We start from the raw sequence: 229,986 nt of genomic DNA on the forward strand, positions 1-229,986 counted from the left end.
GATCCCATCCCGAACTCAGAAGTGAAACGATGCATCGCCGATGGTAGTGTGGGGTTTCCCCATGTGAGAGTAGGTCATCGTCAAGATTAAATTCCGAAACCCCTATCTGCGTATGCAGGTAGGGGTTTTGTTTTGCGTGCAAGAAAAGCACGGTTGCCCGCGCACAAATTTGCACAGTTATTTTCTATTCGGGACACTAGAATAGGTCCAACTATTTCGGAGCCAGAGCCTTTATGCCAGATCCGGTTGACGCCTCCGGGCTGTCAGAATTACCGCTGGACGATTTGGTGGCATGTCATGAGTGCGACTTGCTGATGCGCAAGCCCGAGCTCGCCCATGGCGAGAAAGCGCTGTGCCCGCGCTGCGGTTACGAGCTTTACGCCCATCGATACAACGTCGTGCAGCGTAGTCTCGCCTTGGTGATTGCGGCACTTTTGTTATACGTCCCGGCGAACTTTTTACCCATCATGCAGCTCAATCTACTCGGGCAGTCATCGCAAGATACTGTCTGGAGCGGTGTTGTCGGCCTTTTCAACACGGACATGCAAGGCGTTTCCGTGATTGTGTTCCTGTGCAGCATGGGCATTCCGCTGCTCAAGTTGCTTTGCCAGCTGGTCGTCCTGCTGAGTATCCGTTTCGATATTGGACGCAGCTACGGTTTGCTGCTCTACCGTATTTATCACCATTTACGAGACTGGGGGATGCTCGAGGTTTACCTCATGGGCGTACTGGTGGCGATCGTCAAATTGGCAGATATGGCGGCCATGACCGTAGGTCTCGGGCTGGCTTGCTTCATCGGTTTGTTATTGGTTCAGGTCTGGTTGGAGGTCGTGATGTCGCCTCACCAGATCTGGCAGGCACTGTCAGGAGAGGATGCCCATGCGGGCGATTGATGCAGGTATTCTGATTTGCGCGGAATGCCATGAATTGAACAGGCAGGAAGCTGATACCGACGAGCAGACCTGTACTCGTTGCGGTGCGCTGGTTCATGCCCGACGCCCGAACAGCCTGGTGCGCACTTGGGCATTACTGATTACCGCGGCAATTCTCTACATACCGGCCAATGTGTTGCCGATCATGACCGTCAGTTCTCTGGGTAAAGGCGACCCCAGCACCATCATGTCCGGTGTGATTCAACTGGTTCAACACGGCATGATACCCATTGCCGCCGTGGTGTTTATCGCCAGCATCCTGGTGCCTACCTTCAAACTGGTAGGTATCGCTCTGCTGCTGTATTCCGTCCAACGCCACCAGCCACTCTCGGCCCGGCAGCGCATCTGGATGTATCGCTTTATCGAGTTCATCGGTCGTTGGTCGATGCTCGATATCTTTGTGATCGCCATCCTGGTGGCGGTCGTGAATTTTGGACGGCTTGCCAGTGTCGAGGCGGATCTCGGCGCTATCGCGTTTGCCAGTGTGGTGATTCTGACAATGCTTGCCGCAGTAACTTTCGATCCCCGACTGATTTGGGATAACACGGAGTCGGACGACGACCATGACTGATTTGCCTGTAGCGAAAACCCGACCGGCCTCGAACTGGTCTGCGATCTGGGTATTGCCCCTGATCGCCTTGATCATCGGCGGCTGGCTTGGCTGGCGTGCCTATACCGAAACCGGCATCGAAATTCAGGTGCGCTTCGAAAGCGGTGAAGGTATCCAGGCCAACAAGACTGAAGTGGTCTACAAAGGCATGTCGGTCGGCAAGGTGAAGACACTCAAGCTCGATGATGAAGGCAACTCCAAAGGTGTGATCGCCACTGTCGAGATGAACAAGGACGTGGAGCAATACCTGCGTACGAGTACGCGCTTCTGGCTGGTCAAGCCGAGCGTGACCCTGGCCGGTATTACGGGTTTGGAGACCCTGGTCTCGGGTAACTACGTCGCGATCAGCCCGGGTGAGGGTGAGCCTACCCGCAAGTTCAAGGCGCTGGCTGAAGAGCCGCCGCTATCCGACGCTCAGCCGGGTCTGCACCTGACAATCAAGGCCGATCGATTGGGTTCGCTGAATCGCGGCAGCCCGGTGTTCTACAAGCAAATCAAGGTCGGTCAGATCAAAAGCTTCGTGCTGTCCGAGGACCAGAGCACCGTTGAGCTCAAGGTTTTCATCGAGCCGACTTATGCCAAGCTGGTGCGTAAACACACGCGTTTCTGGAACGCCAGCGGCATCAGCATCGACGCCAATCTGTCCGGTGTGAAAGTCCGCAGCGAGTCCCTGGCGAGCATCGTTGCCGGCGGTATTGCCTTCGCCACACCGGAAAACCGCAAGGACAGTCCACCCACCGACCCGAGCCTGCCATTCCGTCTTTACGAAGACTTCGATGCGGCTGCGGCCGGGATCAAGGTGAAGGTCAAACTCAGTGACTTCGAAGGCCTGCAGGCCGGTCGCACACCGGTAATGTACAAAGGTATCCAGGTCGGCACGCTCAAGGCGCTCAAGGTCGATCCGGATCTGTCCACCGCCAGTGCCGAATTGACGCTGGACCCGTTGGCCGAGGACTACCTGGTCGACGGCACTCAGTTCTGGGTGGTCAAACCTTCGATCTCCCTCGCCGGCATCACTGGTCTAGAGGCCTTGGTCAAGGGTAACTACATCGCCGTGCGTCCCGGAGACAAAGGTGCTGCGCCACAACGTGAGTTCGTGGCACGACCAAAAGCACCTCCGCTGGATCTGCGCTCGCCGGGCCTGCACCTGGTGTTGTTCACCGAGAACCTCGGCTCGCTGGAGGTCGGCAGTCCGGTTCTCTACAAACAGGTCAAGGTGGGGTCGGTTCAGAGCTATCAGTTTTCGCGCAAGAAAAACCAATTGGTCATCGGTGTTCACATCGAGAAGGAATACGAAAATCTGGTCAACGCGTCGACCCGGTTCTGGAACGCCAGCGGCATAACGCTGACGGGCGGGCTGACCGGCGGGATTCAAGTCAAGAGTGAGTCGTTGCAGAGCCTGATGGCCGGCGGCATAGCCTTTGAAACACCGGAGGCCAAGGCGCCGTTGCAGAGGCGCATACCGCGATTCCGGTTGTTCGCCAGCCATGAAGACGCCACGCAAAAAGGCGCGGTGATCACGCTCAAGGTTGACCGTGCCGATGGCCTGCGCGTCGGGACGCCAGTTCGCTACAAAGGGCTGGATGTCGGCAAGGTTGAAGACGTCGACCTCAGCGATGATCTGCAATCTGTGCTGCTGACTGCACGCATCACTGAAGTGCCTGAACGTATTGCGCGGGTCGGCAGCGAATTCTGGGTGGTCAAACCGGAGCTGGGACTGATCAAAACGTCGAACCTGGAGACGTTGGTGACAGGGCAGTACATCGAGGTACAGCCCGCACAGAAGAACCTTGGCCCGCAGAAAAACTTTGCCGCACTGGCAAATCCCCCCGAGAGCGCCAAGGCCGAAGCCGGGTTGAGTCTTGTCTTGAGTGCTGCCCGTCGTGGCTCTTTGAAGGCCGGGGTGCCGGTAACGTATCGTGAAATCACGGTGGGCAAGGTGACCGGGTATGAACTGGGACAGACCGCGGATCGGGTGTTGATCCACATTCTGATCGAACCGAAATATGCGCCGTTGGTGCGTAGCGGTACCCGCTTCTGGAATACCAGTGGTTTTGATTTTGATGTCGGTCTGTTCAAAGGCGCGACGATGCGTACCGAGTCGCTGGAAACCATGATTCAAGGTGGCGTCGCGTTTGCCACTCCGGACGGCGATCGCATGGGCGGTGCGGCGCAGCCGGAGCAGACATTCCCGCTGTTCGATAAGTTTGAAGAGGAATGGCTGACCTGGGCGCCGAAGATTTCCCTCGGTAAATAGCAGGGTTTGATAGGTCGCCTGCCTGTAATGACGCCTTCGCGGGCAAGCCCGCGAAGGGGCCGTCAAACACAAAGAAAAGCTAAAAGAACACCCACAAAAAAGGCCGCGATCCATATTGGATCGCGGCCTTTTTGTTGCCATCAGTTAAAGCAAATCAAACCGCATCCAGCTCCGGCTCATCCGCTTCGACATTGACCGTCGCCTTCACCTGATCGTGACGGCGAATGTACTTCCAGTCCGCTTCGTCGATGTAGATGCCGGCCGGGCCGCTGCCGCCTTCCAGGTCGATGGCGACACTGGCGCAGACTTGCGGCTTCACACTGGCCAGGATCGGCACGAAGCCCAGTTGCAGACTGGTTTCCAGCAGGGCTGCCTGGTTCTTCTCGTCGATGTCCGCTGCCTCGTCGAGGTAGTACGGCAAGCGCACACGCCCGGCCAGGTCACGATCCATCAAGTGCAGCAACAGGTACATGTTGGTCAGCGCCTTGATGGTCATGGTGGTGCCGTTGGACGCGGCGCCGTCGATATCGGTGTGGATCACCGGCTGACCGTTGACCTTGGTGATCTCGAACGCCAGTTCGAACAAGTCCTTGAGGCCGAGTTGGTTGTGGTTGGCGGCTACCAGCCGTGCCAGGTATTCCTTGGCTTCTTCGTTCTTGTTGTCCTGTTCCGCGTTCTGGCTCAGGTCGAACACCGACAGCGTCTCGCCTTCTTCGTACTGGCCGGCGCTGTGGATGATCTGGTCAATGTGCTTGAGCGCTTCCTTGTTCGGCGCGAGTACGATGCGGAAGCTTTGCAGGTTGGAGACCTGACGCTTGTTGATCTCGCGGTTGAACAGCGCCAATTGATGCTCGAGGCTGTCGTAGTCGCTGCGAATGTTACGCAGCGTCCGCGCGATGTCGGTCACGGCTGCACGGCGGGCCTTGCCCAGGGTCAGGGCTTCATCGGTACGGTGCGCGTAAGCGTTGATCAGCAGTTGCAGGCGACGCTCCATATCGTCTTCGCTGTCGAATTTGGCCACGCCCTTGAGGCGAACCTGTGCGTACAACGCTTCGATCTGGCCGTCGGCACGTAGCAGGCCTTGCCAACTGTCCTGATAGTCGTTGAGCAGCGGCAGCAGGTTGTCCATGGAATCGTCGACCGGGTCCATGAATGGCGTGCCGAATGGCAGGTCCGCCGGGAGCAATTGACGGCGGCGCAAGGCGTCGTCGAGGGTGCGTTGCTTGGCTTCCATGTCGGCGATCTGCCGGCCGACCAGTTGCAGCTTGGCCGACAGTTGCTGAACGCGCTCGGTGAAGGCGTCGCTGGAACGCTTCAATTCGTCCTGCGCGGCTTCCATTTGCGCCAGCTGTTCCAGCTTGTCGCCTTCCTCGGCGCTCAAGGTCTGAGCGCGACGGAAGTCTTCCAGCGCCTTCTGTGCATCCAGCACTTGCTGGTACAGCGCTTCAGTCTGGGTCTTGCTCGCGGCGCGGTCGGCGGCTACGGCTTGCTGGGTTTTCAGTTGCTTGAGTTCTTTGTCCAGACGCTCTTTCTGATCGCGCAGTGCCGCACGGTCGGCCAAGGCTTGCAGGGCTGGCGGCTCGATGTGCGAGAGGTCGATCGACAGGCCCGGCACTTCGAAGCGCTCGCCTTTGAAACCGTCGAGAATCAGCTCCACGGATTTGACCCAGTCGCCGTTGTCGTCCAGCGCAATCCCGTGTTCACCCAGGGGCAGGCTGAACAGCGCGCTGTTGAACAGACGCATCAGGCGCTCGACATCCTGCTGCGAAAACTCTTCGCGCAAACGGGCATAGCTGTTGTTGTCGGCGTGATCGAGTTGTTGCTTGACCGACTTCAGGCGTTTTTCCAGATCCCGCAGACGCTCATCCAGGTCTTCGGCGCTGAACTGACGGGATTGCGCCAATGCGCCGGCCAGTTCGTCGTGAGCATCCTTGGCCGCGAGCAGTTGTTGCTCCAGCACTTTGACGTCATCGACCAGGGCAAAGCGATGCTTGAGCACCGACAATTCGCCGAGCCAGCGCTGGATGCCGCTGATTTCCCGTTCCAGACGCATCAGTTCCTGGGTGCCGCCACGCTGGTCGTTTTGCAGGTCGTCCTGCTCGCGACGGTAGTGCTCGGCCTGAATGGTCAGCTCTTCCTTACGTGCACTGGCGTAGTCCGACCAGGTGCCGAGCAGCGAGTCGAGCAGCGGCGACAGGCGATGCAGTTTGCCGCGCAACACGTCGCGCTGTTTCACGCCGTTTGCCAGTGCTTCGACCAAGGGGCCGGCGGCGACCAGCGAGTTGTAGTCCTGCTCCATGCGTCGTACGTCGCGGAAGGCTTCTTCGCACGCGGCGATGTAATCCACGCTGCCGGAACGCAGGCTGTGTTCGAAGGCATCGAGGAACAGCTGCTTGAGCTTGGCCGCGGTAATTTCGCGCATATGCAGCAGGTTGATGAACAGTGCGCGGAAGGTTTTAAGGCTCTGTTCGCTGGTGGAGCGCAGCGGGATCAGCGTCAGGTCCAGCGGAATCGACGTGTGACCGCCGACCAGCAGACGGCGCAGTTCGTCCGGCTTGAGTTCGTAGGCCTTCAGGCCTTCACGCTCGAGGTTGGTGAACAGTTCTTTCTGGCGCAGGCAGGTGTCGTTTTTCTGGTAATGGGCCAGGTCCAGCTTGCCGGCGTAGGCAAAGAACTGGTGACCGAAACCGCCGCCAGGGCCGCGGCCGACCACGCCAATCACATGCGGGCCATGGGGTAGCGAGACTTCCACCAGGATGTAACTGGTGTCCGACGCGAAGTAGAAGCGCCGGGATTGTTCCAGGCTGTACTTGCCGAAACTCATGTCGGACATACGCGCCAGGATCGGGAACTGCAGCGCGTTGATCGATGCGGATTTACCGAGGTTGTTCGCGCCGTAAACCGACAGCGGCTCTTCCAGCGGAAACAGGCCGAGGCTGTAGCCGGCGGTGTTCAATAGGGCAAAGCGGCGGATGCCGTAGCGTTCCTTGCTCATGCGTCGAGCTCCTGTTCTTCGGCGATGGCGCGGGCCAGAGCGTCTTCTTCGCTTTCGCCTTCGAATTCGCTCAGATCAAGCGGATCGTCGGTCTGCAGCAGTTTTTCGTCACTGTCTTCGTCGATCAGCACCGGCGCTGGCAATGGCAGCACGCTGTGCAGACTGGCGGCCAGGTCGCGGTCCTGCTGAACCGACAGGCAGACATCGAGGAAACGGTGCATCGGCGGTAGAAAACGGTAGACGCCGTTTTCTTCGCTGGCAAAACCGAGTTGGGTCATGCGGCGCATGATCTTTTCTTCCAGCTCGTCCTGGGTCTGCACTTCGGCCTGGATAAACAGGTCGCGGTACTTTTCCAGCAGCGACGGCAATTCATCGCGACCGAGGCTACCACCGTCGAGCACGGCGATCGGGTCTCGGCCCTGGTCGGCCAGGTGTTCGACGAGAATGAAGGTGAACAGCGCCAGGCGCTGCGCAGTCTTGTTCACCGCCGCGGCGGCGAGGTCCGGCACGAAGTAGTAGAAACCACGGGTGTCGCACACCAATTCAAACCCCAGGGCCTTGAACAGCGTGCGGTACTGGTCTTGAAAGTTCGACAGTTGTGCGTACAGCTCCGGGTCGCGGCGGCTGACGTGGTAACCCTTGAACAGCTCGCGAAAGATCGGCGCCAGCTGGGACAGTTCGGATAGATCAAGGTGCATATGGAGTGCTCGCAGAATTCTCGGAGGTGTCATCACCGGCCGAGAGCAGGGCGAAGGAGCGCAGGCTGACCTGGTGCTCGTGTGTGTAGTAATCGCGGCGTTCCAGGCGTTCGCGCTTGAAGCGTTTTTCCCGGGACAGGCGCGAGAACCAATACAGCAATTCGTCGGTGGCGCCGTCCGGCTCCTGCTCCAGCAGCCAGGTCATCAGGTCCGGCATCGGCAGGGCGTCTTCGCAACGGTCGAGCATCTCCCGGACCGTGCGTGGCGCGCGCGGGGCATCACCGCCCTTGTGCGTCTTGTGGGCCTTGGGGAACCGCGCCGGTTTCGGTTCGAAACGGGCCAGGGCGTAAACGTAGGCCTCGACCTGACTGGCGCTGCCGAGGAAAGTACTTTGCGGCCGAGTGAACATTGGCATGGCCGCTTGTGGCACGGCGTCGATGCCTTTGCGACGAATCATCGACAGGGCCAGCGCGGCGCCACGGGTCACGGCGTTGTGCCGGCGCGCTTCTTCACGCAGCGGCAGCAGCAGTTCACGGGCGTGACGCAGGGTCAGCTGGGCACTGGTCTGCATTTCGAGGATGCGTGCGTGGGTGCGCAGCAGCATGTCGTCGTCGACCAGGTGGCCGAGGCGTTGCTGTTCGGTGAGCATCTTCAACAGGACGTTTTCGACCTTGCGCACACCTTGTTCGAAAGCGCCGTCGGCATTCACCAGTTGGATCATCGGCTCGACGTATTCGTCCCAGGTTGCCAGCACTTCTGCATAACGCTGGCGCAACGGGATCTGTCGGTCGCTGGTCTTGGCCCGTTCGGCGACGGCCACCAGGGCCTGTTCATCATTGGCGAGTTTTTTCAGTACGTCGCGCACGCGCATGTCGAGCAGGCGCAATTGGCGGGCCAGGTCGTTGCCGTCGCGGATGTCGAAGGCGTCCTGGATGTAACCGGCCAGGCGTTCGAGATGGCGCAGGTAGGCTTCGATTTCCAGGCACAGGCCCAGGCGGTGTTCACGGCGCAGGTAGGCGAGAAAGTCGTGAATCTGCGCGTTGAGCTCGAAACGGTTCGGGCTTTTTGCCACGGGAACCAGAATGTCGAGCCGAATCCACACGTCCAGCAGGCTGGTGATGTCCTGCGGCGTACTGTCCAGTTGCTGGGCGGCCAACTGTGAACGCAATTCGTTGAGGCTCAGGGTGCCTTGGTCGAAGTGCTCGCACAGTGGCTCCAAAAGTGCCCAGTGTTCAGCGAGGGCGCGCAAGACGCGCTTGGGTTCGATCATCGGAATGGCCGGCTGGTTGGCGATTAAAAGCCGCGATTGTACTGCATCAGGCGTGATGCGATTCACTCTCGGGACGGACTGTCGCCTTCTTTTTGGTAAGGTGCATCGATCAACTGCAGGCGATCTTGAGCGAACAGCGGTAGAATCTCCGCACTTTAGTTATCCACAAGTGGCTGACCTTTGCTTATCGAGTCCCGTCGCCGCGCCTATCTGAGCGCCATGCAGGTGGTCAACTGGCTACCGCGCACCGAATTGCCCTTTGCTGCGCCGTCGCGGCCCGAATTGCTGGAGCCGCTCGAGCCATTGGTCGTCACCCCGCAAGCGCCAACCCCTATGGTCGATGCTTCCGTGGAACCTGTGGTCAAACCGGCCGAGCGGGCGAAGATCGAGGTGCCGCGGCCATCGCTGGCGAGTACGCGCACCGGGGCCAAACCGGTGGAAGAAGCCGAAGAGGCACCGGTCGTCGCCAAGGTCGCGCCTGTGCCGCCACCGCGTTTCGCCCTGCAATTGCTGCGTGCCGGGCGCTGCCTGCTACTGGTGGAGTTACCCACAGGCGAAGCCTTCCAGAGTCGCGATCCCGCGTATTTGCTGCTCAAGGACATGCTGCGCGCCGCCGGTCTGCCGGACAGCCCGCAGATTGTCGGCGAACCGGTGCGCTGGCCGCTGCTAGTGCGAGGCACCATGGATCAAGGTCCGGAAGCCGCTCGCGACTTCGTGCAGGGATTTCTCTCGGCCCGCCTGGAAGAGGCACCGTGTGTCTGCCTGTGGCTGATCGGCCTCCCGGCGGTGCGTTTTGCCGGTGAGGCGAGCGCCGAATCCTACAACCGCGAACTTCAGGTCGAAGGCCTGGGTTCGGTCTGGGCCCTGCCGGGCCTGGAATCATTAATGGAAGAGCCACAGCGTAAGGCTGATGTCTGGCAAGCCATGCGTCGGCTGATGGCGCGCTGGAAAGAATCGAATGAGTGACGCTGTATCGTTCCGCCCGATGACCGAGGCGGACCTGGAAACCGTACTGAAAATCGAATACGCCGCTTATAGCCACCCCTGGACGCGCGGGATTTTTCTCGATGGCTTGGGCAAGTATCAGATCTGGCTGATGTTTGAAGGTCAGCAGCAGGTCGGTCACGGCGTGGTGCAGATCATTCTCGACGAAGCGCATTTGCTGAACATCACCGTCAAACCGGAAAACCAGGGCCGTGGCCTGGGTTTGACGCTGCTGGAGCATTTGATGTCGATTGCCTACAAGGCTGACGCCCGGGAGTGTTTTCTGGAGGTGCGCGACAGCAATACCGCGGCGTTCAAGTTGTATGAACGCTATGGCTTCAATGAGATCGGTCGGCGGCGGGATTACTATCCGGCGGTGGGTGGGCGCGAAGATGCGGTGGTCATGGCCTGCACCTTGGTCGATTAAGCCCTAAAAGCTTCGCGGTGTAGCCCGCTCCCACAAGGTTTTGTGTCGACGACATAGATCCTGTGGGAGCGGGCTTGCCCGCGAAGGCGTCCTGTCAGACACTGAAGGTCAACGCTTTCTGTCGAGCGGATCACGCCGCGCCAGCTCGGCTTCGTCCAACCCCTTGCCACCTCCGATGTCCTCTTCATCGACAATGCTCAAGTCCCAATCAGCCTGATTGTCTGCACCGGGTTCATGAGCATCCCGGGCACCGTCTTCCCGAATCAGGGTTTCCGGGCTCATATCGTCATCAGTGGGTTCATGGTCTACGGTCATACCACCTACACGTACGCGCCCGCGCGGCATCCGTTGCTCGCGCTCCTTGTCTGTCAGTTCGTCACCGATTTTGGCGCTGGGTTCTTCCTCATCGAAATCCAGTTCGTGCACCGAACCCATGCGGTCTTCGTTATCATCGATGGGCTCCGGTTGCGCCGCATCGTACGGACGTCGTGAATCAGTCATGGCCAATCCTCATACAGTGGGCCTTACTACAGTTGACTCACTGGACACATTAGAATTCCAAGGAAAACACCTGCGATCTTTCCGTGACCCCGACGGGCGGTTGTCTGTCAAAGCAGCAAATCATTCTTGAGGCTCCCAGCATGCACGACTTACAAGACCTGATTGATAACAACGAGCGTTGGGCTGACGCGATCACCAAGGAAGATCCGGACTTTTTTGCCAAGCTGGCCCGCCAACAGACGCCGGAGTACCTGTGGATCGGCTGTTCCGATGCGCGAGTGCCGGCCAACGAAATCGTCGGCATGCTGCCGGGCGACCTGTTCGTACACCGCAATGTGGCTAACGTGGTGCTGCACACTGACCTTAACTGCCTGTCGGTGATTCAGTATGCGGTCGATGTACTCAAGGTCAAACACATCCTCGTCACCGGCCACTATGGCTGTGGCGGTGTGCGTGCCTCGATGCAGGATCGCCAGTTCGGGCTGATCGACGGCTGGCTGCGTTCGATTCGCGATCTTTACTATGAAAAGCGCGAAGAACTCGCGCAATTGGCCACCGAAGAGGAGCAGGTCGATCGTCTCTGTGAACTCAACGTGATCCAGCAAGTGGCCAACGTCGGCCACACCAGCATCGTGCAAAACGCCTGGCATCGTGGGCAGAGCTTGTCGATTCACGGCTGCATTTACGGAATCAAGGACGGTCGCTGGAAAAGCTTGAACACCACCATCAGCGGCTTCGAACAATTACCGCCGCAATATCGCCTGCGTCCGTTCGAGCCACTGTAAAACCCGCAGGAGCTTGCTCGCGATAGTGCTCAGACGTTCACTGCAAAGGTGATTGTAAGTCAGCCATCGCGAGAAAGCGTTGCTCCTACGGCCGGCGCCAGTGTTGTAAAAAACGCTGGCCGTCGGCATTCGGCGTTTCACCGTAGCCTGTAATCCAGCCCCGGCAGTTGTGCGAGCCACAGCGACAGGCGAACTGACGAAGCAGATTTTCTTCGCTGACGGTGTAATCCATTGTCAGCCAGTCGCCTTTCTGGATGTCCTGCAACGCCCATACCCACAGATCAGTCAGTTCAAGATAGACATTGGGATTGCAGGAGTGTCGCAGCAGTCCGCAGAAACGTGGGTCGTAGACGTGCACGCCGGGGGACAGTTGTCGGGTATGTTGGCAGGGATAGGGCAGCAAGTGTCCCGACACCCGACAGATTCGGCTCATTCGGGGAAACTCGCGTAACGCCACAATGGCCACTGGCTTGCCTGTGTTGTTTTTGAGAATCTCGAAGTCGGCGAGAGAGGGAAATCCGAGCTCGGGGGGAATCTCGGGAAATGGATAGACACCCGCAGGTGGTGGTGCAAGAGGCTTGCGCCATGCATTGGCTTTCATAACGATCCTTGTCGGTTGAGTGCTGTGACGTCCATCCGCTGACTATCCTGTCAGCGCTGCAACATGGATACAGCGCAAGCCTCTCGCAGATAACACGGGCGGTCTACTGTCATTACTGACAGATTGACCACCGCTCATCGGTTTACAGCGGCGGAGCGGGCTTCGCAGTGGCGGGCGCTGGTGCCTTGAGTTGTTTGAGCTGGGGCGCGATTGTCGCGGATGCACACTTGGCCACGGCCTGTGCGGTCGTCAGGCTGCGGATCGAGGTGTAGAACAGTTCGCAGGTTTTTTCTTTCTGGGCCACTTGCCAGGTCTGGGTGCAACTTCTGAGTTCAATGTCGGGATTGCTGTCCGGTTGGCTACCCATCGCGGCCTGCCAGCACGCGGCACTCAAATCCTGGCCCATGACTTTCAGGCCCGCCACATCAGCCTTGGCCTTGGCGTCGGTGCCGGTGTAGTTATCGGGGTCGGCGGCATACCAGATATAACTCGGGTGATTGGCACCCAGCACCGGCACCTTCACCCCATCGACGGGGCTGATGGTGGCCAGGCTCAGCACGTTCACGGTCGGCCCGTATTGCTGTTTGACCCAGTTACGCACCGGTGTCCCGAATGCGACCATCGGCAATGCCTCGCCACTGGCGGTCTTGCTGACATTCTTGACCATGGTGGTCTGGTAATCCTTGAAGTAGTCGTAGACCCCTTCCAGATCCTTGCCAGCGTTGGACGGGGCGGCAATCGGAGCGATGTCGATGATGGTCTGGAACCCCGGCGTCTGCTCGGCGGGGATGCCGTTCAGGGTCAGCAGCGAGGCCCAACGATCGGTCGTGGCAGACCTCAGGTAGTCCTGGGCCTGGGTCAACGAATAGTCTGGCGGGAAGTGCAGCAGTTCGACGCTTCTGCGGTTTTCCAGCGCCATGCCCAACGGCAGGAAAAAGTACCAGCTATACGCCCACTTGCCATCGGCATTCAGTTTGCTGGCGCCGTCATAAGCCAGATCGCCGGCCTCGAGCAATGCGGCCAATGGCTTTTCATAGCTTCTGGGTACCCCGATGATTTCAGCGTGAAGCTGACCGTTATCGGTTTTGACCAGGACCTTCGCCTCGCTGTAGCCATCGCGCTGCACGCTTTGAGTCAGGTAATGCTCGACGGTTTGCTCCAGCGTCCAGTTGCGAAAGCAAACCACGTTGCAGTTGTTGGGATAGGCAAACAGGCGGGTGACGCGTTCGGTGCTGCCCAGTTTCAGGCCGATGTCGGCATGGACGGCGGCACTCAGGGTGAGAGCCGCAAGGGTAAGTCCGGCGAATTTCAGCATGCTCAGATCCTTTTCAGCGTGAGTTCCCGTGAGAGGGAGCGCTACATACTGAAATGGCTGATAACACATTTCAAATGCGGGAGCGAATTTGCTTGCTCCCGCAGTAAAAATATTACGGCATCACCGGCGCCGTATACGCCAGCGTCGTTCCCAGTGCCCACAGCAACACCAGCACCAACGGCGTGTGCACCAGCAACTGCACGAACGAGAACCCGATCAGGTCCCGCGCCTTCAACCCCAGCACGCCCAGCAGTGGCAGCATGTAGAACGGGTTGATCAGATTGGGCAGGGCTTCGGCGGCGTTGTAGATCTGCACGGCCCAACCGAGGTGGTAGTTCAGGTCATTGGCCACCTGCATCACGTACGGCGCTTCGATGATCCACTTGCCACCGCCGGATGGGATGAAGAAGCCAAGAATTGCCGAATACACACCCATCAGCACCGCATAGGTGTCGTGGGAGGCGATGCTGACGAAAAAGGTCGAGATGTGGTGGGCCAGGGTCTGTGCGTCGGTACCTTTGACCGTGGTCATCAACGCAGCGATTGAGCCGTACAACGGAAACTGGATCAGTACGCCGGTGGTGGTTGGCACCGCACGGGCCACAGCATCGAGGAAGCTGCGCGGGCGCCAGTGAAGCAGGGCGCCGAGCATGATGAACAGGAAGTTGTAGGTGTTCAGGCCGGAAATCGCGCTGATCGCCGGTTTGGTCGAGAACTCGTGGAACAGCCATCCGGCGGCCAGCAGCACCAGGAGGATCGTCAGCAATGGGCTGTGCTCCAGCCATTCGCCCGGACGGGTGCGCGGTTGCAGGGGCGGCAGGTTGAAACTCGGGTCGACACCGCATGCCTTGGCGTCACGTGCCGAGTGCGCGCCAGGGGCGGTGGCGTAGGCAATGATCAGCGAAATGACCATCAGTGCCAGCAACATCACCCCGGACTGCCAGAGAAAGATCGTCTGGGTGAATGGAATCACCCCGGTGATCGACAGAATCGACGGTGGCAGGCTCGCCGGGTTGGCCTGCAATTGTGCCGCAGACGATGACAGGCCCAGGGCCCACACGGCACCAAGCCCGAGATAAGCCGCGGCACCGGCGGCGCGGTAGTCCATTTTCAGATCGGTACGGCGGGCGAGGGCGCGGACCAGCAGGCCGCCAAAGACCAGCGACAGCCCCCAGTTCAGCAGTGAAGCGACCATGGAAATCAAGGCGACCCAGGCCACGGCGGAACGGCCGTTTTTCGGCAGCTTCGCCAGCCGGTCAATCAGCTTCACCGCCGGTGGCGAACTGGCGACCACGTACCCGCCAATCACCACGAAAGCCATCTGCATGGTGAAGGGGATCAGGCTCCAGAAACCATCACCAAACGCCATGGCGGCGTCGGTGGGTTTGGCGCCCATGACCATGGTGGCCACGGCGACGATAATCACCGCCAGGGCGGCAAACACCCAAGAGTCGGGGAACCAGCGTTCGGCAAAGCTTGAGCAGCGCAGGGCAAAGCGGGCGGAGCGGCTATCTTCGATATCAGCGGCCACGGGAGTACCTCGGATTTTTATGTTTGTTGTGGTCTTCGGGGCGGCAGGACGGCCCGTCTGGACAGGCGCTAACAGTAAAACAAGCGGAGGTTTTTTTGGGGGCTGTTTTGCGGCAATGGGACTTTGGTCTAACGGGTTGTCCACAGGCGCATTTGCGTAGACCATGGGCGCCTTGGTTTTTGCCTGTGCCAGAGTTCTTTGCATGACTGCCATTATCGATTCGCGCCCGGTGCCGTTCAGCCGCTCGGACTACAAGACCCTCGGCCTTGCGGCGCTCGGCGGGGCGCTGGAAATCTACGATTTCATCATTTTCGTATTTTTCGCGCTGACCTTGAGCCAGCTGTTCTTCCCGCCTGAAATGCCCGAGTGGCTGCGGCTACTGCAAAGTTTCGGGATTTTTGTCACCGGTTACCTGGCGCGGCCTCTGGGCGGAATCCTGATGGCGCATTTCGCTGACCGGCTTGGTCGCAAGAAGGTGTTCAGCCTGAGCATTCTGATGATGGCGCTGCCGTGTCTGCTGATCGGGATCATGCCGACCTACGCGCAGATCGGCTATTTCGCACCGTTGTTGCTATTGCTGCTGCGGGTTCTGCAGGGGGCGGCGGTGGGCGGTGAAGTGCCGAGTGCCTGGGTATTCGTTGCCGAACACGCGCCGGTTGGTCATCGCGGTTACGCCTTGGGCTTCTTGCAGGCGGGACTGACCTTTGGCTATCTGCTAGGCGCCTTGACGGCGACGTTTCTGGCCCAAGCCTTCACCCCGGCGGAAATCTTCGATTACGCCTGGCGTTTCCCGTTCCTGCTGGGCGGCGTGTTCGGTGTGATTGGCGTCTGGTTGCGCCGCTGGCTTAGCGAAACCCCGGTGTTCATGGCCATGCACGCCCGGCGCGAAGAGAGGGTCGAGCTGCCGCTGCGTGCGGTTCTACGCGAGCATCGGCTGGCCATGTTGCCTGCGATGATTCTGACCTGCGTTCTGACCTCGGCGGTGGTGGTGTTCGTGGTGATCACCCCGACCATGATGCAGAAAACCTTCGGCATGACCGCCAGCCACACGTTCGCCTTGAGCGCCTTTGGCATCGTATTTCTGAACATTGGTTGCGTACTCGCCGGGTTACTGGTCGACCGCATCGGTGCCTGGCGTACCGTCATGCTCTATAGCCTGCTGCTGCCATTGGGCATCGGCGTACTCTACGCCTGCCTGATCAGTGGTGGTGACTGGGTCGGTTTGGCCTACGCGGTCGCCGGCCTTTGTTGCGGAGTGGTCGGCGCAGTGCCATCGGTGATGGTCAGCCTGTTCCCGGCGCGGATTCGTGTTTCAGGCATTTCCTTTACCTACAACATCGCCTATGCCGCTTGGGCGAGTATCACACCATTGCTGTTGATTGGTCTGATGCCTTGGAGCCCGTGGATTTGTGTGATTTTCTGCGCGGTGATGGGCGCGGTCGGCGTGAGCAGCGCAGTGTATTTCGGCGCGAGGATGCCCAGAGTGACCAGTTGTTCGACGGCTGGCGCCATGTGAGCAAACGCGGCGGCTGGCACGCCGTAACTATTTTTGTAGGACAAAGCTGAAGCGCTCTTCAGAAAAGATCCAGAGTGCCGATGGTTAAGCTGCATATCGCTTTCTATCCCAGTCCATCGGTGCGTCCCCATGTTCAATAAACGCTTGAAGCAGGAGCTGTCGGCTCTTCGTGAAGAACTCTCCAGCCTTCAGCAAGTGAAGGAAAGTCTGGAAAGCGAGATGCTCGTGCTGACTCTCGATCCTGATGGGCGGGTGCAATCGGTCAACCAGAACTTTCTCAGCGAGATGCACTACAAGAGCAACGAGCTGATCGGGCGGCACATCGAAGACATCGTCCCGGATCATGTGAAAACCGACGAATTCCAGCAGCGTTTCAAAACTGCAATGAGCCGTGGCGAACACTTCGCCGGTGCCGTGCGCCTGTTGCGCGGGACGGGTCAGGAAGCGTGGTTGCGTTCGATCCTGCAGCCCGTGCGCTCGGCAGACGGCCGGATCAAGCATTTCTCGATATTTTCCAGCGACCTGACCCGCACCATCGAAGCCTCCCGCGAACATGAAAACCTGATCGGTGCGTTGGTGCGTTCGACCGCAGTGATCGAGTTCGACCTCAATGGCAACGTGCTGACAGCCAATGACCGTTTTCTCTCCGGCATGGGTTGCAGCCTGGCGCAGATCAAAGGCAAGCATCACCGTACCTTCTGCCTGCCGGAGGAGTACAACAGTGCCGAATACCAGAACTTCTGGCGTCGTCTGAACACGGGTGAGTACGTGGCAGGCCGGTTCAAGCGTATCGACAGCCATGGTCGTACGGTTTGGCTTGAGGCGTCCTACAACCCAGTGGTCGATGCCAACAACAAACTCTACAAAATAGTGAAGTTCGCCACGGTGATCACCGATCAGGTCAATCAGGAACAGGCAGTCGCCGAAGCGGCGAACATTGCCTACAGCACATCGCAGCAAACCGACCAGAGCGCCCAGCGTGGCAACGCCGTGGTGACGCAGGCGGTGGACGTGATGCGTGATCTGGCCAAGCATATGCAAACCGCCGGCGACGGTATCGAAGCCCTGAACGAGCAGTCGCTGGTGATCGGCACCATTGTCAAAACCATCAGCGGCATTGCCGAACAAACCAACCTGCTGGCGCTCAATGCCGCCATCGAAGCAGCCCGCGCCGGTGAGCAGGGACGAGGTTTTGCGGTGGTGGCGGACGAGGTTCGGCAGTTGGCCTCGCGCACCAGCCAGGCCACTGATGAGATTGTGCTGGTGGTGCGTCAAAACCAGGACATGGCCCGCAACGCCGTGGCCCTGATGACCGACGGCAAGCTCCAGGCGGAACAGGGGCTGGCGCTGGCGGCGGAAGCGGGCACGGTGATCGTCGAGATCCAGGACGGTGCCCAGAAAGTCGTGAATGCGGTAGGACAGTTCGCCAATCAGTTGTCGACTTGAGTCAGCGCTGCGTTTCCCTGTAGAAGCAAGCATCGCTCCTACAGGTTTTTTGGGTTTTTATGCCGCTACAATCGGCTCTTTCCCCAAGGAGCAGACATCCATGAGCGTTTCCCACCGCCGCCCGGTCCCTTTGCCCAAGGCTTATCGTTTGCTCAACCACGGGCCGACCGTGCTGGTCAGCGCAGCCCAGGGCAGCGAGCGCAATATCATGGCGGCGGCCTGGGCCATGCCGCTGGATTTCGATCCGCCGAAAATCGCCGTGGTGCTGGACAAGTCCACCTGGACCCGCCAATTGCTGGAAGCCTCGGGCACCTTCGTGCTGAACGTTCCTTGCGCCGCGCAGGCCGATATCGTGCAAACCGTCGGTTCGACGTCCGGCTTGGAGTTCACCCGCGAACAGGGACGTGACAAGTTCCAGATCTATGGCTTGCCGACCTTCGATGCTGAACTGGTCGATGCGCCGATGCTCGATGGTTGTGTCGCCTGGCTGGAATGCCGACTGCTGCCGGAGCCCGATAACCATCAACAATATGATCTGTTCCTGGCCGAGGTGATTGCCGCTCAGGCCGACGAGCGCGTGTTCAGTGACGGGCGGTGGCACTTCGAAGGCCAGGACGCGTTGCGCACCTTGCACCATGTGGCGGGTGGGCACTTTTTGACCATCGGCGAGTCGGTGGACGGCAAGACGTTGCAACCGTAAGGTGGCGAAGACGAGAGCCGTTTGCACAATCACATCGAGGCTTGGCAATGAGTAAATTGCGTGTAGGCATTATCTTTGGCGGCCGCTCGGCAGAGCATGAAGTGTCGCTTCAGTCGGCGAAAAATATCGTCGATGCCCTGGATCGTTCGCGTTTCGAGCCGGTGTTGATCGGCATCGACAAACAGGGGCATTGGCACCTCAACGACCCTTCGAACTTCCTTCTGAACCAGGAAAATCCGGCCCTGATCGCCCTCAATCAATCCAACCGCGAGTTGGCGGTCGTTCCGGGCAAGGCAAGCCAGCAGCTGGTGGAAACCACCAGTCAGGAGCTGTTGGGGCACGTTGATGTGATTTTTCCGATTGTCCACGGCACCCTTGGTGAAGACGGTTGCCTGCAAGGCCTGCTGCGCATGGCTGATCTGCCGTTTGTCGGCTCCGATGTGCTGGGTTCGGCGGTGTGCATGGACAAGGACATCAGCAAGCGCTTGCTGAGGGACGCCGGGCTGGCGGTCACGCCATTCGTGACCCTGACCCGCAGCACCGCGGCGCGCAGCCGATTCGATGAGGTGGTGGGCAAATTGGGCCTGCCACTGTTTGTCAAACCGGCAAACCAGGGCTCATCCGTAGGCGTGAGCAAGGTCACCGACGAGGCCGAATATACGGCGGCGGTCGCACTGGCACTGGGCTTTGATGAAAAAGTGCTGGTCGAGTCAGCCGTCAGTGGCCGCGAGATCGAATGCGCTGTGCTCGGCAATGACGACGCCATCGCCAGCGGTTGCGGTGAGATCGTGGTGCACAGCGGCTTCTACTCCTACGACAGCAAGTACATCGACGACAAGGCCGCTGAGGTGGTGGTCCCGGCCAATATCAGCGCAGAAGCCAGCGAGCGCATCCGTGCCATGGCCGTCGAGGCGTTTCAGGTGCTGGGATGCTCCGGGCTGGCGCGGGTTGATGTGTTTCTGACCGACAACGGCGAAGTGCTGATCAACGAAATCAACTCGTTGCCGGGGTTCACCCGCATCAGCATGTACCCGAAACTGTGGCAAGCCACTGGAATGACGTACAGTGAACTGGTTACGCGGTTGATCGAACTGGCCTTGGAAAAACATCAGGCTCGACGGGCGCTGAAAATCAGTCGTTAAAGGCTGTGTGATTTCGGGTTGTTGAAAAGAGGGCTTGCCACGCTGCAAGCCCTTACATTGACCGCTCAATCCCCCAACGCTTCCCCCTCACGCCGAGGATCGGCTCCTCCTGCCCATGACGCTTTGCCCTGCGCATCCTTGACCCGGACGATCGCCTGGGTGCCGCTGGTCATGTCGATCGCGCTTACGTTGTGGCCCTTGTCCTTCAAAGCCTGGATCAGTGCCGGGCTGAACTGCCCGCGTTCCAGTTCGGTCGGGCCGTTGCGGCTGCCGAAGTTGGGCAGGTTGATGGCCGCTTGTGCATCAAGGTTCCAGTCGAGCAGGCCGACCGTGGTTTTGGCGACGTATTCGATGATTTGCGAGCCGCCGGGTGAGCCGACACTGGCGACGAATTCACCGCTCTGGCGGTCGAAAATCAATGTTGGGGCCATGGACGAACGAGGGCGCTTGCCCGGTTCGACGCGGTTGGCCACTTTTTGCCCGTTTTCTTCGGGGATGAACGAGAAGTCGGTCATCTCGTTATTGAGCAGGAAGCCTTGAACCATCAGGTGGGAGCCGAAGGCGGATTCGATGGTAGTGGTCATGGAGACGGCGCCACCCTGGTCATCGACGGCCACCACTTGCGAGGTGGAGATTCGCAGCGGCGACCGATCCGGCGCGTAAGCCACCTGAATGCCCGGTGGCGTACCCGGTTGAGCCGAGCCCATGCTGCGTTCACCGATCAGAGCGGCGCGACTCGCCAGATACGTCGGGTCGACCAGACCCTTGACGGGCACCGGCACAAAGTCTGTATCGGCCACGTATTGGGCGCGATCGGCATAGGCCAGCCGCTCGGCTTCCGATATCAGGTGCACTGCTTCGGGGGAGGGTTCGATGCCGGCGGGGGCATTGGTCTCGACCGGTTTCATCGGCGCCAGGGCAAAGCGTTTGTCGCGTGTCTCCAGGGCTTGCAGCGTGCCGAGTATCTGCGCCACGGCAATCCCGCCCGATGACGGCGGCGGCATGCCGCAAACCTGCCAGCGTTTGTAGTCGGTACACAGGGGCGCGCGCTCCTTGGCACGGTAGTTTTGAAGGTCGTTCAGCGACAGGCTGCCCGGGTTGGTGTGGCCCTGAACCTTGGCCACGATCTCTTGGGCGATAGGGCCTTTGTACAAGGCATCCGCGCCTTCTTTGGCAATGCGCTGGAACACGACGGCCAAAGCCGGGTTTTTCAGACGTGTGCCTATCGCTTTCGGGCTGCCATCGGTATTCAGGAAGTACGCCGCCATCTCGGGTGAGCTGCGCAACTTCGAGTCTGAGGCGATCAGTAAATGCAGGCGCGGCGAGATGGCGAAGCCTTGCTCGGCGAGTTCGATGGCCGGTTCAAACAGCTGCGACCAGGGCAGGCGTCCGTGTTTTTGATGGGCCAACTCAAGGGCGCGCAACACTCCCGGCGTCCCCACCGAACGCCCGCCAATCTGCGCCTGGGTGAACGGCATCGGTTGCCCGTCGGATTGCAGGAACAGCTTCTCGGTAGCGCCCGCCGGCGCCGTTTCGCGACCATCGTAAGTGCGTACGGACTTGCCATCCCAGAGCACGATCAATGCGCCACCGCCGATACCTGACGATTGCGGCTCGACCAGCGTAAGAACCGCCTGCATTGCAATCGCCGCATCGATGGCCGAACCACCGCGACGCAGCATCTCCCGTCCGGCTTCGGCCGCCAGTGGGTTGGCCGCTGCCGCCATGTGTTTGGTGGCGTGTCGGGTCTGCAGATCGGTGCGATAGCCGGAAGCGCTTTCCGGTGCGAGCGGCAGCGTCGACGATGGTGGGGCGCTGCAGGCAACCAAGGTTAAAGCAGTGGCGATCAGCGACAGCGCTGTCAGGCGAAAGCGGCTCAAGTGAAAGGCTGAAAGCACGTTGGGCACTCCGTCCGTTGGATAAAGGGTCAGCGGACTTTATCGACCCCTACGGGGTGACGCAAACCGGGTCCCGATACAAGACGCTTTTGTTCTTCATGAGTGGGTGGAATTTCTGTAGGGTCGTTGCCAATAGTCAGGCCAGAAAATCAACAAGAGGCAACCATGCAGACCGAGTTTCCGACTCAGCCAAGCTACCGTTCCCAGCGCGAACAATTCCTTGCGGCGGCGACTGCGGCCGGGGCGACGCTGACCGAGTATCCGCACCCGCTCAAGGGGCCGTTCGGTGAACACTTGAGTGCCGATGTGGCGGTGCTTGGCGATCCTGCCGCCAAACGCGTGCTGGTTGCCTTGAGCGGCACCCATGGTGTCGAGGGCTTCTATGGCTCGGGTTGTCAGATCCAATGGCTGCAGGAACTGGGCAAGCGTTCAATGCCGGCCGATGTCGCCGTGGTGATGATCCATTCGATCAATCCCTGGGGCATGGCCTGGTTGCGCCGGGTCAACGAAGACAACATCGACCTTAACCGCAATCATCTGAACTTCGACGGTCCATTGCCGGACAATCAGGCCTATGACGCGCTGCACGAAATTTATACGTGCGCACAATTGCACGGTCCTGAGCGTGATCGCGCCGATGCCTTGCTTGATGCGCAGATCCGCGAGCATGGCTGGCCGGCGGTGATGTCGATTGTCGAGGGCGGGCAGCATGCACATCCCGATGGGTTGTTCTACGGCGGGCTGGCGCCGAGTTGGTCGAATCGCACCTTGCACCGGATCATTCAGAAGCATGTAGCGCATGCCGATGTCGCCATGTGCTTTGACTTGCACACCGGTGCTGGCGAGTACGGTCATCCCATGTTGCTGACGATCACCGAAGCGGCGTATCCGGCGCTGGCCGATGCCCAGGCAATTTATGGCCCGTGGCTCTACACCTTACACACCGGTGCCGACACCCTGAGCGAAACCGGCGTTGCGGCCACCGCCACCGGTTATACCTCGCAGGCGTTGATCAATGCGTTGCCGCAAGTGCGGTTGATGCCGTTCGTCATTGAGTGCGGGACCTATCCGGGGGCGGATGTGCATCGTCATTTGCGTGACGACCACTGGCTGCATTTACATGGCAACCCAAGTGATGCCGCAGGGCGTGAAATCAAACTGAATCTGCTTGAGCAGTTCTACCCGGCCGATAGCGATTGGCAGGCCATGGTCTGGCTGCGCACCTGGCAGATCTGGGAGCGGGCGTTGTCGGCGCTGCCGGCGGTTCGTGGCTGATGTAGGAGCGAGCTTGCTCGCGATGGTCGTCAACGATTACGCGTATTTACCGGCTAAACGCGGTGCGCTTTAGTCCATCGCGAGCAAGCTCGCTCCTACAGGAGGCATAAAAAAACGGCCTACCTTTCGGTAAGCCGTTTTTAGTACTTGGTGGCTACACAGGGACTTGAACCCCGGACCCCAGCATTATGAATGCTATGCTCTAACCAACTGAGCTATGTAGCCAAGTGGCGCGCATTATTCACCGGTAATGCAGATGCGTCAAGCGTAAATCTAAAATATTTCTCTACACTTTCAACCGCTTAACCTCCTGAGCCGAAAAAACGGCCCAGGGGAGGGCGTCAATTGAGCTGAAACCTACCGGTATTGGCACTCAAGGCCTTGCTGCCCTGGCTCAAGGTGTCTGCTGCAAGGTTCACTGCCCGTGCGCCTTCGAGCAGGCGGAGCGCTGCCTGATCGACTTGCTGGATGTTGCCGCTGACTTCGTCGGCGGTGCTCGCCTGTTCGTCGACCGCCGTGGCGATCTGCGCCAGGGTGTCGGTGACACCCTGCACGGCGCTGGCAATTTCACCCAGGCGTTCACCGAGGCCGGTGACAGCTTGCGCATCGGATTGTGCCTGGCCGCAAGCAGCTTCCATCAGGCTCACCGCTTCGTTCACGGTACTGCGCAGGCTATCGACCGTGCCGGCGATCTGCGCGGTCGAGGACTGGGTGCGTTGCGACAGGCTGCGCACTTCGTCGGCCACCACCGCAAAACCGCGACCCTGTTCCCCCGCGCGAGCGGCCTCGATGGCAGCATTGAGCGCCAACAGGTTGGTCTGCTCGGCGACACCGCGAATGGTGTCAACCACCAGTTGAATCTGCTGCCCTTGTTCGCTGACCCGACCCAGAGCCGCAGCAGTGTCGTTCAAGCGCTGATTGAGCTGCTGAATGCTCGCTGTCGTACGTTGGCTGTCACGGCTGCTGTCGGCGGCAATGCGCTGGGTGTGCTGAGCGCTGCCAGAGGCCCGTTCACAGCTCGCGGCCACCCCTTGGGAGGTTGCGGCCAATTGCGTTGCCGCCGCGGCGATCTGACTGATCTGCAGTTGCTGCGCTTCAACTTCGCCAAGGGCGTCGCTGGAGTGATGATTGAGGGTTTGCACCGCATTGCTCAGTTGCAAGGTTTCGTGATCGACACCCAGCAGGCTGGTGCGCAGTTGCAGGACGGCGACATTGAGGGCGGTGCTGATGGCCGCCAGTTCGTCCCGCCCTTGCACCGGCACTTGAAGGCCGAGATTACCGTCGCGCAGGGCTTCTGCAAGCAAGGTGATACCGCTGGCACTGCGACGGATCGACGCCTGCAAACAGATGAACAGATACAGCGCGGCCAGCAGCAGGACACCGAAAATACTTGCCACGATGATGAACTGGCGAATCGCCGAGTCATGGTAGTAATCCAGGCGCTGATCCAGCGACACCAGCGATTGCTGGCGCAGTGCGGCGAGGTCGGCGAGCAGGGCGTCCAGGCTACGCTCGAAGTCTTCCGGCTTGAGGTTGATGCTGCCGCCGAACACGCCGTCATCAAGGACTTTCAAACCGGCATCAAGGTGCTTGAGGCTGTCATGGTACTGCCCGGCCCAGGCTTGCAGGGCGCTGGGCAATCGCGCTTCGAGCAGCCCCGCGGTTTTCACCAACTGCTCCCGCGCGTCGCCGATCCGGCTACGCAAGTCGCGCAATTGCAGACGGCTTTGCAGCGTGAATTGCCCGGACACCACCGAGGCCTGGCCGACACTCGCCAGGCGGCCGACCCGTTCAATCAAATCGGGAGCGTGCTGGGTGGAGATTTGCGTCAGCAAATAAGTCTCCAGCCACGGTGCCAGCGTCAGGCGGTTGTCCATGGCGATCTGTTCGCGCAAGGCTTGTACGGCACTCAAGGCGCTGGTGAAGCGGTCATAGCCGTCCGGCCACCAGCCGACGCTGCTCAGACTCTTTGAGTCCAGACCGTTGAGGGCATTTTGTAGCGCTTGATAGCGGGCCAGGGTTTCGCCCTCGGCGCCTTCTTTTTGCAGTGCGTTGTTCAGATCCGAAGTGGCCTGGGCGACAGCAGGCTGGACCCCATCGAACGCGGCCATGGCGGCAAGGGTTGCCGGGGTTGGCTGGCGATTGGTTTCGGTCGCGCGCCAACGTGCTGCACGATCACGCTGTGCCGCCAACAGGTTATCGAGCGCATCGAGGGCGAGCAGTTGGCGAACCCCGGCACGTTCGCCGGAGATCAGATTCAATTTGTCGCGATAGTCCTGACCAATCATCCACAGGCTGCCGGCCAGCGGCAGGATAAACAGCAGAAACAACAGCTGGAATTTACGCGCAAAGCCAAAACGCCCCAGCAGTCCGATCCCCGGTGATAAAAAAGCCTGCATGCCCCATGACTCCTTTGGACACCACGCACCATCGGCGTGCGTCGAGGTGCTTGCGACCTCGACTTGTGCCCTTTTAAAAGGCCTCGAAAGTTCACCTTTGTCAGCTCTGTAGGCCGACTCTGTAGCGAAACTTCCCATTCTCGGTCCCCTTTGTAAGGCGGCCGCGTTGAAGCGGATAAGCAAGGCAAGATTCAGACCATGGCTATGCGCTATCACCTGTTCGGCGATGAAAATCGAGGTCGTTAGCAGGCTAAGGGGATGGCGTTGCTGCACTGAAAAATGGCACATTGGCGCACCTGCCCGTGTGCACCTCTCTGTTGTCCGGAATTTTTCATGGCTCTCAGCAACGTTCAGTCCGCCGCTACGTCGGCGTCCGCTCCTTCGCAAAGCAGTCCGCTGGTCATGCGCATCATCGGCGCGGTGGCGCTGGCGCACTTGATCAACGACCTGATTCAATCGGTGCTGCCGTCGATCTATCCAATGCTCAAGGCCAGCTATGGCCTGACGTTCACCCAGGTCGGCCTGATCACCCTGACCTTTCAACTGACGGCCTCGTTGCTGCAACCCTGGGTCGGTTATCACACGGATCGCCATCCCAAGCCTTGGTTGTTACCCGCCGGCACGGTCTGCACCTTGATCGGGATTCTGATGATGTCGGTGGTGGGGAGCTTTCCGCTGATTTTGTTGGCGGCGGGGCTGATCGGTATCGGTTCGTCGACATTTCACCCGGAAGCCTCTCGTGTGGCGCGACTGGCCTCGGGCGGGCGTTTCGGGCTGGCACAATCGACCTTTCAGGTCGGCGGCAACGCGGGCTCGGCCTTTGGTCCGTTACTGGCGGCGGCGATCATCATTCCCTACGGTCAGGGGCACGTGGCCTGGTTCGGATTGTTTGCGGTGTTCGCACTGTTCGTGCTGTACCGGATCAGTCGCTGGTACGCCAACCACTTGAACCTGTTCAAGCTCAAACAAGGCCAGGCGGCGACTCACGGCTTGTCCAAGGGGCGGGTGATCAGCGCACTGGTGGTTCTCGGGCTATTGGTGTTTTCCAAGTACTTCTACATGTCCAGTATCACCAGTTACTTCACCTTTTACCTGATCGAGAAATTCGATCTGTCGGTGGCCAGCTCGCAATTACACCTGTTCCTGTTTCTCGGTGCTGTAGCGGCGGGGACTTTCTTTGGCGGGCCGATCGGCGACAAGATCGGGCGCAAGGCGGTGATTTGGTTCTCGATCCTCGGCGTTGCGCCATTCACCCTGATCCTGCCGCACGTTGACCTGTTCTGGACCAGTATCCTCAGCGTGGTCATCGGCTTCATCCTGGCCTCGGCGTTCTCGGCCATCGTGGTGTACGCCCAGGAACTGGTGCCGGGTAATGTCGGGATGATCGCCGGAGTGTTCTTCGGCCTGATGTTCGGTTTCGGCGGGATCGGTGCTGCACTGCTGGGGCATCTGGCGGATATTCACGGCATTGAGTACGTGTACTTTCTGTGTTCGTTCTTGCCGTTGCTGGGTGTGTTGGCGATCTTTTTGCCGCGCACCCAAAAGGCCTGAGCCCACACAAATCCCCTGTGGCGTGGAAGTTAAATTTCAGGCACAAAAAAGCCGCGTATCAAACGCGGCTTTTTCTTGGGCGGGTGCTTCGCTTTGCAAAACTTAGACGTTGAAGCGGAAGTGCATCACGTCGCCGTCTTTAACGATGTAGTCCTTGCCTTCCAGGCGCCATTTGCCGGCTTCCTTGGTGCCGGCTTCACCCTTGTACTGGATGAAGTCGTTGTAGGCGATCACTTCGGCACGGATAAAGCCCTTTTCGAAGTCGGTGTGGATAACGCCAGCAGCCTGTGGTGCGGTGGCGCCGACGCGAACGGTCCAGGCGCGGACTTCTTCGACACCGGCTGTGAAGTAGGTTTGCAGATGCAGCATCTCGTAGCCGGCGCGGATCACGCGGTTCAGGCCAGGTTCTTCAAGGCCCAGGGCCTCTAGGAACATGTCCTTTTCTTCGCCATCGTCGAGTTCGGCGATTTCAGCTTCGATCTTGTTGCACACCGGTACAACCACTGCGCCTTCTTCTTCGGCGATGGCCTTGACCACGTCCAGGTGCGGGTTGTTCTCGAAGCCGTCTTCAGCCACGTTGGCGATGTACATGACCGGCTTGGTGGTTAGCAGATGGAAGCCCTTGATCACCTGCTTCTCGTCAGTACTCATGTTCTTCATCAGGCTGCGCGCAGGCTTGCCTTCGGTGAAGTGAGCGATCAGTTGCTCCAGCAGGCCTTTCTGAACCACGGCGTCCTTATCGCCGCCCTTGGCGTTGCGCGCGACTTTCTGCAGTTGCTTCTCGCAGCTATCGAGGTCGGCGAAGATCAGTTCCAGATCGATGATTTCGATGTCGCGTTTCGGGTCGACGCTGTTGGAGACGTGAATCACGTTCTCGTCTTCGAAACAGCGGACCACGTGGGCGATGGCATCGGTTTCGCGGATGTTGGCCAGGAACTTGTTGCCCAGGCCTTCACCTTTCGAAGCACCGGCGACCAGGCCGGCGATGTCGACGAATTCCATGGTGGTCGGCAGGATGCGCTTTGGATTGACGATGGCTGCCAGGGCATCCAGACGCGGATCTGGCATCGGCACGATACCGCTGTTGGGCTCGATGGTGCAGAAGGGGAAGTTTTCGGCCGCGATACCGGATTTGGTCAGGGCGTTGAACAGGGTGGACTTGCCGACGTTAGGCAAGCCGACGATGCCGCAATTGAATCCCATGGTGTTTCCCCTCGGGTAAAAGTCAGGCCTTCTGGCTGTGCAGGTTTTTCATCGCGCGGTTCCATTCCCCGGCGAGGATATCCGGCAGCACGCCGAGGGCAAAGTCGATGCTGGCATCGAGTTTTTCCTGTTCGGCGCGTGGCGCACGACCCAGGACGAAATTTGAAACCATACTGGCAACGCCCGGGTGGCCAATGCCAAGCCGCAGGCGGTGAAAGGTATTCTGATTGCCCAGTTGCGCAATGATGTCGCGCAACCCGTTGTGACCGCCATGGCCGCCGCCCTGCTTGAGTTTGGCAACGCCCGGAGGCAGGTCGAGTTCGTCGTGCGCCACCAGGATTTCTTCAGGCTTGACGCGGAAGAAACCGGCGAGTGCCGCTACGGCCTGGCCGCTGCGGTTCATGTAGGTGGTGGGAATCAGCAGACGAACATCCTGACTCTGGTACGAATAGCGCCCGGTCAGGCCGAAATACTTGCGATCGGCCACAAGGTTTACGCCTTGTGCGTGCGCGACGCGCTCAACAAAAAGGGCCCCTGCGTTATGCCGGGTCTGTTCGTATTCAGCGCCTGGATTTCCCAGGCCAACGATCAGTTTGATGGCAGTCACGATAGGGGCCCTTCCTAGGAGTGGTGGATAACATCGCCGCAATCAGGGGGAGCGGCGAAAGTGGACGAAAATTGCTCATTTACCATGATGTAAACTCCGCGTTCTCGCCCGCTTTCTCGCTACGCTCTAGTCCGCGATGTTTCCGGTCACTCCGGCGTACAGAGTGAAATTACTCTGCAGCGCCTTCGGTAGCTTCTGGAGCAACACGTGGAGCGTGGACGTTGGCAACAGCCTTGTCATCACCGTGTGCCAGAGCAACGAACTCAACGCCTTGAGGGGCTTTGAGGTCGGACAAGTGAATGATCGAACCGATCTCGGCGTTAGCCAGGTCGACTTCGATGAATTCAGGCAGGTCTTTCGGCAGGCAGGACACTTCGATTTCCGAAGTCACGTGCGAGATTTCGCCGCCTTTCTTGACCGGTGCTTCTTCGTTGATGAAGTGCACTGGAACGATAGCGGTCAGTTTCTGGCCGGCTACTACGCGTACGAAGTCAGCGTGCATCACGTGGCCTTTGGCCGGGTGACGTTGCAGAGCTTTGATTACGACGTTTTGCTTGGTGCCACCAACGTTCAGCTCGATGATGTGGCTGTAAGCCGCTTCGTTTTCGAGCAGTTTGGCAACTTCTTTGGCCAGCATGCTGATGGATTCAGGGGCTTTGTCGCCACCGTAAACTACAGCTGGAACCAGGCTTGCGAGACGACGCAGGCGGCGGCTCGCACCTTTCCCCAGGTCGGAACGCACTTCAGCATTCAGAGTAAAATCGTTCATGTTGTATCTCCAAAATAACCACATTCGCCCCAGCGTTTGCGACCAGCGCTAAAGGCGATATGGGCAAAAAAGCCCCGCCCCGACAGGAATGCCGGGGCGGGGCGCTTTTCGTCAACGAAATGTTCGAAAGGGCAGGGCCCTTAGCGGAACATCGCGCTGATCGATTCTTCATTGCTGATGCGGCGAACCGCCTCGGCAACTACCGGAGCGATATCCAGTTGACGGATACGCGCACAGGCTTGTGCTGCAGCGGACAGCGGGATGGTGTTGGTCACCACCAGCTCGTCCAGCACGGAATTTTCGATGTTTTCGATCGCCCGACCCGACAGCACAGGGTGCGTGCAGTAGGCGAAAACCTTGGCAGCGCCATGCTCTTTCAAGGCCTTGGCCGCATGGCACAGGGTGCCGGCGGTATCGACCATGTCATCGACCAGGATACAGGTACGCCCTTCGACGTCACCGATGATATGCATCACTTCAGAGTGATTGGCTTTCTCACGGCGTTTGTCGATGATCCCGAGATCAACGCCCAGGGATTTGGCAACGGCACGTGCACGCACGACGCCGCCAATGTCCGGGGACACGATCATCAGGTTTTCGAAGCGCTGATCTTCAATGTCATCCACCAGAACCGGGGAGCCGTAGATGTTATCTACCGGAATATCGAAGAAACCCTGAATCTGGTCAGCATGCAGATCAACCGTGAGAACACGGTCGATGCCGACTACGGTAAGCATGTCAGCAACGACTTTCGCGCTGATAGCCACACGTGCGGAACGCGGACGGCGATCCTGACGGGCATAACCAAAGTAAGGAATAACAGCAGTGATACGAGTAGCCGAGGAGCGGCGGAAGGCATCAGCCATCACTACCAGTTCCATCAGGTTATCGTTGGTCGGAGCGCAAGTCGGCTGAATAATGAAGACATCTTTACCGCGGACGTTTTCATTGATCTCGGCTGTAATTTCGCCGTCGGAAAACTTACCGACAGAAATGTCACCGAGAGGGATATGCAGCTGACGTACGACACGCCGAGCCAGATCGGGGTTAGCGTTCCCCGTAAAGACCATCATCTTGGACACGCGCAGTACCTGAAGGCTGAGGGTATACCTGGATGAGTATAGGAAAATGGCAGGGGCGGCTGGATTCGAACCAACGCATGGCAGGATCAAAACCTGCTGCCTTACCGCTTGGCGACGCCCCTGTATCTGTTGCAACGAGTACCCTGTACTCGATTCCTTTAGAGCAGACTTTGCAGCTTGCGATGCAACATCGAAACGTTGCTTCCTTTTGCTACGAAACCTGTAAGGGTCTCTGTCAGAAGGGCCGAGACTTTATCAGCTTCAGCTTTGCTTGGGAAGCCCCCAAACACACAACTTCCAGTTCCGGTGAGTTTCGCTTCGGTAAATTTACCTAGCAAATTCAAGGCGTTACGTACCTCTGGATAACGTCTTGCTACCACCGGCAAGCAGTCATTTCGACTGTTTCCCTTGGGAACGGGGCGCACTTTAATGGGCGGCGAGTTACGTGTCAACAACGGATCTGAAAAAATTTCTGCTGTGCTAACAGAGACTTGCGGTACCAGCACGACGTACCACGGTTCTTCAGGCTCAACGGGCGTAAGTTTCTCTCCCACACCCTCCGCAAAAGCTGCATGGCCGCGTACAAAAACCGGGACATCGGCGCCAAGCGTCAGCCCCAGAGTGGCCAGCCGATCCTCGTCCCAGCCCAGTTGCCAAAGGTAATTCAGGCCGAGCAGGGTTGTGGCGGCATTAGAACTTCCGCCACCGATCCCGCCACCCATGGGCAGGATCTTATCGATCCAGATATCGATGCCGAGCGGGCAGCCGGACTGTGCCTGAAGTTTTTTCGCGGCTTTAACGATCAGATTGCTGTCGTGGGGAACGCCTTCGAATTCGGTATGCAGACGAATGACGCCGTCATCGCGCACGGCGAAAGTGATTTCGTCGCCGTAATCGAGAAACTGAAACAGTGTCTGCAGTTCGTGGTAGCCGTCTTCGCGGCGACCGAGAATGTGCAGCATCAGGTTGAGCTTGGCTGGGGAGGGCAGCGTCAGGCGATTGGCCGGCATGTCATATCCCCAGCTTGCGTGGTTGCCAGGTCTTGATCACCAGCGTGACATCAAGGTCGGTGCCATGCAGTTTGATCCGCTCGGGTAGCCAGTAACCGTTTTGCTCGGTATAGGCGGTGTATTCCACCTGCCAGCCGTCCTGTTCGAGACTGGCCAGACGACTGTCGCCGTCGAGGGTCAGGCGGCTTTTGCTGTCCGGAGCCGGGAGCCCGCGGACCCACCAGGCCAGATTGGAAACAGGCAGCTTCCAGCCCATCTGCTCTTCAAGCAATGCATCCGGGCTCGGCGCTTCGTAGCGTCCCTGGTTGGCGACTTCCAGGGAAACTTTGCCGGGACGCCCGGTCAGGCGAGCGGCGCCACGACCCAATGGGCCCGAAAGGCGGATGTCGTAGTACTCCTGGCGCTGCAACCAGAACAGCGTGCCGCTGCCCGAATCCTTTGGCGCACGAATGCCGATCTTGCCGTCGATCTGCCAGCCATCAAGCCCCGTAAGCTGCTGTTTGTGTTCGCGCCATTGGGCGGGGTTGCCGTGACCCTCGAGCGATTCGCGGGCACCGAAACCCGCGCAACCGGCGAGCAGGGCGATGAAGCTGAAAACGATGATGTGGCGCAAAAACATAATCTTAAAGAGTCTCTGATCCGGTCAGGCGCTTGATGGTGCTGCGCAGGGTAGGGCTGTCGGGCTGTTCCTTGAGGAACTTGCCCCAGATTTGCTTGGCTTCACGCTGCTTGCCATTGGCCCACAGAACTTCACCCAGATGCGCGGCGACTTCCTGGTCGGGAAAGCGCTCCAGCGCTTGACGCAGCAGGCGTTCCGCTTCGTCGAGATTGCCCAGGCGGAAATTCACCCAGCCGAGGCTGTCGAGGACCGCCGGGTCTTCCGGATTGATCTTGTGTGCCTGTTCGATCAGGGCCTTGGCCTCGACGTAGCGCGTGGTGCGGTCGGACAAGGTGTAGCCGAGGGCGTTCAGCGCCATCGCATTGTCCGGGTCGCGCTTGATGATCAGGCGCAGGTCTTTTTCCATCTGCGCCAGGTCATTGCGTTTTTCCGCTTGCATGGCGCGGGTGTAAAGCAGGTTCAGATCGTCCGGGTATTGCTGCAGGGCTTTTTGCAGGACATTCCAGGCTTTGTCGCCCTGTTTGTTGGCAGACAGGGTTTCGGCTTCGATCAGGTACAACTGGATCGCATAGTCCGGTTGCTCGTCGCGCTCGGCGGCGAGTTTGCTCTGGGCTTCGGCGGTCTTGCCGTTGTTCATCAGGATATCGGCCTGACGCAATTGAGCCGGCAGGTAGTCGTTGCCCGGGCCGACCTGACCGTACTCGATCAGCGCACCTTGTGGATCGTTGCGCTCTTCGGCGATGCGCCCGAGGTTCAGGTGCGCCGAATCGACGTGGCTTTCGCGGGCGATCAGGTCCTCAAGATAGCCTTTGGCCTCGTCCCAGGCCTTGGCTTCCAGGCACACCAGCGCCAGGGAATAACGCAGTTCGTCATCTTCCGGGTATTGCTGGACCAGGCTCGAGAATTCGGCCTTGGCGTCATCCATGCGGTCCTGTTCGACCAGCATGCGCGCGTAGGTCAGGCGCAGGCGTTTGTCCTCCGGGTATTTCTTGATGCTTTTCTGCAGCAGCGGCAAGGCTTCATCGCCGCGATCAAGGGATTGCAGCAGGCGCGCGCGCAGCAGGATCGGGGCGATTTCGCCATCGTCCGGCGGGTTGTCTTCCAGCAGGGTCAATGCGCCTCGGGAGTCGCCGTCCTGTTGCAGCAGCAGGGCCTTGCCGAAAATCAGCTGGCTGTTGTTCGGGTGGCGCTGCAGCAAACGGTCGAAACTCTTCATCAAGCCGTTGCGCGTGTCCTGGTCGGTATCGGCCGCGGACAGGGCGAGGAAGTCGAAATGGGTGTCGCCTTTGCCTTGCAGGACTTTTTCCATATAGGCCATGGAGTCGTCGTAGCGCCCGGCCCGTGCCAGTTGCACGGCGGCGGCACGTTGCGCCTCGAGGTCGTCCGGGGCGTTTTTCGCCCAGATCAGCGCGGTATCCAGGGCCGCCTGATCGGCGCCCAGGTATTCGGCGATGCGGAATGCCCGTTCGGAGATGCCCGGGTCCTGAGTGTTGATCGCCTGGGTGACGTAGTTGTCCAGGGCAATGTCAAATCGATTGCGCTGGCCAGCCAGTTCGGCGCTCAACAGGCTGAAGATCGTGTCTTCACTGAACGAGCTGTAAACCTTGGGCTTTTCAGGTGCCGGGGTGCTGTCTTCGGCCGGCGGCGTACCGTCCGACGACACCGGTGCCAAGGCCTGGCAGCCGCTGAGGAAGACTAAAGCGAGAAGCAACGCGGAAGATCTATTCATATAGGAAGAGGACGACTAACCTGCGGTCGGATCATCATGACACAAGCCTTGGGGCAAACATAACCGGGCCGCCAATTTACCCGCTGCTCCTGCACATGCAGAGGTCTAGTCCGTGTAAACGAGAACCGCTCGCAAGCACGGGTGTCGCCTACTGGCTCAATAGATATCGAGTAGTTGTTCTGAATCTGACGAAGTAGGACAATTGCCGGCTTCACGTCACCATCAGCGACTTTGAATGGCCTTCCTCGCACTCGGTATTAACCACAAGACTGCTTCAGTAGACGTCCGCGAGCGCGTGGCCTTTACCCCTGAGCAGCTGGTTGAGGCCTTGCAGCAGCTCTGCCGACTCACCGACAGCCGCGAAGCTGCGATCCTCTCCACCTGCAATCGCAGTGAACTCTATATAGAACAGGATCACCTGTCGGCGGAAATCGTGCTGCGCTGGCTGGCCGAATATCATCATTTGAGTCTCGATGAACTGCGCGAAAGCGCCTATGTGCACGAAGATGATGCGGCAGTTCGTCACATGATGCGGGTGGCTTCCGGGCTCGATTCGCTGGTGTTGGGCGAGCCGCAGATTCTCGGTCAGATGAAATCGGCCTACGCCGTGGCCCGGGAGGCCGGCACCATCGGTCCGTTGCTCGGGCGGCTGTTCCAGGCCACGTTCAATGCGGCCAAGCAAGTGCGCACCGACACCGCCATCGGCGAGAACCCGGTGTCCGTGGCGTTTGCCGCGGTCAGCCTGGCGAAACAGATTTTCAGCGACCTGCAACGCAGCCAGGCCTTGCTGATCGGCGCCGGCGAGACCATTACCCTGGTCGCCCGTCATCTGCATGATCTTGGGGTCAAGCGCATCGTGGTGGCCAACCGCACGCTGGAGCGTGCAAGCACCCTGGCCGAGCAGTTCGGTGCCCATGCGGTGTTGCTGTCGGACATTCCGGCCGAGCTGGTGCGCAGTGACATCGTCATCAGTTCGACCGCCAGCCAATTGCCGATCCTCGGCAAAGGGGCGGTGGAAAGCGCCCTGAAGCTGCGCAAGCACAAGCCTATTTTCATGGTGGATATCGCCGTTCCGCGCGATATCGAACCTGAAGTCGGCGAGTTGGACGACGTTTACCTGTATAGCGTCGACGATCTCCACGAGGTGGTCGCCGAGAACCTCAAGAGTCGACAGGGCGCTGCCCAGGCAGCGGAAGAGATGGTGTCGGTCGGTGCCGAGGACTTCATGGTCCGCCTGAGGGAGTTGGCGGCAGTCGATGTGCTCAAGGCCTATCGTCAACAAAGCGAACGCTTGCGCGACGAAGAACTGCAAAAGGCCCAACGCCTGCTGGCCAATGGTGGCAGCGCTGAAGAAGTGTTGGTGCAGTTGGCCCGTGGCCTGACCAATAAACTGTTGCACGCACCGAGCGTGCAGTTGAAAAAGCTCTCTGCCGAAGGTCGCCTCGATGCGCTGGCGATGGCCCAGGAACTCTTTGCCCTCCATGAGGGCTCATCGGAAAGCTTTTCGGATAAGAAACCGCAATGAAAGCGTCACTGCTCAATAAGCTGGACATCCTCCAGGACCGTTTCGAAGAACTGACCGCCTTGCTTGGCGATGGCGAGGTCATTTCCGATCAGAACAAATTCCGCACCTATTCCAAGGAGTACGCGGAAGTCGAGCCGATTGTCGACACCTATAAACAGTTGCTCAAAGTGCAGGGTGACCTCGAAGGCGCCCAGGCGTTGCTCAAGGACAGCGACCCGGACATGCGTGAAATGGCCGTGGAAGAAGTCCGCGAAGCCAAGGAGCGTCTGGTCGAACTGGAAGCCAGTCTGCAACGCATGCTGCTGCCCAAGGACCCGAACGACGGACGCAACGTATTCCTCGAAATCCGCGCCGGCACCGGTGGCGACGAAGCGGCGATTTTCTCCGGCGACCTGTTCCGCATGTATTCGCGTTACGCCGAACGTCGCGGTTGGCGAGTGGAGATCCTCTCGGAAAACGAGGGTGAGCACGGCGGCTATAAAGAAGTGATCGCCCGGGTTGAAGGCGATAACGTTTACGGCAAGCTGAAATTCGAGTCCGGTGCCCACCGTGTGCAACGGGTTCCGGCGACAGAATCCCAAGGGCGCATCCACACCTCGGCCTGCACCGTGGCGGTATTGCCTGAGCCGGACGAACAGGAAGCGATCGAAATCAACCCGGCGGACTTGCGGATCGACACCTACCGTTCCTCCGGTGCCGGCGGTCAGCACGTCAACAAGACCGACTCGGCGATCCGCATCACTCACTTGCCATCCGGCATTGTCGTTGAGTGCCAGGAAGAGCGTTCGCAACACAAGAACCGCGCGCGGGCGATGGCTTGGCTGTCGGCCAAGCTCAATGACCAGCAAACCAGTGCCGCCGCCAATGCCATCGCCAGCGAGCGTAAATTGCTGGTGGGTTCCGGCGACCGTTCCGAGCGCATCCGCACGTACAACTTTGCCCAGGGCCGGGTGACCGATCACCGGGTCAACCTGACGCTGTACTCCCTCGACGAAATCCTTGCCGGTGGCGTCGATGCAGTGATCGAGCCGCTGCTGGCCGAGTACCAGGCCGATCAACTGGCAGCGATAGGTGAGTAAATGACGATCATTGCCAGTTTGTTGCGTGCCGCCGATTTGCCCGACTCGCCCACGGCACGTCTGGACGCCGAATTGTTGCTGGCGGCGGCGTTGGGCAAGTCCCGCAGCTTTTTGCACACCTGGCCGGAGCGCATCGTCCCGAGCGAAGCGGCGCTGACGTTCGCCGAATATTTGCAGCGTCGTCGCAGTGGTGAGCCGGTGGCTTACATTCTCGGTCAACAAGGTTTCTGGAAGCTCGACCTGGAAGTGGCGCCGCACACGCTGATCCCGCGCCCGGACACCGAGTTGCTGGTGGAAGCCGCACTCGAATTGTTGCCGGCTACCGCGGCGAAGGTACTCGACCTTGGTACCGGCAGCGGCGCCATTGCACTGGCCCTGGCCAGCGAGCGCCCGGCATGGCAGGTCACCGCCGTGGATCGGGTGCTCGAAGCCGTGGCCTTGGCCGAGCGCAATCGCCAGCGCTTGCATCTGAATAACGCCACAGTGCTCAGCAGTCATTGGTTCAGCGCCCTGGAAGGCCAGCGCTTTGAGCTGATCATCAGCAACCCGCCTTATATTGCCGCGACCGACCCGCACCTGGTGGAAGGTGATGTGCGCTTCGAGCCGGCCAGCGCCTTGGTGGCCGGAGCCGACGGGCTCGACGATCTGCGCCTGATCGTCGCCCAGGCACCGGATCATCTGGAGGCCGGGGGCTGGTTGATGCTCGAACACGGTTACGATCAAGCCGAAGCGGTGCGCGATCTGCTGCTGACCCGTGGCTTTGAAGACGTCCACAGCCGCACTGACCTCGGCGGTCACCAACGCATCAGTCTGGGGCGCTTGCCATGCTGAATGATCAGGAATTGCTGCGTTACAGTCGGCAAATACTGCTGGCTCACATCGACATCGAGGGTCAATTGCGGCTCAAAGACAGCCGTGTGCTGATCGTCGGTCTGGGCGGTCTCGGTGCACCAGTGGCGCTGTACCTCGCGGCTGCGGGCGTCGGTGAGTTGCATCTGGCGGATTTTGACACGGTCGATCTGACCAATCTGCAACGCCAGATCATCCACGACACCGATAGCGTCGGCATGAGCAAAGTCGACTCGGCGATCAAGCGCCTGACGGCCATCAACCCTGAGATTCAACTGGTCGCCCATCGAGCTGCACTGGATGAAGACTCTTTGGTTGCTGCCGTGGCCGGGGTGGATCTGGTCCTCGACTGTTCCGACAATTTTTCCACCCGCGAAGCGGTCAATGCCGCGTGCGTGTTGGCTGGCAAACCGCTGGTCAGTGGCGCGGCGATTCGTCTCGAAGGGCAATTGTCGGTATTCGACCCACGTCGGCCGGAGAGTCCGTGCTACCACTGTTTATACGGGCACGGCAGTGAGGCCGAATTAACCTGCAGCGAAGCCGGAGTGGTCGGTCCGTTGGTGGGGCTGGTCGGTAGCTTGCAGGCGCTCGAAGCGCTGAAGTTGCTGGCGGGTTTCGGCGAACCGCTGGTAGGACGCCTGTTGTTGATCGATGCGTTGGGCTCGCGTTTCCGTGAGTTGCGGGTCAAACGTGATCCGGGTTGTAAAGTCTGTGGGCCGAAGCATGCGTGACGCGCCGATTGGCGTGTTCGACTCGGGTGTCGGTGGGCTTTCGGTGCTGGCCGAGATCCAGCGGTTACTGCCCAATGAGTCTCTTTTGTACGTCGCCGATTGCGGGAACATTCCCTACGGCGAGAAAACCCCTGAGTTTATCCAACAGCGTTGCAGCGTCATGGCCGGCTTTTTCCAACAGCAGGGCGCCAAGGCCCTGGTGCTGGCCTGTAATACCGCCACCGTCGCCGGCGTTGCAGACCTGCGCCGCGATTACCCCGAATGGCCCATCGTCGGCATGGAGCCCGCGGTCAAGCCGGCAGCCGCCGCTACCCGCAGTGGCGTGGTCGGGGTGCTGGCCACGACCGGTACGCTGCAGAGCGCCAAGTTCGCGGCGTTGCTCGACCGTTTCGCCACCGATGTGCGGGTGATCACCCAACCTTGTCCCGGGTTGGTGGAGCTGATCGAGAAGGGCGATCTGCACAGTCCAGCCCTTCGCCAGCTGCTTGAAAGTTACGTTGGACCGCTGCTTGGCGCGGGCGCTGACACCATCATTCTGGGTTGTACCCATTACCCCTTTCTCAAGCCACTGCTCAAGCCGATGATTCCTGACGACATCAGCCTGATCGATACTGGCGCCGCTGTTGCGCGGCAACTTCAACGCTTGTTGAGCGAACGCGAGTTGCTCGCCGATGGGCCAGCACGAACTGCGCAGTTCTGGACCAGTGCCGATCCGCAGCATTTCACAAATATATTGCCGATCTTGTGGAATAACGCTGGCGTTGTGCGAAGCTTTGAGGAGTAAGAAAGCTTTGGGGCGTCGTAAACATTGGGGTGAACTTCTGATAAATCGCCGACTTCTATAGCTGTGTGCGTCGAGCAACAAAAAAACCAAACGAAATCGTTCGGAAAAGGAAGTTTCTATGAAGCGACTATTCTGCTTGGCCGCGATTGCGGCCGCACTGATGGGGCACAGTTTTACCGCACAGGCGGCAGGCGTGGAGTTCGGGATTGGTCAGACCGGCGAATCGACCATGACTTATCGTCTGGGCATGCAATTCGATTGGGACAAGAGCTGGTGGCAGAGCGACGTGGGTCGCCTGACCGGTTACTGGAGCGGTGCCTACACCTACTGGGAAGGCGACAAAACTTCCGGCAACAACAGCCTGTCGTTCTCTCCCGTATTTGTTTATGAGTTTGCCGGCCAGAACGTCAAGCCATACGTCGAACTGGGGGTGGGTGTGGCGTTTTTCTCCGACACTGAAATCGAAAACAACAATCTCGGCAGTTCCTTTCAGTTCGAAGACCGCTTCGGAGTGGGTCTGCGTTTTACCGGCGGACATGAAGTCGGCATTCGTGCGACACATTACTCCAATGCCGGTATCAGCAGCCCGAACAATGGTATAGAAAGCTACGCGTTGCATTACACGATGCCGCTGTAAATGTGGGAGCGAGCCTGCTCGCAAATGCGGTGTGTCAGTCGACATTAATATTGACTGATACATAGCATTTGCGAGCAGGCTCGCTCCCACATTGGGCTTCGATGAAGTTTGAAATTAGCGGTAAGCCGTCGAAATACCCTGTCGCTCATCAATGCATTCCGGTGCGCCCATCTCGAATTCCCGGCAAATCAGCGGGCGTTTTTCGTAGATGGTGCACATCATCGTGTCGCGATCGAGTGCGGCGCACCAGCCATCATCCAGGCGCAACATGACTTCCCCGCCCCAGTCATCGGTATCGATATAACGCTCGGGCACGCCTGTGTCGGTGATTAACATGACTTCAAGCTGGCAGCAGCAAGCTGCACAGCTCGAACACGTCACGGCCGGCTCGGCAATTTGAAGGTGGGGAATGGTATTCATGGCGCGCAGTGTAAGGCAGTCGGCCGGTACTGTGTGAAAGCTCGGACGGACGCTCGGCCGCAGACGTCTGGGGTTGTCTTGCGGCCGTGATTGGCAATGCTCGCGTCTAGTCCTTGATTGGCGGACTGCTGCGCACTATGCGCTTGCCGATTGCAAACTTCACTTGGTTGGGCATTTGCGAGAGCGGCCAGAGAGCGGCCAAGAACAATCCCGGAAAGGCAATTTCCAGCGGACGCTCCCTGAGTTTGGCAAAAATGTGTCTTGCGGCTTTATCTGCCGGCCAACTCAGGGGCATCGGGAGATCGTTTTTAACGTTCAGTGGTGAATCCACAAAACCGGGGCCGATCACGGTAACTTCGATACCCTCAGGTGCCAGAGCAAGACGCTGGGACTCAAACAGCGTTCGCATCCCCGCCTTCGAAGCGCCATAGGATTCAGCCCTAGGCAGCGGCAGATAAGTTACCGAACTGGCCATACCGACCAAGTGCGGGGCGATGCCGGCCCGCAATAACGGCGAGGCAGCTTCGATGCAATAGCTGCTGGCGAGCAGATTGGTCCGCACCACGTGCTCGACGATCGAGGCGTCGAACTGTTTGGCATCCACGTATTCACAAGTGCCGGCATTGAGGATCACCGTGTCCAGCGAACCCCATTGATCGGCGATCTGCTCGCCGATTTCACGCACGGTCTGACTGTTGGTCAGGTCGCCGGCCAGCACCAGTACCTGGCCCGGATATCGCTGGGACAAGACTTTCAACGGCGCTACCGAGCGTGAGCTGACTGCCAGGTGAGCACCGGATTTCAGTATTTCTTCGGCCAACGCCGCGCCAATGCCGCTGCTGGCGCCGGTCAGCCAATATCGTCGTGGCGGCGTAAGACTCATCTCAATCCCCTTTTTAGCCAGAAACTCGTCCAGCCCGGCCAACTACTCATGGTAGCCTCCTGTGCCTTGTCTTTGTGGCAGATTTTTGAACGCTGCGAGGGCCCGCGTGCGGGACGCGTGCAGGTCGACAATCGGGGGTGGATAATCCGCGACCCCGAACAGTCCGCCGAGGCTCGCCGGGTTGTGCACTTCCTTTTTGTTCAAGCCTGCCAATTCCGGCAACCAGTGCTTGATGAACACACCTTCGGCATCGAATTTTTCCGACTGGCTCAACGGATTGAAAATCCGGAAGTAGGGCGCCGAGTCGGTGCCGGTCGATGAACTCCATTGCCAGCCGCCATTATTCGCAGCCAGATCGCCATCGATCAGATGGCGCATGAAAAAGCGTTCGCCTTCGCGCCAGTCGATCAACAGGTTTTTGGTCAGGAACATCGCGACCACCATGCGCAGGCGGTTGTGCATCCAGCCGGTCTCCAACAGTTGGCGCATGGCCGCGTCGATGATCGGCAAACCCGTGCGGGCCTGCTGCCAGGCCACGAGTTCTTCAGGCGCATCGCGCCAGGCCAGGGCCTCGGTTTCCGGACGGAAAGCACGATGGCGAGAAACCCTCGGGTAACCCACCAGAATGTGTTTGTAGAACTCGCGCCACAGCAGTTCATTGATCCAGGTCACGGCACCGACCTTGCCGCTTTCGAATTCGCCTTGATTGCTTTGCAGCGCGGCGTGCAGGCATTGGCGTGGGGAAATCACCCCGGCGGCGAGATAGGCTGACAGTTGGCTGGTACCGGGTTTCGCCGGGAAGTCCCGCTCGCTTTGGTAGTAGTCGATCTGGGCATCGGTGAAGGTGTCGAGGCGGCGTCGGGCCTCGGCTTCGCCGGCTGGCCACAATGCACGCAAGCGCTCGGTGGGTGGGGGGAACCCTGTGATGTGGGTCGGAATCTCATCACTGGCGATGTTCAGCGGCGTTTGAGCCATAGGAGCGCTGACCAGGCGGGGCAGCGACCGGTGCAGGCGTTCGTAACAGACTTTGCGGAACTGACTGAAGACCTGGAAATAGGTCCCGGTTTTGGTCAACACACTACCAGGCTTGAACAGCAACTGATCGAGGTAGCTGTGAACATTGATGCCTTGGGCCTTCAGCGTTTCGGCTACCGCAGCATCCCGGCGGGTTTCATGAATGCCGTATTCCTCATTGAGGTGCACGGCACCGATGTTCAGCCGTTGGCAAATATCCAGCAACACCTGCGGCGCGTCATCCCAGCGCGGAGCGTTGCGGATCAGCAGGGGAATGTTCAGTTCGCCCAGTGCCTGCTTCAGCTCACCCAGGTTGCGCAGCCAAAAGTCCACTTTGCACGGTGCATCGTCGTGTTCCAGCCATTGTCCCGGGCTCAGCAGATACACCGCCACACTCGGGCCCACCGCCGCAGCGGTGGCGAGGGCGGTGTTGTCGTGTACGCGCAAATCGCTGCGCAGCCAGATCAATTGCATCGGGGTGTCCATTAAATCAGCCCGCGCTGAACGAGTGCCTGGTGTGCCAACAACGGATCTTCGGCCAGGTACAAGTCAGCGATTACGAAGGTTCTGACGGACAACTCGGTGTGGTGAATGCGCACCGTTGGTCCGGCGATCATTTTTGGGCAACTGACGCCACTCAAAAGTTTCGTCAGCTGCGAAAGGTTTATGGCTTTGCTGGAATACAGCAGTACGCCTCGGGCTTGCAGACGGTCGACCGCCAGCGAAAGTTCGCCGACAGGCAGCGGCCAGTCGAACACCTCCACCGGGCAATCGGTGCTACTGATCAACCATGCGGTGAGCCACAGATGAGGTTCCAGTGGCAAATCCGAGTGATTGATCAACAGCAGTGGGGCGGTGTTTAGCTGACGGTTGTTATGGTAGATGCGCGCGCCGAATTTGCTGCGTAACCAGGAATAAAAAAACACGCGCTCCATCTGGGCACCGAACTGGCCCTGCCAGCGCTTCTCCAGTTCCGCCAGTAATGGCATCAGCAGCTGCTCGCACAAGGTGCGCGGCGGGTACAACGCCATGGCCTGATTGACGGTGTCGTCCAGCGTACGTTCGTTCAATTGCGTAACCGTGTTCAGCAAGGTCTGGCACAGCAGGTGCCAATCGTTTTCCACGGGTTCGCTAAAGGCTTGTGGGGTTTCGAGCAATTGCTTGACCTGGCTGACAGCGACACCGCGGTTGAGCCAGGTGAGGATCGTCAGGATGCGCTGCACATGTTCGGCGGAGAACAGCCGATGCCCCTTGGGCGTGCGTTGCGGCACGATCAGGCCATACCGCCGCTCCCAGGCACGCAAGGTGATGGCGTTGACGCCGGTCTGCCGGGCCACTTCACGAATCGGCAGCCAGCCTTCGTCGAGGGCTTTCTTGAAGTCCATGCCGTGGTCTTCGCTGGCGCTGCTGTCGAGGGGGGCTTTCATCAGATGGCGTTTCGCAAACTGAGGTTTTCCGGGTGCGGTTGCAGGTAAACCTGTTGCGCAATGTAAGGGTCGGGGTGTTGACGAAAGTGATGTTTGAGCAGCGTCAACGGCACCACCAAAGGCACGATGCCGTGGCGATACTGGCCGATGACGTGCTGCACTTCCTGCTTGTCCTCGGCGTTGATCGCCTGTTTGAGATAGCCGCTCAGATGCTGCAAGACATTGGTGTGGGTGCGGCGCGTGGCGCATTTTTTCAGCGCGGCCATCAGCTCACTGAAGTAGCGTGGGCCAAGCTCTCGCGGATCGGTGCCCCCCATGTTGCCCAACAGATTGCCCAGGGTTTTGTATTGCACCGGGTTGTGGGCCATCAGCAAATATTTGTAGCGCGAATGAAAGTCCGTCAGGCCGCGACGGCTCAGACCTTCTTTCAGCAGTTGCTGCCAGGCGCTGTAGGCGAATACACGGGTAAGGAAGTTTTCTCGCAGTACCGGATCGTTGAGCCGACCGTCTTCTTCCACCGGCAGGTCAGGATGCAAGGCGCAGAACGCCCGGGCATAGATACCCTGGCCACCGCTATCCTGCGGTGCGCCGTTGGTGTGATAGACCTTGACCCGTTCCATGCCACAGGAGGGGGACCTCTGCATGAAGATATAGCCGCAGATATCGCCCAGTTCCGCCGCCATCTGTTGACCGTACTCGGCCAGTAGCCGGGTAACATTCAGTTGGCGATCGACCGTGCCGACGGCTTCGGGCCGATCCGGATCACCCACCAGCCGGATCGGCTCGCGAGGAATGCCCAGGCCAATGGCGACTTCCGGGCAGACCGGCACGAAATCAAAGTAATCGGTGAGGATGCGGCTGCACAGTCGCGATGCCTTGTGCCCGCCGTTGTAGCGCACCTCGGCGCCCATCAGGCAGGCGCTGATGGCGATTTTCGGTTTCGCGGCGGGAAGGAGCATTGGGGCACCTCGGAATCAGAACCTGTGCAGAAACAAAATCTGTACGGCATGAGTTCATCTTAGATTCAAAGATGTACAAGTCAATTTTTTTGTATAGGTTTTTAGGGGGGCAGTGAACACAATCGCCCGGCATCACTGTTTTCGTTGTTTAAGGGGCGGGCTGCTGTCCATGTCGACAGCAGCAAATGAATCGGGATTCACTGCAGATGCGCGTGCAGACGGCGAGCGGCTTCCTGGCCACTGAGCCAAGCCCCTTCGACACGTCCGGACAGGCACCAGTCGCCACAGGCATACAGGCCCAGGTCGGCATCGGCCAGGGTGCCCCATTCATGGCTGCTGGCCGGGCGGGCGTAGAGCCAGCGGTGGGCGAGGCTGAAGGATGGCGCGGGCATGGCGTCGTGCAGCAATTCGGCAAACGCACCGTGCAACTGCTCGATCACCGCTTCTTTTGGCAGGTCGATGTGCTGGCGGCTCCAGGCGCTGGTGGCATGCAGCACCCAGGTGTCGAGGGTGTTGTCGCGCCCCGGTTTGCTGCGATTGCGCGCCAGCCAGTCCAGCGGGCTGTCTTGCACGAAACAGCCTTCCATAGGCGTATCCAGCGGGGTTTCAAACGCCAGCGCGACGGCCCATGTGGGGTCCATTTTTACCCCGGCGGCAGCACCGGCCAGCTTCGGCGCGGAAGCCAGCAACGCCGTTGCCTGCGGTGCCGGCGTGGCGATCACCACGTGGCTGAACGGGCCGTGGGTAAAGCCTTCGGCATCCTGCAGATGCCAGTGTTCTTCACCGCGATAGACCTCGGTGATCCGGCAGGCGAAATGCACTTCGAGATCGCCGATCAAGGCGCGGGTGATGGCGCTCATGCGTGGCGTACCCACCCAGCGCGTCTGTTCGTCCGGCGACAGGTTCAGTTGGCCGCCATGGTAGGTGTACAGCTGCGGCGTCCATTCGGCGACCCAGCCGTTGGCTTGCCAGCGCTGGACTTCGGTGACGAAGCGGCGATCCCGGGCAGTGAAATACTGCGCGCCCATATCCAGGGCACCCGCATCGCTGCGCTTGCTCGACATGCGTCCGCCACTGCCGCGGCTTTTATCGAAAAGTTGCACGACATGCCCTGCGTCTGTCAGGGCTTGTGCGGCTGAGAGTCCGGCAATGCCGGTGCCGATGATTGCGATAGGTACAGTCATAAGGGCCTCGTTTACCTTTCTGTACAGACTACGCCGGGGTTGAAACCTGTACAATGATGTTTTTCGGTATAACTTTTAGCGTTCTCGTTCCGACAGCTTGGCCTATTGTTAAACACAGAGTCTGCCCGATATCAAAGATCCCTTGCTTATAAAAATAGACTAGTGATCAGGGTAAAACGCCACGCGAGGAAGAAGTCATGCACATATTGCTGACCGGCGGTACTGGTTTGATAGGACGTCAGCTCTGCCGACTCTGGTTGAGCCAGGGCCATCGTCTGACGGTCTGGAGCCGGACGCCTGCAAAGGTGGCCAAAGTCTGTGGTGCTCAAGTGCGTGGTGTCGCTCGACTTGAGGACGTGGGGCAGGAGTCTGTCGATGCCATCGTCAATCTCGCCGGTGCGCCGATCGCTGACCGTCCCTGGACGACCAAACGCAAAGCGCTGTTATGGAGCAGTCGCATCACTCTGACGGAAACCTTGCTGGTTTGGCTCGAAACTCGTGAACAGAAACCGCAGGTATTGATTTCCGGCTCCGCGGTCGGTTGGTACGGCGATGGCGGTGAGCGTGAACTGACCGAGGAATCGCCACCGGTAATCGACGATTTTGCCAGCCAGCTGTGCATCGCTTGGGAGGAAACCGCCCAGCGCGCCGAAGCCCTGGGTATCCGTGTGGTACTCATCCGTACCGGGTTGGTGTTGTCCGCCGACGGCGGCTTTTTGTCGCGGCTGTTACTGCCGTTCAAACTGGGGCTGGGCGGGCCGATCGGCAATGGTCGGCAATGGATGCCGTGGATCCATATCAACGATCAAATCGCCTTGATTGATTTTCTTCTGCATCGCAATGAAGCCAGCGGTCCCTATAATGCCTGCGCACCGAAGCCGGTGCGCAATCGCGAGTTCGCCAAAACCCTGGGCAGCGTGTTGCACCGCCCCTCATTCATGCCGATGCCGGCCCTAGTGTTGAAGGTCGGGCTGGGCGAATTGTCGTTATTGTTGCTGGGTGGCCAGCGGGCCACGCCGGCGCGCTTGCTCGAAGCGGGTTTCACTTTCCAGTTCACTGATTTGCGCGCGGCCCTGGACGATCTGTCCAGCCGCCTCTGAAATAGGACGTTGCATGACCGATCACGCGTTGCTTCTGGTCAACCTGGGCTCACCTGCCTCCACCTCGGTGGCGGATGTGCGCAGCTACCTCAATCAGTTTCTGATGGACCCGTACGTGATTGACCTGCCATGGCCGATACGACGTCTGTTGGTGTCGTTGATTCTGATCAAGCGTCCCGAGCAGTCGGCCCATGCCTACGCCTCGATCTGGTGGGAGGAGGGCTCGCCACTGGTGGTGCTCAGCCGCCGCCTGCAGCAGGCCATGACTGCCCAATGGCATCACGGTCCGGTGGAACTGGCGATGCGTTACGGCGAACCGTCCATTGAAACGGCACTGCTGCGCCTGGCAGGTCAGGGCCACAAGCGGATCACCCTGGCGCCGCTTTATCCACAATTCGCCGACAGCACCACGACCACGGTCATCGAAGAGGCCAAGCGTGTATTGCGCGAGAAGCAACTCGACGTGCAATTGTCGATACTCCAGCCGTTCTACGATCAACCGGAATACCTCGATGCGCTGGTGGCCACGGCCAAACCGCATCTGCAACAGGATTACGATCATTTGTTGCTGAGCTTCCACGGTCTGCCGGAGCGACACCTGAAAAAACTCAACCCGGGCCACAGCTTCGAAGGCGGCGGTGATTGCTGCGCCGGTGCGCCGCCGGAGGTGGTCGCCACCTGTTATCGCGGCCAGTGCCTGCGCACCGCCAAGGAGTTTGCCAAGCGCATGGGCTTGCCGGACGGCAAGTGGTCGGTGTCGTTCCAGTCGCGTCTGGGCCGCGCCAAGTGGATCGAACCCTACACCGAAGCACGCCTGGATGAACTGGCCAAAAGCGGCGTGAAGAAGGTGCTGGTGATGTGCCCGGCATTCGTTGCCGATTGCATCGAGACGCTGGAAGAGATCGGTGATCGCGGGCTGGAGCAGTTCCGCGAAGCGGGGGGGGAGGAGTTGGTGCTGGTACCGTGCCTCAACGATGATCCGCAGTGGGCGCGGGCGTTGAGTACACTGTGTGAAAGGGCGCCATTGGCCCTTTAAAAGCATCGCGGGCAAGTCGAATCGTCGCACCGCCGCTCCCACAGGGTCTGCGCAAAACCTGTGGGAGCGGCGGTGCGACGATTCGACTTGCCCGCGAAAGCTATCTGACTGGCGACTCAGACCTCAAGCCGTTACAACAGTGGCTCATCCGCCTTCTTGTGCTTCCAGCTGTCATTGCCCGGCAGTATCAGGTTCAGCGCAATCGCCACCACCGCGCACAGCGCGATGCCTTTGAGGCCGAAATCGTCGGGACCGGTGCCGGTGCCGACCAGTACGCCGCCAATCCCGAACACCAGGGTCACCGACACGATCACCAGATTACGTGCCTCGCCCAGATCGATCTTGTGGCGAATCAGCGTATTCATGCCTACCGCTGCGATCGAACCGAACAACAGGCAGAGAATCCCGCCCATCACCGGTACCGGAATGCTTTGCAGCAGCGCACCGAATTTGCCGATGAACGCCAGGCTTATGGCGAAGATCGCTGCCCAGGTCATGATTTTCGGGTTGTAGTTCTTGGTCAGCATCACCGCGCCGGTGACTTCGGCGTAGGTGGTGTTGGGCGGACCACCGAACAGGCCGGCTGCTGTAGTGGCAATGCCGTCGCCCAGCAAGGTGCGGTGCAGACCTGGTTTTTTCAGGTAATCGCGACCGGTCACGCTACCCACGGCAATCACGCCGCCGATGTGTTCGATGGCCGGAGCCAGGGCTACCGGAACGATGAACAGAATCGCCTGCCAGTTGAACTCGGGCGCAGTGAAGTTCGGAAGGGCGAACCACGGTGCTGCGGCAATCTTCGCGGTGTCGACCACGCCGAAGTAGAACGACATGCCAAAACCCACGAGTACGCCGGAGATGATCGGTACCAGGCGGAAAATGCCTTTGCCGAACACCGCCACGATCAGGGTGGTCAGCAGCGCCGGCATCGAGATCAGCATCGCGGTCTGGTAATGAATCAGCTCGGAACCGTCACCCGCCTTGCCCATCGCCATGTTGGCGGCAATCGGCGCCATGGCCAGGCCAATGGAGATGATCACCGGACCGATTACCACCGGTGGCAGCAGACGGTCGATGAAACCGGTGCCTTTGATCTTCACGGCAAGGCCGAGGAAGGTGTAGACGAAACCGGCCGCCATCACGCCGCCCATGGTCGCGGCCAGGCCGAACTGGCCCTTGGCGAGAATGATCGGGGTGATGAAGGCAAAACTCGATGCCAGGAACACCGGCACCTGACGCCCGGTGACGACCTGGAACAGAATTGTCCCCAGGCCTGCGGTAAACAGCGCCACGTTCGGGTCAAGGCCGGTAATCAGAGGCATCAACACCAGGGCGCCGAAGGCCACGAACAGCATCTGGGCGCCAGACAGCACCGTGCGCCAGAGCGGATCGTTGAACTCTTGCTGCATGCTCACGCGTCCTTCTGCTTGGTACCGAAGATCTTGTCACCGGCATCGCCCAGGCCGGGAATGATATAACCGTGTTCGTTGAGTTTCTGATCGATGGAAGCGGTGTAGATGATCACGTCCGGGTGGGCCTTCTCGACCACGGCAATGCCTTCCGGCGCGGCGACCAGCACCATGGCGCGGATGTCCTTGCAGCCGGCTTTCTTCAACAGGTCAATGGTGGCGACCATCGAACCGCCGGTGGCGAGCATCGGGTCGATGATCATTGCCAGGCGCTCGTCGATTTCCGGTACCAGTTTCTCAAGGTAGGTGTGGGCTTCGAGGGTTTCCTCGTTGCGGGCCACGCCCACGGCGCTGACTTTGGCGCCCGGGATCAGGCTGAGCACGCCTTCGAGCATGCCGATACCGGCGCGCAGGATCGGCACCACGGTAATCTTCTTGCCGGCGATTTTCTCGACCGAGACCGTGCCGCACCAACCCTCGATATCGTAGGTTTCCAGTGGCAGGTCTTTGGTGGCTTCATAGGTCAGCAGGGCGCCGACTTCCTGAGCGAGCTCACGGAAATTCTTGGTGCTGATGTCTGCGCGGCGCATTAGGCCAAGTTTGTGACGGATCAGCGGATGGCGGATCTCGAGGATGGGCATGGGGAAAGGCTCCGGCGGCGGGCAAAAAAACCGGCCTAGATTAATCTATCCGAGGGTGTTGTCCTATAGACATACAGTACGTTAGTCCATAAAGGCTTGATTCAGCCGTGCAGGATGCGTACCTTTGCCCGCTTTTCGCGACTATCCCCCCGCCAACCACCCTCCTGGAGAGCGCCATGTCCGCTGATCTCGAGCATATCCGTCAAATCATGCGAGAGGCTGACTGCCTGTACACCGAAGCTGAAGTCGAGGCAGCCATCGCCCGCGTCGGTGCACAAATCAACGATCAACTGGCGGACAGCAACCCGGTGGTGTTCTGTGTGATGAACGGCGGGCTGATTTTCTCCGGCAAACTGCTGACTCATCTGCACTTCCCGCTGGAAGCGTCCTACCTGCACGCCACCCGCTATCGCAACGAAACCAGCGGCGGCGAGCTGTTCTGGAAAGCCAAGCCGGAAGTGTCGTTCATTGACCGTGATGTGCTGATCATCGACGACATCCTCGACGAAGGTCACACCCTGGGCGCGATCATCGACTTCTGCAAACACGCCGGCGCGCGCAAAGTGCATACCGCCGTGCTGATCGATAAAGATCACGACCGCAAGGCTCGTCCTGACCTGAAGGCCGATTTCGTCGGTCTGCCGTGCATCGACCGTTACATCTTCGGTTACGGCATGGATTACAAAGGCTACTGGCGCAACGCCAACGGGATTTTTGCCGTTAAAGGCATGTAACCCCCCGCCGCAAGTCCCTGTGGGAGCGAGCCTGCTCGCGAAGGCGTCGTGTCAGTCAGATTAATGGGGCTGGCACACCGCATTCGCGAGCAGGCTCGCTCCCACAATGGTTTCATGTGCTTTCGGATAGCCATGCTAGAGTGCTCGGCCCCGTTCCCGGAGCCTGTCATGAGCCTGTTGATCCGCTGCTGCGCCGCCCTGTTGCTGACCCTCAGCCTGCCCCTGGCCGCCGCTCCGGCGCCGATGCACGCACAGTTCCTGCCGCCGGATGATTTGACCCTGCGTGACGCGCAGCCTGAGCAGCAACAACTGTTGCAGGTCACCGAGTATTCGGTGGTGGTTGGCAGTCAGCGTCAATCCAATCAGCAGCCGATCCCGGTCACTTCGCCGCTGTTGATCCGCCTCAAGGGCAAATCCTTGAACAAGGGTGCGACCATCTCTCAGGTCTTGGTCAACTTCGATGGCGAAAGCAAAAGCCTGAAAAAACCGGTCTACGACGAGCAGAGCAAAACCCTGACGCTTTATTACCCGCTGGCGCAGTACCGGGTGGTCATCGATTTGTTGCGCAATGACACGGTGTATTGCCAGTTCCTCAGTTACGCCAACGGCCATGTCTGGGCCGATCTGCACACCGGCAGCGTTCGTCCGCGTTGAGTGCCGGGCCTGCGCAGGGGTAAACTGCCCGCCCGTGAAATGTCTGCGAGCTGGAGTCGGCAATGCGTAAAGATAAGAAACAAGTGATTGGTGACGAAATCGGTGATGGGCAGATCAAGTTGTTCCTCGATTTCGAGCCGGTCGACGCCACTTCGCCTTCGTTGCACAAACTGATCAAGGCCTACCGTGGCCTGCGTATCGATGATTTCGAGCGTTTCCTGACGTTCTTTGTCGAGGCGGGCTACGATCTGGACGGCAAGGATGAGCACGGTAATGACTTTGTTGCCCTGATCAAGGATCAGCGCAATGCACCGGATTACATCGAGCTGATCGAAAAGGCTCGCGGCTAACCCGCCCCATAAAAAAACGCCCCGCTCTCATTGAGAACGGGGCGTTTTTACTGGGGCTGGATCAAGCGTAGCTTTCGGTTTCGCTGCTGGCTTCAACCAGTTCCAGGGCGACGTTGTTCTGCGTGTTGATCTTGCGATACAACGCAGCGTCGGTTTCCAGGACTTTCTCGCGGGCCGGGAAGATTTCCGCCAGTTTGGCAGCCCACTCGCCTTTGGCTTTGCCCGGGAAGCATTTTTCGATCAGTTCCAGCATGATCGAAACGGTCACCGAGGCACCTGGCGAAGCACCGAGCAGGGCGGCCAAAGAGCCGTCCTTGGCCGCGACCAGTTCGGTACCGAACTGCAGGACGCCGCCTTTTTTCGGGTCTTTCTTGATGATCTGCACCCGCTGGCCGGCCACTTCCAGACGCCAGTCTTCGGCTTTCGCTTCCGGGTAGAAGCGACGCAGGGATTCCAGGCGTTGTTCCATCGATTGCATCACTTCGCTGACCAGGTATTTGGTCAGGTCCATGTTGTTTTTCGCCACGGCCAGCATCGGGCCGATGTTGCCGGCGCGAACCGACATCGGCAGGTCCATGAAGGAGCCGTGCTTGAGGAACTTGGTGGTGAAACCGGCGTAAGGTCCGAACAGCAGTGATTTCTTGCCGTCGACGACGCGGGTGTCCAGGTGCGGCACGGACATCGGTGGCGAACCCACGGCAGCCTGGCTGTACACCTTGGCCTGGTGGTGCTTGACCACTTCCGGGTTGTCGCAGCGCAGCCATTGGCCGCTGATCGGGAAACCGCCGAAGCCTTTGCTCTCTTCGATGCCCGAAGCCTGCAGCAGCGGCAATGCCGCGCCGCCAGCGCCGAGGAAGACGAACTTGGCATCGACGTCACGGGTGTTACCGCTGTTCACGTCCTTGATGCTGACGGTCCAGCCGCCGTTGTTGCGCTTGAGGCCGGTGACGCGCTTGCAGTACTTGACCTGGGCATCGGGTGCGCTGGTCAGGTGCTTGAGCAACTGGTTGGTCAGGGCGCCGAAGTTGACGTCGGTGCCATTGATCACGCGGGTGGCGGCGAGGGTTTCGCCAGCGTCACGCCCCGGCATCATCAACGGCATCCACTCGGCCATCTTCGCCTTGTCTTCGGTGTATTCCATGTCCGCGAAGGCGTGGTGCTTGCTCAGCACCTTGAAGCGTTCCTTGAGGAAGGACACGCCGCTGTCGCCTTGGACGAAGCTCAGGTGCGGCACCGGGCTGATGAAGGACTTGCACGAACCGAAGGTGCCTTTTTTGGTCAGGTACGACCAGAACTGCTTCGACACCTCGAACTGGGTGTTGATATGCACGGCTTTCTTGATGTCGACGGTGCCATCGGCAGCCTGTGGCGTGTAGTTCAGCTCGCATAGGCCGGCGTGACCGGTACCGGCGTTGTTCCATGGGTTGGAACTCTCGGCGGCACCGGAATCCATCAGCTCGACGACTTCCAGCTTGATCGCCGGGTCGAGCTCTTTGAGCAGTACTGCGAGGGTGGCACTCATGATGCCGGCCCCAACCAGTACTACGTCGACTGCTTCGTTATGCGCCATTTAACGCGTCTCCAAAATCTGCAGCACCAAATTGACGGCATGGCTGCCAGGCGTTCCGGGGCGAGTCAGTGATGCCCCTCGAACTCATGGCAGGATCGCCATGTCCGAATCTTCGCAATTTTTCGCAACTTCGACGGACGCTGCCTGCCGGGTCTAATCAGAGTCCCATGAACTCATTTCAACGAGCGGCTGGCAATTCGACTTATGGTCGATACATCCGTTTGTGCAACCAAATCCGTAGCGGACAGGCTTCAGGCTCCGGTATTCGAGGTGTACTCGGTCCTGTGTCGTCGGGCTGTTGTAGACGCTAATGGTGCATGTTCAGACGCAAAACTATTCATTTGCTCGCCACACTCTTGTGAAGTTGTGAAAACCCGTTTTTTTCACGCTCTTTTGAAGACGTGAACCTCAAAAAGGGCTGTCCCAGCCTGGCACCGCGCCCGGATGGTCTGCCGCCAGGAGATACAAGGCGACAAATCGGGCAAACAGCTCAGTGACCGAGCGTAATGACAGCTCTGCAGATTCGCGAAAAGTGGAGGTTTTGCTTGAGGAACAGCAAGCGCGCCAGCTTCACTCGATCTGTGTGGGCGGCTCTCTGTGGGCGGTGCGGGGTGTCAATACCAGGGCATTGACGGTGCTGCGAGGCCCGATCAGGAGACGTCCTTATAATCGGGGGGAGATTGTAGCGAAGAAACGTGGGGAATTGGTCGTGTTTAATGACTTTTATTAGGCGTCTGGTCAGGTGGTCAACAGTTGCTGCGCCCGTGAGCGGGGTTGATGTTGGGTGACGCAGGCGCTGGCGGGCAGGGGCTGGTGCAGCCAGTTCAGGCGAATTTCCTCGATTTCGACCCAGCCATCGCCCATGGGCTGGAGGCTGCACTGCTTGAAGGCCTGGCAATGGCCGTTGCGGTCGAGCAGGGCGAAGCAACGATGCAGCGGGCGTGGTGCGAACAATGAGATGAGATGGCGCATGGCGAATGACCTTGTGGTATTTGCCGCCTACGTTGTCAACAAGTCGTGACGTGCAGGTGAAAGGAGGGTGAACGATGTGTGACATCGAACCCCGATCTACAGGATTTGTCAGATATTTCAGTCATCGTTGCGAGACGCTAGTTCGCCGCAGTGGCGCACCGCTATACTGCCGGCCTGTTTGTGCCTGATTCTGGAGAGAAGAGCATGTTGCAACGCCTGTTGTTCGGTTTGATCACTGTGACCAGCTTGACGCTGGTCGGCTGCGCCCACAGCCCGCAACAACTGAACCCGGAACCCAAGCTGACGGCGCAACTGGCACCGGTAGGACGCGGTCAGCCGGTTGTGGTACGTGTGGTGGATGGTCGTCCGTCGCCAACCCTGGGCACCCGTGGTGGTCTGTACCCGGAAACCAGCGCGATTACCGTACAGGGCGCACAGATCCTGCCGAAGCTGCAGGCCCAGGCCGAAGCCGCCGTGCGCCTGTTGGGGTTCACCCCGACGGCCAATGCGATGAACGCTCCACAACTGACCGTGACCCTGGCCGAGCTGAAATATCAGTCGCCTAAAGAGGGCATGTATGTGACCGAAGCCACCATCGGCGCGACATTCCGCTCCGATGTGCAGAATGCCAACCGTCGTTACAGTGGTCGTTACGGCGCATCTCTGGACCAGCGCTTCGGCATGGCACCGAACCAGGAAACCAACACCAAGCTGGTCAGCGACGTGTTGAGCGACGCATTGACCCGCCTGTTCAAGGATCCGACCGTAGGTCAGATTCTCGGCGAGTAACCTTTCGCAAGATGCAAAAAAGCCCGGTACCAGCGATGGTCCCGGGCTTTTTCATATCTGTGAGAGCCGGCTCGCTCCCACAAGGGAATCGCGTAGTCAGGCGGCCTGCGAGTAAAAGTCCAGCACACTCACACCTGTCAGCAGATCCGCTTCCGGCAAATCCGCATGCTGATGACCACCCAGTGCGCAATACACCAGCCAATGACGGTCTTGAACGTTGAAGGCGAGACTGCCGACGAGGGTTTGTTGTTCTTCACTGTGACTGATGAGGTAAAGGCGATCCTGGTTTTCGGCGTGGAGCATGACGCAGTCCGTGTCGGTTTCGAGGGGGCACAGACTGGCCTATTCAGATGACGAAGCTGTGACGCAGGACAGCTTTTGGTCAATTGCTTCGTTTTTTGTCGGAAAGGGAGGGCAGGTATGAAGGCTTTCGGTAGAATCCGCGCCGCGGTCGTCCGTTCGGCGTCTGCCACACCTGATTTGCTTGAGGCTCGTGATGTCGCTGCATTTGATGACGCTGTTTACCGCCCATCCCGCCAAATTGATCAACCTGCTGGCCTTGTTCTTTGCCTTTCCGGGCGGCTGGCTGCTGCACGCCACCCGTCGTCGCGAACAACGGGCGATGGCCAGTCTGCAGGCTCAACGCCAGAGACGTCCCAGTGAAGAACCCACGCTGGATTGGGCGACCCTGCGCATGAACCGGTTTTTCTACCGCTTCGGCTTCGCCTGCATGGGGCTGGCGCTGCTGGTGTCGTGGATCAGCACGCAGGTCTAGTAAACGGTTGTAGGTCGCGATCTTTTGGTCAAAAAAAACGGCGCCCGAAGGCGCCGTTGTTGAATTCGGGGTTAAAGCGGCAACCCCGCCTTCACTCGATACTGATTGCGCACCGGCGTCGCATATTGCAACACCAGGAACGGGCGATGTTCCTCGGGGCAGGCGTCCAGGCGTTGCTGCCACTGCTCCTGGGCCTTGGTCAGTTCGTCGGCGGCAAACAGCTCGGCGGCACCGGGAACCTGCAATTGCGGCACGGCATCTTTCCACTGGGCATAAGCCAGGTAGTGCACCGGAAACAGGCGATAACCGCCCAGAATCTGCTTGTCCATCTCGATCGCCAACTGCTTGGTGTCTTCGAACAGCTCGGTGATCGGCGCGGCAAAGTTCACGTGGACCCGGCCCTTGTAGCCGGTGATGCCCTTGGCGATGCTCACGTCGTCCTCGCCTGGCGCCTTGGTGTAGGTGCCAGTGGTGGCGCGGATATAGAGTTCGCGGGCCTTGGCCTGGTCGCACGGGTCGTATTCGTAGCTGATCGAGACCGGGGTCAGGTTCAGCGAACGGATGACTTCGCCGAACGGCTCGTCCTTGCGGCTCATGTGAAACATCTTGAGAATCGCCGACTCGGTACGGTCGTCGCCGTCCTTGGCCCGGCCTTCGGCCTGGGCGATCCAGATCGAGGCGCAATCGTTGCGGATCGAATGGTTGATGTAGGCCGAGAGTAACTGATACGCCGCCATTTTCTCGCGGCGTCCGGTGATCGAACGGTGCACGATAAAGCTCTTGTTCAAGCGCATCAGGTCGCTGACGAAGGGCTTTTGCAGCAGGTTGTCGCCGATGGCGATGCGCGGGGTCGGCAAGCCGGCGTGATACACGGCGTAGTTGACGAAGGCCGGGTCCATCACGATATCGCGGTGGTTGGCGATGAACAGATAGGCGCTGCCGGACTTGAACTGCTCGACGCCGGTGTAGGTCACTCCGTCCGTGGCGCGTTCGATGGTGTGGTCGACGTAATACTCGACTTTGTCCTGCAAAGTAGCCACCGACGTGATACCGGCGAACTCACGGCGCAGTCGATGGGCTATAAGAGGTTTGAGTGCCCAGCCTAAAGCGCCGGCAAAACGCGGGAAGCGAAAGTGGGTGAGGATATCTAGAAACGCCTTGTCGCCAAGCAGTCGTGCCAGCACCGCTGGGACTTCACTGTCGTCGTAAGGTCGGATGGCATCGAATTCGCCCATCATGCTCTCTTGTTAGAAACGGCTAGGGTAAGTAAAGGTTCTGATCGAAAACCGGCGGGGTAAGGTCTGAAAAAGTAGTCAGACAAAAATAGCCCTGCAAATAGACCGGCGATTATACGCACAAGTCACCTGGGAGACCGCGATGCTGGAAAATGCCGTTTATGAATGTCCGTATTGTGGTGAGGAAGTGGAAACCACTCTGGACCTGTCCGGTGGGGATCAGACCTATATTGAAGACTGTCAGGTGTGCTGCCGGCCGATAACCTTTGTGTTGCAGGTACACGGCAAAGAATGGCATCTCGACGTATTCAGCGAGAACGAATAAGGGCATCTATGCAACGAATCTACGAACCGGAAAACCTGATGGAAGGCGAGTTGCTGCAAGGCATGCTCGCCAGTGAGGGCATCGAGGCGCATCTGGTGGGACGTGATCTGGTCGGTGCCAGCGGCGAATTGCCGATCTTCGGTCTGTTGGGGTTGGCGGTGGATAACGACCAGGCCGAATACGCCCGCGAGTTGATCAGTGCGTACAATGCCGCGCTGCCGCTTTCCGGTGATGAACCGGAGAGCTTTCCGGGCACGCTGGTCTGTTAGGCTGGCCGTTCGTTTGATCAAGAGTCGTGTTGCCCCATGTGTGGACGTTATGCCCTGTTTCGCTGGAACCCCGCCTTCGCGGCCCTGCCTGGCTTCCCCGCCGATCAGCAGGCCCAGTGGAACATTTCCCCCAATGATTCGGTGTTGATGCTGCGTGCCGGTGCGGACGGTCAGCGCGAGCTGGCGCGTGCGCGTTGGGGGCTGACACCGCCATGGCTGACCGATCTATCCCGCACCCCGGCTCATGCCCGGGCCGAAACCGTGGCCGAGCAGCCGATGTTCCGCCAAGCCCTGCGCGAGCGACGCTGCCTGTTGCCGGCCAACGGTTTCTACGAATGGCGCGGCACCACGCGCAAACGCCCGTACTGGCTGACGCCGGGAGAGGGCTCGTCACTGTTTTTCGCGGCGATCTGGGAGGCGTACCCAGTGCAGGAACAGGTGTGGCTGAGCACGGCGGTCATTACTCAGCCGGCTGCCAGTCAGCGGCGGCCGTTGATTCTCGATGCGGCGGGGCAAGACGCCTGGCTCGATCCGGAAACGCCGTTGCATGCCTTGCAGGCCCTGCTGGCCAGTGAACCTGCGGCATTGCGCGAGCGGGTCTTGGCCAACATGGTGAATGATCCGAAGCTCAATGGGCCGGAGTGTCTTACGCCGGGTTGAGTCATTTGGCGTCACTACTGACGCCTTCGCGAGCCTGCTCGCGAAGGGGCCTTTGGATCAGACCTTGAACTGATTGATCAACCGCCGCTGCTGCTCGGCCAATTTGGTCAAATCCGCACTGGCCGCGCTCGATTCATCTGCGCCGCCCGCCACTTCGTTGGCCACTTGCCCGATGTTGATCACGTTGCGGTTGATGTCGTCCGCCACTGCGCTTTGCTCCTCGGCGGCGCTGGCGATCTGTGTGTTCATGTCATTGATGACCGACACCGCTTGGGTGATGGTTTCCAGGGCTTCGGCCGCTTTGGCTGCGTGCTGCACGCTCTCGTCGGTGCGGTTCTGGCTGTCCTCCATGACCCGCACCACATCCCGAGTGCCTTGTTGCAGCTGCTGAATCATGGTCTGGATTTCTTCCGTGGCCTTCTGGGTCTTCTGCGCCAGGTTACGCACCTCATCAGCCACCACCGCAAAGCCGCGACCCTGTTCGCCGGCCCGTGCCGCTTCGATGGCCGCGTTCAGGGCCAGCAGGTTGGTCTGTTCGGCAATCCCGCGAATAGCCGTGAGGATCGCGTTGATGTTTTCGCTGTCCTTGGCCAGGGTCTGCACCACGCTGACCGCACGGCCGATTTCCACGGCGAGGGCGCCAATGGAGTTCGAAGTGTCATGGACAATCTGCTTGCCCTGGCTGGCTGCGAGGTCGGCATGGCTGGCGGCTTGCGCGGCCTGGGTCGCGTTGCGCGCCACGTCCTGGGCGGTGGCGGTCATTTCCTGCACGGCGGTGGCCACTTGATCGATCTCGGCCATTTGCTTGTGCACGCCGGTGTTGGTGCGAATGGCGATGTCGGCGGTGTGTTCCGATGAATCGCTGACACTCTGCACCGAGGTCACCACCTGAGTGATCATTGCCTGCAATTTGGCCAGGAAGGTGTTGAAGCCTTTGGCAATCGAACCCAGTTCGTCGGAACGGTCGCTGGTCAGGCGACGGGTCAGGTCGCCTTCGCCTTGCGCGATGTCGTCGAGCATGGCGACCATTTGCTTGAGTGGGCGGGCAATGCCGTGGCCCACCAGCCAGATCACGAGCAGACCGATACCGGCAATCAGCAGGCCGACCATGGCCATGCCGAAGGTGTCGGATTTGCGCTGGGTGTTCAGGTCGGCCTGAAGCTTTTGCAGGTCCGCCATCACCGCATTCAGCGGCAGTTGCAGCATCAGGGTCCAGCGGGCGTCGGTCTGACCGATGCCGAAAGGCAGGTACAACTCGATCCGGCCCTGAGCCTTGTCGACGGTGTAGGTGACTTCGCCGCGCTTGAGATTGGCCATGTTGGCGATCTGCTGGCTGTCGAGGATATCACTGACCTTCTCGCCGAATTTACTCGGGTCTTTGGTGTAGGCAACGATCCGCCCGTTACCGCCGATCAGGGCCATTTCCCCGGCGCCGCTGTAGAGTTTCTGATTGGCGCCCAGAAGCATTTCCTGGATGAAGTTCACCGACAGATCAGCGCCGACGATGCCCTGGAAGGCGCCGTTGAGCATGATCGGTTCGATGAAGGAGGCGAGCATGACGATTTTGTCGCCGACCTTGTAGGGCGCCGGATCGATCACGCAGGATTTTTTGGTTTCTTTCGAACACAGGTAGTACTCGCTGGCGCGCACGCCGGTGGACAAGGTTTTCTGGTCGTCCACGTCCACCAGTTTGTCCAGGCCGAGGCTGCCGTCCTCGTTGCGGAACCACCAGGGCAGGAAGCGCCCGTTGCTGGCGTCGATGCCCACTACATGGGTGCCGATGTAGGCCGCATCGTTGTGATCCAGCGCGTCTTTTTCCCAGCCAATGTAGGTGCCGAGGATTTTCGGATTTTTGGCCACGTTTTCCTTGATCAGACCAATCAACTGCTCGCGGCTGAGGCTCAGCGCAGGCTGGCCATCGGCCCCCGGTGTACCGATCAGCGTGTTGACGCGCACCAGCCCGCCGGCTATCAGCAACGGTGCTTCGAGTTCACGCTGTATCTGGCTGACCTGGGTCTGCGCCAGGGACGTCAGACGTTGTTCGATGACTTGCTCGAATTGCGCCTGAGTCCGTTCCTGGACCATGTCTTGCGTCCGGGCGCCGGAAAACAGCGCGTAGACCACCAGCGCTGCCACGACACTGAGAACGATGGCGCCGGCCAGGGCCGCCACGGAAAACTGGATTGACTTGAATTTCATGGGTGCTCCGCACGCAAAAGATCGTCTGCGGAGGTGTATCGGCAGGGGGGTCGACAGACATGAGCGGCTGCAGGAGAAATGGCTGTTTTTGCGTGTTGGATGTCGCAAATGAATCATCCCGGGCCGTTATCGGCCGTGGTTTACCCGGGTTTGTGAATTTTTTCCTACGGCGATGAGAGCTTTGTCTGAAATGTACGTCTTACGTTCGTTGTCTCTGGCGCCGATACCTATCCACGCCTAGGATATGAACATGTTTTCAAGGAGTTTTTGATGAACAAGTTATTGGTTTTGTGTGGGCTGAGTGCAAGCCTGCTGCTCGCTGGCTGCCAATCGGTGAATACCACCAGCGGTGGCGCTGTGGGTGTCGAGCGCAAACAGTACATGTTCAGTATGTTGTCCTCGGAAGAGGTCAATCAGATGTACTCCCAGTCTTATACGAAGACAGTGGGTGAAGCGACCAACAAAGGCGTGTTGGACAAGACCAGCAGCGATGCCAAGCGCGTTCAGGTCATTGCCGACCGCCTCATTGCCCAGGCGCCGAACTTCCGTCCGGATGCGGCCCAGTGGAAATGGGAAGTCAATCTGATCAAGAGCGACGAACTCAATGCCAACTGTGGGCCTGGCGGCAAGATCTTTGTGTACACCGGGCTGATCGACAGCCTGAAACTCACCGATGATGAACTGGCCGCGGTCATGGGCCATGAAATCGCCCACGCCTTGCGTGAACACGGTCGAGAAGCGATGTCCAAGGCTTACGGTATCGAAATGGCCAAGCAGGGCGCTGGTGCCTTGCTCGGTCTGGGCCAGGATAGCCTGGCGCTGGCGGACGCTGTGGCCAACTACGGCATGACGTTGCCCAACAGTCGTTCCAATGAAAACGAAGCCGATCTGATCGGTCTCGAATTGGCTGCGCGCGCCGGCTACAATCCGAACGCCGCGATCACCCTGTGGAACAAAATGAGTAAGGCCAGCGAGGGTGCCCCGCCGGAATTCCTCAGCACGCACCCGTCGTCCAGCAGCCGGACTGCTTCGTTGCAGGCGGCGATTCCGAAGGTGATGCCGCTTTACGAGCAAGCCAAGAAATAGTTATGTAGTGCGGCTGATGCCGCCTTCGCGAGCAGGCTCGCTCCCACAGTTGGATCGCGTAAACCTGTGGGAGCGAGCCAGCGCCGGGCGGCGTTCCGACGAAGAACAATGACGCGGTGTTACTGATTTACCGCGTCAAACCCACCCGCTGCTCTGCATTGCCTTGTACACCGCAACAATCGCCAGAATAAAGAACGCCGACGCCGCCAGGCGACGAATCAGCGTCAATGGCAATTTATCCGCCGCAAAGTTACCCGCCAGAACCACCGGTACGTTGGCAATCAGCATGCCGACGGTGGTGCCGATGATCACCAGCCACAATTCCGGATACTGCGCGGCGAGCATAACGGTTGCGATCTGGGTCTTGTCGCCGATTTCCGCCAGGAAAAACGCAATCAGCGTGGTCAGGAACGGTCCGAACTTGCGGGCGGTGCTGGCTTCGTCGTCATCCATCTTGTCCGGCACCAGGGTCCACAGGGCGGTCGCTGCGAAGCTCGCCGCGAGGATCCAGTGCAACAAAGTGTCCGAAAAGAAACTGCCGACCCAGGCGCCCACCGCACCGGCTGCCGCGTGGTTGGCCAGGGTTGCGGCCACGATGCCGGCGATGATCGGCCATGGCTTGCGGAAGCGGGCAGCGAGAATGAGCGCGAGCAGTTGCGTCTTGTCGCCGATTTCGGCCAAGGCAACGATTGCGGTGGGTACGAGTAGTGAATCCAGCATCAGGGGTTTTCCTAAGGGGCGGGTCGACACGGCTATGACACGTACAGCCTTCCCGCCCCGGGTAAGGTGTTCGTGTCATAGGTCTTGTCAAACCCTGCGATCCGTCTGATGCGGACGCTTGGGTCGCATGCGCCATGGTCTTTTGACCAAGTATGTTGACGCATGCCGGACGAGCATGCTGCTCGTGGGAGACTACTCCCCTAGGACGGAGCGGATTCTGCCTAGGCAAATCCGATTGGGCAAGTACAAAATTTTACCCGCGTTTGGCCCGATAGATTCGAAAGCCCTGTCCTTCAGCCTTGATCGCGCACACGCCCAAATGCTCTTCGATCAAAGGTTGATACTTCAGGAAACTGTTGGCCACCAAGCGCAGTTCGCCACCGTTTTTCAGATGTTTGGCCGCTTTTCGCAGCAAATTCTCGGTTGCGTAATAGTCCGTGTGGACCCCGACATGGAACGGTGGATTGCTCAAAATCGCATTCAATCCCATCGGTGCCGCGTCAATGCCATCGCCAGTGATGACTTCGGCTTCCAGACCGTTGGCAGCCAGGGTCAGACGGCTGCTGGCGGCGGCAAACGCGTCGACATCCAGCAACGTCACCTGGTTATGTGGATAGCGACGTTTTACCGCAGCCCCCAACACCCCGGCACCGCAACCGAAGTCCAGTAAATGGCCGCTCGGCAGTTTGTCCAGGTGCTCCAGCAACAGCGCGCTGCCGCGATCCAGCCGACCATGGCTGAAAACCCCCGGCAGGCTGATGACTTTGAGCGGGCCTTCGGCCAGCGGCAGTTCGTATTCCTGGGCCAGGCTTTCCAGCGGTTTGGCTTGCGGGGCGTTGGTCACGGTGACTTGCCAGAGCTGGCAATGCCGCGCGCTGTCGAGCTTGCGTGGCTTGCCGAAGGGGTTCAGTTGCTTGGCCGCACCTTCGATGCCGCTTTTTTTCTCGCCAACCAGGAACACTTCACGACCTTCCAGGCGTGAAGCCACGGCATTGAGGATGTAGTCGGTCAGATCCTTGGATTTGGGCAGAAACACTACGGCGGATTCGAATTCGAATTCAGGCGCGTTCACACCAAAATCGCTGCGCCCGGCAAAGCGTGCGTCCAGCGCGGCTTGATCGCCGGCATGCCAGCACCAGCCGCGAGCGGCGGGCAGGCGGCCGAGCAAATCATCGGCGGGCAAACCGGCCAGCAACACCGGACCCTGGAATAATTCAGCCTGACGAAGCAGTACTTCACTGCGCGGATCCATAACTGCTCCTGTGGTAAAAAAGTGTCGCAGTTTATCAACTGACGACCCGTAGCGCCTTACCGCTGAAGTATCCCAAGGCGTTTTCGGTCACTTGGCCAACGATTCGCTGCCGCGCTTCGCGACTGCCCCAGGCGTTGTGCGGGGTAACGATCAGTCGTGGGATGTCGTGGGCCAGCAAGGGGTTGCCATTGACCGGTGGCTCGACGCTCAGTACGTCGGTGGCGGCGCCACCCAGATGACCGTTGAGCAAGGCGTCGGCCAGCGCTTGTTCATCGATCAGGCCACCACGGGCGGTGTTGACCACGAACGCGCCGGGCTTCATCGAGGCCAGTTCACGGGCGCCGATGAAGTGTCGGGTGTGTTCGTTGAGTGGGCAGTGCAGGGTCAGCGCGTCGATCTGCGGCAGCAGCTCGTCCAGCGGCAAACGGTCGGAACGGGCAGGGCGCCCCGGGATCTGGCCCAGCAGCACACGCATGCCGAAAGCTTCGGCCAGCCTCGCGACTGCGCCACCGAGTTCACCGTGACCGAGCAATCCGAGGGTTTTGCCTTCCAGCTCGACGATCGGGTAGTCCAGCAGGCAGAACTGCTTCGCCTGTTGCCAGCGACCTTCACCGACGGCTTTCTGATAATCGGCCAGGCGCGTCGCCAGGTTGAGCAGCAGCATGATCGTATGTTGCGCCACAGATGGCGTGCCGTAGCCCTGGCAGTTACACACGGTAATCCCGTGGGCGCGGGCAGCCGCGAGGTCGACGTTGTTGGTGCCGGTGGCGGTGATCAGGATCAGCTTCAGTTCGGGGCTGGCGGCGATGGCGGCAGCGTCGATCAGGATCTTGTTGGTGATGGCGACAGTGGCGCCCTTGAGATGTTCGATCACTTGATCGGGCAAAGTCTGGGCGAACAATTGCAACTCGCTGAAGCACCCACGCAACGGACTGAGGTCGAGATCGCCCAGATCCAGGGATGGGTGGTCGAGGAAAACGGCGCGGCGAATGTTCGTCATCAACTGTACCTTTTGTGCAGTGAACTGAAGGCGTAATCTGCCCAGCCTACCAGATGAAATAAATAGTTACGCTTGGCCTAAAGGAGCCCCCATGTACTGGACCGAGTTCTTGACCGTTGCCCTGATTCACCTGCTGGCCGTGGCCAGCCCCGGCCCGGACTTTGCCGTTGTGGTGCGTGAGAGCGTGACCCACGGACGTCGCGCCGGTACCTGGACGGCGCTGGGCGTGGGCTCGGCGATTTTCCTGCATGTCGGCTATTCGCTGTTGGGGATCGGCCTGATCGTGTCCCAGTCGATCGTGCTGTTCAACGCCTTGAAATGGGCCGCCGCCGCGTACCTGCTGTACATCGGCTTCAAGGCGCTGCGGGCGCAACCGGCCAAGGCCGTGACGGACGACCTGCACAAGGAAATAGGCGAACGCACGGCCCGCGGCGCCTACACGTCGGGTTTCGTGACCAACGGCCTGAATCCGAAAGCCACGCTGTTTTTCCTGTCGTTGTTCACCGTGGTGATCAATCCGCACACACCGCTGACGGTGCAGGCCGGTTACGGTATTTATCTTGCCGCGGCGACGGCGGTCTGGTTCTGCCTGGTGGCGATGTTGTTCAGCCAGCAGCGCGTGCGCGCCGGCTTCGCCCGCATGGGCCACTGGTTCGACCGGACCATGGGCGCGGTGTTGATTGCGATCGGCGTGAAGCTGGCGTTTACCGAGATGCACTGACTGTAACGTTCGACGACTGTCCACAAATGCTGGCGCAACGCTAGCATTTGGGCGGCTCTGCAAATCATTCCTTTGGCTGATTTGGCTGGCGATCAGGGGCACTAAAGTGCTTACTTTCAGCCACGACCGTGCAGTCAGAAAAGGGATTCTTATGTTGCAGACACGCGTTATCCCCCCAGCCGAAGGCGCTTACCAGTATCCGCTGCTGATCAAACGGCTCCTGATGTCCGGTACGCGTTATGAGAAAACCCGTGAGATCGTTTACCGCGACCAGTTGCGCTACAGCTATCCGACCCTGATCGAACGGGTCGCGCGGCTGGCCAACGTGTTGACGGCGGCCGGGGTCAAGCCCGGAGACACCGTGGCGGTCATGGATTGGGACAGTCATCGTTATCTGGAATGCATGTTCGCCATTCCGATGATCGGCGCCGTGATCCACACCATCAACGTGCGCCTGTCGCCGGAGCAGATCCTCTACACCATGAATCACGCCGAGGACCGCTACGTGCTGGTCAACAGCGAGTTCGTAGGCCTGTACAAGGCGATTGCCGGGAACCTGACCACCGTCGAGAAAACCCTGCTGCTGACCGACCTGCCGGAAAAAACAGCTGACCTGCCGAATCTCGTCGGCGAGTATGAGCAACTGCTGGCCGCCGCGAGCCCGCAATATGACTTCCAGGACTTCGACGAAAACTCGGTCGCGACCACGTTCTATACCACCGGCACCACGGGTAATCCCAAGGGCGTGTATTTCACCCATCGGCAACTGGTGCTGCACACCATGGGCGTGTCGACCATCATGGGCGCGATCGACAGCGTGCGCTTGCTGGGCACCAACGATGTGTACATGCCTATCACCCCGATGTTCCACGTACACGCCTGGGGGCTGCCGTATGTAGCGACCATGCTGGGGCTCAAGCAGGTTTATCCCGGCCGTTACGACCCGGAGTTTCTGGTGGAGTTGTGGCGCAAGGAAAAGGTCACCTTCTCCCACTGTGTGCCGACCATCCTGCAAATGGTCCTCAACGCCAAGGCTTCGCAAAGCACCGACTTCGGTGGCTGGAAAATCGTCATCGGCGGCAGTGCGCTCAATCGCGCGTTGTATGACGCGGCCAAGGCCAAAGGCATTCAATTGACCGCGGCGTACGGCATGTCGGAAACCGGGCCGCTGGTATCGTGCGCGCATCTCAACGACGAGTTGATGGCCGGTACCGAAGACGAGCGCACAACTTACCGGATCAAGGCCGGCGTGCCGGGGCCATTGGTCGAGGCGGCGATTGTCGACTCCGAGGGTAACTTCCTCCCTGCCGACGGCGAGACCCAGGGCGAACTGGTGCTGCGTGCGCCGTGGCTCACCGAAGGGTATTTCAACGAACCGCAGAAAGGCGCCGAACTCTGGGCCGGGGGCTGGTTGCACACCGGTGACGTGGCGACGCTGGACAGCATGGGCGTAATCGACATTCGCGACCGGATCAAGGACGTGATCAAGACGGGGGGCGAGTGGATCTCCTCTCTCGACCTCGAAGACCTGATCAGTCGTCACCCGGCGGTACGCGAAGTAGCAGTGGTGGGGATCGCCGATCCACAGTGGGGCGAGCGACCGTTTGCTTTGCTGGTGTTGCGTGAAGGCCATCAAGTCGGGGCCCGGGAACTCAAGGAACACCTCAAGCCGTTCGTGGAACTGGGGCACTTGAGCAAGTGGGCTATCCCCAGCCAGATCGCCCTTGTTACTGAAATTCCCAAGACCAGTGTCGGCAAGCTCGACAAGAAAAAAATTCGTGTCGACATCATCGAATGGCAGGCCACCAACAGCACCTTCCTTTCGACACTTTGAGCCTCCTCTGGCGTGCCCGAAAAGGCACGCCAGCCCCACCAAGCAAGCGCTTGGCTTGTCAAATCCGAATTTTCAGCCATCCTTGCCGTGCCGACGGGTGTCGGTCTGGCGAAAGGACTGTTCCAGAGTGGCTGGCGGGTGCAAATCACACTTTAGAGGGATCAAGCACTACTACCTGCTGGCTATAGTCCGCTCAAGGATTTTTAAGAACGGAGCAAACGCACAAACCGGGGCGATGCAACTTTGGAATGACTTTGGGATGCCATGGCTCCCTGTCATCCAAGCGTTTTTAAAAGTGCTCACTGCCATAACAATAAAATGCACATGGAGTAGCGTCGATGACATCAGTAAACCAGTTCTGGCGCCGGGCTAAACTGCCTCTGGCCGTCAGCCTTGCCTCTACGCTCGCCGGGCCTGCATTCGGCGTCAGCTTCAACGTTGGTGAAATCGAAGGTCAGTTCGACTCATCCCTGTCGATCGGTGCCAGTTGGTCTACTGAGAGCGCCAACAAGAACCTTATCGGCGTCAACAACGGCGGCCGCGGCCTGTCCCAGACTTCCGACGACGGTCACTTGAACTTCGAGAGTGGTAAAACCTTCTCGAAAATCTTCAAGGGCATCCATGACCTTGAGTTGAAATACGGTGACACCGGCGTTTTCGTCCGTGGCAAATACTGGTACGACTTCGAACTCAAGGATGAAAGCCGTCCGTTCAAGGACATCAGCGACAGCAACCGCAAGGAAGGCGCCAAATCCGCCGGCGGCCAGATCCTCGACGCCTTCGTCTACCACAACTACTCCATCGCCGATCAGCCGGGTTCCGTGCGTCTGGGCAAGCAGGTGGTGAGCTGGGGTGAAAGTACTTTCATCGGCAGCGGCATCAACTCGATCAACCCGATCGACGTTTCCGCGTTCCGTCGTCCAGGTGCCGAGATCAAGGAAGGCCTGATCCCGGTCAACATGTTCTATGTGTCCCAGAGCCTCACCGACAATCTTTCGGCCGACGCTTTCTACCAGATCGAGTGGGACCAGACCGTCGTCGACAACTGCGGCACATTCTTCTCGCAGCCCGACATCATTGCCGACGGTTGCGATAACAACCTGCGCGTGCTGAACAAGCGCTCGACCATTCCGGCCGCCGCCCTGCCGACACTGACCCGGCTGGGCGTCGATGTCGACAACGAAGGTGTGCTGGTACGCCGTGGTCCGGACCGCGATGCACGGGACAGCGGCCAGTGGGGTGCATCCCTCAAGTACATGTTCGACCCGCTGGACACCGAATTCGGTGCCTATTTCATGAACTATCACAGCCGCGCGCCGATCTTCAGCGCCACCGGTGCTCCGGCGTCGACCTTTGCCGGTGTAGCAGCCTTGCCGGCGCAATTACGCGCTCTGGCGCCACTGATCGTCGCGGGTAACTCGAGCTACTTCGTCGAGTATCCGGAAGACATCCGCCTCTACGGCTTGAGCTTCTCCACCACCCTGCCTACCGGTACGGCGTGGAGCGGTGAGATCAGCTACCGTCCGAACGCGCCGGTGCAGCTCAACTCCACCGACATTCTGTTCGCCGGCGTACGTCCATTGGGCGGCGCACTGGCCAACGCTTCGCTGCTTTCAGCCCCACCAGGCTCGGACCTGCACGGCTATCGCCGCAAGGAAGTCACCCAGTTCCAGACCACCCTGACGCACTTCTTCGATCAGGTCATGGGCGCCAGCCGTCTGACCCTGGTGGGCGAAGTGGGCGTAACCCACGTCGGCGGCCTGGAAAGCACCTCCGACGTCCGTTATGGCCGTGATCCGGTCTACGGTCCTGGTGAGTTGCCGACCACCGGCGGCGCCAACACTTGCGTGGCGCTCAACCAGAGCACCATCAACGGTGCCGGTCCGGGTACTCCGACCAACAACCTCAGCCGCAATTGCAACAACGAAGGCTTCACCACGGCGACTTCGTGGGGCTATCGCGGTCGTGCGATCTGGGAATACAACGACGTCTTCGCCGGTGTGAACCTCAAGCCGAACGTGGCCTGGTCCCACGACGTGGAAGGTTACTCGCCTGGTCCTGGCGGCAACTTCGAGGAAGGTCGCAAAGCGGTCAGCCTGGGTGTCGACGCCGAGTACCAGAACACCTACACCGCAAGCCTGGCATACACCAACTTCTTCGACGGCAAGTACACCACCGTGGATGACCGCGACTTCGTTGCGCTCAGCTTCGGCGTGAACTTCTAAGCACCGTATTTTCAGGACGAGTACACACATGAAAATAACAAAGAGTCTGTTCCACGCCGGTGTCCTGGGGCTTTCCCTGCTGGCGACCAGCGTAATGGCAGCGGTTCCGGCGGCCGAAGCGGACAAATTGGGCAAGAGCCTGACCCCGATGGGGGCTGAGGCGGCGGGTAACGCCGACGGTTCGATCCCGGCCTGGAAACCGATGCCGAAAAATGCCGGCACCGTCGACAGCAAGGGCTTCCTGTCCGATCCGTACGCCAGCGAAAAACCGTTGTTCACCATCACCGCGCAGAACGTTGACCAGTACAAGACCAAGCTCGCTCCGGGGCAGTACGCGATGTTCAAGCGTTACCCGGAAACCTACAAGATGCCGGTCTACCCGTCCCATCGCGGTGCTACCGTGCCGGATGACGTGTTCGCCTCCATCAAGAAGAACGCCACCAACACGGAGCTGGTCTCCGGCGGTAACGGGCTGAAAAACTTTGAAACCGCGGTACCGTTCCCGATTCCGAAAAGCGGCGTCGAAGTGATCTGGAACCACATCACCCGCTATCGCGGCGGTAGCGTGACTCGTCTGGTGACCCAGGCCACGCCGCAGGCGAACGGCTCGTTCAGCCTGGTGTATTTCCAGGACCAGTTCGTGTTCCGTGACAAGATGAAGGATTACGATCCGGCGAACCCGGGCAACATCCTGTTCTACTTCAAGCAGAAAGTGACCGCCCCGGCACGTCTGGCCGGTGGTGTGCTGCTGGTGCACGAGACCCTCGACCAAGTGGCGGAACCGCGTTCGGCGTGGGTCTACAACGCGGGCCAACGTCGCGTGCGTCGTGCGCCACAAGTGTCCTATGACGGCCCGGGTACCGCTGCCGATGGCCTGCGTACCTCCGACAACCTCGACATGTACAACGGTGCACCGGATCGTTACGACTGGAAGCTCGAAGGCAAGAAAGAGATGTACATCGCTTCCGATGCCTACAAGCTCGATGATCCGAAGCTCAAGTACGGCGACATCATCAAGGCCGGCCACATCAACCAGGATCTGGCTCGCTACGAGCTGCGCCGGGTCTGGCATGTGGTGGCAACCTTGAAGGAAGGTCAGCGCCACATTTACGCCAAGCGTGACTTCTACATCGATGAAGATACCTGGCAGGCAGCGGTGATCGACCACTACGACGGTCGTAATCAACTCTGGCGTGTGGCGGAAGCTCATGCCCAGAACTATTACAACGTCCAGGTACCGTGGTACACCCTGGAGGCTCTGTACGACCTGCAATCGGGCCGTTACCTGGCACTGGGCATGAAGAACGAAGAGAAGTCGGCATATGACTTCGGCTTCACCGCCGCCACTGCGGACTTCACGCCGAACGCCCTGCGCCAGGATGGTATTCGCTAAGCCATAGCAACCCGAGGCCGCATCCTCCTGAAACGCCCCGACTGGTTCGGGGCGTTTTTTTTGGATTCTTTTTGTAGAAGCGAGCTTGCTCGCGAAAAGCTCGAAAGCGCCGTGGGCTGCCAGAGTCCACGCGTAATCGTTGACGCCCATCGAGAGCAAGCTCGCTCCTGCAGTTGAGGTTCGTAGACTTTTTGTAGCCATTTGTAGCAATTACCTTCATTCCCTTCTCGTTTACCGCTAGTCTGCGGACATCTGCAACGCCGCCACCCGCATTTCAAACAAGAGCCGGCCATGACTGATCTGTCCCCCCCACCAGGTCCTGCAAGCGTCGCTGTCGCCGCGCTGGACGGGCGCTTTTTCCGACCGCCATTGCCCGACGGCCATGTGCTGCGGCCGCGACTGTGCGAGCGTCTGAGTGCGGGGCTCGGCGGCAGGCTGCTGCTGGTCAGCGCACCGGCGGGGTTCGGCAAGAGTTCATTGGCGGTGGAGTTCTGCCAGGCGCTACCGGCGCATTGGCAAAGCCTCTGGCTGGGGTTGAGCCCGCGGGACAGCGACCCGGGTCGATTCCTTGAGCGATTGCTCGAAGGCCTTCAAGATTATTATCCGCAACTGGGCAGGCAGTCCCTCGGACTGTTGAAAATGCGTCAGCGCCATCAGCCGTTTGCCTTCGAAGAATGGCTGGACGGCTTGCTCGACGAGCTGGCCGTGCATCTGTCGACGGCGACGCCGCTGTTGCTGGTGCTCGATGACTATCATCTGGCCCAGGGCCCGGTTCTTGATCGCTGCCTGCAGTTCTTCCTCAACCACCTTCCCGATGGCCTGCTGGTGATGGTCACCAGCCGTCAGCGTCCCGACTGGCATCTGGCACGGCTGCGCCTGTCGCGGCAACTGCTGGAGCTGCATGAACAAGACCTGCGCCTGACCCACGATGAAGCCTTGAGCCTGCTCGATCGACACAGCAGCTCCTTGCGCGGTGAGGCGTTGGAGAACCTGATTCAACGTAGCGAGGGCTGGGTGGCGGGATTGCGCTTCTGGCTGCTGGCGGCATCGGAAGCAGGCACGCAAGGCGCATTGCCCCAGGCGCTTCACGGTGGTGAAGGCCTGATCCGCGACTACCTGCTTGAAGAGGTGATCGATTGCCTGCCGGCCGAGGTGCAGGCGTTTCTCTACGATACGGCGCCTCAGGAGCGCTTCTGCAGCGAATTGTGCGATGCCGTACGTGACGCCCATGACAGTGCCGAAATCCTGCGCTTTCTGGCGGCCCATCAAGTGTTTCTGGTGCCGCTGGACGAGCATGGCCACTGGTATCGCTACCACCATCTGTTTTCGGATCTGCTGCGCTCGCGGCCTGTCGCCCAGTCGATGGTGCCGGCTGCCAGTCTGCACCTGCGCGCCTGTCGCTGGTTCAATGCCCAGGGGCTGCTCGATGAAGCGGTAGAGCAGGCGTTGCGCGCCGGGCATCTGGACGTTGCGGCGAACCTGGTGCAAAACCTCTCGGAAGAACAACTGCTGGCCGAGCAAAATGTCGGCATGTTGCTGCGCTGGAAAATGGACTTGCCCGACAGCCTGCTGATCAGTACACCACGACTGATCGTGCTCTACAGCTGGGCGTTGGGGCTGGCTTGTCAGCTGGACGCCGCCGAGGAACTGGCCAGCCATTTGAGCCGCTTCCTGCCGGCCCCGTCCGCCACCGCGCAGAAGTCGATGCTGGCGCAATGGCTGGCCTTGAGCGGGATCATTGCTCGTGGCCGCGGTAACCGTGAACTCACGCTGCGTTATTGCACCGAAGCGCTGGAGAGCCTGCCGTGCAAGCGTTACGGCCAGCGGCTGATGTGCCTTTCGACCCTGTCCAACCTGGCCATTGCCGACGGTGACTTGTGGCGCGCGCGCGGGTTGAACCGTGATTCGCTGGAGCTGGCGCAACGGGTCGGCAACCCATTGTTCGAAGCGCTGGCCCACTACGACCGCGCACGCGTGCTGCAAGCACGGGGGGAAATCCTGCGCTCGCTGGATGAAGTCCGACAGGGACTGCAACGCCTGCAGGGTCTGTCACCGCAACGACTCTACGCCGTACGCGCACGGCTGACGTTGTACGAAGGTTTTCTGCTGGCGCTGCGCATGCAACCGCAAGCGGCGCGGGTGCGCTTGCAGACGGGCTTGAGCGAGGCGCGAGCCTGTCGTGACATCAGCGTATTGATCGGTCATTGCGTCATCGCCCGGCTTGAAGGCAGTTGTGGCGAATTCGCCAAGGCCTTTGCCGAGCTGGGTGAAGCCGAACGACTGATGCATATCTGGGACGTGCCGCCGATTTACTATCTGGCGATGATCACCTTGGTCAAATGTGAACTCTGGCTGGCCCAGGGGCGCATCGATCTTGCGCAAGCCTGGCTGGCGCGACTGGGGCAAACCTATAACGGTGGACACCCGGCAGCACCGCCGGAATTCCACCCGCAACTCCCCCTGCACATCGAGCTGCAACAGGCATTGCTGGAACTCATTCAGGGGCAGCCGATGCTCGCCGAGGGGCGTTTGAACGCGTTGCTCGAACAGGGTCAGCAATCCGGCCGACAGCTGCTCAGTGCGATGGCGCTGACGCAGAAAGTCTCGTTGTTGCTGGGTAGCGGGCGCGAACCCGAGGCGCGCAAGGCACTGAACCAAGCGCTGGACGCCGCTGCAGGCGGCGTTCTGCAACCGTTTGACAAACTATTGGCCGAGCATTCGGACTGGCTTCGCGGACAACTGCAAAGCTGTGCGCAGACGACCTTGTCTCAGGACCTTGCAGAAAAACTGCCTGCATTGGCTACCAGACCTACCTTGGAGTCCGCTCCCGCCACCGAGCAACTCAGTACTCGTGAATTGGCTGTCCTGCGCCTGATTGCCCAAGGCTGCTCGAACCAGGAAATCAGTGATCAGCTGTTTATCTCATTGCACACGGTCAAGACCCATGCCAGCCATATCAACAGCAAACTGGGCGTTGAACGACGCACGCAGGCGGTGGCGCGGGCCAAAGAGTTGGGGGTGTTGGGTTAAGGAATTTTCACGTTACACGGCACAACAAATCGCTGGATACTCATTTGTGCGAAAATCGCTCGTCCCCCGTTTATCGAGCAGGCCCCGATGTCTCAGCAACCTTCCCTGATCCGCGAAACCTTCCCCGTCGGCCCTTTGCAGTGCAACTGCAATCATTGCTAGCTTCGTGAGTCTTTGATTCTTAAGGAATTATCTTGTTTTTTCTTTTAGATCAACTGGTTACATCATTGCAGATTGATGCATGATTGAGCGAGATTTTGCACTGTGATGCATTACAGGTGTGCCAAATTTGTGCCGTAAAGTGGACTCCTAATAGCCTAGCAATACGTTGTGATATCCGAAGCCAAGTGACCGAATGAGGCGTTGAGGTGCGGGTGTATGAGACTTGGTTGCAGAGGTCGCTTGTGCTCCACACCAGCCTGTGACACCAGAACGTCGTAACCGGTCTAGACGTTGATCGTATGTTTGTGACGATAACTTTCCAGTAAGCGCAGCGACAAAATGATCGGCGTGACCGGTAAGAAATCTCTGAAAACCTAACCGTGAGCTCTGTGCAGCATTGCAAGAACCTGTTGGCATTCACAAACCATTGCAGTCTTGAGCACGAGTGTGCTCAGGCTGATTAGAGTGCCAGCCCATGCAAGCCTTGCTCACCGTCGATCAGCTGTCCGCTTTTATACAAAAATCCGTCGCAAGCATCCGTAGCGACGTTACCCGTAATCCTCAAGCCCTGCCGCCGATCTGCCGTCTCCCAGGCACCAAGCGTTTGCTATGGCGTGTACAGGACGTGGAGGCGTGGCTGGCTGTGCATGTTATCGACGGTGAGCTTGCAACGTCTGGGATGGAGCACCAGCGTGCTCGGCCAGGGCGGCCTACTAAAGCTGCGCAAATTGCTCAGCAGCGCCGCTCTGCAAAATGAGTTCCCGGGTTTCTCCTCTTGACCGGTTGGAACAATTACGAAAGTCCGCCCCACCAAGGCCTGCTGTAGCACTTTCACCTACCACCTTGTTTCTGCCCGGCTTAAGTGAGATTAGTCGCGCAATGCCGAATCATATTGCCCGCTCCAGTTTGTTTGCGCCGGTGGCTCGTGGACGCAAGAAGATGCACAAGGAAATGGTATTGGCCAGCCGAAAGGACGCTGTTCTGACTTTTTGGGGCGAACAGCTAGATGAGACACAGGCCGATGTTTGGATGCAGGTGATGCACGAAGCAATCAAAGCTCCTCTAGGTGATGCTGTGCCAATCAATCGTTCACGCCTGCTGCAAGCCATAGACAGGGACACTGGGAATTATGAGTACAAGTGGTTGCACCGTACGATGAAGGCGTTGAACTTTGCCATGCTGATCGTAGAGGTGACCAAGGAGGGTAGGCCGAAGCTTGAAATCGGCAGAACTGAGCCATTCCGTCTGATTGACAAGTTTATTTACGACCCGGAGCGAGAGAGTTACATCGTCCGTATCGATCCCATATGGCGTTTTCTTTACCGCAATCGCGAGTACGCGTTAATCGATTGGAAGAAGCGTCTGCGTATTCGCAAAGGTCAAGATATGGCCAAAGCAATGCAACGTCTCGTCGCGACTTCGAATGAGACTGTACAGCGCTTCCAGCTTGCTTGGTTGAAGGACCACTTCCAGTATTTCAGTCCATTGCGCAAATTCAGGATTTCACTAGCTGCTGCGATGCAGGAGTTGGAACGCGTCGAGGTTATCGCGGCCGGAAGAATCGAGCTCAGCACAAAAGGGGTGGAGCAGGCAGTATGGACGCGCCTTTAACAACCTGGTTGACCTATCGGGTGGGTAATTACATCGTGCTTACCCTCCTGATTTGCATAGCTACCGACCAGTCAATTACATTCGTGCTGACCAACCGTTTGCATTCAGCTGACCGGCACACTCAGTAGTGACGACCCGCAGAGAAGGACCCTAAGCGGACGTCGGCCATTTTCGATGCAGGCTAGTGATCCATACCCCACATACGCTACGGCTGTGGGCACTATCAGCTTGCTCGCCGCGTATCGACAACAGTAGTCGACCACGCTGAGCAGCTTCGGTTGAGTTTGTTTTCTCCAAAGATTGTGACCGTTTCGGGATCTATCGTAGATGAGTAGATTTTTTCGCATTAGACTCCCTCCCTATCTATCACTCCGAGACCAGACGAATGCTGAAGTCCTTGCACCTGAAGGGAGTTGGTCCGGCCAACGAGCTAGGTCCCATACAATTTTCTGAACGACTCAATTTTATTACTGGCGATAACGGCCTAGGAAAAAGCTTCATCTTGGATACCGCTTGGTGGGTGTTAACTCGAACCTGGGCGAGAGACTCTGTTGCAACCCCTCGCGAGTCATTCAAAACACCAAGCATTAGCTTCGAATACAGCAAAGTCACGGCTGGAAATAAACATGGCGAGATATTTTTTAAGAACGGTCTCTGGCCACAACCAAAAGCGAGACCTGCAATCCCTGGCGTAGTTATTTATGCTGGTGTCGATGGGAGCTTTTCCGCATGGGACCCTGCCAGGAACTACTGGAGCAGCGCTGAGGAAGAACAAGAAGAGAAGATCCGGGCATTCAACTTTACACCAAATGAAGTTTGGCACGGCGCAACGTCTGAGAAAGGTACAAACATCTGCAATGGGCTAATTGCTGATTGGGTGCGCTGGCAACAAATAGCGCCAGATAGTACATTTAAAGAGTTGACTAAAGCGCTTGATGCCCTATCACCTTCAGGATTAGAGAAGCTTGAGCCAGGACCTCCTAGATACCTTGGGGCGATTGATGAGACCTTATACCCAACCCTTAGAATGCCGTACGGCGAAGATGTTCCTTTAACGCATGCTTCAGCAGGTATGCGCCGCATTGCCGCTCTAGCCTATTTAATTGTATGGACCTGGAGCGGACATCAGCGAGCGTGCAAAATCAGAGGAATAAAACCTGCAAAAGAAATAATCTTTCTTATTGACGAAATTGAATGTCACCTTCATCCGCAATGGCAAAGGCGAATTGTCCCGGCGCTTTTAAACGTCATGAAAGTAATGACCCGAGAAAAAGTTTCGGTTCAATTAATCGTTGCAACACACTCCCCCTTGGTGCTCGCGTCGGTAGAACCAGAATTTGACGAATCAAAAGACTCTGTATTCCACATTCGTTTGAGCGATGGACAGGCACTGATAGAGCCAGAAATTTGGGCAAAGCAAGGTGACGTTGTCAACTGGCTAGTATCTGATACTTTTGGGATGCAACAAGCACGATCCGTCGAGGCTGAGCGTGCGATTGAAGCTGCTGAGGCATGGATGCGCGGAGAACTCACAGATCTACCTGATAAATTAAATACAGGACGTAAAATTCACAACGAACTTATTCGTGTTCTACCTGGCGGGGACCATTTCTGGCCGCGCTGGATTGTTTGGACAGAGAAACATAAAACCAAAGGATCGGTAAAATGATCCCTGTCCCTAACCCTATCGAGGAGCCAAAAAATTTTGATGATCGATGCCGAAAAGCTGGAGCGGCTTGGCTAAAGGAGAATCCTAACTGCGAGCGCCCGACGGATAAGTGGACACCTTTTCGCCATGCATTAGCCGACGGTTTTTCGAACCGTTGTGCCTTTGGAGCAATGTACATTCCTAGCGGCACCGTTGATCATTTCGTCAGTTGGAAAGAAGACAAATCTCTAGCGTATGAGTGGGCAAACTTTCGATATGTCGAAGGGTGGGTAAATTCCTCTAAAAACAAAAAGGAAGCCTCTCTATTTTTAGACCCCTTCGTAGTGGGTGAAGGATGGTTCGAAATTCTACTTCCATCGATGCAGCTTGTGGCTACTGATCTAATTCCCGATGGGTTTAAAGAACTGGCAAAAAGCACCTTGGATAACCTTCCAATCCGTGACGATGAGCGAACACTCCGAGTCCGCCGAGAGTGGTACAGGATGTATGAGGAGAAGGAACTTACCCTCGAAGGACTGAGAAAAAAGGCCCCTCTTATCGCTGCAGCTGTCGAGAAAAAGAACGCCCAAGATGGTAGCTAATCCTCGCCAATCCATTTGAGTACTTGGGCTACTAGTCTTGGGGGTGTCGCTCCCCCAATTACGAATGCCTTCTGAAAGCTACTCAGAGGTATTATCTAACTCGTATCCGCCTGCTACCTCGCAGTACGATAAAGGGGGCAGAAATATTGTCCACTCTGGACTGTCCGCTTCTGGCCTTTGTTGCCTGTCGCGACTGGCAGAAAACGACCCCATAACGGTCGTTTAGTGCAATTTTCACAACCATCGATAATGGCCGTTTACGAGGGCACGCTGGCGCGTCACTCGGGAGTATCGGCCTTGCGGTTGCCATCAACGAAATGCTCAAGCGTTGCGCAATGGCTCCGTCGTGGTCCCGTGGCGGGTTGTGAAATGAGGGTTGCCGACAAGGAACAGTTCGACCGCTGCGTGCGCCTCTAGGCTATCATCGCGTTTAAATATGGGAAAAAGCGGCTCGGTACAAAAATTCGCATCTTGGTTCAGATTGGAGAATCCGTTGAGTTCAAAATTTATGTGGTGGGAAAAAACAGTTGAGTACAAATTTGTACTCGATATGACGCGTGACAGGGAGTTAAGTTTTGCTGCTCCCCTGAGTGGTGTTGAAGAGAGAGCAGGCGATAGCGTCTTTGCTCACGACGATAAAGTCGTGCTTGTAGAATTCAAACGTTCAATTGCCGATCTCAAATCAGAATCTAAAAAATTCACCCAAAAGACCGCTGTCGATCAACTTTGCGAACAAGATGGCCATCATTTTTTTATTTATGGCTCAGTTGAAGATGAAATACCGACTTTAAAACTGCATGTGACGACATATTTTTCCAGGCGTGATGTTCCTGAACCGCTAAATCTACTTATGCATGGCGTGAAGACGGATGAGTTTAATAACTATCTCAAACAGTTTTTACGCTTAAAAAAACGGGACGCACGTACCACAGAAGGATCGTCTTCGAGGTCTGTTAAAACTGTAATTGGCGTGTCGCCTAATGGCGCGTGCAGCATTTCTCTCTCGGAATACGTTCGAATTGCGATTCCTGAACTCTATCGAATGCTTGAGGTGGAGCTGGGCGAGTCGTTATCCATCTGAAATAATAAGGAATGCCCAGCGATCTTCGTTAAATCGCCAGGCCTACCATCGAGGCGGTACATCGATCATGCGTGAAAAGACATGTTCGATTCATGACAAAGGCTGAGGCGCCTGTGATTATGGGTGACCCAAGGAGACGTGCAAAATGACCTCTGAGGAGCTTGTATTCGGTTCCGGCCCCGACTTCTCACTGAACGCTTGCGTTGGAGAGAATACGGGCGGCGATGGCGACTATGGATATGTTTTGGGGTTTGCCCAAGCCTCGCTTGTCTTGATTGCTGCGGCCAAGGTGCAATATGGCCATGATTCAGATATTGATGAGCAGACGTTTGTAGCTCAAGACGCACTCATCTATCCCATCTGCTTCAATGCTCGACATCACATTGAGCTGTTTTTAAAGCGCCAAATACAGCGGGTAGCCAAACTGCGCATGTCTCTGTTCAACGAGAAGCTTCTTGGTGAGCATGGGCTTGGCGATTTGTTAAATGAGCTTGCCAGCCTTTGTGTTGTAGCGGATCGAAGGCTGCCTCAGTACCTTCAGCCGCTTCGATCTGCCATTGATGCATTCGCTGGAATTGACCCAACGGGGCAGATTTTCCGATATCACCGGTCCCTCAATAATGAAGTGCATCTCAAGGAGCTGGAACACATTAACCTGGCTCTGCTTGAGCACGCTCTAAAAAAGCTCTTTAGTGGAACCGAAGAGTTTGAGATACAGTTGGATTTGCTAACCTATGAATATAGCCAAGGCACGATAACTGAAAAGCTATCACGGAGTGAGTTAAAACGATTGGCGATGGAGCTACCTCCACGGTCAACATGGGATAAAAGTTCTGATTTTCATCGAGTCAAGCAAGACTTTATGCAAGAATTCGAACTGTCGGGAAAGGCTTTCGCGAGAGCTGTAGACCTGATTCAGGCGCACTATGAGTTTGCTGGGCTTATAGCCCTGGAATTGCCAGTACCTTACGTTGACAAAACCCGATTAAGTAGGCTTGTAGCTCTTGACGCAGATGAGCAACTGTTCGAACAGCTTTCACGACAGGAACTGGGTGTATTAGATGCTATCTTGGAGGTAGGACATCGTGACGTTTTCTCAGAAATGTTCGCGCATAAAATTCGATTGATCGAAGCTGGTGAGTATAGTATCGCGTTTCCGCATGATGTGATCCGAGGGGTTACTATGCATACTCAACGCTTTCGCCAAGGCTTATCGAAACTCGGTCTAAAGACTTTGTTGGTGCAGGTTGATAAAGGCTTGGCTGATCGGAAGAAAGTCTCCAATAAATCGGACGCTGTTGCAGTCGCTGAGTTCAATAACCGGGTGCTAAAGCATTTCCTTGGTACTCTGCCTGTACGACGGCAGTGCAGGCCTATTTTTGGGCACACTCCCGATATTTTGGGTGATGAGTAAATCGGATGCCACTGATCGGACCCCATAGGGGTTGGGTAGAGGGCGGCTTTTGACCATTTGTTGCCTATCGTAAGCGACCCGCTTGGGTCGAATGTAGCCCTTCAGTTGTAGGATTCACCCAAAGCTTCAACACCGCACTCGCTGAAGATATTTGCCCGGAACCGTCTGATCAGTGTGGATGCAAATGACTGGTCAAGACGATGCGATTACCCTTCGGGGTTGCGTTCCGCCTGCTTCGGGGTTGCATTCCGGTCAGTCGGGGTTGCGTTCCGCTTTATCGGGGTTGCGTTCCCCCCGAGATGCTGGAGGCCGTGTAATCCGTGGCGTCCAAAGGAGCAAAATGTTTTCTACCTTTTTTCTACTGTTTAACTACCACCACAATGCTGTGGATAACCTTACTCCTAGGCATCATTCGATGTCATCAGACCTCACGAGCTTGAGGATCGGATCTGGTCAGACACGACTGCCAAAGCGCTAGACCAGCCCGCACTCAATGGGACTAACCCAAGACGGCCTGCTACTGACGCGCTCCTTTTCAATCTTGCTGATTTCTAACTGAATTCCTTCGTAAATCCCCAATTCTGATAGATGCTTTTTTATCTCATCCAATTTGAGTATTTTCGTTAGTTGTCGGTATATTGAGAATGCGCGACCGAAACCATAACCATCGCCAAATCTCCCGTATGGATCTGTTGTAGCTAGATATCTATATGCAGCGATGGTTGATGTAAGAGAAAAAGAGCCATGAACCAAGTAATCCATAAAAACTTTATTTAATGCCTCCTCGGTTGTCGATTGTTCCAAGGTTTTTGAGATGGTTTTTACTATGGTTGAGGTCTGGTAAGCCTCACCCCACAACGCAGACCAGAGATCCTCTGGTCCGCTCCAATAAATATCTTCTGCATTCTGAAAAAGCTGAGAAAGAAGGTTCAATATCTGTGTCGGATGTCTTTTTACATCCCCTCGAAAGTATTTATAGAGTCTGTTCGATTCCACCATATCTGGCCAGCCAAGGCTCTTGGTTTCCTGGCTGATAATACAACTGAGTTGATATGGGCTTGATGCTCCAGCACCCATGCGCAGGTGATTCATAAGTGCGATAGTCCGTAGTTTTATGCGACTCAAATCACCGCTATTTTTAGAATTCATAAATTTATCGTCTCTTAAAAAATTTCTCGGCTAATGAAGCGTAGCAACAGACGAAGTCAGGCACCAAAAGGGATCGGCATGTAGTAGACGGTGACCTGTGTGTGATTTGTTGCGGTACCTTAGAGGGGGGCTGAGGCTTGAGAAATGTTTGTTACACCGTCGATTACACGCAGCTCCCTTTTGGTGTTTATCAAAAATGCTCCGGTGACGTAGTGAGATTTTGATGTTGGCTAGCTGTGATTTTTTTGTAGTCAGGCGTCATGCAGTATCGGGATACATACTTTGTAAATTGGGTATATCCGATACTTAGTTTGGATGCGCTGCTGGCGTATATGTTAATCAGCGTATGGCCTGCATTGATTTGTTTTTGAAAAGTATCCTGCAGCGTAAGGAAGTCAACCTTCCCTTGGCCGCGTCTAGCCTTAGAAATAGGGCTGCTGAAAGTGTCCATATCGTTTCCTGCGTGACAATTTTTTCTATGTTTAACAGGAGAAAAGAAAATTTGGAAGAAGTTAGTTAAAGATTTTTTTGTATATGCGATTTAGTGCGATTTAACGCGATTTAACGCGATTTAATGCGACGCAAAGAAACTTAATGCGATTGATGTCTTAAATTTAACTTGCCGAATTAAATCGCGTAGATTCGCAAACCATATGACGGCAAGATATGTGTTGTACGGGTGCGGGCTTCTCCCTTCCCCTCCCAACACCTTGTCTTACTCGCCTGCGGCTCGACGGAAACTTGCTCTGCTAAGCGCGCCATCGCAGCCGCGTCGAAAGCAATTGCCAAATAGAAAGGAACGGACCCATGATCGACACCGATCCACCAAAAACGAAAGCCCGCCGGCGCGGCAAGCCGATTGAGGTTTGGGTGAACGACGAGGAAAAAGCGCAGATCACTGCACGTGCTGATCAGTCAGGCTTGTCCCGGTCTGGATACTTGCGGGCTGTAGGTTTGAACTACCCCATTCGATCCGTCGTAGACCTGACCGCAGTCGCCGATTTGGCCAAGGTCAATGGGGACCTTGGGCGGGTTGCAGGCTTATTGAAGTTGTGGCTTGCCGAGAAACACGGGCAGGGAGCACAAGCGGTGGATGTGGGTGCCTTGATGGTGGAGTTTCGTGAGTTACAAGGAGAAGTTCGGTCGATAATGAGCAAGGTTGTTTACGAGCGTTCTAAATTCTAAGCTTGAAGGGTTTATAGAGATTACTTTGCATCCATATCAGAGGCGCAGCTACTTTTTTCGACCTTAAGTTCACATTTCAAGCAGAGATTAACTCTATGATAATGCGTTGATTCGTAAGATGTTTTTTGAAATAAACAGGCTGAGATCAAGCGTGGCGAGGCAATCTAGTATGAGTTTCAGGTTTTTAGTATAATATTTATAGTTGAATTATTTTAAGGTGGCTTATGCGCGACAAGTCTCACGATGAAATAATGGGAAGAAATTACCGTGAACGGCCGTCAGAAGCGGTGGCTATGTTCAAAGCCCTGCTCTTTGATGGAGGCGAACTTGGGGAGTGGCGTATTTTTTTTCGCTATGTCCGCCGAGCAGTTTTTAACTACTGAACGCCTGGTTAGCGCAACCAGGCCTCCCGGCCCGGTTACGTAAGGCAAATTAAATATTAATCAGTCTGTTGGTTGAGTTAGTATCGAGGAGTATGTCAAATCGCTTAAAGCTATTACTTGTTTGTTAGTAATTTTTCTGCAATTTTAAGCGAAACTGATGCACTAAAATGACTACAATAGGACTGAATGTTATCTGCCTTGTTTTTGTCAGAAAGATCAGAGACCGCCTTAATACAGATGAACTTTGGTGTGGGTGGTGGCGACATAAATGCAGAGAAATAGACTCCGTAACACTCCATGTCGACTGCAATAGCTTTCCTGTGCTGCATTTTGAAACGGGCATGGAGTTCTGAACTTTCAACTACAGCACTACCAGATACCATTGGCCCCACCAAAATCTGTGGGGTTGCTTCGGGACGATTTCCAACATATGAATTATAAAAGTCATTTGCAGCGCCATTCATGCCTCTTGCCAAAGCAATAAGCTCTGGCGATGCATCTTTTTGATCTGGTGCAGCCTCAAAGCTTCCATCGTGAAGCCATTTTCCTGACTGCCAATCCCAGCTTTTTTCAGCAATTATAAGATCTCCCAATTTAACGGAACTCCCAATGCCTCCACAAATGCCAGTCATAACGATTAAACGTGGTTTGAATTTTTCAATAATTAATCTGGATACAAATGCAGCTGCGACTAGTCCCATTTGTGTTGAATGCGCGCATATCAGATTAAGTCGTTGGCCTCCACTATGATAAACCCCACGCTGAAAAAGGATGCCATTACCTAAAGACTCTTCGACACCCCATTCGATAGGTAAAGCTAGTACGCCAAGTAGTTCTGGATCTCGTAGTGCGGTAATGAAACATATATCGCTGTTGAAATTCTTTTCATTTGCAATCGATGCTTTAATTGACGCGACCAGATGACCAAGCGAAATTCGCCATGCGTCTTTTGCCGCATCATAAAGTAGTATCTGTATCGTTAGTTTTCTAAATTCCTGATCATACTGCGACAGTGCTTGTTCGTCCGCAGTTACTCCTACGATGTTTCGTGGAGGCGGCAAATCCCCATCCTCCATTATTTGGCGTAAAAGATCCAAGCCAGTCTCAGCGGTCTCTTTTGCACCAAATCTAGAAGGGAGAATCAAATCCAAAAGCAATAAATCATAAGCGTGAGAATTGAGCGCCTTGCGAGCATCAACTGAATGCTCCGCACTATCAATATTTTGTTCGGGAACACCAAGCAAAATTAACTCAGCCTTTAAAGAAGTAATCTTGTCTTTGTTGTCATCCACAATCAACACTTTAATCGACATGCTTTGTCTCAATTATATTTTTCAGTGCGCGTTTAAGTTCGTCTCTCCAGGTACCGCGTTGCCCTGAGTAGTGGAAGACTCCAAACAAAATTTCTTGAAACTCCGCAGTTAACTCCTCAATTAACTCTTCAATCCTTTTTGACGTTCCGGCGGACTTGTCAGAAAATTCTTGGTATTGGGTAACAATTATACATCCTGTTGTAGGGGACTCACTTTCTATGAAACGTAGAATTTCTGAGCCTCCAAAACCCTCTGGCTGCCCGCCGCCTTCTTTGTCTACAGCAAAGTCATACGTGGGGAGGGACATGTCTACAATAGCAATATCGAATATGTTGTTTTCGATTGCATTAATAGCCGTGCTCAGTGAGTGAACAGAAACCATTTTGGAACTAGGCAAATATTCTGCAACTAGTTGCTCGATAGCTTTTCGCTTTGGAGAATCATCTTCCACAAGTAGCAATTTTAGATTACTGGTAATAGGCGTCATATGCATCTCCTCGCTTATATAGCGGAATATGGATTGTCACCGAAAAAAGATTCTGCTCATCAATATCAATTTTAAGAGGCTCACACAAACCATCGTCTGCATATCTAGAGATTTTTGCTAACTTCGGGATTCCAGATCCACCTTCAACAGGCACCATTTCTAACGTAGGACCGTTCTCGTATTTCTTTTGTATTTGTGCGAGGCGATCGGTTTTTAGTTCATGAAGTTTCTGATCAGATAGTGGGTTTTTTATCTGAATACGTAACAAGCTACTCACAGGATCAAAAGAAAATGACATGTCAATGTTGTAGCTATCAGAGTCAAAGCCTGAGTGTTTCCATGCGTTTTCGAGAATAATATACAGACAGTCTGAGACAGTCGTTAAACCGTAGGCTGTAAGAGGAACATTCAAGGATTCATTCTTATCCTTTGTGATCCTTGCATTAAATAGCCTGTACACATTTCGCGTGGCTTTGTTGGCAATCTCAATAGTTTCGTCAAGCGTGAATATCCGTTGTTCCAGTTCTTTTTCTGGTAAAAACCAGCTGGCCACCGCATCGCATTGAAGTTGAGTTGCAGTAGACGCTGAGCGAATTGCAGTAAACAGAGGTTCAAACTCATCGCCGAGAACTATTACTTTGTCAATTAATGCATCGAATTCTGCTTGGACTTTTTGTTTGAATTCATAAAGAAAATAATTGCTTATGGTTTCTAGTGAAACTCTAGCGGCGCTCCAAAACGTCTCGAAACAAAACCCAACAAATATGGGTAGGCTGGAAACTTTAGCCGCTTCTGAATAAACCTTGGCCGCTATTGGTTTGTCGAAATAAATCGAAATCTTACCATTAGGTGTCTCTGGAGTTTGGATGCGAATAATTTCTTTGTTGCAATAATCCAACAGTTCCGACATTTTTGAAGAAAATTCGATTACCGAAGTAGCTGCCTTTTGTAGGTGCAGCGGAGAAATGTTAGCGTTGGAATGTAGGTCTATCTCATCTAATGCTTTCGTAGTAAGCAGTAGCCCAGCTTCTTCTAAAGGACCAAGGATAGTGCCCTTCAAAGAACCATGGCGAATTCTTGAGCTTAAATATGAGTTTAGTCCGTCAGCTGGATCAAGTAAGAATCTTTTAAGTAATCGCTCCACGATGCTGATAATTAAAACGTCTTGTTCTGAAGTTACTTCAGCGGATGGGGTTTTCTTGATGGTTTCACCCCCTTGATCAGAAAAGAATTTGGTGATGACTTCTTTTAGAATATTGTCATCCGGCGGAGTGACCTCCGTTCTTCTCCAACGATCATAATCAAGAGCGAGTTCTTTCTCTGCCCACCGGAGAATCGCGGGTTCGTTCACGAATACTCTGGACTCATTAATATGTTTAAGGCCTAACCATAGAGTTTGATGTAGAGTCAGAGATTTGATCTCTTCGGCGTATTCTTTTTCGTTTACGGAGTCTAATGTGAATAATTTTTGAAGCGTCCCTAAGCGCTCGAGGCGAGCCTGCTGGGAAGTCGAAATATCTGTCAGTGATAAGTTTTCTTCAATCCATACGTTTTTGAAAAAGAAACGCAACATTTGTTGGTATAACAATCCTGCTCCAGACCAAGCAGTTTCTAATTGCTCATTCTTCTTATAAACGGCGCGACAAGCCATCCGACAAATATATAAAGTTGATGCGTTGCTCTGAACCATATTTGAGCAAAAAGCTACAATGCCGACAGCAAGAGGGTCTAAGCCGCGAAAATCATTCCATTTCCTCCCCTTGAAAATTAATGGCAAGGTCAGTTCGCTAGAGAATTTCTTCGTTTGAACTATTGCGGATGTTGCGGTATTTACAGCGAGCTCGAGTTGGCCAGAGGTAACTAACAATACTACATATAACTTATTGGCTTGACGCTCCCAGTGCTTGCCAAGCTTATTTAATAGGGGAACTATTTGCTCTGCTTCATCACAACGCTCCTGCTTTACCAGGTTCACACCCAGCCAAAATAGCATCGCACCATTGAGACTTTTTGGAGGCGGACTGTATTTAACTCCATTTAATACATCCAGCAAATATTCGGCTTCAGCTGAATTGGTCTTCTCTCTCAAGCATTGGGCACTAAACTCTTTTAGGTATACAAGCGCATTTTTCGATTCTAGTGCTGAACAATCTTCCAGGCGAAAATAACCATTCTGGAAGTTTATCCATCTATCAATTTTTGGGCTGAGTATGTCATTTTCTGAAATCTTGAATACTAAATTTATCAAAGAGCTACCGAAAGGCAGTGCTTTTAAATTTACTCCAATATGCAATATACGACTAAGGCTTTCTTCGGCATCTGAACCGTTTTCGGAAATGTCTGATAGAAGCTCCACTATACTGTAGGGTAGATCTATATCTACATTCGTCGGGATCTGAGACAGAAGGTTATATATTTGCTGGGATGGTTCTGTGGCTTTGACGATATTGTAGGTGGAGCTTTCCCCTGAGAGGAGAAGTATTTTTTCTAAGCGAACATCTTTAACGCCGCAATCTAAAAGTGCTCGTGCAGCATGCTTAGAGCTCTCGACAGATTCATGCGATAAGTTTTCTATGATGGACGTTGCACATGCATCAACTAATGTCTCGTAACAATCGTAAACTGAGTTTAAGACGTCAACGCTCAAGCATGACGCAAGTCCTTCTTCCAAACCGTCGTCTAGCTGTGTGACGGCCCTAAATGAAAGGTAGTGCCGTAGTGACGTTGGTTTTACATTGGAAAAAATTTCTTTCCACTTTGAGAAAAATGCATCTACAGAGTAGTTGTCATCATTCCGATCCAGGAGACATGCAAAAAAAAGTGCCGCTATTCTCGGCGTGGCTTTTTTCGTCAGGGCTTCCGTAACTTCTTTGAGCTTATCGAAACCGCCCGAAGCCTTTACAAGAAAAAAATATAGCTCCGTTGCCCAGACGCTCCAGCCGTTTGACTCGATGAAATTTGTAATTTCACTGAGTGCTTCTTCAAATTCAGAGCGTAATATATGCCCTTCGATTAATTTGGCGAAAGATAAAAAATTATTTAACAATTTTGCATGCTGTGAAAGCCATGCCGTTGAAAACATGATTTCGCGGGACAACGTTAGAGTTTCTACGTTGGACTGATACAAGAGCTCAGTAAAGTTACGGCGCCCCCCACTCATAAAGTATCTTGCTTTCAGTGGTGCAGTGCTTTTAAAAACATCTACAAACGATGTGTATTTCTGGATTGGGGTTCTTTTTCTCATCTCCCCAAGTTTAATCACAGTGCTTCTGTAGCCCTTTGAACTAGCTATTCCGCGCAGTTCTTTTCTCAAGTTGCTTTCAAATTGACCACTCATACAAATAATCCATTATTGTAATTACATAAATTAAAGTTCGCAGTGAGGGCAATTTATCGCTGCTAACAAAATACTTTTCTGTCTTAATTATATACGCATTGCGTGCAAACCTAGCTGTGCAATCTGACTATTATATGGGTGTCTCCAATAGATTGAGGCTATTGTGATGGTGGCTTGCTCTTTTAAATGAGGCAGAGCGTGAGCATGGGGCTAGCTGAGCCATTACCGCCTGCGAACTCATGCGCGTCTACTAATAACTGCTTTTTGCAGGTTTCAATCACTCCGGTGTCATCATTACCGCGAGGGTCATTTTTATAAACTCTTCATTTCGGTCTATCGCAGTGAGGGCGCCGCGAACATTCTCAGCTACTTCAGCCGATCCGCGTTTTTCTACCCAGTTTGAAAGCTCCATAATGGCAGCCTCCAGTGCAAGTTGGTTTTCATTGATCTTGAACAGCAGGCTAGGTAGTAGATCTGAGTGTGCCATTTTGTTTCCTCTGTGGAGAAAGGAAAGGGTAGCAGTGTGCTGTATCGATGGGTCAAAGCCACGACCTAAAGCAAAAATTAAGGAAAGCCATCAAATCCCTGCCATGAGTACTCGTTGAGCGATTGGACCTTTGGGACCATCAGGGGAGGCTTAAGTTGGCAGAATTGCGGCTTCGGATGGGATGTCCACTTTTGAGCGTTTTCTACCTGTCGGGGTTGATGGGAAATCACCAACTGTCCCCCTTAAATGAAGGTTCTTTCTCATCTAGTGCTAAGTCAATTTCTTAGCTAAATCTTCAGTTTTAGGGTGGTAGTAACGCATGAGCATGCGCGTGTCCTGATGGCCGGTGATCTTAGTCAACTCATGCAGAGGAAAGATTTCGGCTAAACGGGAGGTGGCCTCGTGGCGCAGGTCGTGGAATCGCAAGTCCATTAGGAACGGATCAGCGCTAATGCACATGTCGATCTTATCCTGGGGGATTTTTTTCTGTTTGAGATGAAGGGATAGACCTTCTGCGTAGGCGTTGCGCGCGTCGCCGATTGCATCCGCGAATGCTTTGGTGATTGAGTCGGGCCGGCTTTTAAAACAGCGACCATCGTCTCGCTCGGCAAGACTATTCAAAATTTCTACTGCCTTGCTAGACAGGGGCACTCCACGGGAAGAGCCGTTCTTGGTCATTGGCAGCAAAGCAACTCGCTTGTCTAAATTGACGTTGGTGCTTTTTAAGCCAGTTATTTCACTTCGACGCATCGCCGTTTCCACTGCGAAGGTCATAATTTTTGGTAGCTCGGTTGAGCGGGAGTAGCGGCAAATAATTTCGAGCTCATCTAAGTGTTCGTATATGAGCGTCCCACCCTTCAGCATCCACACATCTGCACTCAGAATTCGTCGGGCACGGGCGTCGTCAACGCTTGGTTGGCGGATGAGTTCGACCGGGTTGCTAAGAGATTCCATGCGCCACTCTTTACGGGCGATGGTGAATATGTGAGAGATCAGAGCCAGCTCGCGGCGTACGGTGGCAGGAGCTAGACCTTCTTCGAGGCGCGTATCGCGGTATCTCGCCATATCGGAGCCGCGGATGCTGGCAAGCGATCTCAGAGCCAATGGGTGACGTTGCATGGCTTGAATGCGCGATAGCTCTGAAGCGCTACTTCGCTTTTGGCTGGTCACTTCTTTGGCGTACAGCTCTAGGGCGTTGGCGAAGGAGGTTGCCTCCGCCTCGCTACGACTGACGAATACTCCAGCGTCCATTTCACGCTCAATCATCGTCGCCCAGGTTTTTGCTTCGGCTTGGGTATTGAATGTGCGTGTCTGTTGGGGCCACCCTTTACGTCTGATTTGAGCGTGCCATTGGTGGGGGCCTTTCTTCCTAAACGTCGCCATCGCTTTTCGCACTGTGCCAAAAATGTGCCATTAACTTTACAGGAACACCCATGGAAGCCGCAAAGCCTGCGCTAATACGAGAAACCTTCCCCGTTGGCCCTTTGCAGTGCAACTGCACGATCATCGGCGATCCGATCACGAAAAAGGCCATCGTCGTCGATCCGGGTGGCAATCACGAGCTGATACTCGCGCGACTGGATGCCTTGGGCCTGAAAGTGGTCAGCATCATTCATACCCATGCACACCTCGATCATTTCCTGGCGTCCGGCCAGTTGAAGGAAAAAACCGGCGCCACATTGCACTTGCACAAGGAAGATCAGTTCCTCTGGGACAATCTGGAAATGCAGTGCCAGATGTTCGGTGTTCCCTATACGCCGGTGCCATCGCCGGATCGCTGGTTGGCCGATGATGAGGAGCTGGCGTGCGGTTGTGGCGTGGCGTTGCACACACCGGGTCATACGCCGGGTTCCATGAGCTTCTGGTTTTCGGATGCCAAGCTGCTGATTGCCGGTGACACCCTGTTTCGTCGCGGGGTGGGGCGCACGGATTTGTGGGGTGGCGATCAGGCGACCATCGTGCGTTCGATCAAGCAGCGGCTGTACACACTCGACGAAGAGGCGACGGTGGTGGCGGGACATGGTCCCGACACCCGTCTGGGAGATGAGATGCGCGAAAATCCTTTTGTGCGGGCCTGATTTGTAACGCGCGGAATTTTCATCCGCCGAAACGATCCAACGCCCGCAAAGGTTCGATGCTTACGTCCGTTGCACCACAAAATGTAAAAAGTAGGAGCACTTCATGTTCACCAAACGTCGTTTGATTATTGTGGCTACTGCCGTAGCACTATTGTCCGGTTGCGCATCGCCCAACGCTTACGACAATCAGGGCCAGGCCGATAGCGGCTCCACGGGCATGAGCAAAACCGCCAAATACGGCGGCCTCGGCGCATTGGCCGGCGCCCTGGCGGGTGCCGCCATCGACCACAACAACCGTGGCAAAGGCGCGCTGATCGGCGCTGCGGTAGTGGGGGCTTCTGCCGCCGGTTACGGCTACTATGCCGACCAGCAGGAGAAAAAACTGCGTGCCAGCATGGCCAACACCGGCGTTGAAGTTCAGCGCCAGGGCGATCAGATCAAGCTGATCATGCCGGGCAACATCACGTTCGCCACCGATTCCTCGAACATCGCTTCCAGTTTTTACCAGCCGCTGAATAACCTGGCCGGCTCGCTGAAAGAATTCAACCAGAACCAGATCGAAATCGTCGGCTACACCGACAGCACCGGCAGCCGTCAACACAACATGGACCTGTCCCAGCGTCGGGCCCAGAGTGTTGCGACATACCTGACCTCGCAAGGTGTCAGCGGTGCCAACCTGAGCGCCCGTGGAGCCGGCCCGGATAACCCGGTTGCCAGCAACGCAGACGTCAATGGCCGCGCGCAGAACCGCCGTGTCGAGGTCAACCTCAAGGCGATTCCTGGCCAGCAGTATGGCGGCCAGCAACAAGGCGACGTTCAGCAATTCCCTTGATCGTCTGACTGAGCCCCAGGCGTAAAAAAGCCCGATTCTCAACCGATCGGGCTTTTTTATCGTCAGTTCTGGCCTCTTCGCGGGCATCAGAGATGTTGGATCAGAAACAAAAAAACCTCGGACAATCACTTGTCCGAGGTTTTTTGTGTCGCGCGAAGTCTAATTACTTCTTCAGGCCGTAATGCTCATCGAGCATGCCCGGGGCGTTCGGGGCTTTGGGGGCGTAGTCGCGCGGTGGTTCCTGATTGCGCGGTGGCGTCAGGCGTTCCCGTGGAGCCTGCGCCGCGTCGGCGTGCAGGGAGGCCAGCAAGCGTTGACGGGTCTGCTCGTCCAGGGCCAGGCGGTTGGCACCCTCGGCGAGATGATCCTGCACTTCCTGATAGCTCTGAGTCAGTTTCTTGACCAGTGTCGCAGTGCTGTTGAAGTGGGTCACCACCTCGTTCTGATAACTGTCGAAACGTTCCTGAATATCGTCCAGCTGACGTTGCGTGCTGCTAGGCGCGGCATTCGGCGCAAGGCGAGCGATCAGGAATCCAATGGCGACACCCACAACCAGGGCAAGAGTCGGCAACAACCAAACTAAGAGCGAGTGTTCCACGAGTCCTTCCTCTATAAACGGCTTTGCTTTACGTTAACGGCTCGAACCTGCGCTGTATACCGCGATTCACTCGCAATAGACAGCTACAGACAATTTGCTAGACGAGTCGACCCGATTCGAGGTCACGGAGTTCCTTCCTTGCTTATGCGTGAAACCCCTGTAGTGATTGACGGCCCGGTCGGGCAATTGGAAGCGCTTTACCTTGAAAATGAGCAGCCGCGCGGCCTGGCGCTGATCTGCCATCCGAACCCGGTGCAGGGCGGCACCATGCTCAATAAAGTAGTCTCGACCCTGCAGCGCACCGCTCGCGATGCCGGTTTGATCACGCTGCGTTTCAACTACCGCGGCGTCGGTGCCAGCGAAGGTACCCACGACATGGGCACCGGCGAAGTCGATGATGCCCAGGCCGTGGCCGAGTGGTTTCGGGCCAGACACCCGGACTTGCCCCTGACCCTGTTCGGTTTCTCCTTCGGCGGTTTTGTTGCGGCAAGTCTCGGCGGACGCCTGGAAGCGCAAGGCGAGCAGCTCAAACATCTGTTCATGGTCGCGCCGGCCGTCATGCGCCTGGGGGATCAGGATCAACTGCCGCAACACGGCGAACTGACCCTGATCCAGCCGGAAACCGACGAAGTCATCGATCCGCAAGTCGTTTACCAGTGGTCCGACAAGCTCGAACGTCCCCATGAGCTGCTGAAAGTGGCAGAATGCGGACACTTTTTTCATGGCAAGCTGACCGATCTCAAGGATCTGATCCTGCCGCGCCTCTCGAATTAATTGCAGTCTGACAAGCGATTACCCATGACGACTCGTACCCGTATCCTCACCGGCATCACCACCACCGGCACGCCGCACCTGGGCAACTACGCCGGTGCCATCCGCCCGGCGATCGTCGCCAGCCGTGACAGCAATGCCGATTCGTTCTATTTCCTGGCCGACTACCACGCCCTGATCAAATGCGATGACCCGCTGCGCATCCAGCGCTCGCGCCTGGAGATCGCCGCGACCTGGCTGGCCGGTGGCCTGGATGTGGACCGCGTGACCTTCTACCGCCAGTCCGACATCCCGGAAATTCCCGAGCTGACCTGGCTGCTGACTTGCGTTGCGGCCAAGGGCCTGCTCAATCGCGCGCACGCCTACAAGGCTTCGGTGGACAAGAACGTCGAGACCGGCGAAGACCCGGACGCCGGCATAACCATGGGGTTGTACAGCTACCCGGTGCTGATGGCTGCGGACATCCTGATGTTCAATGCGCACAAGGTGCCGGTCGGTCGTGACCAGATCCAGCACGTGGAAATGGCGCGGGACATCGGCCAGCGCTTCAACCATCTGTTTGGCCGGGGCAAAGAGTTCTTCACCATGCCCGAGGCATTGATCGAAGAAAGCGTGGCAACGCTGCCGGGCCTCGACGGTCGCAAGATGTCGAAGAGCTACGACAACACCATTCCGCTGTTCAGCAGCGCCAAAGAGATGAAGGACGCGATTTCGCGGATCGTCACCGACTCCCGCGCGCCGGGCGAAGCGAAAGATCCGGACAATTCGCACCTGTTCACCCTGTTCCAGGCATTTGCCACTCCGGCACAGTCCGACGAGTTCCGCAGCGAATTGTTGCAGGGCCTGGGTTGGGGTGAGGCGAAGAATCGCCTGTTCCAATTGCTGGACAATGAATTGGGTGAGTCTCGCGAACGTTATCACCAGTTGATCGAGCGCCCGGCGGATCTGGAAGACATCCTGCAGCACGGTGCGAAAAAGGCCCGTGCGGTGGCGACGCCGTTCCTCAACGAACTGCGCGAGGCTGTTGGCCTGCGTTCTTTCGTTGCCCAGGCGCAGGTGGCGACCACCACCAAGAAGAAAGCCGCGAAGGCCGCGCGCTTTGTCAGCTTCCGCGAAGACGATGGCAGTTTCCGCTTCCGCCTGCTGGCCGCCGATGGCGAGCAACTGCTGCTGTCGCGCAACTTCGCCGATGGCAAAACCGCCGGACAAGTGACCAAGCAGCTGCAATCGGGTCAAGCTCTGGACGTGCGCAGTGAAGCCCTGAGCTTCAGCGTCTGGCTGGAAGGCGAGTGCGTTGCCGATAGCCCCGCGTTCGCTGACAGCGCCGCTCGGGACGCTGCGGTAGAGGCGCTGCGAATCGCTCTGACGCCGGTTCAGGAATAATCCACGGCTCGGTCCTACCAAGGGCCGATTGCCATTCCCACGGGCCATCGCTACAGTGTCGGCCCGTTTTTGTTGCCTTGCTAACGAATTATGACGCCCCTAGAACGATATCAAGCTGATCTGAAACGCCCGGAATTCTTCCATGACGCCGCGCAGGAAACGGCTGTGCGTCATTTGCAGCGCCTGTACGACGACCTGGTCGCGGCCGAGCAGAACAAACCGGGCCTGCTGGGCAAACTGTTTGGCAAGAAGGATCAGGCGCCGGTCAAGGGCCTGTACTTCTGGGGCGGCGTAGGTCGCGGCAAGACATACCTGGTCGACACCTTCTTCGAAGCGCTGCCGTTCAAGGACAAGTCCCGTACTCACTTCCACCGCTTCATGAAGCGCGTGCACGAAGAAATGAAGACCCTGGGCGGCGAGAAAAACCCGCTGACCATCATCGCCAAGCGCTTCGCCACCGAAGCACGGGTGATCTGCTTCGATGAGTTCTTCGTCTCCGATATCACCGACGCCATGATCCTCGGCACGCTGATGGAAGAGTTGTTCAAGAACGGTGTAACCCTGGTCGCCACTTCGAACATCGTGCCGGACGGCCTGTACAAGGACGGCCTGCAACGCGCGCGCTTCCTGCCCGCCATTGCGCTGATCAAGCAGAACACCGAGATCGTCAACGTCGACAGCGGCGTCGATTATCGCCTGCGTCACCTCGAACAAGCCGAGCTGTTCCATTTCCCGCTCGACGAAGCATCCCACGAAAGCCTGCGCAAAAGCTTCCGCGCGCTGACCCCGGAATGCACGGCAGCGATCGAAAACGATGTGCTGATGATCGAGAACCGCGAAATCCGTGCCTTGCGCACTTGCGATGACGTGGCCTGGTTCGAGTTCCGCGAGCTCTGCGACGGCCCGCGCAGCCAGAACGACTACATCGAACTGGGTAAGATCTTCCACGCCGTGCTGCTCAGCGGTGTCGAGCAGATGAGCGTCACCACCGACGACATCGCCCGACGCTTCATCAACATGGTCGACGAGTTCTACGACCGTAACGTGAAACTGATCATTTCTGCTGAAGTCGAACTCAAGGATCTCTACACCGGTGGACGCCTGAACTTCGAGTTCCAGCGCACGCTCAGTCGTCTGCTGGAAATGCAGTCCCACGAATTCCTGTCTCGGGCGCACAAGCCGTAACAAAGTTCGGTAAATGAAAAGGCCTGCATAGCAGGCCTTTTTTATGACATCACCGCTCCCAGAGGGCTTTGTGTCAGTGTTGAGGATCGATGCCACTGCCAAGATACCGCGCCAACTCATCTAGTCGTTGGCAGCCAAGAAGCAACCACAGCAGAATCCTTGCCTTGCGCGGACAAAGAAAGCCCGCCATCCACGCGCCCTTGCGGATTAAATCCATCTCACCACCGCTAAAGCCGTAAGAGGCGAGTGCGGTGGAGCCGGAACCGGTTCGGGTCGCAATGATCACAGGGATGCTTTCGCAGAGATGCTCAATCACCGTCGCCCAACTCTGCGAGACATGGCCGGCGCCGAAACCACCAATCACCAGCCCGTCGTAACCAAGTGTCAGGACATTCTCCAGTAGCAGGGTGTCGGCTGAAAGTGATGTCTCAAGCATCGCAACCTTCTGTGTGGTCTGTTGCGGCCAGGGTAAAACCGTGCGTGGTCGCGGTGGGTGCAGGTAGCGAACGTGGTTTTCCAGCAGCAGGCCTGCGGGTCCGACGATCGGAGAGGAAAACGCCTGCAACGCCAGTGAGTCCACTTTACGTACGCTACAGGCTTGATGAATCTGTCCGTTCATCACCACCTGAACACCACGTTGTCTGCTGCTCTCCGCCAGGGCGACGCGGCAGGCATCCAGCAGATTCGCCGGGCCGTCGGCCCCCGGCTGTGCTGCCGAACGCATGGCACCCGTCAGTATCAAGGGGATGTCATGGGGCCACAAGTAATCAAAGAACACTGCGGCTTCTTCGAGTGTGTCGGTCCCTTGAATGACCACGATACCGCCAGCGCCGTGCTCGACCTGAAACTTCGCCCAGGACAGCACTCTCAGCAAGAATTCGAAATCCAGAGAAGCACTGGGCAGCATGCCGAGGGTTTCTACGGTCACTTGGGCCAGCGTCGTCAGTTCCGGTATGGAGGCCAGCAGGGCTTCACCGCTGACGGTCGGGATTACACCTTCACCGGCATGCCTTGCTTGCATGCTGACCGTGCCGCCGAGCGCTGCGATGGCCAGTTTGGGCAGGTCCATGTCATACCTCACTTGTTTGGATGAAAAGAGGCTGCATCAGGTTTCAGGTCGCGATGCAGCCAAATGGCGGAGTGCGTCAGTTCGCTATCAGGTACCCGATCAGAGGGACGATGAGTAACGTGCTGATTGCCATCGACAGGACATTGGCGATGTAGGCGTGCATGTCGACCGGTAATCTTTTGGCAATCGCACTCGCCAGAGGTGGTGCGAGCAATGCTCCCAGCAGCGCGCTGGAAATGATGATCTGCCAACTGCCCCCATAGGCCAGGATCGCAGCGGGCACCACTGATACCAAGGGGATGTAGGTGGGGTACCAGCCGCAGATCATCCATTGTCGACGCCAGATCAGCACACCGATGGCTGATGTCAATGCCTGTGCACCGATGATATGCAGCAGCAGGTCCGACCCGTACGCCGGGCTCAGGGGATTCAAGCTGTACGCCAGCAATGCACCCACTAACAAGCCCAAACTGGCCAGCTCGTTGCCAAAGAACGGTGCTTCGGAGAAGTCCGCCAAAACCCGACGCATGGCCCAGACGACGCCATAGTCGGGGACCTTGATAACAGGGGCGGGCGTGGGGGCGGGGGGCGTCTCGGATTGCCCGGACCTCACCAGGCTCGGACAGTAGCGGCAGAGCAGAAACGCCACGACGCTGGCAACCGCCATGCCCAGCACATTGCCGATCACTGCTGGCAAGGCCAATGGGTTACACACGTAGTTGACGATCAGCAAACACATCGGAGTGACGAATACAGCCCCCATGATTGCGCCGTTGATGGTGACCTTCCAGCCACCGCCAAACATCAGCACCATCGCCGCAGGCAGGGAGACGAACGCGGCAAACGTGGGTTGCCAGCTATCAGCCGTCACCGTCCAGCCCCACATCAAGTTACTCAGCAGCAGCCCGAGCAACGAACTGGTGATCAGCCACGGCCACAATCCAGTCCCATAGGAAATGGCAAACCCTTGCCAGGATTTTGCTGTTCTGTTTGCCCAATAAGCCAAATAGGCCCCTGCCAAAAGACCGATCGAGGCGAACTCGTGTTTGTAGAAAGCCACTTCACTGATGTCGCCCAGAACCCAGCGCAACCATGCACTTGGCTCGGGTAGCCCCGACACCATGTCGCTGTAACTCGGCCAATGAGCGGACCATAAGGAACGGTTAGTGAATGAAAGCCAAATAATCAACAACGTCGCGCCGACCATCAGCAAGACGACTGCTGTATCAAATGGTGTTCTGCGGACTGGCTGTGCTTTGTCGGATGTGATTTCCATAAGTTCTGCTCCCTCAATCAGCGCGGGAGGCAGGAATGCTGGGTATAGCCAAGCATCTGATCGTAAAGATCGGCTCGGCGATCGCGATGCAGGTCGTTCAGATTGTTCCAGATGGGCGCGCTGCGGGAGCTGGTCAGGTCGATATCGGCAAACAGGATTTCCTGCTTGTCTGCCGAAGCCACGGCACCCATGGGCCAGCCATTGGTCCCGGCTATCAACGAGCAACCCAGGTAGCGCGCGCCGCGCTCCTCGCCGATCCGGCTGGCGGCGGCGATAAACACGTTGTTGACATGAGCGGCAGTCATCGTCAAATACGAAGCCATGCACTTACCGGCATCATCGAATAACGGCGGCGGTGTCCAGACCCAGTTGTTCAGGCTGCAAATGATGTCCGCGCCTTGCTGGCTGAGGATTCGCGGGACCTCCGGGAACCAGATGTCCCAGCAGATCAACAGCCCGATGCGGCCAATGGGGGTTTCAAAAACCGGGAAGCCCAAATCGCCCGGTGTGAAACAGAGCTTTTCCAGGTTCCACAGGTGGGCTTTACGGTATTTGCCGATGAAACCGTCGGGACCCAGCAGAACGCCGGTGTTGAAGAGCCGCATGCCGTCGCGCTCCACCAGGCCGGCTACGAGGTAGACGTTGTGCTTGCGGGCGAATTCGCTCCAGGCCTGCACGCTTGGCCCGTCGGGAACAGGCTCTGCATGGGCGAAAGCGTCCTGCCGATTGCTGAAGAAATAGCCGGTATTGGAGAGCTCGGGCAGAACGATGAGATTCGCACCGCCGTTTACCGCTTCAAGTGCCAATTCCAGGCTGCGACGCAGGTTACCTTGACATTTTTCGATGCCGACTTGTGGATCGAATTGCACAACTGCTACACGAACTGGGCTTGTTGGCTCGCTCATTCTAACGACCTCTTCTTATTGTGTTGCACGCTGTTTAATGACGTCGTCATAAGAGGGGAATCAGGAATCTGGCGAAAGTCAGCTACTTCCTTTTAGCTCGTAGTCCATTTCCCAAGATGGATGAGCGAGATGATCGGCTGCACTGTGTAGCAGGCACGGAAGGAGGAGCCATGGATAATGTCCATGGCTCTGAAATGGGTGGGCAGTCAGGTTTTGAGTTGGTAGTGCGGGTAATCACTCATGGAAAACCCGCCATTGAAGGTCGCAGCGGTTTTGTTACAGATATGAATGACCGCATCAATGGCTCCGCGAAAACACGGCTCCGTCCAGCCGGCATCGACGGAAAATGATTCACCGGACAAATACAGACCTGATATATGCGCATAGTCCCGGTTGTACTTCATCAGGCCGACGGCATCGTAGTAGGTGCCAGGTCGGTATAATTTTGCACAACCCAAGGCATTTTTATCGGTTATCCATCGTTGGACTACAGCTTGATCAATACCTATATAGGGGGAAATTCTTTCCTGGATATTGGTTGCGTTCATGAGGATGCGATCCAGCTCTTTAGCGCATCTGCTTACCAGTTCTTTATCGGTGAAAGTGGCGAGTTTGGTGGCATCGTCTTCCCATGTGTAACTTAGAAGGATGCAGTCATAGCTGTAGTTATCATTGTAACGGTAGGTGTAAACGTCATGGATAAAGCTGTCGGTGACAATGACTTGCGGGATTTTGGTGTTTTTCGAAAGAAATGATTTTTTTAACGGCGCGAAGACCTTGCAGCTGGTTTCCCAGTGCGCCGTTTTGTAAGCATTGATTGTCTCGAAAGGCAGCATCTCCTGATTGAAGTTTTCGAGCTTGATCCGAGTTTCGATCAGCCAGGAAGGGAGCGTTACGATGACCGAATCAAAGTCATCGAAGCGCTCTTGGGTTTGTTCGGGTTGGCTGTGTTTCCAATTGAAGTACACCCGTATTTTTTGGTTACTCAGTTTCTTAAGTTTGGTAACTGATGAGTCGGTGAGTAGCCCGTTGTTCCTTTCGCGGCTGTTTTCATAGACGGACTTGCCGGTTTGGTCGATGTCCATGAACATCAGGCATTCATCCAAAGCAGCGAGCCCAACGTAGCGAGGTCTGTCGAAACTCAGCCCCATCGAGTCAAAAACGGCTTCGCTGTTCAAGTGGGGAGAGTCCAGCGGGTCGCCCTTCGGGTCCACCCGACCATGTATCAGTTGCAGTTGGCTGCTGAATCCAAAAATGGCCGTACGCAAGGGATAAAGGGAACAGACATCATAAAAGGCTCCCCAACTGCCATCACCAATGCCTATCGCGTAGAAAATAGCCGACTCCTCGGCGGACATGCCCATACCGCCAAAATCACCGGGCGACCCTCTGTCCCAAGCTTGCAAGGCCGGCATACTGACCAGATCTCGAAATGAAACACTCTGATACTTGTCGACGATTGCGGCCCACATCGCCTCCCATTCGGGGCTGGCGTAAACCTCGGCGACGTGCCGGGTCATACGATCGGCAAAGGCTTTCCACTTGGCGTAGACCTTTTGAAGTTCTTCGCCGGGAGGAGGGGTCAAGCCATCCTGGTTTTTCCAGATCAACATTTGCGGTGCCGATCCACCGCCCACACTGCCTTCGCGAAGATAGATGCCTGTCGAGCTGACCCATTGGCTTCCTGGGTTGGCAAAGTCGGATAACACCAAGTCAAACGTTTTGGCGTAGTACGCCATCAGCGAACGGCCTTCTGTCGGTGCCTCGTCAGCCCGGTTGAAGAAGGGCATCCGCATGGCGCCCATTTCAAACGGTGTATGAGCCGCTGTGGAGTTTCGACTGCCAGGAACGGTCAGGTGCCTGCCGCCTATACGTCTGGATTGTTCGATTAGGGTGATATTGGTGAAGCCGCAACGATAAAGTTCTCTAGCGGCAGTCAGTCCTGTCACCCCGGCGCCGATGATGCAGATACTGTGCTGTGGGTCAGTTGCCCTTGCAATGCCATTTTCCTGTTCGACCAGCATTCGATAGTCAAAGCACAAGTCTGGTGGATTCGGGAAACGTGCTGCCCATTTGTTTGCAGTCGAGCGCTTCGTTCGAGCGCCATCGCGGGATACATATGAAGGGTAGTTGTAGCTTGATCCGATAGTCACTGTTGATCTTCCCTGATTAACTGATGGTATTTGCAGGGAAACAGCTTGGAGTTTTGGGCGATGTGCGAATATGAGCAAATTTCGGTTCTACAGCACACTGAATTCGATTTATTACGTAGGAAAAAGAAACCTGAAATAAGAAGGCCTGCATTGCAGGCCTTTTTTGTACGCTCTGTTTGGCTCACCACAACCTCAGTGGGAGTTGTGTTTACTTAAAGTGCTACGCCGCTTGCTGAAACTGCTGCCGATACTGGTTGGGCGACAGTTCAGTATGTTGGCGGAACAGCCGGGCAAAGAAACTCGCATCGTCATAACCTACTTCATAGCTGATGGTCTTGATGCTTTTGCGGCTGCCGGACAGCAGGCCCTTGGCGGTTTCGATGCGCAGGCGTTGCAGGTAGTGCAGCGGTTTGTCGCCGGTGGCGGTCTGGAAGCGGCGCATGAAGTTGCGGATGCTCATGCCGTGTTCCCGGGCGACGTCTTCGAAGCGGAACTTGTCGGCGAAGTGTTCTTCGAGCCAGTGCTGGATCTGCAGGATGATCACGTCCTGGTGCAGTTTCTGGCCGCCGAAGCCGATACGTCCTGGTGAGTAGCTGCGCTGCACTTCATAGAGAATATCCCGGGCCACGGCCTGGGACACATTGGCGCCGCAGAAACGCTCGATCAGGTAGATGTACAGATCGCATGCCGAGGTGGTGCCGCCCGCGCAGTACAGGTTATCGGCGTCGGTCAGGTGTTTGTCCTGATTGAGGTAAACCCGTGGAAAGCGTTCGGCGAAGGCATTGAAGAAGCGCCAGTAGGTGGTCGCTTCCTTGCCGTCGAGCAGGCCGGCCTCGGCCAGCCAGAACACCCCGGTGGCCTCGCCACACAGTACCGCGCCGCGGGCATGTTGCTGGCGCAGCCAGGGCAGTACTTGCGGGTAGCGTTGGCACAGGGTTTCGAAGTCGTCCCAGAACGCGGGAATGACGATGATGTCAGCATTTTCCAGCCCGCCGTCCACCGGCATGATCACATCGCTGAAACTGTTCACCGGTTTGCCGTCGGGGCTGACCAGTCGGGTTTCGAAGGCCGGGACCAGGCCGTGGCCCAGTTGTTTGCCATAGCGCAGGCTGGCGAGGTGGAAGAAATCCTTGGCTTGCATGAGGGTGGAAGCGAAAACCCGGTCGATGGCCAGGATGCTGACGCGCCGCAGGGGCGTGGAGGCTTGGTTAGACATAATTCAACTTTATTCTTATAGGGGAAAGTGGTCACCAGACGGCTGGATCGTCTTATTTTTTGTCGGATGTGTCCAGTGTCCTGTATCGGACGCGGGGCTTAGTCTCTGAAGGTCAATCTCTTCTAAAAATAACGACAGGTGCCGCATGATCCCCAGAACCTTGTTCAGCTCCGAGCACGAACTTTTTCGCGACAGCGTGCGAACGTTCCTCGAAAAGGAGGCCGTGCCGTTCCATGGGCAATGGGAAAAACAAGGCTATATCGACCGCAAACTCTGGAACAAGGCAGGAGAGGCGGGGATGTTGTGCTCGCATCTGCCGGAAGAATACGGCGGACTGGGGGCGGACTTTCTCTACAGCGCTGTGGTGATCGAAGAAGTGGGACGCCTGGGGCTCACCGGCATCGGTTTCTCCCTGCATTCGGACATCGTTGCGCCGTACATCCTGCATTACGGCAGTGAAACGCTGAAACACAAATACCTGCCGAAACTGGTTTCCGGGGAGATGGTCACTGCCATCGCGATGACCGAACCGGGTGCCGGTTCCGATCTGCAAGGCGTGAAGACCACAGCGGTGCTGGATGGCGACGAATATGTGATCAACGGCTCGAAAACCTTCATCACCAACGGCTACCTCGCTGACCTGGTGATTGTCGTGGCCAAGACCGATCCGAAGGCGGGCGCGAAGGGTACCAGTCTGTTTCTGGTGGAAGCCGATACGCCGGGCTTCGACAAGGGCAAGCGCCTGGAAAAGGTCGGCATGAAGGCCCAGGACACGTCGGAGCTGTTCTTTCAGGACGTGCGGGTGCCCAAGGAGAACTTGCTGGGCCAGGCCGGGATGGGGTTCGCCTACCTGATGCAGGAATTGCCTCAGGAGCGCCTCACCGTGGCCATCGGTGGCCTGGCTTCAGCCGAAGCGGCGTTGCAATGGACGCTGGACTACACCCGCGAACGCAAGGCATTCGGCAAGGCCATTGCCGATTTCCAGAACACCCGTTTCAAATTGGCGGAGATGGCGACCGAAATTCAGATCGGTCGGGTCTTTGTCGATCGCTGCCTGGAACTGCACCTGCAAGGCAAGCTCGACGTGCCCACGGCGGCGATGGCCAAGTACTGGGGTACTGACCTGCAATGCAAGGTACTCGATGAATGTGTGCAGTTGCACGGCGGCTACGGGTTCATGTGGGAATACCCGATCGCCCGGGCGTGGGCGGATGCGCGGGTGCAGCGGATTTATGCCGGGACCAATGAAATCATGAAGGAGATTATTGCGCGGTCGCTGTGATCTGCAGTAACTGTTAGATCGTGTTCGCGAGCAAGTCAGATGAGTTCCTGTGGGAGCGAGCCTGCTCGCGAATGGATCCATGAATCAATCAAGGAGCAGGATTCGGCTGATCCTTGTGAATCGCCTCGATCCCTTCCAGTACTTCATCCGACAGTTTCAGATCAAAACTGGCAATGTTGCTGTCCAGCTGCTCAAGCGTCGTCGCCCCGATGATGTTGCTGCTCACGAAGGGTTGTTGCGTCACGAATGCCAGCGCCATTTGTGCCGGGTCCAGGCCATGTTCACGCGCCAGTGCAACATAACGGCTGCAAGCTGCTTCCGACTGCGGGTTGAAATAGCGGCTGAAGCGGCTGTAGAGGCTCAGGCGGCCTTTTGGCGGGCGGGCGCCACCTTCGTACTTGCCTGACAGGAAACCGAACGCCAGCGGCGAATAGGCCAGCAAGCCGCACTGTTCGCGAATAGCCACTTCCGCAAGACCGACCTCGAAACTGCGGTTGAGCAGGTTGTAGGGATTCTGGATCGACACCGCGCGTGGCCAGCCACGGGCTTCGGCCAGGGCGAGGAAGCGCATGGTGCCCCACGGGGTTTCATTGGACAGGCCGATGTGGCGGATCTTGCCGGCCTTGACCTGTTCGTCGAGCGCTTCGAGGGTATCCTCCAGCGGCGTCAGATTGGCTTCGATCTTGTGCTTATAGCCCAGTTGCCCGAAGAAATTGGTACTGCGCTCCGGCCAGTGCAATTGATACAGGTCGATGTAATCGGTCTGCAAGCGCTTGAGGCTGGCATCCACGGCCTCGGTGATGTGCTGTCGATTGTGCCGCAGGTTTTTGTCGCGGATGTAGTCGATGGTGTTGCCGGGGCCGGCGATCTTGCTGGCGAGGATCCAGTCGGCGCGATCGCCGCGGCTTTTGAAGTAATTGCCGATGTAGCGTTCGGTGCTGGCGTAGGTTTCGGCCTTGGGCGGCACCGGGTACATCTCGGCGGTGTCGATGAAATTGATCCCGGCGCCCTTGGCTCGCTCAATCTGGGCGAAGGCTTCAGCTTCGCTGTTTTGCTCACCCCAGGTCATGGTGCCGAGGCAGATTGCACTCACGTTCAGATTGGTCCGGCCTAGCTGGCGATAGTCCATCGGGTGCTCCTTGGGCAAAACAATCATAAAAGCAGGTTGAATTATTTTTCGCAATCTGCATAATTGCGCACCTCTTTCTGCAGTGGAAGTGATGCGCCGCCGCCGAAGAATCTTGCCGTTGAACGGACGCGCCGACCCGAGCCCCCGAAAGCGTCTGTATCCGGCTGCCTTTGACTTGTCAAAGTACGCACTATTCAGTAAGATCCGCCGTCTAATTTACAGGGCGGCCCCTGAGGCTATAAAGAATGAAAACTTTTACTGCTAAACCGGAAACAGTAAAGCGCGACTGGTTTGTCGTCGACGCTGCTGGTCAGACCCTGGGTCGTCTGGCCACCGAAATCGCGAGCCGTCTGCGTGGCAAGCACAAGCCTGAGTACACTCCTCACGTTGACACCGGCGACTACATCGTCGTTATCAACGCCGAGCAGATCCGTGTTACCGGTGCTAAAACCACTGACAAAATGTACTACTCCCACTCCGGTTTCCCGGGCGGCATCAAGTCGATCAACTTTGAAAAGCTGATCGCCAAGGCCCCTGAGCGCGTGATCGAGACCGCGGTCAAAGGCATGCTGCCTAAGAACCCGCTGGGTCGCGACATGTACCGTAAGCTGAAAGTCTATGCGGGCGCTGCACACCCTCATACTGCTCAGCAGCCCCAAGAACTGAAGATTTAACGGAATAGTTCATTATGTCGGCGACTCAAAATTACGGCACTGGCCGTCGCAAGACCGCAACCGCACGCGTTTTCCTGCGTCCGGGTACTGGTAACATCTCCATCAACAACCGTTCGCTGGATAATTTCTTCGGCCGCGAAACTGCCCGCATGGTAGTTCGCCAGCCGCTGGAATTGACTGAGACTGTCGAGAAGTTCGACATCTACGTCACCGTGATCGGCGGTGGTGTAAGTGGTCAAGCTGGCGCAATCCGCCACGGCATCACCCGCGCTCTGATGGACTACGACGAAACTCTGCGCAGCGCTCTGCGTAAAGCCGGCTTCGTAACCCGCGATGCACGTGAAGTTGAACGTAAGAAAGTTGGTCTGCGTAAAGCGCGTAAGCGTCCGCAGTACTCGAAGCGTTAATTCGTTTCCACGTTCAAAAAAGAACGCCCAGTTTCCTCACGGAGCTGGGCGTTTTTTTGTGTCTGCGATTTATCAAAGAATTGCGCTGTGACAACTTGCCACATCCGTAGAGGCCCTATACTACAAGGCTTGGCAGTGGTGCCCCAGGGTAATTACCTTGTCAGAATTGGGGCTTTTCATTACCATTCGGCAAAATTTTTATAAGTACAGAGTTTTACTTAGTAGATGCCTGATTTAACAGGCCACAAAGCTGATGGGAGAGGACTGAATGAGCAATGACGGCGTGAATGCAGGCCGGCGTCGCTTCTTGGTAGCAGCCACATCCGTGGTGGGTGCTGCAGGAGCGGTGGGGGCTGCGGTCCCGTTCGTGGGGTCATGGTTTCCCAGTGCCAAGGCGAAAGCCGCAGGTGCACCGGTGAAAGTGAATGTCAGCAAAATCGAGCCAGGCCAGCAGATGATTGCTGAGTGGCGCGGCCAGCCGGTATTCATCGTCCGCCGTACTGAGGAAATCCTGGGGAATCTGAAAAAGATCGAGGGCCAGCTGTCTGACCCGACCTCCAAGAACTCGACACAACCGACCTATGTCGATCCGGAAACCCGTTCGATCAAACCTGAGGTTCTGCTGCTGATCGGTATCTGCACGCACTTGGGTTGCTCGCCGACATTCCGTCCCGAAGTGGCTCCTGCTGACCTGGGCAAGGACTGGGTGGGTGGTTATTTCTGCCCTTGCCACGGCTCCCATTACGACCTGGCTGGCCGCGTCTACAAGTCGCAACCTGCGCCTTTGAACCTGCCAGTTCCCCCGCATTCCTATGAGACCGATGACGTCATTGTCATTGGCGTCGATACGGAGAAAGCGTGATGAGCAAGTTCATGGATTGGGTTGATGCGCGCTTTCCCGCGACCAAAATGTGGGAAGACCATCTCAGCAAGTACTACGCCCCGAAGAACTTCAACTTCTTCTATTTCTTTGGCTCCCTGGCGCTGCTCGTTCTGGTCAACCAGATCGTCACCGGTGTCTGGCTGACCATGAGCTACACCCCGTCGGCGGAAGAAGCGTTTGCTTCCGTCGAATACATCATGCGCGACGTCGAGTACGGCTCGATCCTGCGTCTGCTGCACTCCACCGGCGCTTCGGCGTTCTTCATCGTGGTCTATCTGCACATGTTCCGTGGCTTGCTCTACGGTTCCTACCAGAAGCCACGCGAGCTGGTGTGGGTCTTCGGCATGCTGATCTACCTGGCGCTGATGGCTGAAGCCTTCATGGGTTATCTGCTGCCGTGGGGCCAGATGTCCTACTGGGGTGCCCAGGTGATCATCTCGCTGTTCGGTGCGATCCCGGTCATCGGTAACGACCTGACCCAGTGGATCCGTGGTGACTACCTGATTTCCGGTATCACCCTGAACCGCTTCTTTGCCCTGCATGTGGTGGCCTTGCCGATCGTGATTCTGGGGCTGGTGGTGCTGCACATTCTGGCGTTGCACGAAGTAGGTTCGAACAACCCGGACGGCGTGGACATCAAGAAGCACAAAGACGAAAACGGCATCCCGCTGGACGGCATTGCCTTCCACCCGTACTACACCGTGAAAGATATCGTCGGTGTGGTGGTGTTCCTGTTCATCTTCTGCTTTATCGTGTTCTTCTTCCCGGAAATGGGTGGTTACTTCCTCGAGAAGCCGAACTTCGAGCCGGCCAACCCGTTCAAGACACCTGAACACATCGCTCCGGTCTGGTACTTCACGCCTTACTACGCGATTCTGCGGGCGGTCCCGGACAAGCTCCTTGGTGTTATCGCCATGGGGGCGGCCATTGCGGTGCTGTTCGTCCTGCCGTGGCTGGACCGCAGTCCGGTCAAGTCGATGCGCTACAAAGGCTGGATGAGCAAAATCTGGCTGGTGGTGTTCTGCATCTCGTTCGTGATCCTCGGCATTCTGGGTGTTCTGGCCCCGACGCCAGGCCGAACGTTGCTGTCGCAGGTATGTACCTTCCTGTACTTCGCCTACTTCATTCTGATGCCGTTCTACACCAGGCTCGAGAAGACCAAACCGGTTCCGGAAAGGGTGACTGGCTGATGAAAAAGCTATTTGCGGTATTGATGCTTGCTGCGCTGCCAGTGTTCGCGTTCGCTGCTGGACAAGGTGGCCCGGAACTGGAAAAAATCGACATCGACGTGTCCGACAAAGCTGCCATGCAGGATGGTGCGCGTACATTCGCCAACTATTGCATGGGCTGCCATAGCGCCAAGTTTCAGCGCTACGAGCGTGTTGCCGATGACCTGGGCATTCCTCACGAACTGATGCTTGAGAAGCTGGTATTCACCGGCGCCAAGATCGGCGACCACATGAACATCGGCATGCAACCGGCTGACGCCAAGACCTGGTTCGGAGCGGCGCCGCCGGACCTGACCCTGGTGGCTCGCGTTCGCGGTACCGACTGGCTCTACGGTTACCTGAAGTCGTTCTATGAAGATCCGTCGCGCCCTTGGGGTGTGAACAACAAGGTCTTCCCGAACGTCGGCATGCCTAACGTCCTGGTCGGCCTGCAAGGTCGTCAGGTCATCGGTTGCAAACAGGTTCAGATCGTCGAAGACGGCAAGAAGCAATATGATCCGTTGACCGGTACGGCGCTGACTCATGAAGCGTGCGATCAGTTGACCATCGTGCCGAAGAGTGGATCTTTGACCGAAGAGCAGTTCGATGAGAAGGTCAAGAATCTGGTAACCTTCCTGGCTTACTCGGCTAACCCGGTTAAGCTGCAACATCAGCGCATTGGTACCTATGTATTGCTGTACCTGGCGTTCTTCTTCGTATTCGCTTACTTGCTCAAGCGTGAGTACTGGAAAGACGTGCACTGATAACGCTTCAAGCAATTGCTGTTAATCGCGCGCGCCCAAGGGCGTCTCTGAAGGTGTAACGAGTCTGGCTGGCCAGGCGTTACGGGAGACGCCCTCTGGGCGCGCTCGTTTTTCCGCTTTCGATTATTTTTACAAGCGAGGAGGATCGCCATGGGCGTGACCAATCGGTTGGCCTGTTACTCCGACCCCGCCGACCACTATTCCCACCGGGTGCGAATCGTACTGGCAGAGAAGGGTGTCAGCGCCGAGATCATTTACGTGGAAGCTGGCCGCCAGCCGCCTAAACTGATCGAAGTGAACCCTTACGGCAGTTTGCCCACCCTGGTCGATCGTGACCTGGCGTTGTGGGAATCTACGGTGGTAATGGAATATCTGGATGAGCGTTACCCGCACCCACCGTTGCTGCCGGTTTATCCAGTGGCGCGTGCCAACAGCCGTCTGTTGATGCATCGCATACAGCGAGACTGGTGTGGTCTGGTGGATCTGATTCTGGATTCGCGGACCAAGGAAGCCGCTCGTGCCGTGGCGCGCAAGGAATTGCGCGAAAGTCTGACCGGCGTGTCGCCGTTGTTCGCCGACAAGCCGTTTTTCCTCAGTGAGGAACAAAGCCTGGTGGATTGCTGCCTATTGCCAATACTCTGGCGATTGCCGATTCTGGGTATAGAACTGCCACGGCCAGCCAAGCCGTTGCTTGATTACATGGAGCGCCAGTTTGCGCGTGAGGCTTTCCAGGCGAGTCTGTCTGGTGTCGAACGCGACATGCGCTAAGGCTTAAGGAGCCGCTATGAACTCCAGTCGACCTTATCTGGTCCGCGCGCTCTACGAGTGGATTGTGGACAACGATTGCACCCCGCACATGCTGGTCAATTCCGAGTATCCGTCGGTCCAGGTGCCGCAAGGGTTTGCCAGTGACGGGCAGATTGTCTTGAACGTATCACCACAAGCCGTGCGCCATTTGCACATGGATAACGAAGCGGTGAGCTTTGAAGGTCGCTTCGGTGGTGTGCCGCATACGCTGTATGTGCCTATCGCATCGATCCTGGGTATCTACGCTCGGGAGAACGGTCAGGGTATGGTGTTCGATCTGGAATCGCCTCTGGAAGATGAGGATGAGATCGAGCCGGATGATGATATTCCGCCACCTGACAGCGAGCCGCCGCGTCCCAGCGGTCGGCCGAGCCTGAAAGTGGTGAAGTAATAAAAAAGGCGATCCGCAAGGATCGCCTTTTTTATTGCTTGTAGGAGCACAGCTTGCCGGTGATGGCGATTTCAGAATCGCCACCGCCGAGGAGGCTCAGTCGATGTACTCAAACAGCTTCACGATCTTCTGAACGCCGGAAACACCCTGCACCAGATTGGTTGCTTGTGCCGCTTCCTGTTTGGTCAGCAAACCCAGCAGGTAGACGATGCCATTCTCGGTGACAACCTTGATGCGCGAGCCGGGGATGTTCGGGTCGGCGAGCATCTGGGTTTTGATCTTGGTGGTCAGCCAGGTGTCGTTCTGGCGTGCCAGCAATGAGGAGGGCGGCAGAACCTGCAGTTCGTTGTGCACCGTCTTCACGCGCTGGACAGCGGCAGCGGCCTGTTCGGCCTTGGCCTTGAGGTCTGCGCGCGGCGTTTGCCCGGCGAGCAGCACGACGCCGTTGAAGCTGGTGACGACGATGTGCGAGTCGTTATCCAGTGCCGGGTCGGCCTTGGCGACGTTTACGCCAACCTTGGTGTCGATCAGGGAATCGTCGATCTTGCTGCCGAAGGTGCGGGTGCCACGGTCATCTTCAATCGGTGCTTCGCGGCTGGCTTTAACCACCGAGGTGCAGCCGCTGATGCCGAGGCACAGGGTCAGGGCCAGTAGGCCGAGGCGATTAGGGGTCATTCTTCACTCCCGAACAGTTGGCTGTCGATCAAATCGCAAAGGCAATGGATCGCCAGCAGGTGGACTTCCTGAATACGTGCGGTGACGTTGGCCGGTACGCGAATCTCCACGTCCTCGGGCAATAGCAGCGACGCCATGCCGCCGCCATCGCGACCGGTCAATGCTACGACAATCATTTCGCGATCATGTGCGGCCTGAATCGCTTGAATAATGTTCGCCGAGTTACCGCTGGTGGAAATTGCCAGCAGGACATCCCCCGGCTGGCCGAGGGCACGGATCTGCTTGGAGAACACTTCGTTGTAGCTGTAGTCGTTGGCGATCGAGGTGATCGTCGAGCTGTCGGTAGTCAACGCAATGGCAGGCAGGCTCGGGCGCTCGCGCTCGAAGCGGTTGAGCAGTTCGGAGGAGAAGTGCTGGGCGTCGCCGGCGGAGCCACCGTTGCCACAGGAAAGCATTTTGCCTTCATTGAGCAGGGCGTTGACCATGACCTGGCTGGCTTGCTCGATGTGCGGTGCAAGTACTTCCATCGCCTGTTGCTTGGTGTCGATACTGGCCTGAAAAAGCTGGCGAATTCGCGATTGCATGTCCATCTGTGTGACCTTAATGAGCGCGGCTGTCCGGCACGTGAATGTGCAGCCCGCAAAACAAAGAGCAAAAGTGTTGGGTGTTATCCGGTTCGGGGTGCAAGCGATCAGCTGTCGAAGGCATTTTGTAACCAGTTCAACTGATCGAGGTCGCTATCAATGGCAACCACGTCGAAACGGCAAGGGGAATTGGCCCAGCGCGACTCGCGCTGAAGAAAATACTGCGCGGCAAAAATCAGTTTCTGCCGTTTGCGCTCATCGATGCTATCGAGCGCGCCACCCCATTGAGTGTTTTTTCTGTAGCGAACTTCAACGAATACTACTGTATCGCCATCTAGCATGACCAGATCAAGCTCGCCGCGTTTACACAACCAGTTCTGCGCCAACAGGCGCAGACCTTGTTGTTGAAGATGGCCGAGCGCCTGGTGCTCGGCATCCTTACCACTTTGCTGGCGTGACCTGTCAGGCATCAGCGCGAAGTGTCCGGCAGGCGTTGAACCTGACCGTTGACGAACTCGGCCCATGGCAACTGCCGCACGACGCGCTGGTTCTGCGTCATGCCCAGGCTGCCGGATTGGCCTTCGATGCGGCTGTCCGGCAGGGTCTTGAGTTGCCCCAGGCGTGGTGCCAGGCGATAGGCGTCGACACCCATTGCGTACAGGCGACCCAGGCTGCCGGCCGCTTGAGGCCATTGTGCCGTGACCTGTTTGCGCAGCGGATCATTGGCATCCAGAAGCCATGGGGTTTCGCAGAAGCGGATACCGTTCATGTCGTTGTACTGGTTCACGTCACCGCTGGCGCTGAACACGTGGGATGTAGCGTAAACCGGAACATCGCCCGCGTACTGAAAGTTAAGGGTCGGTTTGATTTGCTGGGCCTGTTGCGGCGTGGCGGCCAGGAAGATGAACTCGATGTCCTGGCGACGGGATGGCTGGGCGGCGACTTGCGAACCTACCGTGCTTTGCAGGCTCTTGGCGCGACCTTCGCTCTGGCGCAGCTGGAACATGTCGGCAATTTGCTGGGCCAACTGAACCGGCTGGTCGACACGTTCGGTGGCAACGATGCTGCCGCCATTGGCCTGCCAATCCTGGCTGAACGCCCGAAGTACGCGGTCGCCCCATTCGCCTTTCGGCACCATGATGGCTGCGCGATGCAGGCCGTCAGCGCGGGCGCGGCGGGACACTTCACGGGCTTCGTCTTCGGCTGCAAGACCAAACTGGAACAGTTGCGCCGGACCTTGTTCACCTTCGCTGTAGTTCAGCGCCAGGGTCGTGATCGGCAATTGCGGGCGAGTACTCAGCTGTTTGACCAGCGGCTTCTCCAGTGGGCCGACGACCAGTTGCACGCCATCGGCCTGAGCCTTGCGATAGAACTCGTCGAGGGAGGTCAGGCGCGAGCTGTCATAGAATTCGATGGCGGGTGGTTGCTGTCCGGCTTGTTGTGCCTGGTAGTGAGCGGCCATGAAACCTTCGCGCAATGCTTTGCCGACCGAGGCCAACTGGCCGTCTTGCGGCAGCAGCAGGGCGATCTTGCTCAGGGGCTGGCTGGCCAGTTCCTTGAGTTTGGTCAGTGGCAGTGGCAATTGAATGGCAGCTGGGTGTTTCGGGTTCTGCTTGCGCCAGTTGTCGATGGCGGCCTGCTGCTGTTCCAGGGTGCCGGCAGTTTTTACCGCCAGTGCCAGGGTCATCCAGCCGCCGAGGTCATCGGTGGTGCCTGGTTGCAGTTGGTCGGTCGGTAGCGAGGCGATCAGTACCCAGATGGCTTCGTGGTTTTTGCCGGCGGCTTCGCCGCTGAGCATCGGTGCGATGAAGATGCGTTCCCGGGCGGCAGCGAGGGTCTGGCCATCGGCTTCAAGAGCGCGAGCGCGAACGGTGCCGGTACGGACTTGTTGCTCTTCCGGCAATTCCCCCAGGCGCTGCAGGCTCGGATGGCTCAGGGCGGTCAGTGCAGCTTTCGGCTGGTTGCGGGTCATGGCCAATTCGGCGGCCAGTGTGTTGGCGAATACCTGCTGGCCGGGCTTGAGTTGCTCCACCGGCACTTGCTGCAGGATCTGCGCTGATTGGGCGGCGTTGCCCTGGCGGTAGGCCAGGTCTGCTGCGCTCAGGCGCAGCAAGGCGGCGTCTTCCGGCGATTTGCTTTGGGCGGCCTTTTCAAGCAGTTGCTCGATACTGGCATCCGGGGTTCGTGGGAGTTCGCCAAGGCTGGAGGAGGGCGAGCTGGCGCAAGCCGCCAGCAAGGCAGCGAGGCAGAGGGCAGTGAACAGCCGCAGGCAAGCGATCATGTAAGTGTTCCTGATACTCGATCAAATTAGCGTGGAATTGTACCCAAGCGCTGGCCGGGGCGCGATGTTGCTGGCGTGAATCGATCAATTTAGCTGGTGTAAATGTTGCGATGCTGCACAAACAGTCGCAAAAGCTGATGGTGCTTGCACATATCGCCAGCGTCGCTACGCGTTACAATGGCGGCTTTATCGATCATGAGGTGTGCGCTTTGACTGCTCCAGGTGCTTTGAATTCCGCTGCTGGCTCGCTTTATGTGGTGGCGACGCCCATCGGCAACCTGGATGACATCAGTGCGCGTGCGCTGAAGATTCTTCGCGAGGTTGCATTGATCGCCGCCGAAGATACCCGGCACTCTCAGCGCTTGATGCAGCATTTCGGCATCCCTACGCCACTGGCAGCGTGCCATGAGCACAACGAGCGTGATGAAGGCAGCCGTTTCATTACCCGCTTGCTCGCGGGTGATGATGTGGCGCTGATCTCCGATGCCGGAACGCCGCTGATTTCCGATCCGGGTTATCACCTGGTGCGCCAGGCCCGCGCGGCCGGGATCAATGTGGTGCCGGTTCCGGGCGCCTGTGCATTGATTGCGGCATTGTCGGCTGCGGGGCTGCCGTCGGATCGTTTCATCTTTGAAGGCTTCCTGCCGGCCAAGGCTGTGGGGCGACGCGCTCGTCTTGAGGCGATAAAGGAAGAGCCGCGCACACTGATTTTTTATGAAGCCCCGCACCGCATCCTTGAATGTTTGCAAGACATGGAACTGGTGTTCGGTGCCGACCGCCCCGGATTGCTGGCGCGCGAGCTGACAAAGACGTTCGAAACCCTCAAGGGCTTGCCGCTGGCCGAGTTACGCCAGTTCGTCGAGTCGGACAGTAATCAGCAGCGCGGCGAATGCGTGGTGCTGGTAGCGGGATGGTCGGCTCCCGAGAGCGAGGACGCTGTCAGCAGCGAAGCGATGCGCATCCTCAACCTGTTGCTTGAGGAAATGCCGCTCAAGCGTGCCGCGGCATTGGCGGCGCAAATTACCGGTGAGCGCAAGAATGTACTCTATCAAGTTGCGCTGGATAAGCAGAAGGGCGAGTAAAACCCGACGCGCAGGCGTGGCTGAAGGCGTTTAGCGCTTGTTCTTCGGGCGCTCTGCCGTTAACCTTCGCGGCGGAGAGTCGATCGGACAGTCGCTGCCCTCTATGAAAATTAGGGGGGGGAGGAAAGTCCGGGCTCCATAGGGCGAAGTGCCAGGTAATGCCTGGGAGGCGTGAGCCTACGGAAAGTGCCACAGAAAATAACCGCCTAAGCGCTTCGGCGCCGGTAAGGGTGAAAAGGTGCGGTAAGAGCGCACCGCACGTCTGGCAACAGTTCGTGGCTAGGTAAACCCCACTTGGAGCAAGACCAAATAGGGTCCCAAGGCGTGGCCCGCGCTGGGACCGGGTAGGTTGCTAAAGATGTCCAGTGATGGCCATCGTAGACGAATGACTGTTCAAGACAGAACCCGGCTTACAGATCGACTCTCCACCTTTTTTCTACCCTCTGCTTAAATCATTTGAGCGGGGGGCGGTGATTGCCATTTCCCTTCGTGCAGATCACGATAGAAGGCGTTTTGTGATATCGATTAGCCTGCTCTGGTAACGAACGCATAAACTCGATGCAGCACCCGATTTCTCCCCCTTTCAAAACGTCGGCATAAGCACTTTCGTAATACCGAAAAAATCTTACTCTTAATAAATTACTTTAACTTTCGAACGCAGCCTTCTGTGCTGATTCAAGTTATCGGGCTGGTGCATCTGCCGGATTTTCGTTGTCCCTCCTTTTATGCTCCTAAATCTCAGTTCTGTAAGGGTTTTCCTTTAATCCGCGCCTTGACGGTGTGGTGGGCGCATTCCTATAGTGTGCGCAAGTGGCGGAAAGTGGCATGAAGTGGGTTTTTTGAGCGTAAAACGCTAATATTTGGAGAAACGCTGACGTGTTTCGCGGAGCCAACGCTATCAGTCTCGATGCAAAGGGCCGTCTCGCCATGCCGAGCCGGTACCGTGACGAGCTCGTTTCGCGTAGTTCCGGTCAGTTGATCGTCACAATTGATGCCGTTGATCCGTGTTTGTGTGTTTACCCCCTCGATGAGTGGGAAATTATTGAAACCAAACTGCGCGCACTGCCTTCGCTTCGCGAAGAGAACCGCCGTCTGCAACGTTTACTGATTGGTAATGCCGTCGACCTCGAGCTCGATGGCAGTGGTCGTTTTCTGGTTCCGCCGCGTCTTCGTGAATATGCCAAGTTGGATAAGCGAGCGATGTTGGTAGGCCAACTGAACAAGTTCCAATTGTGGGACGAGGATGCCTGGAACGCGGTTTCTGCCGCCGACCTGGCTGCTATTCAACAACCGGGCGCCATGCCTGATGAACTGCGTGATTTGATCCTGTGACTATTGATAGCGGCTTTAACCACATCACCGTACTGCTTGACGAAGCCGTTGAGGCTCTCGCCGTACGTCCTGATGGCTGCTATCTGGATGGCACGTTCGGGCGCGGCGGACATAGCCGGATGATCCTCAGCCGACTCGGTCCTGATGGTCGGTTGCTCGGATTCGACAAAGATCCTCAAGCGATTGCCACCGGGCAGACGCTAGCGGCCGAAGACGGCCGCTTTGTCGTTGTGCAGCGCAGCTTTGCCGAGCTTGGATCCGAAGTCGCGGAGCGTGGTTTGCACGGTAAGGTCAGCGGCGTTTTGCTTGACCTCGGCGTGTCTTCGCCACAACTCGACGATCCTGAGCGCGGCTTCAGTTTCCTCAACGACGGTCCTCTGGACATGCGTATGGACCCGTCCCGCGGGATCAGTGCGGCGGAGTTCGTCAACAGCGCGCCGGTGGAAGAAATCGCCCGTGTGTTCAAGGAATACGGCGAAGAGCGTTTTTCCGGGCGCATGGCCCGTGCCGTGGCCGAGCGTCGCGACATCAAGCCGTTCGAGCGCACCGCCGATCTGGCTGAAGTGTTGAAAGTCGCCAACCCGGCCTGGGAAAAGGGCAAGAACCCTGCTACCCGTGCGTTCCAGGGCCTGCGTATTCACGTAAACAACGAACTGGGCGATCTGGAAGCCGGCCTCGAAGCCGCTCTGGAGTGCCTGGAAGTGGGTGGCCGCCTGGTGGTGATCAGCTTCCACTCGCTCGAAGACCGTATCGTCAAACTGTTCATGCGCAAGCTGGTGAAAGGCGAAGCCGACAACCTGCCGCGCAATCTGCCGGTTCGGCATGTCGCCTTCGAACCGAAAATCAAAGTCCATGGCAAAGCGCAGACGGCCTCCGACGCCGAACTCAAGGCCAATCCACGTTCCCGTAGCGCTGTCATGCGTGTGGCGGAGAAGCTGCGGTGAGCAAGCTTTTCGCCAAGCCACTGCCCGGCGGAAGCTTTTTCATGCTGCTGCTGTTCATTGGCGTACTCGTGTCTGCCGTCGGCGTGTCCTACAGCGCGCACTGGAATCGTCAGCTGCTGAACTCGCTGTACAACGAGTTGAGCGTGCGCGACAAGGCCCAGGCTGAGTGGGGTCGGTTGATTCTTGAGCAGAGCACCTGGACGGCCCATAGCCGCATCGAAGTGCTGGCCACCGAACAACTGAAAATGCGCATTCCCGGTGCCGCCGAAGTTCAGATGGTGGCGCCATGATGAAACTCGAAGGTGCACTCTTTCCCTGGCGGTTTCGCCTGGTGCTGGGTCTGCTCGGTGTCATGGTCGCGGCGATCGCCTGGCGCATCATCGATCTGCAAGTGGTCGACCGTGACTTCCTCAAAGGTCAGGGTGACGCGCGCAGCGTTCGTCACATTCCGATTCCGGCTCACCGTGGTCTGATCACCGACCGTAACGGCGAGCCTCTGGCCGTCAGTACGCCGGTGACTACCCTGTGGGCCAACGCCAAGGAAATGCAGCTGGCCAAGGAAAAGTGGCCGGCACTGGCTGCTGCGCTGGGGCAAGACCCGAAAGCCCTGGCCGAGCGTCTCGAAGCCCAGGCCAATAAAGAATTCATTTACCTGGTGCGCGGGCTGACGCCTGAGCAGGGTCAGGCTGTGCTCGACTTGAAAGTGCCGGGGGTTTACGGCATCGAAGAGTTTCGCCGTTTCTATCCGGCCGGTGAAGTCACCGCCCACATGGTTGGTTTTACCGACATCGATGACCATGGTCGAGAAGGTGTTGAACTGGCCTATGAGGAATGGCTTGCCGGAGTTCCCGGCAAACGACAGGTCATCAAGGACCGGCGCGGCCGGCTGATCAAGGATGTCCAGGTCACCAAAAACGCCAAGGCCGGAAAGCCCTTGGCGTTGTCCATTGACCTGCGTCTGCAATATCTGGCGAACCGCGAACTGCGCAACGCAATCATCGAGAACGGCGCCAAGGCCGGCAGCCTGGTGATCATGGATGTGAAGACCGGCGAAATCCTTGCCATGGTCAACCAGCCGACCTACAACCCGAACAACCGCCGTAACCTGCAACCGGCGATGATGCGTAACCGCGCGATGATTGACGTATTCGAGCCGGGTTCGACCATGAAGGCGATCTCCATGAGCGCCGCTATCGAAACCGGGCGCTGGAAGCCGACCGACAGTGTCGAGGTGTATCCGGGCACTTTGCAGATCGGGAAATACACCATCAAGGACGTCTCCAAGACCGAAGGTCCGGTGTTGGATATGACCGGCATCCTGATCAATTCCAGTAACGTCGGCATGAGTAAGGTCGCGTTCGATATCGGCGGTGAAACCATTTTCCGCCTGGCGCAAAAACTTGGCCTCGGCCAGGACACTGGCCTCGGCTTCCCGGGCGAACGCGTCGGCAACCTGCCGAACTACCGTGAGTGGCGTAAGGCTGAGACCGCCACGCTGTCCTACGGCTACGGTATTTCCGTGACGGCGATCCAACTGGTGCATGCCTTCTCGGCCTTGGCCAACAACGGCCGCCTCGCACCGCTGACACTGATCAAAACCGACAAAACACCACAAACCACTCAGGTGTTGCCGGAAACGGTCGCGAAAACCATGCAGACCATGCTGCAACAAGTGATCGAGGCTCCACGCGGCGTGTTCCGGGCGCAGGTGCCGGCCTATCACGTGGGCGGCAAGTCCGGTACGGCGCGTAAAACCTCGGTCGGCACCAAAGGTTATGCCGAGAATTCCTACCGCTCGCTGTTTGCCGGTTTCGGTCCGATGAGCGATCCGCGATACGCCATCGTGGTCGTCATCGATGAGCCGACCAAGGCTGGTTACTACGGTGGTCTGGTTTCGGCGCCGGTGTTCAGCCGCGTGATGTCCGGCACCCTGCGCCTGATGAATGTCACCCCGGACAATTTGCCACCTGTTCAACAAGCCAACGCCACCCCGGTCGTTCCGCTGAAAGCCAATGGAGGGCGCGGCTGATGTCATTAAGTCTGAACAAGATATTTCCCCACGCCGGGCACGATCTGTTGATCCGTGAATTGGCACTCGACAGCCGCAACGTGCGCGCCGGTGACCTGTTTCTCGCGGTGCCGGGCGGCAGGTTCGACGGTCGCTCGCATATCGGCGATGCATTGCAGCGCGGTGCCGCTGCCGTAGCGTATGAAGTGGAAGGCGCCACCGTGCTGCCGATTACCGACGTGCCATTGATTCCGGTCAAAGGCCTGGCGGTGCAGCTGTCGGATATCGCCGGACGCTTTTATGGCGAACCCAGTCATCACCTGAACCTGATCGGTGTGACCGGCACCAACGGCAAGACCAGCGTGACCCAACTGGTGGCCCAGGCGCTGGACCTGCTCGGCCAGCACTGCGGCATCGTCGGCACCCTGGGTTCCGGTTTTTACGGCGCGCTGGAAAGCGGCCTGCACACCACGCCGAATCCGATTGCCGTGCAAGCGACCCTTGGCGACTTGAAAAAGGCCGGCGCCAAAGCGGTGGCCATGGAAGTTTCGTCCCATGGCCTGGACCAGGGCCGGGTCACCGCGCTGGCGTTCGATGTGGCGGTGATGACCAACCTGTCCCGCGATCACCTGGATTATCACGGCACCATGCACGCTTATGGCGAAGCCAAGGCCAAGCTGTTCGCTTGGAACGATTTAAAATGCCGGGTGGTTAACCTCGACGACGATTTCGGCCGGCAATTGGCCGCCGATAAGCGTGAGTCGCGCTTGATCACTTACAGCCTGCTCGACAAAAGTGCCTATCTGTATTGCCGCGAAGCACAGTTCGACGACGAAGGGGTGCGCGCTACGCTGGTCACGCCGCAGGGCGAGCACCATCTGCGCAGCACCTTGCTCGGTCGATTCAATCTGAGCAACGTGCTGGCCGCCGTTGGCGCCTTGCTCGGCCTGGAGTACGCACTGGACGAAATTCTCAAGGTATTGCCGAAACTCGAAGGCCCGGCCGGTCGCATGCAGCGCCTCGGCGGCGGTACGCAACCGCTGGTGGTGGTCGATTACGCCCACACCCCGGATGCCCTGGAAAAAGTCCTGACGGCCTTGCGCCCACACGTCAAAGGTCGCTTGCTGTGCCTGTTCGGCTGCGGCGGCGACCGCGATCGCGGCAAGCGTCCGTTGATGGCCGAAGTGGTCGAGCGATTGGCCGACGGCGTGCTGGTCACCGACGACAACCCGCGTACCGAAGATCCAGCGATCATTTTCGACGACATCCGCGCCGGTTTCACGGCTGTGGACAAAGTCACTTTCGTTGCCGGACGTGGCCAGGCGATTGCCCAGCTGATTGCTGGAGCGTCGGCCGACGACGTGATCGTGCTGGCTGGAAAAGGTCACGAGGACTATCAGGAAATCAACGGCGAGCGCCATGCCTTCTCTGATCTGGTCGAGGCCGATCGTGCCTTGACCGTGTGGGAGGTTGCCCATGCTTAAAGCGTTGAAACTCAGCGAACTGATTGGCGCATTGAGCGGCCGTTTGATCGGTGCCGATGCCAGCTTCGACGGCGTCAGCATCGACAGTCGCGCCATCAAGCCGGGCCAGCTGTTTATCGCTTTGGCCGGTCCGCGTTTCGATGGTCATGACTATCTCAATGACGTGGCGGCCAAAGGCGCCGTGGCGGCACTGGTCGAACGCGAAATCGCCGACAGCCGCTTGCCGCAGTTGCTGGTGGGCGACACCCGTCAGGCGTTGGGGCAACTGGGCGCACTGAATCGTTCGGCATTCATTCAGCCGGTTGCAGCCGTCACCGGGTCCAGCGGCAAGACCACGGTCAAGGAAATGCTCGCGAGCATCCTGCGTACCCGCGGTCCGGTACTGGCCACCCGTGGCAATTTGAACAACGACCTCGGCGTTCCGCTGACCCTGCTGGAGCTGGCGCCGGAACACACCGCTGCCGTGATCGAACTGGGTGCATCGCGCCTGGGTGAAATTGCCTACACCGTCGCCATGACCAAGCCCCACGTGGCCATTCTCAACAATGCCGGGACTGCCCACGTTGGCGAGTTCGGCGGGCCGGAAAAAATCGTCGAAGCCAAGGGCGAGATCATCGAAGGGCTGGATGCCGATGGCGTCGCCGTACTCAATCTGGATGACAAGGCGTTCGAGATCTGGAAGAAACGCGCAGCCGGCCGCAAGGTACTGACGTTTGCCCTGAGCAACAACCGCGCAGATTTCCATGCCAGCGATCTGACCACCGACGCTCGTGGCTGCCCGGCGTTCAACCTGCATACACCCGAAGGTGTGGAGCGCGTTCAGTTGAACTTGCTCGGCACCCATAACGTTGCCAATGCCATGGCGGCTGCGGCTGCCGCCCATGCGCTGGGCGTGTCGCTGTTCGGCATCGCCACGGGCCTGGGCGCGGTGCAACCGGTCAAGGGGCGCACCGTCGCGCAACTGGCCAGCAATGGCATGCGCGTGATCGATGACACTTACAACGCGAACCCCACCTCCATGTGCGCCGCCGTTGATATACTGGCCGGCTTTTCCGGTCGCACCGTTCTGGTGCTCGGAGATATCGGCGAGTTGGGCGATTGGGCGGAGCAGGGGCATCGCGACGTGGGCGAGTACGCCCGGGGCAAGGTTTCTGCGCTGTTCGCGGTCGGGCCAATGATGGTTCACGCCGTCAACGCCTTCGGCCCACAGGCTTTTCACTTCAGCACACAGGCTGAGCTGATCAAGGCCTTGGGCGCCGAGCAAGACACAAACACCACTATTTTGATCAAGGGCTCGCGCAGCGCTGCGATGGAAAACATCGTCGCCGCTTTGTGCGGGACCAGCCTGGAGAAACATTAATGCTGCTGCTGCTAGCGGAGTATCTGCAACAGTTCTACAAAGGCTTCGCGGTCTTCCAGTACCTGACCCTGCGCGGGATTCTCGGTGTACTGACCGCGCTGGTTTTGTCGCTGTGCTATGGCCCGTGGATGATCCGCACCCTGCAGAACCGTCAGATCGGCCAGTCCGTTCGCAACGATGGCCCGCAATCGCACCTGTCCAAGTCGGGCACCCCGACCATGGGCGGCGCGTTGATTCTGTCTTCCATTGGCGTCAGTACCCTGTTGTGGGCTGACCTGACCAACCGTTATGTCTGGGTCGTGCTGCTGGTGACCCTGTTGTTCGGCGCCATTGGCTGGGTCGATGACTACCGCAAGGTGATCGAGAAGAACTCTCGTGGCTTGCCGAGCCGCTGGAAATACTTCTGGCAGTCGGTGTTCGGCCTGGGCGCGGCGATCTTCCTTTATATGACCGCCGCGACGCCGGTTGAAACCACCCTGATCCTGCCGATGCTCAAGGACTACAGCATTCCGTTGGGTGCAGGCTTCATCGTCCTGACCTATTTCGTGATCGTTGGCTCAAGCAACGCGGTCAACCTGACCGATGGCCTCGACGGCCTGGCGATCATGCCGACCGTGATGGTCGGCGGTGGCCTGGGGATTTTCTGCTACCTGTCGGGTAACGTGAAATTCGCCGAATACCTGCTCATTCCATACGTACCGGGCGCCGGTGAGTTGATCGTGTTCTGCGGCGCGCTGATCGGTGCGGGTCTGGGCTTCCTGTGGTTCAACACCTACCCGGCGCAAGTCTTCATGGGTGACGTCGGCGCACTGGCGCTGGGCGCGGCCCTGGGCACCATTGCCGTGATCGTCCGTCAGGAAATCGTCCTGTTCATCATGGGCGGTGTGTTCGTGATGGAAACCCTGTCGGTCGTCATTCAGGTGGCGTCCTTCAAGCTGACCGGTCGCCGCGTATTCCGCATGGCGCCGATTCACCACCACTTTGAACTCAAGGGCTGGCCCGAGCCGCGCGTGATCGTCCGTTTCTGGATCATCACCGTAATTCTCGTGCTGATTGGCCTTGCCACCCTGAAGCTGAGGTAGAAACACGTGTCTCTGATCGCTTCTGACCACTTCCGCATCGTTGTCGGCCTCGGCAAGAGCGGCATGTCCCTGGTTCGCTTCCTGGCGAACCGGGGCGTGGCGTTTGCCGTGGCCGATACGCGGGAAAACCCACCGGAACTGGCCACGCTCAAGCGTGACTATCCGCACGTGGAAGTGCGTTGTGGCGAGCTGGACGTCGAGTTCCTGTGCCGTGCCGACGAGCTCTACGTGAGCCCCGGCCTGGCGCTGGCGACCCCGGCCCTGCAGGCTGCCGCTGCCCGTGGCGTAAAATTGTCCGGCGACATCGAGCTGTTCGCGCGTAACGCGAAGGCGCCGATCGTGGCCATCAGCGGCTCCAACGCGAAAAGCACTGTGACCACCCTGGTTGGCGAAATGGCGGCTGCGGCCGGCAAGCGTGTCGCCGTCGGCGGCAATCTCGGCACACCGGCGCTGGACCTGCTTGGCGACGATATCGAGCTGTACGTGATGGAACTGTCGAGCTTCCAGCTCGAAACCACCGATCAGCTCAACGCCGAAGTGGCGACCGTACTCAACATCAGCGAAGACCACATGGACCGCTACAGCGGCCTGCCGGCCTATCACCTGGCCAAGCACCGGATTTTCCGTGGCGCGAAGCAGTTCGTGGTCAACCGCCAGGATGCCCTGAGCCGGCCGCTGATGGGCGAGGGCCAGCCTTGCTGGACTTTCGGCCTGAACAAGCCTGACTTCAAGGCCTTTGGTCTGCGCGAAGAAGGCGGTGAGAAATACCTGGCCTTCGAGTTCCAGAATCTGATGCCGGTGCGCGAGCTGAAAGTTCGCGGCGCCCATAACCAGTCCAACGCCCTGGCGGCATTGGCGCTGGGCCACGCTGTCGGCCTGCCGTTCGACGCCATGCTGTCGGCGCTGCGCAATTTCGCCGGTCTCGAGCACCGCTGCCAGTGGGTGCGTGACCTGGACGGCGTGGGCTATTACAACGACTCCAAAGCCACCAACGTGGGTGCCGCCCTGGCGGCCATCGAAGGCCTGGGCGCGGACATCGACGGCAAGATCGTGCTGATCGCCGGTGGCGACGGCAAGGGTGCCGAGTTCAAGGATTTGCGAAATCCGGTGGCGGCCAACTGCCGCGCCGTCATTCTGATGGGGCGTGACTCCGACAAGATTGGTGAGGCCATCGGCGATGCCGTGCCGTTGATCCGCGTCGGCTCGCTGGTCGAAGCCGTCGAACAGTGCCGCGCCGCCGCTCAAGCAGGTGACGTGGTTCTGCTGTCGCCGGCCTGCGCCAGCTTCGACATGTTCAAGAACTACGAAGACCGTGGTCACCAGTTCGTCCGCGCCGTGGAGGATCTGGCATGAGCCTCAGAGGCATCATCAAGCCCTATCCATCGCCGCTCATCACCGGGCGCGGTATCGACCTCGACTTTCCGATGCTCGTTGGATGCCTGTCGCTGCTCGGCCTGGGGCTGATCATGATTGCCTCGGCGTCGACCGAAGTGGCAGCCGTGCAATCGGGCAGCCCCCTGTACTACATGATTCGCCACCTCATTTATGCCGTGCTGGGCCTGGGTGCCTGCATCGTCACCATGATGATTCCGATCGCCACCTGGCAACGCCTGGGTTGGCTGATGCTGCTGGGTGCCTTCGGTTTGCTGGTGATGGTGATCATTCCGGGGATCGGCCGTGAAGTGAACGGTTCGATGCGCTGGATCGGCTTCAGTTTCTTCAACGTACAGCCTTCCGAAATCGCCAAGGTGTTCGTGGTGATTTACCTCGCCGGCTATCTGGTGCGCCGTCAGAAAGAAGTGCGTGAGAGCTGGATGGGGTTCTTCAAGCCGTTCATCGTTCTGCTGCCGATGGCGGGCCTGCTGCTGATGGAGCCGGACTTCGGTGCCACCGTCGTGATGATGGGGGCTGCCGCGGCGATGCTGTTCCTGGGCGGGGTCGGGCTGTTCCGCTTTTCCTTGATGGTGGTGCTGGCGGTCGGTGCGGTGGTGTTGTTGATTCAAATGCAGCCGTATCGAATGGCGCGTCTGACCAACTTCGCCGATCCGTGGGCCGACCAGTTCGGTGCCGGTTATCAGTTGTCTCAAGCCTTGATCGCTTTCGGTCGCGGCGAATGGCTGGGCGTTGGCCTGGGTAACAGCGTGCAGAAACAATTCTATCTCCCCGAAGCCCACACCGACTTCGTGTTCTCGGTCCTTGCCGAAGAACTGGGTGCCGTGGGTTCGCTGTGCACGCTCGCGCTGTTCGTCTTTGTCTGTATTCGAGGCATGTACATCGGACTGTGGGCCGAGAAGGCCAAGCAGTTTTTTGCCGCCTATGTGGCCTACGGCTTGTCATTCCTGTGGATTGGTCAGTTCCTGATCAACATCGGGGTGAACGTCGGGCTGCTGCCGACCAAGGGGCTGACCTTGCCGTTCCTCAGTTATGGCGGCAGTTCGTTGGTGATCTGCTGCGCCTGTCTCGGCTTGCTGCTGCGCATCGAGTGGGAGAGTCGAACCCACCTGGGCAGTGAGGAGATGGAATTCCATGAGAGCGACTTCGTCGAGGAGCCGAACCATGGGCGCTAATGTATTGATCATGGCCGGCGGCACCGGTGGCCACGTGTTCCCGGCGCTGGCCTGTGCCCGCGAGTTCCAGTCCCGCGGTTATTCCGTGCACTGGCTCGGCACGCCGCGCGGCATCGAGAACGACCTGGTTCCGGTGGCCGGTATCGAGCTGCACCGGATTCACGCCAGCGGTCTGCGCGGCAAGGGCAAATTGTCCCTGCTCAAGGCGCCGTTCATGTTGCTCAAGTCGGTCTGGCAGGCGCGGGCGATCATTCGTCGGTTGCGGCCGGTCTGCGTGGTCGGCTTTGGTGGTTATGTGACCGGTCCTGGTGGTGTTGCCGCCAAACTGGCCGGTGTGCCGGTGATCGTTCATGAGCAGAACGCCGTGGCCGGTACCGCCAATCGGCTGCTGGTGCCGTTGGCCGCCCGGGTCTGTGAAGCGTTCCCCGACACCTTTACCCTGTCGAACAGCCGTCGGACCACCGGTAACCCGGTGCGCACCGAGCTGTTCCTCGAAACACCGCGACCAGCCCTGGCCGGTCGCAAGGCGCGTTTGCTGATCCTGGGCGGAAGCCTGGGCGCAGAGCCGTTGAACAAGTTGCTGCCTGAAGCCCTGTCGCAAGTCGCCGCCGACTTGCGCCCGGACGTGTTCCATCAGGCCGGCAAAAACCACGATGAAGTGACTGCAGAGCGCTATCGCGCGGCTGGCGTCGAGGCGCAAGTGCAGCCTTTCATCAAAGACATGGCCCAAGCCTATGGCTGGGCCGACCTGGTGGTGTGCCGCGCAGGCGCGCTGACCATCAGCGAACTGGCTGCCGCCGGTCTGCCCTCGATGCTGGTGCCCTTGCCCCATGCGATCGACGATCACCAGACCCGCAACGCCGATTATTTGGCCCGCGAAGGCGCTGCCTTCCTGATGCCGCAAAGAACGACTGGCGCAGCGGATCTTGCCGCTCGCCTGACAGAGGTCCTGATGCAACCGCAACGACTCAATGATATGGCCACCGCGGCCCGCCGCCTGGCCAAACCCGATGCCACCCGTAACGTGGTCGATACCTGCCTGGAGGTGGCCCATGGTTGAGAACAAGAAAGCCATGCCACAACCGGAAATGCGCCGCATCCGTCGCATCCACTTCGTCGGAATCGGCGGCGTGGGCATGTGCGGGATTGCCGAAGTGTTGCTGAACCTGGGCTATGAAGTGTCCGGTTCCGACCTGAAGGCGTCGCCGGTCACCGAGCGCCTGGAATCCTTCGGCGCGCAGATTTTCATCGGTCACCGCGCCGAAAACGCTGCCGCGGCCGACGTGCTGGTGGTGTCGAGTGCCGTGAACACTTCCAACCCGGAAGTTGCCACCGCACTAGAGCGCCGTATCCCCGTGGTGCCGCGTGCAGAAATGCTCGCCGAGCTGATGCGCTATCGCCATGGCATCGCCGTCGCCGGTACCCATGGCAAAACCACCACCACCAGCCTGATCGCTTCGGTGTTTGCCGCCGGTGGCCTGGACCCGACCTTCGTCATCGGTGGTCGCCTGAATGCCGCGGGCACCAATGCCCAGCTCGGCACCAGCCGTTACCTGATCGCCGAGGCCGACGAAAGCGATGCCAGTTTTCTGCATCTGCAGCCGCTGGTGGCCGTGGTGACCAACATCGACGCCGATCACATGGCGACCTACGACGGTGACTTCAACAAACTGAAGAAAACCTTCGTCGAGTTCCTCCACAACCTGCCGTTCTACGGTCTGGCCGTGGTGTGCCTGGACGATCCGGTGGTGCGTGAAATCCTGCCGCAGGTCAAGCGTCCGACCGTCACCTATGGTTTCGGCGACGACTGCGACGTGCGCGCCATCAATGTCCGCCAGCAGGGCATGCAGACTTTCTTTACCGTGCTGCGTCCGGATCGCGAACCGCTGGATGTCTCGGTGAACATGCCGGGCAACCACAACGTACTCAACGCACTGGCGACCATTTGCATCGCCACCGACGAAGGTGTCAGCGATGAAGCCATCGTCCAGGGCCTGTCCGGGTTCCAGGGCGTCGGCCGACGCTTCCAGGTCTACGGCGAACTGCCGGTAGACGGCGGCAACGTGATGCTGGTCGACGATTACGGCCACCACCCGACCGAAGTCGCGGCGGTAATCAAGGCCGTGCGCGGTGGCTGGCCGGAGCGCCGGTTGGTGATGGTCTACCAGCCGCATCGCTACAGCCGTACCCGAGATCTGTACGACGACTTCGTCAATGTACTGGCCGACGCCAACGTTCTGCTGTTGATGGAAGTCTATCCGGCCGGCGAAGAGCCGATCCCCGGTGCCGATAGCCGCAAGCTGTGCAACAGCATCCGCCAGCGCGGCCAGCTCGACCCGATCTACATCGAGCGGGGTGTCGACCTCGCGCCGGTGGTCAAGCCGCTGCTGCGCGCCGGTGACATTCTGCTGTGCCAGGGCGCCGGTGATATCGGCGGTCTTGCACCGAAACTGTTGAAAAGTGAGTTGTTCGCCGGGGCCGTGGCTGCGCCGGAGAAGGGGAAGTTGAAATGACTGCTGCCTACGCCAACCTCGTATCCACAATCGCGCCGAAAGACTTCGGCCGGGTCGCCGTGCTGTTCGGTGGCAAGAGCGCCGAGCGCGAAGTGTCCCTGAAGTCGGGCAACGCCGTTCTCGATGCGCTGCAAAGCGCGGGTGTGGATGCGTTCGGTCTCGACGTGGGCGATGACCTGCTGCAGCGTTTGCTGAGCGAAAAAATCGACCGCGCCTTCATCATCCTCCACGGTCGTGGCGGTGAAGACGGCAGCATGCAGGGCCTGCTCGAATGCCTGGGCATTCCTTACACCGGCAGCGGCATCCTTGCGTCGGCGCTGGCCATGGACAAGCTGCGCACCAAGCAAGTCTGGCACAGCCTGGGCATTCCGACGCCTCGTCACGCCGTGTTGAGCAGCGAAGCTGACTGTATTTGCGCGGCAGCGGAACTGGGCATGCCTTTGATCGTCAAACCGGCCCATGAAGGTTCAAGTATCGGGATGGCCAAAGTGACTTCCGCGTCCGAGTTGATCGACGCCTGGAAAGCGGCCAGTACCTACGATTCGCAAGTGTTGGTCGAGCAATGGATTCAAGGTCCGGAGTTCACCATCGCCACCCTGCGTGACCAGGTGTTGCCACCGATTGCCCTGGGCACGACGCACAGCTTCTACGACTACGACGCCAAGTACATCGCCAACGATACCCAGTACCGCATTCCGTGCGGCCTGGACAGCGCCAAGGAAAAGGAACTCATGGACCTCACGGCGAAAGCCTGTGAGGCGCTGGGTATCGCCGGTTGGGGCCGGGCCGACGTGATGCAGGACGCCGATGGACAGTTCTGGTTCCTGGAGGTCAACACCGCACCGGGCATGACCGATCACAGTCTGGTGCCGATGGCGGCCCGTGCCGCCGGCCTGGATTTCCAGCAACTGGTTCTGGCGATCCTGGCAGCAAGCATTGAGGCGCGAGGATAAAACGATGCAAGGCGCACAGCTACGTCATCAGCCATCCGCACCCGGTCGCAAGCCGGTGCCGCGGGGTGCCAGCCGAATGGTGGCCAAAGAGCCGATGTCCGCGCGCCTGCCGAAAGCCAATTTTGGTTTTCTGAAAAGCCTGTTCTGGCCAGTGCTGTTGGTTGCACTGGGGTTCGGTACTTACGAAGGCGCGCAGCGTTTGCTGCCGTACGCCGACCGGCCGATCACCAAAATCAACGTGCAGGGCGACTTGAGCTACATCAGCCAGCAAGCGGTGCAACAGCGAATCGCCCCGTATGTGGCGTCGAGCTTCTTCACCATCGACCTGGCGAGCATGCGTACCGAGCTGGAACAGATGCCATGGATTGCCCACGCCGAAGTGCGTCGGGTATGGCCGGATCAAGTGGTGATCCGCCTGGAAGAACAACTGCCGGTGGCCCGTTGGGGCGACGAATCGCTGTTGAACAACCAGGGGCAGGCGTTCACCCCGCGTGAACTGGCCAATTACGAACACCTGCCACAACTGTTCGGCCCACAGCGGGCTCAACAGCAAGTGATGCAGCAATACCAGGTACTGAGCCAGATGCTCCGGCCGTTGGGCTTCTCGATTGCACGCCTGGAATTGCGTGAACGAGGCAGCTGGTTCCTGACCACTGGCCCCGGTAGTGCGGGCCCCGGAATCGAGCTGCTGCTGGGACGCGGCAACCTGGTAGAGAAGATGCGCCGTTTCATTGCCATCTATGACAAGACGCTCAAAGAACAGATTACGAACATTGCGCGCATCGATCTGCGCTACGCCAACGGCCTCGCTGTTGGCTGGCGGGAACCTGTAGCGCCGACGACAGCCGTACCCGCTGTCGCGAAGAATTAAGAGAGGCAGGACCCATGGCAAACGTGCAAAGCGGCAAAATGATCGTCGGTCTCGATATCGGCACCTCCAAGGTGGTGGCATTGGTAGGCGAGGTCGCGGACGACGGCACGCTCGATATCGTCGGGATCGGTACGCACCCGTCCCGCGGCCTGAAGAAGGGCGTGGTGGTGAACATCGAGTCCACCGTGCAGTCGATCCAGCGCGCCATCGAAGAAGCGCAGCTGATGGCCGGTTGCCGTATCCACTCGGCGTTCGTTGGCGTGGCGGGCAATCACATCCGCAGCCTGAACTCCCACGGCATCGTGGCGATTCGTGATCGCGAAGTCAGCTCCGCCGACCTCGAACGCGTACTCGACGCTGCCCAGGCCGTGGCGATTCCGGCGGACCAGCGCGTGCTGCACACCCTGCCGCAGGATTACGTGATCGATAACCAGGAAGGTGTCCGCGAGCCACTGGGCATGTCCGGCGTACGTCTGGAAGCCAAGGTTCATGTGGTGACCTGCGCCGTCAACGCCGCTCAGAACATTGAGAAATGCGTGCGTCGCTGTGGTCTGGAAATCGACGACATCATTCTCGAACAACTGGCGTCCGCGTACTCGGTGCTGACCGATGACGAGAAAGAGCTGGGCGTGTGCCTGGTGGACATCGGTGGCGGCACCACCGACATCGCGATCTTCACCGAAGGCGCGATCCGTCACACTGCGGTGATCCCGATTGCGGGCGATCAGGTGACCAACGACATCGCCATGGCGTTGCGTACCCCGACCCAGTACGCCGAAGAAATCAAGATCCGCTACGCCTGCGCCCTGGCCAAACTGGCCGGTGCCGGCGAAACCATCAAGGTGCCAAGCGTTGGCGACCGTCCGCCGCGCGAGTTGTCCCGTCAGGCCCTGGCCGAGGTGGTCGAGCCGCGTTACGACGAGCTGTTCACGCTGATCCAGGCCGAACTGCGCCGCAGTGGCTACGAAGACCTGATCCCGGCCGGCATCGTGCTGACCGGCGGTACCTCGAAGATGGAAGGCGCTACCGAACTTGCCGAGGAAATCTTCCACATGCCGGTGCGCCTGGGCGTGCCACACGGCGTGAAAGGCCTCGATGACGTGATCCGCAACCCGATTTATTCCACCGGTGTCGGCCTGTTGATGTACGGCCTGCAGAAGCAATCCGACGGCATTTCGTTCTCGGGTATCGGCAGCCGCGACAGCTACAGCAACGAAGAACCGAAAGGCGCCTTGCTCGATCGCATCAAGAGCTGGGTCCAGGGCAATTTCTAAGATTCACCGCAGCACCGTTACACCGTTGTAGATACAGGCAGTAGGCGAAAAAACTAGAGAACGTAAAGGAGAGGGAAAATGTTCGAACTCGTAGACAACATCCCCGCAAGCCCGGTTATTAAAGTTATCGGTGTTGGCGGTGGCGGCGGCAACGCCGTGAATCACATGGTCAAGAGCAACATTGAAGGCGTTGAGTTCATCTGCGCCAACACTGATGCCCAGGCGCTCAAGAGCATCAGCGCGCGGACCATCCTGCAACTGGGTACCAGCGTGACCAAAGGTCTGGGCGCCGGTGCCAACCCTGAAGTAGGTCGTCAGGCCGCTCTCGAAGACCGTGAGCGCATTGCCGAAGTCCTGCAGGGCACCAACATGGTGTTCATCACCACCGGCATGGGCGGTGGTACCGGTACCGGTGCTGCGCCGATCATTGCTGAAGTGGCCAAGGAAATGGGGATCCTCACCGTTGCGGTGGTGACCCGTCCGTTCCCGTTCGAAGGTCGCAAGCGCATGCAGCTCGCCGACGAAGGCATCCGCCTGCTGTCGGAAAGCGTCGACTCGTTGATCACCATTCCCAACGAGAAGCTGCTGACCATCCTCGGTAAGGACGCCAGCCTGCTGTCGGCTTTCGCCAAGGCTGACGATGTATTGGCCGGCGCCGTTCGCGGTATCTCCGACATCATCAAGCGTCCGGGCATGATCAACGTCGACTTTGCCGACGTACGCACCGTGATGAGCGAAATGGGCATGGCGATGATGGGCACTGGCTGCGCCAGCGGTCCGAACCGTGCACGTGAAGCGACTGAAGCGGCCATCCGTAACCCGTTGCTCGAAGACGTGAACCTGCAAGGCGCACGTGGCATCCTGGTGAACATCACCGCCGGTCCTGACCTGTCCCTGGGTGAGTACTCCGACGTGGGTAGCATCATCGAAGCCTTCGCTTCCGAACACGCCATGGTCAAGGTCGGTACCGTTATCGATCCAGACATGCGCGACGAGCTGCACGTGACTGTGGTTGCGACCGGTCTGGGCGCTAAAATCGAGAAGCCTGTGAAGGTCATCGACAATACCGTTCACACCTCGATGGCTTCCCAGCCGCAACAACAAGCCCCTGTTCGTCAGGAAGCCCCAGCGGTGAACTACCGTGACCTGGACCGTCCGACCGTCATGCGCAACCAGGCTCAGGCCGGTGCTGCGACTGCCGCGAAGATGAATCCGCAGGATGATCTGGATTACCTGGACATCCCGGCTTTCCTGCGTCGTCAGGCCGATTGATGAAATGTATCAGGGCTATGAAGGTGATTGGTGTTCAGCAAAGGCGTGGTCTGCTATCATCGCCAGCCTTTGTTGATACCAGTTCGCAATTTGCGCTGAAGCGGCCCAAGCCATGATTAAACAACGCACACTGAAAAATATTATCCGTGCCACAGGTGTAGGTCTGCACTCCGGGGAGAAGGTTTACCTGACCCTCAAGCCTGCGCCGATCGACACCGGCATCGTCTTTCGCCGTGCCGACCTCGATCCCGTGGTCGAGATTCCGGCTCGTGCGGCCAACGTCGGCGAGACAACCATGTCGACGACGCTGGTCAACGGTGACGTGAAGGTGGATACGGTGGAGCACTTGCTCTCGGCCATGGCTGGCCTGGGCATCGATAACGCCTACGTCGAGCTCTCCGCGTCCGAAGTCCCGATCATGGATGGCAGCGCTGGACCCTTCGTATTTCTGATTCAGTCGGCTGGCCTGGAAGAACAGGACGCGGCCAAGAAGTTCATCCGTATCCTGCGGGAAGTGACAGTGGAAGACGGCGACAAGCGCGCCACTTTCGTCCCTTTCGAAGGTTTCAAGGTGAGCTTCGAGATCGATTTCGATCACCCGGTTTTCCGTGACCGTACACAAAGTGCAAGCGTGGATTTTTCCAGCACTTCGTTCGTAAAAGAAGTCAGCCGCGCCCGTACCTTTGGTTTCATGAGTGACATCGAGTACCTGCGCAAGCACAACCTCGCACTCGGCGGCAGCGTTGAAAACGCCATCGTGGTCGACGCGGATGGTGTACTGAACGAAGACGGTCTTCGCTACGAAGACGAATTCGTGAAGCACAAGATCCTCGATGCAATTGGTGACCTCTACCTGCTGGGCAATAGCCTGATTGGTGAGTTCAAGGGCTTCAAGTCCGGCCACGCACTGAACAACCAGCTGCTGCGCAAGTTGATTGAGCAGACAGATGCCTGGGAAGTCGTGACGTTCGAAGATGCCAGCACTGCACCGATCTCTTACATGCGCCCTGTTGCGGCCGTGTAAGTAAAAAACCTCTCTAGTTTTTTAAAGGCTACCTTCGGGTGGCCTTTTTTTATGCCTGGATTTTGTGGTGTCTGCACCGGCCCCTTCGCGAGCAAGCCTCGCTCCTGCAGGAGGACGCGGACTGAATGTGGGCGAGCCAGCTCGCGAAGGGGCCGGTTGGTTCGATGCAAAACTCAGGCGGAAACCACCCGATTGCGCCCCCGTTCCTTGGCCTGATACAGCGCCTTGTCTGCCGCAAACAGCAATTGCTCCAGGCTGATGTCGCTCTCTGTCGTCCAGGTACTGATGCCGATGCTGACCGTCATCGGCTGTTCATCCCCTGCCACCGTTGGCAACTGCTCCACCTGCACACGGATGCGCTCGGCAATCTGCCGTGCACCTTCGTTGCCGGTTTCAGCCAGGATCACCGAAAACTCCTCGCCGCCGTAGCGGGCTACCAGGTCTGTCGGACGATGGACATTGGCGCCAATGACATCGGCCAGCGAGCGCAGAGCCTCGTCGCCTGCCTGGTGGCCATGGCGGTCGTTGAAGGCCTTGAAGTGATCGGCATCGATCATCAGCACCGACATCGGCTTGCCGGACCGTTGCGCCCGAAACCACTCGTGGCGCAGGGTCTGGTCGAGGGTTCGGCGGTTGGCCACGCCGGTCAAGGCATCGGTGGCGGCCAGTTGCGCCAGTTCCTGTTCGGCGCTGTAGCGCAGGCGCAGTTCGCGGCAGAGCAACCAGGTCAGCCATAGCAGCGCGATACACAGGACCCCGGTGGCGCCGCTGATCACAATGGCCGTGCGTTGCCAGGTGGCGAACACTTCGTCGCTGGAAAGGGCCACGATGACCGTCAGCGGCAGGTTGCCGACCCGGCTGAAGGTGTACAGGCGTTGCTGGCGGTCTACGCTCGACACGCCGTCAAAGCTGCCGCTGCCCTCGCGCAGTATGCGCACGACGTTGGGCCGGTCGGCGAAGCTTTTGCCGACTGTGTTGTCTTGCAGAAACGGCTTCTGCGCCAATAGCACGCCGTCGTCGTTGATGATGGCCAGCGTGCTGTCGCTCCCGATGTCGAGGCTGTTGAACAGCTGATCGAAGTACGCCAGGCGCATCGAGGCCACCGCGACACCCAGAAACGCCCCGGTAGTCGAAGAAATGCGTCGGCTGAAGCTGATTTGCCATTCGTCGTTATAGTCGCAGTCGCAGCGAGGCTTGAAGGGGCGGCTGATGAACATGCCGGTGTCGCGATTGAAGGCATGGGCGAGGAAATAATCGCGGTCGGCGAAGTTGCCCGGTTTGGGCTCGATCAATGATGAGTCGGCGAGTACTTCACCCTGCTGATCCAGCAGCAGGATGTCACTCTTGTAGCGGGCCGTGGTGGAGCGGTCGAACAGCACCAGATGACGGATTTGTGCAGAAACCTGCTTCAAGTCATCCCGTTGCGCCGCGGCAATCAAGCCTTGCAGGGTCAGGTCGTAGAGTTCCACCGTGCGCAACACGTCGGCATCGATCAGTTGCGCAATGGTGGTCGCGCCGCGTGTGGCTGCCTGCTGGGCGTTGGTATGTTCGCGGATCAGTAGAAAAGTGACGATGCTGAGTATCGCAATGACCGTCATGCTGCTGCCGAGGATCACCAGGATCTCGGGCCGTCCGGCTCTGCCTGAACGATTGGGAGTGCGGCGTACGGTCATGGGGGCTGATGTCTGCTTGGATGACTGGGTAAGCGTAGTTCCATAAACGTAGCAGCCAGGGAAAAGGCCGGTTAAATGAACCAACAGAGGTTTGCCAGGGTGAACAAAACCGTGGGAGCGAGCCTGCTCGCGATGGCGGCGCAACATTCAGCGTCGATGTTGATTGACCTGACGCTATCGCGAGCAGGCTCGCTCCCACAGGTTGTACGGCAGGTGCCAGAGTGATCAGAACACATCGAGGGGATAGTCGATGATCACCCGGTATTCATCGGTGTCTTGATCCCGTGCGCCGTAACCATTGCCGCCACGGTTGGTCGCCCATTGCAGGCGCAGCGCCAGGTCCTTGGTTTTGCCGCTCTGAACCACGTATTTCAGGTCAACGTCACGCTCCCAATGCTTGGCGTTCTTGCCATCGGCGCTGTACCACGCGGCATAGCCTGGGCTGTCAGGATCGACCTGGGTCAGGTCCAGTTTTCCTCGGGAGTACGACACGGCCGATGTCAGGCCCGGCAAGCCAAGTCCGACAAAGTCGTAGGCATATTTGAGTTTCCACGAGCGTTCATTCGGGCCGTTGAAGTCCGAATACTGCTGGGAGTTGTCGAGGAAAATGCTGTCGCCCTGACTGATGTAGTCGAACGGGGTGTTGCCGTTGACCCGCTGATAAGCGGCGGTGACGCTGTGATTGCCCACGCCGACGGTGAAGTGCAGGCTGTAAGTGTTGTTGTCGATATCGCCCAGCAGCGCATCACCGGTGTCCTGCGTGTGATAGACGTGCAGGCCTGGGTTGAGGCTGATCAGGTCATTGAGCGCGTAGATGTAGTCCAGGTCGAAGTAGTACTGGTTCCAGATGTCCTTGAGTTCGGCGGCATACAGGCTGCTGGTCAGTCCCGGCAGGCCGCTCCAGGCCATACCGCCCCAGTTCAGGTGCTGGCTGTCCTCACCATCGGGCAGGCTGCCGTAGGACGTGCCGATGCGGGTATGGCCGCTCTGGTTGTACGGCTTGGTGAAGCTGGCCTGGCCGCCCTCGATCATCACACCGTCGATGCTGTGGTTGGTCAGGCTGACGCCGCGAAAGGTCTGGGGCAGCATGCGGGTTTCGCCCCCGGCAATCACCGGGTTGGCCAGAAACAGGTCGCCGGCCTTCAACTCGGTATCGAAAGCGCGCATTTTCAAGGTGCCGCCGGCGGTCGAGAACGACCCCGGCGCTTTGCCGTTGCCATCGCCGACCGGCAGGATGCTCGAATTTTCCGTACCGCCACCGCCGTCGAGCTTGAGCCCGAGCATGGTGTGGGCATCGATGCCAAAGCCGAGCGTACCCTCGGTGTAGCCCGACTCGAAGACACCCAGAAAACCTTGCCCCCACTCAATGTTGTCGTCGGCCTGCTGCAGGCGATTGCGGTGCATGTAGTAGTTGCGGGCGTTGAGGTTGAGGCTCGAGCCTTCGACGAATCCTGCGGCAGACGAATCATCGGCGGCCTGGGCGCTGGTGGCCATCGTTGCAGCGATTGCAATGAACAACAGTGTGGATCGGAATGGGAAACGCACGTGCGGAAAAGCTCCTTGGGTCAACTTGGAACGTCACTGTTTGGGGAGTCGGGGATGTTTACATGGGGATGGCGAAGCAAACGGGGTTGGACCCACAACGAAAAAAAGCCGCTGATAGCAGCGGCTTTGAAGACAACTTTTCAAGGGGAAGAGCCGATGAAAAGTGTCGAGGGAAACAGGAGCGATGCGCGTCGATCAGCTGTCTTTCTCGGCCTGTGGCTGGGCCTGAATGCTCGATGCTTGCGGGGCCTGGGTGCCTTCCTGTGCTTTGGCCGTCATCTCGATCTGGTGCTCTTGGTAAGCGGCGGCGCGTGCGGCGTTTTGTGCGACGAAAGCCTGCGACTCTTCAGCCATGGCCAATGGCGTCACGAACAAAGAGGACAAAACGAAAGCGCTGGCAATACCCATACTGTTGGACATCTTTAAAACCTTCTTGCTTGGCAAGTGCTGTTTGGTGCGGGCAAAGATAAGGATGTCGGGCGATGGGAAAAAGAGCGGATTCATGAAAGGACTATTGCGCAAAAGGCAATAGTGAGTGATTCGCAGGTTCGCTCCCACAAAGGGAAGGGGGATCAGACGGGCAGGTGAATACCGAAGGTGTTCATGCCGTGATCGCTGCGCACGAACACATCCCCGCCATGCATCAGCGCGATCGCCTTGACGATCGCCAGTCCCAATCCGTGGTTGTTGCCGCTGTTGCTGCGCGAGGCGTCGACGCGGTAGAAGCGTTCGAACAGGCGCGGCAGATGTTCGTTGGCAATCGGCGAACCGGGGTTGGCGACGCCGATACTGACTTGATGCTCCTCGGCCTCGATCCGCACCTCAATCACCTGTCCGGGTTCGGTGTGCTGCACCGCGTTGCTCAGCAGGTTGATCAGCGCCCGCCGCAGGTGTGCGATCTCGATCCGCACTTGTGCATCGCCGCTGACCTGAACCTGGACTTGAGCATCTTCGAGGATGAAATCCAGGTATTCCAGGGTTGTCGCCACTTCATCGGCCAACGACGTAGAGGTCAGTTTGGTGGCCTTGCTGCCCTGGTCCGCACTGGCGAGGAACAGCATGTCGTTGATGATCGAGCGCAAGCGCTCCAGCTCTTCAAGGTTCGATTGCAGGACTTCGAAATAATGCTCCGCCGAGCGTCCACGGGTCAGCGCCACTTGGGTTTGGCCGATCAGGTTGGTCAGCGGCGAGCGCAGTTCATGGGCGACATCGGCATTGAATGATTCCAGCCGCGAGTACGCCTGTTCGACCCGCTCCAGCGTAGAGTTGAACGAATTGACGAACTGGTTCAACTCCGGTGGCAGTGATGACATGCGCAAACGCCCGGAGCGCAATGGCGGGGCCAGACGCTGGGCCTCCTGTGACAGCTTGATCAGTGGCTTGAGACCGATCCGCGCCACCCAATAACCCAGTGCCGAGGCCAGCAGCACGCCGACAATCGCCAGGCTGATCAGGGCGATCAGCAACTGGTGTTGAGTCTGGTAAAACGTTTCGGTATCGATGCCGATCATGAAGCGCAGTGGTGGCCGTTGATCCTTGGCCGGGAACTGGCTGACCAGCACCTTGAGCGGGTAAGGCTGATTCGGCAGGGTCATATCGCGCATGCCCAGCGGCCCCTGGGCAAAATCGCGGATCGGGGGCGTCAGGTTGCCGTATTCGTAGTGTGGATCGCCGCTGATGATCCAGAAACTGATGCGTTTGTCTTCTTCACCCAGCAGCTTGAGCTTGTTGTTGATCTTCACCCAATGCTCGGGCGTGCCGTAACGGCCAACCGTGGATTCAAGCACGCTGTAACGTGCATCCAGTTCGGCTTCAGGCAGCAAGCCCAGGCCTTTGTCGACCTGCTGGTACAGCGCCCAGCCGATCACCAGGAACACCAATAGCGCCACCAGCGTGAACATGCCGCTCAAACGCAAGGCAATCGAATTACTGGACACCACGGCTCTCCAGCACATAACCCATGCCACGGATCGTGTGCAGCAGTTTTTCATCGAACGGCCCGTCGAGCTTGGCCCGCAGACGTTTGATCGCGACTTCGACGACGTTGGCGTCGCTGTCGAAATTGATGTCCCAGACCATTTCCGCGATGGCGGTTTTCGAGAGAATTTCGCCCTGACGCCGGGCCAGCACACTGAGCAGCGAAAACTCCTTGGCGGTCAGGTCCAGGCGCGTGCCGGCGCGGGTGGCCTTGCGGCTGATCAAATCTATCCACAGGTCGGCGATGCTCACTTGCACCGGTTCATGGCCACCGCTGCGGCGGGTCAACGCTTGCAGGCGAGCCACCAGTTCGAGGAAGGAAAACGGTTTGCCCAGGTAATCGTCTGCACCGTCGCGCAGGCCCTTGATGCGGTCTTCGACACGCTCGCGGGCGGTGAGCATGATCACCGGTGTCTGCTTGCGCGCACGCAAGGCGCGCAGGACGCCGAAACCATCCAGGCCCGGCAGCATGACGTCGAGGACGATCACCGCGTAGTCGCTTTCCAGCGCCAGGTGCAGGCCTTCCACGCCATCGCGGGCCAAGTCCACGGTGTAACCCTGTTCCGTCAGGCCGCGGTGCAGATAGTCCGCGGTTTTTTCCTCGTCTTCGATAATCAGAACGCGCATGACCCCGCCTCAGTCTGTGGTCGCCAGCGCCGGCTGGGGTGCAGCCGCCGGTGGGAGAGAGTGCCGATGGAAAAGCCGCTCCAGCCACAAGTATATGACCGGTGTGGTGAACAGCGTCAGCGCCTGGCTCACCAGTAAGCCGCCGACCACCGCGATCCCCAAGGGCTGGCGCAGCTCGGCACCGGTGCCATAGCCGAGCATCAGCGGCAGGGCGCCGAGCAGGGCGGCGAGGGTGGTCATGATGATCGGCCGGAACCGCGTCAGGCAGGCCTGGAAGATCGCTTCCTCCGGTGACAAGCCGCCTTTGCGCTGCGCTTCGAGGGCGAAGTCGATCATCAGAATGCCGTTTTTCTTCACGATACCGATCAGCAACACCAGGCCGATCAGCGCCATGATCGAAAAGTCCTGCCCGCAGATCCACAACATGATCACCGCACCGAGGCCCGCAGCAGGCAGCGTCGAGATGATGGTCAGCGGGTGGACGAAGCTCTCGTAGAGCACGCCGAGAATGATGTACACCGCCACCAGCGCCGCCAGGATCAACCAGGGCTGGCTGGCCAGCGAACTCTGGAACGCCTGCGCCGCGCCCTGGAAATTGCCGCTGATCGCCACTGGCATGCCGATCTCGGCCTTGGTCTGGTTGAGCATGATCACCGCATCGCCCAACGCCACGCCGGGTGCGAGGTTGAACGACATGTTGGCGGCCGGGAACATGCCGTCATGGGCGATGGACAACGGGCCGATGGTGGGCGCATCGAACCGGGCCAGCGCCGACAGCGGCACCATCTCACCGCTCAAGGGCGAGCGCAGGTAGAAATAGTTCAGGCTTTCCGCCTTGCCGCGCTGCTTGGTGTCCAGTTCCAGGATCACGTTGTACTGGTTGATCTGGGTCTGGAATTCGTTGATCTGACGCTGGCCGAAGGCGTCATACAGCGCTTCGTCAACATCGCTGGCGGTCAGGCCGAAGCGTGCCGCCGCGCTGCGGTCGATGCTGATGTGGGTGATGCTGCCGCCCAGTTGCAGATCGTTGGAAACATCGCGGAATGCCGGGTTGCTGCGCAGCTTTTCCGTCAGGCGCTGGGTCCAGGTGCTCAGCACCGCACCGTCGTTGCTCTTGAGCACGTACTGGTACTGGGCACGGCTCGGGCCGGAACTGAGGTTGATATCCTGGCCGGCGCGCAGGTACAGGACAATGCCCGGGACTTTCATCAGTTGCGGACGAATCCGGTCGATGAACTCGCTGGCCGAAACATCGCGGTCACCGCGTTTTTTCAGGGCGATCCAGAAGCGGCCGTTGGCGATGGTCTGGTTGCTGCCCGATACGCCGACCGAGTGAGAAAAGGTCTGTACGGCCGGATCTGCAGCGACGATTTCGGCCATCGCCAGGTGTTTTTTCACCATGTCGCCGTAGGAAATGTCCGCAGCCGCTTCAGTGGTACCGAGGACAAAACCGGTGTCCTGTACCGGGAAGAAACCTTTCGGAATGAAGATGTAACCGCCGACGGCCAGCGCCACTGACAGACCGAAAACACCGATCATCAGCTTCTGATGGGCGAGGGCGCGGCGCAGGCCCTTTTCATAGAGGTCCAACAGGCGCTCGCCGAAACCTTTCTTGCCGTGGGCATCGTGCACCGGGGCGCGCATGAACAGCGCCGCCAGGGTCGGCGCCAGGGTCAGGGATACCACCACCGAAATCAGGATGGTCGAGGTGGCGGTCAGGGCGAATTCCTTGAACAGCCGCCCGACCACGCCGCCCATGAACAGCAGCGGAATGAACGCCGCCACCAGCGAGAAGCTGATCGACACCACGGTGAAGCCGATTTCCCCGGCGCCTTTGATCGCGGCCTCGCGCATGCCGTCGCCGGCCTCCAGATGACGGTGAATGTTCTCCACCACCACAATCGCATCGTCGACCACAAACCCCACGGCCACCACAATCGCCACCAGCGTCAGGTTGTTCAGGCTGAAACCCATGAGGTACATCAGGGCGAAACTGGCGATCAGCGACACGCCGAGCACCGCCGACACAATCAGGGTCGCCGACAACTGGCGCAGGAACAGCGCCATCACCGCCACCACCAGCATGATCGCGATCAGCAAGGTGATTTCCACCTCATGCAGCGAGGCCCGGATGGTCTGGGTGCGGTCGATCAGTGTCTTGACCTGTACCGACGCCGGGAGCATGGCTTCCAGGCCCGGCAGCGCTGCCTGGATGCGGTCCACGGTCTCGACGATATTGGCCCCCGGCTGGCGGAAGATCACCAGGTTGACCCCCGGTTGCGTGCCGGCCCAGGCCTGGACGTAGGCATCCTCCGAACCGTTGACGACTTTGGCCACATCCTTGAGATGAACCGGTGCACCGTCCTTGTAGGAGACGATCAACTGGCTGTAGTCATCAGGGTGGAACAACTGGTCGTTGGTGGACAGGGTCGAGATGCTCGATTCCCCGTACAGTGCACCTTTGGCCAGGTTGAGGCTGGTCTGCTGGATGGCCAGGCGGATGTCCGCCAGCGTCAGGCCGATGGCCGCCAGTTTGTCCGCCGACACCTGGACACGGATCGCCGGACGTTGCTGACCGGTGATGGCGACCTGGCCTACACCGTCGATCTGGCTGATCTGACGGGATAACAGGGTTTCCGTCAGGTCGCTGAGTTCGGGGCCAGGCATCAGCGATGAGTTGACGCTGAGGATCAACACCGGACTGTCGGCCGGGTTGACCTTGCGCCAGGTCGGCAGGTTGGGCATGTCCTTGGGCAGCTTGCCGGCGGCGGTATTGATTGCGGCCTGCACTTCCTGGGCGGCGGTGTCGATGCTTTTGTCGAGGGTGAATTGCAGGGTCAGGATGGTCGAGCCGAGGGCGCTGCTCGAGGTCATCTGTGTCACGCCGGGGATGGCGCTGAACTGCACTTCAAGAGGCGTGGCCACCGAAGACGCCATGGTTTCCGGGCTGGCGCCGGGCAATTGTGCCGCCACCTGGATGGTCGGGAATTCCGCCTCGGGCAGGGGGGCCACCGGCAGGCGCGGAAAGGCGATGGCGCCCAGCAGCACCAGGGCGAACGTCAGCAGAACCGTCGCCACCGGATGGTCGATGCACCAGGCGGATATCGAGCCGTGGCCTTTCATTGCGCAGCCTCCGATTGCACCACCTGCGGCGGGTCGGTCAGCACTTGCACGGTGGCACCGGGCTTGAGCCGCGAGTGGCCATCGCTGACCAGCACGTCACCCGGCGCCACGCCTTTGATGATGTTCTGGCCGCTGCCCTGGAAGACCATTTGCACTGGCACGGTTTCGACCTTGTCGCCCTTGAGCCGGTAAACGAAAGGCTGGTCCAGACCGCGCTGTACGACGGTGGGCGGTACCACCAGCGCATCTTTGTCCAAGGCTGTCTGAATCTTTACCGTCACCAGCAGGCCCGGCCAGAGTTTCTGCCCGGCGTTGTTGAATTCGGCCTTGGCGCGAATGGTCCCGGTGTTGGCGTTGATCTGGTTGTCAATCAGGGTCAGGTGGCCTTCACCCAGCAGGTTGCCGGTTTCGCCGTCGGTGTCGGCGCCGATATAGGCCTTGACCCGGGCATGTTGCGGATCGCTGATCAGGCCTTGCAGGGTCGGCAGCATGTGTTGCGGCAGGGAGAACTCCACGGCAATCGGGTCGATCTGGGTGACGGTGAACAGGCCTTGGGCGTCGGTCATGCGCAGGAAGTTGCCTTCGTCCACGGTGCGAATACCGACGCGGCCGCTGACCGGGGAGCGAATCTGTGTGTAGGACAGTTGCACCTGCGCCGCATCAATCGATGCCTGGTTACCCTGAGCGGTAGCCTTGAGCTGATTGACCAGTGCCTGTTGCTGGTCGTAAGTCTGTTTCGATACGCCGTCGTCGACGCTCAGCAGCTTGTAGCGCTTGAGGTTGACCTGCGCCACTTGCAGTTGCGCCTGGCTTTCACCCAGCTGTGCCCGGGCCTGGTCGAGACTGGCGCGGATCGAGCGGTCGTCGATGGTGGCCAGCAAGTCGCCTTTGCTCACCAGTTGGCCTTCCTTGACCAGGATTTTGGTAAGAATGCCGTCGATTTGCGGACGCACCACGACGCTGTGCAGCGACAGCACCGAGCCGATGCCGCTGACGTAGCGAGGGACGTCTTTTTCGACGACGCTGACCACGCGCACGGGAATGGCGCTGGGCGCCGCGAGCTTTGCCTTGGCGGGTTTGGTGGCATACCACAGGCCCAGCGCTGCCAGGATAATCAGAAGGGCGACGAGCAGGGCGGGTTTTTGCTGGATTCGCATGCGAGTGAGGCGCCAGGGCTGGGTGATCGACAGGTTGGTATGTTCCTTTATAAACCTGTTTGACGGTCAGGAAAGTGACTGCTAACTGACGGCGTTGTCAGTTTGGCTTTGGCTTTGGCTTTGGCTTTGGCTTTGGCTTTGGCTTTGGCTTGGCGGCCTTATAGCCGACCATGCTGTGGGTGGGGGTGTACATATCCGTTCCTGCGGTTACGGCCGCTGGCGGTTTCGCCCTTACGGCGACTCACTTTTTTGACAAACGCCTCAAAAAAGTAAGCAAAAAAACGCTCGCCCCGGCGTCCGGCCCCTCGCCAAGGCTCGGGGTTCCTTCGCTCCGGCATTCATCCGGGGGCATTGCCCTCCGGTTGGCTTCGCTGCACCTACATGCAATGGGTTCGACTGCGTCGAACGGCGCTACGCGCCAGTCCCCGGATGAACACCTCCACTCAGCCTTCCGATGGGGCGGGTGGATCAAAAGCAGCCGAGGCGAGCTGACACTCGACCTCACTGCTGTTCGTGTTCCCCTGTGGGAGTGGGCTTGCCCGAGATGGCGGCCTGACAGCCGACCAAGATCTCTCGGACATGCGCCGGCTCGCTCCCACAAGGGCTCAGACAGTCAATTCGCCGCCCGCGCCCCCGCCAGGCTCCCGCTCAGTTCATAAGCCGCCAATTCCGCCTGATGCGCCGCCAACAGCTCCGGCAGCGATCCGCGCAGATACTCCACCCAAGTCTTGATCTTCGCATCCAGGTATTGCCGCGACGGGTAGATCGCGTACAGGTTCAACTCCTGCGAGCGGTATTTGGGCATGACGCGCACCAGCGAGCCGTTGCGCAGGCCGTCAATCGCCGCATACAGCGGCAGTACGCCAACGCCCATGCCGCTGGTGATCGCGGTTTTCATCGCGTCGGCCGAGTTCACCAGGAACGGGGAGCTGTTGATGGTGACCATTTCCTGGCCGTCAGGGCCGTCGAAGGCCCATTTTTCCAGGGGGATGACCGGGCTGACCAGGCGCAGGCAGGCGTGGTTGAGCAGGTCGCTGGGTTTTTGCGCGCAGCCGTTGGCTTTGACGTAGGCCGGGGAGGCGCAAACGATGCTGTAGGTGATGCCCAGACGTTGGGAAACGAAGCCCGAGTCCGGCAGTTCGCTGGCGAGCACGATGGACACGTCGTAACCCTCGTCCAGCAGGTCCGGCACTCGGTTGGCCATGGTCAGGTCAAAGGTCACGTCCGGGTGAGTCTTGCGGTAGCGGGCGATGGCGTCGATCACGAAGTGCTGGCCGATGCCGGTCATGGTGTGCACTTTCAGCTGGCCGGCCGGGCGCGCATGGGCGTCGCTGGCTTCGGCTTCGGCTTCTTCGACATAAGCCAGGATTTGCTCGCAGCGCAGCAGGTAGCGCTTGCCGGCTTCGGTCAGGGCAATGCGTCGGGTTGTTCGGTTGAGCAGACGGGTTTGCAGGTGGGCTTCCAGGTTGGAGACCGCGCGCGAGACGTTGGCGGTGGTGGTGTCCAGTTGCACGGCGGCAGCGGTGAAGCTGCCGGCCTCGGCCACGTAACTGAAGGCGCGCATGTTTTGCAAAGTGTCCATGGGGTGCTCTCGGGTTCGATGGCAAATTGTGACACGAAGTTTCAGGATCTGAGACCCCAGACTTAAGGATTATCTCGTTAACGGTAACAAAGATTCACAGGAATCCCAGCTTATCGCCATTCCGGTCGCCCAATAGAATTGCGCCGATCGTTGTACCTCCCCTCCTCAGGAATCTTCAGCAGTGCCGCGTCGCATCAGCAGAGCGCTTCAGCCGCTCAGTATTCTGGCTTTAACCCTGGTAATCAGCGGCTGCATCGGAACCGAAGGTATTGCCCCGCAGGGCAAGACGCTGGAGGCCAATTCCCTGGCCACCGACGAGGCCATCCAGAGCGCCGCGCAGGATGCTCATTGGCCCACCGCCCAATGGTGGCAGGCCTATGGCGACCCGCAACTGAACCATTGGATCGAACTCGCCGTGCAAGGCAGCCCGTCCCTGGCCATGGCCGCCGCGCGGGTGCGTCAGGCCAAATCCATGGCCGGTGTCGCCGAAGCGGCCGAATCGTTGCAGATCAATGGCGAGTCCACGCTCAAGCGCCACAACTGGCCCACCGATCAGTTCTATGGTCCGGGCGATCTGGCCAACAGCACCACCTGGGATAACAACGCCGCGCTGGGTTTCAGTTACGCCCTCGATCTCTGGGGGCGCGAAAGCAATGCCAGCGAACGTGCCGTGGACATGGCCCACATGACCGTCGCCGAAGCGCGTCAGGCGCAGCTCGAATTGCAGAGCAACATCGTGCGTGTCTATATCGAACTCTCGCTGCATTACGCGCAGCGGGACATTGTCGAGGCGACCCTCAAGCAGCAACAGCAGATCCTCGATCTGGCGCAAAAACGCCTGGATGGTGGCATCGGCACCCATTTCGAGGTCAGCCAGGCCGAAGCGCCGCTACCGGAAACCCACCGGCAGATCGATGCACTGGATGAAGAAATCGCCTTGAGCTGCAATCAGCTGGCTGCGCTTGCGGGCAAGGGACCGGGGGAGGGCGCGCAATTGCAGCGGCCGACGCTGTCGCTGGGCGCGGCGCTGAAGCTGCCGTCGTCATTGCCGGCGCAGTTGCTCGGTCAACGCCCGGACGTGGTCGCCAGCCGCTGGCAAGTGGCGGCACAGGCCCGGGGCATCGATGTGGCGCATGCCGGTTTCTACCCCAACGTCGATCTGGTCGGCAGCCTCGGCTACATGGCCACCGGCGGCGGGGCATTGGAGTTTTTGACCGGCAGGAAACTCAATTACAGCGTGGGGCCGGCGATTTCCTTGCCGATTTTCGACGGCGGGCGTTTACGCGCGCAGCTGGGTGAAGCCTCGGCCGGTTATGACATCGCCGTGGCCCGGTACAACCAGACCCTGGTCAATGCGCTGAAAAACATCTCCGATCAGTTGATCCGTCGCGAGTCCATGGACAAGCAGCAAACCTTCGCTGCCGAGTCGGTGGCTACCGCGCAGAAAACCTATGACATCGCGATGATCGCCTACCAGCGCGGGCTCACCGATTACCTCAACGTACTCAACGCCCAGACCCTGCTGTTCAAGCAGCAGCAAGTTCAGCAGCAGGTTCAGGCCGCGCGGCTCCGCGCCCATGCCGGGCTGGTGACGGCGCTCGGTGGCGGGCTCGGTGCAGGCAACGATGTGCCCGAAGACAGCCAGACCGCCGCACCCAAAACCCCGAGTCTTTTGCGTTGAACACAATCCCGCTCCCACCGGTCCTGAGTCTGGACTTGATTTCATTGAGCAGGATTTCATGACGCCCTTGCCCGCACCTTTGCGCTGGCTGTATTCCCTTGAATGGCGCCGGGGTTTCTTCGACTGGGCGCGCAGCGACGGCGTGACCTGGGTGTACATTTTCAAGGTACTGATCGCGGCGTTCCTCACGCTCTGGCTGGCCATGCGCCTGGAGTTGCCGCAACCGCGCACGGCGATGATCACCGTGTTCATCGTCATGCAGCCGCAAAGCGGCCAGGTGTTCGCCAAGAGTTTCTATCGCTTCCTTGGCACCCTGGCCGGCTCAGCGGTGATGGTGGCGCTGATTGCCTTGTTCGCGCAGAACACCGAACTGTTTCTCGGTTCGCTGGCGATCTGGGTCGGCATTTGCTCGGCCGGCGCGGCGCGCAGTCGCAACTTCCGCGCCTACGGTTTTGTGCTGGCCGGTTACACCGCGGCGATGGTCGGATTGCCGGCGCTGGCGCATCCCGATGGCGCGTTCATGATGGCGGTCTGGCGGGTGCTGGAAATCTCCCTGGGGATTCTCTGCTCGACCCTGGTCAGCGCCGCGATCCTGCCGCAAACCGCCAGTGCCGCGATGCGCAACGCTTTGTACCAGCGCTTCGGGGCGTTCGCCTTGTTCGTAACGGACGGCTTGCGCGGCCGCAGTAAACGCGAGGCATTCGAAGCCAGCAACGTGCGCTTCATCGCTGAGACGGTGGGTCTGGAAGGCTTGCGCAGTGTCACCGTGTTTGAAGACCCGCACATGCGTCGACGCAACGGTCGGCTCAGTCGCCTTAACAGCGAGTTCATGGGCATTACCACCCGTTTCAACGCCTTGCATCAGTTGCTCGAGCGCCTGCGCAGCAATGGTGCCGATCACGTGGGGGCGGCGATCAAACCGGGTTTGCAGGATCTGGCCGAGTTGCTCGACGGCTACAGCGGTCGTGCCCTTACCAGCGCCGATGCAGCACGATTGGTCACGGCCCTGACGGCCTACAAGCAAGGTTTGCCGGCGCGGGTGCGCAGTCTGCGGGCAGTTTTCCAGGAGAACAATCCGAGCGACGCTGAGCAACTGGATTTCCACACCGCGTATGAACTGCTCTATCGCTTCGTCGATGATTTGCACAGTTATGCACAGACCCACGCGTCCCTGGCGGATCACAGCCATGAGCGCGAGCGTTGGGACGAGCCCTTCACCCCGCAAACCAACTGGCTGGCGGCTGCGGCGTCGGGGATTCGGGCGTCGTTCATTCTGCTGGTGCTGGGCAGCTACTGGGTGGCCACGGCGTGGCCGAGCGGGGCGACCATGACCTTGGTCGCCGCCGCCACCGTGGGCCTGTCTGCCGCCACGCCGAACCCCAAACGCATGGCATTCCAGATGGCGTGCGGCACCTTGCTTGGGGCCGTGATCGGTTTCGTCGAGATGTTCTTCATCTTCCCCTGGATCGACGGTTTCCCCTTGTTGTGCGTGATGCTCGCGCCGGTGTTCGTGCTCGGCGCGTTCTTCGCATCGCGGCCGCAATACGCCGGGGTCGGGGTGGGCTTGCTGATCTTCTTCAGCATCGGTTCGGTGCCGGACAATCTCACGGTGTACAACCCCTACACCTTTATCAACGATTACATCGCCATGGTGCTCGGCATGCTGGTGTGCGCGGCGGCGGGGGCGATCATCCTGCCGCCCAACAGCCGCTGGTTGTGGCGACGGCTGGAGCAGGACCTGCGCGGGCAAGTGGTGTACGCCATCAGCGGCAAACTCAAGGGCCTGGCGTCGAGTTTCGAAAGCCGCACCCGCGACCTGGTGCATCAGGCCTACGGCTTCGCGGCGGGGCAGCCGCAGGTGCAGCGCGATCTGCTGCGCTGGATGTTCGTGGTGCTGGAAGTTGGCCACGCCATCATCGAGTTGCGCAAGGAGCAAGCGATCCTGCCGGTGCACCCGGCCTATGCCGAATCCCAGCCATGGCGCCAGGCGATCCGCGTCATGGGCCGCGCGCTGGTGCGGCTGTTTCTGCAACCGGGGCAGAGCAATCTGGAACGCGCATTGATCGCGGTCGACCATGCGATCAGCCGTGTGCAGGCCACCGACGAACCCTTCGCCCCGCACTTCGATACTTCGGCATTGCGTCGGGTGAAAAGCTACTTGCACTTCATCCGCACCTCGCTGCTGGACCCGCAGTCGCCGTTGTCCAGCTATGCCCCCGTCACCGCCAAGCCCCAAGGACTTGAACATGCCCCGTGAAATCGCCTTCCACGGCGTGTACATGCCCACCATGACCCTGATGTTTCTGATAGCCGCCGTGCTGGCCTGGGCGTTCGACCGGTTTCTCGCCGGGTTCGACCTGTATCGCTTTTTCTGGCACCCGGCGTTGCTGCGCCTGAGTCTGTTTACCTGTCTGTTCGGCGCTTTGGCGCTGACTGTCTACCGTTGACTCTCTATCACTGAGAATGCCCTGATGAAAAAGCTTTTCAGCCTGCTCGCCACCCTGCTGGTATTGGTCCTGGCGATATGGATCGGCCGCACCCTCTGGGTGCATTACATGCAGACGCCATGGACCCGCGACGGCCGGGTACGCGCCGATATCATCAACGTCGCCGCCGACGTCACCGGCGAAGTGGTAAACGTGCCGGTGCGTGACAACCAGTTGGTGAAGAAGGGCGACCTGTTGATGCAGATCGACCCCGAGCACTACCGCCTCGCGGTCAAACAGGCACAGTCACTGGTGGCCTCGCGCAAGGCCACGTGGGAGATGCGCAAGGTCAACGCCCATCGCCGCGCGGATCTGGACAATCTGGTGATCTCCAAAGAAAACCGCGACGACGCCAGCAACATCGCCGACTCGGCCCTGGCCGATTACCAACAGGCCCAGGCGCAACTCGAAGCCGCCGAGCTCAACTTCAAACGCACTGAAGTCCGTGCGGCGGTGGACGGTTACGTGACCAACCTCAACGTCCATCGCGGCGACTATGCACGCATCGGCGAAGCGAAAATGGCCGTGGTCGACATGAACTCGTTCTGGGTCTACGGCTTCTTCGAAGAAACCAAACTGCCCCACGTGCGCGTCGGCGACAAGGCCGACATGCAACTGATGAGCGGCGAAGTGCTCAAGGGGCATGTGGAAAGCATTTCACGCGGGATCTACGACCGTGACAATCCGGAAAGTCGCGAGTTGATTGCCGACGTGAACCCGACCTTCAATTGGGTGCGTCTGGCGCAGCGGGTGCCGGTGCGGATTCACATTGATGAAGTGCCGGAGGGCGTACTCCTTGCCGCGGGGATTACGTGTACGGTGGTGGTGAAGGCTGTGGCTGGTGAGTAGGGATCGCCCCCTTCACTGTCCACGTCTACAAACACCCCTATCCTGAAGAATAGAGGTGTGTTTGTTGGCAGGACCGATCAACCCCGATAGCCATAAACATGGCCGACCGCACCGCCCACTCCCAGCGTGTTGCCTGCCAGCAGGATCCGCCCGTTGGCTTGTATCTGAAGCTGGGTCGGAGTCGTGACCAGTTCGGTGTCTTCCACGATGGCGCCGTATTGGCCGAAACTGCGGTCGATCAAACCGTCGGCCTGATAGCGTGCGGCGTAGAGGCGCCTGGAGCCTCCGGCAGCGAGAATTTTTCCGTCAACCTGTCGTTGGCCGCACACCCATTCGTTGCCATGTTCAGGATCAAATAGCGTCAGCACCGGTCGGCCGCTATTGAATGCCGGGTGTGGATTTCCAGTGGATTCCAGACCCACCAGCAGTCCCCAGTTTCTTTGTGCGGTGCTGGCTTGGCCGACACCGACGACCTTGCCTTCGCCAGTGTCGATCAGGTCATGAACGATCACCGTGCCATTGGATATGGTCAGCGTCGAGAAACCTGGCGTCTCCAGGCTGCCGTAGTTGCTATCAAGTTCTCCTGTGTGTGAATAACATGCGATATAGCCAAGTGTTTCGAAAGTTGCTGAGCGTGCACTTCCAGCGACCAGAATAGCGTCCTGCTGCACTAACAGAGCATTGACTGAAGTCTCGGAAAAAGATGGGTGTTTAATTTGCAATCTGCCACTTTCGTTGAAGCTTTTATCCAGATTGCCCTTGCTGTCCACGAGTACTACCTCGCCGGTTGAAGTATCTCCATTGAGGTAAGTAGCGCTGACGAGAATTTTACCGCCCTCGAGTAGTTGCAGGTTACTGGAGTCGCTGACCAGATCTCCCAGGGAACTGTTGTCGATAATTACGCATCCCTGCCCGCCAAAGGTTTGGTCAATCGCGCCCTCCGGGTCGAAGCGGGTGATCACCAGGCGCTTGGGGCTGAAGACGTCTGTTTTCCGCGACCAGCCCAGCATCAGGATATATCCGTCGGCCTGTATGACCAGCTTTCCGCCGGCTGAGTCGTAGCCATTGGGGAAGTTGCCATGTACCAGACCGTTGTCTGCGAAGGAGGTGTCCAGGCTGCCATCAGGGTTGAATCGTGCCAGGCCATAAAGCCCTTTCAAGTCACGGGCGAGCCATGCACCGACCAGCATTTTGTCGTCTGCGAGTACTTGAATGCCTTTTACATGCCGATCGTGGTCAAGTTCGTGCTCAAGTTTATACAAGTTGATGACACCGTTTTCGCCAAACGCCGGATCACGATCACCAGGCACTGAAAAAGATAATTGGTTGTGAGTGATAACGTCCATATTGTTGCCTTTCTATAATTTGGTTGTCAGAAAGTCCCAGCCCATTTCTTTATGGGCTAGCAGGCAAGTTATAGGGCAGGTAATTGCTTGGCGAGAGGGGGGAGGTCATTGAATATTTGAATATGTTTCTATTGCCCTGTAAGGGTGCGGCATACAAAGTTAATCTCACAGGGCAAGGGAAATTTTAAAGGTTGGCGGTGTTGGGGGCGGGGACATTCAACTGCAGAAAGTCTCCTGCAAATGCCGCCAAAGCACCTTGCCATCCACTTGCTTCTCGAACACCACGGTCGAGCGGCGGTCCGAATGCAACCCCGTGGCGTCGGTCTGTTGCTCCCGATAACTGACGGTCGCGCCACCGTTGTGCAATGCAAGGCCGCGCAACTCGCTGAGCTGGATGCGAAACCCGAGCTTCTTGCCGCCGGCCAGCATGAATAGCTGTTCAAGCGCGTCGAAGTCCAGCACTCGGCCCAAGGGCGAGACCATGGAGAACTGCGGCGAAAAACGGGTCAGCAGGCGCTCGAGTTCGGACGCATCCTGCTCCTCGGCCAGCCATTTTTCGATGGCTACGTGGGCCTGGATTACTTCGTCGAAGTAGTCGGTGAAGTCGGTGAAGTCGGTCATGTTGGGTCCTCAAATTCTGTGGTGTCGACTCGGTCTCAAAGTTGCCCTCGCAACCCGAACCGCTTCATCAACGCCGATTCCAGCAAGCCTTTGGGCAACAACCCCGCCATCAACGGCAACGCCCGACTGCCATTACCCAACCGCACCAGCCGTGGCGGCTTGCTCTGCTGCACGGCCTTGAGCAGAGCGGCGGCGAATTCACTGGCCGGGGTCGGGTTGTCCTGGGACGCCTTGGCCCGTGCGCGAATGCCTTCACGCAGTGGAAACCACGGCGATTGCTCGCTGATCAATTGCTCGGCTTCATGGCCGGCGTTCCTGGCGAAACTGGACGCAATGGCGCCGGGCTGAACTTCCATGACACGCACGCCAAACGGTGCCAGTTCCATGCGCAAGGCATCGCTCAAGGCGTGCACGGCAGCCTTGGACGCGCAGTAGGCGCCTGCGAACGGAGTGACCAGTACCCCCGACACGCTGCCGATGTTCACCACGATTCCTTTGACCCGGCGCAGCACCGGAAACAACGCGCGGGTCACCCCAACGATGGAAAAGACATTGGTTTCGAACTGGCGCTGCATCGCCTGCACACCGCCATCGAGCAACGGCCCCATGGCGCCGTAACCGGCGTTATTGATCAGCACATCGAGGCCGCCAAGCTGCTGGCTGATCCGTTCACTCAACTGTTCAAGTGCCTGGCCGTCGTTGACATCGAGTTGCACGGCGGTGAAGCCGGCAGTACTCAGCACCGCCACGTCTTCAGCCTTGCGTGCAGTGGCCCAGACTTCGAATCCGGCGCTTTTGAACGCATCGGCGAGGGCGCGGCCGATGCCGCTGGAACATCCGGTAATCAACGCAACGGGCATGGCGCGGTCCTTGTGCAATCAGTGGGGGAAGCTGGTTGGGGAAAGTTCAGTCAGAAAAACTACCCTGTAAACGCTCGGCACGAAACTCCAGGGTTTCCGGGCGGTAGCCTGGGCGTAGCGGCGGCAGCGGCAAACAGTCTTCCCAGCTGCCACCTGCCAGCAATTCGCCCGGGCCACGGTAGCGGGGGGCGGAGTATTGATTGTCGGCGAGGTTGACCGTGTCGCCGGGCGCATAAGCGGCTACCCGCCAACGCAATTCGGTCAGTGGTACGTCGTTGCCGTTGTTCATGGTCAATTGCAGCGGGCGGTCGGCGGGGCAGTGTTGCGGCGCGTAGCTGATGCGCAGCTCCAGGCGTTGGAGTTGCTTGAGTTCGCGGTGATCCATCCAGATGACCCAGGTGGCGACGATGCCCAGCCCCACGGCGGCGGCCATGGACACGGGCAGGGCCTTGGCCGGATAGCGCAGCAACAGGATCAGCCAGGTGATGACCAGCAGGACGCCGATGAACATGACGCGCAAACCTCGGGAATGGAAGGACCATCGTACCTAAGCGTGGTAGGGATTGGCGATGGGGGAGATTTTTGTGGTGACTGTAAAGGCCTCATCGCGGGCAAGCCCGCTCCCACAGTATTGAAGTTGAACACAAGATCTGTGACCAACCACAAAACCCTGTGGGAGCGGCGGTGCGACGATTCGACTTGCCCGCGATGAGGCCGGATGAGGCAACACAAAATTCCGACAAAAAAGCCCCTGTCCACCCCACTGCGGATAGGGGACGCAGCGGGCTGGACGGGGGCTTTTGTTTTGCTTGAGGCTTACTGCGCGATGGTCTTCACCGAAACCCCACGCTCGATTGGCGTAGTACGCCCGTAGATATCTTCAAACCGCTCGATATCGTCCTCGCCCAGATAGCTGCCCGATTGCACTTCGATGATCTCGAGTGGAATCTTGCCAGGATTGCGCAGGCGGTGAACCGAGGCGATCGGGATGTAGGTCGACTGGTTTTCAGTCAGCAGGAATACATTTTCATCGCAGGTCACCTCGGCGGTGCCGCTGACGACGATCCAGTGTTCGGCACGATGGTGGTGCATTTGCAGCGACAGGCACGCGCCCGGTTTGACCGAGATGTGCTTGACCTGGAAGCGCCCGCCCATGTCCACCGAATCGTACGAGCCCCACGGACGATAGACTTCGCAGTGGTTCTGGGTTTCGCTGCGGCCCTGTTCGTTGAGGGTGTTGACCATCTGCTTCACGCCTTGGACCTTGTCCTTGTGCGCAATCATCATGGCGTCCTTGGTTTCGACGACGACGATGTTTTCCAGGCCGATCACCGATACCAGTTTGCCGTTGCCATGGATCATGCAGTTGCGGCTGTCCTGGACCACCACATCGCCTTTGGTAACGTTGCCGTTGGCGTCTTTTTTGTTCACTTCCCAAAGCGACGACCAGCAGCCGACATCGCTCCAGCCCGCGGTCAGCGGCACCACGCAGGCGCGCTGGGTTTTTTCCATCACCGAATAGTCGATGGAGTTGTCCGGGCAGCAGGCGAAGGTGGCTTCGTCGATGCTGACGCTGTCGGCATCTTGCTGGCTGCGTTCCAGGGTCAGCAGACAGGTGTCGTAGATGTCCGGATCGTGCTTTTTCAGTTCTTCGAGGAAGCGGCTGGCGCGGAACAGGAACATGCCGCTGTTCCAGAAGTAGCCACCGGACTGGACGAACTCGGTGGCACGTTTCACGTCGGGTTTTTCCACGAAATGCGAAACGCGGCTGACGCCTTCGGGCAGCAGCGAATCGTTGATCGACTTGATGTAGCCGTAGCCGGTTTCCGGTTTGGTGGCCGGTACGCCAAACAGCACCATTTCGCCGTTTTCAGCGGCAACGGTGGCCAGGGCCAGGGCGCGTTGCAGGGCTTTCTGATCTTCCAGCACGTGGTCGGCCGGCAGCACCAGCATCAACTCGTCGCGACCTTCATTGACCAGCATCATCGCGGTCAAGGCCACGGCCGGCGCGGTGTTGCGGCCGAACGGTTCCATCAGGACACGCTGGGTTTCCAGTTTGCGGGCGGCCAGCTGTTCGTTGACGATGAAGCGGTGGTCCTTGTTGCAGACCACGATCGGGGTGTCCATGCCTTCGAAGACCAGGCGCTCCAGGGTTTGCTGGAACAGCGTGTGTTCGCCGGTCAGGGCCAGAAACTGTTTAGGGAACTGCTTACGGGAAAGCGGCCAAAGACGTGAGCCGCTACCACCTGACAAGATCACCGGAATCATGTTGTTACTCCTTGAAAATCGTTTGGTTAGGCTTTTGTGGGAGCTAGCCTGCTGGCGATGGCATCACCTCGGTACATCAGCAAAACCGAGTTGCCTGCATCGCCGGCAGGCCGGCTCCCACAGAGAGCCGGGGCAGTTCGGAAAATTCTTTAGCGCGTCGACACCGGGCGTTTCACCCAGACCGGCGACAGGCTGCTGCCGTTGCCGGTGACGTACAGCACCGCCGCTTCACCGCGCTCCAGGGCGACCGGCTTCACGTCGCCGACTTTCTTGTCGCCATCGTATAGCGCCAGGCTGACTTTCACCGGGTTGATTTCACGCTCGCCACGGCCCTTGGCGGCAACGTTAGGCACTACGTCGGTCTTGCCATCGGCGGTTTTCAGGGTCAGTGCCTTGTCACTGAGGTTCTGCACGCGCACCAGGGATTTCTGTTTGTTCTTGAACGGCGGCTCTTCGATCAGTTGCGGCGCGCCGCCGGCGTTGTTGACCAGGGTGTAATAGTGATCGCCGGCCAGTTTCACCGGCAGGGTCTGGCTGCCGACCTTGGCGCTGTAGTCGCCGCCCGGCATGAAGCTGAAGTCAGTGCTGGACAGTGGCGCGACGTCGCTCAGGTTGGTGCTGCCGACGGTGGCGCTGACTTCAGCGTTGGCGGCGTTGTAGACACGCACGAAGGTCGAGCCTTTCGGCGCGATCGGGCCGTACAGTGCGGAGTCGCCGGCGGCAAAGGCCTGCATCGAGAGCACACTCATACCAGCAACCAGTGCAAAGGTCTTGGCGAGACGACGAGGAGTAGTAGTGAAAGTCATGGTAGTACCTCTCTCTTTCAGTTTTGCGCCCGGTCGGGCGTCTCGGATTTAGTGTTTGCGGCTACGTTTTGTTGGCGGGCGCCGGCTTGTTTAAGCTCTGCGACCCACTGCGGGTCGGCGTCGCCGATTTCGTTGTTCACAGGCAGATATCGTTCAGGAAACTCCCAGATCAGCACCTGTGGCGGGCTGTTCTTGAAAGCGTCGCTTTTGAGGTAGCTGAGCATCGGCAGAACCGGGCCGTGACCGTCTTCGGCGTAACTGACCACGTCGCTGCGCAGGGCTTGTTTCAGCGCGCCCACAAAATTCCAGTTGGGGTTGGCGCTGTAGCTGGTGCCGATCAGCGCAACCGGCACTTCGGTGTTGGCGAACAGCGCGTCGTCACCGGCCGGTTGGTCACCAGCGGCTACAGTGTTGCGTTTCTGCAAAGGTTCTTGCGCCGGCATCAGGTTTTCGAACAGCGGGTCCAGCGGCAGGAACAGACGCAGATCGCCCTTGTGGGTGATTTTTTCCGCAGGCTCGGTGACGAAGTCTTGCGGATCGCCGCTCAAGGGGAACTTGTCGGCAATGGTCTTGGCCAGTCGGTTGGCGGCGATCTCGGCACCTTCCGGGGTCCAGTGGGTGTCGGTACGCAGGAACACTTGCTTGCCGTCGCGTTTGGCTGCTTGCAATGGTCCCAGCAAATCAGGAGCAGGAATCCGGTCGGCGGCCAGGCGCTGGTGGAAATCCTTGTAGAGGTTGGCGTGGATGCTAGCCGGTTTCACCTCGCCGAGGTGTTCCGGGTACAGGCGTACCTTGGCCGGCACCACCGCCATCACCAGTTGCACGCCTTGCGCTTTCAAGGTCTGGCGCACGCCTTCAACCAGCGCGTAGTTGCCTTGCAGGTTCAACTCTTCGTTGACGATCGGGTGGAACTCTTCATCGCTGTACAACCATTGGTCGCGACCGAGTACCACACCCGGACGACCTTCGTTGAACAGTTTGAAATCCAGCGCCGCCCAGAGGTTGGTGCCCAGGCGCTTGATCGGGAACTCGTCGTCGTAGTGCGTCTCCACGGCTTTGGTCCAGCGACCGTTGAGTACCGTTGCATCGGCGTTGGTACTGAAGCCCAGGAAGCTGCGAACCGACCACAGGCCCAGGGCCAGCAGGGTCACCAGGAACAGGGCGATGTAGAAGATGCGTAATGAGCGGGTCATGGTCAGATCCCTCAGAACTGGAAGTAAAGGAACGGCGAGAAGCTTTGCGCCGAGAGTTTGAGAATCGAGGCGATGAACAGCAGCAGGACCAGGGCGCGCATCACGTAGCGCGACCAGTCATCCGTCCAGTAGGCCGGTTGCACCTGGGCTTCGACGCCGACGGTGTAACCAGGCTGGTGAATGCTGGACGGGTTATCCCCAGGCACGGCCTTGATGGTTCCGGCTGTCGCGGCGGACGGGCCATCCGCATCGACATTCACCGCAGGCTTGGTCTTCGCTGGCTGTTGATTGCTGTAGAAGTCGCGCAAGCCAAAGAACGCCAGGGTCACGTACGCCACGATCAGCGTCGCCACTTGCAGGCCGGTGAGGCTGGCCTGGTTGAGTTCCGACAGCGACCAGTCTCCGAAGCTGAACATCGCGCCGTACATGCGACCGGCCACGTGCAGGTTTTCCGCACGGAAAATCACCCAGCCCATGACCACCAACAGGAAGGTCAGCGCCCAGCGGATCGGGTTGAAGCTGCGCGGAGAAGTGTTCAGACCGATGGCTTTTTCAATGGCCAGCCACATGCCGTGCCACGCACCCCAGACGATGTAGGTGATGTTCGCCCCATGCCACAGACCACCGAGCAGCATGGTCAGGAACAGGTTGCGATAGGTCGTCAGCGTGCCTTTGCGGTTGCCGCCCAGGGTGATGTACAGATAGTCGCGCAGCCAGGTCGACAGGCTGATGTGCCAGCGCCGCCAGAACTCGGTGATCGACTGGCTGATGTACGGCTGCTTGAAGTTTTCCATGAAGCGGAAACCCATCATCAAGCCCAGGCCGATGGCCATGTCGCTGTAGCCGGAGAAGTCAAAGTACAGCTGCGCGGTGTACGCCAGTGCACCAAGCCAGGCATCGCCCGTGGTCGGGTTTTGCAGGGCGAAGCAATGGTCGGCCACCACCGCCAGGGTGTCGGCGATGAACACCTTCTTGATGAAACCCTGCATGAACCGCGTGCAGCCCTCGGAGAATTTGTCGAGGGTGTGGGTACGGTTGTTGAACTGATCGGCGAGGTCACGAAAACGCAACACGGGGCCGGCGATCAGGTGCGGGAAGATCGCCACGAACGCCGCGAAGTCGATCAGGTTGCGGGTCGCCGGGGTGTCACCACGGTAGACGTCGATGATGTAGCTGATGGACTCGAAGATGTAGAACGAGATCCCGATCGGCAACAGCACGTGGGTCAGGATGAACGGCTCCAGGCCCACCGAGGTCATCATGGCGTTGATGCTGTCGACGCCGAAGTTGGCGTACTTGAAGTAGCCGAGGATGCACAGGTCGACGACCACGCCGAGCAGCAACCAGCGCTGTGCCGGTTTGGTCCTGACCCCGGCGGCGCCCACTTTCAGGCCGATCCAGTAGTTCCACAGCGTGACGGCGGCGAACAACGCCAGGAAGTCCACACGCCACCAGGCGTAGAACATGTAGCTGGCGATCAGCAGCAGCAAATTGCGATAGCGTTGCCCGCTCAGGTAGTACAAGCCGAGAAAGATCGGCAAGAACAAAAACAGGAACACGTTGGACGAAAAAACCATCCCGATCTCTCCTTGTTTGAATCAACAGTCAAGGGCCAACGGCCCCCCCAAACCCCCCACGAAAAATCGGGGGATGTCACTCAAATCTCAAATCTTGCACAGATCCCTGTGGGAGCGGGCTTGCCCGCTCCCACAGGATCTTCATTCCACAGGGAAAACTGCTAACTCCCTTTGTCGCCCTTCTCATTCGCCGGGTCATAGACCTTGGTCAGGTCACCCCCGAGGCGGAAGGTCTTGAACGGTTGCATCTCGTGTTTCTTCTCCAGCACCTGCGGCGAGCAGGTGTAGAGCGTGCAGAACGGTTCAAGCCAGGCGAATTTGGAGTCGACCTTCAAGTCGGTCATGTCCTGCTCTTTACCGTTCTTTTTCTCGAACTCGTCCGGGTCTTTCACCCCGGCAAGCACGCGATCACCCAGGCGCTTGAGGGCGCTGTTGTTTTCCTGGCGCAGATCCACACCGTTGACCTGGGCGAAACTGGCGATCATCGCCAGCGGCGGCAGGGCGTAGTTGTGGTAGGCGAGGGCGCGTTGCTGGCGCTTGAGTTCGTTGGGCAAGAAGCCCTGGGCGTCGACCTGATTGACGCCGACCTTGTATTCCTTCACCGCCCAATCGAACAGGTCGCGGCGGTTAGTGGCGATGGACGTTGCCATCACCGACCAGGCAGCCCAGTACGAATGGTTGTTGGTTTTGTCCAGCGGCAGGTTGTCCCAGTCGCTGATCACCTGATCGGCCATTTTGCTGAACCAGGCTTCAATCAGCTGCGACTCCTGCTGATGGTTGGCCAGCGGATGGGAGTCGGAGAACTTCAGGCGAATGTACGACGAAGCCATGCTGCCCAACGCCCATTTGCGCATGGACTTGCCGGTGTGGTTGAAGTCCTTGGACATCAACGCATCCGCCCGAGCCCACGTAACCAGCCAATTCAATGTGCATTCCAGCTGTTCCGGACGACCGTCACGCATGAACTGCATCACCTGCTTGCTGGTGCCGCGCTCGATTTTGGTGATGTCGGCGGTGCTGTCGCGGAAGGCTTTTTCCGATTGCACGTTCAGTGTCGAACGGGCCTTGTCCGAGCCTTCGTACTTGCTGCGAAACTGCAGCGAACCGGTGTACGGCGTCGGCATGGCGTCACAGCCTTCGCTCTTGTCGCCGGTTTTGACTTTCTCGATCGGCGCGAAGTAGCCCTGAGGCGGACGCAATGGCGCGGCCGCTTGAGTCGCGCCGGCGAACATCGCCAGGCTCAAAAGCGTCAGTGTTGCAAGTTTCGGATTTCGCATAGCAGACCTCATTGCCCGGCTGAAGCGGTACGTTGCTCCGCGCCCGGGAATACGTTGCGTTTGCAGATTTTCGCTTCGACTTTCTGCGGCGCGGCACCTGCTTTTTCAGGTCCCTGGATTTCGACGGCCAGCAGATTCTGCGAGGCCCAGTCTTCGTCCGTGCGCAACTCGAAGGCGAAACGCCCGTCGGTGTCGGAGGTTTCCGGTTTGTCGATCTTGATGTCCTCGTGGCGCCCGTTCATGTACCAGAGGGTGGCTTGCAGGGTTTTCACCGAGGTATCGGCGAAGCGAATGTCGACCTGGTGACTGCTGTTGCGCAGGTCGAGGTTTTTGCTGTTGACCATCAATTCGTTTTTGCCCGGTTTCAAAGTGGTGCTGCCGGACATCTGTGTAGCCTTGCCTTCGCAACCGTTGTCCAGCAGCGCCATCATCTGGCGGTAGATGGTTTCCTGGTCGAGGCGATAGAGCGGTGAGAATTCCCAGATGAGAATTTTCGGCGGGTTCTTCTGGAATTCGTCGCTGCCCAGGTATTGCAGCATCGAACCTTCCAGGCCACCGCCGGGGAACGCCACGTTGAGAATGTCGGCGCCGATGGCCTCTTCGAGGAAACCGGCGAAGTTGTAGTTCTTGCCGCTGTGGCTGGTGCCGACCAGGGTGATTTCCGGATTGCCGGAATCGCCGAACAGATCGCCATCGCCCGCTTCGCCTTTGGGCTCGGTGGTGAATTGATCCATGTACTGGATCGCGTAGCTGGTGCCGCAGAGTTGACCGGCCATGTTGTGCAATGTTCCGGTCTTGCCCATGCGACCCGACTTATGGGTCTCGAATTCGCGCTTGGGAATGTCGGCGAAGGCCGGGATCTGCTTGACTTTCTCGGCGACGATTTTCGCCGTGCGCTGGGCACCGTACGGGGTCCAGTGCTGGTCGCCACGGAAGTAGAAGTCGTGGGCGGGCAGGGTCTCAGGCAGTTGTTCGTTGGTCAGCGGCGACAGGTCCGGCACTACATAACCCATCTGCGCGAAACGGCCGAGCATGGTCTTGTAGTTCTTCAATGCCTTGTCGAAATCGAAGCTGGCTTTCTCGGCCGGGTTGAGCTTGTTGCGGTTTACCAGGCCACGGGTCGGCTGGTAGACGATCACCAGCTCCACGCCTTTGCTCTTGAACGCATCGTGCAGTTGCTTCATGCGTTTGTAGCCGGCGGGGGTGGTGTCGAACTCGGTGCGCAAGTCCTCTTGCGTACGGAACAGCCAGTCACCCTGGGCCTGCACCAGCGTGGTGAAGTTCTGCTGGTAGCGGGTGGTGTAATTCTTCGGGTCGTGGGCGGCCGGGCACAGGCTGCAGCACGGCTCGGCCGAGAATTTTGGCGCCTGGGGTTCATCGGCACGCGCGCCGGTGCTGGCGGCGAGAATGCCGGCGGTCAAGGCCGACAGGCTGAGTAATTTGATCAAGTGTGGGTGCATAAAATTATCCTCAGTCCCGCATTTCGGTCTGGCGTTCGACAGGGTCGATCAGCACGGCTTTCTGCTGGCGCACCAGCAGGTCGAGAATTTCATCCTGGCGCTCGCCGAGAATCCCCGAGAAGCTGATGCCGCTGGATTTGGTCGGGGCAAGCATGGACACGCGATACAGCTCGACGCTCAGCGGCGAGTCGATGGACAGCGGGCCGCTGCCGTTGGCCGCCAGTTCACCACCGACCACGATCAGCGACACCTGGGCGTCGAACGGGTCGAGCTTGATGTCGCGGTCGGTGTTGGACAGGTCTTTGATGTGCCCGTAGACGCCGGTCAGGCCGTTGGCCATGGCGATGTTTTCGTAAAGGCGGATGTTTACGCTGTTACGAATGCGGATGCCGTGGCGACGGTTGCTGAGTACCTTGTTGCCCCACAGCAGGTTGTCGGCACTCTCGTAAAGGGTGATGCCGTCAGTGTGGTTCTGGTAGATCTCGTTGTGGGCAATGATGTTGTTGACGCTGTTACGGTCGATCACGATGCCGGACAACTTGTTGTCGTAGCTGCGGTTGTTGAAGATGAAGCTGTCGTTGACCTCACGGGAAATAATGATCCCGTGCTTCTTCTTGGTACCAAACACCGTGTTGTCGGCAATGATCAGACCGTGGGAACGGTCGTGTGGGTCGATGCCGTAGACGATGTTGTCCTTGTAGGTGTTGCCCTTGACTACGAAGTCGCGGGTTTCGTAGCAGTAGAAGCCGTACCACATGTCCGAGAACTCGGAGCCGACGATCCAGCCGGTCGGTTCAGGACGATTGAGTACCTTGGCCATGTTCGGCGTGTACTGGGAAATACTCACGCCGTAGGACTTACTGTTGGCGTAGCCGAAGCTGGCCATCTTGCTGTTGGCGATGTAGGTCTCGGTGCCGCCCCAGGCCAGCAGGAACGGGCGGAATTCCTTCGGCGAACGGAAGGTTGCAGGACCGTTGTCCTTCTCGCGCCAGCCGGTGATTTTGGTGTCGCGCACAAACAGCTGGCCATCGTTGACCAGGAACGAACCGGCCTCCTGGGACAGGCGCAGCTCTTGGGTCTGTTTGTCGATTTCCAGGATGCCTTTCTCACCCACTACGATCGGCAATTTGGCAAGGAACACCCCCGGCGAGGTTTCGCTGAAGTACTGCTTGGGCAGTTTTTTCGCCAGGTCCTTGAGGTTCATGTAGCCGTCGTCGATGAAGATCGCCTGCGGGATGCCGTGCTGACGCACCACCCACTCGGCCATCTTGTTGTCGCCGCCGATGAAGTCCTTCAGAGCGTTCTCTTGCATCATCCGGCGCACACTGATTTTGCCGGCCTTGCTGCGCACGATCTTTGCGGCGACGGCCTCGGCGGTGTAGCCCGAGACGTCCGGCAGTTTTGGCTGGGCCATCTCCAGTGGCGCGGTCGGTGCGCTGCTGACGGTGTAGGTCTTGGCCTGTTGCAGTTCCTTGGCCATGGTTGCCGGCTTACCCTGTTGAGGGGCAGCCGGCTCCACATTGGCGAAGGCGCCCGCGCTGGCCAGCAGCATCGCGCCGGCCAACAGGCTGATCGAGCCTTTTCGGGCTTGATGATTCATCTGGGAGACTCCCTTCGCAATATGCATCAGAAGCGCCAGATCACGTCGATGAACGCGCGGTGCATGTACGAATCGACTTCCTTGCCGTAGGCATCGCCTGGCTTGAACACACCACCACGCAAGCGCACCAGGGCCGAAGGCTCGTCGATCGACTGGCTCAAGCCCGCCGGCAAGAGGCCTTGCTTGAAGTACTTGGTGACCACCAGGTCCATTTCCTGACCCATGTCTTTTTCGCCATCGGCCAGCGGCAGTGAGGTGCTGGACAGCACGGCGCCGGTGACATCATCGGTGTCGTTCTGCACGGCATCGATGCCGTTGCTGCCGACCGGCTTGTTGCCGTCGACGCGCCAGAATTTGTGGTAGATCAGGCTGGCGTCGTATTCGTCGTTGAGCATCCACGAACCGAACAACGTCGCGGTTTGCAGGTTGTTCATTTCGCCGCGGAATGCCTCGCCGAAACGGTGTACCCGCGAGCGTGTACCGGTGAAGTTCGAGCGGTTGCTTTCCAGGCCGTTCTGTTCGTAATCGGCGCTGGCACGGGCGTAGGCGGCACCGACTTGCCATTGCGGATCGAGGCGCAGGCGCACACCCAGGTCAGTGGCCCAGCCGTCGACATCACCGCTGCGCTTGGCTTGTGCGGGCGCGGTGCCATCGGCGTTCAGCGGGTTGACCGTTTCGCGGTCGCCGCTCATGCCGGTGATGCTGCCCCAGTAATTGACGGTGTTGGTGTTGCGCCAGTTGTAGGCATCGCTGTTGGCCTGCAAGCCCAGCCAACTGATGTCGCCATTCTGTTTTTTGTCCAGCGAATCGCCAGGTACGCCCGGTTCCGGATAGTCGAGCTTGCCGTCATCGTGGGTGTGATGACCGCGAATGCCGGCCCAGTGACCCGGTGTCCATTGGTATTCGGCATCGGCGTAGGCGTGGAGGCGATCCTTGTCCTTGGGTGCCAGTTCTTTGAGGTCGGTGCGGTACTCGCTGAAGCGTTCGGCGATACCGACATTGGCGCGCAACAGGGTGGTGTCGAAGGTCCAGTTAAGGGCTTCGATGTTGGTGTCGCGCCATTGTCCGTCGTCGTTGTGCAGGCGCTGGCGACCGAACTTCAGGATCTCGCCGGGGTAGGGCGTGAAGCCGCTGTAGCCGACCCAGAACTCGCGCATCGCCAGGTAGTTTTTCTTGGTCTTGCGATCACCGTTGTCGGTGGTCTGGGTACCGTCGTTATCGGACTCCTGCAGCGTGTCGGTCTCGATGATGTCGGTGGACGTCACGGCCTGCCCCATGGCGTAGGCACTCCACGCGCCGCTCTCGCCATAGACCCATGGACGCAGGTCGAGACCGACGCCATTGACGTCGCCACCGCTCTGGGTGCCCAGGTCGCGGTCGTCTTCGGACTGGCCGGTGATTTTCACGTCCAGGCCGTAGTTCTTGGTTTCTTCAGTCATCGCCGCCAGTGTCGGGCACGACCAGATAAGCGCGAACGTCAGGCCGATGCCGGCCTTCATGAATGGATTCAATTTCATAGGGATTCCTCGCCGTCTTCTTGCAGGGCCTGCAGTTGCGGTGTGTTCTGGCTCAAGGCACCACGGGTTGCCTGTTCCTGTTTCAACAGACGCTGGGCCTCGGCCAGCTGCGCAGGTGGCAGTTGGGCTTCGAGTGCTTGCGCAAGCTCGGTGGCTTGCGGGGTGTTCTGGGCTTTGGCGAGCTGGCTGAACACGTACGCGTTGAGCGGGTCAGGCTTGGTGCCTTTGCCTTGGGAAAACAGTTGGGCGATGGCGAAGTCGGCGCTGTTCTGGCCGTTGCGCGCAGCGGTCAGCAGATGGTCGAGGGCCTTCTGCGGATAGACCTTGCCCAGGTAGCCACGGCGATAAATCTGGCCGAGGTAATAATCGGCGGCGACTTCGCGGCCGACGGCTTTCTGGAAATGTTCTTCGGCGACCTTGGCGTCGGCCGGGACCATTTTCCCTTCGTAGTACAGCTTGCCCAGCAGCAGTTCGGCACGGGGCTGGTCGGCGGCGCGGCCGTTGTCCAGGTACTTCATCATCTGGTCGACGTCGCCCAGTTCGGGGAAGTCGTAGATCAGTTGCGCGAGGGTGACCCACGACGCCGGGTAACCCGGGGCGATAGGTTCAAGCAGCGACTGCGCGGTTTTTTCGTCGGTCTGTCCCAGGGTCGAATCGGCCAGCACGCGAGCGACGCTGTCGACGCGCTGAGCGGAGACGGTGCCGCGACTGTGCGCCGCCTGCATCTGCTTGATCAGCTCGGCCTGTTGTTCCGGCTGGGCCTTTTTCTGATAGACCGTGGCCAGTTCGACGTAGCAGATGTCGGTGGTGTTGAGCGCGGCCTTGCAGACTTTTTCCACGTCATCCAGATGCTGGTCGTAGGTGCCCTGGGTGCGATACAGCAGCACTTGTGCCAGACCCGCTTCCGGCTTGCCTTCGGCGCGCCACTGGCTGATCTGCTTTTGCGCATCGACGTTGGGGAAGCTGTGCGGGTATTGCAGGTACAGCATCGCCAACGGGATCAAGGTGTTGCCTTCGCCGGCGGCGGAGGCTTTTTTCAGCAGGCCTTCGGCTTCCTGATGTTCGGCTTCGGTGGCGCCGGGTTTGGCCACCAGCAGACGACCGAGACGCGCCTGGGCACGAGGCGAAACACTGGCCGCCGCGCGGTAAGTCGCCTCGGCCTGTTTCATCTGCGCCGGGTCGCGGCTGTCGACCTGAAGGTCGGCCAGACCAACCTGGGCTTCGCTGTAGCCCAGGTCCGCCAGTTGCTGATAGTTCGCAGCGGCGGTGGCGGTGTCACCACGCTTGAGGGCTTCGTTGGCCAGGCGCTGGTCGGGCAGGCCGGCGCAACCGGCGAGGCTCACCGCCAATGCCACTGAACACACCATATGACCCCTGTGGGAGCTGGCTTGCCAGCGATCAGCCGGGGTCGCGCTCGACCGGCGCGGCGTTTCAGAGGGAACGCATTGATCCAATCGCTGGCAAGCCAGCTCCCACAGGGATCGCGGCGTTCTCAGGAGACTGATGATGGTCACGGGCATGTCCTCCGGTTACAGACCAGCTGCCATGGCTTTTTCGATCAGCCAGTTCAGGTTCGGGCCACGGTCGCTGTTCACTTCCACAGGGCGACCGGCGAGGGTGCTGTCCAGTGCTTCGTCAGGCTGGATCAGGACGCGGATGTCGGACGACAGGTCGGCGCTTTTCAGGCTGGTGCTGCTGACAATCTTGCCGGTGCGGGTCTTGTCTTCACCGGCGATCTGGAAGCGCACGGCGGTGCCTGGCAGCACGTCGCCGAACTGGCGGTAGGAGAAGCGGGCCTCGACATTGGCTTCGGTGTTGCGCGGCACCAGTTGGAAGATCACATCGCCCTTGCTGGCGTATTGGCCGTCGGCAACCATTTGCTGCGCCACGGTGCAATCGCATGGCGAAGTCAGGGTGCCGGTCATTTGCTTGCCAAACAGTTCTTCAACCTTGGCCGGTGCCAGTTGATCGTCTTCCAGATGGCCCTTGAGTACGTCGAGCATGCTGGTGCTGAAGGTGGCCAGCGGCGCGCCTTTGGCGGCCACGCCATCGGCTTTCACCAGGCTTTGTACCGTGCCGTCGCGGGGCATGGTGATGTTCACGCCCGGCACGCTGACCAGGCCGGCCTGGGCATGGCTGACGAAGTACATACCGTACACCGATTTGAAAATGAACCCGAACGCCGCCAGGCCGACGACGAAAATACCCAGGCTGAAGGTCACGGCTTTCATGCGCCCGAACGCGGTCATGCCATGGCCGCCGTCCTTCATCTTGCGCGCCTTGGTGAAGTTGTCGCGCTGCAGGGTCGCCAGCACTTCGCCGATGCTGACGATGTCGCCGGCCAGGTGCGAAGTGATCAGGTGACGCAGGGTCGAAATGTCTCGTGGTTCCAGGTTCTGGAACTGGCAACCGGTACGGCCGGTCTCGCGATCGTAGGAACGCACTTGCAGTTCCACATCCATGGCCAGGCCGAGGTTGTCGATGACGAATTGCAGGCGGGCCTTGTACTTGTCGCCGATGTTCAGTGGCAGCTGCCCGGCATTGAAGGCCAGGCCTCCGGCGGAAAGGTCGATCACTCGCGCTTCGACCGGTGTACGGTCGGGGCCGAAGAAACGCAGCTTGGCCGGGATTTTCACGCGGGCGTGCTGGCGCTGGGCTTCGGATTCATGCACTACGTTGGCGTTGACGGCGGTATTCATAAGGGCGGTTTCCTAGTTAATTCAGGCGAGTTCGGTCAGACCATCATCAACAGCACGGCGACGAAAATGCTGCCGGCGGAGAAGGTCATGGTCCGAGACGACCAGGTGTTGAACCAACGTTGAAAGCTGGCGAGATCACGGGATAGAGAAGTGGGTTGGCGAGTCCAGGACTGTTGGTCGAGGCGGAAGAACACGTAGATCTTCACCAGTGCGCCGACGATCTGGTTGTAATAGAGAATCGCCGGGTAAGCCGGGCCGATCCGGTGGCCGGAGCAGGACAGCAACAGGGTCAGGATCAGGCGGGTAATGCCGATCCACAGCAGGTACACCAGGATGAACGCGGTGCCGTACTTGAAGGTGGCGATCAACGCCACGGTCAGGCCCAGCAGGGAGGTCCACATCGACACGCGTTGATCGAACAGCACCACCGAGGTGAACGCACCGAGGCGCTTGATCCCCAGGCCCAGGGCACGGGAGTTCTGCCGCAGGTTGTTGCCGTACCAGCGGAACATCAGCTTGCGACTGGCCTTGATGAAGCTCTTTTCCGGTGGATGCTCGACGGTGTTGATCGCTGCATCGGGCACGTAGAAGGTGTCATAGCCCAGACGCATCAGGCTGAACCAGCTCGACTTGTCGTCGCCAGTGAGGAACTTGAAACGACCCAGGCGCCAGTGTTGCAGCGAGTCGCTTTCCACGTCGGCGATGAATTCCGGGTTGGTGACCACGGTGGCACGGAACACCGACATCCGCCCGGTCATGGTCAGCACGCGCTTGGACAGGGCCATCGAACACATGTTGATGTGACGCTGGGCGAAACGCAGCTTGTGCCATTCGCTCATGATGTAGCCGCCGCGCACTTCGCAGAATTCGTTGGTGGTCAGGCCCCCGACGTTGCCGAACAGTTGGAACCAAGGCACGGTCTTGCGCACAACGCCTTCGCCGAGCACGGTATCGCCATCGATCACCGCCACCACGGCTCGGTCATCCGGCAGGTGACGGGAGATGGCGCGGAAACCGTAGGCCAGGCCGTCGCGTTTGCCGGTGCCGGGAATGCGCACGAAGTCGAGCTTCACGTGGGCCGGTGGGTTCATCCGGCTCCACAGGCTTTTCACCAGCAGCTCATCGGACATTTCCACGATGGAGCAGACCACGGTGGTTGGCAGGCCACATTCCATGGCTTCGCGAATCACCGAGCTGTAGACCTGCGCGGTGGTCAGCGCATCGATACGGAAACTGGTGACCATCAGAAATACGTGGGACGGGTCCGCCGCCTTGCCCAGCTTGTGCACTTTGCGCCGCAGATGCGGGTAGACCACGTACAGAAACAGCATGCCGCGCAGAAAGTGCGTGGCACCCATCGAGTAACGCCAGATACCGACGATACCAATCAGGAAAATGAAGTCCTTCGACTCGGAGTCGAACGTGGACACAGGCAACGCCATGGCGATGCCCATCAGTAAACTCAGATAAAACAGCCAACCGGCGGCCTGGAGCAGGCCGTGCTTTAGCCTGTGCATAAGCGGAATCCTAAAGTCAGTTGCAAGCCCCAAGCTTCAAGCTCCAAGCGAGGAGCTTTGAACTTGTGGCTTGGAGCTTGAAGCTTGCGGCTGCTTTACCAGCAGATACCTTCAGCCCGGCCAGCGACGCTGGTGGCCTTGGACATGAAGCCCACCAGGTCGATCACCTGCTTGCCGTGTGGAACGTTCTTGACCAGGGCGCGGAATTTCTCGTCACGGTTGCCGAGGATGATCACGTCGGAGTTGTTGATCACCGCGTCGAAGTCGGAATCGAGCAAGGACGAGACGTGAGGGATTTTCGACTCGATGTAGTCCTTGTTCGCGCCGTGGACACGGGCGTATTCGACGTTGCTGTCGTAGATCTTCAGGTCGTAACCCTTGCCGATCAGCATTTCTGCCAGATCAACCAGCGGGCTTTCGCGCAGGTCATCGGTACCGGCCTTGAAGCTCAGGCCCAGCAGGGCGACTTTGCGTTTTTCGTGGCTGGAGACGATGTCGAAGGCGTTCTGTACCTGGGACTCGTTGCTGCGCATCAGCGAGTTGAGCAGTGGCGCCTCCACGTCCAGGGAACCGGCGCGGTAGGTCAGGGCACGCACGTCTTTTGGCAGGCAGGAACCGCCGAAGGCGAAGCCCGGGCGCATGTAGTACTGGGACAGGTTCAGGGTTTTGTCCTGGCAGACCACGTCCATCACTTCACGACCGTCGACGCCGACCGCCTTGGCGATGTTGCCGATCTCGTTGGCGAAGGTCACCTTGGTGGCGTGCCATACGTTGCAGGTGTACTTGATCATCTCGGCGACGGCGATGTCCTTGCGGATGATCGGTGCGTCGAGCTCTTCGTACAGCGATTGCAGAACATCGCCCGATGCCTTGTCGAATTCGCCGATGACCGTCATGGGTGGCTGGTCGTAGTCGGCGATGGCGGTGCTTTCGCGCAGGAACTCAGGGTTTACGGCAACGCCGAAATCGACACCGGCCTTCTTGCCGGAGCAGTCTTCGAGAATCGGGATGACAACGTTTGCGACAGTGCCCGGCAGAACGGTGCTGCGCACCACGATGGTGTGGCGGGTGGTCTTGTCACGCAGGACAAAACCGATCTCGCGGCACACGGCTTCGATGTAGTTCAGTTCCAGGTCGCCGTTTTTTTTGCTCGGCGTGCCGACGCAGATCATCGACAGATCGGTGTCGCGAATCGCCTCGGCGAAGTTGGTGGTACCGCGCAGGCGGCCCGTCTGAATACCTTGCGCCAGAAGTTCGCCCAGGCCCGGTTCAACGATTGGCGATTTGCCTGCGTTGATCATATCGATCTTGTCTTTGGCAACATCAACGCCAACGACGTCATGGCCCCGTGCAGACAGGCAACCGGCACATACAGCGCCCACGTAACCCAAACCAAATATGCTGATGCGCATCGCAAATTACCTCTGTGTTTATCAAGCCATTAGATGGCCGGAGTTAATGGTGTTCAGCGGTCATAGTGCACTCGGAAGTGCGCCTGGCAGGCGCAGTAATACCCCGTGGTGGCATTAAAGTTCCGAGTGTCTAAATAAGTGCACTCAAGGTGTGCGCAACTTGGGCTTGTTGTTATGACGTGCCCTGTTATGCAGCCGATCCTCTGTTTCGAAGATGTTCGTGCAATGTTCCTGCGCGCTCGATTTCAGGCCGTAAGCCCGTGGATCAAGCGGTTGAGTACTCGGGTGAGTACGTTATAGGGGCGCTGCCTTGGCCCTGTAGGGGATAGTTCTCATCGGTTATCTCCTGTCCTTACTATGTTGCCCAAATCAGGGATTAGTCTGCGAAAGTTAATGTGACAACTTCGCTACTTGGATCTCTGTTCTGCGTAAGTCATCTCCTACAAGATCTTTGAGAATCGTTACCGGTGGTATGAGCGGTGCATTCGAACGAAGTTCCGGCCCGCCCATCGCGAATTATGAAATTTCTTGAAATATTGAAAAGGATGGCACTGCTCTCATATTGATAGCACTTGCCGTTTCGCCCTTTATATATAGGTGGATTATTGAGGCGGATAGTTTTTTGCCACTACCGAGAAAAATTTTCAGTGCCACTACTGAAAAAAAAGATCGAAGTCGAATGAAACTAAAGTTAAAAAATCGAACGATGTATTTTTGGCGTCATTAAAATGGCGATCAAGTCGGGAAAAGTGGTGTCAATCAATGGTCGGCGCAGGCAGGATTTTCATGCCATGCGCCGACAGGATGGGTCACTCGGGGGCGTGATCGCGCAGGAACACCAGATTGTCCGGTTTAGACTGCTCGGCGCTGTAGCGATAGCCCTGGACGTCGAACTGTTTCAGGGCAGCAGGATCGTTGATGCGCTCCTCAATGACGAAGCGACTCATCATGCCTCGGGCTTTTTTCGCGTAGAAGCTAATGATCTTGTACTGACCGTTCTTCAGGTCCTTGAACTCGGTATTGATGATGCGCGCATTCAGGGCATTGCGCTTGACCGCCGAGAAGTACTCATTGGAGGCCAGGTTCAGCAGCACGTCATCGCCCTGATCGGCCAAGGCTTCGTTCAGCCATTCGCTGATGCGTGAGCCCCAGAAGGCATACAGGTCCTTGCCCCGTGCGTTGGCCAGTTTGGTGCCCATTTCCAGGCGGTAGGGTTGCATCAGGTCCAACGGACGCAGCAGGCCGTAGAGGCCCGAGAGCATGCGCAAGTGTTGCTGGGCGTAATCGAAATCGGCTTCGCTGAAGGTTTGCGCGTTCAGCCCGGTGTACACATCGCCCTTGAATGCCAGCAATGCCTGTTTGGCATTTTCCGGAGTGAATGCCGGGGTCCAGCTACCGAAGCGCGCGGCATTGAGCCCGCCGATTTTGTCGGAGACGTGCATCAACTCACTGATCTGTGCCGGCGTCAGGTCGCGCAATTGCAGGATCAGCTCCTGGGAGTGGTCGAGGTACTGCGGCTGGGTAAAGCGCTGGGTCGCCGGCGGTGTTTCGTAATCGAGGGTCTTTGCGGGTGAAATCACCATCAGCATGAAGTCGTCTCCTTTAATCGTGGGGGCGATTCTAGGGGGTTGTCCGTGTTGACTCCAGCTATCAAGTCCATAGGTGATGATCGGTGGCTATGCACCATTCCCTGTGGGAGCGGGCTTGCTCGCGAAAGCGGTGAGCCAGGCGACAACAATGTTGACTGACACTCCCTCTTCGCGAGCAAGCCCGCTCCCACAAAGAGTTCGATGGGCTGCGATCGGCTATAGTGCCGCGCGGGTTTTGTTATGGAGACATCCCATTGCGTATCGTTTTTCTAATCTCGGCGTGGCTTCTGAGCTTTGGCGCCATGGCGACGCCGGGCGACGTGGCGACGCTTGATCGCGGCACATGGCCTGAGAAGCTCAACAACCCGACGCTGTTCGACGTGGCATCACGCGCCGAAATCCTCATGTTCGCCAGGGTGCTGCTGGCCAGCGAGTCCCTGGATGAACCTGCGCTGGCTCAGCGCCTGGGCCTGCGCACGGTCAATATGGAATCGGTCAACCGCGTTCGCCAGCGCATGTGGCAACGCTTGCTGGCCAACTTCGATTTCGCCCAGCAGAGTTGCCATCAGGATGCGTCCTTCTGTTTTCTGGTAGAGGACATGCCCACCCTGCGTGAGCAGGCCGGAAAATTCCAGATCAGCGAGGACAGCTACTACATCAAGTGGGCCGAACCGAGTCGTCTGTTTCATGCCCAGTACCTGGACGAGCAGTTGCGCAAGGCTGCGCTGTTTCCGCAAGCCAGCAGCGAAGTCGATCATTTTGGCGACTACGAACGAAATGGCGACACCATGCATGACCGGCTGTTTCTGCTGACCTTCGACAGCGCCGCCAATGCCGTCCCTGACAACACGGCCTGGGTCACGGAGTACCTGCGCAAGGCAAACATGAGTGGCACGTTCTTTGTCCTTGGCAAGGACATCCAGGCGAGACTGGTGCAGGACTCGGTCGCCAGTCTGCAATCGACCTATTCAAGCCAGTGCATCGGCGTGCAGGGTTGGGAGTTCCGTTCCCACAGCCACTGGCAGGACTGGCAGGACTCGGTGCGACGCAGCGTCGATCTGGTCAAAGGCAAATTGCCGGAAAACTACGTACCGCTGTTCCGTCCGCCCGATGGCCAGCGACGCTCGGATGCCGAAGCCTTTTTCCAGTCCCAGGGCTTGCAGGTGGCACTGTGGGACATCGATGCCCAGGACGGCGCCGGCAAGCTCAAGGCCAGCCAGAGCGCGCAACGGGTGCTGACCCTGATGCTGCTGTGGCGTCATGGCGTGATCAATTTCAATGTGAAGCAGGAGGGGGTGAAAACGGCGCTGCCCTGGCTGATGACGCAAACATCACAGAGCGGAATCGGTTGGGAGGACTGTCAGAACGGTTTTCGATGAAAGCGCCGAAAGCCCATGAACATTGGGCGAAGAGCGATTTTTGGAGGGTTTTTGCTGCAGGTTGATCTCCGACTGTAAACGGGTGATGGCAGTCCGCCAAGGGTTTTTCGTCACTCTGCAAAATAAACTTCAAAAAAGCGTCAAAGTACTTTTTTCTGTCACACGTTTTGGAGTATTAGGAAGACAGACCGCCGAAACCTGCAACACAGGTGGCGTCTTCCAAGACCCGTTTGTTTGCAGTCACTTAAGTCTCCGTAGGTGAGATCGGCGGCCACTTCGAGGCGCAGCACCGCCAAGGTATTGCGTCCACTGGCTCTGACAAAGGTGACCGAGTATGGATGATCACGGACGTAGCTCTTCTTCCAACCAGCCAATCCTTTATGTACTCGATACCAACGTATTGATTCACGATCCAAACGCGCTGCTCAACTTCGAAGAACACCACGTCGCCATCCCGATGACCGTGCTGGAAGAGCTCGACAAGCTCAAGAGCGGGCATCACAGCGTTGCCGCCGAATGTCGTCAGGCCATTCGCCTGATCGACAATACCCTGGGCGATGCCTCACCCGAGGATGTCGAACAGGGCGTGCCGATCCAGCGCGGCAAGAGTGGGCCGAAAGGTTTGCTGTCAATTTTGATGAGCAAGCAGGCCGAGCCCCACCTCGTTCTGCCCGAACACCTGAACGACAACAAAATCATCAATCAGTTGATCGACCTGCACACTCGCGATCCGAAGAAGCCTGTCGTGCTGGTCACCAAAGACATCAATATGCGCCTCAAGGCCCGGGCGTGCGGGATCGCGGCCGAGGACTACAGCACCGACCAACTGGTTGATGACGTTTCGCTGCTGCCCAATGGTTATCACGAGATGAGCGGCTCCTTCTGGGACCGCGTCAGCAAGGTCGAAACCCGCCAGGGTCATGGTCGCACCTGGCATCAGGTGCAATTGATCGACAACCTGCCGGCGGTGCATATCAACGAGTTCATTATCGACGAGCAGGGGTTTGTCGGCTGGATCAAAGAGATCGAGAACGACCAGCTGCTGATCCTCGACCTGCACCAGGAACCGCTGCTGCATCAGGAAGCCTGGGGGCTGAAGCCGCGTGATATCTATCAGAGTCTGGCGTTGTTTGCCTTGCTTGATCCGGACATCCACCTGGTCAATCTCTCCGGTGCCGCCGGCTCCGGTAAAACCATCCTGGCCCTGGCGGCGGCCATTGAACAAACCATGGTCAGCAAACGCTACCGGCGGATCATCGCTACCCGCAGCGTGCAGGGCCTGGATCAGGAAATCGGCTTCCTGCCCGGCACTGAGGCGGAAAAAATGGAGCCTTGGCTGGGCGCCATCACCGACAACCTCGAAGCCTTGCACATGGATGACGAAAGCACCCATGGCAGCGTCGACTACATCCTCAGCAAAGTGCCGTTGCAGTTCAAATCCCTCAACTACATCCGGGGCCGCAGCTTCCAGCAGAGCCTGATCCTGATCGATGAATGCCAGAACCTGACACCGCACCAGATGAAAACCATCATCACCCGTGCCGGCGCCGGCTCCAAAGTGGTGTGCCTGGGCAACCTGGCACAGATCGACACTCCTTACCTGTCCGCAACCAGTTCCGGACTGACATACCTGACCGAACGCTTCAAGGATTTCCCCAACGGCGTGCACATCACCCTGCAAGGGGTTCCACGCTCGATTCTGGCCGAATACGCCGAATCGCATCTGTAAACCTTCACCCAAACCGGGCGGCCTCAAAACCGCCCGGTTTTTTCATGCCTGACCCTTAACCCACAGGGACTTGGGGGTGAACCGATAATCTTGCGTGCGGAAAATTGACCCGCAGGTTTACAATCGACGCTCCTGATCAGGAGTAATCCCGTGCTGACTCATCTCGATTCCCTAGGTCGCGCCAACATGGTCGACGTCACCGAAAAAACTGTGACGTTTCGTGAGGCGACCGCCGAAGCGCTGGTGCGCATGCTGCCCGAAACCCTGCAGATGATTGTCAGCGGCGGTCACCCCAAGGGTGATGTGTTTGCCGTGGCGCGCATTGCCGGCATTCAGGCGGCGAAGAAAACCAGTGATCTGATTCCGCTGTGTCATCCGCTGATGCTCACGGGCGTCAAGGTCGAACTCAGTGCCGAAGGCGATGACAGCGTGCGCATTGTGGCGCGCTGCAAATTGTCCGGGCAGACCGGTGTGGAAATGGAAGCGCTGACCGCCGCCAGTGTCGCCGCGCTGACCATCTACGACATGTGCAAGGCTGTCGATCGCGGCATGACCATTGAAAGCGTACGGCTGCTGGAAAAGGTCGGCGGCAAGAGCGGTCATTTCCAGGCGGATCAACCATGAATGTCACCGTAAAGTTTTTTGCCCGTTATCGTGAAGCGCTGGGTGTGGATTCAGTGAAGGTCGAAGGCCAATTCGCCACCGTCGACGACGTGCGGGCGTTACTGGCGCAACGTGAGGGTGCTGACGTGCTCCGCGAACAGAACCTGATGTGCGCGCGCAACGAAGACCTGTGCCAGCTCGACGAGCCGGTGAGCGAAGGTGATGAAGTGGCGTTTTTTCCGACGGTAACCGGAGGCTGATCATGGCGATTCGCGTGCAGTCCACGGCGTTCGATCCGGGTGCCGAAGTCAACGCCATGCACGCCGCCAATGTCGGTGTCGGTGCGGTGGTGAGTTTTGTCGGTTACGTGCGTGATTTCAATGACGGTCTCGACGTGGCCGGGATGTTCCTCGAACACTATCCGGGCATGACCGAAAAGGCCCTCGGCAAAATCGCCATCGAGGCCGAGCAGCGCTGGCCGCTGCTCAAGCTGGAAGTGTTGCATCGCATCGGTGCACTGGAGCCCGGCGAACCGATCGTCTTCGTCGGCGCAGCCAGCGCCCACCGCCAGGCCGCGTTCGATGCCTGCGCCTTTGTCATGGACTACCTGAAAACCCGCGCACCGTTCTGGAAAAAGGAAAATACCGCCGATGGCCCGCGTTGGGTCGAGGGGCGGGACAGCGATCATGCGGCGGCGGATCGCTGGAAGCAGTAAGTCCTGCATTGCTCTCGAGTACGCCATCGCGGGCAAGCCCGCTCCCACAGGTTTTCAGTGATCCCTGTGGGAGCGGGCTTGTCTGCGATGGCGTCATCCGCAGTACCAACAATCCTGTTGACTCACCTCCCGACCATTGGCTGGGCACAATCCCTTTTGCCCGATTGACGATTTATACATAAAAGTCCAGTATGGAATTATAAGTACAAAAAAGGCTTTCCCCGTTTCTGCTTTTTCTTCTGTCTTGCCAAACCAACAACAAACCCGCGAGAGAACGAATATGAAGAAGTTCCCCCTCATCACCGGTCTGGCCCTGAGCCTGTTGGCGTGCAGTAGCCTGTTTGCCGCCGAGAAAACCTTGCGCATCGGTATCGAGGCGGCTTATCCGCCGTTTGCCTCTAAAACCGAAAAAGGCGAGATCGTCGGTTTCGACTATGACATCGGCAACGCCCTGTGCGCGCAGATGCAAGTCAAGTGTGTGTGGGTCGAAAGCGAATTCGATGGTCTGATTCCTTCCCTGAAAGTGAAAAAAATCGACATGGCGCTGTCGTCCATGACGATCAACGAAGACCGCAAGAAGTCGGTGGATTTCTCCCACAAGTACTACTTCACCTCATCGCGTCTGGTGATGAAGGAAGGCGCGGTGGTGGATGACCAGTACGCCAGCCTCAAGGGCAAGGCCGTCGGCGTGCAGCGTGCGACCACCACCGACCGTTATGCCACCGAGGTGTTCGAACCCAAGGGCATCAACGTCAAGCGTTACGGTAACAACGAAGAGATCTACATGGACCTGGCGGCCGGTCGCCTGGACGCGATTTTTGCCGACACCATTCCGCTCAACGACTTCCTGTCGATGCCGCGCGGCAAAGGCTACGCGTTTGTCGGGCCGGAATTGAAGGATCCGAAATACGTGGGCGAGGGTGCCGGGATTGCCGTGCGCAAAGGCAACACCGAATTGGTCAGCCAGTTGAATTTGGCCATCGACGGCATTCGTGCCAGTGGTGAATACCAGAAGATTTCCGAGAGGTACTTCAAGTCGGACATCTACGGCGATTGATAGTCCGCTATCGCGGGCAAGCCCGCTCCCACAGGATTACGTTGATTACGACACGGACACTGTGGGAGCGGGCTTGCCCGCGATGAGGCCTTTTCAGACGCTACAAATCTCCGGGCTCAGCCCTTCAATTCCTTCAAATGTTTGTACACCGTCGCCCGTCCCATGTTCAGCACATTGGCCACATAGTTCGAAGCGCTCTTGCCTTTGAACGCGCCTTCGGCGTGCAGCGCCAACACCAGCTCGCGTTTGTGATCGCGGGTCAGCAGGTTCAGGCTCAGCTGGCGCTCGCGCAGCCAGGCGTGGAGGAAGGTGTTGATCCGCTCCTGCCAGTCATCGCGGAACAGTGAATCCGGTTGCGGGATCAATTTGGTCGGCGACAGGAACAGATCCAGCGCAGCCTTGGCATTCTCGAACAGCGAAATATTCAGATTGATGCACAGCACACCCAGCGGATGACCTTCGCTGTCGCGCAGCACGGTGCTTACGCTGCGAATATTCTGACCATCCCAATTGAGTTTTTCGTACGGCCCGATATTTCGTTCGCTGACATCTTCGCTGAGCATGTCTTCCAGCGACGAGTCATCGCCGATCTCCCGTTTCGACAGGTTGTTGGCGATGTAGTCGACCTTTTGCGTGCGCAGGTCGTGCAGCACCACCTCGGCGTGAGGAAAGAACAACGTGGCGATGGCATCGGCGATCGCCCGGAAGTTATCCAGGGAGGCGTCGTTCAGGGCCGGGTCTTTTTCGGGGGCATTCATACAGTGGGCTCCGGGCGGCTTCAGTGCCCCGTAGAACGGGGCTCTGAAAGTGTGACGCAATCATGGAGGCACGTCACCTGAAGACAATGTCAGCCCAGGCGGGCAGGGGAGAGCATGCCGGCGCTCAGGCCGAAGCGGGTGAGTTGCTCGGGCAGCGGTTTGCCGCGCACGAGGGCGGCGCTGGCCTGACCCATGGCCGGCGAGGTCTGGATGCCGTAGCCGCCCTGTGCAGCGACCCAGAACAGTCCCGGCACCTGTGGATCGAAGCCGGACAGCAAGTCGCCGTCGCTGACGAAACTGCGCAGGCCGGCCCAGGTACGGGTCGGGCGGCGGATGGTCAGGGTCGTGGCCTCTTCGATCTGGTAAATGCCCATGGCGATGTCCAGCTCTTCGGGCTGCACGTCGTGGGGTTCCACCGGGTCGGCGTTGGCGGGCGAGCCGAGGAACATCCCGGCGTCGGGTTTCATGTAGAAGGATTCGTCGAGGCTGACCAGCATTGGCCAATGATGGATGTCCACGCCTTCGGGGCCAGCGAAGATGAAGGCCGCGCGACGCTTGGGTTGCAGGCCCAGCGGCTTGGCGCCGGCCAGCTCACCGATTTTGTCGGCCCAGGCGCCCGCAGCATTGATGACGACCGGCGCGCTGAAGGTTTGGGTGTTGGTCTGTACCTGCCAGATACCTTCGGCGTCACGGCTCAGGCCCTGTACTTCGCAGTCGGTGTGTACTTCGCCTTTGTTGCGGCGGATGCCGCGCAGATAGCCCTGGTGCAGGGCATCGGTATCGATGTCGCTGGCGGTCGGGTCGTAGATCGCGCCGTGGACTTTCTCCCGGCGCAGAATCGGCAGGCGTGCGCAGGCTTCTTCGGCGCTGAGCAGTTGCATCTCTGGCACTGTGGCTTTCGCGCTCAGGTACTGGTTGTTCAATTCGGCTGGATCACCGGTGAAGTCCACGGTCATCTCGCCGCGTGGGGTCAGCAACGGGTGTTCGCAGAAACCGCTTGGCGGGGCGTCGAAAAAATCGCGGCTGGCCTGGGTCAGGGCGCGAACCTGAGGCGTGCCATAGGCGGCGGTGAACAGCGCGGCTGAGCGACCGGTGGAGTGATAGGCCGGATGGGATTCGCGTTCGAGCACGATCACGCGCCCATGCTGCGACAGCCAGAAACCGGTGGAAGCGCCGGCAATCCCGCCGCCGATGATGATGAAGTCTGCCTGGCTCATGAACGTCTCCTGATCAAGCGTAAATGCAATTAATGTAGAGGAACCCTGTGGGAGCGGGCTTGCCCGCGATTGCATCGCCGCGGTCTGTCTGACAGACCGCGGCGTCTGTATCGCGGGCAAGCCCACTCCCACAGGGTTTTGAGGTGTTAGTGCTGAAGGTGATAAATGGCATTGGCCAGCGCAATGTCTTCCAGGCCCAGGCCGATGGAGCGGAAGAACACGTGGCGGTCGTAGTCGGGGCGCTGCACCTTGTTGCTGAGCAGGTCCGGCAGGTCGCCGACGATCGCGTTTTTATTCCAGCCATGTTGTTCGCCAGCGATCAGCATTTCGCCGGCCGAGCCCGGGGTAGTCTGACGATAATCGCAGAACACCCGCATGTCGTTGAGACACTGCGGCGGCAGTTCATGGGCGCGCGGTGCGTTGGTGCTGATGGAGGTAATCAGCGCTGGTTTGCTCAAGTGAGACGGGTCGATCACGGGACCTGCGGACGAGGTGCAGAGCATGATCACGTCGGCATCCTGGATCGCGGCATCACGAGTGTCAGCGATGGTCAGGCGCGAATCGAGCTGTTTGAGCTGCGCCAGTTCTTCAGAATTCTTGTCGCTCAGGCTTGGCGAGTACAGGCTGATGCTCTGCCAGTCCCGCAGGTTTTTCACGTAATGCAAGTGCGCCTGGGCCACTTTGCCGCTGCCGATGATCGCCAGGCGAGCCGCTTTCAGCGGTGCGAGGGCATCGACGGCCACGGCAGTGGTCGCGGCGGTGCGTGCCGTTGTCAGCTCACCGGCATCACAGAGCAGCAGCGGTTGGCCGGTCTGCATCGACATCAGCAAGGTCCAGGCGGTCACCAGCGGCCCCTGTTCGCGCACGATATACGGCGAAGTCTTGACCCCGTACACGCCATCTTCGGCCAGCACACCCAGATAGTTGATGAAATCGCCAGCACCCTGTGGAAACTCCACCAGCTGTTGCGCCGGTTGCACCGCTTGCCCGGCAGCCAGGTCGCGGAACAGTTTGCGCAGGATCTGCGGCACGTCGACTTGCGTCAGCAGTTCGCGGGCCTGGGGTTGGGTGATCACGTAAGGGGTGCTGGACATGGTCGGCTCCGGGAGCGGCAAGTAAACTAATTTGTCCATTATGGACTTTTAGATATGTCTAGCAAGCTCTTCACGACGAAAAGTCAGACGAAAAAAAAGCGCAGTCCGTTTCCGGCTGCGCCTCTTTCTGCACATCGTCAGTTAGTGACGTTTGCGCTCTACCGCCCGCAGTAGATGTGTCGGTGGTGTTTCGCAGCTGATTTTGCGACCCAGCAACGCCTCGATGGACGGTAGCTGGTAGGAGTCGTCTTCGCCGGCAAAACTGATGGACACGCCATCGGCGCCGGCGCGACCGGTACGACCAATGCGGTGCACGTAATCGTCCGGGACTTCCGGCAGGGTGAAGTTGATCACATGGCTGATGCCGTCGATGTGGATGCCGCGACCGGCCACATCGGTTGCCACCAGCACGCGGATCTTGCCTTCGCGGAAACCTTCCAGGGTCTTGATGCGCTTGTGCTGCGGCACGTCGCCGGACAGCTGCGCGGCGTTGATGCCATCGCGCACCAGGCGTTCTTCGATGCGTCGCACTTCATCCTTGCGGTTGGCAAAGACGATGACCCGCTCCCACCCGTTGTCGTTGACCAGGTTGTAGAGCAGTTTGTATTTGTCGGCACCGGCCACCGCGTAGATGTGCTGCTCGACGTTTTCGCTGGCCACGTTGGTGACTTCGATTTCGACGATCGCCGGGTCTGTGGTCCATTGCTTGGCCAGGTTCATCACGTCTTCGGTGAAAGTCGCGGAGAACAGCAGCGTTTGGCGCTCGCTCTTGGGCGGGGTCTGGCGAATGATCTGGCGCACCTGCGGGATGAATCCCATGTCGAGCATGCGGTCGGCTTCGTCCAGCACCATGACTTCGACCATGTCCAGGTGCACATCGCCGCGCTGGTTGAAGTCCAGCAGGCGGCCGGGGGTGGCCACGAGGATGTCGCAGTGACGGGCTTCGAGGTGTTTGAGCTGCTTGTCGAAGTCCATGCCTCCCACGAACGTCATGACGTTGAGGCCGGTGTATTTGGTCAGGTCCGCCGCATCCTTGGCGATCTGCACCACCAACTCGCGGGTCGGCGCGATGATCAATGCCCGGGGCTCGCCCATGTAGCGCTCTTTCGGCGGCGGGGTTTGCAGCAACTGGGTGATGATCGAAATCAGGAACGCCGCGGTTTTGCCGGTGCCTGTCTGGGCGCGGCCGATGGCGTCTTTGCCGGCGAGGGTGAAGCCCAGCACCTGCGCCTGGATTGGCGTGCAATACGGAAAGCCCAGGTCCTGGATGGCGTGCATCAGTTCCGGAGCGAGTTTGAAATCGTGGAAACGGGTTTTGCCTTCCTGGGGTTCGACGACGAAGTCTTCGAGTTTCCATGGAATGACTGGCGCCTTGGGCTTGGGTTCGCGACGCGGTTTGGCGGGTTTGGGTGCTTCACTGCGCACAGGTTCGGCAACGGTAACGGCGGCAGAAACAGGTTTGGGTTCATGTTTCGGTGCGGCTGCGGGAGCGTGGTGGTCGGCCTGGCTGGCGTCGCTGCGATGGCCGTGGGAGTGCGACGGCGCGCTGGGGACTGGCGCGAGTTGCTCAGTCTCGCTTTTACCGAACATTTTCTTGAGTGCTTTGAGCACGGTCATCTCATCAATTGGTTAAGGAATATACGCCGGCCAGTGTAATGCAAGAATCGGGCGCGGCGTAGAGGGATGGATCAAAGGGCGCTTTTAAACAAAAAGAGCAACATAAAGGCTTAACGCAAACGTTCGGCCAGCCAGACCCCGATGTCGCGAATTTCCTCGGGTAACACTTCGTGGCCCATTGGGTATTCCTGCCATGTCACGGTGACACCATGCTGCTTCAGATACTCATAGGCGGTACGGCCCATCGAATTCTGCACCACGTCATCGTACTGGCCATGCAACGACAGCACAGGAATGCGCTGCTGGCTGGCGGACAATTCAAGCTCATCGCTGAAGGTCGGTGCGTAGGTAGAGAGGGCAAGTACGCCACCCAACGGTCCCTGCCATTTCACAAACGCGGCGTGTAGAGCCACTGCGCCACCCTGGGAAAAACCTGCCAGGAAAATCCGCGAGGCGTCTATTCCAGCGGCTCGCTGCACATCGATCAAATGAATGATCCTCTGTGCCGACTCTTCCAGTTGATCGCGGTTGATCGCGCGCGCCGGGCTCATGGCCAATATGTCGTACCAGCTGGGCATCTCGTAGCCACCGTTGATGGTAACGGCGCAGGTCGGGGCCTGAGGCAGAACGAAGCGGGTGGATAACAGCGTTTCCTGCAGCGCCTCGGCGACCGGCAGGAAGTCATATCGATCGGCGCCGAGGCCATGCAGCCAGATGACGCAGGCGTCTGCGGGCTTGACGGGTTCTAGAATCAGGGGCTCGGTCATGGCTGCTCCAAATGTGTGCGTGCGCTCTCATTGAGTGCGGGGCGTGAGTGCGCGTCTGGTTGATCAGTTACGAAGATGTCGCAAGGTTACAAGTTTTGCTATTGACCTGTCGCTTAACCGCTTTGGCGGCCGGTGTGGTACGGGCTTTGCTATAGGGAAGCTGGTACGAAAATCCCACATCTGTCGGTAACACTATCAGGCCATTTTTGGCAGTGGGATAGCAAAAAATCCGGTGATGGATGTTCGCCAGTGGCCGCTACGGGCTTCGCGAACTTGAAAGGGCTACAGCCCGTTCGGCCGATTGGTGAGAAGTGAGTTGTCCATTTTGTGGATTTTCTCCTACTAGACTCATAGCTACGGTCTCTACGTCGGTTGACCCTAAAACAAGCCAACTCGGGTCGACAACGCCTCAAAAGGGTGCGACAGGACTCACGCTCCGACACAACAAGAGCAAAACTGGAGGTTTGAATGAAGATGTTGAAATCCACTCTGGCGATCGTGACTGCAGCCGCAGTACTCGGTGTCAGCGGGTTCGCTCAGGCGGGTGCAACCCTGGATGCAGTGAAGAAGAAAGGTTTCGTGCAGTGTGGCGTCAGCGATGGCCTGCCAGGTTTCTCGGTTCCGGATTCCACCGGCAAGATCGTGGGCATCGATGCTGACTTCTGCCGCGCTGTGGCCGCTGCCGTGTTCGGCGACGCGACCAAGGTCAAGTTCAGTCAGTTGAACGCCAAGGAGCGTTTCACCGCTCTGCAGTCGGGCGAAATCGACATCCTGTCGCGCAACACCACCATGACCAGCTCCCGTGACGCCGGCATGGGTCTCAAGTTCCCGGGCTTCATCACTTACTACGATGGCATCGGCTTCCTGGTAAACAACAAGCTCGGCGTGAAAAGCGCCAAAGAGCTGGATGGCGCGACCATCTGCATCCAGGCCGGTACCACCACCGAGCTGAACGTTTCCGACTACTTCCGCGGTAACGGTCTGAAATACACCCCGATCACTTTCGACACCTCCGATGAAAGCGCCAAGTCGCTGGAATCCGGTCGTTGCGACGTGCTGACCTCCGACAAGTCCCAACTGTTCGCCCAGCGCAGCAAGCTGGCTTCGCCGAAGGACTACGTGGTTCTGCCGGAAACCATTTCCAAGGAGCCTCTGGGTCCGGTCGTGCGTAACGGCGACGACGAGTGGCTGGCCGTGGTGCGCTGGACTGGCTACGCGCTGCTCAACACCGAAGAAGCGGGTATCAGCTCGAAGAACGTCGAAGCCGAAGCCAAGGCCACCAAGAACCCGGATGTCGCTCGTATGCTCGGCGCTGACGGTGAATACGGCAAGGACCTGAAACTGCCGAAAGACTGGGTCGTGCAGATCGTCAAGCAAGTCGGTAACTACGGCGAAATCTTCGAGAAAAACCTCGGCAAGAGCACTCCGCTGGAAATCGACCGCGGGCTGAACGCTCTGTGGAACGCTGGCGGCATTCAATACGCACCACCAGTGCGCTGATGGTTCTATCACCCGGTAGGCCAACTGCCGGGTGATGTTCTGTTCCATTATTTCCGGGGCACTTCATGCAAAATTCAATCGGCGCACCAAAGCAGAGGCTCAGCCTCAGCGATCCAAAAGTGCGTGCGTGGCTCTTCCAGATCATCACCATTGTCGCGGTGGTCTCGATGGGCTGGTACTTGTTCGATAACACGCAGACCAACCTTCAGCACCGGGGCATTACCTCCGGTTTCGACTTTCTGGAGCGCAGTGCCGGATTCGGCATCGCTCAACACCTGATCTCCTACACCGAAGCGGACAGTTATGCCCGTGTGTTCGTGATCGGCCTGCTCAACACGTTGCTGGTGACCTTCATCGGCGTGATCCTGGCGACCATCCTCGGCTTCATCGTCGGCGTGGCCCGACTGTCGAAGAACTGGATCATCGCCAAACTGGCGACGGTGTACGTGGAGGTTTTCCGTAACATCCCGCCACTGTTGCAGATCCTGTTCTGGTACTTCGCGGTGTTCCTGACCATGCCGGGGCCGCGCAACAGCCATAACTTCGGCGACACCTTCTTCGTCAGCAGCCGTGGCCTGAACATGCCGGCCGCGCTGATGGCCGATGGGTTCTGGCCGTTTGTGATCAGCATCGTCGTGGCCATCGTCGCCATCGTGCTGATGACCCGCTGGGCCAACAAGCGTTTCGAAGCAACCGGCGAGCCGTTCCACAAGTTCTGGGTCGGCCTGGCGTTGTTCCTGGTGATCCCGGCGCTGTGCGCCTTGATCTTCGGTGCACCTGTGCACTGGGAAATGCCGCAGCTCAAGGGTTTCAACTTCGTCGGTGGCTGGGTACTGATCCCGGAACTGCTGGCCTTGACCCTGGCCCTGACGGTGTATACCGCGGCGTTCATCGCCGAGATCGTGCGTTCGGGCATCAAGTCGGTCAGCCACGGCCAGACCGAAGCGGCTCACTCGCTCGGCCTGCGCAACGGCCCGACCCTGCGCAAGGTGATCATCCCGCAAGCCCTGCGCGTGATCATTCCACCGCTGACCAGCCAATACCTGAACCTGGCGAAGAACTCGTCGCTGGCGGCCGGTATCGGTTATCCGGAAATGGTTTCGTTGTTTGCAGGCACCGTGCTGAACCAGACCGGGCAGGCGATCGAAGTGATTGCCATCACCATGAGCGTGTACCTGGCGATCAGTATCAGCATTTCCCTGCTGATGAACTGGTACAACAAGCGCATTGCGCTGATCGAGCGGTAAGGAAAAGCGCATGAGTACTCATACTTTCAAACCTGACATGCCCCCACCGGGCCGCAGCATCGGTGCCGTGGCGTGGATGCGCGCGAACATGTTCTCCAGCTGGCTCAACACCCTGCTGACCCTGTTTGCGTTCTACCTCATCTATCTGGTGGTTCCGCCGATCCTGCAATGGGCGATCCTCGATGCCAACTGGGTCGGCACCTCCCAGGCCGACTGCACCAAGGACGGCGCTTGCTGGGTGTTCATCCAGCAGCGTTTCGGCCAGTTCATGTACGGCTATTATCCGCCGGCACTGCGCTGGCGCGTGGACCTGACCGTGTGGCTGGCGGTTATCGGCGTGGCACCCTTGTTCATCTCGCGCTTCCACCATAAAGCCGTGTACGGCCTGAGCTTCCTGGTGCTGTACCCGATCATTGCCTGGTGCCTGTTGCACGGCGGCGTTTTCGGCCTGACCCAGGTGGCTACCAGCCAATGGGGCGGGCTGATGCTGACCCTGGTGATCGCCACCGTCGGTATTGCCGGTGCGCTGCCCCTGGGGATTGTCCTGGCGCTGGGCCGTCGTTCGAACATGCCGGCGATTCGTGTGGTCTGCGTGACCTTCATCGAATTCTGGCGCGGCGTGCCGTTGATCACGGTGCTGTTCATGTCCTCGGTAATGCTGCCGTTGTTCCTGCCTGAAGGCATGAACTTCGACAAGCTGCTGCGGGCACTGATCGGCGTGATCCTGTTCCAGTCAGCCTACGTGGCAGAAGTGGTGCGCGGCGGTCTGCAAGCGATTCCCAAAGGGCAGTACGAAGCGGCCGCGGCGATGGGCCTGGGTTACTGGCGCAGCATGGGCCTGGTGATTCTGCCGCAAGCCCTGAAGCTGGTGATCCCCGGCATCGTCAACACCTTCATCGCGCTGTTCAAGGACACGAGCCTGGTGATCATCATCGGTCTGTTCGACTTGCTCAACAGCGTCAAGCAAGCCGCCGCCGACCCGAAATGGCTGGGCATGGCCACTGAAGGCTATGTGTTTGCAGCCCTGGTGTTCTGGATTTTCTGTTTTGGTATGTCCCGCTACTCCATGCATTTGGAACGCAAGCTGGACACAGGCCACAAGCGCTAAGTCGCTACCTATTTAGGACGTTTTCCGATGAGCGAAGCAATCAAACAGCCTGTGAACCCTGAAGGCATTATTCAGATGCAGGGCGTGAACAAGTGGTACGGCCAGTTCCACGTGTTGAAAGATATCAACCTGAACGTCAAGCAGGGCGAGCGTATCGTGCTGTGCGGCCCGTCGGGTTCCGGCAAGTCCACCACCATTCGTTGCCTCAACCGTCTGGAAGAACACCAGCAGGGCCGCATCGTGGTCGATGGCGTGGAGCTGACCAACGACCTCAAGCAGATCGAAGCGATCCGCCGTGAAGTCGGCATGGTGTTCCAGCACTTCAACCTGTTCCCGCACCTGACCATTTTGCAGAACTGCACCCTGGCGCCGATGTGGGTGCGCAAGATGCCCAAGCGCAAGGCCGAGGAAATCGCCATGCACTACCTGGAACGCGTACGCATTCCGGAGCAGGCGCACAAGTATCCGGGGCAACTGTCAGGTGGTCAGCAACAGCGTGTGGCGATTGCACGTGCGCTGTGCATGAAGCCGAAAATCATGCTGTTCGACGAACCGACGTCGGCACTCGACCCGGAGATGGTGAAAGAAGTACTCGACACCATGATCGGCCTGGCCGAAGACGGCATGACCATGCTTTGCGTGACCCACGAAATGGGCTTCGCCCGCACCGTGGCCAACCGCGTGATCTTCATGGACAAGGGTGAAATCGTCGAACAGGCTGCGCCGAACGACTTCTTCGACAACCCGCAGAATGATCGGACCAAGTTGTTCTTGAGCCAGATTTTGCATTGATCGGCATTTGGCGTTGAAATAAACCCGGACGTGTTCCGGGTTTATTTTTGCCTGATTTCCGCGTCAGGCCTTCACGGTTTCCTGTTCGGGGAAGCGTTCGGCTAACAAACGCTTCAAATCAGTTCCTTCGTTCAGTGCTTGTACTTCTGCCAGTAAATGAGGGTGACGATCCAGCAGGCGCATCAATGTGAACAGCGGTTGTGGCGGGGCGAGTTCGCCGCGTTCGTAACGGGAAAAGGCATTGTGCCCGCCGCCTGAAAGCAATTTGACTGCGTCTTTTTGTGTGAGGTGCAGTTTGCGGCGGATGCGTCTCATCTCGGAGCCCATGACCTGGAAGCAGTCTTCAAGCAGCTTGTCGCTTGCATCGGAATAGCGATCAGCGCTGTCAGTGTCGTGATCGAATTCGATTTCACCACAGACCTGGCACTCCCATCCGGCAATATCATGTATTAACCGTGCAACCTGCTTATAGTCGATAGTAAAAGTGCGGCCAACAAAGTGATGCATTCCCTTGTGAGTGCCGCAGTTAACGCATTGCTGTGTTTTCATGGGTACCTCTCCTTGAAGGAGATTACCGGATGCCCACCGCCGGCGCGGTAAGTCACTTTGATGTAGATCTCCCGATCCTGAAAAGTCGTGTGATACACGTCTTGCCATACTCGATGATCAGCGTAGGTGGTCATCGATTTGTGCAGCATTTTGTACTCCAGCAAGCAAACGGTTCGTAGCATCTGAGTAATGCTTAAGGACATTTTTCGACCCCCCTCTCGGGCGGTCATTGTGAATGCTTTGCTTCCCAGCCTGATGACCTCCGCCTTGATTACCGCCAAGTCATAATGGGGTGTGTTCTTTTCCATAAGAAACCCTAACCCTATCCATAAAATTACCCTTTAAGGGTAATTTTGACTAATCGAAAATCCCGCTTCTTTTTCCTCCCTCTGACCGTAGGCGGTTGCCGTCCTACGTGAAGCTGACTAACATGTCAGAAAATTCATCCTATGATTGGATGAAAGGGCGAATCCTATGTCAGACATTTCTCCATTAGTGAAACGATCCCTGGTCGATCAGGCCCTGGATCAGTTGCGTCAGCGCATCAACCAGGGCGTTTGGGCGGTTGGCCAACGCTTGCCTACCGAACCCGAGTTGTCCGCCGAGCTGGGCATCAGCCGCAACACCGTGCGTGAAGCCATGCGGGTGCTGGCGTTTTCCGGGTTGATAGAAATCCGTCAGGGCGATGGCAGTTACCTGCGGGCGGTGGTCGATCCGCTGGACACCCTGAAGGTGTTGTCGCAGTGCTCCCTTGAACAGGCCCGCGAAACCCGTCACATCCTCGAGGTTGAGGCCATTGGCTTGGCCGCTTTGCGCCGTACCGATGAAGACCTGGTGGTTTTGCGCGAGGCATTGGGTGTCAGCGGCAGCCACTATCACGGCGACCTCGACACCTATATCGCTTGCGATCTGGTCTTCCACCGCCGCCTGGTGGACGCCGCGCACAACGCGACCCTCAGCGAGTTGTATCGCTATTTCTCCAGTGTCGTCGGCGCTCAGCTGCGGCACTGCCTGAACATCACCCCACGCCGCCAGGAAGTGTTCGACCTGCATGTCGAGCTGCTCGAAGCGGTCGAGCAGCGCGACCCGGAACGGGCCAAAGCTATATCGAGGCAGTTGATCAATGAACCTTGAAACCGAGAACGCCAGCCGTCACCTACCACAATCCAAACGCGCGGCGGAGCTTGAAGAGTTGCTGATCGATGCCGAGGCCGATGACGAACAGGTCCAGCAAAGCCATCCGATCCTGCGCCGTCCATGGTTGCTGCTGCTGGGCCTGATTCTGGTTGCGCTGAACCTGCGTCCGGCATTATCGAGCATGGCGCCAATGCTCAGCGAGGTGTCGAAAAGCCTCGGATTATCGGCGTCGCAGGCCGGGTTGCTGACGACTCTGCCGGTGCTTTGCCTTGGTTTGTTTGCGCCACTGGCGCCGATTCTGGCGCGGCGCTTCGGTGCCGAGCGAGTAGTACTGAGCATCCTGCTGACACTGGCGGGCGGGATCATCCTGCGCAGCTCATTCGGTGAGATTGGCCTGTTCGCTGGTAGTGTGCTGGCCGGCGCCAGCATCGGTGTGATCGGTGTGTTGCTGCCGGGGATCGTCAAACGCGACTTTCCGAAACAGGCCGGCACCATGACCGGCGTCTACACCATGGCTCTGTGTCTGGGCGCGGCGATGGCGGCGGGTGCGACCGTGCCGTTGAGCGAACACTTCGACAAGAGCTGGGTATTGGGCCTCGGTTTCTGGGTGATTCCGGCGCTGGTCGCGGCACTATTCTGGCTGCCACAAGTCGGTCAGAAACACGGCGCGCATAACGTCGCCTATCGCGTCCGGGGATTGCTGCGCGACCCATTGGCCTGGCAAGTGACTTTGTACATGGGCCTGCAATCTTCCCTGGCCTACATCGTGTTCGGCTGGTTGCCTTCGATCCTGATCGGTCGTGGACTGACCCCGACCCAGGCGGGCCTGGTGCTGTCGGGTTCGGTGATCGTTCAACTGATCAGTTCCCTGGCCGCACCTTGGCTTGCCACCCGTGGCAAGGACCAGCGTCCGGCAATCGTGATCGTCATGGTGATGACCCTCGGCGGTCTGTTCGGTTGCCTCTACGCCCCGATTGAAGGCCTGTGGGGTTGGGCGATCCTGCTCGGTCTGGGGCAGGGCGCGACCTTCAGCCTGGCGCTGACCCTGATCGTACTGCGCTCGCGGGACTCGCATGTCGCGGCCAACCTGTCGAGCATGGCCCAGGGTTTCGGTTATACCCTGGCGTCCATGGGGCCGTTCGCGGTGGGCATCGTGCACGATTTGACCGGCGGCTGGACCGCCGTGGGCTGGATCTTCGGCGTGATTGGCCTCGGCGCCATTGTTGCCGGCCTCGGTGCCGGACGTTCGCTGTACGTTCAGGTGCAAAGCGAAAAAATCTGAATCCTCGTACTACTGGCATTCGGCCCACGAATGCCGGTGGTCTTGTGTGCATTTGCAGACTATCGTGCAGGCAATCTTTCGATGCCAATTTGCACAACAGGGAGTCTGCCCATGAGTGAAGCCCACAGCGCCTTGATCACCCGGTTCTACCAGGCCTTCCAGCGGCTCGATGCCGAGGCCATGGGCGCTTGCTATACCAATGATGTGGTATTCAGTGATCCGGCGTTTGGCGAGCTTCGCGGTCGTGATGCCGGCGATATGTGGCGCATGCTCACCACCCGGGCCAAGGATTTCTCCCTGACCTTCGATAATGTGCGCAGCGACGAGCGCACCGGTGGCGCCCATTGGATCGCGACTTATCTGTTCAGTCAGACCGGCAACACCGTGGTCAACGACATCCAGGCTCGCTTCGTTTTCCGCGACGGCAAGATTTGCGAACATCATGACAGTTTCGATATGTGGAAGTGGTCCCGACAGGCGCTCGGTTTCAAAGGCTTGCTGCTGGGCTGGACGCCGCTGGTACGCAACGCCGTTCGTGCACAGGCGCTAAAGGGGCTGAAGGCATTTCAGGCCAGTCGCTGATAAGATTGCGGCTTGTTTCCTTTCAAGCCTTGATCGATCCGTGACCACCCACAGCGAAAATCCTGTCGACGCTGACTCTCCCGTGAGCAAGCCCTGGTTTGTCTACCTCGTGCGCGCGGCCAATGGTTCGCTCTACTGCGGGATCAGCGATGATCCGGTACGGCGTTTCGCCACTCACCAGAGTGGCAAGGGCGCGCGGTTCTTCCTTTCCAGCCCGGCCGTGGCCTTGGTTTACACCGAAGCGTGTCGCGACAAGAGCGAGGCGCTGCGTCAGGAACGCCTGATCAAAAAACTTCGGAAAAGCGCCAAGGAGTGTCTGGTGGCCAGTGCTGCTGCCGGCTTATCAATCTGACTGATCGGTTCCCATCAGGCGGATCTGTAGGCTGCCAACCGATTGCGCGCTAAGCTGGAGGCTCCTATTGAGTGCGGCGGAGCCGAGCATGTCCGAGTTGATTCTCCATCATTACCCGACGTCCCCCTTCGCCGAAAAGACCCGCTTGCTGTTGGGCTTCAAAGGGCTGTCCTGGCGCTCGGTGAAGATCTCGCCAATGATGCCCAAGCCCGATCTCACGGCCCTGACCGGTGGCTACCGCAAGACCCCGGTGTTGCAGATCGGCGCGGATATTTATTGCGATACGGCGTTGATCGCCCGTCGTCTTGATCAGGAAAAAGCCCTCCCGGCATTCTTCCCGGAAGGCCAGGAAATGATCGCCGCAACCTTCGCTGCCTGGGCCGATTCGGTGGTGTTCCAGCATGCGGTCAGCCTGGTGTTTCAACCGGAATCGATCGCTGTTCGTTTTGGCAATTTGCCGCAGGAAGCGATCAAGGCATTTCTGGCAGATCGCGCGGGTTTTTTCAGCGGAGGCAGCGCTACAAAGTTGACGGCCGGGCAAGCGCGGCATCAATGGCCGACGATCATGGCGCGTCTGGAGCAACAGTTACAGCGCGAGGAAGGTGATTACCTGTTTGGCGAGCCGTCGATTGCCGACTTCGCCATGGCGCATCCACTGTGGTTCCTCAAGGCAACACCGGTGACGGCGCCGCTTGTGGATAACTATCCGGCCGTGTCGGCCTGGTTGGCACGGGTGCTGGGTTTCGGCCATGGGGCGCCGAGCGAGATGACTTCGGAAGAGGCGCTGGTGGTAGCACGCAACGCTACGCCTGCTGCTTTACCGGATGAGCAGTTCATCGATCCGAACGGGTTCGAGGTTGGCCAGCAGGTGGTGATCGCGGCGACTGACTATGGCGTCGATCCGGTGGCGGGGGAGTTGATGTTTGCCGGTAGCGAGGAATTGATCGTGCGTCGCGAGGATGAACGTGGTGGTTTGGTGCATGTGCACTTTCCGCGGCTGGGCTTCCGCATCGAAGCACAGTAGGCGCGAACTACCGGTTTTCGGGTCATGCACTAACTTGTGGGAGCTGGCTTGCCTGCGATAGCGGAGTATCAGACAACATCAATGTTGTTGGACTGACGTCATCGCAGGCAAGCCAGCTCCCACAGGGGAAGGTGTCGGCCTGATCAGCTATTTCAGGGCCGCCAGAATCGCATCCGGGTCATACCCGCGAATCAGTGTTCCGTTCACATCGATGAACGGAATCCCGCCGCCGCCCAGCGCTTCGTAAGCCTTGCGTACCTCGGCATCTTTCTCGATATCGAATTCCTTGTACGGAATGCCTTTCTGATCGAGAAAGCGCCGGGTCAGTTTGCAGTAGCCGCACCATTCGGTGGTGTAGAACACGACATTGGCCGTGGCCTGGGTCTGCTCGGACACCACCTGCGAGGGATTGAACAGCCGCTCGATCTTGCCCCAGTTCTGGTAAACCACCACCACCACCAGGATCAGCAGAACTTTTTTCAGCACGTTACCCAGCATCAGTTGCGGCGCTTGAGCTGGTCGGTGAGCGAGGTCGGCAAGCCTTTGATGATCAGGGTGCCGGCCTCTTCGTCGTACTCGATCTTCGAGCCCAGCAAATGCGCTTCGAAGCTGATCGACAGACCTTCGGCGCGACCGGTGAAGCGGCGGAACTGGTTCAGGGTGCGTTTGTCGGCCGGGATCTCCGGCGACAGGCCGTAATCCTTGTTGCGGATGTGATCGTAGAAGGCTTTCGGGCGATCCTCGTCGATCAGTTCCGACAGCTCCTCCAGGCCCATGGGCTCACCGAGCTTGGCCTGGCTGCTGGCGTAATCCACCAGGGTCTTGGTTTTTTCCCGGGCAGAGTCTTCCGGCAGGTCTTCGCTTTCGACGAAGTCACTGAAAGCCTTGAGCAGGGTGCGGGTTTCGCCCGGGCCATCGACGCCTTCCTGGCAGCCGATGAAGTCACGGAAATACTCAGAGACTTTCTTGCCGTTCTTGCCTTTGATGAAGGAAATGTACTGCTTCGATTGCTTGTTGTTCTGCCATTCCGAGACGTTGATGCGCGCCGCCAGATGCAGCTGGCCCAGGTCCAGGTGACGGGACGGGGTTACGTCCAGTTGCTCGGTCACCGCCACGCCTTCGCTGTGGTGCAGCAGGGCGATCGCCAGATAGTCGGTCATGCCCTGCTGGTAATGAGCGAACAGTACGTGGCCACCGACCGAGAGGTTGGACTCTTCCATCAGCTTTTGCAGGTGTTCCACTGCCACGCGGCTGAATGCGGTGAAATCCTGGCCGCCATCAAGGTACTCCTTCAGCCAGCCGCTGAATGGAAAGGCGCCGGACTCCGGGTGAAACAGACCCCAGGCTTTGCCTTGTTTGGCGTTGTAGCTTTCATTGAGGTCGGCAAGCATGTTCTCGATGGCTGCGGACTCGGCCAATTCAGAGTCGCGAGCGTGGAGAACCGCTGGAGTACCGTCGGGTTTTTTGTCGATCAGGTGGACGATGCAATGACGGATCGGCATGAGCTTCTCGGCTGGTTGGAGAGAGCAGGGCGGGCTCCCTGAAAAAGCGCCAAGTGTACCGCAACCGCTGCTTTTGGCGCGGCACGAAGGGCAATTGCACGGCGCCCCGAGGTGCTTATGCGTTTTTTTGCCGATTTAGAGCAATAAAGCTGACCAAATGGGTAGCTAGAGGCGGATATTTCCCCGTCTCTGTGCTAGTTTTGCCCGGTCTTACGCGAAGTCACTGCGTTAAGCGTGCAGTCAGCAATTGTCAGGTCGAACCAAACCCTGATTTCGGCATCTATAACCCGACTCGTCGCGGTTATCGCCGAGGGTGCCAGATCCAGAAGATCGGGCTCGATGGCTGACACTGCACTCTGCAATCCATATGAATTTGATAGGGAAGGAACACTACATGGCTCTTACTAAAGACCAACTGATCGCCGACATCGCTGAAGCTATCGACGCGCCAAAAACCACCGCGCGTAACGCTCTGGACCAACTGGGCCAAATCGTTGCCGATCAGCTGGAAAACGGCGGCGAAATCACTTTGCCAGGCATCGGCAAACTGAAAGTGACTGAGCGTCCTGCCCGTACCGGCCGTAACCCTTCGACTGGCGCAGCCATCGAAATCCCTGCCAAGAAAGTGATCAAGCTGGTTGTGGCCAAAGGCCTGACCGACGCTGTGAACAAGTAAGACGCAGTGATAAAAAACCGTGCGCCGGAGCAATCCGGGCACGGTTTTTTTGTGTCTGCGATTTAGCACGCTCCTCAGAACCGGTGTGGGAGCGGCGGTTAGTGAACCGGCTTTAGCGCGTCCAGCGTTCGCGGCGCCAGATCTGCTGTTCGGACTTGGTCTGGAAGGTCCAGGCAACGAAGCGACTCTGTTTCTGCCCTTGCGACATCTCCACGACCTGGCTCTCCAGTACGCCCGCCTTTTTCAGAGCGATCTCGATGGCCGGCAGGTTCGAGGCTTTCGACACCAAGGTACTGAACCACAGCACCTTATGCTGGAAGTTCGCGCTTTCGGCGATCAGTTGCGTCACGAAACGCGCTTCACCACCTTCACACCACAATTCCGCCGACTGACCGCCGAAGTTCAGCACCGGCAGTTTGCGTTTCGGGTCGGCGCGGCCCAGTGCGCGCCATTTGCGTTCGCTGCCCTTGGTGGCTTCGGCCATCGAGGCGTGGAAGGGTGGGTTACACATGGTCAGGTCAAAGCGCTCACCCGGCTCCAGCAAACCGATCAGGATGTGCTTGGGATTGGTTTGCTGGCGCAACTGGATGGCTTTGTTCAAACCGTTGGACTGGACGATGGCTTTAGCCGAGGCCACCGCTGTCGGGTCGATTTCCGAGCCGAGGAAGTGCCAGCGGTAGTCACTGTGTCCGATCAACGGATAAACGCAGTTGGCGCCCATGCCGATATCGAGGACATTGACCTGCGCGCCGCGCGGGATTTTGCCGTCGTTCATGCTGGCCAGCAGGTCAGCCAGGAAGTGTACGTAATCGGCCCGGCCCGGCACCGGTGGGCACAGGTAGTCCGCCGGGATGTCCCAATGGGCAATACCGTAGAACGCCTTGAGCAGCGCCCGGTTGAACACGCGCACCGCATCGGGGCTGGCGAAGTCGATGCTTTCCTTGCCGTACGGGTTGATGATCACGAATTTCGCCAGTTCCGGCGTGGTTTTGATCAGCGCGGGGAAGTCGTAACGACCCTGATGGCGATTGCGCGGGTGCAGGCTGGCTTTTTCACGCGGCTCGACGGCTTTGGCCGGGGTCGCGGAGTCAGGCTTCTTGCGCGCAGGTTTGGGTGTGCGGGGGGCGTTCATGGGCGTGGTCGATTCGGGTATGGCTGAAAGTGGCGGGCATTGTCCCACATCTATGGGCAACACTGTGGGAGCGAGCCTGCTTGCGAAAGCGGTTTGTCATTCAGCATTGATGTTGGTTGACATGGCCTCTTCGCGAGCAGGCTCGCTCCCACAGGGAAATTGTCGTGTTTGAAGTAATCTGGCAGGTATGAAAAAAGGGAGGCCATTGCTGGCCTCCCTTTTTCATTGCGACTTGCCGTTACAGGCTGGCAATCCGCGCATGCTGCTCCGCCAATTTGCCCAGCGCCTGTTCGGCTTCGGCCAGTTTGGCGCGTTCCTTGTCGATGACTTCAGCCGGTGCCTTGTCGACGAAACCAGCGTTGGACAGCTTGCCGCCGACACGCTGCACTTCGCCTTGCAGGCGCTGGATTTCCTTGTCCAGACGCGCCAGTTCCGCACCTTTGTCGATCAGGCCGGCCATCGGCACCAGCACTTGCATCTCGCCAACCAGCGCGGTCGCCGACAGTGGTGCTTCTTCGCCGGTTGCGAGTACGGTGATCGATTCGAGGCGCGCCAGTTTTTTCAACAGTGCCTCGTTTTCGCTCAGGCGACGTTGATCCTCGGCGCTGACGTTCTTCAGAAACAGCGGCAACGGTTTGCCCGGGCCGATGTTCATTTCGCCACGGATGTTACGCGTGCCGAGCATCAGGCCCTTGAGCCATTCGATGTCATCTTCGGCGGCCTGATCGATGCGCTCTTCGTTGGCCACTGGCCAAGGCTGAAGCATGATCGTTTTACCTTCGATGCCGGCCAGCGGCGCGATGCGCTGCCAGATTTCTTCGGTGATGAACGGCATGAACGGATGCGCCAGGCGCAGGGCCACTTCCAGCACGCGAACCAGGGTACGACGGGTGCCGCGCTGACGTTCGACCGGTGCGTTTTCGTCCCACAGCACAGGTTTGGAGAGTTCCAGGTACCAGTCGCAATACTGGTTCCAGATGAACTCATACAAGGCTTGTGCGGCCAGGTCGAAACGGAACTGGTCGAGCTGGCGGGTCACTTCCGCTTCAGTGCGTTGCAGCTGCGAAATGATCCAGCGATCAGCCAGCGACAGCTCGTAGGCTTCGCCGTTCTGGCCACAGTCTTCGCCCTTGTCCAGCACGTAGCGCGCGGCGTTCCAGATTTTGTTGCAGAAGTTGCGATAGCCTTCGACGCGGCCCATGTCGAACTTGATGTCGCGACCGGTGGACGCCAGCGAGCAGAAGGTGAAACGCAGCGCGTCGGTGCCGTAGCTGGCGATGCCGTCGGCGAACTCGTCGCGGGTCTGCTTCTCGATCTTCTTCGCCAGTTTCGGCTGCATCATGCCGGAGGTGCGTTTCTGCACCAGCTCTTCCAGCTCGATGCCGTCGATGATGTCCAGCGGGTCCAGGACGTTGCCCTTGGACTTGGACATCTTCTGGCCCTGGCCATCACGTACCAGACCGTGCACGTAGACGGTCTTGAACGGCACCTGCGGCGTACCATCCTCGTTCTTGATCAGGTGCATCGTCAGCATGATCATCCGGGCAACCCAGAAGAAGATGATGTCGAAACCGGTGACCAGCACATCGGTAGAGTGGAATTTCTTCAGGAATTCGGTCTTTTCCGGCCAGCCCAGGGTGGAGAAGGTCCACAGGCCCGAGCTGAACCAGGTGTCCAGTACGTCGTTGTCCTGCTGCAGGGCAACGTCCGGGCCGAGGTTGTGCTTGGTGCGCACTTCGGCTTCGTCGCGACCGACATAGACTTTGCCCGACTCGTCGTACCAGGCCGGAATCCGGTGGCCCCACCACAGCTGACGGCTGATGCACCAGTCCTGGATGTCGCGCATCCACGAGAAGTACATGTTTTCGTATTGCTTGGGTACGAACTGGATGCGGCCGTCTTCAACGGCGGCAATCGCAGGCTCGGCCAGCGGCTTGGTGGACACGTACCACTGGTCGGTCAGCCACGGCTCGATGATGGTGCCGGAGCGGTCGCCTTTCGGTACTTTCAGGGCGTGATCGTTGACGCTGACCAAGAGACCGGCTGCATCGAACGCCGCCACGATTTGCTTGCGCGCTTCGAAACGGTCCAGGCCGGCATATTCAGCCGGGATCTTGCCGTCGATGCTTTCGTTCAGCGTGCCGTCGAGGTTGAACGCCTGGGCGGCTGGCAGAACGATGGCGTTCTTGTCGAAAATGTTCAGCAGCGGCAGGTTGTGGCGCTTGCCGACTTCGTAGTCATTGAAGTCGTGGGCCGGGGTGATTTTCACGCAGCCGGTGCCGAATTCCGGATCGCAGTAATCGTCGGCGATGATCGGGATGCGGCGGCCGACCAGCGGCAGCTCGACAAATTTGCCGATCAGGGCTTTGTAGCGTTCGTCGTTCGGGTTAACGGCCACGGCGGAGTCGCCGAGCATGGTTTCCGGACGAGTCGTCGCGACGATCAGGTAATCGTTGCCTTCAGCGGTCTTCGCGCCGTCGGCCAGCGGGTATTTCAGGTTCCACAGGAAACCTTTTTCGTCGTGGTTCTCCACTTCGAGGTCGGAAATCGCCGTGTGCAGCTTGGTGTCCCAGTTAACCAGACGCTTGCCGCGGTAGATCAGGCCGTCTTCGTGCAGGCGTACGAAGGCTTCCTTGACGGCTTCCGAGAGGCCGTCGTCCATGGTGAAGCGCTCGCGGCTCCAGTCCACGGACGAACCGAGGCGGCGGATCTGACGGCTGATGTTGCCGCCGGACTGATCCTTCCACTCCCAGACTTTCTCGAGGAACTTGTCGCGGCCCAGATCGTGGCGATTCTGACCTTGGGCTTCGAGCTGACGCTCCACCAGCATTTGCGTGGCGATACCGGCGTGGTCGGTGCCCGGCTGCCACAGGGTGTTGCGACCCTGCATGCGACGGAAACGGATCAGGGCGTCCATGATCGCGTTGTTGAAGCCATGACCCATGTGCAGGCTGCCAGTGACGTTCGGCGGCGGGATCATGATGGTGTAGGACTCGCCCGCGCCTTGCGGGGCGAAGTAATTCTCTGACTCCCAGGTGTTATACCAGGAGGTTTCAATGGCGTGCGGCTGGTAGGTCTTATCCATGCGCGGCGGGACCCTATTGGCATTTATTCAGGAAAAGCCGGCAAGTATAGCGGGGATGTTCCGATGCGCGTAGAGCGAGGTGACAACGGGTGGGCGAAAATTTGTGGTTGGTCGGGGATATGTTTTGTCCTTTCGGACGCCATCGCGGGCAAGCCACACTCCCGCAGGTTACTTGTCGGACCACGACTTTGTGATCGACGCGAACCTTGTGGGAGCATGGCTTGCCCGCGATTGCGTCGGGTCAGACGACGCGATTCAAATCGTTATGCCGCGTTTCCTTCAGGAACAGCACGGCAATCAAGCTCAGCACCGCAGCCCCGGACACGTACCCGCCGACATAACTCAAACCACCCATTGCCACCAGTTTCTGCGCGAAGAACGGTGCCGCCGAAGCTCCGACAATCCCGCCCAGGTTGTAAGCAGCCGATGCGCCGGTATAGCGCACATGGGTCGGAAACAGCTCCGGCAGCAGTGCGCCCATGGGAGCGAATGTCACGCCCATCAGAAACAGTTCGATGCACAGAAACAGCGCCACGCCCCAGGTCGAACCCTGGGTCAGCAGCGGTTCCATCAGAAACCCGGACAGAACCGCCAGCACGCCACCTATGATCAGTATCGGTTTGCGTCCGTACCGGTCACTGGCCCAGGCCGACAGTGGTGTGGCCGCGGCCATGAACAGGACGGCGAAGCACAGCAGGCCCAGGAAGGTTTCACGGCTGTAGCCGAGTGTCGACACGCCATAGCTCAGGGAGAACACCGTGGAGATATAGAACAGCGCGTAACACACCACCATCGCGCCCGCACCCAGCAGCACCGGCAGCCAGTATTGGCTGAACAGTTCGATCAGCGGGATCTTTACCCGCTCCTGGCGCGCCACGGCGTTGGCGAACACCGGTGTTTCGTGGAGTTTGAGGCGTACATACAGGCCGACCATCACCAGTGCGGCACTGAGCAGGAACGGAATGCGCCAGCCCCACGAGCGGAACTGTTCATCGTCCAGGACCATGGCCAGTGTCAGGAACAGGCCGTTGGCCGCGAGGAAGCCAATGGATGGGCCGAGCTGCGGGAACATGCCGAACCAGGCGCGTTTGCCCTTGGGCGCGTTCTCCGTGGCCAGCAACGCTGCACCGCCCCATTCGCCGCCCAGTCCAAGGCCCTGGCCGAAACGCAGTACGCAGAGCAGGATCGGCGCCCAGGCCCCGATGCTGTCGTAACCCGGCAGCACGCCGATCAGCGTGGTACACACGCCCATCAGCAGCAGGGAGGCCACCAGCGTCGATTTGCGACCGATGCGGTCGCCAAAGTGACCGAACAGCGCCGAACCCAAGGGCCGGGCGAGGAAGGCGATGCCGAAGGTGAGGAAAGCCGACAGCATCTGCGCCGTGCCGGAAGTCTGTGGAAAGAACACCGGGCCAATCACCAGCGCCGCGGCGGTGGCGTAGACATAGAAGTCGTAGAACTCGATAGCGGTGCCGATGAAACTTGCCGTGGCTACGCGAGTGGCGGAGTTGGTCGGTCGCGCGGGTGTGGAATCGCTGTAAGTCGTGCTGGTCGTCATGCGGTTATCCCTGACAGTCATGTTGCCCCAGTGGAGCGAATTATTATGGTCGAACACCCAGGGATGTGGGTTTTAAGCGGGGTGCGGGTAGCACAGGGGTAGGGCGGCTTGGGTAAGCGGCTCGATTATAGGAAGGAGGCTAACGAATCAACAAGTGCGGATGTTTCGAAAATATCGCAGCCAGTGGCAGCGCCTGCAGGAAGTACGCATTCCAAGTGTAGGAGTTGCCGCAGGCTGCGATCTTTTGACTATTCAGGGGGCTGACACAATCGCGGGAGCTGAGCTTGTATGCCAGATCAAAACCCGTGTGACGCGGTTCTCTTCCGTCTCAAGGATTTCCAGGCGATAACGGCCGATCTTCAGGCACACCGCGCTTTCCGGAATGGTTTCCAGCGCCTCGGTCACCAGGCCATTGAGGGTTTTCGGGCCGTCGCTTGGCAGGTGCCAGCCGAGGCTCTTGTTCAGGTCGCGTATCGATGCGGCGCCATCGATCACCAGGCGCCCGTCGGCCTGTGGATGGATATGCGGGTTGTCCAGGCTTTGCTGGCTTTCGAATTCGCCGACGATTTCTTCGAGAATGTCTTCCAGGGTCACGATGCCGAGTACTTCGCCGTATTCGTCGACCACCATGCCCAGGCGTCGCTGCTGTTTGTGGAAGTTCAGCAACTGCAGTTGCAGCGGGGTGCTTTCCGGAACGAAGTAAGGTTCGCGACTGGCTGCCAGCAGCGCTTCCAGCGTCAGGCTTCCATCAGGGAGCAAATGGGCGATTTGCCGGGTGTTGAGTACCGCTTCGACCTGGTTGATATCACTGTGGAACACCGGCAGGCGTGTGCGCTTGTTGTGGCGCAACTGCTCGACGATTTCCTCGATCGGGTCGTCGAGATTGATTCCGTCGACTTCACTGCGCGGTACCAGAATGTCGTTGACCGTGATGTTGTCCAGCGCATGGATGCCTGGCAGCGAATGTGGGCGGCAGACGACGGGTTCACGATCGTCGTGCCGTTCCGTCGGCACCTCGTCTTCGCTCTGTTGCACCACCTTGGCTTTGCGAGCGAACGGGCGCAGCAGCAACTGGCTGATGGCATTGAGCAGCCAGGCGGCCGGATAAATGATTTTCAACGGCACGGGAAGCAAGGTGTTGCCCAATGCCAGGATTGCATCCGGATGGCGGACAGCGAGGGCGCGCGGCAGGTAGTCGGCGAACACTAGCACAATGGCACCTGCGCCGAGGCAGGCAACCCAGGGACCGTTTTCGGCCCAGGTAAAAATCGCCAGCAAGGTGCAGAGGACGACTACCAAGGTGCGGCACAGGGTATTGCAGAAGATCAGGCTGTCGAGTGGAAAGTTCAGCCGGGCCAGCGGCTTGTCGCTGGAGCGCGAAGCCGTGCGCTTGGCGAGCAAATGCAGGTGTGCGGATTCGATGGCGGAAAACAGGCCTGACCATAAAATCAGCAGGACCACCACTGCAAGCATCGGCCCTAAGGGCAAGTCGTCCATTATTGCCGCCCGTCAAATGTGCAGGATGTATTCACGGACCAGCTTGCTGCCGAAATACGCCAGCATCAGCAGGCAGAAACCGGCGAGGGTCCAGCGAATGGCTTTGTGTCCACGCCAGCCGAGACGGTTACGGCCCCAGAGCAGCACGCTGAAGACGACCCAGGCCAGGCAGGCGAGCAAGGTTTTGTGTACCAGATGCTGCGCGAACAGGTTGTCGACGAACAACCAGCCGGAGATCAGCGACATCGACAACAGGGTCCAGCCGGCCCAGAGGAAGCCGAACAGCAGGCTTTCCATGGTTTGCAGTGGCGGGAAATTTTTGATCAGCCCGGAGGGGTGCTTATGTTTGAGCTGATGGTCCTGAACCAGCAGCAGCAAGGCCTGGAACACCGCAATGGTGAACATGCCGTAGGCGAGAATCGATAGCAGGATGTGGGCAAGGATGCCTGGTTCCTCGTCGATCACTTGCACGGTGCCGGCCGGGGCGAACTGGGCCAGCAGCACCGTGATGGCGCCCAACGGAAACAGCAGCACCAGCAGGTTCTCCACCGGAATCCGTGAGCAGGCCAGCAGGGTCAAGGCGATGACGGCTGCGGCGATCAGGCTCGAAGCGCTGAAAAAGTCCAGGGCCAGACCGATCGGGGTCAACAGATGGGCGAGCAGGCTGGCGCCGTGGGCCAGCACGGCGAGTACGCCAAGCGTAACCAGCAGGCGTTTGTTGGCCTTGGCGCAGGTAGCCAGGCGAGTGCCCTGATAGAGAGTCGCAGCGGCATATAAGCAGGCGGCGGCGAGGGAGGTCAGCAAACTGGGTGACAAGGGGAGCATAAGTCCTGTTAGGCAAGCCCGAAAGTCGCTGAGTTTGGCATAGAACCCCCGCGCCACGAAAGACCAGACAAGCTGACGGCGAGGTGTCCGCCAGACGCAGTCTTCGCTATAATCCGCGACCTGCCCACGCCACAGGCTCGCCGAGCACATGTTTAGTCCGGTTCGGGCCGCCATTATCCCGGTCTACACAGGGCCTGAAAGGATCGCGCAATGTTTGAAAACTTAACCGACCGTCTCTCGCAGACGCTGCGCCATGTCACCGGCAAGGCCAAGCTGACTGAGGACAACATCAAAGACACCCTGCGCGAAGTGCGCATGGCGTTGCTCGAGGCTGACGTCGCCTTGCCGGTGGTGAAGGACTTCGTCAATTCGGTCAAGGAACGTGCCGTCGGCACCGAAGTGTCGCGCAGCCTGACGCCGGGCCAGGCCTTCGTGAAAATCGTCCAGGCCGAACTCGAAAGCCTGATGGGCGCGGCCAACGAAGACCTGAACCTGAGCGCCGTTCCGCCTGCCGTCATCCTGATGGCTGGTTTGCAGGGGGCTGGTAAAACCACTACCGCCGGTAAACTTGCGCGCTTCCTTAAAGAGCGCAAGAAGAAGTCGGTCATGGTCGTGTCCGCGGACGTTTACCGTCCGGCGGCGATCAAGCAGCTCGAAACCCTGGCCGGCGACATCGGCGTGACCTTCTTCCCGTCCGACCTGAGCCAGAAGCCGGTCGACATCGCCCAAGCGGCTATTAAAGAAGCAAAGCTCAAATTCATCGACGTGGTCATCGTCGATACCGCCGGTCGCCTGCACATCGATGAAGAGATGATGGGCGAGATCAAGGCCCTGCACGCCGCGATCAACCCGGTCGAAACCCTGTTCGTGGTCGACGCCATGACCGGCCAGGACGCCGCCAACACGGCCAAGGCCTTCGGTGATGCGTTGCCGCTGACCGGTGTGATCCTGACCAAGGTCGACGGCGATGCCCGCGGCGGTGCTGCCCTGTCGGTGCGCGCCATTACCGGCAAGCCGATCAAGTTCATCGGTATGGGCGAGAAGAGCGAAGCGCTCGATCCGTTCCATCCTGAGCGTATCGCTTCGCGCATCCTCGGCATGGGCGACGTGCTCAGCCTGATCGAGCAGGCGGAAGCGACCCTCGACAAGGATAAGGCCGACAAGCTGGCCAAGAAGCTGAAGAAGGGCAAAGGCTTCGATCTCGAAGACTTCCGCGATCAGCTGCAACAAATGAAGAACATGGGCGGCCTCGGCGGTCTCATGGACAAGCTGCCGAACATGGGCGGTGTGAACCTGGCGCAGATGGGCAACGCCCAGAGTGCGGCAGAGAAACAGTTCAAACAGATGGAAGCCATCATCAACTCCATGACCCCGGCCGAGCGCCGCGACCCTGAACTGATCAGCGGTTCGCGCAAGCGTCGCATCGCCATGGGCTCCGGCACTCAGGTGCAGGACATCGGTCGCTTGATCAAGCAGCACAAGCAGATGCAGAAGATGATGAAGAAATTCTCCGCCAAAGGCGGGATGGCCAAAATGATGCGCGGCATGGGCGGTATGTTGCCCGGCGGTGGTATGCCGAAAATGTAAAGAATCCGCGCCGGCAGTCTTGTCGGCGCAGCCCCACAGGGATGTGGGATACACAGCAAACCCGCACTTGGCGGGAGCTGACCGGCCGTTTTTTTTGACGGCTCTATAGCAAATCTGCATGGCGGCCGGTAGGTCGCCGGAAAAAGTCATTTGCAAAAGTCCGGATATTCCTTAGAATATGCGACCTTTCGGGCACCTATGCCCGCTGTGCCTTTAGATTTGCAGCACCGACTACAGGAACGATGTTCACATGCTAACAATCCGTCTTGCCCTTGGCGGCTCCAAAAAGCGCCCGTTTTACCACTTGACCGTAACCGACAGCCGCAACCCGCGCGACGGTTCGCACAAGGAACAGGTTGGTTTCTTCAACCCTGTTGCTCGTGGTCAGGAAGTTCGTCTGTCCGTGAACCAAGAGCGCGTAGCCTACTGGCTGAGCGTTGGTGCACAACCTTCTGAGCGCGTTGCTCAGTTGTTGAAGGAATCTGCCAAGGCTGCGGCCTGAGCAATATGAACGCGACGCCAGCTGTTGCTGATGATTTGATCGTTATCGGCAAGATTTACTCTGTTCACGGCGTTCGCGGCGAAGTGAAGGTGTATTCCTTTACTGATCCGATCAAGAACCTGCTGGATTACAAAACCTGGACGCTCAAGCGTGACGGCAATGTAAAGCAGGTAGAGCTGGTCAGCGGACGCGGGAATGACAAGTTCCTGGTCGCAAAGCTCAAGGGTCTCGATGATCGTGAAGAAGCTCGTCTTCTGGCCGGTTATGAGATCTGCGTGCCGCGCAACCTGTTCCCTGAACTGACCGACGGCGAGTACTACTGGTACCAGCTGGAAGGTCTCAAGGTCATCGACACCCTCGGGCAACTGTTCGGGAAAATCGATCACCTGCTGGAGACCGGCTCGAACGATGTAATGGTGGTCAAGCCTTGCGCTGGCAGCCTGGATGATCGCGAACGCCTGTTGCCCTATACGGAGCAATGCGTGTTGGCCGTCGACCTGGTCGCAGGCGAGATGAAGGTGGATTGGGATGCGGACTTCTAAGCGTGGCTAACTTGCGCGTAGAAGTGATCAGTTTGTTTCCCGAGATGTTCTCCGCCATCAGCGAGTACGGCATCACCAGTCGTGCGGTGAAACAGGGGCTCTTGCAGCTCACCTGTTGGAATCCGCGAGACTACACGACGGATCGACATCACACTGTGGATGATCGCCCATTTGGCGGTGGTCCGGGCATGGTGATGAAGATCAAGCCCCTGGAAGATGCTCTGGTTCAGGCCAAGGCAGCCGCCGGGGAGGGTGCGAAGGTGATCTACCTGTCGCCCCAAGGCCGTCAACTGACTCAGTCGGCGGTACGCGAGTTGGCGAATCTGGATGCATTGATCCTGATTGCCGGCCGCTACGAAGGCATTGACGAGCGGTTTATTGAAGCTCATGTCGATGAAGAGTGGTCGATTGGTGACTATGTACTGTCTGGCGGCGAGCTGCCGGCGATGGTCCTGATCGATGCGGTTACACGACTGCTGCCTGGAGCTTTAGGGCATGCGGACTCCGCCGAGGAAGACTCCTTTACGGATGGTTTGCTGGATTGCCCGCACTACACCCGACCGGAGGTGTATGCGGATCAGCGTGTTCCCGACGTATTGCTAAGTGGCAATCACGCGCACATCCGGCGTTGGCGTTTACAGCAGTCCCTTGGTCGGACCTATGAACGACGCGCCGATCTTCTGGAAAGCCGCTCGCTTTCTGGAGAAGAGAAGAAGCTGCTCGAGGAATACATCCGCGAGCGGGACGATAGTTAACAACGTATCGATGGTAGATCCGACGATTTACCTTAGGAGCACAGCATGACTAACAAAATCATCCTTGCACTCGAAGCAGAGCAGATGACCAAAGAGATCCCTACCTTTGCCCCGGGCGACACCATTGTCGTTCAGGTGAAAGTGAAGGAAGGCGACCGTTCGCGTCTGCAAGCGTTCGAAGGTGTTGTTATCGCCAAGCGTAACCGCGGCGTAAACAGTGCATTCACCGTTCGTAAAATCTCCAACGGTGTTGGCGTAGAGCGTACTTTCCAGACCTACAGCCCGCAAATTGACAGCATGGCTGTCAAGCGTCGCGGTGACGTACGTAAAGCCAAGCTGTACTACCTGCGTGACCTGTCGGGTAAAGCAGCTCGCATCAAGGAAAAACTGGCTTAAGTCCAGCTTCCGATGCAGAAAAAAGCAGCCTACGGGCTGCTTTTTTGTTGCCCGCGATTTATCTTCCTTGGCCGTATTACCGGTCTTGCCTGAGCCTTTATGCCTGCCATTGATCATCCACTGATAGACCAATTCCTTGATGCCCTGTGGTTGGAAAAAGGTCTTTCCGATAACACCCGCGATGCCTATCGCAGTGACCTCGTGCTGTTCAACGGCTGGTTGCAGGAAAAAGGCCTGGAACTGGCCAACGCTGGCCGGGAGTTGATCCTCGATCATTTGGCCTGGCGCGTGGAGCAAAACTACAAGCCCCGTTCCACCGCGCGATTTCTTTCGGGCGTGCGGGGTTTCTATCGCTATTTGTTGCGGGAAAAGTTGATCGCCGTTGATCCGACCCTTCGCGTCGATATGCCGCAGCTTGGCAGGCCGTTGCCCAAATCCTTGTCGGAAGCGGATGTCGAGGCCTTGCTGGCGGCACCGGATTTAAGCGAGGCAATCGGTCAGCGTGATCGGGCCATGCTCGAGGTGTTGTACGCCTGCGGCCTGCGGGTGACGGAGCTGATCAGCCTGACGCTGGAGCAGGTAAACCTGCGCCAGGGCGTGCTGCGGGTGATGGGTAAAGGCAGCAAAGAGCGATTGGTGCCGATGGGCGAAGAGGCGATTGTCTGGGTCGAGCGTTACCTGCGCGATGGCCGTGGCGAGTTGCTCGGCGGCCGTCCCAGCGATGTGCTGTTCCCCAGCCAGCGCGGCGAGCAGATGACCCGCCAGACGTTCTGGCACCGGATCAAGCATCAGGCCAAGGTGGCGGGGATCGGCAAGTCCCTGTCGCCGCACACCTTGCGCCATGCGTTCGCCACGCACCTGCTCAATCACGGTGCTGACTTGCGGGTGGTGCAGATGCTGTTGGGTCATAGCGACTTGTCGACCACACAGATCTATACCCATGTTGCCCGGGCGCGCTTGCAGGATCTGCACGCCAAGCACCATCCCCGAGGCTGATCCTGTTCACTGTGGGGGCGAGCCTGCAACATAGAATCTCCCACAAAAAGCCTTCGCCAATGCCTTGTATCACCCGCATTCGGCCCCACGGGCCTTATGTGGTAGGCTTTGCCGGTTTGTACGATGGGCGGTTATGACCCGGTGTTTCAGTACCGGCGTTCTGGTCGTCCCATTTGTCCGCCTTCAGGAGTTCTCATGCGTCTGACCCAGATTTTCGCCGCCGCAGCCATTGCGTTGGTCAGCACCTTTGCCGTCGCCGATGACGCGGCCGACAAAGCCATCCGTAAAAGCCTGGAAAACCTCCAGCTCGACGTGCCGGTAGAAACCATCACCGCCAGTCCGCTGCCGGGCCTCTACGAAGTCAAACTCAAGGGCAGTCGTGTGCTGTACGCCAGTGCCGACGGCCAGTACGTGGTTCAGGGCTACATGTTCCAGCTCAAGGACGGCAAGCCGGTCAACCTGACCGAGAAGACCGAACGCCTGGGCATCTCCAAGCTGATCAACGAGATTCCGGTCGCTGAAACCGTGGTCTACCCGGCCATCGGCGAAACCAAGTCGCACATCACCGTATTCACAGACACCACCTGCCCGTATTGCCACAAGCTGCACGCCGAAGTGCCCGAGCTGAACAAGCGCGGCATCGAAGTACGTTATGTGGCGTTCCCGCGCCAGGGCCTGGGCTCGCCGGGTGACGAGCAGCTGCAAGCGGTGTGGTGCTCGAAAGACAAGAAAGCGGCCATGGACAAGATGGTCGACGGCAAGGAAATCAAGGCCGCCAAGTGCGATAACCCGGTATCCAAGCAGTTCGCCCTCGGCCAGTCGATCGGTGTGAACGGCACACCGGCCATCGTTTTGGCTGACGGTCAGGTCATTCCGGGCTACCAGCCTGCGCCACAAGTCGCCAAACTGGCGTTGGGCGCGAAGTAAAATTCGCATCGTCACGGCAAGCCTTGACGATCATGGTCCGGCAGCGACATCGCCGGGCCATTAATAGAGAGCCGCGAACCTGCGGCTGTTTTCACGGCCGGCCTCGAGTCGGCCGTTTTATGGGGAGTTCACAGTGAAACCGGTCAAAGTAGGCATCTGTGGGTTAGGGACCGTCGGTGGCGGTACCTTCAACGTACTTCAGCGTAACGCCGAGGAAATTGCTCGTCGTGCCGGGCGTGGGATCGAAGTGGCGCAAATTGCCATTCGCACGCCAAAGCCTCAGTTCCAAACGACCGGTATTGCGATTACCAACGATGTCTTCGATGTGGCCACGAACCCTGAGATCGACATCGTCATAGAGCTGATGGGCGGCTACACCGTTGCCCGCGAGCTGGTACTCAAGGCCATCGAGAATGGCAAGCATGTGGTCACCGCGAACAAGGCGCTTATCGCTGTTCACGGTAATGAAATTTTCGCCAAGGCTCGCGAGAAGGGCGTGATCGTTGCGTTCGAAGCGGCCGTGGCCGGTGGCATTCCGGTGATCAAGGCGATCCGTGAAGGCCTGTCCGCCAACCGCATCAACTGGGTCGCCGGCATCATCAACGGCACCGGCAACTTCATTCTCACGGAGATGCGTGAGAAGGGCCGGACCTTTGAAGACGTGCTGGCTGAAGCCCAGGCTTTGGGTTACGCCGAAGCCGATCCGACCTTCGATGTCGAAGGCATCGATGCGGCGCACAAGCTGACGATCCTGGCGTCCATCGCGTTCGGGATCCCGTTGCAGTTCGACAAGGCCTACACCGAAGGCATCACCAAGCTGACCACCGCTGACGTGAACTACGCCGAAGCCCTGGGCTATCGCATCAAGCACCTGGGCGTGGCGCGCAGCACCGCGACCGGTATCGAGTTGCGCGTGCACCCGACGCTGATTCCGGCCGATCGCCTGATCGCCAACGTCAACGGCGTGATGAACGCGGTGATGGTCAACGGCGACGCCGCCGGTTCGACCCTGTTCTACGGCGCCGGCGCCGGCATGGAGCCGACCGCTTCGTCGGTGATCGCCGATCTGGTGGACGTGGTTCGCGCCATGACCTCCGACCCGGAAAACCGCGTACCGCATCTGGCTTTCCAGCCGGATTCGTTGTCGGCTCACCCGGTCCTGCCGATCGAAGCTTGTGAAAGCGCCTATTACCTGCGTATTCAGGCCAAGGATCATCCGGGCGTACTGGCCCAGGTGGCGAGCATCCTGTCCGAGCGCGGGATCAACATCGAATCGATCATGCAGAAGGAAGTCGAGGAACACGACGGCCTGGTGCCGATGATCCTGCTGACCCACCGCGTGCTGGAGCAGCATATCAACGATGCGATCGCCGCCCTGGAAGCCTTGGCGGGCGTAGTGGGTCCGGTGGTACGGATCCGCGTCGAGCACTTGAACTGACAGCAGCTGCAAGCCTCAAGCTACAAGCTGCAAGTGAAAAACAACGCAGCCGCAAGCTTTGAGCCTCAAGCCGCAAGTTAAAGCAGTTCCGCTTTTACTTGCAGCTTGCAGCTCGAAGCTTGTAGCTCAAAACCGAAGGTTTTGCCCCTATGCGCTATATCAGCACCCGCGGCCAGGCACCGGCCCTGAATTTCGAAGACGTCCTGCTGGCCGGTCTGGCCACCGACGGCGGTTTGTACGTCCCGGAAAACCTGCCACGTTTCACCCAGGAAGAAATCGCTTCCTGGGCCGGCCTGCCGTATCACGAGCTGGCATTCCGCGTCATGCGCCCGTTCGTCACCGGCAGCATCCCTGATGCCGATTTCAAAAAAATCCTTGAAGAAACCTACGGTGTGTTCGCCCACAGCGCCGTGGCGCCGCTGCGTCAGCTGAACGGCAACGAATGGGTGCTGGAGCTGTTCCACGGCCCGACCCTGGCGTTCAAGGACTTCGCCCTGCAACTGCTCGGTCGTCTGCTCGACTACGTGCTGGAAAAGCGCGGCGAGCGTGTGGTGATCGTCGGTGCCACGTCCGGTGATACCGGTTCGGCCGCCATCGAAGGCTGCAAGCACTGCGAAAACGTCGATATCTTCATCCTGCACCCGCACAACCGCGTTTCCGAAGTGCAACGTCGGCAGATGACCACCATTTTCGGCGAGAACATCCACAACATCGCCATCGAAGGCAACTTCGATGACTGCCAGGAAATGGTCAAGGCGAGCTTCGCCGACCAGGGCTTCCTCAAGGGCACCCGCCTGGTGGCGGTGAACTCGATCAACTGGGCGCGGATCATGGCCCAGATCGTTTACTACTTCCACGCAGCCCTGCAACTGGGTGGCCCGGCGCGTTCGGTGTCGTTCTCGGTGCCGACGGGCAACTTCGGCGATATCTTCGCCGGCTACCTGGCGCGCAACATGGGCTTGCCGATCAACCAGTTGATCGTCGCCACCAACCGCAATGACATCCTGCACCGCTTCATGAGCGGCAATCAGTACGTCAAGGAAACCCTGCACGCCACCCTGTCGCCGTCCATGGACATCATGGTGTCGTCGAACTTCGAGCGTCTGCTGTTCGACTTGCACGGTCGCAACGGCGCGGCGATTGCCGGGCTGATGGACAGCTTCAAGCAGGGCGGTGGCTTCAGCGTCGAGCAGGAGCGCTGGACCGAAGCACGCAAACTGTTCGACTCGCTGGCCGTGGATGATGCGCAAACCTGCGAAACCATCGCCGAAGTCTACGAGCAGACCGGCGAAGTGCTGGATCCGCACACCGCCATCGGCGTCAAGGCCGCACGCGAATGCCGCCGCAGCCTGGATATCCCGATGGTGATCCTCGGCACGGCCCATCCGGTCAAGTTCCCGGATGCGGTGGAAAAAGCCGGTGTAGGAAAAGCGCTGGAGCTCCCTGTGCATCTTTCCGATCTGTTTGAGCGAGACGAGCGTTGCACCGTGTTGCCGAACGACCTGAAAGCCGTGCAGACCTTTGTCAGCCAGCACGGTAATCGCGGCAAGCCGCTGTAACCAGCAATCGCTTAACATCGCGTGCGGGCCTCGTAATCCTTGTGGGAGCGAGCCTGCTCGCGAAAGCGGTCTTTCATTCAAAATAATGCTGACTGACTCACCGCCTTCGCGAGCAGGCTCGCTTCCACAAGGGAGGCTGCTCAGCGAGCCCGACAGACGTGATACGCCTGTTTTTTCCCTGTCATCTTTCCAATGCATCCTCTATCGACCAGAGAGCTATCAGAACTTTCTTCTCGGGCCGGCGGTCATTTACTGTAGACACGCCCCAGGCACTTTGTTTTCGGACTATTGAGTGGTGATCGAGATGGAAAGTATCAGTCTCTTGCTCGGTGAGGCTCTGAGCCCGTACCAGGTGACGTTGACCCCGTCTGGCCTTCATGGCGAATGCCGGGTGACATTGAAGAATGCGACCGGTGTGGTCGTGGTCGATCGGGAGTTCAATCAGGCGCAGTTGACCGACAAGCGTTCGTTGACTGATGTGGTCGATGGCTTGCATCGTGATGTGCTGATCGCGGAAGGACGCCTGGAGCCCTGTGTTATCGCGGCGTTGCGCAATGCTGCTCAAGACAAGCTGCTGGCCAGCAGAAATTGAATTGTCATTGGCGGGAACCTTCCTGCCCCCAAGTCAGTCAGACCTCTTAACAGCAGGATCAAGCATTGTGCTCCGGTGCTTGTAGCTTGCTTTTACGGGTCTTTATGTAGGCCACGTTTAACCCCGAGTCGTCTCCCCACTTCTCGGGGTTTCTTTTTGCCTGGGCTTTTTCATTGCCCGGCCTGCTGTTCGAAAAATTGCCTGGAGGCTTCCAGGTACTCGCTGCGACTTTCCGGGTCGAGCCAGGCGGCGTAGGCCTCGCTCAGGTGGTCGCGGGGCAGGGTGCGCAGCAGCTGGTTGATTTCGATGATTGCCTGCCGGCCTTGGGGGGTGTCGGTGCAGCCGATATAGCCGGACAGGTATTTGCCCGTGCCGCGAATCGGATAGAACTGCAATTCATCCTCCGCAATCCCTTGCTGTTCGGCCTGGTAGCGGATCTCCGGACGATAGCCCAACAGCAACTGCAAGCGCCCAAGGCGTTGCATCTGCAACAGGCTGCCCAAGGCGTCGTTGCCGTAGTGAAGCGTCAGGGCTTTTGGGGGGGCTTGTTTGATGAGTGCGTCAAGGAAGTCGCCATAGTTGCGTTCGGCAACAATGCCCAGGCTAACGCTGCCAGTGGCCAGCAGCGCCGCCAGGTCCACCTCGCCATCTTTGATGAACGGGGTCAGCACCTCCCGATCAACGCGTTTCACCGCCAGGCCATTGCTCATTGCACGGAAGACCGGGATGGAAAATGCAATCCAGCTTTCGCGCTCCTTGCTCCAATTCAGCGCTGCGTCGCAGACAAGGGATGGCTCGTGAAGCATCTGCAAGCCGCGAGCACGATTAACCTTCATCACGCTGTGCTGGTACTTGGGCATACCAGCAATCAACCGTGACAACAGTTGATCGATGACCCCCTGGCCTTTTTTCGGTCCGTCGAAAATGAACAGTGGCGGCAGATCCCGCTTGAGCCAGAGCAGGGATTCCTTGGATTGCGCCAGCGCAGGCATGGCCAGAACAGTGATCAACAACAGGCCTGCAAACGCGCACAAAACCCGCCCGTAACGCAACAGGCGATAGTTGAAGGGGCGCGCACGCAGACGTTTCAGCTCAGATGGCTCCGTCTTTGCGCAGCTGTGTGATCTGCGACGCGTCATAGCCAAGTTCCTGGAGTACCTGGGCGTTATGCTCGCCCAGTTGCGGCCCGACCCATTCACAATCACCGGGTGTCTCAGAGAGTTTCGGCACGATCCCCGGCATCTTGAAGTCTTTGCCATCGGGCAGCTTGGCCTGCAGAAACATTTCCCGGGCGAGGTATTGCGGATCGCTGAACATGTCTTCGGCGCTGAAGATCCGGCTGGCGGGCACGTCAGCTTGATTCAGGTGCTCAAGGACCGTGTCCAGCGGTAGCGAGTTGACCCAGCGATCGATGACCCCGTAGAGCTCGTCACGGCGACCGTCGCGGCCGTCGTTGCTGGCCAGCATCGGGTCATTGGCCAGGTCTTCGCGGCCAATCACCAGCATGAAGCGTTTGAAGATTGCATCGCCGTTGGCGCCGATCTGCACGTGTTTGCCATCGGCACTGGTGTGGATCGAGGAGGGGGTGATGCCGGGCATGATGTTGCCGGTGCGTTCGCGGATGAAACCGAACACATCGAACTCCGGAACCATGCTTTCCATCATGGCGAAGATCGCTTCATACAGCGCCACGTCCACCACTTGCCCCTGTCCGCCATTCACCTCGCGGTGACGCAGGGCCATCAGCGCGCCGATCACACCCCAGAGCGCGGCAATCGAGTCGCCGATGGAAATCCCGGTGCGCACCGGTGGCCGGTCTTCGAACCCGGTGATGTAGCGCAGGCCGCCCATGGACTCACCGACCGCGCCAAATCCTGGCTGATCTTTCATAGGGCCGGTCTGGCCGAAGCCCGAGAGCCGCACCATCACCAGTTTCGGATTCAGTGCATGCAAGGTGTCCCAGCCCAGGCCGAGTTTTTCCAGGACGCCGGGGCGGAAATTCTCGATCAGGATGTCTGCTTCGCTCAGCAGTTTTTTCAGAATCGCCAGACCGTCCGGATGTTTCAGGTTCAGGGTCAGCGACTTTTTGTTACGGGCCTGCACAAACCACCACAGCGAAGTGCCTTCATACAACTTGCGCCATTTGCGCAGCGGATCACCACCGTCCGGGGATTCGATCTTGATCACCTCGGCACCGAATTCAGCGCAGATACGCGAGGCAAACGGGCCGGCAATCAAGGTGCCCAACTCAATGACTTTCAGACCTGAGAGCGGTTTAGTGGTGAACGGCATACGGGATCCTGTAGGACGAGAGACTTGGCGAATACAGACTTTTAACATAGCCGACTGTCAGGCGCTCAAGGTAGATCGCCATCAATTCGATGATTGCCTGTCGCATCGGTTAGACTTGCCGCCTTTCCACGTATCAAGAAGCCCGTTCATGGCCCAGCCGTCCACGACCTACAAGTTTGAATTGAATCTCACCGACCTCGACCGCAGTGTCTACGAGAGCGTCAAGCAGACCATCGCCCGTCACCCTTCTGAAACCGAAGAGCGCATGACCGTGCGCCTGTTGGCCTACGCCCTCTGGTACAACGAGCAGCTGTCTTTTGGCCGTGGTCTGTCAGAAGTGGATGAGCCAGCCTTGTGGGAAAAAAGCCTGGATGACCGTGTGCTGCACTGGATCGAAGTCGGTCAGCCGGATGCCGAACGCCTGACCTGGTGTTCGCGTCGCACCGAACGCACCAGCCTGCTGGCTTACGGCAGCCTGCGTGTCTGGGAAGGCAAAGTGGTGCCGGCGGTGAAAAACCTGAAAAACGTCAATATTGCCGCCGTGCCTCAGGAAGTCCTGGAAACCCTGGCCAAAGACATGCCCCGCGTCATCAAGTGGGACGTGATGATCAGCGAAGGGACGATTTTCGTCACCGATGACCGTGGCCAGCACGAAGTCCAGTTGCAATGGCTGGCCGGCGAACGCGGCTGATTGTTTGCAGCCAGCACGCGTCAACCGATTTAATCCTGTGTACTTGAGAGAAGCCCCCGTTACCCCATGCGCATCGAACCTCGCCTGTTGCCCGACACCCTGCCATTGCTCGGTGATATTCCGCCGCTGCTGACCCGGTTATACGCGGCGCGGGGCGTACAGTCCGAAGCCGAGCTGGACAAGAGCCTGGCGCGGTTGATTCCGTTCCAGCAGCTTAAGGGCATCGATGCAGCCGTAGATTTGTTGGTGGTGGCGCTGGACCAGCGGCAGCGGATCCTGATCGTCGGCGACTTCGACGCCGACGGCGCCACGGCCAGTACCGTGGGTACGCTGGGCTTACGCCTGCTGGGTGCCGCGCACGTCGATTACCTGGTGCCCAATCGGTTCGACTACGGCTACGGCCTGACCCCGGAAATCGTCGCGGTGGCGCTGGAGCGCCAGCCACAGTTGTTGATCACGGTGGACAACGGCATTTCCAGCGTCGAAGGCGTGGCGGCGGCGAAGAAGGCCGGGCTCAACGTGTTGGTCACCGACCACCACTTGCCCGGTGATGAACTGCCGTTGGCCGATGCCATCGTCAATCCGAACCAGCCGGGTTGCGGCTTCCCAAGCAAGGCACTGGCCGGCGTCGGGGTGATTTTCTATGTGTTGATGGCCCTGCGCGCGCGATTGCGCAGCCTGGGCTGGTACGAAACCAGGCCGCAGCCGAACATTGGCGAATTGCTCGATCTGGTGGCCCTGGGTAGTGTCGCCGACGTAGTGCCGCTGGATGCCAATAACCGGATTCTGGTGCATCAGGGCCTGGAACGGATTCGTGCCGGACGTGCCCGGCCGGGGATCAAGGCGATTCTCGAAGTGGCCAAGCGTGATCATGCGCGCATCACCTCGACGGACCTGGGGTTCATCGTCGGCCCGCGCCTCAATGCAGCGGGGCGCCTGGATGACATGAGCCTGGGCATCGAATGCCTGCTCACCGAAGATGCCGGTTTGGCACGGGAAATGGCCGCACAGCTGGACGGCATGAACCAGGACCGCAAATCCATCGAGCAGGGCATGCAGCGCGAAGCGCTGGCCCAGCTCAAGGATTTACCGGTGGAATCGATGCCGTTCGGTTTGTGCCTGTTCGATCCCGAGTGGCATCAGGGTGTCATCGGAATCCTGGCATCACGTATGAAAGAGCGTTACTTCCGTCCGACCATCGCCTTTGCCGATGCAGGCGACGGCTTGCTCAAGGGCTCGGGGCGCTCGGTCCAGGGCTTTCATATTCGCGATGCCCTGAGCGTGGTGGCGGCGCAGCATCCGAACCTGATCACCAAGTACGGTGGCCATGCCATGGCCGCTGGCCTGACGTTACCGGAAGCGAATTTTCCGTTGTTCGCCGAAGCCTTCGATGCTGAAGTGCGTCGCCAATTGCGCGAAGAAGACCTGACCGGACGCCTGCTCTCGGACGGCACCCTCGCCGTCGAGGAGTTTCACCTGGAACTGGCCCGTGCCCTGCGTCATGCAGGACCCTGGGGGCAGCACTTCCCGGAACCGCTGTTTCACGGAGTGTTTCAGTTGGTCGAGCAACGGGTGGTGGGTGAACGGCACCTCAAAGTGGTACTCAGAAGTGAATGTGGCTCGGTCAAGCTTGATGGCATTGCCTTTGGTATCGACCGTGACATCTGGCCCAATCCGACCATCAAGTGGGTGGAGTTGGCCTACAAACTCGACGTCAACGAATTCCGCGGTAACGAAACCGTTCAGCTGATGATTGCCCACATCGAACCGCGTTGACCCGATTCTTGTAGGAGCGAGCTCGCTCGCGATGGACGACAGGACACCGTGGGGCATCAGGTCTCCAGGGTTATCGTTCACGACCATCGCGAGCAAGCTCGCTCCTACAGGGGGCGACATCCCCCGTTGTCGACTAGGCTCTAATCACTGCTTGATTTTCCTTGTGACGTCTTGTCGAATTTTTTGCCCGCGGGGGCGGGTGCTGTACCTTTTTCCTGTCACTCGTCGACTTTCAAACAGAACCCTGGAGCCTGCCCACTGATTCGAGAGGTGCCCCATGAGTCTGCTGCTTGAACCCTATACCCTTCGCCAACTGACCCTGCTCAACCGTATCGCGGTATCGCCGATGTGCCAGTATTCCAGCGTCGATGGCCTGGCCAATGACTGGCACCTGGTCCACCTCGGCAGCCGTGCCATCGGCGGGGCGGGGCTGGTATTTACTGAAGCCACGGCGGTCACCGCCGACGGGCGCATCACCGCGCAAGACCTTGGTTTGTGGAACGATGAACAGATCGAACCGCTGCAACGCATCACCCGCTTCATTGCCGCTCAGGGCGCCGTTGCGGGTATCCAGCTGGCCCATGCGGGACGCAAGGCCAGTACCTATCGGCCCTGGCTGGGCACACATGGCAGTGTGAAACCCGCAGACGGCGGCTGGGTACCGGTCGGCCCGTCACCGATCGCTTTCGACCCTGAACACACAAAGCCCAAGCAGCTCGAAGAGCGCGAGATAGCCGACATTATTCAGGCCTTCGTCGATGCGGCCAATCGTGCACTCATTGCCGGATTCAAAGTGGTCGAAGTGCACGCGGCTCATGGCTATCTGCTGCACCAGTTTCTTTCGCCCCTGAGTAATCAGCGGCGTGACCAGTACGGCGGTTCATTCGAAAATCGCATTCGTCTGGTTTTGCAGGTCACCGAAGCGGTGCGCGCGGTGTGGCCTGAAGAGCTGCCGTTGTTTGTCCGGGTTTCGGCCACCGATTGGGTGGAGGATGGCTGGAATCCCGACGAAACCGTGGAGCTGGCGCGGCGGCTCAAGTCCCTGGGTGTGGACCTGATCGACGTCTCGTCGGGCGGTACGGCGGTCAATGCGGAAATTCCGACAGGGCCTGGCTATCAGACCCGCTTCGCTGAGCGTGTACGCAAAGAAGCAGGGCTTGCTACCGGCACCGTAGGAATGATTACCGAACCGGCGCAGGCTGAGCACATTCTGCGCACCTGTCAGGCAGACATCATTTTCCTGGCCCGGGAATTGTTGCGCGATCCGTACTGGCCGCTGCATGCGGATGACGACCTCGGTGGGCACAAGGCCGTCTGGCCCGCGCAATACCAACGGGCGACCCATCGTGAACAGCCTATTCATGAATCGGATTTACGTGACTGATTAAAAACAGCGCAAAAAAAGCCCCTGAATCGTGAGGTTCAGGGGCTTTTGTTTTTTCGGATATCCGATCAGGCCGCTTCGATCTTGCTGCGGTTCTGCTCGACCTTGTTCAGGTAATCCTTGAGCTTGTCCTGCTCTGCGGCGGTGGTGAACAAGCCAAGCTTGCTGCGACGCCAGAGGATGTCGTGGGCGGTGGTGGCCCACTCTTCGCTGCACAGGTAATCGACTTCGCGGGTATAGAGACCGCCGCCGATGTGCTCGCCCAGATCGCTCAGGTTTTGTACGCCTTCGAGCATGCGCCAGGTCCGGCTGCCGTAGGTGGTGGCCCAGCGGCGCGAGATCTCGGTCGGAATCCAGTCGTACTTGTCGCGGATCTGCGAGCTCAGCGCTTGCGGGGTGGTCATGCCTTCGCCGCCCGGCAGGGTTTCATTGGCCGTCCAGCTCGACTTGATGTGTGGGAAGTAGGACGCCAGTTGCGCCAACGCCGACTCGGCCAGCTTGCGGTAGGTGGTCAGCTTGCCGCCGAACACCGACAGCAGCGGCGCTTCCTCACCGCTGCCCGACAGCGCCAGGGTGTAATCGCGGGTGACGGCCGACGGGTTGTCGGACTCGTCGTTGCACAGCGGACGCACACCGGAATAGCTGTGCAGGATGTCGTCTCGGCTGATCTGCTTTTTGAAGTGGGCATTGACCACTTTCAGCAGATAATCAGTTTCGCCTTCGGTGATCGCCACTTTGGCCGGATCGCCGGTGTACTCGCGGTCGGTGGTGCCGATCAGGGTGAAGTGGTTCAGGTACGGAATGGTGAACACGATGCGCTGATCTTCGTTTTGCAGAATGTGCGCGTGCTCGCCTTCGTATAGCTTTGGCACGATCAGGTGGCTGCCCTGGATCAGGCGGATGCCGTAGGGCGATTCCATTTTCAGGTCATCACGAATGAACTTGGCGACCCAAGGGCCGGCCGCATTCACCAGTGCCTTGGCGCGGATCGAAAACAGACTGCCATCGGCACGCTCCAGGTGCAGGTGCCACAGGCCTTTGGTGCGACGTGCGCTGACACAGCGGGTCTGGGTGTGGACGTGAGCGCCTTTTTCCCGGGCAGCCATGGCGTTCAACACCACCAGGCGTGCATCGTCGACCCAGCAGTCGGAGTATTCGAAGCCTTTGGTGATTTCGCTTTTCAGGGCGCTGTCCGGGCCGAACTTCAGGCTTTTCGAACCTTTGAGTTGTTCCCGTTTGCCGAGGTTGTCATACAGGAACAGGCCGGCGCGGATCATCCAGGCCGGACGCAGGTGCGGGCGATGCGGCAGCACGAAGCGCATTTGCTTGACGATGTGCGGTGCCTTGGTCAGCAGCACCTCGCGCTCGGCCAGAGCCTCGCGCACCAGGCGGAACTCGTAGTGTTCGAGGTAGCGCAGACCGCCGTGAATCAGCTTGCTGCTGGCCGAAGAAGTGTGGCTGGCCAGATCATCCTTTTCGCAAAGGAACACCGAGAGTCCGCGGCCGGCGGCATCCGCTGCGATCCCCACGCCATTGATGCCGCCACCGATGACGGCGATATCGTAGACCTCGGCAAGAGGGGGCGTAGGCAAGGTAGAAGTGGGCATCGGCTAAGGCCTCGGAGTTCTTTGATTTTCTGTATTTGAATTCGAACATTGATGTTCATTTGCGAAAATATTAGCCCATAAAGACGCGCACAGCCAGTCGGCTTCGATTGAAAAAACTCATCGAAGGGCGATTAAAGGAAAATATTCGAACATCGAGTGCGTGATGGTACGCAGGAAAGGTGCTGTCTGTGAGGACGCCTTCGCGGGCAAGTCGAAGGCGCCGGTACAGGCGCCGAACAATGGCAGGATTAGACGACTTCCAGCCGAATCTTGTGCTGATTCAATAGCTGTGTGAGCGCTGGCACGGGCTGTTGATCGGTGACCAGGCAATCGATCAGGCTGATCGGCCCCAATCGGATCATGGCGTTACGCCCGAACTTGCTGGAGTCGGCGGCGAGGATCACTTTGCGGGCGTTGGCGATGATCGCCTGGGACACCCGCACTTCCTGATAATCGAAATCCAGCAGGCTGCCGTCTTCATCGATGCCGCTGATGCCGACCAGGGCGAAGTCGACCTTGAACTGATTGATGAAGTCGACACTGGCCTGACCGACCACGCCACCATCGCGTCGCACGTTGCCGCCGGTCAGCAGAACGTCGAAATCGTCCTTGGCGCTGAGCATCGAGGCCACGTGCAGGTTGTTGGTGATGATCTTCAGATGGCTGTGATTGAGCAATGCTCGGGCGATGGATTCGGTGGTGGTGCCGATGTTGATGAACAGTGAGGCGTGATCGGGAATCTGCGCCGCAATGGCTTCGCCGATCCGTTGCTTCTCATCACGCATCTGATCGGCGCGCATGGCGTAGGCGGTGTTTTCGACACTGGAATCGTAAGCGGCGCCGCCGTGGTAGCGACGCAGCAGATTGGCTTCCGCCAGTTGATTGATATCGCGGCGGATGGTTTGCGGAGTAACGACGAACAGCGTGGCCATTTCCTCGATGCTGACATAGCCGCGCTCGCGGACCAGTTCGAGGATTTGCTGCTGACGGGGAGGCAGATTCATGGGGCGTCCTTTGGGCTGCCGTGCAAAATTTGCCCATGATGCCGCACGAATCCTCTCCCTGCCAGTTACATGCAGATTCCAGTCTGAGTTGTGGCTTATTCAGCCCCTTCCTGTGGCTCCCAGTCGCGGGTGCGGCTGACGGCTTTTTTCCAGCCGGCGTAGAGTTTTTCCTTCGCCGTTTCGTCCAGTGTCGGTTCGAACTGGCGCTCGATCACGGCCTTGCCGCGCAACTCTTCCAGGCTGCCCCAGAAACCGCAGGCCAGGCCCGCCAGATAAGCAGCGCCCAGCGCCGTGGTTTCGCGCATTTGCGGGCGCTCGACCTGGGTGCCGAGAATGTCGGCCTGGAACTGCATGAGGAAGTTGTTCGCGACTGCACCGCCATCCACGCGCAGGGCCTTGAGGCGTTCGCCGGCGTCCTGCTGCATGGCATCGAGTACGTCGCGGGTCTGGTAGGCAATCGACTCCAGTGCAGCACGGATGATGTGATCCACGCGCACGCCACGGGTCAGACCGAACAGCGCACCGCGGGCATACGGATCCCAGTACGGCGCACCGAGGCCGGTGAAGGCGGGGACCAGGTACACGCCGTTGCTGTCCTTGACCTTGTTGGCGAAATATTCGGTGTCGTGGGCGTCGTTGATGATCTTCAACTCATCGCGCAGCCACTGCACGGTGGAGCCGCCATTGAACACCGCGCCTTCGAGCGCATAGGCCACTTCGCCACGGGGGCCGCAGGCGATGGTGGTGAGCATGCCGTGGTTGGATTTTACGGCTTTGTCGCCAGTGTTCATCAGCAGGAAGCAACCGGTGCCGTAGGTGTTTTTGGCCTGACCGGCTTCGACGCACATCTGGCCGAAGAGTGCCGCCTGCTGGTCGCCGGCAATACCGCCGATGGCGATACCGCTTTTGGTGTGACCGTAGATCTCCGAAGAGGACTTCACCTGTGGCAGCATTTCCCGCGGGATGTCCAGCAGCTCCAGCATCTTCGCGTCCCACTCCAGGGTGTGGATGTTGAAGAGCAGGGTGCGCGAGGCGTTGGTGTAATCGGTGACGTGCACCTTGCCGCCGGTAAATTTCCAGATCAGCCAGCTGTCGACCGTGCCGAACAGCAATTCACCGTTGCGTGCGCGTTCACGACTGCCTTCGACGTTGTCGAGGATCCACTTGAGCTTGGTTCCGGAGAAATACGGGTCGGTGACCAGGCCGGTGGTTTCGCTGATGTACTGCTCGTGGCCATCGCGTTTGAGCTGCTGACAGATTTCGGTACTGCGTCGGCACTGCCAGACGATCGCGTTGTAGATCGGGCGGCCGGTGTTCTTGTCCCACACCACGGTGGTTTCACGCTGGTTGGTGATACCGATGGCTGCCACCTGATCGTGATGCAGGCCAGCTTGCGCCAGGGCCTCGACCATCACGGCGCTCTGGGTGGCGAAGATTTCCATCGGGTCATGTTCGACCCAACCGGCTTGCGGGTAATGCTGCGCGAATTCGCGCTGTGCGGTGCAAACCACGTTCGCATCGCGGTCGAAAATGATCGCGCGGGAGCTGGTCGTACCCTGATCGAGGGCAATGATGTAGTTCTTATTCTGAGTGTCGGTCATGTCGATTGCCTTGGACGAAAAAAGGGAGTGAGGTCTGACGCGCGATCTATTTGGCAGGATCATGCGCCAACGGTATCAAGAAATTCTCGGTTTGCCGTCAACGGCCGGTGTTGAGTCCTGCGTAACTAATACGGCGCTCGGCAGATGGCGGGCGATGACCCCGCGATAAGCCGCGGCACCGAGGCAGGCACCGACGATCGGTGCAAAAACCGGAATCAGGAAATACGGGATATCACGTCCGCCGGTGAAGGAAATGTCGCCCCAACCGGCGAAAAAAGTCATCAGTTTAGGACCGAAGTCACGGGCCGGGTTCATCGCGAAACCGGTCAGTGGCCCCATCGAACTGCCAATCACCGCAATCAGCAGGCCGATCAGCAGTGGCGCCAGCGGGCCATTGGGCAAACCATTGTTATCGTCGGTCAATGACATGATCACGCCCATCAGAATGGCCGTGATGATGACTTCGACCAGAAAGGCCTGGGATGTGGACAGGCTCGGGTTGGGGAAGGTGGAAAACACCGACGCCAATTCAAGGCTGGCTTCGGTGCCGCGAACCATATGGTGAGTTTGTTCGAAATCGAAGAACAGATTGCTGTACAGCGTGTACACCAGCAAGGCACCGCAAAAGGCGCCAGCCACCTGGGCGAAAATGTAAAACGGCAGTTTGCGCTTTTCAAAGTCGGCAAAAATGCTCAGCGCGATGCTGACGGCAGGATTGAGATGAGCGCCGGAAATCCCCGCCGTCAGGTAGATCGCCATGCTGACGCCGACACCCCAGATAATACTTATTTCCCACAGGCCGAAGCTGGCACCCGCGACCTTGAGCGCGGCAACGCAACCGGTACCAAAGAAGATCAGCAGCGCAGTGCCCAGAAACTCGGCCATGCATTGGCTCGAGAGCGACGGTTGTTGTAAAGCAGTTGTCATTGAAACCTCATTTTTTTCTTGTCTGACGCTTGCGCTCCAACAGGGTCAAAGCGCGTTTTTCACCGAGGCAGGATCCCCATCCTGTTCCCGGTTTACAGCTGGGCACTGCGGTAAGACTTTTCGTGCAGTTTCATAAACGAAAAAATATAGACAAGAAACACTGCTGTCAAAGGTCGAAAGTGAACCATTGGTCACAAAGTAACTATTAGTTCTATGAATGATTGCGTTGTCGAGCAGCCAGAATCGACTCAATGGAACGTGCCTGACATTTTGTAACGGCGGTGCGATAGAGCCTTTTGTGGATCAATGTCCTAGAATCCGGCGCAGTATTTTTTACTGCCGCCATGTCTGGAGCTGTCATGACACCTGCATTGGATTTGCTGAAAAAGGTTCGGGCCGAACACCGAGTGCACAGTTATGAACATGACCCGAAGGCTGCGTCCTATGGGTTGGAGGCCGCGGAAAAGCTCGGGCTGGACCCGGCGCAGGTGTTCAAGACCCTGCTGGCAGCCAGTGAAAAAGGCGAGTTGCTGGTGGCGGTGGTGCCGGTGGGCGGAAGTCTGGATTTGAAAGCCCTGGCCCAGGCGGCCGGAGTGAAAAAAGTCGAAATGGCCGACCCGGCCGCAGCACAACGCTCGACGGGTTATCTGTTGGGGGGCATCAGCCCGCTGGGGCAGAAAAAGCGTTTGCGTACCTTTATTGATCATTCAGCCCAGCCTTTCTCCAGCATCTTTGTGAGCGCCGGCCGTCGTGGCCTGGAAGTCGAACTGGCCCCGGCCGTACTGGCCGAACATACCCAGGCAAAGTTCGCTGATATCGGTCGTGCCTGAAGGGCGAGCCGCGCCGCTGTATGGTGGAAAAAGGCCCGCTCTGTCACTGGTGCGTTTTTTTCAACGACTTCATGCTCGGTGGCCTGACAAAGGGAGAATGTTATGCAGCTCGAGTTTCATCAGGTCGACGCGTTCAGCGATCGACCGTTCAGTGGTAACCCGGCGATGGTCTATCGGCTGGATGCCTGGCTTTCCGATGAGTTGATGCAAAAAATCGCCGCCGAGCACAATCTGGCCGAAACGGCTTTTGTCGTGCGTGAAGGGCAGGGTTGGCACATTCGCTGGTTTACCCCGACCACCGAAGTGCCGTTGTGCGGTCACGCGACCCTGGCCAGCGCTTATGTTTTGTTTGAAATCTACAAGGAGCCCGTCGAGCGCCTGGATTTCACCTGCAAGTCCGGCCCGCTGAGCGTGAGTCGTGAGGGTGGGCGTCTGTGGCTGGATTTTCCAGCGATCGTGCCATCGGAAGTGGGCGTGACCCTGGACGTCGAGCGCGCGCTTGGCGTGGAAGCCGTCGATGTGCTGGGTTCGAATGAGTTGTTTGTGGTACTCGAATCCGAACAGGCCGTGCTCGACTGTCAGCCGGACATGGTTGCCCTGGCGAAGCTGCCTTGGCTAGGTGCCATCGTCACCGCCCGGGGCAGCAAGCAGGATTTCGTGTCGCGCTACTTTGCCCCGGCCATCGGCATCAATGAAGACCCGGTAACCGGATCGACTCATTGCAGTCTGATTCCGTATTGGGCCAAGCGCCTGGGCCAATCGAGCCTGACGGCTTACCAGTGCTCGACTCGCGGTGGAGAACTGTTCTGCCGGCTGGAAGGGGATCGGGTGAAAATTGGCGGGAATGCGACGCTGGTGGCCAGTGGAACTCTTTTTCCAGGTTAGAAACCGACCAGTGTGCGAGCGAGCCCGCTCGCGAAGGCGATGTGTCAGCCGGCGAAGATTCGACTGACAGTCCGCTTTCGCCAGCAGGCTCGCTCCCACATTGGGTCCATGCTTATCAGCTGGCGGTGCTGTAGCGCCGAACACCGGATTCCACGACCGGGATCTGTGCGGCGATGCTGCTGGAGGCTTGAAACAACACCAGATGTTCCGCCGCGACACGAATGCCAACCTCCGCGCCGACCAGATGATCGGCATGGCTTGGGAAGATCGATTCCAGTTGTGCGCCGGTCGGCATCTGCAGGCGATACAGCGTCGATGCACCCTGGAACGATTTGCCCACGATCCGCGCCCTCAAGCTGCTGTCTGGGGCATAAACGATATCATCGGGACGCAGCAGCACATCCACCGCGCCACCGACCGGCCAGGTGTAGGCACGGTTGCCGCGCAATTCACCCAGTTCGGTCTGCACCGACTCCGGGCTGCTCAGCTGGCCGCGGATGAAATAGCCCTGGCCGATGAAGCTGGCCACATAAGGTGTCAGCGGCTCGTGGTACAGGTTGTACGGCGTATCCCATTGTTCCAGTCGGCCTTCCTTGAACACGCCGACGTGATCGCTGACCGCGAAAGCTTCTTCCTGATCGTGGGTGACCAGAATCGCGCTGGTGCCTCGGGCCTTGAGAATGTCGCGAACTTCGTGGCTGAGCTTGCGGCGCAATTCACCATCAAGGTTGGAGAACGGTTCGTCCAGCAGCAACAGTTGCGGTTCCGGCGCCAGGGCGCGGGCCAGGGCGACACGTTGTTGCTGACCACCGGAAAGCTCATGGGGGAAGCGCTTGCCGAGGTTCTTCAGGTTGACCAGTTCCAGCAGCTCTTCGACGACGCGATCCTTTTGCGGATGCTTGCGAATGCCGAAGGCGATGTTGTCGGCCACGCTCAAGTGCGGAAACAGTGCGTAGTCCTGGAACACCATGCCTATGCGACGTTTCTCCGGTGCGAGGGTGAAACCGGCGCTGGAGATCGTCTCGCCCGCCAGTTGGATGTCACCTTCGTGCACCGGTTCGAAACCGGCAATGGCACGCAGGGTGGTGGTCTTGCCGCAGCCGGAAGAGCCCAGCAGGCAACCGATGTCGCCGGCGTTCAAATGCAGGTTGAGGTTTTGCACCACGCGCTGGTCTTGATAGCCGCAGGCGAGGTTGCGCAGGTTGAGCAGTAATGGCTGGCTCATGCGTGGTGGTACGCCGGCTCGACGAGAAACTCGAGCAGGGCCTTTTGTGCGTGAAGACGGTTTTCAGCTTGATCCCAGGCCACCGAGCGCGGGTCGTCGAGCAGGTCGACGCTGATCTCTTCGCCACGATGGGCCGGCAGGCAATGCATGAACAACACGTCGCTGGCGGCCAGGTCGAGCAGGGCACGGTTGACCTGGTACGGGGCGAACAGCTGCAGGCGCTTGGCGGTTTCTTCTTCCTGGCCCATGGAGGTCCAGACGTCGGTACTCACCAGATGGGCGCCGCGCACGGCGTCTTTCGGATCGCGAACGATGGTCACGCGATCGCCGGCCAGGGCCACGAATTTCGGGTTCGGCTCGTAGCCCTCCGGGCAGGCGATGCGCAACTGGAAGTCGAACTGGATCGCCGCTTCTATATAACTGTTGCACATGTTGTTGCCATCGCCGATCCAGGCCACGGTCTTGCCCTGGATGGAGCCGCGGTGTTCGAGGAACGTTTGCATATCGGCCAGCAACTGGCACGGGTGCAGATCATCGGACAGACCGTTGATCAGCGGGACGCGCGAATTGGCGGCGAATTCGGTCAGGGTGCTGTGGGAAAAGGTACGGATCATCACCGCATCAAGCATGCTCGACATGACGATGGCGGCATCGCTGATCGGCTCGCCCCGGCCCAGTTGGGTGTCGCGCGGCGACAGGAAGATCGCCTGGCCACCAAGCTGGATCATGCCGGCTTCGAACGAAATGCGGGTGCGGGTCGAGGATTTTTCGAAAATCATCCCGAGCACGCGGTTTTTCAGGGGCTCGAACAGTACACCGCGGTTACGCAGGTCTTTGAGCTCAACGCCTCGACGGATCACGCTGACCAGCTCTTCGGGCGTGCAATCCATCAGGGAGAGAAAGTGCCTTGCGCTCATCATTGACTACCTTTTTGCTACAAACCGCAGATGCTCAAAGCCTTGTTTAACGGAACAACGGGCGAGACCTGCGGCGTAAGCCGCACGGGGCGACGAAATAGGGGAAGGCGCGATCTTATAATTAAATGTCGCGTCTTACCAATAGGGCTACGGTTTTTAGGGGATTTCAGAGGGGCTACGGGATAACCGCAGTAGCGCTTATGAAGCCTGTTTTCGGACGGCAGCCAAGCATTTGTACACCGCGCCTGCGCAGCTTGGCAATCGTACGGGGCGGTGGCGGCGCGCTGGCGGTCGGTTTCTGACCTGTTGTCTGCTGCTGATCCCCCGGGCTCATCCGCTGGCCTGATGGCCGTCAATTCACAAGACGAACGTCGCTGGCGCGGCAGCGGTGCAAGCGCCATAGTTTTGTTCCCGCGGCCGAAATCGCCCGCCCAGAACAAGACAGAGACTGGCCATGACCAAGACTCTCCATCACCGTGCCTGCCACCTGTGTGAAGCCATCTGCGGCCTGACCATCGAAACCACCGAGGTCGAGGCCGGCAATGTGCAGATCACTTCGATCAAGGGCGATCCCCTGGATACGTTCAGTCGCGGGCACATTTGCCCCAAGGCTGTCGCCCTGCAAGATATTCAGAACGATCCGGATCGCCTGCATCAACCGATGCGGCGGGTGGGCAGCGAATGGCAGCCCATCGAGTGGGAAGATGCTTTCAATCTTGTGGCCGAACGCCTGTCTGCGATTCAGGAGCGTCACGGGCAAAACGCGGTGGCGGTCTATCAAGGCAATCCCAGCGTGCACAACTACGGGCTGATGACCCACAGCAATTACTTTCTTGGCCTGCTGAAAACCCGCAACCGTTTTTCCGCAACGTCGGTCGACCAATTGCCCCATCACCTGACCAGTCATTTGATGTACGGCCACGGTTTGTTACTGCCGATCCCGGACATCGATCACACCGACTTCATGCTGATTCTCGGTGGCAACCCGCTCGCGTCCAACGGCAGCATCATGACCGTGCCGGATGTGGAAAAGCGCTTGAAAGCGATTCAGGCCCGGGGCGGTAAAGTCGTGGTGGTCGACCCGCGTCGCAGTGAAACGGCGGCCATTGCCGACCAGCATCTGTTTGTGCGCCCGGGTGGTGATGCAGCGTTGCTGTTTGGCCTGCTCAATACCTTGTTCACTGAAGGCCTGACCTGCGACAGTCATTTGCCGGTGGATGGTCTGGATGAGGTGCGCAGAGCAATCGCCCATTTCACTGCCGAGGCCATGAGTCCGTTATGCGCTGTGCCGGCCGAACAGATCCGCCGATTGGCGCGGGACTTCGCCGCAGCGCCGAGCGCGGTTTGCTATGGCCGCATGGGTGTCTCGACCCAGGCATTCGGCACGCTGTGTCATTGGCTGGTGCAGTTGATCAACCTGGTCACCGGCAACCTCGATCGTGTGGGGGGTGCCTTGTGCACTGAGCCAGCGGTGGATCTGGTGGCCTCCACGTCGGGTGGGCATTTCAATCTGTGGCAGAGCCGGGTGTCCGGGCTTCCGGAGTACGCTGGCGAACTGCCGGTGTCGGCGCTGGCCGAAGAGATGCTGACCGAAGGGGAAGGGCAGGTTCGCGCGCTGATCACCGTGGCGGGAAACCCGGTGTTGTCCACGCCGAACGGCCGTCAGCTGGAACAGGCGCTGGACGGGCTTGAGTTCATGGTCAGTGTCGACTTGTACATCAACGAAACCACGCGTTACGCCGACCTGATCCTGCCGTCCACCTCGGCGCTGGAAAACGATCATTACGATACGACATTCAATATGTTCGCGGTACGCAACGTCAGTCGTTTCAACCGGGCGATTCTGCCCAAGCCTCAGGGGGCGCTGCACGACTGGGAGATATTCGTCGGGCTGGCGAAGGCATTCGCTACGAAAACCGGCAAGGACTTGAAGCCGACCATCCCCCCGGCCCAAATGATCGATCGTGGCTTGCGCATGGGCCTGTATGGCGATGCATCGGAGCATCAGCTGTCATTGACGACCCTGTTCGACCATCCCCATGGCGTCGATCTGGGGCCGCTCAAGCCCAACCTGGCTCCACGCCTGAAAACCGCCAATCAGCATGTCCAGGCCGCCCCGGCCGAGATTCTCGCCGACCTGGCACGTTTCGCGGCATTGCAGGCACCCGCCGCCGATGAGTTGTTGATGATCGGTCGCCGACATGTGCGCAGCAACAATTCGTGGATGCACAACTATCACCGTCTGGTGAAGGGCAAGCCGCGCCATCAGTTGTTGATGCATCCGGATGATCTGGCCAGTCGCGGACTGAGCGACGGTCAGCGAGTGCGGGTCAGTTCGCGGGTCGGGGTGATTGAAGTGGAAGTGCTGGGCAGTCTGGATATGATGAAAGGAGTGGTTAGCCTTCCGCACGGTTGGGGCCATGCGCGACCGGGCGTGCAAATGACCATTGCCAGTGGCCAGCCGGGGTCCAGTGCCAATGACCTGACAGATGAATGTCAGCTCGATGAGTTGTCGGGGAATGCGGCGTTGAATGGCGTTCCGGTGACCGTGGCGGCGGCATAATCGTATCTGACGGAGAGACCGAGCATGGCCCTCGGCTTTCCGTTACAATGCGCCACCGTGCCGACCCATGAGTCGGAAAGTTCAGCCGAGGTGCTCCATGGATATCATCGAAACGATTAAAGAGCAGATTGCCAACAACACCATTCTGCTTTACATGAAAGGCTCGCCGAATGCCCCGCAGTGCGGCTTCTCCGCGAAAGCCGCGCAGGCTGTGATGGCTTGTGGTGAAAAGTTTGCGTACGTGGACATCCTGCAGAACCCGGAAATCCGCGCCAACCTGCCAAAATACGCCAACTGGCCAACCTTCCCGCAACTGTGGGTCGCTGGCGAGCTGGTCGGCGGTAGCGACATCATGACCGAGATGTCCGCTGATGGTTCGTTGCAGGCGCTGATCAAAGACGCAGCCGCTAAAGCTGCAGCTGCAAAAACCGAAGCCTGATCTGCTTTTTTGTGGGAGCGAGCCGGCTCGCTCCCACAGGGATTTCGGTCAATGCTGAAATCCGGCCAGTAAAAAGCCCCGCCTCTTTAAAGAGAGCGGGGCTTTTTATTGCGTCGAGAATAATGGCGTAGAAATTATTCGTCTTCGCCCATCTGCGATTGCAGATAGTTCTCCATACCAATCTTGTCGATCAGGCCGAGTTGAGTTTCCAGCCAGTCAATATGTTCTTCTTCGGACTCAAGGATATCTTCAAGCAGTTCACGGCTACCGAAGTCGCCAACCGACTCGCAATGCGCGATAGCGACTTTAAGATCGGCGTGGCCGGTTTTCTCGATGCGCAGGTCACACTCGATCATTTCCTTGGTGTGTTCGCCGATGTGCAGCTTGCCCAGGTCCTGGACGTTCGGCAGGCCTTCAAGGAAAAGGATGCGCTTGATCAGCTTGTCCGCGTGCTTCATCTCGTCGATGGATTCGTGGTACTCGTGTTTGCCGAGCTTGTTCAGACCCCAATCTTCATACATGCGGGCATGCAGAAAGTATTGATTGATCGCGACCAGCTCATTGGCAAGGATCTTGTTGAGATGCTGGATGACTGTAACGTCGCCTTTCATGATGGGGCCTGCCCTGTATTAACTGTCTATAAAGCAGAGTTTGAGCCGCACAATTAATAGTGTCAAACCTAAGTTGTTGAAACTTAAATGAAAATTAATCGGAATAAGAATGTTTGTGTTCCGCGTCTAGAGCCTAAGCAGTTGATTTCCAGACATAAAAAAACCGGACATCAGTCCGGTTCTTTGATATTCGGTATTTAGGCAGCTGTAAATTCTGC

Annotated in this window: 206 protein-coding genes, 2 tRNA genes, 1 rRNA gene, 1 other RNA gene, 3 pseudogenes and 1 riboswitch (1 of these 214 only partly in view); of the genes and pseudogenes, 111 read left to right on the forward strand and 102 right to left on the reverse strand. The window is 58.5% G+C overall.

Translation table 11 applies throughout. The annotated features are described in order from the left end of the window. From rrf to FFS64_RS00020, 4 genes are all read left to right on the forward strand, one after another. Positions 1–86: ribosomal RNA gene (gene rrf / locus FFS64_RS00005) — 5S ribosomal RNA — on the forward strand; the annotation flags it as partial. A gap of 147 nt (positions 87–233) precedes the next feature. Next, positions 234–893, forward strand: coding sequence for a paraquat-inducible protein A (locus FFS64_RS00010; protein WP_137803712.1), 660 nt, complete (start codon positions 234–236; stop codon positions 891–893). Continuing rightward, positions 880–1,503, forward strand: a complete 624-nt coding sequence (locus FFS64_RS00015) for a paraquat-inducible protein A (RefSeq protein WP_095192896.1) — start codon at positions 880–882, stop codon at positions 1,501–1,503. The genes FFS64_RS00010 and FFS64_RS00015 overlap by 14 nt, the downstream gene beginning before the upstream one ends. After that, complete coding sequence (locus FFS64_RS00020; protein WP_137803713.1) at positions 1,496–3,799, forward strand: intermembrane transport protein PqiB; 2,304 nt, start codon at positions 1,496–1,498, stop codon at positions 3,797–3,799. Before FFS64_RS00015 ends, FFS64_RS00020 begins: the two co-directional genes overlap by 8 nt. Positions 3,800–3,953: 154 nt before the next feature. Here the strand turns inward: FFS64_RS00020 and mksF are convergent, their stop codons facing one another. From mksF to mksB, 3 genes are read right to left on the reverse strand one after another with little or no spacing between them, the layout of a single operon-like run. Continuing rightward, entirely contained in the window at positions 3,954–6,794 is a 2,841-nt protein-coding gene (gene mksF / locus FFS64_RS00025; RefSeq protein ID WP_137803714.1) for an Mks condensin complex protein MksF, read from the reverse strand. Then, the gene (mksE, locus tag FFS64_RS00030; RefSeq protein WP_137803715.1) at positions 6,791–7,492 is read right to left on the reverse strand and encodes an Mks condensin complex protein MksE; all 702 of its coding nucleotides are present in this window, start codon (positions 7,490–7,492) and stop codon (positions 6,791–6,793) included. The genes mksF and mksE overlap by 4 nt, the downstream gene beginning before the upstream one ends. Beyond that, positions 7,482–8,762, reverse strand: a complete 1,281-nt coding sequence (gene mksB / locus FFS64_RS00035) for an Mks condensin complex protein MksB (protein ID WP_171017032.1) — start codon at positions 8,760–8,762, stop codon at positions 7,482–7,484. Before mksB ends, mksE begins: the two co-directional genes overlap by 11 nt. A gap of 219 nt (positions 8,763–8,981) precedes the next feature. On the opposite strand from mksB, the gene FFS64_RS00040 reads away from it, so the two are divergent. Together FFS64_RS00040 and rimI are read left to right on the forward strand one after the other, a co-directional pair. Continuing rightward, positions 8,982–9,728 carry an energy transducer TonB gene (locus FFS64_RS00040; protein WP_137804020.1) on the forward strand — a complete coding sequence of 249 codons (747 nt, stop codon included), beginning with the start codon at positions 8,982–8,984 and terminating at the stop codon, positions 9,726–9,728. Continuing rightward, the gene (gene rimI, locus FFS64_RS00045) at positions 9,721–10,173 is read left to right on the forward strand and encodes a ribosomal protein S18-alanine N-acetyltransferase (RefSeq protein WP_007978046.1); all 453 of its coding nucleotides are present in this window, start codon (positions 9,721–9,723) and stop codon (positions 10,171–10,173) included. The genes FFS64_RS00040 and rimI overlap by 8 nt, the downstream gene beginning before the upstream one ends. Positions 10,174–10,281: 108 nt before the next feature. Here the strand turns inward: rimI and FFS64_RS00050 are convergent, their stop codons facing one another. Next, a complete protein-coding gene (locus tag FFS64_RS00050; protein WP_137803717.1) occupies positions 10,282–10,674 on the reverse strand; it encodes a serine kinase/phosphatase in 393 nt (130 codons plus the stop codon). Positions 10,675–10,814: 140 nt separating this feature from the next. Between FFS64_RS00050 and can the strand changes: the two genes are divergently transcribed. Then, positions 10,815–11,459, forward strand: a complete 645-nt coding sequence (gene can, locus FFS64_RS00055; protein WP_095192903.1) for a carbonate dehydratase — start codon at positions 10,815–10,817, stop codon at positions 11,457–11,459. Between the two features lie 85 nt (positions 11,460–11,544). Here can and FFS64_RS00060 read toward each other — a convergent pair whose 3' ends face one another. The 3 genes from FFS64_RS00060 to FFS64_RS00070 form a co-directional block, all read right to left on the reverse strand. After that, positions 11,545–12,060, reverse strand: coding sequence for an SET domain-containing protein-lysine N-methyltransferase (locus FFS64_RS00060; protein ID WP_137803718.1), 516 nt, complete (start codon positions 12,058–12,060; stop codon positions 11,545–11,547). Between the two features lie 142 nt (positions 12,061–12,202). Next, the gene (locus FFS64_RS00065; protein ID WP_137803719.1) at positions 12,203–13,375 is read right to left on the reverse strand and encodes a hypothetical protein; all 1,173 of its coding nucleotides are present in this window, start codon (positions 13,373–13,375) and stop codon (positions 12,203–12,205) included. A 112-nt stretch (positions 13,376–13,487) separates the two neighbouring features. Further along, a complete protein-coding gene (locus tag FFS64_RS00070; RefSeq protein WP_137803720.1) occupies positions 13,488–14,906 on the reverse strand; it encodes a short-chain fatty acid transporter in 1,419 nt (472 codons plus the stop codon). A 202-nt stretch (positions 14,907–15,108) separates the two neighbouring features. On the opposite strand from FFS64_RS00070, the gene FFS64_RS00075 reads away from it, so the two are divergent. The 5 genes and pseudogenes from FFS64_RS00075 (at position 15,109) to ddlA (ending at position 19,710) form a co-directional block, all read left to right on the forward strand. Next, a complete protein-coding gene (locus FFS64_RS00075) occupies positions 15,109–16,422 on the forward strand; it encodes an MFS transporter (RefSeq protein WP_137803721.1) in 1,314 nt (437 codons plus the stop codon). Between the two features lie 219 nt (positions 16,423–16,641). Next, positions 16,642–17,280: pseudogene (locus tag FFS64_RS32055) on the forward strand (PAS domain-containing protein); the annotation flags it as partial. Between the two features lie 150 nt (positions 17,281–17,430). After that, positions 17,431–17,868 (forward strand): annotated as a pseudogene (locus tag FFS64_RS32060) (methyl-accepting chemotaxis protein); the annotation flags it as partial. Between the two features lie 100 nt (positions 17,869–17,968). Beyond that, positions 17,969–18,568 (forward strand): flavin reductase family protein, encoded by a 600-nt coding sequence (locus FFS64_RS00085; protein WP_137803723.1) that lies wholly within the window; start codon positions 17,969–17,971, stop codon positions 18,566–18,568. Positions 18,569–18,615: 47 nt separating this feature from the next. Then, complete coding sequence (ddlA, locus tag FFS64_RS00090; protein ID WP_137803724.1) at positions 18,616–19,710, forward strand: D-alanine--D-alanine ligase; 1,095 nt, start codon at positions 18,616–18,618, stop codon at positions 19,708–19,710. A 65-nt stretch (positions 19,711–19,775) separates the two neighbouring features. Here ddlA and ggt read toward each other — a convergent pair whose 3' ends face one another. Then, on the reverse strand, positions 19,776–21,608 hold the full coding sequence (gene ggt / locus FFS64_RS00095; RefSeq protein ID WP_137803725.1) for a gamma-glutamyltransferase: 1,833 nt from the start codon (positions 21,606–21,608) through the stop codon (positions 19,776–19,778). A gap of 165 nt (positions 21,609–21,773) precedes the next feature. Between ggt and FFS64_RS00100 the strand changes: the two genes are divergently transcribed. Further along, positions 21,774–22,883, forward strand: a complete 1,110-nt coding sequence (locus FFS64_RS00100; RefSeq protein WP_137803726.1) for a DUF2817 domain-containing protein — start codon at positions 21,774–21,776, stop codon at positions 22,881–22,883. A gap of 148 nt (positions 22,884–23,031) precedes the next feature. On the opposite strand, the gene FFS64_RS00105 is transcribed toward FFS64_RS00100, so the two are convergent. Continuing rightward, positions 23,032–23,108, reverse strand: a tRNA-Met gene (locus FFS64_RS00105). A gap of 116 nt (positions 23,109–23,224) precedes the next feature. Further along, a complete protein-coding gene (locus FFS64_RS00110; protein WP_372242152.1) occupies positions 23,225–25,570 on the reverse strand; it encodes a methyl-accepting chemotaxis protein in 2,346 nt (781 codons plus the stop codon). Positions 25,571–25,615: 45 nt separating this feature from the next. Between FFS64_RS00110 and FFS64_RS00115 the strand changes: the two genes are divergently transcribed. Next, positions 25,616–26,833: an MFS transporter gene (locus FFS64_RS00115; RefSeq protein WP_137803728.1), complete on the forward strand. Its 1,218-nt coding sequence runs from the start codon at positions 25,616–25,618 to the stop codon at positions 26,831–26,833. Positions 26,834–26,935: 102 nt separating this feature from the next. Here FFS64_RS00115 and ychF read toward each other — a convergent pair whose 3' ends face one another. The 8 genes from ychF to FFS64_RS00155 form a co-directional block, all read right to left on the reverse strand. Further along, a complete protein-coding gene (gene ychF, locus FFS64_RS00120) occupies positions 26,936–28,036 on the reverse strand; it encodes a redox-regulated ATPase YchF (RefSeq protein WP_095192916.1) in 1,101 nt (366 codons plus the stop codon). A gap of 22 nt (positions 28,037–28,058) precedes the next feature. After that, entirely contained in the window at positions 28,059–28,643 is a 585-nt protein-coding gene (gene pth, locus FFS64_RS00125) for an aminoacyl-tRNA hydrolase (protein WP_137803729.1), read from the reverse strand. 169 nt (positions 28,644–28,812) lie between these two features. Further along, entirely contained in the window at positions 28,813–29,412 is a 600-nt protein-coding gene (locus tag FFS64_RS00130; protein ID WP_137803730.1) for a 50S ribosomal protein L25/general stress protein Ctc, read from the reverse strand. Between the two features lie 140 nt (positions 29,413–29,552). Further along, on the reverse strand, positions 29,553–30,494 hold the full coding sequence (locus FFS64_RS00135) for a ribose-phosphate pyrophosphokinase (RefSeq protein ID WP_003171603.1): 942 nt from the start codon (positions 30,492–30,494) through the stop codon (positions 29,553–29,555). Between the two features lie 47 nt (positions 30,495–30,541). Beyond that, positions 30,542–30,616: transfer RNA gene (locus FFS64_RS00140), tRNA-Gln, on the reverse strand. Positions 30,617–30,652: 36 nt separating this feature from the next. Next, positions 30,653–31,504 carry a 4-(cytidine 5'-diphospho)-2-C-methyl-D-erythritol kinase gene (ispE, locus tag FFS64_RS00145; protein WP_137803731.1) on the reverse strand — a complete coding sequence of 284 codons (852 nt, stop codon included), beginning with the start codon at positions 31,502–31,504 and terminating at the stop codon, positions 30,653–30,655. Position 31,505: 1 nt separating this feature from the next. After that, positions 31,506–32,123 (reverse strand): lipoprotein insertase outer membrane protein LolB, encoded by a 618-nt coding sequence (gene lolB, locus FFS64_RS00150; RefSeq protein WP_137803732.1) that lies wholly within the window; start codon positions 32,121–32,123, stop codon positions 31,506–31,508. Positions 32,124–32,127: 4 nt separating this feature from the next. Further along, positions 32,128–33,852 (reverse strand): tetratricopeptide repeat protein, encoded by a 1,725-nt coding sequence (locus FFS64_RS00155; RefSeq protein ID WP_137803733.1) that lies wholly within the window; start codon positions 33,850–33,852, stop codon positions 32,128–32,130. Between the two features lie 235 nt (positions 33,853–34,087). Here FFS64_RS00155 and hemA point away from each other — a divergent pair, with 235 nt between their 5' ends. The 6 genes from hemA (at position 34,088) to FFS64_RS00185 (ending at position 39,457) form a co-directional block, all read left to right on the forward strand. Beyond that, positions 34,088–35,377: a glutamyl-tRNA reductase gene (gene hemA / locus FFS64_RS00160; protein ID WP_137803734.1), complete on the forward strand. Its 1,290-nt coding sequence runs from the start codon at positions 34,088–34,090 to the stop codon at positions 35,375–35,377. Then, complete coding sequence (gene prfA, locus FFS64_RS00165) at positions 35,374–36,456, forward strand: peptide chain release factor 1 (RefSeq protein ID WP_095192923.1); 1,083 nt, start codon at positions 35,374–35,376, stop codon at positions 36,454–36,456. Before hemA ends, prfA begins: the two co-directional genes overlap by 4 nt. Next, the gene (gene prmC / locus FFS64_RS00170; RefSeq protein ID WP_137803735.1) at positions 36,457–37,287 is read left to right on the forward strand and encodes a peptide chain release factor N(5)-glutamine methyltransferase; all 831 of its coding nucleotides are present in this window, start codon (positions 36,457–36,459) and stop codon (positions 37,285–37,287) included. Then, positions 37,281–38,036 carry a molybdopterin-synthase adenylyltransferase MoeB gene (locus FFS64_RS00175; RefSeq protein WP_137803736.1) on the forward strand — a complete coding sequence of 252 codons (756 nt, stop codon included), beginning with the start codon at positions 37,281–37,283 and terminating at the stop codon, positions 38,034–38,036. Before prmC ends, FFS64_RS00175 begins: the two co-directional genes overlap by 7 nt. Next, positions 38,029–38,820 carry a glutamate racemase gene (gene murI, locus FFS64_RS00180; RefSeq protein WP_137803737.1) on the forward strand — a complete coding sequence of 264 codons (792 nt, stop codon included), beginning with the start codon at positions 38,029–38,031 and terminating at the stop codon, positions 38,818–38,820. The genes FFS64_RS00175 and murI overlap by 8 nt, the downstream gene beginning before the upstream one ends. 118 nt (positions 38,821–38,938) lie before the next feature. Further along, positions 38,939–39,457: an acyloxyacyl hydrolase gene (locus FFS64_RS00185; protein WP_095192927.1), complete on the forward strand. Its 519-nt coding sequence runs from the start codon at positions 38,939–38,941 to the stop codon at positions 39,455–39,457. 114 nt (positions 39,458–39,571) lie between these two features. On the opposite strand, the gene FFS64_RS00190 is transcribed toward FFS64_RS00185, so the two are convergent. From FFS64_RS00190 to FFS64_RS00215, 6 genes are all read right to left on the reverse strand, one after another. Beyond that, a complete protein-coding gene (locus FFS64_RS00190) occupies positions 39,572–39,877 on the reverse strand; it encodes a YkgJ family cysteine cluster protein (RefSeq protein ID WP_095192928.1) in 306 nt (101 codons plus the stop codon). A 106-nt stretch (positions 39,878–39,983) separates the two neighbouring features. After that, the gene (locus FFS64_RS00195) at positions 39,984–40,760 is read right to left on the reverse strand and encodes an SDR family oxidoreductase (RefSeq protein WP_137803738.1); all 777 of its coding nucleotides are present in this window, start codon (positions 40,758–40,760) and stop codon (positions 39,984–39,986) included. A 42-nt stretch (positions 40,761–40,802) separates the two neighbouring features. Beyond that, positions 40,803–42,248: a deoxyribodipyrimidine photo-lyase gene (phrB, locus tag FFS64_RS00200; RefSeq protein WP_137803739.1), complete on the reverse strand. Its 1,446-nt coding sequence runs from the start codon at positions 42,246–42,248 to the stop codon at positions 40,803–40,805. Positions 42,249–42,259: 11 nt separating this feature from the next. Further along, complete coding sequence (locus tag FFS64_RS00205) at positions 42,260–43,201, reverse strand: MerR family transcriptional regulator (protein WP_137803740.1); 942 nt, start codon at positions 43,199–43,201, stop codon at positions 42,260–42,262. Next, entirely contained in the window at positions 43,201–44,160 is a 960-nt protein-coding gene (locus FFS64_RS00210) for a DUF523 and DUF1722 domain-containing protein (RefSeq protein WP_137803741.1), read from the reverse strand. The genes FFS64_RS00205 and FFS64_RS00210 overlap by 1 nt, the downstream gene beginning before the upstream one ends. 197 nt (positions 44,161–44,357) lie before the next feature. Beyond that, entirely contained in the window at positions 44,358–45,344 is a 987-nt protein-coding gene (locus FFS64_RS00215) for an NAD(P)/FAD-dependent oxidoreductase (protein WP_137803742.1), read from the reverse strand. Between the two features lie 197 nt (positions 45,345–45,541). Between FFS64_RS00215 and FFS64_RS00220 the strand changes: the two genes are divergently transcribed. Next, positions 45,542–46,444 carry a TIGR01777 family oxidoreductase gene (locus FFS64_RS00220; protein ID WP_137803743.1) on the forward strand — a complete coding sequence of 301 codons (903 nt, stop codon included), beginning with the start codon at positions 45,542–45,544 and terminating at the stop codon, positions 46,442–46,444. Between the two features lie 13 nt (positions 46,445–46,457). Then, the gene (gene hemH, locus FFS64_RS00225; RefSeq protein WP_137803744.1) at positions 46,458–47,480 is read left to right on the forward strand and encodes a ferrochelatase; all 1,023 of its coding nucleotides are present in this window, start codon (positions 46,458–46,460) and stop codon (positions 47,478–47,480) included. A 131-nt stretch (positions 47,481–47,611) separates the two neighbouring features. On the opposite strand, the gene FFS64_RS00230 is transcribed toward hemH, so the two are convergent. Continuing rightward, positions 47,612–48,886, reverse strand: coding sequence for a uracil-xanthine permease family protein (locus FFS64_RS00230; protein WP_137803745.1), 1,275 nt, complete (start codon positions 48,884–48,886; stop codon positions 47,612–47,614). Positions 48,887–48,888: 2 nt separating this feature from the next. Then, the gene (gene upp, locus FFS64_RS00235; protein ID WP_008060213.1) at positions 48,889–49,527 is read right to left on the reverse strand and encodes a uracil phosphoribosyltransferase; all 639 of its coding nucleotides are present in this window, start codon (positions 49,525–49,527) and stop codon (positions 48,889–48,891) included. 176 nt (positions 49,528–49,703) lie between these two features. On the opposite strand from upp, the gene FFS64_RS00240 reads away from it, so the two are divergent. The 3 genes from FFS64_RS00240 (at position 49,704) to FFS64_RS00250 (ending at position 51,265) form a co-directional block, all read left to right on the forward strand. Beyond that, entirely contained in the window at positions 49,704–50,261 is a 558-nt protein-coding gene (locus FFS64_RS00240; RefSeq protein WP_095192937.1) for a hypoxanthine-guanine phosphoribosyltransferase, read from the forward strand. 168 nt (positions 50,262–50,429) lie between these two features. After that, the gene (locus FFS64_RS00245; protein WP_137803746.1) at positions 50,430–50,915 is read left to right on the forward strand and encodes a hypothetical protein; all 486 of its coding nucleotides are present in this window, start codon (positions 50,430–50,432) and stop codon (positions 50,913–50,915) included. A 62-nt stretch (positions 50,916–50,977) separates the two neighbouring features. Beyond that, positions 50,978–51,265 carry a PA4642 family protein gene (locus FFS64_RS00250; protein WP_137803747.1) on the forward strand — a complete coding sequence of 96 codons (288 nt, stop codon included), beginning with the start codon at positions 50,978–50,980 and terminating at the stop codon, positions 51,263–51,265. A 61-nt stretch (positions 51,266–51,326) separates the two neighbouring features. Here the strand turns inward: FFS64_RS00250 and mqo are convergent, their stop codons facing one another. Both mqo and FFS64_RS00260 read right to left on the reverse strand, forming a co-directional pair. Then, the gene (gene mqo / locus FFS64_RS00255) at positions 51,327–52,835 is read right to left on the reverse strand and encodes a malate dehydrogenase (quinone) (protein ID WP_137803748.1); all 1,509 of its coding nucleotides are present in this window, start codon (positions 52,833–52,835) and stop codon (positions 51,327–51,329) included. 738 nt (positions 52,836–53,573) lie between these two features. Beyond that, positions 53,574–53,807, reverse strand: a complete 234-nt coding sequence (locus tag FFS64_RS00260; protein ID WP_137803749.1) for a hypothetical protein — start codon at positions 53,805–53,807, stop codon at positions 53,574–53,576. 204 nt (positions 53,808–54,011) lie between these two features. Here FFS64_RS00260 and FFS64_RS00265 point away from each other — a divergent pair, with 204 nt between their 5' ends. Then, positions 54,012–54,596 carry a YajG family lipoprotein gene (locus FFS64_RS00265; RefSeq protein ID WP_095192942.1) on the forward strand — a complete coding sequence of 195 codons (585 nt, stop codon included), beginning with the start codon at positions 54,012–54,014 and terminating at the stop codon, positions 54,594–54,596. Positions 54,597–54,692: 96 nt separating this feature from the next. Here FFS64_RS00265 and FFS64_RS00270 read toward each other — a convergent pair whose 3' ends face one another. After that, a complete protein-coding gene (locus FFS64_RS00270) occupies positions 54,693–54,899 on the reverse strand; it encodes a hypothetical protein (RefSeq protein ID WP_095192943.1) in 207 nt (68 codons plus the stop codon). 193 nt (positions 54,900–55,092) lie between these two features. Here FFS64_RS00270 and FFS64_RS00275 point away from each other — a divergent pair, with 193 nt between their 5' ends. After that, positions 55,093–55,371, forward strand: coding sequence for a hypothetical protein (locus FFS64_RS00275; protein ID WP_137803750.1), 279 nt, complete (start codon positions 55,093–55,095; stop codon positions 55,369–55,371). Between the two features lie 71 nt (positions 55,372–55,442). On the opposite strand, the gene FFS64_RS00280 is transcribed toward FFS64_RS00275, so the two are convergent. Then, positions 55,443–56,609: a 1-acyl-sn-glycerol-3-phosphate acyltransferase gene (locus FFS64_RS00280; protein WP_137803751.1), complete on the reverse strand. Its 1,167-nt coding sequence runs from the start codon at positions 56,607–56,609 to the stop codon at positions 55,443–55,445. Positions 56,610–56,748: 139 nt separating this feature from the next. Here FFS64_RS00280 and FFS64_RS00285 point away from each other — a divergent pair, with 139 nt between their 5' ends. Genes FFS64_RS00285 through FFS64_RS00295 form a run of 3 tightly spaced genes read left to right on the forward strand, consistent with a single transcriptional unit; the run spans position 56,749 to position 57,860 of the window. Beyond that, positions 56,749–56,931 (forward strand): CPXCG motif-containing cysteine-rich protein, encoded by a 183-nt coding sequence (locus FFS64_RS00285; protein WP_137803752.1) that lies wholly within the window; start codon positions 56,749–56,751, stop codon positions 56,929–56,931. An 8-nt stretch (positions 56,932–56,939) separates the two neighbouring features. Next, positions 56,940–57,200 carry a putative signal transducing protein gene (locus tag FFS64_RS00290; protein ID WP_095192947.1) on the forward strand — a complete coding sequence of 87 codons (261 nt, stop codon included), beginning with the start codon at positions 56,940–56,942 and terminating at the stop codon, positions 57,198–57,200. Between the two features lie 36 nt (positions 57,201–57,236). After that, the gene (locus FFS64_RS00295; protein ID WP_095192948.1) at positions 57,237–57,860 is read left to right on the forward strand and encodes an SOS response-associated peptidase; all 624 of its coding nucleotides are present in this window, start codon (positions 57,237–57,239) and stop codon (positions 57,858–57,860) included. Between the two features lie 57 nt (positions 57,861–57,917). Here FFS64_RS00295 and FFS64_RS32065 read toward each other — a convergent pair whose 3' ends face one another. Continuing rightward, positions 57,918–58,760, reverse strand: a complete 843-nt coding sequence (locus FFS64_RS32065) for a methyl-accepting chemotaxis protein (protein ID WP_372242155.1) — start codon at positions 58,758–58,760, stop codon at positions 57,918–57,920. Positions 58,761–58,772: 12 nt separating this feature from the next. Continuing rightward, positions 58,773–60,176: pseudogene (locus tag FFS64_RS32070) on the reverse strand (HAMP domain-containing protein); the annotation flags it as partial. Between the two features lie 153 nt (positions 60,177–60,329). Between FFS64_RS32070 and FFS64_RS00305 the strand changes: the two are divergent. Continuing rightward, complete coding sequence (locus tag FFS64_RS00305; protein ID WP_137803754.1) at positions 60,330–61,145, forward strand: M48 family metallopeptidase; 816 nt, start codon at positions 60,330–60,332, stop codon at positions 61,143–61,145. Between the two features lie 135 nt (positions 61,146–61,280). Here FFS64_RS00305 and FFS64_RS00310 read toward each other — a convergent pair whose 3' ends face one another. From FFS64_RS00310 to FFS64_RS00320, 3 genes are all read right to left on the reverse strand, one after another. After that, positions 61,281–61,865: a TMEM165/GDT1 family protein gene (locus FFS64_RS00310; protein ID WP_137803755.1), complete on the reverse strand. Its 585-nt coding sequence runs from the start codon at positions 61,863–61,865 to the stop codon at positions 61,281–61,283. A 90-nt stretch (positions 61,866–61,955) separates the two neighbouring features. Further along, a riboswitch (yybP-ykoY riboswitch) is annotated at positions 61,956–62,078 on the reverse strand. Positions 62,079–62,118: 40 nt separating this feature from the next. Beyond that, entirely contained in the window at positions 62,119–63,117 is a 999-nt protein-coding gene (locus FFS64_RS00315) for a class I SAM-dependent methyltransferase (protein WP_137803756.1), read from the reverse strand. Between the two features lie 34 nt (positions 63,118–63,151). Continuing rightward, positions 63,152–64,117 (reverse strand): 2-hydroxyacid dehydrogenase, encoded by a 966-nt coding sequence (locus FFS64_RS00320; protein WP_137803757.1) that lies wholly within the window; start codon positions 64,115–64,117, stop codon positions 63,152–63,154. 91 nt (positions 64,118–64,208) lie between these two features. Here FFS64_RS00320 and FFS64_RS00325 point away from each other — a divergent pair, with 91 nt between their 5' ends. The 10 genes from FFS64_RS00325 (at position 64,209) to FFS64_RS00380 (ending at position 79,838) form a co-directional block, all read left to right on the forward strand. Further along, positions 64,209–64,838, forward strand: coding sequence for a LysE family translocator (locus FFS64_RS00325; RefSeq protein ID WP_137803758.1), 630 nt, complete (start codon positions 64,209–64,211; stop codon positions 64,836–64,838). 151 nt (positions 64,839–64,989) lie between these two features. Further along, positions 64,990–66,672 (forward strand): fatty acid--CoA ligase, encoded by a 1,683-nt coding sequence (locus FFS64_RS00330; RefSeq protein WP_137803759.1) that lies wholly within the window; start codon positions 64,990–64,992, stop codon positions 66,670–66,672. A gap of 338 nt (positions 66,673–67,010) precedes the next feature. Beyond that, entirely contained in the window at positions 67,011–68,897 is a 1,887-nt protein-coding gene (locus FFS64_RS00335; protein WP_137803760.1) for a DUF1302 domain-containing protein, read from the forward strand. Between the two features lie 28 nt (positions 68,898–68,925). Beyond that, positions 68,926–70,290 (forward strand): DUF1329 domain-containing protein, encoded by a 1,365-nt coding sequence (locus FFS64_RS00340; RefSeq protein WP_137803761.1) that lies wholly within the window; start codon positions 68,926–68,928, stop codon positions 70,288–70,290. A gap of 291 nt (positions 70,291–70,581) precedes the next feature. Next, positions 70,582–73,320, forward strand: a complete 2,739-nt coding sequence (locus FFS64_RS00345; RefSeq protein WP_137803762.1) for a LuxR C-terminal-related transcriptional regulator — start codon at positions 70,582–70,584, stop codon at positions 73,318–73,320. Positions 73,321–74,235: 915 nt separating this feature from the next. Continuing rightward, positions 74,236–75,093, forward strand: a complete 858-nt coding sequence (gene trfA / locus FFS64_RS00355) for a plasmid replication initiator TrfA (RefSeq protein WP_137803764.1) — start codon at positions 74,236–74,238, stop codon at positions 75,091–75,093. Between the two features lie 385 nt (positions 75,094–75,478). After that, positions 75,479–76,762, forward strand: coding sequence for an AAA family ATPase (locus FFS64_RS00360; RefSeq protein ID WP_137803765.1), 1,284 nt, complete (start codon positions 75,479–75,481; stop codon positions 76,760–76,762). Beyond that, positions 76,759–77,343 (forward strand): hypothetical protein, encoded by a 585-nt coding sequence (locus FFS64_RS00365; RefSeq protein ID WP_137803766.1) that lies wholly within the window; start codon positions 76,759–76,761, stop codon positions 77,341–77,343. Before FFS64_RS00360 ends, FFS64_RS00365 begins: the two co-directional genes overlap by 4 nt. Positions 77,344–77,836: 493 nt before the next feature. Beyond that, positions 77,837–78,424 (forward strand): hypothetical protein, encoded by a 588-nt coding sequence (locus tag FFS64_RS00375; protein ID WP_171017034.1) that lies wholly within the window; start codon positions 77,837–77,839, stop codon positions 78,422–78,424. 145 nt (positions 78,425–78,569) lie between these two features. Next, entirely contained in the window at positions 78,570–79,838 is a 1,269-nt protein-coding gene (locus FFS64_RS00380; protein ID WP_137803768.1) for a hypothetical protein, read from the forward strand. Between the two features lie 474 nt (positions 79,839–80,312). On the opposite strand, the gene FFS64_RS00385 is transcribed toward FFS64_RS00380, so the two are convergent. Together FFS64_RS00385 and FFS64_RS00390 are read right to left on the reverse strand one after the other, a co-directional pair. Continuing rightward, positions 80,313–80,987, reverse strand: a complete 675-nt coding sequence (locus tag FFS64_RS00385; protein ID WP_137803769.1) for a hypothetical protein — start codon at positions 80,985–80,987, stop codon at positions 80,313–80,315. 190 nt (positions 80,988–81,177) lie between these two features. Further along, positions 81,178–81,438: a TraK family protein gene (locus tag FFS64_RS00390; RefSeq protein ID WP_137803770.1), complete on the reverse strand. Its 261-nt coding sequence runs from the start codon at positions 81,436–81,438 to the stop codon at positions 81,178–81,180. A gap of 356 nt (positions 81,439–81,794) precedes the next feature. Between FFS64_RS00390 and FFS64_RS00395 the strand changes: the two genes are divergently transcribed. Further along, a complete protein-coding gene (locus tag FFS64_RS00395; RefSeq protein ID WP_137803771.1) occupies positions 81,795–82,172 on the forward strand; it encodes a CopG family transcriptional regulator in 378 nt (125 codons plus the stop codon). 224 nt (positions 82,173–82,396) lie between these two features. Beyond that, positions 82,397–82,555: a hypothetical protein gene (locus tag FFS64_RS31210; protein ID WP_171017035.1), complete on the forward strand. Its 159-nt coding sequence runs from the start codon at positions 82,397–82,399 to the stop codon at positions 82,553–82,555. A 113-nt stretch (positions 82,556–82,668) separates the two neighbouring features. Here FFS64_RS31210 and FFS64_RS00400 read toward each other — a convergent pair whose 3' ends face one another. From FFS64_RS00400 to FFS64_RS00420, 5 genes are all read right to left on the reverse strand, one after another. Then, positions 82,669–83,868, reverse strand: a complete 1,200-nt coding sequence (locus FFS64_RS00400; protein ID WP_137803772.1) for a response regulator — start codon at positions 83,866–83,868, stop codon at positions 82,669–82,671. Then, a complete protein-coding gene (locus tag FFS64_RS00405) occupies positions 83,858–84,355 on the reverse strand; it encodes a response regulator (protein WP_171017036.1) in 498 nt (165 codons plus the stop codon). The genes FFS64_RS00400 and FFS64_RS00405 overlap by 11 nt, the downstream gene beginning before the upstream one ends. Further along, entirely contained in the window at positions 84,336–87,692 is a 3,357-nt protein-coding gene (locus FFS64_RS00410) for a hypothetical protein (protein ID WP_137803774.1), read from the reverse strand. The genes FFS64_RS00405 and FFS64_RS00410 overlap by 20 nt, the downstream gene beginning before the upstream one ends. Before the next feature lie 277 nt (positions 87,693–87,969). After that, positions 87,970–88,179, reverse strand: coding sequence for a hypothetical protein (locus FFS64_RS00415; protein ID WP_137803775.1), 210 nt, complete (start codon positions 88,177–88,179; stop codon positions 87,970–87,972). Positions 88,180–88,449: 270 nt separating this feature from the next. After that, positions 88,450–89,445, reverse strand: a complete 996-nt coding sequence (locus FFS64_RS00420; protein WP_256660375.1) for a tyrosine-type recombinase/integrase — start codon at positions 89,443–89,445, stop codon at positions 88,450–88,452. Between the two features lie 167 nt (positions 89,446–89,612). Between FFS64_RS00420 and FFS64_RS00425 the strand changes: the two genes are divergently transcribed. Further along, a complete protein-coding gene (locus FFS64_RS00425; protein WP_137803777.1) occupies positions 89,613–90,257 on the forward strand; it encodes an MBL fold metallo-hydrolase in 645 nt (214 codons plus the stop codon). A 103-nt stretch (positions 90,258–90,360) separates the two neighbouring features. Beyond that, on the forward strand, positions 90,361–91,089 hold the full coding sequence (locus FFS64_RS00430; RefSeq protein WP_137803778.1) for an OmpA family protein: 729 nt from the start codon (positions 90,361–90,363) through the stop codon (positions 91,087–91,089). A 163-nt stretch (positions 91,090–91,252) separates the two neighbouring features. Here FFS64_RS00430 and FFS64_RS00435 read toward each other — a convergent pair whose 3' ends face one another. After that, a complete protein-coding gene (locus FFS64_RS00435) occupies positions 91,253–91,687 on the reverse strand; it encodes a YhcB family protein (protein WP_047533043.1) in 435 nt (144 codons plus the stop codon). A 144-nt stretch (positions 91,688–91,831) separates the two neighbouring features. Between FFS64_RS00435 and FFS64_RS00440 the strand changes: the two genes are divergently transcribed. The 3 genes from FFS64_RS00440 to zapE all read left to right on the forward strand — a co-directional run bounded on the left by FFS64_RS00440 (position 91,832) and on the right by zapE (position 95,026). Then, positions 91,832–92,461, forward strand: a complete 630-nt coding sequence (locus tag FFS64_RS00440; protein ID WP_137804021.1) for an alpha/beta hydrolase — start codon at positions 91,832–91,834, stop codon at positions 92,459–92,461. Positions 92,462–92,485: 24 nt separating this feature from the next. Then, complete coding sequence (locus FFS64_RS00445; RefSeq protein ID WP_137803779.1) at positions 92,486–93,841, forward strand: tryptophan--tRNA ligase; 1,356 nt, start codon at positions 92,486–92,488, stop codon at positions 93,839–93,841. 90 nt (positions 93,842–93,931) lie between these two features. Continuing rightward, positions 93,932–95,026: a cell division protein ZapE gene (zapE, locus tag FFS64_RS00450; RefSeq protein ID WP_137803780.1), complete on the forward strand. Its 1,095-nt coding sequence runs from the start codon at positions 93,932–93,934 to the stop codon at positions 95,024–95,026. Between the two features lie 73 nt (positions 95,027–95,099). On the opposite strand, the gene FFS64_RS00455 is transcribed toward zapE, so the two are convergent. The 5 genes from FFS64_RS00455 to FFS64_RS00475 form a co-directional block, all read right to left on the reverse strand. After that, positions 95,100–96,095: an asparaginase gene (locus FFS64_RS00455; protein WP_137803781.1), complete on the reverse strand. Its 996-nt coding sequence runs from the start codon at positions 96,093–96,095 to the stop codon at positions 95,100–95,102. Positions 96,096–96,171: 76 nt separating this feature from the next. Next, a complete protein-coding gene (locus FFS64_RS00460) occupies positions 96,172–97,371 on the reverse strand; it encodes a threonine/serine exporter family protein (protein WP_137803782.1) in 1,200 nt (399 codons plus the stop codon). A gap of 17 nt (positions 97,372–97,388) precedes the next feature. After that, the gene (locus FFS64_RS00465; RefSeq protein ID WP_137803783.1) at positions 97,389–98,276 is read right to left on the reverse strand and encodes a nitrilase family protein; all 888 of its coding nucleotides are present in this window, start codon (positions 98,274–98,276) and stop codon (positions 97,389–97,391) included. 206 nt (positions 98,277–98,482) lie between these two features. Beyond that, the gene (locus tag FFS64_RS00470; protein ID WP_137803784.1) at positions 98,483–100,429 is read right to left on the reverse strand and encodes an FAD-dependent oxidoreductase; all 1,947 of its coding nucleotides are present in this window, start codon (positions 100,427–100,429) and stop codon (positions 98,483–98,485) included. Between the two features lie 220 nt (positions 100,430–100,649). Continuing rightward, entirely contained in the window at positions 100,650–101,570 is a 921-nt protein-coding gene (locus FFS64_RS00475; protein WP_171017042.1) for a GlxA family transcriptional regulator, read from the reverse strand. 220 nt (positions 101,571–101,790) lie between these two features. Here FFS64_RS00475 and FFS64_RS00480 point away from each other — a divergent pair, with 220 nt between their 5' ends. Beyond that, positions 101,791–102,927, forward strand: coding sequence for an acyl-CoA dehydrogenase family protein (locus FFS64_RS00480; RefSeq protein ID WP_095192979.1), 1,137 nt, complete (start codon positions 101,791–101,793; stop codon positions 102,925–102,927). Between the two features lie 88 nt (positions 102,928–103,015). Here FFS64_RS00480 and FFS64_RS00485 read toward each other — a convergent pair whose 3' ends face one another. Beyond that, positions 103,016–104,056 (reverse strand): NADP(H)-dependent aldo-keto reductase, encoded by a 1,041-nt coding sequence (locus FFS64_RS00485; RefSeq protein ID WP_137803786.1) that lies wholly within the window; start codon positions 104,054–104,056, stop codon positions 103,016–103,018. A gap of 245 nt (positions 104,057–104,301) precedes the next feature. Between FFS64_RS00485 and rplM the strand changes: the two genes are divergently transcribed. From rplM to FFS64_RS00520, 7 genes are all read left to right on the forward strand, one after another. Beyond that, a complete protein-coding gene (gene rplM / locus FFS64_RS00490) occupies positions 104,302–104,730 on the forward strand; it encodes a 50S ribosomal protein L13 (protein ID WP_003228062.1) in 429 nt (142 codons plus the stop codon). A gap of 14 nt (positions 104,731–104,744) precedes the next feature. Continuing rightward, complete coding sequence (gene rpsI, locus FFS64_RS00495) at positions 104,745–105,137, forward strand: 30S ribosomal protein S9 (protein ID WP_003228056.1); 393 nt, start codon at positions 104,745–104,747, stop codon at positions 105,135–105,137. A 268-nt stretch (positions 105,138–105,405) separates the two neighbouring features. Further along, positions 105,406–105,999, forward strand: a complete 594-nt coding sequence (gene petA, locus FFS64_RS00500; protein ID WP_038981621.1) for a ubiquinol-cytochrome c reductase iron-sulfur subunit — start codon at positions 105,406–105,408, stop codon at positions 105,997–105,999. Then, on the forward strand, positions 105,999–107,210 hold the full coding sequence (locus tag FFS64_RS00505; protein WP_095192982.1) for a cytochrome bc complex cytochrome b subunit: 1,212 nt from the start codon (positions 105,999–106,001) through the stop codon (positions 107,208–107,210). Before petA ends, FFS64_RS00505 begins: the two co-directional genes overlap by 1 nt. After that, positions 107,210–107,992, forward strand: coding sequence for a cytochrome c1 (locus FFS64_RS00510; RefSeq protein WP_137803787.1), 783 nt, complete (start codon positions 107,210–107,212; stop codon positions 107,990–107,992). Before FFS64_RS00505 ends, FFS64_RS00510 begins: the two co-directional genes overlap by 1 nt. Before the next feature lie 150 nt (positions 107,993–108,142). Beyond that, positions 108,143–108,760 (forward strand): glutathione S-transferase N-terminal domain-containing protein, encoded by a 618-nt coding sequence (locus FFS64_RS00515; RefSeq protein WP_007989864.1) that lies wholly within the window; start codon positions 108,143–108,145, stop codon positions 108,758–108,760. A 16-nt stretch (positions 108,761–108,776) separates the two neighbouring features. Beyond that, the gene (locus FFS64_RS00520; protein WP_095192984.1) at positions 108,777–109,190 is read left to right on the forward strand and encodes a ClpXP protease specificity-enhancing factor; all 414 of its coding nucleotides are present in this window, start codon (positions 108,777–108,779) and stop codon (positions 109,188–109,190) included. 96 nt (positions 109,191–109,286) lie between these two features. On the opposite strand, the gene FFS64_RS00525 is transcribed toward FFS64_RS00520, so the two are convergent. The 4 genes from FFS64_RS00525 to FFS64_RS00540 form a co-directional block, all read right to left on the reverse strand. Then, entirely contained in the window at positions 109,287–109,865 is a 579-nt protein-coding gene (locus tag FFS64_RS00525; RefSeq protein WP_095192985.1) for a BON domain-containing protein, read from the reverse strand. After that, on the reverse strand, positions 109,862–110,455 hold the full coding sequence (locus tag FFS64_RS00530; RefSeq protein WP_095192986.1) for a phosphoheptose isomerase: 594 nt from the start codon (positions 110,453–110,455) through the stop codon (positions 109,862–109,864). The genes FFS64_RS00525 and FFS64_RS00530 overlap by 4 nt, the downstream gene beginning before the upstream one ends. Before the next feature lie 101 nt (positions 110,456–110,556). Then, the gene (locus tag FFS64_RS00535) at positions 110,557–110,919 is read right to left on the reverse strand and encodes a YraN family protein (RefSeq protein ID WP_137804022.1); all 363 of its coding nucleotides are present in this window, start codon (positions 110,917–110,919) and stop codon (positions 110,557–110,559) included. After that, entirely contained in the window at positions 110,919–112,730 is a 1,812-nt protein-coding gene (locus FFS64_RS00540) for a penicillin-binding protein activator (protein ID WP_137803788.1), read from the reverse strand. Before FFS64_RS00540 ends, FFS64_RS00535 begins: the two co-directional genes overlap by 1 nt. Positions 112,731–112,939: 209 nt before the next feature. On the opposite strand from FFS64_RS00540, the gene rsmI reads away from it, so the two are divergent. The 18 genes from rsmI to lpxC all read left to right on the forward strand — a co-directional run bounded on the left by rsmI (position 112,940) and on the right by lpxC (position 132,496). After that, complete coding sequence (rsmI, locus tag FFS64_RS00545) at positions 112,940–113,812, forward strand: 16S rRNA (cytidine(1402)-2'-O)-methyltransferase (RefSeq protein WP_137804023.1); 873 nt, start codon at positions 112,940–112,942, stop codon at positions 113,810–113,812. A gap of 75 nt (positions 113,813–113,887) precedes the next feature. Next, positions 113,888–114,241, forward strand: an RNA gene (gene rnpB, locus FFS64_RS00550) — RNase P RNA component class A. A 447-nt stretch (positions 114,242–114,688) separates the two neighbouring features. Beyond that, entirely contained in the window at positions 114,689–115,144 is a 456-nt protein-coding gene (mraZ, locus tag FFS64_RS00555; RefSeq protein WP_003205355.1) for a division/cell wall cluster transcriptional repressor MraZ, read from the forward strand. Next, a complete protein-coding gene (rsmH, locus tag FFS64_RS00560) occupies positions 115,141–116,088 on the forward strand; it encodes a 16S rRNA (cytosine(1402)-N(4))-methyltransferase RsmH (RefSeq protein WP_372242153.1) in 948 nt (315 codons plus the stop codon). The genes mraZ and rsmH overlap by 4 nt, the downstream gene beginning before the upstream one ends. Then, positions 116,085–116,378 carry a cell division protein FtsL gene (gene ftsL, locus FFS64_RS00565; RefSeq protein ID WP_137803789.1) on the forward strand — a complete coding sequence of 98 codons (294 nt, stop codon included), beginning with the start codon at positions 116,085–116,087 and terminating at the stop codon, positions 116,376–116,378. Before rsmH ends, ftsL begins: the two co-directional genes overlap by 4 nt. Further along, positions 116,378–118,117, forward strand: a complete 1,740-nt coding sequence (locus FFS64_RS00570; RefSeq protein WP_171017044.1) for a penicillin-binding protein 2 — start codon at positions 116,378–116,380, stop codon at positions 118,115–118,117. Before ftsL ends, FFS64_RS00570 begins: the two co-directional genes overlap by 1 nt. Next, positions 118,117–119,580 carry a UDP-N-acetylmuramoyl-L-alanyl-D-glutamate--2,6-diaminopimelate ligase gene (locus tag FFS64_RS00575; RefSeq protein ID WP_137803791.1) on the forward strand — a complete coding sequence of 488 codons (1,464 nt, stop codon included), beginning with the start codon at positions 118,117–118,119 and terminating at the stop codon, positions 119,578–119,580. Before FFS64_RS00570 ends, FFS64_RS00575 begins: the two co-directional genes overlap by 1 nt. After that, positions 119,573–120,940, forward strand: a complete 1,368-nt coding sequence (gene murF, locus FFS64_RS00580; RefSeq protein WP_137803792.1) for a UDP-N-acetylmuramoyl-tripeptide--D-alanyl-D-alanine ligase — start codon at positions 119,573–119,575, stop codon at positions 120,938–120,940. Before FFS64_RS00575 ends, murF begins: the two co-directional genes overlap by 8 nt. Then, the gene (mraY, locus tag FFS64_RS00585; protein WP_008016698.1) at positions 120,940–122,022 is read left to right on the forward strand and encodes a phospho-N-acetylmuramoyl-pentapeptide-transferase; all 1,083 of its coding nucleotides are present in this window, start codon (positions 120,940–120,942) and stop codon (positions 122,020–122,022) included. Before murF ends, mraY begins: the two co-directional genes overlap by 1 nt. A gap of 6 nt (positions 122,023–122,028) precedes the next feature. Next, entirely contained in the window at positions 122,029–123,375 is a 1,347-nt protein-coding gene (murD, locus tag FFS64_RS00590) for a UDP-N-acetylmuramoyl-L-alanine--D-glutamate ligase (protein ID WP_137803793.1), read from the forward strand. Beyond that, entirely contained in the window at positions 123,372–124,589 is a 1,218-nt protein-coding gene (gene ftsW, locus FFS64_RS00595) for a putative lipid II flippase FtsW (RefSeq protein WP_137803794.1), read from the forward strand. The genes murD and ftsW overlap by 4 nt, the downstream gene beginning before the upstream one ends. Continuing rightward, entirely contained in the window at positions 124,579–125,649 is a 1,071-nt protein-coding gene (gene murG / locus FFS64_RS00600) for an undecaprenyldiphospho-muramoylpentapeptide beta-N-acetylglucosaminyltransferase (RefSeq protein WP_137803795.1), read from the forward strand. Before ftsW ends, murG begins: the two co-directional genes overlap by 11 nt. Continuing rightward, complete coding sequence (gene murC / locus FFS64_RS00605; RefSeq protein ID WP_137803796.1) at positions 125,642–127,102, forward strand: UDP-N-acetylmuramate--L-alanine ligase; 1,461 nt, start codon at positions 125,642–125,644, stop codon at positions 127,100–127,102. Before murG ends, murC begins: the two co-directional genes overlap by 8 nt. Next, positions 127,099–128,055, forward strand: a complete 957-nt coding sequence (locus FFS64_RS00610; RefSeq protein WP_137803797.1) for a D-alanine--D-alanine ligase — start codon at positions 127,099–127,101, stop codon at positions 128,053–128,055. The genes murC and FFS64_RS00610 overlap by 4 nt, the downstream gene beginning before the upstream one ends. A 4-nt stretch (positions 128,056–128,059) precedes the next feature. Next, positions 128,060–128,926, forward strand: a complete 867-nt coding sequence (locus FFS64_RS00615; protein WP_095192998.1) for a cell division protein FtsQ/DivIB — start codon at positions 128,060–128,062, stop codon at positions 128,924–128,926. 14 nt (positions 128,927–128,940) lie between these two features. Continuing rightward, a complete protein-coding gene (ftsA, locus tag FFS64_RS00620) occupies positions 128,941–130,200 on the forward strand; it encodes a cell division protein FtsA (protein ID WP_095192999.1) in 1,260 nt (419 codons plus the stop codon). A 78-nt stretch (positions 130,201–130,278) separates the two neighbouring features. Then, the gene (ftsZ, locus tag FFS64_RS00625; RefSeq protein WP_095193000.1) at positions 130,279–131,472 is read left to right on the forward strand and encodes a cell division protein FtsZ; all 1,194 of its coding nucleotides are present in this window, start codon (positions 130,279–130,281) and stop codon (positions 131,470–131,472) included. A 112-nt stretch (positions 131,473–131,584) separates the two neighbouring features. Beyond that, on the forward strand, positions 131,585–132,496 hold the full coding sequence (gene lpxC, locus FFS64_RS00630) for a UDP-3-O-acyl-N-acetylglucosamine deacetylase (RefSeq protein WP_027619572.1): 912 nt from the start codon (positions 131,585–131,587) through the stop codon (positions 132,494–132,496). A 173-nt stretch (positions 132,497–132,669) separates the two neighbouring features. Here lpxC and FFS64_RS00635 read toward each other — a convergent pair whose 3' ends face one another. The 8 genes from FFS64_RS00635 to FFS64_RS00680 all read right to left on the reverse strand — a co-directional run bounded on the left by FFS64_RS00635 (position 132,670) and on the right by FFS64_RS00680 (position 144,180). Beyond that, positions 132,670–134,169, reverse strand: a complete 1,500-nt coding sequence (locus tag FFS64_RS00635; protein ID WP_137803798.1) for a sensor domain-containing diguanylate cyclase — start codon at positions 134,167–134,169, stop codon at positions 132,670–132,672. A 225-nt stretch (positions 134,170–134,394) separates the two neighbouring features. Continuing rightward, a complete protein-coding gene (locus FFS64_RS00645; RefSeq protein WP_137803799.1) occupies positions 134,395–135,714 on the reverse strand; it encodes an OprD family porin in 1,320 nt (439 codons plus the stop codon). Between the two features lie 195 nt (positions 135,715–135,909). Next, the gene (locus FFS64_RS00650) at positions 135,910–136,134 is read right to left on the reverse strand and encodes a hypothetical protein (RefSeq protein WP_095193003.1); all 225 of its coding nucleotides are present in this window, start codon (positions 136,132–136,134) and stop codon (positions 135,910–135,912) included. Positions 136,135–136,286: 152 nt separating this feature from the next. After that, positions 136,287–137,651: a heavy metal sensor histidine kinase gene (locus tag FFS64_RS00655; protein WP_137803800.1), complete on the reverse strand. Its 1,365-nt coding sequence runs from the start codon at positions 137,649–137,651 to the stop codon at positions 136,287–136,289. Further along, positions 137,641–138,318: a heavy metal response regulator transcription factor gene (locus FFS64_RS00660; protein WP_007916978.1), complete on the reverse strand. Its 678-nt coding sequence runs from the start codon at positions 138,316–138,318 to the stop codon at positions 137,641–137,643. Before FFS64_RS00660 ends, FFS64_RS00655 begins: the two co-directional genes overlap by 11 nt. Before the next feature lie 9 nt (positions 138,319–138,327). After that, positions 138,328–141,441 carry a multidrug efflux RND transporter permease subunit gene (locus FFS64_RS00665; protein ID WP_137803801.1) on the reverse strand — a complete coding sequence of 1,038 codons (3,114 nt, stop codon included), beginning with the start codon at positions 141,439–141,441 and terminating at the stop codon, positions 138,328–138,330. Then, on the reverse strand, positions 141,438–142,598 hold the full coding sequence (locus FFS64_RS00670) for an efflux RND transporter periplasmic adaptor subunit (protein ID WP_137803802.1): 1,161 nt from the start codon (positions 142,596–142,598) through the stop codon (positions 141,438–141,440). Before FFS64_RS00670 ends, FFS64_RS00665 begins: the two co-directional genes overlap by 4 nt. A 613-nt stretch (positions 142,599–143,211) precedes the next feature. Beyond that, positions 143,212–144,180, reverse strand: coding sequence for a LysR family transcriptional regulator (locus FFS64_RS00680; protein WP_137803804.1), 969 nt, complete (start codon positions 144,178–144,180; stop codon positions 143,212–143,214). Between the two features lie 181 nt (positions 144,181–144,361). Between FFS64_RS00680 and FFS64_RS00685 the strand changes: the two genes are divergently transcribed. The 4 genes from FFS64_RS00685 to FFS64_RS00700 are packed head-to-tail and all read left to right on the forward strand — an operon-like array spanning position 144,362 to position 149,196. Further along, positions 144,362–145,861: an efflux transporter outer membrane subunit gene (locus tag FFS64_RS00685; RefSeq protein ID WP_137803805.1), complete on the forward strand. Its 1,500-nt coding sequence runs from the start codon at positions 144,362–144,364 to the stop codon at positions 145,859–145,861. A 58-nt stretch (positions 145,862–145,919) separates the two neighbouring features. Next, positions 145,920–148,118 (forward strand): FUSC family protein, encoded by a 2,199-nt coding sequence (locus tag FFS64_RS00690; protein WP_137803806.1) that lies wholly within the window; start codon positions 145,920–145,922, stop codon positions 148,116–148,118. Next, entirely contained in the window at positions 148,108–148,308 is a 201-nt protein-coding gene (locus FFS64_RS00695) for a DUF1656 domain-containing protein (RefSeq protein ID WP_137803807.1), read from the forward strand. The genes FFS64_RS00690 and FFS64_RS00695 overlap by 11 nt, the downstream gene beginning before the upstream one ends. A gap of 24 nt (positions 148,309–148,332) precedes the next feature. After that, positions 148,333–149,196 carry an HlyD family secretion protein gene (locus tag FFS64_RS00700; RefSeq protein ID WP_137803808.1) on the forward strand — a complete coding sequence of 288 codons (864 nt, stop codon included), beginning with the start codon at positions 148,333–148,335 and terminating at the stop codon, positions 149,194–149,196. 77 nt (positions 149,197–149,273) lie between these two features. Here FFS64_RS00700 and FFS64_RS00705 read toward each other — a convergent pair whose 3' ends face one another. The 17 genes from FFS64_RS00705 to yaaA all read right to left on the reverse strand — a co-directional run bounded on the left by FFS64_RS00705 (position 149,274) and on the right by yaaA (position 170,938). Then, a complete protein-coding gene (locus FFS64_RS00705; protein ID WP_137803809.1) occupies positions 149,274–150,542 on the reverse strand; it encodes a hypothetical protein in 1,269 nt (422 codons plus the stop codon). 216 nt (positions 150,543–150,758) lie between these two features. Next, on the reverse strand, positions 150,759–151,163 hold the full coding sequence (locus FFS64_RS00710; RefSeq protein ID WP_137803810.1) for a DUF4440 domain-containing protein: 405 nt from the start codon (positions 151,161–151,163) through the stop codon (positions 150,759–150,761). 35 nt (positions 151,164–151,198) lie between these two features. Continuing rightward, positions 151,199–152,023: an SDR family oxidoreductase gene (locus FFS64_RS00715; protein WP_137803811.1), complete on the reverse strand. Its 825-nt coding sequence runs from the start codon at positions 152,021–152,023 to the stop codon at positions 151,199–151,201. Between the two features lie 46 nt (positions 152,024–152,069). Next, complete coding sequence (locus FFS64_RS00720; RefSeq protein ID WP_137803812.1) at positions 152,070–152,534, reverse strand: multidrug transporter; 465 nt, start codon at positions 152,532–152,534, stop codon at positions 152,070–152,072. Between the two features lie 305 nt (positions 152,535–152,839). After that, positions 152,840–154,291, reverse strand: coding sequence for a mannose-1-phosphate guanylyltransferase/mannose-6-phosphate isomerase (locus tag FFS64_RS00725; RefSeq protein ID WP_137803813.1), 1,452 nt, complete (start codon positions 154,289–154,291; stop codon positions 152,840–152,842). Between the two features lie 149 nt (positions 154,292–154,440). After that, positions 154,441–155,097 carry an alginate O-acetyltransferase AlgF gene (locus tag FFS64_RS00730; RefSeq protein WP_137803814.1) on the reverse strand — a complete coding sequence of 219 codons (657 nt, stop codon included), beginning with the start codon at positions 155,095–155,097 and terminating at the stop codon, positions 154,441–154,443. A gap of 17 nt (positions 155,098–155,114) precedes the next feature. Next, positions 155,115–156,290 carry an alginate O-acetyltransferase gene (locus FFS64_RS00735; protein ID WP_137803815.1) on the reverse strand — a complete coding sequence of 392 codons (1,176 nt, stop codon included), beginning with the start codon at positions 156,288–156,290 and terminating at the stop codon, positions 155,115–155,117. 11 nt (positions 156,291–156,301) lie between these two features. Further along, complete coding sequence (locus FFS64_RS00740) at positions 156,302–157,867, reverse strand: MBOAT family protein (protein WP_137803816.1); 1,566 nt, start codon at positions 157,865–157,867, stop codon at positions 156,302–156,304. A gap of 161 nt (positions 157,868–158,028) precedes the next feature. Continuing rightward, on the reverse strand, positions 158,029–159,144 hold the full coding sequence (locus tag FFS64_RS00745) for a mannuronate-specific alginate lyase (RefSeq protein WP_137803817.1): 1,116 nt from the start codon (positions 159,142–159,144) through the stop codon (positions 158,029–158,031). A gap of 8 nt (positions 159,145–159,152) precedes the next feature. Continuing rightward, positions 159,153–160,604, reverse strand: coding sequence for an alginate O-acetyltransferase (locus FFS64_RS00750; protein WP_137803818.1), 1,452 nt, complete (start codon positions 160,602–160,604; stop codon positions 159,153–159,155). A gap of 10 nt (positions 160,605–160,614) precedes the next feature. Continuing rightward, the gene (gene algG / locus FFS64_RS00755) at positions 160,615–162,204 is read right to left on the reverse strand and encodes a mannuronan 5-epimerase AlgG (RefSeq protein WP_137803819.1); all 1,590 of its coding nucleotides are present in this window, start codon (positions 162,202–162,204) and stop codon (positions 160,615–160,617) included. A 26-nt stretch (positions 162,205–162,230) separates the two neighbouring features. After that, on the reverse strand, positions 162,231–163,721 hold the full coding sequence (locus tag FFS64_RS00760) for an alginate export family protein (RefSeq protein ID WP_137803820.1): 1,491 nt from the start codon (positions 163,719–163,721) through the stop codon (positions 162,231–162,233). Beyond that, a complete protein-coding gene (algK, locus tag FFS64_RS00765; RefSeq protein WP_372242154.1) occupies positions 163,718–165,241 on the reverse strand; it encodes an alginate biosynthesis TPR repeat lipoprotein AlgK in 1,524 nt (507 codons plus the stop codon). Before algK ends, FFS64_RS00760 begins: the two co-directional genes overlap by 4 nt. Positions 165,242–165,250: 9 nt before the next feature. Further along, the gene (locus FFS64_RS00770; RefSeq protein ID WP_137803822.1) at positions 165,251–166,420 is read right to left on the reverse strand and encodes an alginate biosynthesis protein Alg44; all 1,170 of its coding nucleotides are present in this window, start codon (positions 166,418–166,420) and stop codon (positions 165,251–165,253) included. 35 nt (positions 166,421–166,455) lie between these two features. Beyond that, positions 166,456–167,937 (reverse strand): mannuronan synthase, encoded by a 1,482-nt coding sequence (alg8, locus tag FFS64_RS00775; RefSeq protein WP_137803823.1) that lies wholly within the window; start codon positions 167,935–167,937, stop codon positions 166,456–166,458. Between the two features lie 95 nt (positions 167,938–168,032). Further along, positions 168,033–169,349: a nucleotide sugar dehydrogenase gene (locus tag FFS64_RS00780; RefSeq protein WP_137803824.1), complete on the reverse strand. Its 1,317-nt coding sequence runs from the start codon at positions 169,347–169,349 to the stop codon at positions 168,033–168,035. 809 nt (positions 169,350–170,158) lie between these two features. Next, entirely contained in the window at positions 170,159–170,938 is a 780-nt protein-coding gene (yaaA, locus tag FFS64_RS00785; RefSeq protein ID WP_095193029.1) for a peroxide stress protein YaaA, read from the reverse strand. A gap of 254 nt (positions 170,939–171,192) precedes the next feature. Here yaaA and FFS64_RS00795 point away from each other — a divergent pair, with 254 nt between their 5' ends. From FFS64_RS00795 to FFS64_RS00820, 6 genes are all read left to right on the forward strand, one after another. Then, positions 171,193–172,317, forward strand: a complete 1,125-nt coding sequence (locus tag FFS64_RS00795) for a polysaccharide deacetylase family protein (protein ID WP_137803826.1) — start codon at positions 171,193–171,195, stop codon at positions 172,315–172,317. Between the two features lie 334 nt (positions 172,318–172,651). Continuing rightward, positions 172,652–174,046, forward strand: coding sequence for a PhoH family protein (locus FFS64_RS00800; protein ID WP_137803827.1), 1,395 nt, complete (start codon positions 172,652–172,654; stop codon positions 174,044–174,046). A 150-nt stretch (positions 174,047–174,196) separates the two neighbouring features. After that, positions 174,197–174,670: a cyclic pyranopterin monophosphate synthase MoaC gene (gene moaC, locus FFS64_RS00805; RefSeq protein ID WP_137803828.1), complete on the forward strand. Its 474-nt coding sequence runs from the start codon at positions 174,197–174,199 to the stop codon at positions 174,668–174,670. Continuing rightward, entirely contained in the window at positions 174,667–174,909 is a 243-nt protein-coding gene (gene moaD / locus FFS64_RS00810; RefSeq protein WP_137803829.1) for a molybdopterin converting factor subunit 1, read from the forward strand. The genes moaC and moaD overlap by 4 nt, the downstream gene beginning before the upstream one ends. Before the next feature lie 2 nt (positions 174,910–174,911). Continuing rightward, positions 174,912–175,364 carry a molybdopterin synthase catalytic subunit MoaE gene (moaE, locus tag FFS64_RS00815; RefSeq protein WP_137803830.1) on the forward strand — a complete coding sequence of 151 codons (453 nt, stop codon included), beginning with the start codon at positions 174,912–174,914 and terminating at the stop codon, positions 175,362–175,364. A gap of 280 nt (positions 175,365–175,644) precedes the next feature. Next, positions 175,645–176,421, forward strand: coding sequence for an ABC transporter substrate-binding protein (locus FFS64_RS00820; RefSeq protein ID WP_137803831.1), 777 nt, complete (start codon positions 175,645–175,647; stop codon positions 176,419–176,421). Between the two features lie 116 nt (positions 176,422–176,537). Here the strand turns inward: FFS64_RS00820 and FFS64_RS00825 are convergent, their stop codons facing one another. The 5 genes from FFS64_RS00825 to FFS64_RS00845 all read right to left on the reverse strand — a co-directional run bounded on the left by FFS64_RS00825 (position 176,538) and on the right by FFS64_RS00845 (position 181,874). Next, positions 176,538–177,179, reverse strand: a complete 642-nt coding sequence (locus FFS64_RS00825) for a transcriptional regulator (protein WP_137803832.1) — start codon at positions 177,177–177,179, stop codon at positions 176,538–176,540. Positions 177,180–177,268: 89 nt separating this feature from the next. Continuing rightward, positions 177,269–178,396 (reverse strand): FAD-binding oxidoreductase, encoded by a 1,128-nt coding sequence (locus FFS64_RS00830; protein ID WP_137803833.1) that lies wholly within the window; start codon positions 178,394–178,396, stop codon positions 177,269–177,271. Positions 178,397–178,542: 146 nt separating this feature from the next. Beyond that, positions 178,543–179,490 carry an ornithine cyclodeaminase family protein gene (locus tag FFS64_RS00835; RefSeq protein ID WP_171017038.1) on the reverse strand — a complete coding sequence of 316 codons (948 nt, stop codon included), beginning with the start codon at positions 179,488–179,490 and terminating at the stop codon, positions 178,543–178,545. Positions 179,491–179,631: 141 nt separating this feature from the next. Then, positions 179,632–181,107 carry an ATP-dependent RNA helicase RhlB gene (rhlB, locus tag FFS64_RS00840; protein ID WP_137803835.1) on the reverse strand — a complete coding sequence of 492 codons (1,476 nt, stop codon included), beginning with the start codon at positions 181,105–181,107 and terminating at the stop codon, positions 179,632–179,634. A 110-nt stretch (positions 181,108–181,217) separates the two neighbouring features. Further along, complete coding sequence (locus FFS64_RS00845) at positions 181,218–181,874, reverse strand: alpha/beta hydrolase (protein WP_137803836.1); 657 nt, start codon at positions 181,872–181,874, stop codon at positions 181,218–181,220. A gap of 468 nt (positions 181,875–182,342) precedes the next feature. Here FFS64_RS00845 and FFS64_RS00850 point away from each other — a divergent pair, with 468 nt between their 5' ends. From FFS64_RS00850 to FFS64_RS00865, 4 genes are all read left to right on the forward strand, one after another. Beyond that, complete coding sequence (locus FFS64_RS00850) at positions 182,343–183,374, forward strand: amino acid ABC transporter substrate-binding protein (protein ID WP_137803837.1); 1,032 nt, start codon at positions 182,343–182,345, stop codon at positions 183,372–183,374. Between the two features lie 65 nt (positions 183,375–183,439). Continuing rightward, on the forward strand, positions 183,440–184,621 hold the full coding sequence (locus tag FFS64_RS00855; RefSeq protein ID WP_137803838.1) for an amino acid ABC transporter permease: 1,182 nt from the start codon (positions 183,440–183,442) through the stop codon (positions 184,619–184,621). 10 nt (positions 184,622–184,631) lie between these two features. Beyond that, entirely contained in the window at positions 184,632–185,729 is a 1,098-nt protein-coding gene (locus FFS64_RS00860; protein ID WP_137803839.1) for an amino acid ABC transporter permease, read from the forward strand. Positions 185,730–185,756: 27 nt separating this feature from the next. After that, positions 185,757–186,521, forward strand: a complete 765-nt coding sequence (locus tag FFS64_RS00865; RefSeq protein WP_137803840.1) for an amino acid ABC transporter ATP-binding protein — start codon at positions 185,757–185,759, stop codon at positions 186,519–186,521. Positions 186,522–186,584: 63 nt separating this feature from the next. On the opposite strand, the gene FFS64_RS00870 is transcribed toward FFS64_RS00865, so the two are convergent. Together FFS64_RS00870 and FFS64_RS00875 are read right to left on the reverse strand one after the other, a co-directional pair. Beyond that, positions 186,585–187,070, reverse strand: coding sequence for a type II toxin-antitoxin system MqsA family antitoxin (locus tag FFS64_RS00870; RefSeq protein WP_137803841.1), 486 nt, complete (start codon positions 187,068–187,070; stop codon positions 186,585–186,587). Continuing rightward, entirely contained in the window at positions 187,067–187,378 is a 312-nt protein-coding gene (locus FFS64_RS00875) for a type II toxin-antitoxin system MqsR family toxin (protein ID WP_137803842.1), read from the reverse strand. Before FFS64_RS00875 ends, FFS64_RS00870 begins: the two co-directional genes overlap by 4 nt. Positions 187,379–187,544: 166 nt before the next feature. Between FFS64_RS00875 and FFS64_RS00880 the strand changes: the two genes are divergently transcribed. The 5 genes from FFS64_RS00880 to FFS64_RS00900 all read left to right on the forward strand — a co-directional run bounded on the left by FFS64_RS00880 (position 187,545) and on the right by FFS64_RS00900 (position 191,447). Next, positions 187,545–188,204 (forward strand): FadR/GntR family transcriptional regulator, encoded by a 660-nt coding sequence (locus FFS64_RS00880; RefSeq protein ID WP_137803843.1) that lies wholly within the window; start codon positions 187,545–187,547, stop codon positions 188,202–188,204. Further along, positions 188,194–189,489 carry a CynX/NimT family MFS transporter gene (locus FFS64_RS00885; protein WP_137803844.1) on the forward strand — a complete coding sequence of 432 codons (1,296 nt, stop codon included), beginning with the start codon at positions 188,194–188,196 and terminating at the stop codon, positions 189,487–189,489. The genes FFS64_RS00880 and FFS64_RS00885 overlap by 11 nt, the downstream gene beginning before the upstream one ends. Before the next feature lie 111 nt (positions 189,490–189,600). Then, positions 189,601–190,071 carry a nuclear transport factor 2 family protein gene (locus tag FFS64_RS00890; RefSeq protein ID WP_137803845.1) on the forward strand — a complete coding sequence of 157 codons (471 nt, stop codon included), beginning with the start codon at positions 189,601–189,603 and terminating at the stop codon, positions 190,069–190,071. Positions 190,072–190,111: 40 nt separating this feature from the next. Next, on the forward strand, positions 190,112–190,423 hold the full coding sequence (locus tag FFS64_RS00895) for a GIY-YIG nuclease family protein (RefSeq protein WP_137803846.1): 312 nt from the start codon (positions 190,112–190,114) through the stop codon (positions 190,421–190,423). Between the two features lie 88 nt (positions 190,424–190,511). Then, a complete protein-coding gene (locus FFS64_RS00900; RefSeq protein ID WP_137803847.1) occupies positions 190,512–191,447 on the forward strand; it encodes a glutathione S-transferase family protein in 936 nt (311 codons plus the stop codon). A 147-nt stretch (positions 191,448–191,594) separates the two neighbouring features. Here the strand turns inward: FFS64_RS00900 and FFS64_RS00905 are convergent, their stop codons facing one another. Both FFS64_RS00905 and yejK read right to left on the reverse strand, forming a co-directional pair. Next, positions 191,595–191,945 (reverse strand): glutaredoxin family protein, encoded by a 351-nt coding sequence (locus FFS64_RS00905; RefSeq protein WP_137803848.1) that lies wholly within the window; start codon positions 191,943–191,945, stop codon positions 191,595–191,597. Next, a complete protein-coding gene (yejK, locus tag FFS64_RS00910; RefSeq protein WP_095193049.1) occupies positions 191,945–192,949 on the reverse strand; it encodes a nucleoid-associated protein YejK in 1,005 nt (334 codons plus the stop codon). Before yejK ends, FFS64_RS00905 begins: the two co-directional genes overlap by 1 nt. 394 nt (positions 192,950–193,343) lie before the next feature. Here yejK and FFS64_RS00915 point away from each other — a divergent pair, with 394 nt between their 5' ends. Next, on the forward strand, positions 193,344–193,625 hold the full coding sequence (locus tag FFS64_RS00915) for an HU family DNA-binding protein (protein ID WP_003221909.1): 282 nt from the start codon (positions 193,344–193,346) through the stop codon (positions 193,623–193,625). Between the two features lie 112 nt (positions 193,626–193,737). Here FFS64_RS00915 and rlmF read toward each other — a convergent pair whose 3' ends face one another. The 5 genes from rlmF to FFS64_RS00940 all read right to left on the reverse strand — a co-directional run bounded on the left by rlmF (position 193,738) and on the right by FFS64_RS00940 (position 201,722). Then, positions 193,738–194,757 carry a 23S rRNA (adenine(1618)-N(6))-methyltransferase RlmF gene (gene rlmF, locus FFS64_RS00920; RefSeq protein WP_137803849.1) on the reverse strand — a complete coding sequence of 340 codons (1,020 nt, stop codon included), beginning with the start codon at positions 194,755–194,757 and terminating at the stop codon, positions 193,738–193,740. 238 nt (positions 194,758–194,995) lie between these two features. Continuing rightward, positions 194,996–197,842 (reverse strand): valine--tRNA ligase, encoded by a 2,847-nt coding sequence (locus FFS64_RS00925; protein ID WP_137803850.1) that lies wholly within the window; start codon positions 197,840–197,842, stop codon positions 194,996–194,998. Between the two features lie 241 nt (positions 197,843–198,083). Next, a complete protein-coding gene (locus tag FFS64_RS00930) occupies positions 198,084–199,400 on the reverse strand; it encodes an MFS transporter (RefSeq protein ID WP_137803851.1) in 1,317 nt (438 codons plus the stop codon). A gap of 252 nt (positions 199,401–199,652) precedes the next feature. Then, positions 199,653–200,897 (reverse strand): HlyC/CorC family transporter, encoded by a 1,245-nt coding sequence (locus tag FFS64_RS00935; RefSeq protein ID WP_137803852.1) that lies wholly within the window; start codon positions 200,895–200,897, stop codon positions 199,653–199,655. A gap of 12 nt (positions 200,898–200,909) precedes the next feature. Next, positions 200,910–201,722, reverse strand: coding sequence for an inner membrane protein YpjD (locus FFS64_RS00940; RefSeq protein ID WP_137803853.1), 813 nt, complete (start codon positions 201,720–201,722; stop codon positions 200,910–200,912). Positions 201,723–201,932: 210 nt separating this feature from the next. On the opposite strand from FFS64_RS00940, the gene ffh reads away from it, so the two are divergent. The 10 genes from ffh (at position 201,933) to FFS64_RS00995 (ending at position 211,016) form a co-directional block, all read left to right on the forward strand. Then, positions 201,933–203,309, forward strand: a complete 1,377-nt coding sequence (gene ffh, locus FFS64_RS00945) for a signal recognition particle protein (protein ID WP_137803854.1) — start codon at positions 201,933–201,935, stop codon at positions 203,307–203,309. A gap of 250 nt (positions 203,310–203,559) precedes the next feature. Next, positions 203,560–203,811 (forward strand): 30S ribosomal protein S16, encoded by a 252-nt coding sequence (gene rpsP, locus FFS64_RS00950; RefSeq protein ID WP_003198088.1) that lies wholly within the window; start codon positions 203,560–203,562, stop codon positions 203,809–203,811. Positions 203,812–203,816: 5 nt separating this feature from the next. Beyond that, positions 203,817–204,353 (forward strand): ribosome maturation factor RimM, encoded by a 537-nt coding sequence (gene rimM, locus FFS64_RS00955; protein WP_077046480.1) that lies wholly within the window; start codon positions 203,817–203,819, stop codon positions 204,351–204,353. A 2-nt stretch (positions 204,354–204,355) separates the two neighbouring features. Further along, positions 204,356–205,108 carry a tRNA (guanosine(37)-N1)-methyltransferase TrmD gene (trmD, locus tag FFS64_RS00960; RefSeq protein ID WP_047532757.1) on the forward strand — a complete coding sequence of 251 codons (753 nt, stop codon included), beginning with the start codon at positions 204,356–204,358 and terminating at the stop codon, positions 205,106–205,108. Positions 205,109–205,153: 45 nt separating this feature from the next. Further along, on the forward strand, positions 205,154–205,504 hold the full coding sequence (gene rplS / locus FFS64_RS00965; protein ID WP_003175895.1) for a 50S ribosomal protein L19: 351 nt from the start codon (positions 205,154–205,156) through the stop codon (positions 205,502–205,504). Between the two features lie 99 nt (positions 205,505–205,603). After that, a complete protein-coding gene (xerD, locus tag FFS64_RS00970; protein ID WP_137803855.1) occupies positions 205,604–206,500 on the forward strand; it encodes a site-specific tyrosine recombinase XerD in 897 nt (298 codons plus the stop codon). A gap of 195 nt (positions 206,501–206,695) precedes the next feature. Next, entirely contained in the window at positions 206,696–207,427 is a 732-nt protein-coding gene (gene dsbC / locus FFS64_RS00975) for a bifunctional protein-disulfide isomerase/oxidoreductase DsbC (RefSeq protein WP_137803856.1), read from the forward strand. Between the two features lie 133 nt (positions 207,428–207,560). Further along, positions 207,561–208,865 carry a homoserine dehydrogenase gene (locus tag FFS64_RS00980; protein ID WP_137803857.1) on the forward strand — a complete coding sequence of 435 codons (1,305 nt, stop codon included), beginning with the start codon at positions 207,561–207,563 and terminating at the stop codon, positions 208,863–208,865. Between the two features lie 149 nt (positions 208,866–209,014). Further along, positions 209,015–210,424: a threonine synthase gene (gene thrC / locus FFS64_RS00985; RefSeq protein WP_095193060.1), complete on the forward strand. Its 1,410-nt coding sequence runs from the start codon at positions 209,015–209,017 to the stop codon at positions 210,422–210,424. 304 nt (positions 210,425–210,728) lie between these two features. Beyond that, on the forward strand, positions 210,729–211,016 hold the full coding sequence (locus FFS64_RS00995; protein WP_095193061.1) for a DUF3509 domain-containing protein: 288 nt from the start codon (positions 210,729–210,731) through the stop codon (positions 211,014–211,016). A 170-nt stretch (positions 211,017–211,186) separates the two neighbouring features. Here FFS64_RS00995 and FFS64_RS01000 read toward each other — a convergent pair whose 3' ends face one another. Both FFS64_RS01000 and FFS64_RS01005 read right to left on the reverse strand, forming a co-directional pair. Continuing rightward, on the reverse strand, positions 211,187–212,155 hold the full coding sequence (locus tag FFS64_RS01000; protein WP_137803859.1) for a TIGR02285 family protein: 969 nt from the start codon (positions 212,153–212,155) through the stop codon (positions 211,187–211,189). Further along, a complete protein-coding gene (locus FFS64_RS01005) occupies positions 212,109–213,308 on the reverse strand; it encodes a CaiB/BaiF CoA-transferase family protein (protein ID WP_137803860.1) in 1,200 nt (399 codons plus the stop codon). Before FFS64_RS01005 ends, FFS64_RS01000 begins: the two co-directional genes overlap by 47 nt. 148 nt (positions 213,309–213,456) lie before the next feature. Here FFS64_RS01005 and FFS64_RS01010 point away from each other — a divergent pair, with 148 nt between their 5' ends. From FFS64_RS01010 to FFS64_RS01025, 3 genes are all read left to right on the forward strand, one after another. After that, positions 213,457–213,999, forward strand: a complete 543-nt coding sequence (locus tag FFS64_RS01010; RefSeq protein WP_007971297.1) for a YaeQ family protein — start codon at positions 213,457–213,459, stop codon at positions 213,997–213,999. A 66-nt stretch (positions 214,000–214,065) separates the two neighbouring features. Beyond that, the gene (recJ, locus tag FFS64_RS01015; protein WP_137803861.1) at positions 214,066–215,775 is read left to right on the forward strand and encodes a single-stranded-DNA-specific exonuclease RecJ; all 1,710 of its coding nucleotides are present in this window, start codon (positions 214,066–214,068) and stop codon (positions 215,773–215,775) included. A 277-nt stretch (positions 215,776–216,052) separates the two neighbouring features. Then, positions 216,053–217,159, forward strand: a complete 1,107-nt coding sequence (locus tag FFS64_RS01025) for an NADH:flavin oxidoreductase/NADH oxidase (RefSeq protein ID WP_137803862.1) — start codon at positions 216,053–216,055, stop codon at positions 217,157–217,159. Between the two features lie 68 nt (positions 217,160–217,227). Here the strand turns inward: FFS64_RS01025 and glpD are convergent, their stop codons facing one another. The 4 genes from glpD to FFS64_RS01045 form a co-directional block, all read right to left on the reverse strand. After that, a complete protein-coding gene (gene glpD, locus FFS64_RS01030) occupies positions 217,228–218,766 on the reverse strand; it encodes a glycerol-3-phosphate dehydrogenase (RefSeq protein ID WP_137803863.1) in 1,539 nt (512 codons plus the stop codon). A gap of 248 nt (positions 218,767–219,014) precedes the next feature. Next, the gene (locus FFS64_RS01035; RefSeq protein ID WP_095193067.1) at positions 219,015–219,770 is read right to left on the reverse strand and encodes a DeoR/GlpR family transcriptional regulator; all 756 of its coding nucleotides are present in this window, start codon (positions 219,768–219,770) and stop codon (positions 219,015–219,017) included. 95 nt (positions 219,771–219,865) lie between these two features. Continuing rightward, positions 219,866–221,371 (reverse strand): glycerol kinase GlpK, encoded by a 1,506-nt coding sequence (gene glpK / locus FFS64_RS01040; protein WP_137803864.1) that lies wholly within the window; start codon positions 221,369–221,371, stop codon positions 219,866–219,868. 75 nt (positions 221,372–221,446) lie between these two features. After that, the gene (locus tag FFS64_RS01045; RefSeq protein ID WP_137803865.1) at positions 221,447–222,298 is read right to left on the reverse strand and encodes an MIP/aquaporin family protein; all 852 of its coding nucleotides are present in this window, start codon (positions 222,296–222,298) and stop codon (positions 221,447–221,449) included. 359 nt (positions 222,299–222,657) lie between these two features. On the opposite strand from FFS64_RS01045, the gene ybaK reads away from it, so the two are divergent. Both ybaK and FFS64_RS01055 read left to right on the forward strand, forming a co-directional pair. Then, complete coding sequence (gene ybaK / locus FFS64_RS01050) at positions 222,658–223,128, forward strand: Cys-tRNA(Pro) deacylase (RefSeq protein ID WP_137803866.1); 471 nt, start codon at positions 222,658–222,660, stop codon at positions 223,126–223,128. A gap of 102 nt (positions 223,129–223,230) precedes the next feature. Beyond that, entirely contained in the window at positions 223,231–224,013 is a 783-nt protein-coding gene (locus FFS64_RS01055; RefSeq protein WP_137803867.1) for a PhzF family phenazine biosynthesis protein, read from the forward strand. A 115-nt stretch (positions 224,014–224,128) separates the two neighbouring features. On the opposite strand, the gene FFS64_RS01060 is transcribed toward FFS64_RS01055, so the two are convergent. Then, the gene (locus FFS64_RS01060) at positions 224,129–225,238 is read right to left on the reverse strand and encodes an ABC transporter ATP-binding protein (protein WP_137803868.1); all 1,110 of its coding nucleotides are present in this window, start codon (positions 225,236–225,238) and stop codon (positions 224,129–224,131) included. Next, entirely contained in the window at positions 225,235–226,155 is a 921-nt protein-coding gene (gene argF, locus FFS64_RS01065; RefSeq protein WP_137803869.1) for an ornithine carbamoyltransferase, read from the reverse strand. Before argF ends, FFS64_RS01060 begins: the two co-directional genes overlap by 4 nt. Before the next feature lie 454 nt (positions 226,156–226,609). On the opposite strand from argF, the gene FFS64_RS01070 reads away from it, so the two are divergent. Continuing rightward, the gene (locus tag FFS64_RS01070; protein WP_137803870.1) at positions 226,610–228,718 is read left to right on the forward strand and encodes a molybdopterin oxidoreductase family protein; all 2,109 of its coding nucleotides are present in this window, start codon (positions 226,610–226,612) and stop codon (positions 228,716–228,718) included. Positions 228,719–228,815: 97 nt separating this feature from the next. Continuing rightward, positions 228,816–229,157 carry a Grx4 family monothiol glutaredoxin gene (gene grxD / locus FFS64_RS01075; protein ID WP_007938922.1) on the forward strand — a complete coding sequence of 114 codons (342 nt, stop codon included), beginning with the start codon at positions 228,816–228,818 and terminating at the stop codon, positions 229,155–229,157. Between the two features lie 134 nt (positions 229,158–229,291). Here grxD and bfr read toward each other — a convergent pair whose 3' ends face one another. Together bfr and FFS64_RS01085 are read right to left on the reverse strand one after the other, a co-directional pair. Next, positions 229,292–229,768 (reverse strand): bacterioferritin, encoded by a 477-nt coding sequence (gene bfr, locus FFS64_RS01080; RefSeq protein ID WP_137803871.1) that lies wholly within the window; start codon positions 229,766–229,768, stop codon positions 229,292–229,294. Positions 229,769–229,965: 197 nt separating this feature from the next. Continuing rightward, positions 229,966–229,986 carry the final stretch of a bacterioferritin-associated ferredoxin gene (locus tag FFS64_RS01085; RefSeq protein WP_137803872.1) on the reverse strand. The gene runs 198 nt beyond the window's last position, so the window shows 21 of its 219 coding nt (coding positions 199–219); the start codon falls outside the window, past its right edge — the gene reads right to left on this strand; the stop codon is at positions 229,966–229,968.

It is taken from the genome of Pseudomonas sp. G(2018), from assembly GCF_005502415.1.
Classification (GTDB): Bacteria; Pseudomonadota; Gammaproteobacteria; order Pseudomonadales; family Pseudomonadaceae; genus Aquipseudomonas.

Bases quoted from the DNA above. Each gene is read 5' to 3' on its own strand.
- FFS64_RS00260 (WP_137803749.1), bottom strand. From the start codon at position 53,807: ATGCGCCATCTCATCTCATTGTTCGCACCACGCCCGCTGCATCGTTGC.
- FFS64_RS00465 (WP_137803783.1), bottom strand. From the start codon at position 98,276: ATGAGCGAGCCAACAAGCCCAGTTCGTGTAGCAGTTGTGCAATTCGAT.
- ispE (WP_137803731.1), bottom strand. From the start codon at position 31,504: ATGCCGGCCAATCGCCTGACGCTGCCCTCCCCAGCCAAGCTCAACCTG.
- FFS64_RS00380 (WP_137803768.1), top strand. From the start codon at position 78,570: ATGACCTCTGAGGAGCTTGTATTCGGTTCCGGCCCCGACTTCTCACTG.
- FFS64_RS00405 (WP_171017036.1), bottom strand. From the start codon at position 84,355: ATGACGCCTATTACCAGTAATCTAAAATTGCTACTTGTGGAAGATGAT.
- FFS64_RS00280 (WP_137803751.1), bottom strand. From the start codon at position 56,609: ATGATGGGCGAATTCGATGCCATCCGACCTTACGACGACAGTGAAGTC.
- FFS64_RS00615 (WP_095192998.1), top strand. From the start codon at position 128,060: ATGCAAGGCGCACAGCTACGTCATCAGCCATCCGCACCCGGTCGCAAG.
- grxD (WP_007938922.1), top strand. From the start codon at position 228,816: ATGGATATCATCGAAACGATTAAAGAGCAGATTGCCAACAACACCATT.
- FFS64_RS00830 (WP_137803833.1), bottom strand. From the start codon at position 178,396: ATGAGCCAGGCAGACTTCATCATCATCGGCGGCGGGATTGCCGGCGCT.
- FFS64_RS00215 (WP_137803742.1), bottom strand. From the start codon at position 45,344: ATGACTGTACCTATCGCAATCATCGGCACCGGCATTGCCGGACTCTCA.
- lpxC (WP_027619572.1), top strand. From the start codon at position 131,585: ATGATTAAACAACGCACACTGAAAAATATTATCCGTGCCACAGGTGTA.
- upp (WP_008060213.1), bottom strand. From the start codon at position 49,527: ATGCCCATCCTCGAGATCCGCCATCCGCTGATCCGTCACAAACTTGGC.
- FFS64_RS00075 (WP_137803721.1), top strand. From the start codon at position 15,109: ATGACTGCCATTATCGATTCGCGCCCGGTGCCGTTCAGCCGCTCGGAC.
- FFS64_RS00865 (WP_137803840.1), top strand. From the start codon at position 185,757: ATGAGCGAAGCAATCAAACAGCCTGTGAACCCTGAAGGCATTATTCAG.
- rplS (WP_003175895.1), top strand. From the start codon at position 205,154: ATGACTAACAAAATCATCCTTGCACTCGAAGCAGAGCAGATGACCAAA.
- hemA (WP_137803734.1), top strand. From the start codon at position 34,088: ATGGCCTTCCTCGCACTCGGTATTAACCACAAGACTGCTTCAGTAGAC.
- FFS64_RS00320 (WP_137803757.1), bottom strand. From the start codon at position 64,117: ATGACGAACATTCGCCGCGCCGTTTTCCTCGACCACCCATCCCTGGAT.
- FFS64_RS00720 (WP_137803812.1), bottom strand. From the start codon at position 152,534: ATGTTCATCGGCGTCCTGCTGGTCATCACCTGGCTGATCCTGTTGCTG.
- FFS64_RS00040 (WP_137804020.1), top strand. From the start codon at position 8,982: ATGCAGGTGGTCAACTGGCTACCGCGCACCGAATTGCCCTTTGCTGCG.
- ybaK (WP_137803866.1), top strand. From the start codon at position 222,658: ATGACACCTGCATTGGATTTGCTGAAAAAGGTTCGGGCCGAACACCGA.
- mksF (WP_137803714.1), bottom strand. From the start codon at position 6,794: ATGAGCAAGGAACGCTACGGCATCCGCCGCTTTGCCCTATTGAACACC.
- FFS64_RS00530 (WP_095192986.1), bottom strand. From the start codon at position 110,455: ATGGACATGCAATCGCGAATTCGCCAGCTTTTTCAGGCCAGTATCGAC.
- FFS64_RS00365 (WP_137803766.1), top strand. From the start codon at position 76,759: ATGATCCCTGTCCCTAACCCTATCGAGGAGCCAAAAAATTTTGATGAT.
- FFS64_RS00395 (WP_137803771.1), top strand. From the start codon at position 81,795: ATGATCGACACCGATCCACCAAAAACGAAAGCCCGCCGGCGCGGCAAG.
- FFS64_RS00635 (WP_137803798.1), bottom strand. From the start codon at position 134,169: ATGACCGTACGCCGCACTCCCAATCGTTCAGGCAGAGCCGGACGGCCC.
- FFS64_RS00475 (WP_171017042.1), bottom strand. From the start codon at position 101,570: ATGCAAGCCAAGGATTTCTTCCACCTCGCCAGCCTGCGCTATGGCAAA.
- FFS64_RS00390 (WP_137803770.1), bottom strand. From the start codon at position 81,438: ATGGACACTTTCAGCAGCCCTATTTCTAAGGCTAGACGCGGCCAAGGG.
- FFS64_RS00915 (WP_003221909.1), top strand. From the start codon at position 193,344: ATGGCTCTTACTAAAGACCAACTGATCGCCGACATCGCTGAAGCTATC.
- FFS64_RS00860 (WP_137803839.1), top strand. From the start codon at position 184,632: ATGAGTACTCATACTTTCAAACCTGACATGCCCCCACCGGGCCGCAGC.
- FFS64_RS00935 (WP_137803852.1), bottom strand. From the start codon at position 200,897: ATGGACGACTTGCCCTTAGGGCCGATGCTTGCAGTGGTGGTCCTGCTG.
- FFS64_RS00930 (WP_137803851.1), bottom strand. From the start codon at position 199,400: ATGACGACCAGCACGACTTACAGCGATTCCACACCCGCGCGACCGACC.
- murG (WP_137803795.1), top strand. From the start codon at position 124,579: ATGGGCGCTAATGTATTGATCATGGCCGGCGGCACCGGTGGCCACGTG.
- mksE (WP_137803715.1), bottom strand. From the start codon at position 7,492: ATGCACCTTGATCTATCCGAACTGTCCCAGCTGGCGCCGATCTTTCGC.
- FFS64_RS00195 (WP_137803738.1), bottom strand. From the start codon at position 40,760: ATGAGTCTTACGCCGCCACGACGATATTGGCTGACCGGCGCCAGCAGC.
- FFS64_RS31210 (WP_171017035.1), top strand. From the start codon at position 82,397: ATGCGCGACAAGTCTCACGATGAAATAATGGGAAGAAATTACCGTGAA.
- FFS64_RS00750 (WP_137803818.1), bottom strand. From the start codon at position 160,604: ATGCACCCACACTTGATCAAATTACTCAGCCTGTCGGCCTTGACCGCC.
- FFS64_RS01005 (WP_137803860.1), bottom strand. From the start codon at position 213,308: ATGCCGTTCACCACTAAACCGCTCTCAGGTCTGAAAGTCATTGAGTTG.
- FFS64_RS00670 (WP_137803802.1), bottom strand. From the start codon at position 142,598: ATGCGAATCCAGCAAAAACCCGCCCTGCTCGTCGCCCTTCTGATTATC.
- FFS64_RS00800 (WP_137803827.1), top strand. From the start codon at position 172,652: ATGGATGATCACGGACGTAGCTCTTCTTCCAACCAGCCAATCCTTTAT.
- FFS64_RS00130 (WP_137803730.1), bottom strand. From the start codon at position 29,412: ATGAACGATTTTACTCTGAATGCTGAAGTGCGTTCCGACCTGGGGAAA.
- algG (WP_137803819.1), bottom strand. From the start codon at position 162,204: ATGAATCATCAAGCCCGAAAAGGCTCGATCAGCCTGTTGGCCGGCGCG.
- FFS64_RS00410 (WP_137803774.1), bottom strand. From the start codon at position 87,692: ATGAGTGGTCAATTTGAAAGCAACTTGAGAAAAGAACTGCGCGGAATA.
- thrC (WP_095193060.1), top strand. From the start codon at position 209,015: ATGCGCTATATCAGCACCCGCGGCCAGGCACCGGCCCTGAATTTCGAA.
- FFS64_RS01010 (WP_007971297.1), top strand. From the start codon at position 213,457: ATGGCCCAGCCGTCCACGACCTACAAGTTTGAATTGAATCTCACCGAC.
- prfA (WP_095192923.1), top strand. From the start codon at position 35,374: ATGAAAGCGTCACTGCTCAATAAGCTGGACATCCTCCAGGACCGTTTC.
- rpsP (WP_003198088.1), top strand. From the start codon at position 203,560: ATGCTAACAATCCGTCTTGCCCTTGGCGGCTCCAAAAAGCGCCCGTTT.
- rlmF (WP_137803849.1), bottom strand. From the start codon at position 194,757: ATGAACGCCCCCCGCACACCCAAACCTGCGCGCAAGAAGCCTGACTCC.
- trfA (WP_137803764.1), top strand. From the start codon at position 74,236: ATGAGTTCCCGGGTTTCTCCTCTTGACCGGTTGGAACAATTACGAAAG.
- FFS64_RS00330 (WP_137803759.1), top strand. From the start codon at position 64,990: ATGTTGCAGACACGCGTTATCCCCCCAGCCGAAGGCGCTTACCAGTAT.
- FFS64_RS00665 (WP_137803801.1), bottom strand. From the start codon at position 141,441: ATGAAAGGCCACGGCTCGATATCCGCCTGGTGCATCGACCATCCGGTG.
- FFS64_RS00210 (WP_137803741.1), bottom strand. From the start codon at position 44,160: ATGCTCCTTCCCGCCGCGAAACCGAAAATCGCCATCAGCGCCTGCCTG.
- FFS64_RS00230 (WP_137803745.1), bottom strand. From the start codon at position 48,886: ATGCAGCAAGAGTTCAACGATCCGCTCTGGCGCACGGTGCTGTCTGGC.
- FFS64_RS00240 (WP_095192937.1), top strand. From the start codon at position 49,704: ATGTCCGCTGATCTCGAGCATATCCGTCAAATCATGCGAGAGGCTGAC.
- FFS64_RS00770 (WP_137803822.1), bottom strand. From the start codon at position 166,420: ATGAATACCGCCGTCAACGCCAACGTAGTGCATGAATCCGAAGCCCAG.
- FFS64_RS00400 (WP_137803772.1), bottom strand. From the start codon at position 83,868: ATGTCGATTAAAGTGTTGATTGTGGATGACAACAAAGACAAGATTACT.
- zapE (WP_137803780.1), top strand. From the start codon at position 93,932: ATGACGCCCCTAGAACGATATCAAGCTGATCTGAAACGCCCGGAATTC.
- FFS64_RS00420 (WP_256660375.1), bottom strand. From the start codon at position 89,445: ATGATTGAGCGTGAAATGGACGCTGGAGTATTCGTCAGTCGTAGCGAG.
- ftsW (WP_137803794.1), top strand. From the start codon at position 123,372: ATGAGCCTCAGAGGCATCATCAAGCCCTATCCATCGCCGCTCATCACC.
- FFS64_RS01000 (WP_137803859.1), bottom strand. From the start codon at position 212,155: ATGACGCGTCGCAGATCACACAGCTGCGCAAAGACGGAGCCATCTGAG.
- FFS64_RS00855 (WP_137803838.1), top strand. From the start codon at position 183,440: ATGCAAAATTCAATCGGCGCACCAAAGCAGAGGCTCAGCCTCAGCGAT.
- FFS64_RS01025 (WP_137803862.1), top strand. From the start codon at position 216,053: ATGAGTCTGCTGCTTGAACCCTATACCCTTCGCCAACTGACCCTGCTC.
- FFS64_RS00735 (WP_137803815.1), bottom strand. From the start codon at position 156,290: ATGACCCGCTCATTACGCATCTTCTACATCGCCCTGTTCCTGGTGACC.
- moaD (WP_137803829.1), top strand. From the start codon at position 174,667: ATGAATGTCACCGTAAAGTTTTTTGCCCGTTATCGTGAAGCGCTGGGT.
- FFS64_RS00515 (WP_007989864.1), top strand. From the start codon at position 108,143: ATGGGCGTGACCAATCGGTTGGCCTGTTACTCCGACCCCGCCGACCAC.
- FFS64_RS00270 (WP_095192943.1), bottom strand. From the start codon at position 54,899: ATGCTCCACGCCGAAAACCAGGATCGCCTTTACCTCATCAGTCACAGT.
- algK (WP_372242154.1), bottom strand. From the start codon at position 165,241: ATGCCCGTGACCATCATCAGTCTCCTGAGAACGCCGCGATCCCTGTGG.
- FFS64_RS00610 (WP_137803797.1), top strand. From the start codon at position 127,099: ATGACTGCTGCCTACGCCAACCTCGTATCCACAATCGCGCCGAAAGAC.
- murI (WP_137803737.1), top strand. From the start codon at position 38,029: ATGCGTGACGCGCCGATTGGCGTGTTCGACTCGGGTGTCGGTGGGCTT.
- argF (WP_137803869.1), bottom strand. From the start codon at position 226,155: ATGAGCGCAAGGCACTTTCTCTCCCTGATGGATTGCACGCCCGAAGAG.
- FFS64_RS00205 (WP_137803740.1), bottom strand. From the start codon at position 43,201: ATGAAAGCCCCCCTCGACAGCAGCGCCAGCGAAGACCACGGCATGGAC.
- FFS64_RS00015 (WP_095192896.1), top strand. From the start codon at position 880: ATGCGGGCGATTGATGCAGGTATTCTGATTTGCGCGGAATGCCATGAA.
- FFS64_RS00745 (WP_137803817.1), bottom strand. From the start codon at position 159,144: ATGCGAAATCCGAAACTTGCAACACTGACGCTTTTGAGCCTGGCGATG.
- FFS64_RS00065 (WP_137803719.1), bottom strand. From the start codon at position 13,375: ATGCTGAAATTCGCCGGACTTACCCTTGCGGCTCTCACCCTGAGTGCC.
- FFS64_RS00480 (WP_095192979.1), top strand. From the start codon at position 101,791: ATGATCCCCAGAACCTTGTTCAGCTCCGAGCACGAACTTTTTCGCGAC.
- FFS64_RS00425 (WP_137803777.1), top strand. From the start codon at position 89,613: ATGGAAGCCGCAAAGCCTGCGCTAATACGAGAAACCTTCCCCGTTGGC.
- FFS64_RS00570 (WP_171017044.1), top strand. From the start codon at position 116,378: ATGAAACTCGAAGGTGCACTCTTTCCCTGGCGGTTTCGCCTGGTGCTG.
- glpD (WP_137803863.1), bottom strand. From the start codon at position 218,766: ATGCCCACTTCTACCTTGCCTACGCCCCCTCTTGCCGAGGTCTACGAT.
- rimM (WP_077046480.1), top strand. From the start codon at position 203,817: ATGAACGCGACGCCAGCTGTTGCTGATGATTTGATCGTTATCGGCAAG.
- FFS64_RS00050 (WP_137803717.1), bottom strand. From the start codon at position 10,674: ATGACTGATTCACGACGTCCGTACGATGCGGCGCAACCGGAGCCCATC.
- FFS64_RS00190 (WP_095192928.1), bottom strand. From the start codon at position 39,877: ATGAATACCATTCCCCACCTTCAAATTGCCGAGCCGGCCGTGACGTGT.
- FFS64_RS00020 (WP_137803713.1), top strand. From the start codon at position 1,496: ATGACTGATTTGCCTGTAGCGAAAACCCGACCGGCCTCGAACTGGTCT.
- FFS64_RS00310 (WP_137803755.1), bottom strand. From the start codon at position 61,865: ATGCTGGATTCACTACTCGTACCCACCGCAATCGTTGCCTTGGCCGAA.
- FFS64_RS00890 (WP_137803845.1), top strand. From the start codon at position 189,601: ATGAGTGAAGCCCACAGCGCCTTGATCACCCGGTTCTACCAGGCCTTC.
- FFS64_RS00535 (WP_137804022.1), bottom strand. From the start codon at position 110,919: ATGCCTGACAGGTCACGCCAGCAAAGTGGTAAGGATGCCGAGCACCAG.
- FFS64_RS00295 (WP_095192948.1), top strand. From the start codon at position 57,237: ATGTGTGGACGTTATGCCCTGTTTCGCTGGAACCCCGCCTTCGCGGCC.
- ftsZ (WP_095193000.1), top strand. From the start codon at position 130,279: ATGTTCGAACTCGTAGACAACATCCCCGCAAGCCCGGTTATTAAAGTT.
- FFS64_RS00695 (WP_137803807.1), top strand. From the start codon at position 148,108: ATGCCCCGTGAAATCGCCTTCCACGGCGTGTACATGCCCACCATGACC.
- FFS64_RS00265 (WP_095192942.1), top strand. From the start codon at position 54,012: ATGTTGCAACGCCTGTTGTTCGGTTTGATCACTGTGACCAGCTTGACG.
- FFS64_RS00680 (WP_137803804.1), bottom strand. From the start codon at position 144,180: ATGGACACTTTGCAAAACATGCGCGCCTTCAGTTACGTGGCCGAGGCC.
- FFS64_RS00760 (WP_137803820.1), bottom strand. From the start codon at position 163,721: ATGAAATTGAATCCATTCATGAAGGCCGGCATCGGCCTGACGTTCGCG.
- FFS64_RS00520 (WP_095192984.1), top strand. From the start codon at position 108,777: ATGAACTCCAGTCGACCTTATCTGGTCCGCGCGCTCTACGAGTGGATT.
- ddlA (WP_137803724.1), top strand. From the start codon at position 18,616: ATGAGTAAATTGCGTGTAGGCATTATCTTTGGCGGCCGCTCGGCAGAG.
- FFS64_RS00505 (WP_095192982.1), top strand. From the start codon at position 105,999: ATGAGCAAGTTCATGGATTGGGTTGATGCGCGCTTTCCCGCGACCAAA.
- FFS64_RS00650 (WP_095193003.1), bottom strand. From the start codon at position 136,134: ATGTCCAACAGTATGGGTATTGCCAGCGCTTTCGTTTTGTCCTCTTTG.
- FFS64_RS00660 (WP_007916978.1), bottom strand. From the start codon at position 138,318: ATGCGCGTTCTGATTATCGAAGACGAGGAAAAAACCGCGGACTATCTG.
- rimI (WP_007978046.1), top strand. From the start codon at position 9,721: ATGAGTGACGCTGTATCGTTCCGCCCGATGACCGAGGCGGACCTGGAA.
- FFS64_RS00185 (WP_095192927.1), top strand. From the start codon at position 38,939: ATGAAGCGACTATTCTGCTTGGCCGCGATTGCGGCCGCACTGATGGGG.
- FFS64_RS00905 (WP_137803848.1), bottom strand. From the start codon at position 191,945: ATGCTGGGTAACGTGCTGAAAAAAGTTCTGCTGATCCTGGTGGTGGTG.
- yaaA (WP_095193029.1), bottom strand. From the start codon at position 170,938: ATGCTGATGGTGATTTCACCCGCAAAGACCCTCGATTACGAAACACCG.
- xerD (WP_137803855.1), top strand. From the start codon at position 205,604: ATGCCTGCCATTGATCATCCACTGATAGACCAATTCCTTGATGCCCTG.
- phrB (WP_137803739.1), bottom strand. From the start codon at position 42,248: ATGCAATTGATCTGGCTGCGCAGCGATTTGCGCGTACACGACAACACC.
- FFS64_RS00275 (WP_137803750.1), top strand. From the start codon at position 55,093: ATGTCGCTGCATTTGATGACGCTGTTTACCGCCCATCCCGCCAAATTG.
- can (WP_095192903.1), top strand. From the start codon at position 10,815: ATGCACGACTTACAAGACCTGATTGATAACAACGAGCGTTGGGCTGAC.
- FFS64_RS00155 (WP_137803733.1), bottom strand. From the start codon at position 33,852: ATGAATAGATCTTCCGCGTTGCTTCTCGCTTTAGTCTTCCTCAGCGGC.
- FFS64_RS00845 (WP_137803836.1), bottom strand. From the start codon at position 181,874: ATGACCGAGCCCCTGATTCTAGAACCCGTCAAGCCCGCAGACGCCTGC.
- FFS64_RS00360 (WP_137803765.1), top strand. From the start codon at position 75,479: ATGCTGAAGTCCTTGCACCTGAAGGGAGTTGGTCCGGCCAACGAGCTA.
- FFS64_RS00510 (WP_137803787.1), top strand. From the start codon at position 107,210: ATGAAAAAGCTATTTGCGGTATTGATGCTTGCTGCGCTGCCAGTGTTC.
- lolB (WP_137803732.1), bottom strand. From the start codon at position 32,123: ATGTTTTTGCGCCACATCATCGTTTTCAGCTTCATCGCCCTGCTCGCC.
- FFS64_RS00870 (WP_137803841.1), bottom strand. From the start codon at position 187,070: ATGAAAACACAGCAATGCGTTAACTGCGGCACTCACAAGGGAATGCAT.
- FFS64_RS00415 (WP_137803775.1), bottom strand. From the start codon at position 88,179: ATGGCACACTCAGATCTACTACCTAGCCTGCTGTTCAAGATCAATGAA.
- FFS64_RS00115 (WP_137803728.1), top strand. From the start codon at position 25,616: ATGGCTCTCAGCAACGTTCAGTCCGCCGCTACGTCGGCGTCCGCTCCT.
- FFS64_RS00445 (WP_137803779.1), top strand. From the start codon at position 92,486: ATGACGACTCGTACCCGTATCCTCACCGGCATCACCACCACCGGCACG.
- FFS64_RS00995 (WP_095193061.1), top strand. From the start codon at position 210,729: ATGGAAAGTATCAGTCTCTTGCTCGGTGAGGCTCTGAGCCCGTACCAG.
- petA (WP_038981621.1), top strand. From the start codon at position 105,406: ATGAGCAATGACGGCGTGAATGCAGGCCGGCGTCGCTTCTTGGTAGCA.
- FFS64_RS00575 (WP_137803791.1), top strand. From the start codon at position 118,117: ATGTCATTAAGTCTGAACAAGATATTTCCCCACGCCGGGCACGATCTG.
- FFS64_RS00875 (WP_137803842.1), bottom strand. From the start codon at position 187,378: ATGGAAAAGAACACACCCCATTATGACTTGGCGGTAATCAAGGCGGAG.
- rplM (WP_003228062.1), top strand. From the start codon at position 104,302: ATGAAAACTTTTACTGCTAAACCGGAAACAGTAAAGCGCGACTGGTTT.
- FFS64_RS00455 (WP_137803781.1), bottom strand. From the start codon at position 96,095: ATGGACCTGCCCAAACTGGCCATCGCAGCGCTCGGCGGCACGGTCAGC.
- dsbC (WP_137803856.1), top strand. From the start codon at position 206,696: ATGCGTCTGACCCAGATTTTCGCCGCCGCAGCCATTGCGTTGGTCAGC.
- FFS64_RS00880 (WP_137803843.1), top strand. From the start codon at position 187,545: ATGTCAGACATTTCTCCATTAGTGAAACGATCCCTGGTCGATCAGGCC.
- FFS64_RS01055 (WP_137803867.1), top strand. From the start codon at position 223,231: ATGCAGCTCGAGTTTCATCAGGTCGACGCGTTCAGCGATCGACCGTTC.
- FFS64_RS00385 (WP_137803769.1), bottom strand. From the start codon at position 80,987: ATGAATTCTAAAAATAGCGGTGATTTGAGTCGCATAAAACTACGGACT.
- FFS64_RS00440 (WP_137804021.1), top strand. From the start codon at position 91,832: ATGCGTGAAACCCCTGTAGTGATTGACGGCCCGGTCGGGCAATTGGAA.
- prmC (WP_137803735.1), top strand. From the start codon at position 36,457: ATGACGATCATTGCCAGTTTGTTGCGTGCCGCCGATTTGCCCGACTCG.
- FFS64_RS00710 (WP_137803810.1), bottom strand. From the start codon at position 151,163: ATGACCGACTTCACCGACTTCACCGACTACTTCGACGAAGTAATCCAG.
- FFS64_RS01045 (WP_137803865.1), bottom strand. From the start codon at position 222,298: ATGACAACTGCTTTACAACAACCGTCGCTCTCGAGCCAATGCATGGCC.
- hemH (WP_137803744.1), top strand. From the start codon at position 46,458: ATGACCGATCACGCGTTGCTTCTGGTCAACCTGGGCTCACCTGCCTCC.
- FFS64_RS00940 (WP_137803853.1), bottom strand. From the start codon at position 201,722: ATGCTCCCCTTGTCACCCAGTTTGCTGACCTCCCTCGCCGCCGCCTGC.
- ftsA (WP_095192999.1), top strand. From the start codon at position 128,941: ATGGCAAACGTGCAAAGCGGCAAAATGATCGTCGGTCTCGATATCGGC.
- FFS64_RS00110 (WP_372242152.1), bottom strand. From the start codon at position 25,570: ATGTGCCATTTTTCAGTGCAGCAACGCCATCCCCTTAGCCTGCTAACG.
- FFS64_RS00835 (WP_171017038.1), bottom strand. From the start codon at position 179,490: ATGTCCAGCACCCCTTACGTGATCACCCAACCCCAGGCCCGCGAACTG.
- FFS64_RS00820 (WP_137803831.1), top strand. From the start codon at position 175,645: ATGAAGAAGTTCCCCCTCATCACCGGTCTGGCCCTGAGCCTGTTGGCG.
- recJ (WP_137803861.1), top strand. From the start codon at position 214,066: ATGCGCATCGAACCTCGCCTGTTGCCCGACACCCTGCCATTGCTCGGT.
- FFS64_RS00885 (WP_137803844.1), top strand. From the start codon at position 188,194: ATGAACCTTGAAACCGAGAACGCCAGCCGTCACCTACCACAATCCAAA.
- FFS64_RS00715 (WP_137803811.1), bottom strand. From the start codon at position 152,023: ATGCCCGTTGCGTTGATTACCGGATGTTCCAGCGGCATCGGCCGCGCC.
- murC (WP_137803796.1), top strand. From the start codon at position 125,642: ATGGTTGAGAACAAGAAAGCCATGCCACAACCGGAAATGCGCCGCATC.
- FFS64_RS00220 (WP_137803743.1), top strand. From the start codon at position 45,542: ATGCACATATTGCTGACCGGCGGTACTGGTTTGATAGGACGTCAGCTC.
- FFS64_RS00290 (WP_095192947.1), top strand. From the start codon at position 56,940: ATGCAACGAATCTACGAACCGGAAAACCTGATGGAAGGCGAGTTGCTG.
- FFS64_RS00705 (WP_137803809.1), bottom strand. From the start codon at position 150,542: ATGGACGTTATCACTCACAACCAATTATCTTTTTCAGTGCCTGGTGAT.
- FFS64_RS00325 (WP_137803758.1), top strand. From the start codon at position 64,209: ATGTACTGGACCGAGTTCTTGACCGTTGCCCTGATTCACCTGCTGGCC.
- FFS64_RS00460 (WP_137803782.1), bottom strand. From the start codon at position 97,371: ATGGAAATCACATCCGACAAAGCACAGCCAGTCCGCAGAACACCATTT.
- FFS64_RS00245 (WP_137803746.1), top strand. From the start codon at position 50,430: ATGAGCCTGTTGATCCGCTGCTGCGCCGCCCTGTTGCTGACCCTCAGC.
- FFS64_RS00305 (WP_137803754.1), top strand. From the start codon at position 60,330: ATGAACAAGTTATTGGTTTTGTGTGGGCTGAGTGCAAGCCTGCTGCTC.
- FFS64_RS00485 (WP_137803786.1), bottom strand. From the start codon at position 104,056: ATGGACTATCGCCAGCTAGGCCGGACCAATCTGAACGTGAGTGCAATC.
- FFS64_RS00525 (WP_095192985.1), bottom strand. From the start codon at position 109,865: ATGACCCCTAATCGCCTCGGCCTACTGGCCCTGACCCTGTGCCTCGGC.
- FFS64_RS01060 (WP_137803868.1), bottom strand. From the start codon at position 225,238: ATGAGCCAGCCATTACTGCTCAACCTGCGCAACCTCGCCTGCGGCTAT.
- mksB (WP_171017032.1), bottom strand. From the start codon at position 8,762: ATGATCGAACCCAAGCGCGTCTTGCGCGCCCTCGCTGAACACTGGGCA.
- FFS64_RS00010 (WP_137803712.1), top strand. From the start codon at position 234: ATGCCAGATCCGGTTGACGCCTCCGGGCTGTCAGAATTACCGCTGGAC.
- mqo (WP_137803748.1), bottom strand. From the start codon at position 52,835: ATGGCGCATAACGAAGCAGTCGACGTAGTACTGGTTGGGGCCGGCATC.
- FFS64_RS00430 (WP_137803778.1), top strand. From the start codon at position 90,361: ATGTTCACCAAACGTCGTTTGATTATTGTGGCTACTGCCGTAGCACTA.
- FFS64_RS00740 (WP_137803816.1), bottom strand. From the start codon at position 157,867: ATGGTTTTTTCGTCCAACGTGTTCCTGTTTTTGTTCTTGCCGATCTTT.
- glpK (WP_137803864.1), bottom strand. From the start codon at position 221,371: ATGACCGACACTCAGAATAAGAACTACATCATTGCCCTCGATCAGGGT.
- rpsI (WP_003228056.1), top strand. From the start codon at position 104,745: ATGTCGGCGACTCAAAATTACGGCACTGGCCGTCGCAAGACCGCAACC.
- FFS64_RS00335 (WP_137803760.1), top strand. From the start codon at position 67,011: ATGACATCAGTAAACCAGTTCTGGCGCCGGGCTAAACTGCCTCTGGCC.
- FFS64_RS00100 (WP_137803726.1), top strand. From the start codon at position 21,774: ATGCAGACCGAGTTTCCGACTCAGCCAAGCTACCGTTCCCAGCGCGAA.
- FFS64_RS00285 (WP_137803752.1), top strand. From the start codon at position 56,749: ATGCTGGAAAATGCCGTTTATGAATGTCCGTATTGTGGTGAGGAAGTG.
- FFS64_RS00315 (WP_137803756.1), bottom strand. From the start codon at position 63,117: ATGGATCCGCGCAGTGAAGTACTGCTTCGTCAGGCTGAATTATTCCAG.
- ffh (WP_137803854.1), top strand. From the start codon at position 201,933: ATGTTTGAAAACTTAACCGACCGTCTCTCGCAGACGCTGCGCCATGTC.
- FFS64_RS00085 (WP_137803723.1), top strand. From the start codon at position 17,969: ATGAGCGTTTCCCACCGCCGCCCGGTCCCTTTGCCCAAGGCTTATCGT.
- FFS64_RS00340 (WP_137803761.1), top strand. From the start codon at position 68,926: ATGAAAATAACAAAGAGTCTGTTCCACGCCGGTGTCCTGGGGCTTTCC.
- FFS64_RS32065 (WP_372242155.1), bottom strand. From the start codon at position 58,760: ATGATCACTCAGGTGGTGACCTCGGTGCAGAGTGTCAGCGATTCATCG.
- yejK (WP_095193049.1), bottom strand. From the start codon at position 192,949: ATGCCGATCCGTCATTGCATCGTCCACCTGATCGACAAAAAACCCGAC.
- FFS64_RS00900 (WP_137803847.1), top strand. From the start codon at position 190,512: ATGTCCGAGTTGATTCTCCATCATTACCCGACGTCCCCCTTCGCCGAA.
- FFS64_RS00850 (WP_137803837.1), top strand. From the start codon at position 182,343: ATGAAGATGTTGAAATCCACTCTGGCGATCGTGACTGCAGCCGCAGTA.
- ychF (WP_095192916.1), bottom strand. From the start codon at position 28,036: ATGGGATTCAATTGCGGCATCGTCGGCTTGCCTAACGTCGGCAAGTCC.
- FFS64_RS00825 (WP_137803832.1), bottom strand. From the start codon at position 177,179: ATGAATGCCCCCGAAAAAGACCCGGCCCTGAACGACGCCTCCCTGGAT.
- FFS64_RS00345 (WP_137803762.1), top strand. From the start codon at position 70,582: ATGACTGATCTGTCCCCCCCACCAGGTCCTGCAAGCGTCGCTGTCGCC.
- FFS64_RS00060 (WP_137803718.1), bottom strand. From the start codon at position 12,060: ATGAAAGCCAATGCATGGCGCAAGCCTCTTGCACCACCACCTGCGGGT.
- alg8 (WP_137803823.1), bottom strand. From the start codon at position 167,937: ATGCACAGGCTAAAGCACGGCCTGCTCCAGGCCGCCGGTTGGCTGTTT.
- FFS64_RS00780 (WP_137803824.1), bottom strand. From the start codon at position 169,349: ATGCGCATCAGCATATTTGGTTTGGGTTACGTGGGCGCTGTATGTGCC.
- FFS64_RS01070 (WP_137803870.1), top strand. From the start codon at position 226,610: ATGACCAAGACTCTCCATCACCGTGCCTGCCACCTGTGTGAAGCCATC.
- FFS64_RS00700 (WP_137803808.1), top strand. From the start codon at position 148,333: ATGAAAAAGCTTTTCAGCCTGCTCGCCACCCTGCTGGTATTGGTCCTG.
- FFS64_RS00690 (WP_137803806.1), top strand. From the start codon at position 145,920: ATGACGCCCTTGCCCGCACCTTTGCGCTGGCTGTATTCCCTTGAATGG.
- FFS64_RS01035 (WP_095193067.1), bottom strand. From the start codon at position 219,770: ATGAATCTGCCTCCCCGTCAGCAGCAAATCCTCGAACTGGTCCGCGAG.
- murF (WP_137803792.1), top strand. From the start codon at position 119,573: ATGCTTAAAGCGTTGAAACTCAGCGAACTGATTGGCGCATTGAGCGGC.
- rhlB (WP_137803835.1), bottom strand. From the start codon at position 181,107: ATGACCGTGCTCAAAGCACTCAAGAAAATGTTCGGTAAAAGCGAGACT.
- FFS64_RS00175 (WP_137803736.1), top strand. From the start codon at position 37,281: ATGCTGAATGATCAGGAATTGCTGCGTTACAGTCGGCAAATACTGCTG.
- mraY (WP_008016698.1), top strand. From the start codon at position 120,940: ATGCTGCTGCTGCTAGCGGAGTATCTGCAACAGTTCTACAAAGGCTTC.
- FFS64_RS00925 (WP_137803850.1), bottom strand. From the start codon at position 197,842: ATGGATAAGACCTACCAGCCGCACGCCATTGAAACCTCCTGGTATAAC.
- FFS64_RS00725 (WP_137803813.1), bottom strand. From the start codon at position 154,291: ATGATTCCGGTGATCTTGTCAGGTGGTAGCGGCTCACGTCTTTGGCCG.
- FFS64_RS00250 (WP_137803747.1), top strand. From the start codon at position 50,978: ATGCGTAAAGATAAGAAACAAGTGATTGGTGACGAAATCGGTGATGGG.
- moaE (WP_137803830.1), top strand. From the start codon at position 174,912: ATGGCGATTCGCGTGCAGTCCACGGCGTTCGATCCGGGTGCCGAAGTC.
- FFS64_RS00730 (WP_137803814.1), bottom strand. From the start codon at position 155,097: ATGACTTTCACTACTACTCCTCGTCGTCTCGCCAAGACCTTTGCACTG.
- FFS64_RS00540 (WP_137803788.1), bottom strand. From the start codon at position 112,730: ATGATCGCTTGCCTGCGGCTGTTCACTGCCCTCTGCCTCGCTGCCTTG.
- bfr (WP_137803871.1), bottom strand. From the start codon at position 229,768: ATGAAAGGCGACGTTACAGTCATCCAGCATCTCAACAAGATCCTTGCC.